General features: G+C 45.7%; 187 protein-coding genes, 2 pseudogenes and 1 riboswitch (2 of these 190 only partly in view). Of the genes and pseudogenes, 107 read left to right on the forward strand and 82 right to left on the reverse strand.

What is annotated here, in order from left to right; all coding sequences use genetic code 11:
* The 8 genes from R7Z49_RS02080 to R7Z49_RS02115 all read left to right on the forward strand — a co-directional run.
* Positions 1 to 352, forward strand: partial view of a DMT family transporter gene (locus R7Z49_RS02080; RefSeq protein ID WP_215810077.1) — the final stretch only. 518 nt of this gene lie to the left of the window's left edge; 352 of the gene's 870 nt are visible here — the last part of the coding sequence; the start codon falls outside the window, past its left edge; its stop codon occupies positions 350 to 352.
* A 388-nt stretch (positions 353 to 740) separates the two neighbouring features.
* The gene (locus R7Z49_RS02085; RefSeq protein ID WP_308387729.1) at positions 741 to 2,915 is read left to right on the forward strand and encodes an FUSC family protein; all 2,175 of its coding nucleotides are present in this window, start codon (positions 741 to 743) and stop codon (positions 2,913 to 2,915) included.
* A 10-nt stretch (positions 2,916 to 2,925) separates the two neighbouring features.
* Positions 2,926 to 4,569: a TolC family protein gene (locus R7Z49_RS02090; RefSeq protein WP_171345526.1), complete on the forward strand. Its 1,644-nt coding sequence runs from the start codon at positions 2,926 to 2,928 to the stop codon at positions 4,567 to 4,569.
* Positions 4,569 to 4,772, forward strand: a complete 204-nt coding sequence (locus tag R7Z49_RS02095; RefSeq protein ID WP_005374946.1) for a DUF1656 domain-containing protein — start codon at positions 4,569 to 4,571, stop codon at positions 4,770 to 4,772. Before R7Z49_RS02090 ends, R7Z49_RS02095 begins: the two co-directional genes overlap by 1 nt.
* Positions 4,773 to 4,784: 12 nt before the next feature.
* Positions 4,785 to 5,675 carry an HlyD family secretion protein gene (locus tag R7Z49_RS02100; protein ID WP_047102391.1) on the forward strand — a complete coding sequence of 297 codons (891 nt, stop codon included), beginning with the start codon at positions 4,785 to 4,787 and terminating at the stop codon, positions 5,673 to 5,675.
* 16 nt (positions 5,676 to 5,691) lie between these two features.
* Positions 5,692 to 6,378 (forward strand): potassium channel family protein, encoded by a 687-nt coding sequence (locus R7Z49_RS02105; RefSeq protein ID WP_017634413.1) that lies wholly within the window; start codon positions 5,692 to 5,694, stop codon positions 6,376 to 6,378.
* The gene (locus R7Z49_RS02110; RefSeq protein WP_017820553.1) at positions 6,371 to 7,519 is read left to right on the forward strand and encodes an AI-2E family transporter; all 1,149 of its coding nucleotides are present in this window, start codon (positions 6,371 to 6,373) and stop codon (positions 7,517 to 7,519) included. Before R7Z49_RS02105 ends, R7Z49_RS02110 begins: the two co-directional genes overlap by 8 nt.
* A 216-nt stretch (positions 7,520 to 7,735) precedes the next feature.
* A complete protein-coding gene (locus R7Z49_RS02115) occupies positions 7,736 to 8,407 on the forward strand; it encodes a DUF2057 domain-containing protein (RefSeq protein WP_017634411.1) in 672 nt (223 codons plus the stop codon).
* 59 nt (positions 8,408 to 8,466) lie between these two features.
* On the opposite strand, the gene R7Z49_RS02120 is transcribed toward R7Z49_RS02115, so the two are convergent.
* Both R7Z49_RS02120 and R7Z49_RS02125 read right to left on the reverse strand, forming a co-directional pair.
* Entirely contained in the window at positions 8,467 to 8,913 is a 447-nt protein-coding gene (locus R7Z49_RS02120; protein ID WP_005374936.1) for an RDD family protein, read from the reverse strand.
* A 180-nt stretch (positions 8,914 to 9,093) separates the two neighbouring features.
* Entirely contained in the window at positions 9,094 to 9,858 is a 765-nt protein-coding gene (locus R7Z49_RS02125) for a ferredoxin--NADP reductase (RefSeq protein ID WP_017820554.1), read from the reverse strand.
* A gap of 210 nt (positions 9,859 to 10,068) precedes the next feature.
* Between R7Z49_RS02125 and R7Z49_RS02130 the strand changes: the two genes are divergently transcribed.
* A complete protein-coding gene (locus R7Z49_RS02130; protein ID WP_005374933.1) occupies positions 10,069 to 10,521 on the forward strand; it encodes an acyl-CoA thioesterase in 453 nt (150 codons plus the stop codon).
* Between the two features lie 1,309 nt (positions 10,522 to 11,830).
* Here R7Z49_RS02130 and R7Z49_RS02135 read toward each other — a convergent pair.
* The gene (locus R7Z49_RS02135) at positions 11,831 to 12,049 is read right to left on the reverse strand and encodes a VF530 family DNA-binding protein (RefSeq protein ID WP_005374929.1); all 219 of its coding nucleotides are present in this window, start codon (positions 12,047 to 12,049) and stop codon (positions 11,831 to 11,833) included.
* A 132-nt stretch (positions 12,050 to 12,181) separates the two neighbouring features.
* Here R7Z49_RS02135 and R7Z49_RS02140 point away from each other — a divergent pair, with 132 nt between their 5' ends.
* Positions 12,182 to 13,105: a LysR family transcriptional regulator gene (locus tag R7Z49_RS02140; protein ID WP_005484216.1), complete on the forward strand. Its 924-nt coding sequence runs from the start codon at positions 12,182 to 12,184 to the stop codon at positions 13,103 to 13,105.
* On the opposite strand, the gene R7Z49_RS02145 is transcribed toward R7Z49_RS02140, so the two are convergent.
* Positions 13,102 to 13,392: a putative quinol monooxygenase gene (locus tag R7Z49_RS02145; RefSeq protein WP_025503322.1), complete on the reverse strand. Its 291-nt coding sequence runs from the start codon at positions 13,390 to 13,392 to the stop codon at positions 13,102 to 13,104. The two genes, R7Z49_RS02140 and R7Z49_RS02145, sit on opposite strands and share 4 nt — an antisense overlap.
* A 69-nt stretch (positions 13,393 to 13,461) precedes the next feature.
* Positions 13,462 to 14,115 carry an oxygen-insensitive NAD(P)H nitroreductase gene (gene nfsB / locus R7Z49_RS02150; RefSeq protein ID WP_203489576.1) on the reverse strand — a complete coding sequence of 218 codons (654 nt, stop codon included), beginning with the start codon at positions 14,113 to 14,115 and terminating at the stop codon, positions 13,462 to 13,464.
* A gap of 167 nt (positions 14,116 to 14,282) precedes the next feature.
* Between nfsB and R7Z49_RS02155 the strand changes: the two genes are divergently transcribed.
* On the forward strand, positions 14,283 to 15,746 hold the full coding sequence (locus R7Z49_RS02155; RefSeq protein WP_180794058.1) for a helix-turn-helix domain-containing protein: 1,464 nt from the start codon (positions 14,283 to 14,285) through the stop codon (positions 15,744 to 15,746).
* Positions 15,747 to 15,875: 129 nt separating this feature from the next.
* The gene (locus tag R7Z49_RS02160; protein ID WP_318111275.1) at positions 15,876 to 18,533 is read left to right on the forward strand and encodes an alpha-amylase family glycosyl hydrolase; all 2,658 of its coding nucleotides are present in this window, start codon (positions 15,876 to 15,878) and stop codon (positions 18,531 to 18,533) included.
* A gap of 84 nt (positions 18,534 to 18,617) precedes the next feature.
* Here the strand turns inward: R7Z49_RS02160 and R7Z49_RS02165 are convergent, their stop codons facing one another.
* Positions 18,618 to 19,775: a D-alanyl-D-alanine carboxypeptidase family protein gene (locus tag R7Z49_RS02165; protein ID WP_005499918.1), complete on the reverse strand. Its 1,158-nt coding sequence runs from the start codon at positions 19,773 to 19,775 to the stop codon at positions 18,618 to 18,620.
* 210 nt (positions 19,776 to 19,985) lie between these two features.
* Between R7Z49_RS02165 and R7Z49_RS02170 the strand changes: the two genes are divergently transcribed.
* Entirely contained in the window at positions 19,986 to 21,281 is a 1,296-nt protein-coding gene (locus tag R7Z49_RS02170; protein WP_318111276.1) for an alpha/beta fold hydrolase, read from the forward strand.
* 455 nt (positions 21,282 to 21,736) lie between these two features.
* The gene (locus R7Z49_RS02175) at positions 21,737 to 22,717 is read left to right on the forward strand and encodes a rhodanese-related sulfurtransferase (RefSeq protein WP_047102398.1); all 981 of its coding nucleotides are present in this window, start codon (positions 21,737 to 21,739) and stop codon (positions 22,715 to 22,717) included.
* A gap of 68 nt (positions 22,718 to 22,785) precedes the next feature.
* Here R7Z49_RS02175 and R7Z49_RS02180 read toward each other — a convergent pair whose 3' ends face one another.
* Positions 22,786 to 23,091: a DUF6482 family protein gene (locus R7Z49_RS02180; RefSeq protein WP_005374898.1), complete on the reverse strand. Its 306-nt coding sequence runs from the start codon at positions 23,089 to 23,091 to the stop codon at positions 22,786 to 22,788.
* A gap of 108 nt (positions 23,092 to 23,199) precedes the next feature.
* On the opposite strand from R7Z49_RS02180, the pseudogene R7Z49_RS02185 reads away from it, so the two are divergent.
* The 3 genes and pseudogenes from R7Z49_RS02185 (at position 23,200) to gbpA (ending at position 27,198) form a co-directional block, all read left to right on the forward strand.
* Positions 23,200 to 24,682 (forward strand): annotated as a pseudogene (locus tag R7Z49_RS02185) (deoxyribodipyrimidine photo-lyase/cryptochrome family protein).
* An 80-nt stretch (positions 24,683 to 24,762) separates the two neighbouring features.
* Positions 24,763 to 25,263: a fasciclin domain-containing protein gene (locus R7Z49_RS02190; protein ID WP_054579379.1), complete on the forward strand. Its 501-nt coding sequence runs from the start codon at positions 24,763 to 24,765 to the stop codon at positions 25,261 to 25,263.
* Positions 25,264 to 25,535: 272 nt separating this feature from the next.
* A riboswitch (cyclic di-GMP riboswitch) is annotated at positions 25,536 to 25,636 on the forward strand.
* Between the two features lie 98 nt (positions 25,637 to 25,734).
* Positions 25,735 to 27,198, forward strand: coding sequence for an N-acetylglucosamine-binding protein GbpA (gene gbpA / locus R7Z49_RS02195; protein ID WP_318111278.1), 1,464 nt, complete (start codon positions 25,735 to 25,737; stop codon positions 27,196 to 27,198).
* 54 nt (positions 27,199 to 27,252) lie between these two features.
* Here gbpA and R7Z49_RS02200 read toward each other — a convergent pair whose 3' ends face one another.
* A complete protein-coding gene (locus R7Z49_RS02200) occupies positions 27,253 to 28,125 on the reverse strand; it encodes a patatin family protein (RefSeq protein ID WP_053303897.1) in 873 nt (290 codons plus the stop codon).
* A 190-nt stretch (positions 28,126 to 28,315) separates the two neighbouring features.
* Positions 28,316 to 28,957: a MarC family protein gene (locus R7Z49_RS02205; RefSeq protein WP_104976408.1), complete on the reverse strand. Its 642-nt coding sequence runs from the start codon at positions 28,955 to 28,957 to the stop codon at positions 28,316 to 28,318.
* Positions 28,958 to 29,152: 195 nt separating this feature from the next.
* Here R7Z49_RS02205 and nfsA point away from each other — a divergent pair, with 195 nt between their 5' ends.
* Entirely contained in the window at positions 29,153 to 29,875 is a 723-nt protein-coding gene (gene nfsA, locus R7Z49_RS02210) for an oxygen-insensitive NADPH nitroreductase (RefSeq protein ID WP_170893944.1), read from the forward strand.
* Between the two features lie 69 nt (positions 29,876 to 29,944).
* Here the strand turns inward: nfsA and R7Z49_RS02215 are convergent, their stop codons facing one another.
* Positions 29,945 to 30,838, reverse strand: a complete 894-nt coding sequence (locus tag R7Z49_RS02215; protein ID WP_047102404.1) for a hypothetical protein — start codon at positions 30,836 to 30,838, stop codon at positions 29,945 to 29,947.
* A gap of 458 nt (positions 30,839 to 31,296) precedes the next feature.
* Here R7Z49_RS02215 and R7Z49_RS02220 point away from each other — a divergent pair, with 458 nt between their 5' ends.
* The 3 genes from R7Z49_RS02220 to R7Z49_RS02230 all read left to right on the forward strand — a co-directional run bounded on the left by R7Z49_RS02220 (position 31,297) and on the right by R7Z49_RS02230 (position 35,205).
* Positions 31,297 to 32,415 carry a polysaccharide export protein gene (locus R7Z49_RS02220; protein WP_017820139.1) on the forward strand — a complete coding sequence of 373 codons (1,119 nt, stop codon included), beginning with the start codon at positions 31,297 to 31,299 and terminating at the stop codon, positions 32,413 to 32,415.
* A 129-nt stretch (positions 32,416 to 32,544) separates the two neighbouring features.
* Positions 32,545 to 32,985: a phosphotyrosine protein phosphatase gene (locus R7Z49_RS02225; RefSeq protein WP_031780905.1), complete on the forward strand. Its 441-nt coding sequence runs from the start codon at positions 32,545 to 32,547 to the stop codon at positions 32,983 to 32,985.
* Positions 32,986 to 33,036: 51 nt separating this feature from the next.
* Positions 33,037 to 35,205 (forward strand): polysaccharide biosynthesis tyrosine autokinase, encoded by a 2,169-nt coding sequence (locus tag R7Z49_RS02230; RefSeq protein WP_170893943.1) that lies wholly within the window; start codon positions 33,037 to 33,039, stop codon positions 35,203 to 35,205.
* A gap of 65 nt (positions 35,206 to 35,270) precedes the next feature.
* Here R7Z49_RS02230 and R7Z49_RS02235 read toward each other — a convergent pair whose 3' ends face one another.
* Positions 35,271 to 35,642: a hypothetical protein gene (locus R7Z49_RS02235; RefSeq protein ID WP_017634450.1), complete on the reverse strand. Its 372-nt coding sequence runs from the start codon at positions 35,640 to 35,642 to the stop codon at positions 35,271 to 35,273.
* A 7-nt stretch (positions 35,643 to 35,649) separates the two neighbouring features.
* Positions 35,650 to 35,958, reverse strand: a complete 309-nt coding sequence (locus R7Z49_RS02240; protein ID WP_186585065.1) for a monooxygenase — start codon at positions 35,956 to 35,958, stop codon at positions 35,650 to 35,652.
* A gap of 109 nt (positions 35,959 to 36,067) precedes the next feature.
* Here R7Z49_RS02240 and R7Z49_RS02245 point away from each other — a divergent pair, with 109 nt between their 5' ends.
* From R7Z49_RS02245 to R7Z49_RS02265, 5 genes are all read left to right on the forward strand, one after another.
* Positions 36,068 to 36,958, forward strand: coding sequence for a LysR family transcriptional regulator (locus R7Z49_RS02245; protein ID WP_033906667.1), 891 nt, complete (start codon positions 36,068 to 36,070; stop codon positions 36,956 to 36,958).
* Positions 36,959 to 37,238: 280 nt separating this feature from the next.
* Positions 37,239 to 38,504 carry a DUF1835 domain-containing protein gene (locus R7Z49_RS02250; RefSeq protein ID WP_318111280.1) on the forward strand — a complete coding sequence of 422 codons (1,266 nt, stop codon included), beginning with the start codon at positions 37,239 to 37,241 and terminating at the stop codon, positions 38,502 to 38,504.
* Between the two features lie 389 nt (positions 38,505 to 38,893).
* On the forward strand, positions 38,894 to 40,198 hold the full coding sequence (locus R7Z49_RS02255; RefSeq protein WP_318111282.1) for a dicarboxylate/amino acid:cation symporter: 1,305 nt from the start codon (positions 38,894 to 38,896) through the stop codon (positions 40,196 to 40,198).
* A gap of 403 nt (positions 40,199 to 40,601) precedes the next feature.
* Positions 40,602 to 41,075 (forward strand): DUF6795 domain-containing protein, encoded by a 474-nt coding sequence (locus R7Z49_RS02260; protein WP_232284613.1) that lies wholly within the window; start codon positions 40,602 to 40,604, stop codon positions 41,073 to 41,075.
* Entirely contained in the window at positions 41,075 to 42,268 is a 1,194-nt protein-coding gene (locus tag R7Z49_RS02265; RefSeq protein ID WP_262651672.1) for a lipase family protein, read from the forward strand. The genes R7Z49_RS02260 and R7Z49_RS02265 overlap by 1 nt, the downstream gene beginning before the upstream one ends.
* A 9-nt stretch (positions 42,269 to 42,277) precedes the next feature.
* Here the strand turns inward: R7Z49_RS02265 and R7Z49_RS02270 are convergent, their stop codons facing one another.
* From R7Z49_RS02270 to R7Z49_RS02285, 4 genes are all read right to left on the reverse strand, one after another.
* Positions 42,278 to 42,652, reverse strand: coding sequence for a YkvA family protein (locus R7Z49_RS02270; RefSeq protein ID WP_262637806.1), 375 nt, complete (start codon positions 42,650 to 42,652; stop codon positions 42,278 to 42,280).
* Between the two features lie 208 nt (positions 42,653 to 42,860).
* On the reverse strand, positions 42,861 to 43,985 hold the full coding sequence (locus tag R7Z49_RS02275; RefSeq protein WP_186585062.1) for a M20 family metallopeptidase: 1,125 nt from the start codon (positions 43,983 to 43,985) through the stop codon (positions 42,861 to 42,863).
* A gap of 9 nt (positions 43,986 to 43,994) precedes the next feature.
* On the reverse strand, positions 43,995 to 44,462 hold the full coding sequence (locus R7Z49_RS02280; RefSeq protein ID WP_005374849.1) for a YjiG family protein: 468 nt from the start codon (positions 44,460 to 44,462) through the stop codon (positions 43,995 to 43,997).
* Positions 44,462 to 45,199, reverse strand: a complete 738-nt coding sequence (locus tag R7Z49_RS02285) for a nucleoside recognition domain-containing protein (protein ID WP_186585603.1) — start codon at positions 45,197 to 45,199, stop codon at positions 44,462 to 44,464. The genes R7Z49_RS02280 and R7Z49_RS02285 overlap by 1 nt, the downstream gene beginning before the upstream one ends.
* A gap of 448 nt (positions 45,200 to 45,647) precedes the next feature.
* On the opposite strand from R7Z49_RS02285, the gene R7Z49_RS02290 reads away from it, so the two are divergent.
* Both R7Z49_RS02290 and R7Z49_RS02295 read left to right on the forward strand, forming a co-directional pair.
* Positions 45,648 to 45,935 carry a hypothetical protein gene (locus R7Z49_RS02290; RefSeq protein ID WP_049872671.1) on the forward strand — a complete coding sequence of 96 codons (288 nt, stop codon included), beginning with the start codon at positions 45,648 to 45,650 and terminating at the stop codon, positions 45,933 to 45,935.
* A gap of 96 nt (positions 45,936 to 46,031) precedes the next feature.
* The gene (locus R7Z49_RS02295) at positions 46,032 to 46,748 is read left to right on the forward strand and encodes a DsbA family protein (RefSeq protein ID WP_005384623.1); all 717 of its coding nucleotides are present in this window, start codon (positions 46,032 to 46,034) and stop codon (positions 46,746 to 46,748) included.
* Positions 46,749 to 46,817: 69 nt separating this feature from the next.
* Here the strand turns inward: R7Z49_RS02295 and R7Z49_RS02300 are convergent, their stop codons facing one another.
* The 5 genes from R7Z49_RS02300 to R7Z49_RS02320 all read right to left on the reverse strand — a co-directional run bounded on the left by R7Z49_RS02300 (position 46,818) and on the right by R7Z49_RS02320 (position 57,098).
* Positions 46,818 to 48,878 carry an alpha-amylase gene (locus R7Z49_RS02300; protein ID WP_213885237.1) on the reverse strand — a complete coding sequence of 687 codons (2,061 nt, stop codon included), beginning with the start codon at positions 48,876 to 48,878 and terminating at the stop codon, positions 46,818 to 46,820.
* Between the two features lie 180 nt (positions 48,879 to 49,058).
* Positions 49,059 to 49,733: a monofunctional biosynthetic peptidoglycan transglycosylase gene (mtgA, locus tag R7Z49_RS02305; RefSeq protein ID WP_186585601.1), complete on the reverse strand. Its 675-nt coding sequence runs from the start codon at positions 49,731 to 49,733 to the stop codon at positions 49,059 to 49,061.
* A gap of 137 nt (positions 49,734 to 49,870) precedes the next feature.
* On the reverse strand, positions 49,871 to 52,063 hold the full coding sequence (gene glgB, locus R7Z49_RS02310; protein ID WP_250156841.1) for a 1,4-alpha-glucan branching protein GlgB: 2,193 nt from the start codon (positions 52,061 to 52,063) through the stop codon (positions 49,871 to 49,873).
* A 283-nt stretch (positions 52,064 to 52,346) separates the two neighbouring features.
* Complete coding sequence (gene malQ, locus R7Z49_RS02315) at positions 52,347 to 54,527, reverse strand: 4-alpha-glucanotransferase (RefSeq protein ID WP_005374838.1); 2,181 nt, start codon at positions 54,525 to 54,527, stop codon at positions 52,347 to 52,349.
* Positions 54,528 to 54,644: 117 nt separating this feature from the next.
* Positions 54,645 to 57,098, reverse strand: coding sequence for a glycogen/starch/alpha-glucan phosphorylase (locus R7Z49_RS02320; RefSeq protein WP_053307964.1), 2,454 nt, complete (start codon positions 57,096 to 57,098; stop codon positions 54,645 to 54,647).
* 734 nt (positions 57,099 to 57,832) lie between these two features.
* Here R7Z49_RS02320 and malT point away from each other — a divergent pair.
* The 7 genes from malT (at position 57,833) to sstT (ending at position 66,545) form a co-directional block, all read left to right on the forward strand.
* Complete coding sequence (gene malT / locus R7Z49_RS02325) at positions 57,833 to 60,541, forward strand: HTH-type transcriptional regulator MalT (protein WP_005374834.1); 2,709 nt, start codon at positions 57,833 to 57,835, stop codon at positions 60,539 to 60,541.
* 579 nt (positions 60,542 to 61,120) lie between these two features.
* On the forward strand, positions 61,121 to 62,038 hold the full coding sequence (locus tag R7Z49_RS02330; RefSeq protein ID WP_017820124.1) for a DUF368 domain-containing protein: 918 nt from the start codon (positions 61,121 to 61,123) through the stop codon (positions 62,036 to 62,038).
* 243 nt (positions 62,039 to 62,281) lie between these two features.
* Positions 62,282 to 62,707 (forward strand): hypothetical protein, encoded by a 426-nt coding sequence (locus tag R7Z49_RS02335; protein WP_031778871.1) that lies wholly within the window; start codon positions 62,282 to 62,284, stop codon positions 62,705 to 62,707.
* A gap of 9 nt (positions 62,708 to 62,716) precedes the next feature.
* On the forward strand, positions 62,717 to 63,331 hold the full coding sequence (locus R7Z49_RS02340) for an SCO family protein (RefSeq protein WP_005374827.1): 615 nt from the start codon (positions 62,717 to 62,719) through the stop codon (positions 63,329 to 63,331).
* The gene (locus R7Z49_RS02345) at positions 63,321 to 63,629 is read left to right on the forward strand and encodes a glucose PTS transporter subunit EIIB (protein ID WP_005374825.1); all 309 of its coding nucleotides are present in this window, start codon (positions 63,321 to 63,323) and stop codon (positions 63,627 to 63,629) included. Before R7Z49_RS02340 ends, R7Z49_RS02345 begins: the two co-directional genes overlap by 11 nt.
* A gap of 280 nt (positions 63,630 to 63,909) precedes the next feature.
* Positions 63,910 to 64,971, forward strand: a complete 1,062-nt coding sequence (rsgA, locus tag R7Z49_RS02350) for a ribosome small subunit-dependent GTPase A (RefSeq protein ID WP_411913019.1) — start codon at positions 63,910 to 63,912, stop codon at positions 64,969 to 64,971.
* 356 nt (positions 64,972 to 65,327) lie between these two features.
* Positions 65,328 to 66,545, forward strand: a complete 1,218-nt coding sequence (sstT, locus tag R7Z49_RS02355) for a serine/threonine transporter SstT (protein WP_005374821.1) — start codon at positions 65,328 to 65,330, stop codon at positions 66,543 to 66,545.
* Between the two features lie 65 nt (positions 66,546 to 66,610).
* On the opposite strand, the gene pdxY is transcribed toward sstT, so the two are convergent.
* From pdxY to R7Z49_RS02385, 6 genes are all read right to left on the reverse strand, one after another.
* Positions 66,611 to 67,480, reverse strand: coding sequence for a pyridoxal kinase PdxY (gene pdxY / locus R7Z49_RS02360; protein ID WP_213916985.1), 870 nt, complete (start codon positions 67,478 to 67,480; stop codon positions 66,611 to 66,613).
* A gap of 101 nt (positions 67,481 to 67,581) precedes the next feature.
* Positions 67,582 to 67,770, reverse strand: coding sequence for an AbrB/MazE/SpoVT family DNA-binding domain-containing protein (locus R7Z49_RS02365; protein ID WP_017634469.1), 189 nt, complete (start codon positions 67,768 to 67,770; stop codon positions 67,582 to 67,584).
* A gap of 147 nt (positions 67,771 to 67,917) precedes the next feature.
* Positions 67,918 to 69,228 carry a putrescine-ornithine antiporter gene (potE, locus tag R7Z49_RS02370; RefSeq protein ID WP_132936246.1) on the reverse strand — a complete coding sequence of 437 codons (1,311 nt, stop codon included), beginning with the start codon at positions 69,226 to 69,228 and terminating at the stop codon, positions 67,918 to 67,920.
* Positions 69,229 to 69,289: 61 nt separating this feature from the next.
* Positions 69,290 to 71,470 carry an ornithine decarboxylase SpeF gene (gene speF, locus R7Z49_RS02375; RefSeq protein ID WP_132936245.1) on the reverse strand — a complete coding sequence of 727 codons (2,181 nt, stop codon included), beginning with the start codon at positions 71,468 to 71,470 and terminating at the stop codon, positions 69,290 to 69,292.
* Positions 71,471 to 71,880: 410 nt separating this feature from the next.
* Positions 71,881 to 72,327, reverse strand: a complete 447-nt coding sequence (locus tag R7Z49_RS02380; RefSeq protein ID WP_318111284.1) for a helix-turn-helix transcriptional regulator — start codon at positions 72,325 to 72,327, stop codon at positions 71,881 to 71,883.
* Positions 72,328 to 72,863: 536 nt separating this feature from the next.
* On the reverse strand, positions 72,864 to 74,060 hold the full coding sequence (locus tag R7Z49_RS02385; RefSeq protein ID WP_132936243.1) for a tetratricopeptide repeat protein: 1,197 nt from the start codon (positions 74,058 to 74,060) through the stop codon (positions 72,864 to 72,866).
* Positions 74,061 to 74,606: 546 nt separating this feature from the next.
* Here R7Z49_RS02385 and pulA point away from each other — a divergent pair.
* Positions 74,607 to 78,596: a pullulanase-type alpha-1,6-glucosidase gene (gene pulA / locus R7Z49_RS02390; RefSeq protein WP_132936242.1), complete on the forward strand. Its 3,990-nt coding sequence runs from the start codon at positions 74,607 to 74,609 to the stop codon at positions 78,594 to 78,596.
* Positions 78,597 to 78,695: 99 nt separating this feature from the next.
* On the opposite strand, the gene R7Z49_RS02395 is transcribed toward pulA, so the two are convergent.
* The 5 genes from R7Z49_RS02395 to R7Z49_RS02415 form a co-directional block, all read right to left on the reverse strand.
* Entirely contained in the window at positions 78,696 to 80,312 is a 1,617-nt protein-coding gene (locus tag R7Z49_RS02395) for an endonuclease (protein ID WP_186585596.1), read from the reverse strand.
* Between the two features lie 331 nt (positions 80,313 to 80,643).
* Entirely contained in the window at positions 80,644 to 82,257 is a 1,614-nt protein-coding gene (locus R7Z49_RS02400) for an alpha-amylase family glycosyl hydrolase (RefSeq protein WP_132936240.1), read from the reverse strand.
* 120 nt (positions 82,258 to 82,377) lie between these two features.
* Entirely contained in the window at positions 82,378 to 82,884 is a 507-nt protein-coding gene (locus tag R7Z49_RS02405) for a hypothetical protein (protein ID WP_005374788.1), read from the reverse strand.
* A gap of 317 nt (positions 82,885 to 83,201) precedes the next feature.
* Positions 83,202 to 84,011: a MalM family protein gene (locus tag R7Z49_RS02410; protein WP_005374786.1), complete on the reverse strand. Its 810-nt coding sequence runs from the start codon at positions 84,009 to 84,011 to the stop codon at positions 83,202 to 83,204.
* A gap of 101 nt (positions 84,012 to 84,112) precedes the next feature.
* Complete coding sequence (locus R7Z49_RS02415) at positions 84,113 to 85,384, reverse strand: maltoporin (protein ID WP_005374784.1); 1,272 nt, start codon at positions 85,382 to 85,384, stop codon at positions 84,113 to 84,115.
* Positions 85,385 to 85,830: 446 nt separating this feature from the next.
* Here R7Z49_RS02415 and glgX point away from each other — a divergent pair, with 446 nt between their 5' ends.
* Entirely contained in the window at positions 85,831 to 87,822 is a 1,992-nt protein-coding gene (gene glgX / locus R7Z49_RS02420) for a glycogen debranching protein GlgX (RefSeq protein ID WP_065275519.1), read from the forward strand.
* A 78-nt stretch (positions 87,823 to 87,900) separates the two neighbouring features.
* Here glgX and R7Z49_RS02425 read toward each other — a convergent pair whose 3' ends face one another.
* Together R7Z49_RS02425 and R7Z49_RS02430 are read right to left on the reverse strand one after the other, a co-directional pair.
* The gene (locus R7Z49_RS02425) at positions 87,901 to 89,271 is read right to left on the reverse strand and encodes an L-serine ammonia-lyase (protein WP_149191703.1); all 1,371 of its coding nucleotides are present in this window, start codon (positions 89,269 to 89,271) and stop codon (positions 87,901 to 87,903) included.
* Between the two features lie 11 nt (positions 89,272 to 89,282).
* Entirely contained in the window at positions 89,283 to 90,824 is a 1,542-nt protein-coding gene (locus tag R7Z49_RS02430) for a sodium:solute symporter (protein WP_149191702.1), read from the reverse strand.
* Between the two features lie 338 nt (positions 90,825 to 91,162).
* Here R7Z49_RS02430 and R7Z49_RS02435 point away from each other — a divergent pair, with 338 nt between their 5' ends.
* The 3 genes from R7Z49_RS02435 (at position 91,163) to R7Z49_RS02445 (ending at position 94,839) form a co-directional block, all read left to right on the forward strand.
* A complete protein-coding gene (locus R7Z49_RS02435) occupies positions 91,163 to 92,458 on the forward strand; it encodes an MFS transporter (protein ID WP_149191701.1) in 1,296 nt (431 codons plus the stop codon).
* Positions 92,459 to 92,559: 101 nt separating this feature from the next.
* Positions 92,560 to 93,576, forward strand: a complete 1,017-nt coding sequence (locus tag R7Z49_RS02440; protein WP_005374772.1) for a nuclear transport factor 2 family protein — start codon at positions 92,560 to 92,562, stop codon at positions 93,574 to 93,576.
* A gap of 177 nt (positions 93,577 to 93,753) precedes the next feature.
* Complete coding sequence (locus R7Z49_RS02445) at positions 93,754 to 94,839, forward strand: porin (RefSeq protein ID WP_017634480.1); 1,086 nt, start codon at positions 93,754 to 93,756, stop codon at positions 94,837 to 94,839.
* Between the two features lie 69 nt (positions 94,840 to 94,908).
* Here R7Z49_RS02445 and R7Z49_RS02450 read toward each other — a convergent pair whose 3' ends face one another.
* From R7Z49_RS02450 to hisD, 4 genes are read right to left on the reverse strand one after another with little or no spacing between them, the layout of a single operon-like run.
* Positions 94,909 to 95,622 (reverse strand): alpha/beta fold hydrolase, encoded by a 714-nt coding sequence (locus R7Z49_RS02450; RefSeq protein ID WP_005383420.1) that lies wholly within the window; start codon positions 95,620 to 95,622, stop codon positions 94,909 to 94,911.
* Between the two features lies 1 nt (position 95,623).
* Positions 95,624 to 96,628 (reverse strand): cupin, encoded by a 1,005-nt coding sequence (locus R7Z49_RS02455; RefSeq protein WP_005374765.1) that lies wholly within the window; start codon positions 96,626 to 96,628, stop codon positions 95,624 to 95,626.
* 47 nt (positions 96,629 to 96,675) lie between these two features.
* A complete protein-coding gene (locus R7Z49_RS02460) occupies positions 96,676 to 97,410 on the reverse strand; it encodes an SDR family NAD(P)-dependent oxidoreductase (protein ID WP_005383422.1) in 735 nt (244 codons plus the stop codon).
* Between the two features lies 1 nt (position 97,411).
* A complete protein-coding gene (gene hisD, locus R7Z49_RS02465; RefSeq protein WP_005374756.1) occupies positions 97,412 to 98,704 on the reverse strand; it encodes a histidinol dehydrogenase in 1,293 nt (430 codons plus the stop codon).
* A 289-nt stretch (positions 98,705 to 98,993) separates the two neighbouring features.
* Here hisD and R7Z49_RS02470 point away from each other — a divergent pair, with 289 nt between their 5' ends.
* From R7Z49_RS02470 to R7Z49_RS02525, 12 genes are all read left to right on the forward strand, one after another.
* A complete protein-coding gene (locus tag R7Z49_RS02470) occupies positions 98,994 to 99,743 on the forward strand; it encodes an HpcH/HpaI aldolase family protein (RefSeq protein WP_005383427.1) in 750 nt (249 codons plus the stop codon).
* Positions 99,744 to 99,893: 150 nt separating this feature from the next.
* Complete coding sequence (locus tag R7Z49_RS02475; RefSeq protein WP_005374746.1) at positions 99,894 to 100,850, forward strand: LacI family DNA-binding transcriptional regulator; 957 nt, start codon at positions 99,894 to 99,896, stop codon at positions 100,848 to 100,850.
* Positions 100,851 to 101,117: 267 nt separating this feature from the next.
* Positions 101,118 to 102,113 carry a TRAP transporter substrate-binding protein gene (locus R7Z49_RS02480; protein WP_005374744.1) on the forward strand — a complete coding sequence of 332 codons (996 nt, stop codon included), beginning with the start codon at positions 101,118 to 101,120 and terminating at the stop codon, positions 102,111 to 102,113.
* Positions 102,114 to 102,171: 58 nt separating this feature from the next.
* Positions 102,172 to 102,735, forward strand: coding sequence for a TRAP transporter small permease (locus tag R7Z49_RS02485; protein ID WP_005374742.1), 564 nt, complete (start codon positions 102,172 to 102,174; stop codon positions 102,733 to 102,735).
* Positions 102,732 to 104,012 (forward strand): TRAP transporter large permease, encoded by a 1,281-nt coding sequence (locus tag R7Z49_RS02490; protein WP_005374740.1) that lies wholly within the window; start codon positions 102,732 to 102,734, stop codon positions 104,010 to 104,012. The genes R7Z49_RS02485 and R7Z49_RS02490 overlap by 4 nt, the downstream gene beginning before the upstream one ends.
* Positions 104,013 to 104,523: 511 nt before the next feature.
* A complete protein-coding gene (locus R7Z49_RS02495; protein WP_005374738.1) occupies positions 104,524 to 105,498 on the forward strand; it encodes an ester cyclase in 975 nt (324 codons plus the stop codon).
* 49 nt (positions 105,499 to 105,547) lie between these two features.
* On the forward strand, positions 105,548 to 106,543 hold the full coding sequence (locus R7Z49_RS02500) for an ester cyclase (protein ID WP_017634491.1): 996 nt from the start codon (positions 105,548 to 105,550) through the stop codon (positions 106,541 to 106,543).
* On the forward strand, positions 106,536 to 108,269 hold the full coding sequence (locus R7Z49_RS02505; protein WP_222716864.1) for a sodium:solute symporter family transporter: 1,734 nt from the start codon (positions 106,536 to 106,538) through the stop codon (positions 108,267 to 108,269). Before R7Z49_RS02500 ends, R7Z49_RS02505 begins: the two co-directional genes overlap by 8 nt.
* Positions 108,270 to 108,486: 217 nt before the next feature.
* The gene (locus R7Z49_RS02510; protein WP_017820101.1) at positions 108,487 to 109,494 is read left to right on the forward strand and encodes a LacI family DNA-binding transcriptional regulator; all 1,008 of its coding nucleotides are present in this window, start codon (positions 108,487 to 108,489) and stop codon (positions 109,492 to 109,494) included.
* 146 nt (positions 109,495 to 109,640) lie between these two features.
* A complete protein-coding gene (locus tag R7Z49_RS02515; protein WP_054576561.1) occupies positions 109,641 to 110,285 on the forward strand; it encodes a recombinase family protein in 645 nt (214 codons plus the stop codon).
* Positions 110,282 to 111,466, forward strand: a complete 1,185-nt coding sequence (locus R7Z49_RS02520) for a multidrug effflux MFS transporter (RefSeq protein WP_054576560.1) — start codon at positions 110,282 to 110,284, stop codon at positions 111,464 to 111,466. Before R7Z49_RS02515 ends, R7Z49_RS02520 begins: the two co-directional genes overlap by 4 nt.
* 77 nt (positions 111,467 to 111,543) lie before the next feature.
* Positions 111,544 to 112,188, forward strand: coding sequence for an START domain-containing protein (locus R7Z49_RS02525; protein ID WP_104976385.1), 645 nt, complete (start codon positions 111,544 to 111,546; stop codon positions 112,186 to 112,188).
* Positions 112,189 to 112,268: 80 nt separating this feature from the next.
* Here R7Z49_RS02525 and R7Z49_RS02530 read toward each other — a convergent pair whose 3' ends face one another.
* Positions 112,269 to 114,023, reverse strand: coding sequence for a hypothetical protein (locus R7Z49_RS02530; protein ID WP_318111289.1), 1,755 nt, complete (start codon positions 114,021 to 114,023; stop codon positions 112,269 to 112,271).
* Between the two features lie 427 nt (positions 114,024 to 114,450).
* Between R7Z49_RS02530 and R7Z49_RS02535 the strand changes: the two genes are divergently transcribed.
* Positions 114,451 to 115,404, forward strand: coding sequence for a M23 family metallopeptidase (locus R7Z49_RS02535; protein ID WP_005374721.1), 954 nt, complete (start codon positions 114,451 to 114,453; stop codon positions 115,402 to 115,404).
* The gene (locus R7Z49_RS02540; protein ID WP_080276973.1) at positions 115,308 to 115,760 is read left to right on the forward strand and encodes a polymer-forming cytoskeletal protein; all 453 of its coding nucleotides are present in this window, start codon (positions 115,308 to 115,310) and stop codon (positions 115,758 to 115,760) included. Before R7Z49_RS02535 ends, R7Z49_RS02540 begins: the two co-directional genes overlap by 97 nt.
* 87 nt (positions 115,761 to 115,847) lie before the next feature.
* On the opposite strand, the gene R7Z49_RS02545 is transcribed toward R7Z49_RS02540, so the two are convergent.
* Complete coding sequence (locus R7Z49_RS02545; RefSeq protein WP_318111291.1) at positions 115,848 to 118,598, reverse strand: M16 family metallopeptidase; 2,751 nt, start codon at positions 118,596 to 118,598, stop codon at positions 115,848 to 115,850.
* Between the two features lie 364 nt (positions 118,599 to 118,962).
* Between R7Z49_RS02545 and R7Z49_RS02550 the strand changes: the two genes are divergently transcribed.
* Positions 118,963 to 120,849, forward strand: coding sequence for a methyl-accepting chemotaxis protein (locus tag R7Z49_RS02550; protein WP_054575394.1), 1,887 nt, complete (start codon positions 118,963 to 118,965; stop codon positions 120,847 to 120,849).
* A 117-nt stretch (positions 120,850 to 120,966) separates the two neighbouring features.
* Here the strand turns inward: R7Z49_RS02550 and fecE are convergent, their stop codons facing one another.
* The 6 genes from fecE to R7Z49_RS02580 all read right to left on the reverse strand — a co-directional run bounded on the left by fecE (position 120,967) and on the right by R7Z49_RS02580 (position 129,056).
* Positions 120,967 to 121,731: a Fe(3+) dicitrate ABC transporter ATP-binding protein FecE gene (gene fecE / locus R7Z49_RS02555; protein WP_054575393.1), complete on the reverse strand. Its 765-nt coding sequence runs from the start codon at positions 121,729 to 121,731 to the stop codon at positions 120,967 to 120,969.
* Between the two features lie 2 nt (positions 121,732 to 121,733).
* Complete coding sequence (locus R7Z49_RS02560; RefSeq protein ID WP_047102431.1) at positions 121,734 to 122,705, reverse strand: FecCD family ABC transporter permease; 972 nt, start codon at positions 122,703 to 122,705, stop codon at positions 121,734 to 121,736.
* Entirely contained in the window at positions 122,702 to 123,661 is a 960-nt protein-coding gene (locus R7Z49_RS02565; RefSeq protein WP_411913020.1) for a FecCD family ABC transporter permease, read from the reverse strand. The genes R7Z49_RS02560 and R7Z49_RS02565 overlap by 4 nt, the downstream gene beginning before the upstream one ends.
* A gap of 74 nt (positions 123,662 to 123,735) precedes the next feature.
* On the reverse strand, positions 123,736 to 124,659 hold the full coding sequence (locus R7Z49_RS02570) for a Fe(3+) dicitrate ABC transporter substrate-binding protein FecB (RefSeq protein ID WP_054578604.1): 924 nt from the start codon (positions 124,657 to 124,659) through the stop codon (positions 123,736 to 123,738).
* Between the two features lie 101 nt (positions 124,660 to 124,760).
* A complete protein-coding gene (gene pvuA / locus R7Z49_RS02575; protein WP_132936228.1) occupies positions 124,761 to 126,899 on the reverse strand; it encodes a TonB-dependent siderophore vibrioferrin receptor PvuA in 2,139 nt (712 codons plus the stop codon).
* 120 nt (positions 126,900 to 127,019) lie between these two features.
* Positions 127,020 to 129,056, reverse strand: coding sequence for a TonB-dependent receptor (locus R7Z49_RS02580; protein WP_132936227.1), 2,037 nt, complete (start codon positions 129,054 to 129,056; stop codon positions 127,020 to 127,022).
* A gap of 250 nt (positions 129,057 to 129,306) precedes the next feature.
* On the opposite strand from R7Z49_RS02580, the gene R7Z49_RS02585 reads away from it, so the two are divergent.
* Genes R7Z49_RS02585 through R7Z49_RS02605 form a run of 5 tightly spaced genes read left to right on the forward strand, consistent with a single transcriptional unit; the run spans position 129,307 to position 136,555 of the window.
* On the forward strand, positions 129,307 to 130,518 hold the full coding sequence (locus R7Z49_RS02585) for an acetyl-CoA carboxylase biotin carboxylase subunit family protein (protein ID WP_005383468.1): 1,212 nt from the start codon (positions 129,307 to 129,309) through the stop codon (positions 130,516 to 130,518).
* Positions 130,515 to 132,347, forward strand: coding sequence for an IucA/IucC family protein (locus R7Z49_RS02590; RefSeq protein ID WP_318111299.1), 1,833 nt, complete (start codon positions 130,515 to 130,517; stop codon positions 132,345 to 132,347). The genes R7Z49_RS02585 and R7Z49_RS02590 overlap by 4 nt, the downstream gene beginning before the upstream one ends.
* A gap of 6 nt (positions 132,348 to 132,353) precedes the next feature.
* Positions 132,354 to 133,559 (forward strand): MFS transporter, encoded by a 1,206-nt coding sequence (locus R7Z49_RS02595; RefSeq protein ID WP_005374702.1) that lies wholly within the window; start codon positions 132,354 to 132,356, stop codon positions 133,557 to 133,559.
* Positions 133,531 to 135,360, forward strand: coding sequence for an IucA/IucC family protein (locus R7Z49_RS02600; RefSeq protein ID WP_054578600.1), 1,830 nt, complete (start codon positions 133,531 to 133,533; stop codon positions 135,358 to 135,360). Before R7Z49_RS02595 ends, R7Z49_RS02600 begins: the two co-directional genes overlap by 29 nt.
* Positions 135,353 to 136,555, forward strand: a complete 1,203-nt coding sequence (locus R7Z49_RS02605; RefSeq protein ID WP_132936226.1) for a type III PLP-dependent enzyme — start codon at positions 135,353 to 135,355, stop codon at positions 136,553 to 136,555. The genes R7Z49_RS02600 and R7Z49_RS02605 overlap by 8 nt, the downstream gene beginning before the upstream one ends.
* Before the next feature lie 73 nt (positions 136,556 to 136,628).
* Here R7Z49_RS02605 and R7Z49_RS02610 read toward each other — a convergent pair.
* The 3 genes and pseudogenes from R7Z49_RS02610 to R7Z49_RS02620 all read right to left on the reverse strand — a co-directional run bounded on the left by R7Z49_RS02610 (position 136,629) and on the right by R7Z49_RS02620 (position 140,003).
* Positions 136,629 to 137,873 (reverse strand): annotated as a pseudogene (locus R7Z49_RS02610) (extracellular solute-binding protein).
* 2 nt (positions 137,874 to 137,875) lie between these two features.
* Positions 137,876 to 139,306: an ATP-binding protein gene (locus tag R7Z49_RS02615; protein WP_023584462.1), complete on the reverse strand. Its 1,431-nt coding sequence runs from the start codon at positions 139,304 to 139,306 to the stop codon at positions 137,876 to 137,878.
* Complete coding sequence (locus R7Z49_RS02620; protein WP_031820810.1) at positions 139,296 to 140,003, reverse strand: response regulator; 708 nt, start codon at positions 140,001 to 140,003, stop codon at positions 139,296 to 139,298. Before R7Z49_RS02620 ends, R7Z49_RS02615 begins: the two co-directional genes overlap by 11 nt.
* Before the next feature lie 265 nt (positions 140,004 to 140,268).
* Between R7Z49_RS02620 and ptsG the strand changes: the two genes are divergently transcribed.
* Positions 140,269 to 141,711 carry a glucose-specific PTS transporter subunit IIBC gene (gene ptsG / locus R7Z49_RS02625; RefSeq protein WP_318111301.1) on the forward strand — a complete coding sequence of 481 codons (1,443 nt, stop codon included), beginning with the start codon at positions 140,269 to 140,271 and terminating at the stop codon, positions 141,709 to 141,711.
* A gap of 95 nt (positions 141,712 to 141,806) precedes the next feature.
* On the opposite strand, the gene R7Z49_RS02630 is transcribed toward ptsG, so the two are convergent.
* Complete coding sequence (locus tag R7Z49_RS02630; RefSeq protein WP_017634511.1) at positions 141,807 to 142,253, reverse strand: DUF302 domain-containing protein; 447 nt, start codon at positions 142,251 to 142,253, stop codon at positions 141,807 to 141,809.
* 227 nt (positions 142,254 to 142,480) lie between these two features.
* Here R7Z49_RS02630 and R7Z49_RS02635 point away from each other — a divergent pair, with 227 nt between their 5' ends.
* The 6 genes from R7Z49_RS02635 (at position 142,481) to R7Z49_RS02660 (ending at position 149,711) form a co-directional block, all read left to right on the forward strand.
* A complete protein-coding gene (locus tag R7Z49_RS02635; RefSeq protein ID WP_054578599.1) occupies positions 142,481 to 144,472 on the forward strand; it encodes a peptidase U32 family protein in 1,992 nt (663 codons plus the stop codon).
* Between the two features lie 105 nt (positions 144,473 to 144,577).
* Positions 144,578 to 144,823: a DUF3297 family protein gene (locus tag R7Z49_RS02640; RefSeq protein ID WP_005374689.1), complete on the forward strand. Its 246-nt coding sequence runs from the start codon at positions 144,578 to 144,580 to the stop codon at positions 144,821 to 144,823.
* Positions 144,824 to 145,048: 225 nt separating this feature from the next.
* Positions 145,049 to 145,759 (forward strand): ABC transporter ATP-binding protein, encoded by a 711-nt coding sequence (locus tag R7Z49_RS02645; RefSeq protein ID WP_017820083.1) that lies wholly within the window; start codon positions 145,049 to 145,051, stop codon positions 145,757 to 145,759.
* Positions 145,746 to 148,256, forward strand: coding sequence for an ABC transporter permease (locus R7Z49_RS02650; RefSeq protein WP_054578598.1), 2,511 nt, complete (start codon positions 145,746 to 145,748; stop codon positions 148,254 to 148,256). Before R7Z49_RS02645 ends, R7Z49_RS02650 begins: the two co-directional genes overlap by 14 nt.
* Positions 148,256 to 149,365: a lipocalin-like domain-containing protein gene (locus R7Z49_RS02655; protein WP_054578597.1), complete on the forward strand. Its 1,110-nt coding sequence runs from the start codon at positions 148,256 to 148,258 to the stop codon at positions 149,363 to 149,365. The genes R7Z49_RS02650 and R7Z49_RS02655 overlap by 1 nt, the downstream gene beginning before the upstream one ends.
* Positions 149,366 to 149,444: 79 nt before the next feature.
* Positions 149,445 to 149,711, forward strand: coding sequence for a DUF2999 family protein (locus R7Z49_RS02660; RefSeq protein ID WP_004746427.1), 267 nt, complete (start codon positions 149,445 to 149,447; stop codon positions 149,709 to 149,711).
* 111 nt (positions 149,712 to 149,822) lie between these two features.
* Here the strand turns inward: R7Z49_RS02660 and R7Z49_RS02665 are convergent, their stop codons facing one another.
* Together R7Z49_RS02665 and R7Z49_RS02670 are read right to left on the reverse strand one after the other, a co-directional pair.
* Positions 149,823 to 150,410 carry a GNAT family N-acetyltransferase gene (locus R7Z49_RS02665; protein ID WP_017820080.1) on the reverse strand — a complete coding sequence of 196 codons (588 nt, stop codon included), beginning with the start codon at positions 150,408 to 150,410 and terminating at the stop codon, positions 149,823 to 149,825.
* 91 nt (positions 150,411 to 150,501) lie between these two features.
* Positions 150,502 to 151,365, reverse strand: a complete 864-nt coding sequence (locus R7Z49_RS02670) for an AraC family transcriptional regulator (RefSeq protein WP_318111303.1) — start codon at positions 151,363 to 151,365, stop codon at positions 150,502 to 150,504.
* A 184-nt stretch (positions 151,366 to 151,549) separates the two neighbouring features.
* Here R7Z49_RS02670 and R7Z49_RS02675 point away from each other — a divergent pair, with 184 nt between their 5' ends.
* The gene (locus tag R7Z49_RS02675; protein ID WP_054578596.1) at positions 151,550 to 152,449 is read left to right on the forward strand and encodes a GyrI-like domain-containing protein; all 900 of its coding nucleotides are present in this window, start codon (positions 151,550 to 151,552) and stop codon (positions 152,447 to 152,449) included.
* Between the two features lie 298 nt (positions 152,450 to 152,747).
* Complete coding sequence (locus R7Z49_RS02680; protein ID WP_054578595.1) at positions 152,748 to 153,845, forward strand: YdcF family protein; 1,098 nt, start codon at positions 152,748 to 152,750, stop codon at positions 153,843 to 153,845.
* 53 nt (positions 153,846 to 153,898) lie between these two features.
* Here the strand turns inward: R7Z49_RS02680 and R7Z49_RS02685 are convergent, their stop codons facing one another.
* The 3 genes from R7Z49_RS02685 to R7Z49_RS02695 form a co-directional block, all read right to left on the reverse strand.
* The gene (locus R7Z49_RS02685) at positions 153,899 to 154,234 is read right to left on the reverse strand and encodes a type II toxin-antitoxin system RelE/ParE family toxin (RefSeq protein WP_020195558.1); all 336 of its coding nucleotides are present in this window, start codon (positions 154,232 to 154,234) and stop codon (positions 153,899 to 153,901) included.
* A 13-nt stretch (positions 154,235 to 154,247) separates the two neighbouring features.
* Positions 154,248 to 154,490: a type II toxin-antitoxin system Phd/YefM family antitoxin gene (locus R7Z49_RS02690; RefSeq protein ID WP_005383516.1), complete on the reverse strand. Its 243-nt coding sequence runs from the start codon at positions 154,488 to 154,490 to the stop codon at positions 154,248 to 154,250.
* A gap of 264 nt (positions 154,491 to 154,754) precedes the next feature.
* The gene (locus R7Z49_RS02695) at positions 154,755 to 155,177 is read right to left on the reverse strand and encodes an organic hydroperoxide resistance protein (RefSeq protein WP_005374640.1); all 423 of its coding nucleotides are present in this window, start codon (positions 155,175 to 155,177) and stop codon (positions 154,755 to 154,757) included.
* A 137-nt stretch (positions 155,178 to 155,314) separates the two neighbouring features.
* On the opposite strand from R7Z49_RS02695, the gene R7Z49_RS02700 reads away from it, so the two are divergent.
* The 4 genes from R7Z49_RS02700 to R7Z49_RS02715 all read left to right on the forward strand — a co-directional run bounded on the left by R7Z49_RS02700 (position 155,315) and on the right by R7Z49_RS02715 (position 160,031).
* Positions 155,315 to 155,773 carry a MarR family winged helix-turn-helix transcriptional regulator gene (locus R7Z49_RS02700; RefSeq protein ID WP_005383518.1) on the forward strand — a complete coding sequence of 153 codons (459 nt, stop codon included), beginning with the start codon at positions 155,315 to 155,317 and terminating at the stop codon, positions 155,771 to 155,773.
* Between the two features lie 305 nt (positions 155,774 to 156,078).
* Positions 156,079 to 156,636, forward strand: coding sequence for an alkyl hydroperoxide reductase subunit C (gene ahpC / locus R7Z49_RS02705; protein ID WP_005374632.1), 558 nt, complete (start codon positions 156,079 to 156,081; stop codon positions 156,634 to 156,636).
* A gap of 171 nt (positions 156,637 to 156,807) precedes the next feature.
* On the forward strand, positions 156,808 to 158,376 hold the full coding sequence (gene ahpF / locus R7Z49_RS02710; protein ID WP_132936217.1) for an alkyl hydroperoxide reductase subunit F: 1,569 nt from the start codon (positions 156,808 to 156,810) through the stop codon (positions 158,374 to 158,376).
* 1,235 nt (positions 158,377 to 159,611) lie between these two features.
* Positions 159,612 to 160,031 (forward strand): VOC family protein, encoded by a 420-nt coding sequence (locus R7Z49_RS02715; RefSeq protein WP_132936215.1) that lies wholly within the window; start codon positions 159,612 to 159,614, stop codon positions 160,029 to 160,031.
* 79 nt (positions 160,032 to 160,110) lie between these two features.
* On the opposite strand, the gene R7Z49_RS02720 is transcribed toward R7Z49_RS02715, so the two are convergent.
* Together R7Z49_RS02720 and R7Z49_RS02725 are read right to left on the reverse strand one after the other, a co-directional pair.
* On the reverse strand, positions 160,111 to 160,650 hold the full coding sequence (locus R7Z49_RS02720) for a CAP domain-containing protein (protein ID WP_005398264.1): 540 nt from the start codon (positions 160,648 to 160,650) through the stop codon (positions 160,111 to 160,113).
* Positions 160,651 to 160,777: 127 nt separating this feature from the next.
* On the reverse strand, positions 160,778 to 161,734 hold the full coding sequence (locus R7Z49_RS02725) for a LysR family transcriptional regulator (protein ID WP_017820076.1): 957 nt from the start codon (positions 161,732 to 161,734) through the stop codon (positions 160,778 to 160,780).
* 126 nt (positions 161,735 to 161,860) lie between these two features.
* Here R7Z49_RS02725 and R7Z49_RS02730 point away from each other — a divergent pair, with 126 nt between their 5' ends.
* The 3 genes from R7Z49_RS02730 (at position 161,861) to R7Z49_RS02740 (ending at position 164,060) form a co-directional block, all read left to right on the forward strand.
* Positions 161,861 to 162,547, forward strand: a complete 687-nt coding sequence (locus R7Z49_RS02730) for a DJ-1/PfpI family protein (RefSeq protein WP_132936213.1) — start codon at positions 161,861 to 161,863, stop codon at positions 162,545 to 162,547.
* A gap of 120 nt (positions 162,548 to 162,667) precedes the next feature.
* Positions 162,668 to 163,198 (forward strand): sigma-70 family RNA polymerase sigma factor, encoded by a 531-nt coding sequence (locus tag R7Z49_RS02735; protein WP_255209459.1) that lies wholly within the window; start codon positions 162,668 to 162,670, stop codon positions 163,196 to 163,198.
* Positions 163,199 to 163,364: 166 nt separating this feature from the next.
* On the forward strand, positions 163,365 to 164,060 hold the full coding sequence (locus tag R7Z49_RS02740; RefSeq protein ID WP_005383527.1) for a VC0807 family protein: 696 nt from the start codon (positions 163,365 to 163,367) through the stop codon (positions 164,058 to 164,060).
* A 73-nt stretch (positions 164,061 to 164,133) separates the two neighbouring features.
* Here R7Z49_RS02740 and R7Z49_RS02745 read toward each other — a convergent pair whose 3' ends face one another.
* Complete coding sequence (locus tag R7Z49_RS02745) at positions 164,134 to 165,126, reverse strand: zinc-dependent alcohol dehydrogenase family protein (protein ID WP_054576540.1); 993 nt, start codon at positions 165,124 to 165,126, stop codon at positions 164,134 to 164,136.
* Positions 165,127 to 165,214: 88 nt separating this feature from the next.
* Positions 165,215 to 166,030 carry an AraC family transcriptional regulator gene (locus R7Z49_RS02750; RefSeq protein ID WP_054575376.1) on the reverse strand — a complete coding sequence of 272 codons (816 nt, stop codon included), beginning with the start codon at positions 166,028 to 166,030 and terminating at the stop codon, positions 165,215 to 165,217.
* A gap of 111 nt (positions 166,031 to 166,141) precedes the next feature.
* Here R7Z49_RS02750 and R7Z49_RS02755 point away from each other — a divergent pair, with 111 nt between their 5' ends.
* Positions 166,142 to 166,846, forward strand: a complete 705-nt coding sequence (locus tag R7Z49_RS02755; RefSeq protein WP_025768698.1) for an MOSC domain-containing protein — start codon at positions 166,142 to 166,144, stop codon at positions 166,844 to 166,846.
* Between the two features lie 55 nt (positions 166,847 to 166,901).
* On the opposite strand, the gene R7Z49_RS02760 is transcribed toward R7Z49_RS02755, so the two are convergent.
* Together R7Z49_RS02760 and R7Z49_RS02765 are read right to left on the reverse strand one after the other, a co-directional pair.
* Entirely contained in the window at positions 166,902 to 168,140 is a 1,239-nt protein-coding gene (locus R7Z49_RS02760; RefSeq protein WP_132936212.1) for a DEAD/DEAH box helicase, read from the reverse strand.
* A 264-nt stretch (positions 168,141 to 168,404) separates the two neighbouring features.
* Complete coding sequence (locus R7Z49_RS02765; RefSeq protein WP_005383547.1) at positions 168,405 to 169,406, reverse strand: arginine deiminase-related protein; 1,002 nt, start codon at positions 169,404 to 169,406, stop codon at positions 168,405 to 168,407.
* Positions 169,407 to 169,810: 404 nt separating this feature from the next.
* Between R7Z49_RS02765 and R7Z49_RS02770 the strand changes: the two genes are divergently transcribed.
* Positions 169,811 to 171,661 (forward strand): ABC transporter ATP-binding protein, encoded by a 1,851-nt coding sequence (locus tag R7Z49_RS02770; RefSeq protein WP_258490019.1) that lies wholly within the window; start codon positions 169,811 to 169,813, stop codon positions 171,659 to 171,661.
* A gap of 591 nt (positions 171,662 to 172,252) precedes the next feature.
* Positions 172,253 to 172,960, forward strand: a complete 708-nt coding sequence (locus R7Z49_RS02775; RefSeq protein WP_005374596.1) for a DUF445 domain-containing protein — start codon at positions 172,253 to 172,255, stop codon at positions 172,958 to 172,960.
* Positions 172,961 to 173,063: 103 nt separating this feature from the next.
* Here the strand turns inward: R7Z49_RS02775 and R7Z49_RS02780 are convergent, their stop codons facing one another.
* Positions 173,064 to 173,540: an Lrp/AsnC family transcriptional regulator gene (locus R7Z49_RS02780; protein WP_005374595.1), complete on the reverse strand. Its 477-nt coding sequence runs from the start codon at positions 173,538 to 173,540 to the stop codon at positions 173,064 to 173,066.
* 292 nt (positions 173,541 to 173,832) lie between these two features.
* Positions 173,833 to 174,081 (reverse strand): hypothetical protein, encoded by a 249-nt coding sequence (locus R7Z49_RS02785; protein WP_005374593.1) that lies wholly within the window; start codon positions 174,079 to 174,081, stop codon positions 173,833 to 173,835.
* Positions 174,082 to 174,439: 358 nt separating this feature from the next.
* On the opposite strand from R7Z49_RS02785, the gene R7Z49_RS02790 reads away from it, so the two are divergent.
* Positions 174,440 to 174,973 (forward strand): GNAT family N-acetyltransferase, encoded by a 534-nt coding sequence (locus R7Z49_RS02790; protein WP_318111307.1) that lies wholly within the window; start codon positions 174,440 to 174,442, stop codon positions 174,971 to 174,973.
* Between the two features lie 18 nt (positions 174,974 to 174,991).
* Positions 174,992 to 175,426 carry a hypothetical protein gene (locus R7Z49_RS02795; RefSeq protein WP_186585570.1) on the forward strand — a complete coding sequence of 145 codons (435 nt, stop codon included), beginning with the start codon at positions 174,992 to 174,994 and terminating at the stop codon, positions 175,424 to 175,426.
* A gap of 91 nt (positions 175,427 to 175,517) precedes the next feature.
* Here R7Z49_RS02795 and R7Z49_RS02800 read toward each other — a convergent pair whose 3' ends face one another.
* Positions 175,518 to 175,757 (reverse strand): RNA recognition motif domain-containing protein, encoded by a 240-nt coding sequence (locus R7Z49_RS02800; RefSeq protein WP_005374587.1) that lies wholly within the window; start codon positions 175,755 to 175,757, stop codon positions 175,518 to 175,520.
* A 148-nt stretch (positions 175,758 to 175,905) separates the two neighbouring features.
* Here R7Z49_RS02800 and R7Z49_RS02805 point away from each other — a divergent pair, with 148 nt between their 5' ends.
* Complete coding sequence (locus R7Z49_RS02805) at positions 175,906 to 176,439, forward strand: GNAT family N-acetyltransferase (protein WP_053350135.1); 534 nt, start codon at positions 175,906 to 175,908, stop codon at positions 176,437 to 176,439.
* A 124-nt stretch (positions 176,440 to 176,563) separates the two neighbouring features.
* On the opposite strand, the gene putP is transcribed toward R7Z49_RS02805, so the two are convergent.
* The 4 genes from putP to R7Z49_RS02825 all read right to left on the reverse strand — a co-directional run bounded on the left by putP (position 176,564) and on the right by R7Z49_RS02825 (position 183,263).
* On the reverse strand, positions 176,564 to 178,057 hold the full coding sequence (putP, locus tag R7Z49_RS02810; RefSeq protein ID WP_005374582.1) for a sodium/proline symporter PutP: 1,494 nt from the start codon (positions 178,055 to 178,057) through the stop codon (positions 176,564 to 176,566).
* A 136-nt stretch (positions 178,058 to 178,193) separates the two neighbouring features.
* On the reverse strand, positions 178,194 to 178,901 hold the full coding sequence (locus R7Z49_RS02815) for a 1-pyrroline-5-carboxylate dehydrogenase (protein WP_186585569.1): 708 nt from the start codon (positions 178,899 to 178,901) through the stop codon (positions 178,194 to 178,196).
* Positions 178,902 to 178,912: 11 nt separating this feature from the next.
* On the reverse strand, positions 178,913 to 182,044 hold the full coding sequence (gene putA / locus R7Z49_RS02820) for a bifunctional proline dehydrogenase/L-glutamate gamma-semialdehyde dehydrogenase PutA (RefSeq protein WP_158173300.1): 3,132 nt from the start codon (positions 182,042 to 182,044) through the stop codon (positions 178,913 to 178,915).
* A gap of 406 nt (positions 182,045 to 182,450) precedes the next feature.
* A complete protein-coding gene (locus tag R7Z49_RS02825; protein ID WP_025768702.1) occupies positions 182,451 to 183,263 on the reverse strand; it encodes an AraC family transcriptional regulator in 813 nt (270 codons plus the stop codon).
* Positions 183,264 to 184,235: 972 nt separating this feature from the next.
* On the opposite strand from R7Z49_RS02825, the gene R7Z49_RS02830 reads away from it, so the two are divergent.
* Complete coding sequence (locus tag R7Z49_RS02830) at positions 184,236 to 184,955, forward strand: PAS domain-containing protein (RefSeq protein ID WP_017820063.1); 720 nt, start codon at positions 184,236 to 184,238, stop codon at positions 184,953 to 184,955.
* Positions 184,956 to 185,028: 73 nt separating this feature from the next.
* Here R7Z49_RS02830 and pdxH read toward each other — a convergent pair whose 3' ends face one another.
* Positions 185,029 to 185,664 (reverse strand): pyridoxamine 5'-phosphate oxidase, encoded by a 636-nt coding sequence (gene pdxH, locus R7Z49_RS02835; protein WP_005374570.1) that lies wholly within the window; start codon positions 185,662 to 185,664, stop codon positions 185,029 to 185,031.
* Positions 185,665 to 185,779: 115 nt separating this feature from the next.
* On the opposite strand from pdxH, the gene R7Z49_RS02840 reads away from it, so the two are divergent.
* The 7 genes from R7Z49_RS02840 to R7Z49_RS02870 all read left to right on the forward strand — a co-directional run bounded on the left by R7Z49_RS02840 (position 185,780) and on the right by R7Z49_RS02870 (position 196,369).
* Positions 185,780 to 187,654 carry an ATP-binding protein gene (locus tag R7Z49_RS02840; protein ID WP_017634535.1) on the forward strand — a complete coding sequence of 625 codons (1,875 nt, stop codon included), beginning with the start codon at positions 185,780 to 185,782 and terminating at the stop codon, positions 187,652 to 187,654.
* Positions 187,647 to 188,870 carry a sigma-54-dependent transcriptional regulator gene (locus R7Z49_RS02845; RefSeq protein WP_005383565.1) on the forward strand — a complete coding sequence of 408 codons (1,224 nt, stop codon included), beginning with the start codon at positions 187,647 to 187,649 and terminating at the stop codon, positions 188,868 to 188,870. Before R7Z49_RS02840 ends, R7Z49_RS02845 begins: the two co-directional genes overlap by 8 nt.
* A gap of 173 nt (positions 188,871 to 189,043) precedes the next feature.
* Positions 189,044 to 190,435: an HlyD family type I secretion periplasmic adaptor subunit gene (locus R7Z49_RS02850; RefSeq protein ID WP_005374562.1), complete on the forward strand. Its 1,392-nt coding sequence runs from the start codon at positions 189,044 to 189,046 to the stop codon at positions 190,433 to 190,435.
* A gap of 114 nt (positions 190,436 to 190,549) precedes the next feature.
* Positions 190,550 to 191,233, forward strand: a complete 684-nt coding sequence (locus tag R7Z49_RS02855; protein ID WP_005374561.1) for a transglutaminase-like cysteine peptidase — start codon at positions 190,550 to 190,552, stop codon at positions 191,231 to 191,233.
* 5 nt (positions 191,234 to 191,238) lie between these two features.
* On the forward strand, positions 191,239 to 193,152 hold the full coding sequence (locus tag R7Z49_RS02860; RefSeq protein ID WP_005374560.1) for an EAL domain-containing protein: 1,914 nt from the start codon (positions 191,239 to 191,241) through the stop codon (positions 193,150 to 193,152).
* A gap of 15 nt (positions 193,153 to 193,167) precedes the next feature.
* A complete protein-coding gene (locus tag R7Z49_RS02865) occupies positions 193,168 to 195,282 on the forward strand; it encodes a type I secretion system permease/ATPase (protein WP_005374556.1) in 2,115 nt (704 codons plus the stop codon).
* A 493-nt stretch (positions 195,283 to 195,775) separates the two neighbouring features.
* The gene (locus R7Z49_RS02870; RefSeq protein ID WP_017820061.1) at positions 195,776 to 196,369 is read left to right on the forward strand and encodes a mechanosensitive ion channel family protein; all 594 of its coding nucleotides are present in this window, start codon (positions 195,776 to 195,778) and stop codon (positions 196,367 to 196,369) included.
* 300 nt (positions 196,370 to 196,669) lie between these two features.
* On the opposite strand, the gene R7Z49_RS02875 is transcribed toward R7Z49_RS02870, so the two are convergent.
* Positions 196,670 to 197,008 carry a hypothetical protein gene (locus tag R7Z49_RS02875; RefSeq protein ID WP_025500824.1) on the reverse strand — a complete coding sequence of 113 codons (339 nt, stop codon included), beginning with the start codon at positions 197,006 to 197,008 and terminating at the stop codon, positions 196,670 to 196,672.
* Positions 197,009 to 197,239: 231 nt separating this feature from the next.
* Here R7Z49_RS02875 and R7Z49_RS02880 point away from each other — a divergent pair, with 231 nt between their 5' ends.
* Positions 197,240 to 197,824 (forward strand): flavodoxin family protein, encoded by a 585-nt coding sequence (locus R7Z49_RS02880; RefSeq protein WP_318111309.1) that lies wholly within the window; start codon positions 197,240 to 197,242, stop codon positions 197,822 to 197,824.
* 63 nt (positions 197,825 to 197,887) lie between these two features.
* Here R7Z49_RS02880 and R7Z49_RS02885 read toward each other — a convergent pair whose 3' ends face one another.
* A complete protein-coding gene (locus R7Z49_RS02885) occupies positions 197,888 to 199,513 on the reverse strand; it encodes an ABC transporter substrate-binding protein (RefSeq protein WP_186585567.1) in 1,626 nt (541 codons plus the stop codon).
* Positions 199,514 to 199,654: 141 nt separating this feature from the next.
* Here R7Z49_RS02885 and mpaA point away from each other — a divergent pair, with 141 nt between their 5' ends.
* Positions 199,655 to 200,365, forward strand: coding sequence for a murein tripeptide amidase MpaA (gene mpaA / locus R7Z49_RS02890; protein ID WP_186585566.1), 711 nt, complete (start codon positions 199,655 to 199,657; stop codon positions 200,363 to 200,365).
* A 19-nt stretch (positions 200,366 to 200,384) separates the two neighbouring features.
* Here the strand turns inward: mpaA and R7Z49_RS02895 are convergent, their stop codons facing one another.
* A complete protein-coding gene (locus R7Z49_RS02895) occupies positions 200,385 to 201,236 on the reverse strand; it encodes a MurR/RpiR family transcriptional regulator (RefSeq protein ID WP_033907250.1) in 852 nt (283 codons plus the stop codon).
* 242 nt (positions 201,237 to 201,478) lie between these two features.
* On the opposite strand from R7Z49_RS02895, the gene murQ reads away from it, so the two are divergent.
* From murQ to R7Z49_RS02910, 3 genes are all read left to right on the forward strand, one after another.
* On the forward strand, positions 201,479 to 202,381 hold the full coding sequence (gene murQ / locus R7Z49_RS02900; RefSeq protein ID WP_186585565.1) for an N-acetylmuramic acid 6-phosphate etherase: 903 nt from the start codon (positions 201,479 to 201,481) through the stop codon (positions 202,379 to 202,381).
* A 28-nt stretch (positions 202,382 to 202,409) separates the two neighbouring features.
* On the forward strand, positions 202,410 to 203,864 hold the full coding sequence (gene murP, locus R7Z49_RS02905; RefSeq protein WP_318111311.1) for a PTS N-acetylmuramic acid transporter subunit IIBC: 1,455 nt from the start codon (positions 202,410 to 202,412) through the stop codon (positions 203,862 to 203,864).
* Between the two features lie 148 nt (positions 203,865 to 204,012).
* Complete coding sequence (locus tag R7Z49_RS02910) at positions 204,013 to 205,068, forward strand: porin (RefSeq protein ID WP_186585564.1); 1,056 nt, start codon at positions 204,013 to 204,015, stop codon at positions 205,066 to 205,068.
* A gap of 208 nt (positions 205,069 to 205,276) precedes the next feature.
* On the opposite strand, the gene R7Z49_RS02915 is transcribed toward R7Z49_RS02910, so the two are convergent.
* A complete protein-coding gene (locus tag R7Z49_RS02915; RefSeq protein WP_054700560.1) occupies positions 205,277 to 206,188 on the reverse strand; it encodes a LysR family transcriptional regulator in 912 nt (303 codons plus the stop codon).
* Between the two features lie 88 nt (positions 206,189 to 206,276).
* On the opposite strand from R7Z49_RS02915, the gene catC reads away from it, so the two are divergent.
* Positions 206,277 to 206,936, forward strand: coding sequence for a type C chloramphenicol O-acetyltransferase (gene catC, locus R7Z49_RS02920; RefSeq protein ID WP_042522290.1), 660 nt, complete (start codon positions 206,277 to 206,279; stop codon positions 206,934 to 206,936).
* Between the two features lie 56 nt (positions 206,937 to 206,992).
* Here the strand turns inward: catC and R7Z49_RS02925 are convergent, their stop codons facing one another.
* The 4 genes from R7Z49_RS02925 to R7Z49_RS02940 form a co-directional block, all read right to left on the reverse strand.
* Positions 206,993 to 208,672 carry a DUF342 domain-containing protein gene (locus R7Z49_RS02925; RefSeq protein ID WP_186585562.1) on the reverse strand — a complete coding sequence of 560 codons (1,680 nt, stop codon included), beginning with the start codon at positions 208,670 to 208,672 and terminating at the stop codon, positions 206,993 to 206,995.
* Between the two features lie 251 nt (positions 208,673 to 208,923).
* Positions 208,924 to 210,951 carry a tRNA(Met) cytidine acetyltransferase TmcA gene (locus tag R7Z49_RS02930; RefSeq protein WP_318111312.1) on the reverse strand — a complete coding sequence of 676 codons (2,028 nt, stop codon included), beginning with the start codon at positions 210,949 to 210,951 and terminating at the stop codon, positions 208,924 to 208,926.
* 105 nt (positions 210,952 to 211,056) lie between these two features.
* The gene (locus tag R7Z49_RS02935; RefSeq protein ID WP_005374504.1) at positions 211,057 to 212,031 is read right to left on the reverse strand and encodes a ParB/RepB/Spo0J family partition protein; all 975 of its coding nucleotides are present in this window, start codon (positions 212,029 to 212,031) and stop codon (positions 211,057 to 211,059) included.
* Between the two features lie 7 nt (positions 212,032 to 212,038).
* Positions 212,039 to 213,256 carry an AAA family ATPase gene (locus R7Z49_RS02940; RefSeq protein WP_005374503.1) on the reverse strand — a complete coding sequence of 406 codons (1,218 nt, stop codon included), beginning with the start codon at positions 213,254 to 213,256 and terminating at the stop codon, positions 212,039 to 212,041.
* Positions 213,257 to 214,493: 1,237 nt separating this feature from the next.
* Between R7Z49_RS02940 and R7Z49_RS02945 the strand changes: the two genes are divergently transcribed.
* Complete coding sequence (locus R7Z49_RS02945) at positions 214,494 to 216,464, forward strand: replication initiator protein RctB domain-containing protein (RefSeq protein ID WP_005374502.1); 1,971 nt, start codon at positions 214,494 to 214,496, stop codon at positions 216,462 to 216,464.
* 289 nt (positions 216,465 to 216,753) lie between these two features.
* On the opposite strand, the gene R7Z49_RS02950 is transcribed toward R7Z49_RS02945, so the two are convergent.
* The 3 genes from R7Z49_RS02950 to R7Z49_RS02960 are packed head-to-tail and all read right to left on the reverse strand — an operon-like array spanning position 216,754 to position 219,004.
* Positions 216,754 to 217,221, reverse strand: coding sequence for a transcriptional regulator (locus R7Z49_RS02950; protein ID WP_186585560.1), 468 nt, complete (start codon positions 217,219 to 217,221; stop codon positions 216,754 to 216,756).
* Complete coding sequence (locus R7Z49_RS02955) at positions 217,221 to 218,153, reverse strand: ATP-binding cassette domain-containing protein (protein ID WP_318111313.1); 933 nt, start codon at positions 218,151 to 218,153, stop codon at positions 217,221 to 217,223. Before R7Z49_RS02955 ends, R7Z49_RS02950 begins: the two co-directional genes overlap by 1 nt.
* A 2-nt stretch (positions 218,154 to 218,155) precedes the next feature.
* A complete protein-coding gene (locus R7Z49_RS02960; RefSeq protein ID WP_186585558.1) occupies positions 218,156 to 219,004 on the reverse strand; it encodes an ABC transporter ATP-binding protein in 849 nt (282 codons plus the stop codon).
* A gap of 361 nt (positions 219,005 to 219,365) precedes the next feature.
* Here R7Z49_RS02960 and R7Z49_RS02965 point away from each other — a divergent pair, with 361 nt between their 5' ends.
* Positions 219,366 to 219,563: a PA3496 family putative envelope integrity protein gene (locus tag R7Z49_RS02965; RefSeq protein ID WP_005374493.1), complete on the forward strand. Its 198-nt coding sequence runs from the start codon at positions 219,366 to 219,368 to the stop codon at positions 219,561 to 219,563.
* A 238-nt stretch (positions 219,564 to 219,801) separates the two neighbouring features.
* On the forward strand, positions 219,802 to 220,863 hold the full coding sequence (ribA, locus tag R7Z49_RS02970; protein ID WP_017635221.1) for a GTP cyclohydrolase II: 1,062 nt from the start codon (positions 219,802 to 219,804) through the stop codon (positions 220,861 to 220,863).
* Positions 220,864 to 220,931: 68 nt separating this feature from the next.
* On the opposite strand, the gene R7Z49_RS02975 is transcribed toward ribA, so the two are convergent.
* On the reverse strand, positions 220,932 to 221,687 hold the full coding sequence (locus R7Z49_RS02975) for a substrate-binding periplasmic protein (RefSeq protein ID WP_005374490.1): 756 nt from the start codon (positions 221,685 to 221,687) through the stop codon (positions 220,932 to 220,934).
* A 68-nt stretch (positions 221,688 to 221,755) separates the two neighbouring features.
* On the opposite strand from R7Z49_RS02975, the gene R7Z49_RS02980 reads away from it, so the two are divergent.
* The 3 genes from R7Z49_RS02980 to R7Z49_RS02990 all read left to right on the forward strand — a co-directional run bounded on the left by R7Z49_RS02980 (position 221,756) and on the right by R7Z49_RS02990 (position 224,816).
* Complete coding sequence (locus R7Z49_RS02980; RefSeq protein ID WP_017633805.1) at positions 221,756 to 223,654, forward strand: ATP-binding protein; 1,899 nt, start codon at positions 221,756 to 221,758, stop codon at positions 223,652 to 223,654.
* 100 nt (positions 223,655 to 223,754) lie between these two features.
* Positions 223,755 to 223,964, forward strand: a complete 210-nt coding sequence (locus R7Z49_RS02985; RefSeq protein ID WP_005374484.1) for a DUF3283 family protein — start codon at positions 223,755 to 223,757, stop codon at positions 223,962 to 223,964.
* Between the two features lie 135 nt (positions 223,965 to 224,099).
* Positions 224,100 to 224,816 (forward strand): YebC/PmpR family DNA-binding transcriptional regulator, encoded by a 717-nt coding sequence (locus R7Z49_RS02990; protein WP_005374482.1) that lies wholly within the window; start codon positions 224,100 to 224,102, stop codon positions 224,814 to 224,816.
* A 73-nt stretch (positions 224,817 to 224,889) separates the two neighbouring features.
* On the opposite strand, the gene rodA is transcribed toward R7Z49_RS02990, so the two are convergent.
* On the reverse strand, positions 224,890 to 225,972 hold the full coding sequence (rodA, locus tag R7Z49_RS02995; protein ID WP_318111314.1) for a rod shape-determining protein RodA: 1,083 nt from the start codon (positions 225,970 to 225,972) through the stop codon (positions 224,890 to 224,892).
* 393 nt (positions 225,973 to 226,365) lie between these two features.
* On the opposite strand from rodA, the gene R7Z49_RS03000 reads away from it, so the two are divergent.
* The 5 genes in view from R7Z49_RS03000 to R7Z49_RS03020 are tightly spaced (at most 45 nt apart) and all read left to right on the forward strand, a layout consistent with a single transcriptional unit that may run on beyond the window.
* On the forward strand, positions 226,366 to 227,034 hold the full coding sequence (locus R7Z49_RS03000; RefSeq protein WP_017189795.1) for a hypothetical protein: 669 nt from the start codon (positions 226,366 to 226,368) through the stop codon (positions 227,032 to 227,034).
* A 9-nt stretch (positions 227,035 to 227,043) separates the two neighbouring features.
* Positions 227,044 to 227,742, forward strand: coding sequence for an ABC transporter ATP-binding protein (locus R7Z49_RS03005; RefSeq protein WP_005383201.1), 699 nt, complete (start codon positions 227,044 to 227,046; stop codon positions 227,740 to 227,742).
* Positions 227,730 to 228,998 carry an ABC transporter permease gene (locus R7Z49_RS03010; protein ID WP_258490011.1) on the forward strand — a complete coding sequence of 423 codons (1,269 nt, stop codon included), beginning with the start codon at positions 227,730 to 227,732 and terminating at the stop codon, positions 228,996 to 228,998. Before R7Z49_RS03005 ends, R7Z49_RS03010 begins: the two co-directional genes overlap by 13 nt.
* Positions 228,991 to 229,776 carry an outer membrane lipoprotein-sorting protein gene (locus tag R7Z49_RS03015; RefSeq protein ID WP_191116174.1) on the forward strand — a complete coding sequence of 262 codons (786 nt, stop codon included), beginning with the start codon at positions 228,991 to 228,993 and terminating at the stop codon, positions 229,774 to 229,776. Before R7Z49_RS03010 ends, R7Z49_RS03015 begins: the two co-directional genes overlap by 8 nt.
* A gap of 45 nt (positions 229,777 to 229,821) precedes the next feature.
* A protein-coding gene (locus tag R7Z49_RS03020; protein WP_318111315.1) for a hypothetical protein crosses the window boundary here: on the forward strand, positions 229,822 to 230,686 show its 5' portion. The gene runs 482 nt beyond the window's last position; the window shows 865 of its 1,347 coding nt (coding positions 1–865); its start codon is at positions 229,822 to 229,824; its stop codon lies off the right edge, out of view.

The following is a 230,686-nucleotide window of genomic DNA, read 5'->3' on the forward strand; positions in this document are numbered from 1 at the left end:
CATCACGTGGGGATTCATCGCTGCATCAATAATTGGCGTGCTCCTTTCGCCATTAATCTTGTCCTCAATCCAACTTTCTTTGAGCGGAATGTTGCTCGCTATCGCATCTGGTGCCATTGCCTCTGGCCTTGGTTATACACTTTGGTACCAAGTCGTGCGTAAGCTCTCTTTACTTCAAGCCGCCGTCAGCCAACTTTCCGTGCCAGCCATTGCTTTGCTACTCGGCAGCATCGTACTCCACGAGCCTCTTTCACTGCATATTCTTTTAACCAGCGGCATCATTCTTGGTGGGATCGCTTTGGTTTTTTTATCTCGATCCAAAAAAACAAACGAACAATCAGCAAGCCGATAAAAAGTAATAACTTTCCCTCTCAAATACCCATTCATCATCTATGCTTTTTAAAGCAGTAAAGCTCATTGCAGATGGTACAAGTGGTCTGCTTTGGTACCAGGCAAAGAATATAAGGTGAGAATTGGCTCACACAATGCAACGATTTTGTTTCAAAAATGAGAATCGTCACAGATCGCGAATTTGCTCGTTTTAGGCGTTTCGCCAATAACGCCAAGGGCTAGCACGAGATCAAGCCAAATACGCACTTTTTGTTTTGACAAAGGGTTTACAAAGCACACTTTTTCACCCGCTATATTCCGCCCCCCGAATTTATTCAGAACAAGATTCTGATTATTCATATAAGAAATTCATCAACTTATAACGATAAGCCTGAGCAAACTTTGACACTATGAACGACAAAATAAAATTCGCTATTAAAGTATCGCTTAGCCTGACTCTGGCTTATCTGATCCCGTTTGCCATGGGTTGGCCGCAAGCATCGACGGCCGCAACCACAGTGATGCTGATTGCATCCACAGGCAGTCGTCGTGAATCACTCGCCAAAGGTACCTTACGCGTGTTTGGTACGTTGGTTGGCGCCGTCGTTGGCTTGTTACTGGTGGGATTGTTTGCTCAAGACCGCTTGTTGTACATGCTGAGCGTGTCGGTTGTGGTCTCATTCATTTTTTACTTCCGTAATGCCTATCAAAAAGATCCAACGCTACTCATGCTGACCGGTGTGATGACGTTGATGATGTCCAATGGCGGTGACGCAGAGGGTGCGTTTCTTTATGGCGTTGACCGCGCCTATATGACGGTGTTTGGGGTGGTGGTTTACACACTCGTGGGGACTTTCTTATTCCCGACCAAAACAGAACAAAACCTAAGGCAGCTCATCGAACAACTCAACCAAGCACAACGCGCGTTGTTCACCGCTATCTTGCAAAATTTCGAGCAAAAATCGGCAGGGCAAATCTCTCCTCAAGAAGGCGGAGAAGAAAATCCAGAAGCTGAAGAGCCACAACCTAGCGTGGACACTCTCATCGAACAGATGTTTGCCGCTCAAAATGCGCTCGAACAGCGCTTTGCTACGGTCAGTGTGGAATGCAGTGACGTATCGGCCTACATGAAAGAGTGGCGCTTGGCGGTTCATTTGAACAAGCAAGTAACGCAACAATTGACCGTCGCGGCGCACAGCCACTTTAGCCACCAGCAAGACCGTGAAAGCATCAGCAACTTTGATCAAGCCGTGGCGGAAATTGACGCGCTATTTGATACCTGCCAACAAGTCTGGGACGAAAAAGAACCCGCTTATCGTGCTCAGGAATTCAAAGTCAAATACAACCAAGCGTTGCTTGAGGACGCAGCTCACCTAGAGAAAGGCTCTGCGCTTACGCTTGGTCACCTATTGGAACTGATGCATCAAAACTTGTCACGTTTAGCTGAGAGCATTAGCTGTATTGACTCTGTGACGAATAATGTCTCCTTTGACGTGCCACTGCCGAAACCGAAAGGCAAGTTTCTATGGTGGGACGCAGAAAACTTTAAAACTGCGGTCAAAACCTTTGTTACCTATTGGGTTGCAGGACTGATTTGGATTTATTTCAATCCACCAGGCGGCTACTCGTTCGTGGTCTTCTCGACCATGTTTATGTCTTTGCTGTCGTTCGTGCCTGTGCACCCAATTTTGTTGCTTGTGCTGTTCACTTTCGGCTTCTTGTTCGCGGTACCTTCTTACGTCTTCATCCTTCCGCAATTGGATCTCGGATTAGAACTTGGCCTGTTTATCTTTATCTACACCTTTATCGGTTTTTATCTGTTTAACGGGCCAGTGACGATTTTCTACATGGTGGGCTTGTTTGTTCTCGGTTTAGATAACAACATGTTCTATCACTTCGGGATCCTCATGACGATCATGCTGTTGTTTTACATGGTGGTGTTCATGATTATTTTCGCGCACTACTTCCCGTTTAGCTCACGACCAGAACACCTCTTTTTGACCATAAAAGAACGCTACTTCCGACATACCCGAGAGCTCTTCACTACCTATCAACAGCAGTCCAGCTCGGTTGTTACGCCGCTCAAACGGGCCTTGCACTTGGTGACGCTCAATGTCTCATCGAAAAAGCTCAAAGTGTGGGGTTCGAAAATCAACCACAAACACTTTGATAAAACCACGCCAGAAGCGATCGGCGCGTTTAGCAAAGCGTGTGATGTACTCAGTAATCACATCAACATCTTAATGGCCGCCGAGAAAAAGTTGATGACCAATCCACTAATTACTCAGCTTCGCCAACAGCACCGCGATTCCATCATTCCTTTGATGGCGGGCGCTTTAGCCAGCCATCAAGCAACACAAGAACTCGACTCCGTATTCGACCAATACAGTCAGGATTACCAAACATTCGAAGATAAACTGGAAGATTTTTTTAGTGAGTTGGATTTATCTGACTACGCTTATTCAGAGATAGCCGGTTTTTATATCTTGCTGAATTTAAAACGGAACGTGTTCGAAGCAATCAAGCATTGCAAGCAAACCTACGAGGATATCGATTGGGTGAACTTACAACAGAAGCGTTTTTAAAGGTGGGGATATGATGCTTCCAAAACTAACCAAACCAAGCCTCGCCATACTTTCTTTGCTCGGACTCAGTGCGTGTACCACGGTAGGACCAGATTATGTTCATCCAAAGCAGGCGCCACTGCCAAGTGACTGGTCGGTGCAAAAAGCAGCCAAAGATACGCAGCAATCAGAGCAACAGCTACAACAATGGTGGCAGCAATTTAATGACTCAACTCTTAATCAGCTGGTTGAGTTGGCGAGCAAACAAAACCTCGATTTAGAAGCCGCAGGGCTACGAATTGTCCAAGCACGTTCATTGCTTGGTATTTCGACTGGCTTGCAATACCCACAAGTTCAAACCGTGTCAGGAAACCTAGCGCGTGCCTACGTAAATGATCAGGGCGTGAATAACGCCACTTTGTCGTTTGATGCTGCTTGGGAAATGGATGTTTGGGGCAAGTATGCTCGCGGTATTGAGTCGGCAGAAGCGGGTTACTACGCATCCATCGCATCGTATCACGACATCATGGTCACTATAACCGCCGAAGTGGCACGCAATTACATCAACTATCGCACATTCCAAGAACGTATTTTGCTGTCTCGCCGCAACATAGAGATTCAAGAGCGTGTCGTACGTATTACTCAGGTGCAGTTCGACTCTGGCAACGTTACAGAATTGGACGTTCAACAAGCTAAAAACCAACTCTACACCACCAAAGCAGCGTTACCGAGCCTCGAAGTGGCAATGAAGCAATCACGTACTGTGTTGGCTTTGCTACTGGGTCTGTTACCAGAAGAAGTAGATCGACTGCTACAGTCGGATGGGATGCACAAGCAAATCGCTGAGTACGAAGCCCAGTTCAAATCGACGGGCAGAAAATCGGCGCTATCGGGCACCGACGAGCGTTCCATTGTGCCACGTCCACCGCTTTTGGATACGCAAGTGGATGCTAACTTAGTGATGCGACGTCCGGATTTGCAAGTCTCTGAGATGCAAGCTCGCGCGCAAAGTGCGCAGATTGGCGTGGCAGAAACCGCTCTGTACCCAAGCTTTTCGTTGTTCGGTTCCATCGGTATCGACAGTACGGTTCCCGATGGCAGCAGTTTCAGTTTTAGCGATTCGCTCACCATGGTGGTTGGCCCAACGTTCAGTTGGAACATTTTCCAATACGGACGCGTGAAAAATAACATTCGTTTCGAAGATGCTCGCTTCCAAGAAACGCTGACGAACTACAACAAAAAGGTACTGCAAGCCGTTAATGAAGTCACCAATGCAATCGAAGCGTACGACCTGTATTTGCAACAAAAAGATTTACGCTTGCAATCGGTCAACTCTTCCATTCGTGCGTTCAACATATCCATGACACAGTACGAAAACGGACAAATTTCATTCGAACGTCTGCTTAACTCGGTTGAAAAAATGACCCGTGCGGAAGACAGCTACGCAACGATCAAAGGGAACGTGGCGAACCAAGTTGTCGCACTCTATAAAGCCCTCGGTGGAGGCTGGCAAACCCAAACAGGCAAACCCTTCCTCAGTGAATCTATTGCCAAGCAAATGACAGAACGAACTGACTGGGATGGTTATTTAAATGAAGAAAACCGCGTATTGCCGCCTTTGCGCCTCGAAACTCCGGCTGAGACCAGTGATGAAAACAAAACGGAGGATCTCTAATGCCTCATGAACTTTCTTGGGGAGACGTTTACTTTTCTCCCACGTTACTGGTGCTCTTTCTCGCCGTCACGGCCACGTGGATAACAGTGATGATATTGAACAAGACACGTTTGTCTCGCTTCATCGCTTTTCCGTCTCTGACGTTTATTGCCATCATGGTCGGTTATGTGGTGGCCATCGACAGCTTTTATATTCAATTTTAGGTGCCAAACAAGATGAAAAAACTATTCGTAATCGCACTCAATCTTGTCATTCTTGGTGGCGCAGCTTGGCTCGGCTATCAAAAGTTTGAGGAATACTTTAATAACCCATGGACACGAGATGGGCAAGTGCGTGCTAACGTCATCAAAGTGGCTCCTCGCGTATCAGGCCCAATTGTAAATGTCGCGGTGCAAGACAACCAAGAAGTAAAAACGGGGGATTTACTGTTTGAAATCGACCCTGCGACTTACCAGGTTGCGTTATCTCAAGCCGAAGTAGCACTGGAGCGCTCCATTGTTAGCTCTCGCGGTAAAAAAATCGAATATGACCGCTTAAAAGACATTCGTGCCAAAGACCGTGGCGCAGTTTCTCATAAGGATCTGATTCGTCGTGAAATCGCTTACGAAGAGTCGCTACTGCAAATCAAATCTGCAGAAGAGCAACTAAAATCAGCACGCCTTAATCTCAGCTTTACCAAAGTTTATGCGACCGTCGATGGTTTTGTATCTAACCTCGATATTAGAAACGGTACGCAAGCGGTCGCAAACCAACCACTGCTCGCACTGATCGACAAAAACAGCTTTTGGGTATTTGGTTTCTTCCGTGAAAACCAACTTGCGCAAATCGAACCTGGCAGCCAAGCGCGTGTCACTTTGATGTCTCACCCAGACACGCCAATTGACGCGACGGTTGACTCGATTGGTTGGGGTATTGCGCCCAAAGACGGCACGGTCGGCTACAACCTTCTGCCAAACGTAAACCCTGTTTTTCAGTGGATTCGCTTAGCACAACGTATTCCGGTGCGAATCTCCCTACAAGAACTTCCTGAAGATGTTGATCTTCGATTCGGGCTTTCTGCGTCCATCATGGTGATGAAAGAGTCATCCGCAGACAGTGAACAATAACTAAGTGAGAAGAGCCATGGTCATTGGTAAAAACCTCAAAAACATTAATGAAGAAAACAACTTCTTCTATCTAACCTTAGCGCTAGTGATTTTGTTGCTAGGGAGTGCGATGGCACAAGTAGTAGGTGAAGGGACGATTGAACACATACTTCAGGCTTTCACGGTTCTGACGTTTATCGTCTGTTTTGCGAGCCTTCGCTTTGACAAAACCTGGTCTCGTTTCCTCTACAGCCTGTTTGGTGTTTGGGTTCTTGTGATTGTGATCAAGACCGTTTTCGACATCAGAGAGATGAATGTGGTGATGCTTGCCCTCACCTTTGCGTTCTTTTTCGGCACTTTTAAATCCATCGCAAGACAGATTCTTTTCACCGGCCATGTCAACAGCAACAAAGTCATTGGCTCGGTAGCGCTTTTCTTGCTGCTTGGTCTGATGTGGGCGATTGCCTACCTCATTCTGCTTGAGTTTTCGCCTGAAGCCTTTACCGGTATGGAAGCGATTTCTTGGGGGCAGAACTTCTCCAATGCAGCGTATTTCAGTTTCGTTACCTTAACCACGCTCGGTTATGGCGACATTAGTCCTCTAACACCACTGGCTCAAGTCGTGGTGTATTTAGAGGCCATCACAGGTGTTTTTTATATGGCGATTGTTGTTTCAAGTCTCGTCAGTTCTAACATTGATCATCAGGTAAACAAAAATGGATAAACAATCGGTAAAAATCGACAGTAAGCTTTTCATCAGTAATATGGTGGAATCAGCAATACGCATTGGCTTGATCTTTGTCTTGCTGATGTTTACGTACGACATCATCAAACCCTTCATACTTCCGGTTATTTGGGGCGCTATTATAGCCGTCGCTTTAATGCCGCTTACCCAAAAATTGCAGCGTGTATATGGTGGTCGCAGAGGCCTGGCAGCCACAACCATTGCTTTACTTGGTATTGCCCTCCTTGTCACGCCACTTGTTATGGTATCAGGCTCCATTGTGGATGGTGCAACGCACGCGCTTGAAGTACTACAAAATGGACAAGTGAAAATACCAGGGCCAAAAGCTTCCGTAGCGGATTGGCCTATCGTGGGTGATAAGCTCTACGAAGTGTGGACCCTATTCGCTACTAATCTTGAACAAGCTATTCAAACCTTTATGCCACAAATAAAGGCAGGGCTCACATCTTTACTGGGTACACTTGGGGGCGTATTGGGAAGTTTACTGCTTTCAATCTTGTCACTTGCGATTGCAGCAGGTTTCATGACGTACTCTGAATCTGCGGCATCAGGCCTAAGAACCATCGCGATTCGAACCGCAGGTGAAAACGCAAAAAGCTGGACCACGCTTATCGCAGCGACAATTAAAAGCGTACTGCTTGGCGTAGTCGGTGTAGCGGCGATTCAAGCACTGTTGATCGGTGCTGGTTTCTTCGTATTTGGCGTTCCGGCAGCAGGTTTACTCACACTGCTTCTAATGATTTTATGTATCGCTCAGCTCCCGGCGTTGCTCGCTGTGCTACCTGTGATTGGCTTCATGTACATGACCCAAGACACCTCAACAGCAACCATGTTTACTGTTTGGGTCGTAGTTGCGGCTCTTTCTGAAAACCTGTTCAAACCAATGTTAATGGGACGTGGCGTCGACGTGCCAATGCCTGTGATTCTGCTCGGTGCCATCGGTGGTATGCTTTTCTACGGCATCGTTGGTCTGTTCTTAGGTGCCGTTATCCTAGCAATTTGGTATGAGTTATTTGTTTGGTGGTTAAGCATTGAGAAAGCACAACAGCAAGAAGAAATGGCAGAACAACAAGACGCTTCTAATGACCAATCAGAACCTGGACACGGTGCAGGCATATAATAAATCAATAAGTTAGAAATAAATTTAATCTATAACTTATGATATCAAACCGCTGCATTTCAGCGGTTTGATTCTATTTGGATCACAGTTTCGTCGTAATAAATGCGATAAAAATGACGTTCTTGTTAAATTTTCATACTTATTACACTTGGGAGTTGCAATCGGGCAATGAACGATGCACTCTCGATGACCACTAATTTGCTTAGGATAAAAACAATGAAATTGATCAAGCCTTTAACTTGTGCGCTTGCTCTCGCAATGAGTGGCATGGCATTCGCAGATGTAACCGTGAGTGTTCCTGACAACGTTTCAGTATTAGCGGCTAACGGTGAAAAAGCAGATCTTTCGGGTGGTTTTTTCGCCTCTGAAAGAACACTGACGTTACCTGATGGCCTTAACCAAGTCGTATTTCGTTTCGCCCCTTACTTCAACCAAGGTAATGACCGTTTAAGTGTTGAAAGCGATGTTATCGTTACACGATTTGACGCGACCAATGCCGAACTCACTCTACAAATGCCAGAATACCGCAACCTACGTGATGCGGAAGAGAAGATCAAAGACTTAGATTGGAAACTGGTTGATGATTCTGGCAACGCAATCGCGGTTGACCAGGACAAGTTGCTCAAACCGGGTATGCAAATCGGTCGTGATTACGTGCGTGAAATCGAAGATTATAACCAAGCTGGCGGTGCAGCAGCCGTGGCTTTTGCTGGCGCAGCAACCATGCAGCCAGTCACGCTTCCTGCAAAGGTTCCTGCGGATATGAAGCAAGTGAGAGCAACTGCGGTTAAAGCGGATTCGACAGCTGAAGAGATGCTGCACTTCTGGTACCAAAAAGCAGACGCAGAAACCAAAGCTCGCTTTAAGAAATATGTTAATCAACAGTAAATCTGGTTAACTTTATCGATATTAAAAAAGCCACTTCACGTGGCTTTTTTGATCAAAAATTAGGAAGCTTGGACAACTTTAGTATTGGCGATCAAGTCATGCAACAATCGTCGCTCCGGATGAAAGAACAACAATGCCAAATTTACCAACGGGATCCCCGGAATGAGCATCTCCAGCAAGTAGCTAATAACAAGCCTTAACCCTGCTGTAACTTTCGTTGCCTTACTATCATTTTTCATTACAACTTTAATACCAATCATGCGCATACCAATGGTTTGCCCATGACTCAATGCATTCCAGTTGATCATTAAAACCGTTGGTAAAGAAAGCAAGTAAAACGCCTGAGTTTCACGAACAAGCGTGAGGTTATCTGCTAAAGAGAGCTGAAAGTCGTTAAGAAAAGAGTTAATACTCAATGCGATGATTAACACGACCACCATCGCAAAGAGCAGGTCGATAAAACCAGCAATGATTCTCTGTTGCTTGCTCGCGATAAAAGCATACATGGACTTCAGTCACCTCAATGTAATTGGTTAAGCGAGAATGACTGAGTGTACAGACGCGCAATGGTGAGCGCAGTTTAGGTATTGCCAACATAATATTCAACTAAGAACATACTAAATCGCGGTCGTATCTCAAAAGTAATCATTACATCTTGAGCATAACCGTATCAATTTAACAAAACGCTACCAGTAACGTTCGTAAATGATATTTCCCCCAGTTTGATGGCGATACTTTTCCAAGCCTAGCTCTTGTAAAACGGGCACGGTATCTTTGATCATTTGTGGATTCCCACACATCATGACAAAGCTACGCTGAGCTGAGAATGGCGCATCAGCGGCGTTGGACAGTAAACCCGATTCGATGAGTTCAGGAATTCGGCCTTGTAATTTACCATCAACCACTTCCCTGCTGACTATCGGTATATACTTTAATCTGCCTTCATATCGTTGCTGAAGCTGTTCAATTAGGTATTTATAAACCAGATCTTTTTCGAAACGAACGGCATGAACCAGCACAATGCGCTCATTGTGAGGCGGTAAGTTTATATCATCCAGCAGCGACAAAAACGGTCCAATCCCCGTACCTGTAGATAGCAGCCACAGGTCATGAGCCTGTTTAGGAATAGAATCATGGATTAAATCGCCATGTGCGGTGGTACCGACATAAATGCTATCACCAGATTTAAGCTTTTGGAGCCGTGGAGAAAGTTGTCCTTGAGGGTCGGCTACTATTAGAAACTCCAACCAATCGAATTGCTCGCTTGGCGCATTAACCACAGAGTAAGCGCGGCTGATCGGCTTACCTTCATCATCAAGCAAAGCAAGCTTGGTGAATTGGCCAGCTTTAAAGGAAAGAGGCGCGCCAGATATTCTCAAACTGAACAGCTCACCTGTCCAATCGATGCGTTTCTCAACTCTTGCGAGGTTGAAACCTTTGAGTTCAATCATGAGACACCTCCTATCTGGTTACTCTTAGTTAAACTTACGCCTTCAACTCGATTATGTAAAGTTTCTGGTTTACATAATCAAACCACTATTTCATTTCACATTTTAAAAACAATTTTATTACATATTAAATGATTACATCTAGAATAAATGCTCAAAGTGATAAGTCGCGTCGCAATTTGTGGCAAAGCAGATGAAAAAGGAGCAATAGAAATGGACACACTGTTAAAGGACTTTCCCGTTATCACAGAGATAAAAGTCGCATGGGGTGAAATGGATGCTCTGCAACACGTTAATAACGTGGTCTATTTTCGCTACTTCGAGACCGCACGTTTAGATTACTTCAACAAAATTAACCTGCTGGTCGACCTGCAGACCTCGCAAATTGGGCCAGTACTGAGCGAGACTCAATGCCGCTACAAATTGCCTGTTACTTACCCAGACACGCTATTAGTCGGTTCTCGCGTAATCGACATGCAAGAAGATCGCATCACGATGGAGTACCAAGTGCTGAGTAAGAAGTGGGGTAAAATTGCGACCATCGCGACCGCCACTGGTGTGATGTTTGATTTTAAGAACAACGTTAAAGCTGCGATTCCAGATCACGTTCGCCAGTCGATTTTAGACTTGGAAGGAACCGTGGGTAGTACGCATCATTTGGAGTAGCAATAAACGAGAGATTAAAGGCGAGGTTCCCGACAGCGCTTCTTCATCGCTATCGGGAATGATGCTGAGGTACCATTCCAACTTACGCAATAAGAAAACTCGCGTCATTCTAATGAGCCTAAAGTGAATCATTCGAAACCTCGCTAAACGTAACAGTAGAGCGACTCTTTCAGCCTACGCGATAAGAAAGGCTACGTCATTCTAGCGAGCCATAGCGAGACTAAGAATCTACTTACCGCTTGCAGCAGACCATAAAGCCATGAATAAACTCAATACAATCTGAGAGTAGATTCTTAATCACGCTCGTTCCTCGCTGTTCAGAATGACGGTTCGAGATTGGCTCTGACCCCTACAAAACCATCTAAAAAAGCGATTCCAGATTAACCTATGTGACCATCCGGAATCTCGCTTTAGACGCATCAGCAGAGCGACTCTTCCAGCCTACGCGATAAGAAAAGCTGCGTCATTCTAGCGAGACTAAGAATCTACTTGCCGCTTGCTGCAGACCATAGAACCATGAATAAACTCAATACAATCTGAGGGTAGATTCTGAATCACGCTCGTTCCTCGCTGTTCAGAATGACGGTTCGAGTTTGGCTCTGACCTCTACAAAACCATCTAAAAAAGCGATTCCAGAAGAACCTAAGTGAGTCACTCGGAATCTCGCTTTAGACGTATCAGCAGAGCGACTCTTCCAGCCTACGCGATAAGAAAAGCTGCGTCATTCTAGCGAGACTAAGAATCTACTTGCCGCTTGCTGCAGACCATAGAACCATGAATAAACTCAATACAATCTGAGGGTAAATTCTGAATCACGCTCGTTCCTCTCGGTTCAGAATAACAGTTCGAGTTTGGCTCTGAGCTCTACAAAACCATCTAAAAAAACGATTCCAGACAAACCTAAGTAACCATCCGGAATCTCGCTTTAGACGCATCAGCAGCGCGACTCTTCCAGCCTACGCGATAAGAAAAGCTACGTCATTCTAGCGAGCCAAAGCGAGACTAAGAATCTACTTACCGCTTGCAGCAGACCATAAAGCCATGAATAAACTCAATACAATCTGAGAGTAGATTCTGAATCACGCTCGTTCCTCGCTGTTCAGAATAACAGTTCGAGTTTGGCTCTGAGTTCTACAAAACCATCTAAAAAAGCGATTCCAGACAAGCCTAAGTGACCATCCGGAATCTCGCTTGAGACGCATCAGTAGAGCGACTCTTCCAGCCTACGCGATAAGAAAAGCTACGTCATTCTAGCGAGCCATAGCGAGACTAAGAATCTGCTTGCCGCTTGCTGCAGACCATAGAGCGGTTAGCAGAATGTCTCGATGTACAGCGCTTCCACCTTATCTCTGGCCCATTGCGTTTTACGCAGGAACTTCAGCGACGATTTGATTGAAGGATCTTTCTTGAAACAGTTCACACGAACGCGCTCATACATGCCATTCCAACCAAAGTGTTCAACTAGTCGGGTGACGATTTTCTCTAAACTCAACCCGTGAAGTGGGTTATTCGGCTGCTGTTGGCTCATGCTATTGATCCGGTAAAGTGAAGTTGCGCGCTAATCTAACTCAAACTCGCCGTGCAACCTAATGTTTTAACCTTGAATTGGCCTACGACTCTCCCCTATAGTAGCCCGAACTTCTTAAAAGCCCTTTTCACAATGAAAGCCCTCAACGACCTCAATATTTTTGTCGAAACAGCGCGCCAAGGCAGCTTTTCAAAAGCCGCTAACAGCATGGACATGACACCTGCCGCCATTAGCGCATCGATTAAGCGTCTTGAAGGGCAAATCGGTTTCCCGCTGTTTGTGCGTTCTACCCGAAGCCTGCGTTTAACCTCAGAGGGCGAACTGTTTTTAGACAAAACCACGCAAGCGTTGGCAACATTGCAAGAGGGGTTGGATCAGATCTCAAGTGCGCGTGGCGAGTTATCTGGTCAACTGCACATTACTGCGCCCTCCGATTTTGGTCGCAATATGTTGCTCGATTGGGTGGATGAGTTCATCGATCTCTACCCAAATGTTTCCATAAAACTAGAGCTGTCCGATAGCTTGACGGATATGTACACCAAGCCTGTCGATATTGCGATTCGCTACGGCGAGCCGGCCGACTCCAATCTGGTCGTGTTGGCTTTGTGTGGGTCAAACGAACGGATCTTATGTGCATCGCCAGAGTACGTAGCCACACATCCAGAACTCACCTCTCCTGCCGATTTAACGCAACACAACTGTTTGTGCTATATGGTCGCGGATTCGGTCTACAACAAATGGACGCTCACGCGTGACGGCGAGAAAGAACAAGTCGTGGTCAGCGGTAACTTGATGAGCAACGATAGTGACTTGCCACATCGGTTAGCGATCAAAGGCAAAGGCATTGCGAATAAATCGTTGATGGACATCAGCCGAGACTTAATCGAGGGAAGATTGGTGCGAGTGTTACCAGAGTGGGATTGCGGCCCAGTGCCACTCTACATGGTGTGTGCCGATCGTCGCTTACTAACGCCAACGATTCGGACTTTCCGCGACTTTATCCAACAAAAATGCTGCCAACAACGCGCCAACGTGCTGGCAACCTTCTGTCATTAGGCGATAAATCGAAGAGGACGAATCTGGGTATATTCAACCCAATCGTTCTCTTCCAATGTTTCAAGAAACGTCGCCATGTGCGGGCTTTGCAAATGCTTATCCAAGGCCTCTTGCGATGCCCAAATTTCTTGGAATATAAATAGGCCTTCAACTTTTTCGTCGAGATACAACTCGTATTGGCAACAGCCTTCTTCTTTGCGAGTTGGCTCTAGTAAACCAGCAAGCAAATTCACTACCTGATCCTTACTGTCTGGATAGGCTTTCACTTCTGCAACTAAGTGGATCATCGTTTTATCACTCTTTTGCGATTTATATATTGATTACAGGGTTCTACGTAACCTGCAAGTAAGCTCGAATTAGATCTCGGTGAATACGGTTTCTGCGTCCCAGCGAGACTTTGGCGTTTTCGCGTTGAAGTCATCTTCCGCGTGGTAGCCCAGCGGCACGATCACAACGCTGGTGTAACCTTTTTCACGCAAGCCAAATTCTTCATCCAGCACTTTGGGATCAAACCCTTCAATTGGCACTGCATCGATTTCTAGCGTCGAAGCACCCAGCAGCAACGTACCCACGTTGAGGTAAACTTGTTTCTCCATCCAATGGTTCGCATCTTTCAGATCAAAACGGTGCATGTTCACAAAGTAGCTACGACCACTGCGCACAGCCGCTTTCGCTTCTTCAGTTGGGAATCGACCATCTTTTTCTTCTTGCACCATTAGCGCTTCAATGTAGTCGTTATCAATGCCTGTTTTTGCACAAAACACCAATACGTGAGAAGCGTTGAGAATCTTCGCCGCGTTAAACGCGTAATTCTCTTGCGCCGCTTTAGCGATGCGCTGTTTGCCTTCTTCTGTGCTTGCCAGAATGAAATGCCAAGGTTGAGAATTCACACTCGATGGACTAAAACGAATCAGCTCTTTAACTGCGTCGATTTTTTCTTGAGGTAGCTTGCGCGTTGGGTCAAACACTTTCGTTGAGTAACGAGATTTTGCAGCTTGTACGATATCCATGAGGCTCTCCAATTAATGAGTTTAAGCTGTGTAACAGCATAACCTCATGAGATAAAGGGAAAAACCGATTTCGATTAAAAACATTTTCAAAATAAATTTGAAAATAAAACGATAAGAAAGGCTTTGAGCGTTCTCACTGAACTTCTTCATCTTTTCAGCAATAATGCATGTTTGCTCGCAACCAAACTCAACTCATGCTGCCTCAAGATAACGCTATTACATCCTTTCTGTGCAAAAAGCTCGGTCACAATCACCTTCGAATTGCCGGCGAATATTGGCACATTGAGAAGTTGGTGGCCTTGCAATGCATGATGTTGAAAGAAGCGCCTAACCTCCAAGAAGGGCTGCTTTGGTGGAGTAAAAGTGTCTCATTATTCGACCGCCGCTTGTACGTCACATTGCAACATGATGATGCCCAAATCCATCTGCAAGTCGAATGTAGAACGGCCGATATGCCAAATTGGGCGGAGTCGGTGTTTGGCTTGCTCAAAATGCAGTTGGAAATGCTTGAGCTAAGCGAATCAATACAGGTACAAGTTCACGCCAACAATCCACTCGCGGCCGATATTTTTCTAGAGGAAACGCGAGATTCTAAAACGAGTTCAAGCGTGTTTGAACTGGTGAAACATGTTTATTTGCTGCTTTCTCACCAACCCATTGAGCAACCCGAATTGCTGAGTGTTTTGAACGCCTTGTTCATCAAAAACAGTAATTACGCGCTCAAATTAGAGCAAGCGGCAAGGCAACTGGGCGTCTCCAAACGCACCTTGCAACGTCGACTGCAAGAGAAGCAAATGAGCTACTCTCAATGCGTTGATTTCGCTAAAAGAAAGCAAGCACTCACTTTGCTTGCCGACACCCAACTCACAACGCAGCAAATCGCCTATCAACTTGGTTACGAAGAACCATCGAACTTTCACCGCACTTTTCGTCGTTGGTATCCGTTTTCCCCCATGCAGTATCGCCAACAATGTTTGGATAACCGAACTCAACTAAATCAACAACCGATCCGCTTGTACTACGCCAAAGCCAATACCTTCGACGATAACCACATCGACCAACCTGTCGGCAAAATCTGGATGGAAGTGGACAATATTGCGTTTGAGAAAGTGGTCTCGGTAGAATGCCGTGACCGTGATGGCGCATGGCGGCGCTACCCCGCCTTCTTCGAGCGTTTTTTAAGTCATGGCACCGAACTCTGGGCAACGACCGAACTTCCGGTGGCGCATCCCCTTACCTTTCGCCTGTGTTATGAAGTCGATGGGGAACGTTACATTGAGAATAACCACCAGCGTGATTATGTCGTCTCTCAAGGGCTTTTGATTGGTTCAACAGAGTACATTGTCCCGACTCGGCAGCTTATTAACATTGGGGCGCAATACACGCTCTTTGTCGAACTGGCATGCCGACTTGAAAACGTTGCGAGGATTGACTGTTACGTCGATGATGCCCCCACACCTCACGCAATGCGCTTAACCCAACACTCGCCACATTATGCTTGTTGGGTGCTGAAATTATCGCTCACTCAAACTGTAAAGCAGTGCCGTTTCCGCCTTTATGATGAATCCGGCAACGAGCTCGCGAAAGAGCATTACCCGATACAATATCCTATTGTGCAACCGCTCAATTAAAACTGTCGGTCAGATCAAAATCCTCTCTTCGTGACATCATTTCACGTCTTTTTTGGCGTGAAATGACACTCTCAACTTCAAACCTTTGCTTTATCGTTTCTGCATTGCTGCATAACGGAGGCAAAAACTGTGTTTGAAACTCTACCTAACCCAATGAATAAAATAAAAATACTTCCTTTAGCGATCGCTCTTGCTCTTTCTGGCTGTGGAAGCGACGAAACCACACCAATCGATACAGGCAGCCACGTGGCATCTCCTGATTGGCAAGATCAAATCATTTACTTCCTGATGATCGACCGTTTTAACGACGGCGACAGCGCTCTTAATGATCAAGGGCAAAACGAATTCGATCCGACTTCGGATAAAAAATTTAGCGGCGGCGACCTCGTTGGTGTGAGTGATAAGTTAAGCTACATCGAAGATCTCGGTGCCACATCGATCTGGATTACTCCGCCAGTGGCAAACCAATGGTGGGATGCAGAACAAAACTACGGCGGCTACCACGGGTACTGGGCGCGCGATTTCCAAAAAGTGGATGAGCACTTTGGTGACATGGAAAGCTACCAAGCGTTAGCACGCGAAGTGCATGCGCGTAACATGTTCTTAATTCAGGACATCGTGACCAACCATGTAGGCAACTTCTTCACCTACGATGATCCTTACAGTTATGATCCAAGCCTACCTTGCCAAGGCTTCCGTTTGATTGAAAATGCGCTGCCCGCCGGGCAAGAACTGCCATACCCGCTCAACATGAACGAGTGTAAAACAGACGGCACAGGCAGCTACCACTGGACGCCAACCATCACCGACCACAACGATCTGGTACAAGAAAAAACCTGGCAACTCTCTGATTTGGATGACCTTAATACGTCCGATCCTGAAGTACGCGCTTATCTAAAAGAGAGCTACCGAAAATGGATTCGCGAAGTCGGCGTCGACGGATTCCGTATCGATACAGTGAAGTTTGTTGAACACGATTTCTGGAACGACTTCCTACACGCCGACGATGGTGTGATGACGCAAGCGGTTGATACCGGTCGTGACAACTTCCTCACTTTTGGTGAAGTATTCGAAACATCTACGCCTTACCACACCGAAGGCGAAGAGAAGATGCTGACTTACATCGGTGAAAGTGGCTCGCCGAAACAGCTAACCTCGGTACTGAACTTCCCATTGCAAGCGACCATGACGCGCGTATTTGCATCAGGGCAACCGACCGACTATTTACGTTTCCGTCTTGAGAAAATGATGGAGATGTTCCCAAATCCATACATCATGCCGAACTTCATTGATAATCACGACATGCCGCGTTTTCTGTCGCAAGGTAGCGTGAATGACATGAAACAAGCACTGATCACCATGATGAGCGTACCGGGTATTCCTGTGATTTACCAAGGTACAGAGCAAGCGATGTCAGCGGCGCGTGATGCGATGTTCGCCGGAGGGTATCGTGAAGATGGCAACTACGTAGACTCATTCGACCAAAACAGTGAGATGTACTTGTTTATTCAAGAACTTGCCAAGCTACGCACTGAAAACAAAGTCATGACACGCGGCGAAATGAAAGTGATTGGCAGCGATAAAGCGGGCGCGGGCGTGTTCGCCTTTACTCGAACGTTGGATAACGACGAAGTCTTGGTTGTGATGAATACATCCAACTCGCCGATGTTGATGAACCAACTCGATGTAGAACAAGTTGGCGGCACCGTCTTCCAACAACAAATCATGTCGAACTGGGCAGAAGCTCCAGAGCAGTTAGTCGCAGATGAAAATGGTCACGTAACCCTTGAGTTGCCAGCCAAGTCAGCAGTGATTTACTCAAAAACAAGCAGCAATCAATCTGTAGATACCCCAGACCTCGATATCCGACTAGCTCAAGATTGGGAAGGACAAACCATCACTGGTGATATTGTTATCGCGGGTAGTGCGAACGCCAACGAGAAGTTGAACCTTGTCGTCGATGGTAACTTGGAAACAGCGCAAGCCATTACTGTAGGTGCTGATGGTCAGTTTAGCGTCACGCTGTCGACTCGTCACTTTGCTATTGGCGAACAACAGCACCGCTTCGCGATTTATTCCACCGAGAAAAAAGCAGGCATCGAGGACGTGAATTTTGTCTCGAACCTAAGCTGGTCAAGCTCGCCGGATGACACCATTTATGATGCGGGCGATGCACAAGACGGCATGGGCGGCCCAAACGGCAACTACTCGCTACCAACCGATCCAACATTCGACAAAGACAGCAGCCAACTCGCAATCAACAAAGCAGAAGTGTTTACCGTTGGCAGTAACGTACGTTTGACCTTCACTATGGACAAAATCACCGACACTTGGTTGCCACCAAACGGCTTCGACCACGTGGGTTTCACCATCTTTATTGATTTACCGGAAGAAGCCGCAACCAACTTGTCTGAGCTACCGAAGATCAACGCTTCTATGCCAAGCGGAACCTGGAGTCGCAATGCGGTTGTTTTTGGCTGGCAAAGCTCGATTTACAACACCAAAGGAGCAAATGCGACGACATGGGGAGAAGCCGTAACGCCAGCACCAACAGTGACAGTAGACAAAGCCAACAACACCATTTCAATGGACTTTGCTAGCGATGCACTAGGCCGCCCAGATTCGCTCGATGGAATCCGATTCTATGTCACGACTTGGGACTTAGACGGCCTTTCGGCAACTTACCGTCCGCTAGAGCAAGACAAAGGCCCTTGGAACTTCTCCGGTGGCGCATCGGATGAAAGTAAGATTTGGGACGATTTACCAATCATCACCTTGTCGGAATAAACCGTTAAATAAAACACCGCCCAACGTTTAGCTGGGCGGCCATCAACAAAAGAATGTAGAAAGACACTTCTGCTCGTTTTTATTCTAGTTAAAGAACGATTTCACCCACAGCACCAGACTGTCCCAAAGCTGACCGAACCACGAGCCCTCTTCTACCACTTGGCTGCTGACCAAGGGATAACTCGCCACGGTACTGTCATCGCTTTTCCAAACGACCTTACCAATCTCATCCCCTTGCGCGATCGGCGCAATCAACGGTTCATTTAACACCACACTCTTATCAAGCCCAGCCGTCATTGAACGAGGCAGAGTGAGATAGGCATCTTTAGCAAAGATCGCCTCAACTTGATTGGTATTTCCCTTCCAAACGCGAACTTTAGACTCAACTTGGCCCTGCTTAGCAACTTGCTTGGTGTCATAAAAACGAAAACCATAGCTGAGTAGATTCTTCGATTGGCTGATCCGAGCCTGTTTACTTGGCGTGCCCATCACCACCGAAATAAGGCGCATTCTTCCTTCTTTGGCCGAGCTCACCAAGCTGTATCCGGCATTGCTGGTGTAGCCGGTTTTGCCCCCGTCGACATCAATGGAATTGTCCCACAGCAATTTATTGCGGTTGTACTGTGTAATGTCGTTCCACTTGAAGACTTTCTCACTGTATAGCGCATACACATCAGGAACATCGCTGATGATCGACTGCATGAGTTTTGCCATATCGGTTGGTGAGGTTTGGATGCCATCACTATCAAGACCATGGGAGTTCACAAAATAGGTGTCTTGCAGTCCTAATTTCTCCGCCCAACCATTCATCAAGGCGACAAAGCCGCGTTCACTGCCTGCAACATGCTCAGCCAGTGCAACACACGCATCATTTCCTGATTGGATGATCACGCCGCGCATTAAGTTCGCAACACTAATTTCATCTTTCGGTTTGATGAACATTTTAGAAGAACCGGGAAACTTGGCCGACCACGCGTTTTCGCTCACGGTGACAACATCATCCCATTTCAAACGCCCCGCTTTGATTTCTTGTCCAACTACATAAGCGGTCATCAACTTGGTTAAACTCGCCGGAGCAAGGCCTGCTCGCCCGTTATGCTCGGCAATAATGGCACCGGATTGAAAGTCCATTAATACGTAACCTTTTGCCTGTAACTGAGGTGGGTTGGGCGTAACAACGGCAAAAGTAGGTACGCTTATTAAACAAGTCACAATTGTCCATCGAGCCAGTGACACTTTCATCCGACTTCCTCCATGCTCTTACTTTGTCGCAACTCTATTGAGCATAGCTCACTCAACCAGTTGCACCAGTCGCTAATCGTTTCATTTTCTTGAACTTACATTGATTTGACCAAGGTATAGAACTGAAGAGGCGATTGGGAAATAGCATTGGTTCTTCATGCCATTCGCAGTAAAGTAGCGCTACCCCTCAATAAGGAAATAAAGATAACAATGAACGCTCAATCATTTATCGACGCAGGATTGCATTACACTCCCCACAGCTTTACCGCTCCTCTGGATTACCAAGACGCGAGTAAAGGCACCATTGAAGTCTTCGCCCGTGCGGTTTGCCTAGTCGGCGATGAAGAATCGACCAAACCTTGGTTGGTTTACTTTCAGGGCGGGCCGGGCTTTCCCTCTCCGCGTCAAAACGGCAATAGCGGCTGGGTAAAGCGCGCGCTGCAAGAGTACCGAGTTTTGCTTCTCGACCAGCGCGGTACGGGCAACAGCAGCGTAATTAATCATCAGACGCTTGCTCACCTCACGCCAGAGCAACAAGCAGACTACTTGAGCCACTTCCGAGCGGATAACATCGTGCGCGACGCGGAATACATTCGTGAGCAATTTGGCGTCGAAAAATGGGCGATCTTAGGTCAAAGCTTTGGTGGTTTTTGTTCCCTCACCTATTTGTCTTTGTTCCCAGACAGCTTGCTGCAAAGCTACATCACGGGTGGCGTGCCATCAGTCTCGCGTCATGCCGACGATGTGTATGAAGCCACCTTCAAACGCACCATGGAGAAAAACCAAGCATTCTTCCAACAATTTCCCAATGCACAGCAACTTTGCCAAAACATTGCGAATCACTTGCTAGAAAATGAAGAGTACCTACCAAATGGTCAACGCTTCACGGTGGAACAATTTCAACAAATCGGCATCAACTTTGGTGTGAGTGATACTTTCTTACCAACTTACTATTGGCTAGAAAGCGCGTTGATTGAAGTGAACGGCAAACCACAACTTCGTTATGAGTTCTTAAACGATATGTTGGCGCAGCAAAACTTCCAAACCAACCCGATCTACGCCATTTTGCATGAATCGATTTACTGTCAAAGCTTCGCGTCGAATTGGAGTGCGCACCGCGTTCGCCAAACCCGATCAGAGTTTAATTATGAATCTGGCAAGCCATTTTACTTTACGGGGGAAATGGTCTTCCCATGGATGTTCGACCAATACGTTAACCTCAAGCCACTAAAAGACACCGCAGAAATATTGGCAGCGAAAGAAGATTGGGCTGCGCTGTACGATCAAACACAATTGGCTCAAAACAAAGTGCCTGTCAGTTGCGCCGTTTACGCCGATGATATGTTTGTTGAAATGGATATCAGTCGAGAGACGCTCGCGTTAATACCAAATTCAAAAGCGTGGATCACCAATGAGTACGAGCACAACGGTTTACGTGCCGACGGTGAACGCATTCTCGACAGGCTCATTGCCATGGGTAAACAGACCGCAGCTACGTTGAAATAAGCAGGACAGACGTTAGAAATACGCCTTTTTAGTATTTGATGAAAAGGCGTTTATAGCGGTTTATGAACAATGGCGATCAGTCATTCACTCTTTGTCCCTAAACCTTTATCCCTCACCACCTCATGTATAAAACTGCGACATGTCCTTTCCTTGTCAATTACTCCGGTGATTACTTGGTGCTTCTTGCGCCTAACTTTTTTGAAGGGCCCAAAACAGCATAAATTTAAACCAAAAGTATCGGCTCCAACCTACCTAACCCACTATAATTAATGCTTATAATTTGAACACATAGCGGCTTCACCTGCGGACATGCTCCCCCTATCAAAGACCGCCAGGCCCCGCCTACTCATAATATCCGTATAATTTGTCCGTATTTCCGACTGGTTTAGTCAGGTATACTTCGTGCCGCTAAAATTTTAAGGTCGTTGACCACCTGTATTTTTAAAGGAAACCTCATGAGTCAGTATGTAGTTTGTGCGCTGTACAAGTTTGTTGAGCTGAATAACTATCAAGAGCTACGCGAGCCATTATTTGCGTTGATGGAAAAACACCATATTCGCGGAACATTACTACTGGCAAGTGAAGGTATCAACGGTACTGTTGCATCTGATCGTGCAGGTATTGATACGCTACTGGAGTGGCTAAACAACGAACCTCGTTTGACTGGCACCGTATACAAAGAGTCGTATTCTGAGACCCAGCCATTCAATCGCACCAAAGTGAAACTGAAAAAAGAGATCGTAACATTAGGTGTTGAAGGTATAGACCCTCGCCACGTAGTGGGTACTTACGTGAAACCTCAAGAGTGGAACGATCTTATTGCTGATCCTGAAGTGTTTGTTGTCGATACACGTAATGATTACGAAATCGAGATCGGGACATTCAAAGGCGCTGTAAACCCAAATACTGAAACCTTTCGTGAATTCCCAGACTATGTAAAAGAAAACATGGACCCGGCAAAACACAAGAAAGTTGCGATGTTCTGTACCGGTGGTATCCGCTGCGAAAAATCAACGGCTTACATGAAAGAACAGGGCTTTGATGAGGTCTACCACCTAGAAGGCGGCATTCTTAAATATCTTGAAGAAGTTCCTCAAGAAGAGAGCATGTGGGAAGGCGATTGTTACGTATTTGACGGTCGTGTTGCAGTGAACCACCAGCTAGAAAAAGCAGATTACGATTTATGTAACGCTTGTCGTCTACCGATCACTGAAGAAGACAAACAGTCAGAATTGTTCGAGCAAGGCGTGAGCTGTCCAAAATGTCACGGCACACACTCAGAAGAACAAATTGCTCGATTCCGCGAGCGTGAAAAACAAGTTGTTCTTGCAGAGCAGCGAGGCGAGCAGCATGTTGGTGGTGAAAGTGCCAAGCAAAGAGAAGCCCGACGTGCCGCTAAGTACGCGCAAAAAGAAGCGCAGCGTAAACAAGACTAAGCCCAACTCTCCTTATATTTAGCGAGCTGCCGTAAGGTGGCTCGCTTTTACTACGCACCAATACTCTTTCAATACAATTTTGTATCCCTCACCAATACCTCTAGTTGATTGTCTCTTTTGCCTTCGGGTAGCCCCACCATTTCATCATAAGCACTTTGATGCACTAGAACCTGCTTATTTGCTTTGATATTCCTGCACTTCTTTTGCATCTCGATCAGGGAATGAGCCCTCAAAAAGATACCGTTGTCATCAGTGATAAATTGCGCTTCTCCATCAATCACGACAGATGCCTGGTACAATGCGAGATCAAGCGAATGAATGACCAATTTGTCTACATAGAAGTATTTTTGTAACTTACTCAATGGTATTGCCATGTGTCACCTCCCTGAAAGTTACCTCTACGTTTTGTAGAATAAAACCGATCATTGGATGAGATTTCTTCGGTTTACTTGCGTACAACATCGGAAACAAAGAGGATTCCGATGCAAACAATCAATGTCGTGTGGTTAAAGCGAGATTTAAGGCTGACTGACCATCAACCACTAACTCAAGCATTATCAACAAAGCACCCAACTGTGCTTTTGTATATTGTTGAACCATTGCTATTGAACAACCCACACTATTCTGAGCGCCACTGGCGATTTGTTTGGCAATCACTGCAAGACATGGATGAAACGCTCAAAGCGTATGGACATCGAATCACGGTGCTGTTTGACGATGCCTTAGCATGTTTCCAATCAATTCAAGCGCAATATCAAATCAACGCTGTTTTTTCTCACCAAGAAATAGGACTCAACTGCACCTTTGAACGAGACCGACAAGTTGCCGCTTGGCTGTATGAGCAGAACATCGACTGGTTTGAATTCGAACACGGTGCTGTAATCAGAGGTGCAATAAACCGGCAAGGTTGGGACAAACATTGGGACTCTGTCATGAGAGCCTCAATAAGCCCTATTGAGCTCCAAACCGACTTATTGCATTCATTGGATGCAGAAGCTCTCGGCTGTTCGTTTTCGCCACCATCATCCTGGCTATCAAAATGCAAAGGAATGCAAACGGGAGGAAGCCGGCTCGCTTGGAAAACACTAGAGGACTTTTTCCATCGTCGAGGTCGTGATTACTATCGAAGTATTTCTAGTCCCACAGCCTCACGCACAGCCTGTACTCGACTTTCTCCATACCTCGCTTGGGGTAACATATCCTTGCGTGAAGTTTATCAATACCTTTTGAAACACTGGCAAGTCGCTGGATTTCGTCGCAGCTTAATTGCATTGTCTTCACGGCTTCATTGGCACTGTCACTTCATCCAAAAATTCGAATCGGAATACGACATGGAGTTTTACTGCGTTAATCGGGCTTACGAACCATTGATTAGACAAAGTAGTACTTTCGATGAAGAAAAGTTAGCAGCATGGAAATCCGGGCATACTGGCGTACCTTTGATTGATGCCTGCATGCGCTGTTTGCACCACACTGGTTACATTAACTTTCGCATGCGTGCCATGCTGGTTAGCTTTCTTACTCACCACATGAACATGGATTGGCGAGTAGGTGTAACGCATTTAGCGCAACTGTTTCTCGACTTTGAGCCTGGAATTCATTACCCACAATTCCAAATGCAAGCAGGAGTAACCGGGACTAACACAATCCGTATTTATAATCCGATCAAGCAAGCCCAAGAACATGATCCTAACGGTACGTTCATCTACAAGTGGGTACCTGAGTTACAAATGGTTCCTCCCCCCTCTTTTATTCGAGCCCTGGACAATGACCCAGATGGAAGCTGTCATGTATCAATTGCAGCCAGATAGCCGTTACCTTGCACCTTTTATCGCACCAGACAAAGCAGCTAAGGCAGCAAGAGAGCGCTTATGGACGTGGCGGAAACGAGCTGATGTGAAACAAGAAGGCAGACGAATTCTTGCGCGACATGTTAGACCCTCAAAAGAAAGTAGGACGCGATGATCATCTTTCAATCACGATGCGTACAAATGCAAACACACTCCAGGGAACCCGTTGTACCCTCAACTAGTAAGGAACACATTATGTTCAAACGTATCTTAGTTATCGCGGCGACACTGATGGCGACATTATCTTTTATGCTTCCCGTCAAGGCTCATGAGCATGGCATGATGAAAGCCGATATTGTCGACGTTGCCGCTGAAAATGGCTCTTTCAATACGCTTGTTGCTGCGGTGAAAGCAGCGGGCCTGGTTGACACTCTCAAAGGGGAAGGCCCATTTACTGTTTTTGCACCAACGGATGACGCTTTTGCAAAACTGCCAGACGGCACAGTCGACATGCTCTTAATGCCGGAAAACAAAGACAAGTTAGTATCTGTTTTGACTTATCACGTCGTCCCAGGGAAAGTGATGGCTGCCGATTTTGTTAAGCTAGACAAAGCGACTACGGTTCAGGGGCAAGATGTGATGATTAAAACCATGGGCGATAAAGTCATGGTTAACGATGCAAATGTCATCGCAACCGATGTGAAAGCTAAAAACGGTGTCATTCACGTGATTGATACTGTCATTATGCCGAAATAACACCATCCAGAGGGCGGTACACTCCGCCCTTTAGACAGAACTTCTTCCACCATTAGCACGATTCCTCTCCATTTATCCCCAACAAACCTCCATTCATTCTCCATGATTATTAATAAGATAAAAACAAAATTAAAATCAATATCTTGCAATACGATACTGCATAATATTGACGAGGTTAAGATATCGTTATCTTTCAATTTGAGAACAGGATTCCATGTCAGTGACGTTTACTTTTCCACATGTAAATTCTTAAGCTAAATTTTGGCTGCTCAATCACATTTCGGCAAACCATTCGAAAGGGTGGGACGCAAAGCTTCCGGTCTGTCAGCATTTAAAAATCTAAAAGAATGCTCATGATAGCGGGGTTACCATGACTCAGTGTTACAGAAGTCCAATTTCTGTAGCGTTGCTTTATGCTCAGCATGCGCCGGGGTGTGACATTAGTTTGTCAGCCATAACAGAGGACATGTGATGAAATCATTTCCAACCAAATCCGTACTCGCGTTAGCACTTGCAAGCATTAGCTCAGGTGCTGCGGCTCACGGTTATGTATCAGAAACCAATGGTGGTGTCGCTGCAAGTCGCTCGGCACTATGTAAGTATCCATCGCCAGATACTAACGAAAAAAATAATAACTGCGGTGCGATTCAATATGAACCGCAAAGCGTTGAAGGCCCTGATGGCTTTCCCGAAACAGGGCCTCGCGATGGTAAAATAGCGAGTGCCGAAACCGCTTTAGCAGCTGCCCTTGATGAGCAAACTGCCGACCGTTGGGTAAAACGCCCTATTCAAGCAGGTACACAAACTTTTGAATGGACATTTACCGCTAACCACGTGACGCGCGACTGGAAATATTACATCACCAAGCCTGATTGGAACCCAAACGCTTCACTATCACGAGACTCTTTTGATCTAACTCCTTTCTGTGTCGTCGACGGCAATATGGTTCAACCCCCGAAACAGGTAAGCCATCAATGTAATGTGCCTACTCGCGAGGGATACCATGTCATCCTGGCAGTATGGGATGTTGGCGACACTGCAGCCTCATTTTATAACGTGATCGATGTGAAATTTGATGGTGGCAGTCCCGTTATTCCAGATTGGAAGCAAGGCGGTCAAATTATTCCTACAATGGATTTAAATATTGGGGATTCGGTTTATACACGCGTATTTGATCAAGCAGGTGAAAACGTGGCGTATAGAACTGAACTAGAAATTACCGATGCAGCAATGGGCCAAGCGAAAAACTGGTCTTACGCACTCGCGACTAAGCTAAACCAAGAACAAGCAAAACTGCAAGCCGGGCAGTATGCAGAGGATAAATTCACTCCTGTTTATGGTACTAATCCGGTGTATCTGCAAGCAAATAGCGGCCTTGAGCGAGTAGAGCTCGGCTATAACATTGAAACTCCTGTTCCAGAATGCTCACTCACAGTAGATGGCTTAGCAGACGAGTATATCATTGAGTCAACACCGACAACGTTGGATCTGACACTAACTTCTGAAGGCGATTTAAATGCAGAACTCACCGTTTACAATCACCATCGCGAACCACTTGCAAGTTGGGCAAACGAAATGAAAGACGGCTCGGTAGAGGCGATATCGCTCGCTTTAAGTAAATCGGAGCCGGGTCACCATATGCTCGTGACACGTATTAAGGATAAAGATGGCAACTTGGTGGATCAGCAAACACTCGACTTTCACTTAAAAGAAGAGTCAGTTACTCCGCCACCATCTGGTGAGTACGATTTTGTCTTCCCTGAAGGACTATCTAGCTACACGGCGGGCACAAAAGTGCTTGCCAGCGACGGGGGCATTTATCAATGTAAACCTTTCCCATACTCTGGTTACTGTATGCAGTGGAAAGAAAGCGCAAACCATTACGAGCCTGGAATAGGTTCACACTGGCAGATGGCTTGGGATAAAGTCAACTAAATCACCCTTTTGAACGTTAAGTAAAAAGAGCCTCACTATGAGGCTCTTTTATAATCAAACGCAAAAATGACAATTTTCCCGGTCTAAACCATAAACACCAGATAAACTAGTGAGATGCGCTCGCCCCTCAATCAGCCCCATTTCATACCCTTCTAGTAAAACGGATTGTCGCATTGATAAGCGCTGAACATGAAAATTATCTGGTGGGGCAATTACCCTAACATGTGTTCCTGGTGGAGGGTTACGAATAAACTCCAATGATTGATTATAGTTATCTGCACGTCTTAACATCGCATCCGCCATTTTGGGGTGCTCCGCAAAAAGTTTCTTCATCAGCCATGTGGTCTTAACTGGCTTTTTGGCATAATTCAGTGGGTGAGAGAGTACTACGGTTATGTCGCGAGCCCCTCGACGATAAGCCTCACGCACTGGGATAGAATCAGCGACCCCACCATCGGTATAACAACCGCCAGAAAAACAAGGGGTATGCTTGTAGGCAATCGGTAATGCTGTTGTCGCTTCAATCGCATGGTGAAAATTATCACGTGTCACGCGGTAATAATCTGCCTGCCCTGTATCTACATTTGTTGTCGCTGCGAGAAAAGGAACGCCATTAAACAGTTTATTTTCATCGACGGGATACAAGCGATTAGATTCTTCAAACAGCCACTTCACATCGATGAGGTCCCCACCTTTAACGAAGCGAGTCGGGTCAAAAAAGCGTTTGCTTGTGGCCAGCTTAGTAATGACGTTAATACTGCGATGCGGGTAGTCGGTCAAATACCCAATCAAATTTGATGCACCAGCAGATACACCGATTGCAAAATCAAACGGTTTATAACTCTGCTCTAAAAACGCATCTAACACTCCGCTTGCGAAGACGCCTCGCATCGCGCCACCTTCTACTACAATTGCTTTTGTTGCCATATTTCCCCCATTCTCCTTGCCAAAAGAGTAATGAAATTCGTGCAATCACAACAATTGAATATTCTTATTATTGAAATAGGTGAAGTCTATTTATTTCTCTCTTAGAAAATGAAAACTAAAGTTCAAAAAATCCGTACCCGTTAGAAATGTAATTGCGGGTTGAACCAAGGTGGCAATGCCTAAGAGAAATCTAGGAGAAAATCGTTTTATAGGCTTCGCCCGCGCCATCAATGAACATTTGAGTACCAATAACCGCTAGAATTAAGCCCATCATTTTCGTCACAACATTTAGAGCACTTGGCCCAACCGCTTTGACCAATTTGTCTCCAAATAAAAACAGTACATAGGTGATCACACACAGGACAGCGAAAGAAACGATAGTAATAATGGTTTGATCGAAACCACCCGCTGTCGCAAAGTTCATCGCGGTAGCAATCGTTCCAGGCCCAGCTAATATTGGCATCGCCAGTGGAGACACTGCAATACTCAATGCCGCCCGTTGCTGAGCTGGTGAATACGCCTTCTCTTTGGTTTTCTGATGCGTCGAATCACCTTGAAGCATGTTAAAACCTATCAAAAACACCAAAATGCCGCCTGTTATTCGCAATGCATAAAGCGTGATACCAAACAAATCAAAAATTAACTTACCGGCAATAGAAAATATCGCGATGATAATAAATGCAATAAAAACCGAGCGGAGCGCAATAGAACGGATGGTTTCTTTATCTTCATCAGCAGTTAAACTCAAAAAGATGGGAATATTGGCGATAGGGTTCATGATGGCAAAGAAGCCCATAAACACCGTAACTGTATGAACAATGAGTTCTTTCATATTTTCCACTGCATTTAAATTATTGATTCTAAAAACAGTATATACGCTCTCAAACAGAACGAGTGGTGTATTCTCGATTCGTCTTCACACTTATGCGCCAAGCATTGTTTTTCTTTTGAGATAGTTTACCGACTCATCAAATGTCGCTAAGGTGAGTCTTCAGCCTTTACACGTAACAGGGGATGTTAAGTCACCATGAACAGCACGATTCAAACAATTCTCAATCACCGCTCAATTCGAAAATTCACCTCACAACCGATTGAGAGCGAACAATTAGATGCCATTCTTCAAGCCGGCCTTGCGGCGTCCTCATCAAGCATGTTGCAAGTCGTTTCAATTATCCGCGTGACCGACAAAGAAAAACGTACGCTATTAGCTCAATATGCCGGAAATCAAGGGTACGTTGAAAGCGCGGCTGAGTTTTTGGTGTTTTGTATTGATTACCAGCGCCACGCCAGTATCAACCCAGATGTTCAAGCTGATTTTACCGAGTTAACGCTAATAGGCGCTGTAGACTCGGGCATCATGGCACAAAATTGCTTGCTTGCGGCGGAGTCGATGGGACTAGGAGGTGTGTATATTGGTGGTTTACGAAACAATGCCCAAAAAGTAGACGAATTATTAGGTTTACCTAAAAATACCGCCATTTTATTTGGTATGTGTCTTGGTCATCCAGATCAAGCCCCTGAAGTAAAACCTCGCCTACCTAAGCATGTCGTGGTGCATGAAAATCAGTATCAAGACCTAAGCTTGGATGATATTCAGACGTATGACCAAACTATGCAAAACTACTATGCAAACCGTTCGAGCAATCAAAAACAGAGTACTTGGTCACAAGAAGTCACCAGTAAACTGGCTGGCGAATCACGTCCGCACATCCTGCCTTACTTAAACAGAAAAGGGCTCACTAAAAGGTGATGACTACAGTACGATAGGATCAAAAAAGGCCTCTGAAGAGGCCTTTAGAATTTATCAGCAAAAACTTGCTTAGTTACCGCCTGAACCGCCTGATGGTGGAGCAACCGGATCAACTGGCTTACCAGGCTTCGCATCTGGAACTGGTGGAACGGTAGGTTTGATTTGGTCTACAGGCTTACCTGCAGCAATGTCTTTTTCAACCTGCTCAACAACGTTCTTCGTATCTTCTTCAGAGATTTCTACGTAAATCACTTCTTCAGAATCCGCGCCTGCTTTAGGGTAATGCGGGTATTTCGCAATCACTTCTTCTGCCATTGATTTTGCAGCTACAGCCACGGCTTCAGGTGCAGCTGTTGGGTTCGCTTTAATGATATCAGACACGATATTTGCCGTAGCAACTAGCTTCGTAGCAAGTTCACTATTGCCGCCTTCACTTTGAAGGTTAGCAACTACAGACTCTGTATCACGAAGGATTTCGTCAACTGTTTTACCACTTGCATTGATATCGATACCTAAATTGGCAAATACTTTTTCAGCAGTATCTGATGAGTATACCTCTCCGTCATCTAGAGAGTTAGCTACCAACGTTGTAAATGGAGAACCTGTAACTAAAGAGTCAGCTTGGGCAAGACCTTTAGGAATCTTGTAATCAGACGTAATAGGTTTTCCGTTAGATGCATCTACACTCTTATCAGTATGCTTCAATGTGAAAGTACATTCACCTGGTGCACTCACTACGTCGATATGGCTAATGCGAGCTTTACCAACCATGCCTTCATAGTTTGTTGTTAGCTCATCAGCCTGACCTTTTAAGTCTCCACCACAGTCATAAGATACTTCCATGCCGATAACAGCTGGGTCATAAGCCTGTACTGAGTATGTTTTTACCTCAGGATCGCTGTCACTACCACAACCTGCTAGTAGAACAGCAGCCACACTTGCCGTTAAAAGTTTGATTTTCAAAATTAGCTCCAATATTTGTTGTTATATCCGACCGCAACACGAAGCATAACGGCAGTTGCATATAGTGTAAATAGGATGCATACAACTTTGGCATGAGTTTTTTCACATTACTGCCTGTTTGCTTGTGCAAAATCATGCATTCATCTCAATAACGCTAAATAGACACAATTTTGTCATGTATTCGTCAGTATTTTTTCGAGTAACTTGTTGCCTTTATTGCAACCAGATGGATAATAGTTGACTATTTTTTGTGGGTCGGATTTTCACACCTTCATTAATAAAACTAAGAGCTCTAAGTCGCTAGCAGCCATTTGGAGTGTTTATTACACAAATAATTCTGAATGGACTCGCTTTCTAAAGGCTTAAAACTGCAGTAAATCGTCAATATTGATGAAACTCAGTTCAATTAGAATGAATCAATTTCAGTCGGCAAACTTTCTTTCGGTAGTTATAAACCAATGAACACATTTAATAAATTTTTGGGGATATCAGTACTTCCTATCCTTCTTACAGGGTGTACTTTGCCTGGTAGCCACCTTTCGGTCAGTGACAAAACAGTCATGAGCACTGAATCGAGTGATATAGAGTCTCAGGTTACCGTTTATCCCTTAACTTTGGAGCGCGTAACGTCTTTAAATTCAGTGGACCCTTTTTCAAAACCAAACCCAGAGTTAGATATTGAAATCGCAAAATATGAATACGAAGTAGGACCTGGCGATATCCTAAATATCACTATTTGGGATCACCCAGAGCTAACGATCCCAGCGGGCTCATACCGAAGCTCAGCCGAAGCGGGTAACTGGGTGCATTCGGATGGCACGATCTTCTACCCTTACATAGGTGTCGTACATGTTGAAGGCAAAAACGTACGTCAGATTCGTGCAGACATTGCAAGCCGCCTTGCAAAATACATTGAGAGCCCACAGGTCGATGTAAGCGTTGCGGCATTTCGCTCTAAAAAGACTTATGTAACTGGCGAAGTTAACAAGCCAGGACAACAACCAATTACAAACATCCCCCTTACACTTCTAGATGCTGTGAATAGAGCTGGCGGACTGGCTGCCGAGGCTGATTGGCGTAATGCGACACTGACACGCAATGGCGTTGTTGAAAACGTCTCTTTGTATGCTCTGATGCAACAAGGCGATTTAACTCAAAACCGCCTTCTAAAGCCTGGTGATATTGTTCATATTCCTCGAAACGATGCGCAAAAAGTATTTGTTATGGGCGAGGTTAACGATCCGAAATTACTCAAAATTGATCGTAGCGGCATGAGCCTTACTGAGGCTCTTAGCAGCGTTGGTGGTATCAGTGAAATCTCCGCAGATGCTACCGGTGTGTTTGTCATCAGACGTTCAAAAGAAGAAGCTAAAATGGCGGACATTTATCAGCTAGATGTTTCTGACGCTTCTGCTTTGGTGATTGGTACTGAGTTTGATCTCAACCCTTACGACATAGTCTATGTGACGGCTGCACCTGTTAGTCGTTGGAATCGTGTGATTGCTCAGCTCGTTCCAACCATTTCCGGCTTTAATGAACTAACTGAAGGTGTACTACGAGTACGCACTTGGCCGTAAAACAACGTGCCGCAAGAAACTTATCTCTTGCGGCACGTAATCGATAGCTACTCAGCTCAATTGCGCAATATAAAGAAGCCAGCAATTCAGTTGAGATCATAAGCATACAATTTAAAGTAGGGTAAGCATTTGTTTTCTAATATTCTTGTCGTCTGTGTCGGTAATATTTGCCGCTCTCCAACAGGAGAGCGGCTTTTGCAGTCTTTACTACCAAACAAACATGTCGCATCAGCAGGAATCGCAGTAGATAAGAGCCATCTAACGGGAAAAGCTGCTGACGAGATGGCAACCACTATCGCGAACGAACATAGCGTAAGCTTAGATGGACACGAAGCACGACAATTAACACCTGAGCTTTGCGCTCAATACGATCTGATATTGGTTATGGAAAAAGGTCATTTAGAAGCCTTAACCAAAATCGCTCCTGAGGCACGAGGTAAAACGATGCTGTTTGGACAGTGGATAAATGAACAAAACATCCCTGATCCATACAGACAAAGTAGAGAAGCTTTCGAACATGCATATACGCTTATAGAAAAAGCAGCAAAAGCGTGGTCTCAAAAACTATAAGCCGCAAGGCTAAATAAACGCCAATGGCAAGGTATTTAAGAAGTTAAAGTAATGACAACACAAACTATTAAGCAATCACGTCAAGCCGACGATGAGATCGATTTGGGAAAGTTATTTGGGATCATTCTCGATGCCAAATGGCTCATTCTATGTACCGTAGTCCTATTTTCGATTATAGGCGTCGGCGTTGCCATTCTATCAACACCTATCTATAAAGCTGACGCTCTTATCCAAATCGAAAGTAAGAGTTCAGGTGGTATTTCAGCGATGGTTGGTGATATGGGAGAGCTGTTTTCAGCAGAATCATCAGCGACAACAGAAATAGAGATCATCAAATCTCGTATGATCTTGGGCGGTACTGTTGATAAGTTCAACTTAACGACTGTCGTTTCTCCAAACTACATGCCAATTATTGGTAAAGGCCTAGCTCGACTACAAGGTGAGCAAATCAGTCTGAGCGTTTCACGATTTAATGCTCCTTCTTACGCAGTTGGCGTTCCTTTAACTCTTGAAGTTATTGATTCTGAAAAACAGACGTTCAGGCTCTTAGAAGATAACAATAACGTCATTCTAGAAGGTAAAGTTGGTGAACTGCTTGAGAAGAATGGATACCAGTTTTTGGCGACTGAACTTGTGGCTCAAACTGGTGACTCATTCACGGTCAGCAAAATCAGTAAATTAGATGCAATTAATAAACTTCAAGAAAACTTATCGATTAGCGAACGTGGTAAGCAAACCGGGATTATATCTTTAAGCTTCTCTGGTGAAGACCGCGCTAAGATTCAAGATATCTTGAACGACATTAGCCAAAACTACTTCTTACAAAACGTTCAAAGAAATTCTGCAGAGGCAGAGCAAAGCCTCGAGTTCTTGAAAGGTCACCTCCCAGACATCAAAACAAAACTGACCGCTTCTGAAGACGTTTTAAATCGGTTCCGTCAAGAAAATGAATCTATCGATTTAGGCCTTGAAGCTCAGTCAACGCTGAAAGTAATGGTTGAGTTAGAAGCACAGCTAAATGAGCTTACATTCAAAGAAAGTGAGATCAGCCAACGCTTCACACAGGATCACCCAGCTTATAAGTCGCTACTTGATAAACGTGAAACACTACTAAAAGAGAAAGAACGTCTTAATAAACAAGTTCAAAAGTTACCGAAAACACAGCGTGAAGTTCTACGTATGACACGCGATGTAGAAGTAAACCAACAAATCTACATCCAACTATTGAACAAGGTTCAAGAGCTCAACATTATTAAAGCCGGAACAGTTGGCAACGTTCGAATCTTAGATAACGCTCAATCTTTCTCTAAGCCAATCAAGCCGAAAAAAGCGCTTATCGTTGTGCTAGCAACACTGCTTGGCGGTATGGCAGGCGTGGCTTTCGTATTAATTCGTGCAGCATTCCACCGTGGTGTGGAAACACCAGATCAAATTGAACAGATTGGCATGCCAGTTTACGCAAGCGTTCCAAAATCTATTCAACAACTGGAATTTGCAAACAAGCTTAAGCGCAACAAAGGCAGCAACAATGAGCTAGTCCTTCTAGCGGAAGCTAACCCAGCCGATCTTTCCATTGAGGCTCTACGTAGTCTTCGCACTAGCTTGCACTTTGCAATGATGGAAGCGAAGAATAACGTTCTTATGATTTCAGGTCCTGCACCATCTATCGGCAAAACATTTGTATCGACCAACTTTGCGGCCGTCGCTGCGAAAACCGGTCAGAAAGTGCTGCTTATTGATGCGGATATGCGTAAAGGTTATTTGCAGCAATGCTTCGGTCTACGCTGGGACAACGGTCTTTCTGATTACTTGAGCGGTAAGACATCCCTTAGCAACATCATTAAATCTACATCCATTGATAATTTAGATGTTGTGACTCGCGGCCAAGTACCACCAAATCCGTCAGAACTTCTTATGCACCCTCGCTTCAAGAGCTTTGTTGACGAGATGTCTGCACAATACGATCTAGTCATCATCGATACGCCGCCTGTACTCGCAGTTACCGACCCAAGCATTGTTGGCGCGCTTGCAGGAACAACTCTGATGGTCGCTCGTTTTGATCAAACGACTTTGAAGGAGATTGAAGTCGCGCAAGGTCGCTTCGAGCAATCAGGCGTTGAAGTTAAAGGTGTGATTCTCAATGCAGTTGAGAAAAAAGCATCTAACTCATACGGCTATGGATACGGCTACTATAACTACGCGTACAAAAGCGAATCATAACTTGAATTTAGATCGCTAATTAAACCAAATATGACAAAGCCCTGCTAGAAACAGCAGGGCTTTTTCTATTGCACTCTTAATTGCTTGTACGTAATCAAACTAAGCAAGACAAAGAATATTGGGTCACTCCAACCAAAACCGACAAATACTCCGATAATGCCGGCATAGGTAGTAATCACTGCCCCTAAGCCATTAGTAATCAATAATGCTTTAAACAGCTGTTTCGCAGTATGCCCTGATTCCACATTACGTAACATCAAACTCACCGCTGCGATTCCACCTAAAAAGATCGAAGTATGCTGCGATAAAAACAGCGCGTACTGGTCGTTAATTTGTACTCCATACATCGGCCACATTATGGTTGGTACAAAAAACAACGCAAAAGCGAATACAGTATATACGACACCATGAACGGTTAGAAAAGTGCGGTTGGTCATCATCTCCTTATCCTCTAATAGGCCCTTGATTGAGCGTCGTTAACGGCACATTGATATCGAAAATTTGACCTCGTACTTCGACTACGCCCATTTTTCGTAAGCGTGCGGCATGCGTTTCGAGATAAGCTTGCGCCGTGGCTTCATCTTCAAAAAGATAGATACCACCACCGAGTTTGTCTTTTTCGCTTTCCGTCCAGATTTTCCAAATCATGCCCGGCTCTTGGTTAATCGACTTAGCTAAGTCGACCAGAGCATTCGACATCTCGTCACCAAACGGACCATGAAATTCAAAATCAACTTGCAATAATTTCGCCATCTTGAGTCTCCTCTTCTTATTGACTCGTTTTCGATGACAAGATTATTACCTTTATAAAACTGACAGAAAAGTTCATAATTTCGCCATTAACTGTCTAAAAAATTGACTCATGAGACTAAAAACGACCTTAGAACAATGGCAAACGCTACAAGCGATTAATCAAGAAGGCAGCATTCAATCCGCAGCTTTACTGCTCAACAAGAGCCATACCACATTGATCTACTCGGTGAGGAAGTTAGAAGACCAACTTGGTATTCAACTTATCGAAGTACGAGGGCGCAAAGCGGGTTTGACAGAGCACGGCAAAACCATACTGCGTCGTGCACAATCCATGCTTGAACAAGCGCGGGAACTAGAAGTCATCAGCGAGCAGTTAAAAAGTGGTGTGGAATCTCAAATCACGGTCGCAGTAGATCATCTTTGTGACCCTTGTTGGCTTTATGCACCACTCAGTCAATTTTTGGAGGACAACAACACGACCTCCGTTCAAGTGGTTGAAACGTCACTGAGCAAAACAACCGAAATGGTCGTAAATGAGCTCGCTGACATCGCAATCATCAACTTACCGATAACCAACTACCCTGCCGAAGCATTTGGCGTAACAACCATGCTGCCTGTAATCGCAGCACACCATCCACTCGCTAAAAAGCCGCATGTTTCCATCGACGATTTTGCAACCACCAGCCAAATTGTCATCCGTGACTTAGGTGATTCAGACAAAACGAAAAGAGATGTGGGTTGGTTACGCGCACGTCAGCGTATTACCGTCGATAACTTCGACCACGCTTTTCACGCCGTAGAGCAAGGCGTTGGGTTTTGTCGGCTACCAGCGCACTTAGTCTCAGCCCGAAAGAGCGATAAAATTAAAGTATTGGAGCTCGAACACTCCCATCAATATCAAGTTGCGCTGCACCTCACTTTGCCCAAAGGAGCCAAAAGTGGTCCTGCGACTCAAGCGCTTTATCGTATTTTACTCAAAAGTGTAGAAACTCGAGTCTAGCAACAGTGGTATTGAGTTGAATCGCTAGTGTTATCGCCTATTGATTCTCCCTAAACATAGAGAAACGGCCATTTTGTGACGCTACACTCTCACAAAAGGTTGCACGAAGGATAGCGACCACCTACTATCACTCTGCTCATGCCTAAAGCACCCAACACTCGCGGAAAGAACTCGGTTCACGGCAATATCCTCACCTGCTTGGTTTAGCAGGCACAATCTGTTTTTACCTTCTTTTTAGCTTCTATTTAGGCGAGTGTGGAAGAAATAAGAAAGGTGAAATATGAACTCTACAAATAGCTTCTCGATCAATATCAATCAGCAAAAATCCATTGCTAAAAAAAGGCTCAAAGCTATCCGCCTATACGATGACGCCACGTTGGAGTTAGTTAAGCGATTTCACTCCAAACCAGAATCTTTGGCTCCCAATACAATTCAATTGGCTGACGTTCAACATGCACTCGCAAGAGAACTGGGCTTATCCAGTTGGAGTAAACTAAAAGCTCATGTCGAAGAGCTAGAAGCGCACAAACTAGCCATCAAAGAACAAAAACCGCCCCTAGATGCAAAAGTAAAAACGCTACACGTTCGTTGTGGCCACGACATTCAACAACAACTTAAAGCCAGCGGATTTGAAGGGACATTTTTAGCCCTGATCGATCCGCTTTGTATTGGCCCCATACCAGCAACACCGCAGAACTTCCTTGCCATTCGTGCCCAATATGTCGTAGAGACTCTGCTGCCCGTGATGAAGCGTGAAGACTCGGTTCAAGATATAGTCACATTGGAACAATCAAACCTCGATCTGTTGCAAAGTGATGTATTTGAACGAATCGTCTTTTGGGTCGAACATGACAGTTATGATCAATTGATGCTAATTCGTGCTCTAACACAGTTAGAGAATGTAGAGAATAAAGTGATAGAGATCATTGAGTTGAACCAGTTCCCGGGCACTGAACGATTCATCGGCTTTGGGCAGTTGCCTGAAGAAGCTATTCGTTCTTGTTGGCGATACCGTAAACCTGTGACAGCAAAATTATTCAGTCAGGCTAAACGGTGTTGGCACGCTATTACATCACCGACACCTATTTCCATAGTTAATTTGATTCAGCAGCATAACCTGGATTGCTTGCCCAATATATTCAACGTGCTTAAACGCCATTTGCAAGAGTTACCTAATTCACAAACTGGATTGAGCTTGACACAACACCTCGCACTAAAGGTCTTGAGCTCGCAAAATCGTTCAATTCCCATCAAAGATTGGTTTGAGCAATATCAACAACTAGAACCTCTTCCTTACCTAGGAGGCGTGATGTTTTACGCGTTACTCCTCCCTCTAGCACAGTGTCAAACACCTTTGATCACGATTGAGCCACGTGAAAGGCACTGGTGGGAACAAAGCGTCCGTATCACTGAGGCTGGCAAGCAGTGTTTGGAAGGCTTAATACGAGCGAAACAATGCTATTGGATTGGAGGGATTAAAAATACCAGTCAAAGTTATTGGAGCTGGGATCACCTCCAACTAACTACACTTGCCAACCATCATTGAGTTGACAAATATGAAAGCATAAAGGGTTCGTTGGCTCTGATGAACACTCAATACTAAATTATCCCTAAAGAAGCGACCGCTAGCCTGAATATAACTTAAATAGTTATGCAGAAATGCATCCACTCCAAGAGAGTATGCACTCTATCTCTTATTAAAATTTATTGTAAATCCTCTTTGTTATCGGTTGTATATTCGATAAAAGTGTTAAAATACAAACTTTTCATCCGGCCAATTCGTTAATATTTGGTTAAAATCCCATTTTTATTAGTGATAAAGTTCACATCTATTAACCATTTAGAGGATTATTCTTTCGTATTTTCTCACTCCGCTGCTAATCTGCTCGCCGCTTTGAAGTGAACTCAAGGTGCATAACTATAAGGAGTGTTCTCATGAATACCAAGAAACCGATGTCGCTTACCAGCCGCGTAATTTTAGGTATGGTTGCGGGTATCTTGACAGGATTTGCAATTCGCACACTTTTTGCCGACAACGGATTTGTCGACGCATACATTGTTAATGGATTATTCGAAGTTGGTGGACAGATCTTCGTTGCCAGCTTAAAAATGCTTGTTGTACCGCTAGTATTTGTTTCGTTAGTTTGTGGTACTAGCTCTCTCAAAGACCTCTCTACACTGGGTCGCATGGGCGGTAAAACCCTCGCTTTCTACGTTACGACAACGGCTATCGCGATTACGCTTGCTCTAACTATGGGTACTCTATTTCAGCCAGGGGCAGGGGCAGATCTAACGGCAGCAAGTTCATTCAAATCAGCCGAAGCGCCATCTTTAGGTCAGGTGATCATCGATATGTTCCCGACCAACCCAATCAGCGCAATGGCAGAAGGTAAAACTCTGCAAGTTATCGTGTTCGCCGTGCTATTCGGTATCGCGATCAGTGCAGCGGGTAAACCAGGCGAACGCATCGCAGCATTCTTCTCTGATCTGAATGAAGTGATCATGAAACTGGTCGCGATTTTGATGAACTTGGCGCCTTATGGGGTGTTCTTCTTAATGGCGAAGCTATTTACTGGTCTTGGTCTGGGCGCGATCGTCAATCTGGCAGAGTACTTCTTAGTACTGGCTAGTACGCTTGTCCTACACGGTCTAGTTACTTACAGCTTAATGTTAAAAGGTTTCACAGGTCTAAACCCAATTACGTTCCTACGTAAGATGGAAGACGCGATCATGTTTGCTTTTTCTACAGCTTCATCGAACGCGACCATTCCAGTGACAATGGAAACAGCAAAACACCGCATGGGCGTAGATAACCGTATCTCATCATTCACTGTTCCTCTAGGTGCAACTGTGAATATGGACGGCACAGCCATCATGCAAGGTGTCGCAACCGCATTTATTGCTCAAGCATTCAATATTGATTTGAGCATGGGCGATTACATGATGGTTATCATGACCGCAACACTTGCATCTATCGGTACTGCGGGTGTCCCTGGTGTTGGCCTAGTAATGCTTGCTATGGTATTGAACCAAGTTGGTCTGCCACTTGAAGGTATCGCGCTCATCATGGGTGTTGACCGTCTTCTTGATATGATTCGTACCGCGGTAAACATCACTGGTGACAGTGCAGTAACCGTCATCGTTGCGAAATCAGAAGGTGCATTGGATGAAGCTCGCTTCAACGACCCAATGGCAGGCGTAGCCGAAGAAGAAGTGCATCTGAAGCGCGCGGAAGCTTAAATACTTCCAAGTTAAATTATCCTGTCTAAGCAAAAACCACCTTACTCTAAGGTGGTTTTTTATTTCCAATTAACCCGAAATCAAAAAGGTTTAGATAAAATTCTCGTCCCCCGAGGTTGTTTCAATTACTAATAGGTCAGTAGTTAGATTCTATATTAGTTCATCTAGAGGGTTAAGATAACTCGCCTATGTTTATCACTTTGAAAATGATATAAGGGACATTTTCATCATATAGAGATACAAATTCCATTATCAAATTAAAGTTCAAAACCAAATCGCGATAGATAGTAGTCTGATAATTAAGTTGGTACTAAGATACATACATCATAATTTCATGTTTAAAAATAGTCTTTTTTTATTCATATTCTCATTTCCAATACTTGCATTAGGTTTCAACGAAAGTATGTTCGATTTTTTTAAGAAATTTAAATATACATTAAGCCCAGAGATAAAAGGTACTTTAGTTCTTGATCAAAGACCTCTAAAAAATTTAACCGTTTACTTAGAAGCTAATTTTTTAAAGAATGCTTACAAAAGGAGTTCAATTACTAATGAGTTAGGTGAATTTCACTTTAAGCCAGTCATACATTCTCAAAGGTTTAAAGAATCAGCTTTGAATCAAACATATTCATATATCGGAATATATACCTATATAAATGAAGAAAAGAAGTACATTTGGGAGTCTCAGTTAAGCTACGTTTCACCGCCTATATTTATAAAAGATAACTTAAATAACCTTTACTGTGAGCTTAAAAATAAAGAATTCCGATATTTTTTCAAAAATATCAATCTAGAAAGTGCTCGAGATCTAATGGTTATTAGCAACTGCAATTTAAATGGATTTTTATATAAAACAGAGTTTACGGAGGATACATAATGCCGTCTTTAACACCAAAACTTGCATCAGAGATCGCGAACATACCGTATGGAGTATACCAGGGACAAGGGAGACTAGCGTTTAGGGGAGAAGGAGGTTTTGAAAAACACTTTGCATTTTCGCAGCAAGATGTTTTTAGTGGCCGAACTGGAGGCATCACAGGATTAGATCGTATACCATTGTTTAGAAAAGTGGTACCTGGTGTAATGAGAACATCTGAAGCATTTGCGGTAATTGGTATTGGGAAAGGAAAATATAAGGGAGATTTAGTAATTTCCATTAGAGGGACGCAAAACGCCAATGATTGGGTAACCAACCTAAATGTCGGCCTTAAAGGCTCTCCAAATGGCTCTATCGCTCATGCTGGATTTATTAATTCATTTTCAAGTATCAAACCAAGCATAAAACAATATTTACAGCAATGCCAAAATTTACCTAACCGTATTCATTGTGTTGGGCATAGCTTAGGAGGAGCTCTGGCTTCATTATGTTCTGATTGGCTGAGAGAAGAATATTCATTAAGAGTGAATTTATATACTTTTGGCGCACCTAGAGTTGGTTTAGAACAATATTCCCGTAAATCTAGTAAAAGCAACGACAAAGTATACCGCTGTACTCACGGCGCAGATCCTGTGCCTAAAGTACCTGTCTGGCCATTTATTCATGCTCCACATAATGGCGATGAGTACCGCTTAGACGCTAGTACTGGCTTTAATTTAAATGCTCATAGTATGTCTAGCGAAACAAGCTTAGGGTATTTAGATAATGCTAACTCCGAAACGTGGGGAGCAATAAAAGTCAGATCTAACAAGTACTTGTATACACCTACTAGATTTAAGTTTGAGCACAGAAACCAAGCATCATTTACAGAATATTGGTCAGAAAGAATTCAAGCAGCATTAATAACCTTATTAAAAGATACTGGCTTGTTTGCAGCAATAGCAGCCCAAGCCACAGTATCTACTGGAATGACATTTTATGATATACTCGCCAGAAATATAGAAAAAGTAGCTAAAGCTTCTAAAGTAAGAGAATCACAAGTCAAAGGGCTGTTAGGCCATATGCTGGTGTTTATTGGAAAACCAGTAAGAGCAATTGAAGATATGTCTGCAAAGTTTATTAGAAACGTTTTTCTTATGGTATTTGGAAAACTTTATCGAGCAGCACAAATGGCTATTAGTGCTGTAAAATAAACTTTCAACTTAATCAGACATCGAATTCAGTTTTTCTCTGGCTTGTGCTTCGTGTTCTTTAGTGATGGCATTACCGACTGAGTTCGCGGCTAAGGTAAGTGCTGCCATGTCATCGGTAAAACCGACGCCAGCGAGTACGTCTGGCACCATATCTGTTGGTAGGACAAAGTATGCCAGCGCACCACCTAAAATCGCCTTATGGCGAACAGAGGTGTTAGAATCTGTCATCGCGAGCCATGATTTAATGCCCATTACGGCAATTTCTTCACCCGCTTTCTTAACCGACCCTTTCATTTTTCGCCAGAATGTTTTCTCATCTGGCGCTTGCATCGTTTGATCTTTGGCGTCTTTCGGCGCCGATTTTACAGACATTGTTGTGGTCATCGTTGCCTCCGAAATTTATGACTATGTCCAACATATTAATTAATCGAACCTGAACGCAAGATTAATAACAAGAAATGATAGTAAAGTGAAACACAGATAGAAAAATCCCCAAACCGAAGTCCGGGGATTATTGCATTGGAAAAAAGTCTTGCAAACCAAAAGGTTGAAGCCAAAAACTTTGGGAACCAAGCTTTAAAAGCAGAATGCCCTATTGAGCAATCTTCTCCAATACACGCATCAGCATTTTGATTCGCGGTTCGATAGACTCAAGCAACAAGTACTCTTGATCGCTGTGGAAGCCCGCACCGATAGGTCCTAGACCATCCAAAGTTGGAACGCCAAGAATCGCCGTATTGTTTGCATCAGAGCCGCCACCGACTTCTTTCCAGTTGATGTCGATCGCCAGTTCACTTGCCGCTTCTTCAACTAATGTCATTAAGCTTTCTGTTTGTGGGCTTGGCACCATAGAAGGCTTATACGCTTCACTAACCAACTCAATGCTCACGCCATCAACGAATGGTGTTTCCAGCATGCCGTTTAGCTTGCTATCGACATCATCGTATTCTTCGTTGCTCCAGAAACGCACATCCACGATCGCTTCAGCGTGCTCAGGGACGATGTTCGCTCCGTTGCCACCAGAAACAATACCGACATTCAGTGTGGTACCAGATTCAAAGTTGGTCATTGCATTGACTGCTAGAATCCAATTCGCCATCTCAGTGATTGCGCTGCGGCCATTTTCTGGCTCGTTCCCTGCGTGAGCAGCAACGCCATTAAAGGTCATTTTGTAGCGAGCCATGCCTTTACGCGCTTTCACTAAACCACCGTCTGCACGTGCCGCTTCTGCAACCAGTACATTCTTAGCGTTTTTCGCTACTGATTGAATCCAATCCACAGAGTTCAGAGAGCCCGTCTCTTCATCTGGGTTCATGCAGATAGCGATAGACAGCTTATCCAACACCGCTTGGTCTAGATTACGCATCGCGTACACGATGTTCAGCAAACCAGATTTCATGTCAGACACACCTGGACCGTACGCTTTCTCTGCATCTTGAAACATTGGACGAAGCTCAGCGGTACCCACAGGGAACACCGTATCCATGTGACCAATTAGCATCACATCGATTTGCTCAGCTTCCGGCTTGTTTCGAACTTCAAGACCAACACCCGCTCTGCCACAGTCGATGCGTTTTACGCTCCAACCTGACATCGCTTGGTACTTATCTTCAAATTGAGAAGCGATGAACTCGATGCCATCAGTCGTGTAAGTGCCACAATCCACATTGATTAGCGGACGTAGCTCTTCTAGATATTCATTTAGAGAGAATTGCATGACTCACTCCTAGACAAACAGATTCATCACCAGCATTGCGCCAAACGCGTTCAATACTGAGATTGCAATCATAACTGGGATGTAACGACCTTCAGTACCGATTGGGCCCATGATACGACCCATGTACTGAACTTGAGAGCCCATAAGGTAGATGGCAGGCGCTAGAATCGCAATGTGCGTGCCGTTAAGGATACCTTGGTCAAACAGCGTGATAACCACCCCCACTGCGCCACCCATCGACATCCAAGCACCGATCAATACCGCTGCAGCTTCACCCGGAAGACCAAACACCGCCATGATTGGAGAAAACACAGTGCCCATCAGATCCAGCGCACCAGTGATTTGCAGCGCTTTGATGATAACGAACGCCATTAATACGTTAGGAACCGTAGAGGTAGTCGCAATCACCCAACCTTTCTTAGCACCTTCGACGAAGATATCCGTCACCATTGGTTTTTTCGCTTTAACGTCACCCATTATGCCGTCTCCTCTTTTAGGTTCTCTGATTTGTTTTGGTCTTGCTTGTCTTCGTTACCTTCCGTCATGTTTAGGTAGATACGGAACAGGTTCGCACCAATGATCTTAAACGCGAACATCACCACAACCGCCAAACCAATAGAAGAAGTTACTGCTAGAGAGCCGTCAGCCATCGTCAGTGTGAACAGCACAGCACCCGATGAGAAGAAGTTCACGATGGTTGCACCTGCAGTGAACTGGAACATGGTAAATACGTCCGTTTCACGCTTAGTTAGGTGACCTTCATCTTTTAGCTGACGCGTCATTGCCGCACCTGCATCGGTACTTTGTAGAGAAGCAATTAAAGCCAGACCAGAGTTACCAGGGATGCCCATTAGAGGACGTAGAAGAGGAGTAAGAAGCTTACGAGCTGCTTCAAGTGCACCGTAGTGCTCAAGTACGTTGATCATACCTAAGGCGAACATAACAGTTGGAATCAAAGTAAGTGCGAAAATGAAACCGTCGCGAGCACCGCTACCACCAGTACCGCGAAGCGACGTTGTTGCAACTTGCACACCGTCAGCCGTTTCAGTGACACCATACGCCACCTTGCCGAAAGAGCCATTGAGCGTTGTAAAATCGAATACACCGTACCATTCGCTAGATTGCATCAGGCCAGAAAAGAACACAACCGCAAACGCCAGAGCAACGTAGCACCCCAGTGTAACTTTACGCTCAGTTTGAACAGGAATTTTCATAACATTACCTACACATGTGGAACTTAACACATATGTTCACCTGAATAATGTGCTAGAGAGATGATCAAAATCAATCCGCCTGCCGAACATTATCGCGACTCAGTTATGAAGTTTTGTTTTATGATTCCAATCACAATTGAAAGATAATAAAAATTTGTGCCAACAATTAGGTATTTTAATCTATATCGATAGCTCACGACTTCTTCATCAACTCAACAAATGATTCTGACGAATATTGCTTTCTACAACATTCATGACGTACTTCATACTTTGGCATTGAGGCAATATCGATTAACTCGAAAGTAACATTCAGCCACGAAATTTAGGTTAGGATGGCCCGGTCATATGTAAACGGCATAAACCAGAATTAACAGGACTATACGACCCATTGTTACGCTCACAATATAAAATAGCCAAATGGACACTCGCCCTCGTGCTTTGGGTGGTGATGATATGCTTAAGCCAAAATTCTGGTTTCTCGAAAAGCTGCCCGAAGGCTCACCAAATACAGAGTCAGCAAGATGAGAGTGTGAATTTATCACCATCTTGCGACCTTTCAGAAAAGCTGGTTCAAGCGTACCAACATCAGTTTGATCATATTCTTATTCCATTTTTTCTGTTTGCTTTGATTGTGGCGCTGCCGATGACAACCACAGCAATTCGTTATCTGGAATACACAGAACCGATACCGGAAAAGTATCGGGTTCACCTAAAACTTTGCGTGTTTAGAGAATAAAGCCAGCAAGGCGAGAGACCTTTCTGCCTGACTTTTGTACATATTTTATTCACTTCACATAACAAACAACGAAATTTAAAAGTTTTAGGAAATATTATGACATTCACTCGTACACTTTTGGCGTTAACGATGGCTATCGTATCTGCCGTATCTTTCGCATCAGAAAAGACCGCAGAACAAAAGCTAGAGGAAGTTAATCAGATACTAAAAGATAACCCTCAAATTCTTGATTCATTGCACCAAAACCTTCAAGAGTACATTGCGTATCAACAGTCATTTGGCGACACCTTGAAGGAGGTTCGTCAATATCTAAGTGATGGCAAACATTCCTCTTTTGGTGCTGAAAACCCTGAGTTAACCATTATTAACGTAACAGACTACAGCTGCCCTTTTTGTAAACGTTTAGAAGGAGAGCTGGTCAAAGTTGGTAAGGAATATCCGCAGGTAAAAGTGCTTAACCTCAATGTCTCTTTTAAAGAACAATACGAGAAGAACGGTTACAACTCGGCAAGTTACGCATTAAATGTTTGGCAAAACCAGCGAGATAAGTACGAACAAGTGCATGAGTTATTGGTGAAAAAACCGGGCGCACATGACGCACGTTCCTTAAATCAAATCGCGAAAAAAACGGGGACAGAAGCACAGCTTGTCGACGACAAAGAGACCAAGGCGTTACTTGATAAAAACTATCAGTATTTCACGCAACTTGGTTTACGCGGCACGCCCGCGTTGATCATTAATGATCAAGTCATTCCTGGCTATGTGCCGTTTGACGAGCTAGAAAAAGTCATCGACCAAGAACTGGCGAACTAATACAACAAAGCCCTTCCCTGATAACTCAAGGAAGGGCTTTTTCTATCTAGGCTTAAAACGAAGTTCTAACTACTTGTCGCGACCCACAAACGCCACAACGACTTTGTCATTGCCAAGCGAGCGAGAGAACACGTACGCGCCTTCTTGTTCAATTACTTGATGCTGACCCGCACCAATCGCTGGGTGCGCTTTACGGAACTGACCAAGAGTTTGCCAGTGTTTGAGCAGCGCTTGCTTCTCATCAGATAGCTTCCATACCATGTCAGAACGAGTGCCTTGGTGGAAATCGTCCGCGTAAGGACCAATGTTACGACCAACTTCATCACCATAATAAACCTGAACAGCACCAGGACTCAGAAGCAGTGCATTCGCGGCGTTACGCTGCATACCGTAATCTTTGAAGCGAGAGAAGAACAGCTCGGTATCGTGAGAAGACATGTAGCTCACAGGGTTAAAGTCTTTCTCATTGGCGATAGTGTCCGCATAGCTTTGGTAAGTGTCTGCCATTTGGCTGAAACACGCCGCGCCTTTGTCTAACTTCTTCTGCATGTCGAAGTTAATCAACGCATCAAAGCCATCGTCAAAGTAAGGGCTGCGATAAGCGGTATGTCCCCATACTTCACCCATCATCCAGAATGGCTGACCTGACTTACCGTTCTCTTTACGCCACTGCTCAAGGCTGCTTGATGCCTCTTCTTTCAAGCGTTTCCACACATGGCCTTCAACGTGCTTCACCGTGTCGACACGGTAACCATCAATACCAAAGCGTTTCACCCAATCAGTTTGCCACTCAATTAGGTAGTCCGAGACAGTGTAATTATCACGCGCCTCAACGCGAGTGCCAGGGTTATCCAATAGCCATTGAGCTGGCTTCACGGCTTTGTCTGATTCAGTGATAAAGTCAGGCAAACCCGCCAATGACATGGTGATATCACTGCTGCCCGGAGCTGGGTATCCCGGTAGACCTGTTCTTACCCAGTCACCGCCCCACCATTTCGCCCAGTTTGGACTCTGGTAATCAATCTTCTGGTGGTAGCTATGCCAGTTTTCACCCGCTTTTGGTTGCCAATCCCCCCACTTCTTAGGTAGTTCAGCGTTTGGTTTTAACACCTCAATACCATCAAATTGCAAATCGGCTAACGTCGAGTAACCGGTGTGGTTGATTACTGCGTCCATCAATACTTTAAGGCCACGTTTGTGTGCCTCTTCCACCAACTTTTTCAGATCATCTTCGTTACCGAAGTTCTCATCAATCTTGGTGAAATCGCGCGTCCAGTAACCGTGGTAAGCGTAAAATGGGAATGAGCCACTATCGCCGCCGCCCACAAAACCATGCACTTGCTCAACGATTGGCGACAACCAAATTGCATCTGTACCTAGGCTCTTGATGTAATCTAGCTTTTCGATCACGCCTTTTAGGTCACCGCCGTGGAAGGTGCCGATCTCTTCTTTGCTGTCTTTCTTACGCCCATAGCTGTTGTCATTGCTGGTATCGGCGTTGTTGAAACGGTCAACCATCACGAAGTAAATGTTGGCATTGCGGTAATCAAACGGCACTGCTTCTTTGGTTTTCTTCACTGGCTCTAGTAGCACCAACCCGCCTGAATCTTTGCTTGGCGTCAGCGATACTTGCTGATCTTTTACTTCGACCATCTGCCCAGAGTAAGCATCACGCAACTTGGTGCCATCGGGGAAACTGTCACCCAGCGCAATGGTGACTTCGCCGCCTTGATAAACCTCACATTGCACTTGTGGGATTGGGCGTTTGAATTCTGTCTTCGCGGCTTTCTTAGGTTCACGCTTGAAGCGCAATGTTTTCGCTTCCGCATCAAAAGCAAAAGAGTAATCGCCAGTAAAGCGGATTTTTAATGGCAGTTCTGTTGGCTTTCCACAGTTCAGCGCGATAGGTTTGTTGAATTTGACCTTCTGGCTATCAGGCGCGAAACAGTCGCCCTCAACGCCCGTGATTTTGAGCGTGTATCCGTCTTTGGTTAAGGGCACAACCAAAGGCTGTTCTGCACTTAAGGGAAAGTCACGGCTGTTAGTCGTGGTAGAGATGGTGATGTTTGGCTCGGCGATGGCACTTGCCGATGCAAGCAATAAGGTAGTCGTAATCAGATTCAGTTTCATCGTTCAGTCCATTGGTTGCGCATAGGCGCAGTATTCGTGTTGTAGTTTTATTCACACTAATAGTAAATGGATGAAAAACTGAGCACATCATTCTGAAAAGCTACGCCCTAAAGCTTGTGACGCTTCACATTTTGCTTTTATGGGGGCGTAGTTCTACTTATGAGCAGGGTAAAAAGGAGTTTAAAGCAGAACGCTACCAAGGTTACGCATTTGTCTCATCGCCCAATTGACGCGGCTGATGGTGTAAGAAGTCTGAGGGTAAACTTTGATGCGATACGGATTTGGCAGCACCACCGCAAGCCTTGCTGCTTGGCGTGTTGAAAGTTGTTTAGCAGGAATACCAAAGTAGTTTTGCGCAGCGGCTTCCGCGCCATAAATACCTGGACCAAACTCCACCACATTCAAATACACTTCAAGAATGCGTTTTTTACTCCACATTGCTTCCATCAGCAGAGCAAAATAAAGCTCATACGCTTTGCGCACATAAGAGTGTGAAGGAAACAGAAACACGTTCTTTGCAGTTTGCTGAGTAATCGTGCTCGCACCGCGCGAGGGACCGTTCTCGCCAGACTCTGAGATCACTTTAAACAAGGAATCAAAATCCACTCCGTAATGGGTCGGGAACTTTTGATCTTCTGTCGCAATCACGGCCAGTTGAATGTGTTTAGAAATATCACTCAAAGGCACCCATTCATTTTGACTCTCTTCAGGAAATCCTTCAGGAGGAGAAATTATGCGGCTGATCTTCCATCCCCAAATTGGTGGATCGATGTATTTCACTATGCCAACGAGCATCACAGGTAAAAGCAAAAGCACCAATAAGATATTGAACAGAAGGGATTTAATCTTTCTCAAAGTCCGACCTAGCCTGATTTCATAAAACAATATGATGCAAGTATAGAGTATGCAGTCTGTTTATCGTTAGTGAAAACTTGGTTAAAAAAAAGCCCGATTTACAATGTAAAACGGGCTTAGAATTTGATTAGACTAAATTATTTGTGCAGCTTGTAGAACACGGTTGAAAGTGGAGGCAAACGAAGCTCAAGTGATTGAGGCAGTGATTCACTTTCGACTTGTTCCGTTTTCACACTGGTCAGCACTTTAAAATCGCTTCCGCCGTATTTGCTGTCGTCCGTGTTCAGCAGCAGTTCGTATTGACCTGCATTTGGAACACCTAAACGGAAACGCTCGTGTGGTACGGGCGTAAAGTTGGTGATGATGAGAATACGCTCACCCCCTTTACTGATACGCTCGTGCGCTAGGATGCTTGCATCTGCCTCGTCTTGTAGACGCCACTCAAAACCAGCAGGAACACAATCTTGATCGTGCATCGCCGCTTCATTTCGGTACAAGTGGTTCAAATCGCGCATCAGCTTTTGAACGCCTTGATGACGTTCGTATTCCAGCAAGAACCATTGCAACTGATCATCGTGGTTCCACTCCGCCGTTTGGCCGATTTCCGCGCCCATGAAGTTCAGCTTTTTGCCCGGTTGACCATACATATAACCGTAGTATGCACGTAGGTTTGCGGTTTGCTGCCATTCATCGCCCGGCATCTTGTTATGGATAGAGCCTTTTCCGTACACCACCTCGTCGTGAGAGAGAGACAAGACGTAGTTTTCGCTGTGCGCATAAACCAGCGGGAATGTGATGGTATTGTGGTGGTATTTGCGGTGAACAGGATCTTCTTTGATGTATGAAAGACTGTCGTGCATCCACCCCATATTCCACTTGAAGCCAAAGCCTAAACCACCCATAAAGGTTGGCGCAGACACACCCGGAAACGCCGTTGACTCTTCCGCAATCGTCATCGCATTCGGGAAGTGCTTGTACACTTCTTCGTTCATCCATTTTAAGGTTGCGATTGCGTCGTAGTTTTCGTTGCCACCATCAACGTTCGGGACCCACTGATCGTGGCTACGTGAATAATCGAGATAGAGCATCGACGCGACGGCGTCCACGCGAATACCATCAATATGGAATTGTTCAAACCAGTACAGCGCATTCGACACAAGGAAGCGACGCACATGTTCACGGCCTAAATCGTAAATGTAGGAGTTCCAGTCTTGGTGCCAACCGCGACGCGGATCTGGATCATGGAACAGAGGCGTACCATCAAAGTTCGCTAAACCATGATCATCCGATGGGAAGTGCGCCGGTACCCAATCCAGCACAACACCGATACCTGCTTGGTGACACGCATCCACGAAGAATTTGAAATCATCAGGGGAGCCAAAGCGGCTAGTTGGTGCAAACAAGCCAACGGGTTGATAGCCCCATGAACCATAGAATGGATGCTCAGACACAGGCATCAGCTCAACGTGGGTGTAGCCCATATCCACAAGGTATGGCACCAACTGCTCTGCGAGTTCTCGGTAGTTGAGGAAATCACCTTTCTCGTCGCGCTTCCATGATCCAGCATGTAGCTCGTAAAACGATAACGCTTCATCACGCTTTTGCGTCACTGCACGGTTTTGCCATTTCGCATCTTGCCATTGGTAACGCTTGTGATCGTAAGTAATGGACGCGAACGATGGGTATTGCTCAGAGTAGAAACCCCAAGGGTCTTGTTTATGAGGAAGCCCTTCCCCATTTGGCCCTTTGAGCTCAAATTTGTATTGTACCCCCTCTTCCAGACCAGGAATGAATAGGCCCCAGATACCGTAGTCTAGGCGTTGCATTGGATGACGACGGCCATCCCATTGGTTGAAGCAACCCACAAGGCTAACAGCCGATGCATGTGGTGCATAAACAAGGAAACGCACACCAGAGATGTTTTCACCGCCACGTTCTAGCGTGACAAAGTGTGCGCCCATGTAGTGATACATGTCTTTTGGCGTATGCAGATGCTCGTACTCTTGGTAGATATTGTGATACTGGTACGGGTCATCAATAATTTGTTCAACACCATTCCAATCGACCGCTAAACGGTAGTGGGTCAGGTGTAAATCGCGTTGCTCTTTTAAGATGAAACCGCTGTCGCCATCACGCTCAAGCGCCACGCGAGGTTCACCATTAACAAGTAGTTCAACCTTGTTTGCGCCCGGCATCCAAACTCTCAGCGAAGCTTCGTCGTCAATGAATGGACCCAGCGCAGCAAATGGATCTGAGTAAGCCGCCTCAGCAAGCAGTTCGTATGCGCGTTCGTGTTGTTTCTTTATTTTCTTGGTTTTGGTGGTTTTCAAATCTTTCTCCCTAGAGCCAATATCCTTTTCAAGACCAGAGATCTGAATCAAACATCGGTTTCTCCACAGCCAACGTTGTGAACTCACAAAAAGACTCCGCTTCTCACGTTCGTTGCGTAAACGGCGTCAAAATACAAAAATGCCCGCTATTGTCGCGGGCATAATAACGGTACTTCATCCTAACGGATTGTGTTTTAGGAATGAGTGACCTAGACGGAACTTTCGTACCTCTGAGCTAACAAAATTGGTAATCAGCTCGTCCATCTACGCCACTCTAGGCATTTTACTTACTCGCCTGTGCACGAACTTCAGTAAGGCGTTTAGAAATACGATTCACATCTTCACGGCTGAAGATTTCATCTAGGTTCATCGACAATTTACGACGCCAGTTTGGATACTCATCCACCGTACCAGGAATATTGACCGGTTGATCCATTTCTAGCCAGTCTTCAAGCTGCACACTAAGCAGTGCAGAGTCACCTGCGGCTACGTGCAGTTGCAGCGCTTCGCTTAGGTATGAATCCATTGGCACGTACTGAGCATCATGACCAATGCCTTCTGGCAAATAGCCATGCCAGCGAACACTGTCTAGAATGCCTTGTTTGCACTTCAAGCGATCAGCGAATAGGCCTTCCAACTGCTGCTCATCAGGGTACAGACCAATCTCACGCCCCATCTTCAAGTCATCACAGTGCCAGAAACCGCGTAGTGTTGGCATATCGTGCGTACACAGCGCAGCCATAGACTGCTCAGCGTAGTGCTTCGGAGAAATAAAGCCACCGTCGTCTTTTGATGTTTCGAAGAAGAAGACTTTGTACGAATGCACACCCGCATCACGAAGGATATCAACGATTTCATCAGGTACAGTACCCAAGTCTTCACCGATTACAGAACACTGATGACGGTGAGATTCCAACGCTAGGATTGCTAGCATGTCTTCCACTGGGTAGTACAAGTATGCGCCTTCTGTCGCTTTCTCGCCTTTTGGAATCCACCAAAGGCGAAGCAGGCCAAGTACGTGGTCGATACGCAATGCACCACAATGCTTCATGTTAGCACGTAGCAATTTGATGTAAGCGTCGTAGCCAGTCGCTTCTAAAACCTGGGGGTTAAGCGGAGGCAGACCCCAGTTTTGGCCTAGTGGACCAAGTACATCTGGTGGTGCACCGATGCTTGCATCCAATACTAGCGCGCCTTCATCAGCCCATGTTTCACTACCAGAATCAGCAACACCAACCGCAAGGTCACGGTACAAACCCACAGCCATGCCTTTTTCTTCGGCTAGCGCTTGCGCTTCTTTGATTTGATCGTCTGCGATCCATTGCAGGTACATGTACAAGTGAACACGATCTTGGTTATCCTTGATGTACTTCTGAGTACCAGCTGCGTCGAATGTGCGGTATTTCTCAGGGAATACAGGCCAACCCCACATGTTTGCATCTTCTGCATGTAAATCAGCATGAAGTGCATCGAATGCAGCTTGATGTAGCAAGCTGTCGCCGCCTTTTTCAACAAAGTCCAAGAAGGCACGAGCGCGATCGGTGTTTTTGTCTAAATGGCGAGCTTTAAACTCACTGAATAGTAGCGGAAGAACGCTCATTTTTAGTTGCGAAACTTCGGTGTAATTCACCCAATGAGAGTCTCGCGCTTTTTGTAAACGTTGTTGGAACTCTGCGCTACCAACACGCTGTTGTGCTTCTGCACTTAGCGCGAATTCAGGTACAGAGCTTACGTCGATGTACATGATGTTCAGCCAGCGACGAGAAGACGGGCTGTATGGGCTTGCCCCTTCTGGATTCGCAGGGAACAGCGAGTGAATCGGGTTCAAGCCAATGAAGTCACCGCCACGAGAGGCAATATCACTCACCAGTTGTTTTAGGTCACCAAAATCACCGATGCCCCAGTTATGCTGAGTACGCAGTGTGTAAAGCTGGATACTAGGACCCCATAGCTTTTTGTGTTGGTTTAGATCGTCTTGTTTGAAACACGCTTTCGGCGTAATGATCAATGACATCTCGTAAGGTGTTTTACGACGCTTACGACTGATGATCAGTTTGTGATAACCCCAAGCCAAGTTCTTTGGCAATGCAAACACTAGAGGGCCACCCTCAGCACGCTCATCACGAACAATTTGGGACTGAAGATAGCCTTCAAGTACCTCTCCTTGTTCTGTTTCTAAACGCCAGCTGAATTCACTCTCACGAGCACTCGTACCTAGGTTTAGTTCCACTTCGACTGGTTCGCCGTCGCGTAAAACAAGAACAGGGGCTAGTACGTCTTTTTTATGTTTCTTTTCAGCAGAAGCCAGTAGTTTTTCATCACTGCTAGTATCGTAGCCAAGCGAAGCGAGCAAGCGGCGTAGCGTCTCCTCAGACACTTTAGCCTCATCTCCCCAAGCACTGACATAGCTATCAGCCAATCTCGCCATTTCCGCGACTTTCTTTAATGCTGTTTGTTCTTTCATCGCTTTCTCCGAAGGTAATACCAACACCTTCCATGTAGGGTTTTATTGTTATCAATAACTTCTTTTGGAAAATGACCAAAGGTAGCGCTTGGCTACCTTGGTCTTAACTAGGTTCTATTAGCGTTTCACCGCTTCAAGTTTCCAGATATTGTTCACGTAGTCGCGGATTGAGCGGTCTGACGTGAACTTGCCAACAAGGGCGGTATTAAGAATGGCCTTCTTCGCCCAGCCAGCTTGATCTTTATATTGTTCGCTCATGTCTTCGTGTGCTTTCACATAAGAGGCGAAATCCGCGAGACATAAGTATGGGTCACCACCGTCTAGCAGGCTGTCGTATGTGGCACGCAGTAAGCCTGGTTGGCCTGGTGTGAACTCTTCACCCAATAGCAAGTCCATTGACGCTTTGAGTAAGTGATCCGCATTGTAGTAATCAAATGGGTTGTAACCTTGAGCTTTCAGCGCTTTCACACCTTCAACATCTAGACCGAAGATGTAGATGTTCTCATCGCCTACTTCCTCACGAATCTCAACATTTGCACCATCCATTGTACCGATAGTTAGCGCACCGTTTAGCGCCATCTTCATGTTACCTGTACCTGATGCTTCTTTACCCGCTAGCGAGATTTGTTGAGAAACGTCAGCCGCAGGGATAATGATTTCAGCCATGCTCACGCGGTAGTCAGGGATGAATACCACTTTCAGCTTGTTACCGATGCGAGGATCGTTGTTCACCTTGTCTGCAATCTTATTGATTGCGAAGATGATTTCTTTCGCTAGGTGGTAACCCGGTGCTGCTTTTGCTGCGAAGAACACAACGCGTGGCGTACACTCAAAACCTGGTTCATTAAGAATACGGTGGTACAGAGACAGTACGTGTAGCAAGTCTAGATGCTGACGTTTGTACTCGTGCAGACGCTTGATTTGAACATCGAAGATTGCATTAGTATCGAGCTCGATACCCATGTTCTCTTTCACCCAAGTTGCTAGGCGTTCTTTGTTCTCTTTCTTCACTGCCATGAATTCTTTTTGGAATGTCGCGTCAGTAGCGTACTTCGCAATACCTTCAAGTTGCTCTAGTTTCGCTGGCCATTCTGGGCCGACTTTCTCAGTGATAAGCTGAGACAGACCTGGGTTACAGAACTTCAACCAGCGACGTGGCGTAATACCGTTCGTTACGTTGTGTAGACGTGTCGGGTACATTTCGTGGAACTCTGGGAATAGGTCTTTCTTAACCAATTCAGAGTGAAGTGCTGCTACACCGTTTACTGCGTAAGAGCCGATTACACATAGGTTTGCCATGCGAACCATGCGGTGGAAACCTTCTTCGATGATAGAAAGCTTCTGTTGTTTCGCGACATCACCCGGCCACATTGCACGTACGTCTTGTAGGAAGCGGTGGTTGATCTCGTAAATGATCTCCATGTGACGTGGTAGCAGGTGCTGGATTAGCGACTCTGGCCATGTCTCTAGTGCTTCTGGAAGTAGCGTGTGGTTGGTGTACGCAAATGTCTTAGAGCTGATTTCCCAAGCCGCTTCCCAAGTTAAACCTTTTTCATCCATCAGGATGCGCATTAGTTCAGGAATCGCAATCGTTGGGTGTGTATCGTTAAGCTGGATAGTCTCTTGCTTAGGTAGATCCGCTAGCGAGTAGCCCGCAGCTTCGTGGCGACGTAGGATGTCACGTACAGACGCTGCTGAGTGGAAGTACTGCTGCATTAGACGCAGTGTTTTACCTTTCTCGTGGTTGTCGTTCGGGTAAAGCACTTTAGTGATGTTACCTGCGTCGATCAGTGCGTGCTGAGCTTCGAAGTAATCACCATTGTTAAAGCTTGCTAGTGAGAATGGTGCAATCGCCTGACATTCCCAAAGACGTAGCGGGTAAACCGTGTCTGATTCGTAACCCACAATTGGAAGATCCCAAGGCATTGCTCTTACTGTCATGCCTGGTACCCATTTGCGAACTTCTTTACCGTTCTCGTTAATCACTTCAACGTGACCGTAGAAACCGATCTCTTGCGCAAGTTCTGGACGCGCAATTTCCCAAGGGTAGCCTTCTACACCGCGCCAAGCGTCAGGTGCTTCTTGCTGGCGACCATCTTTGAATGACTGTTTAAATAGACCGTATTCGTAATGTAAACCATAGCCGACAGTTGGGAATTCTTGTGCCGCACATGAATCCATGAAACACGCAGCCAGACGACCAAGGCCACCGTTACCCAATGATGGGTCGCGCTCTTCTTCTAGCAGATCAGTTAGGTTGTAACCCAGTTCAGCCATTGCTTCTGTTACTTGTTCATACAGACCCATGCTGATTAGGTTGTTACCCGTCAAACGACCGATAAGGAATTCTAGCGAAAGGTAGTTAACGCTCTTCGCACTTTTAATGCGTGGATCTTCTTCTGTCGCAAGCAAATCTAGAGTAGTAAATTCAGCCAGAGCATGCCCCATTGCTAGGTACCATGCGCGGCTGTCTGCGTTTTCAATCGTATGAGCGTAAGTTACAGATAAGTGTTTCTTTACGCTTTCTTGGAACGACTTCTTGTCAAATTGTTTTTGTTGAGTAGGTTTCATTACGAAATTCTCACGTCTTTTGGTAATTCATCTGCCATACATCGTGCATTTACCTCTGTGAATAAACATCCTCCTAATTCTCATCCTTTGAAGGAGGAGGGCTGAGGGCGTAGAGGGGGTACCATTGCTAGGTTAGTGATCCAAATCTCAACAAAGTGAACTTTGCACCAGTTCTTAGTGATTTTGATCACAATGGAATGTGAGAAAGGTTAAAACCCGTTCATGACGCTTTTTATAGTCCACTCATCTGATGATGTGAAAATTGTAATATCGGTCACATTAACTCGGTCAGCGTAGAAGAACTTTTCGTAATCTATGTGCAACGCGATCTTAACGCTAACGAAACAAACGACATTTAAGTGACGACAATCACAAATAAAGGGCGTAGTTGATGGTAAATCCATCAACCCTTGAGAATTAGGAAGTGGATCAAAGTAACGAACATTTCTGATGTCGTAACATCCCTCTCAGCTCACAGGATTGTACGCTTTTTATACAAGCTAGAATTAGGCGATGTGAGTTATTTCTAGTTTTCGCTAGCTTTTATATCTAAGTGACCGTATGGAATGGTTTTTCAGACGGACGCAAGCCCCAATAGTAGCGACATTATCCGGTATTCAAACAGTGTTTTTGATGCTGATGACATCATTCAGTAAGACGGCTTTCAAGGGGGCTTTACTAGAATGATCACGTTGCTGTCATTTGGGTATACATAAATAAGGACATAACTACTAATGTGGATTCCATCTAAGCTTACTCGACCAGGACGCCTGCACAATGCCATCGTGCGCCCACGAGTGTTGGACTTACTACAGCAAGCGCCTTACTACAAATTGGTTTTATTCCGATCCCCAGCAGGTTACGGAAAAACAACAATGGCAGCGCAGTGGCTATCCGATAAGCCAAACGTCGGTTGGTACAGCATTGATGACAGCGATAACGACGGCTTTCGCTTTGTAAACTATCTGCTTCAAGCATTAAACAAAGCCACCAACTTCAGTTGCGCTAACGCACAAAAACTGGCGGAAAAACGTCAGATCTCGTCTTTACGCTCCCTATTTAGCGAAGTATTCGCTGAAATGGCTGACTTTCATCAAGAATGCTACGTGGTGCTTGATGACTACCATTTAATCACGAATGATGAAATCCATGAATCAATGCGTTTCTTCTTAAAGCACATGCCAGACAACCTCACCGTTGTGGTAACCAGTCGTGCAGCGCCGCCTCTGGGCACTGCAAACTTACGTGTTCGTGATTTAATGATCGAAATCGGCAACGAGATGTTGGCGTTTGATACCGAAGAAACCACTCGCTTCTTTAACCAGCGTATCGCCGATGGTATTGATGAAGACATGGCGAACAGCCTAAGAACCTATGTTGAAGGTTGGCCATCGGCGATGCAGTTGATCGCATTACAAGCCCAACATCAAAACCGCACATTGGCACAAACTGTAGAGTCGGTATCGCAGTTCAATCACGCGCACTTGTGGGATTACTTGGTCGAAGAAGTGTTTGACCTACTCGATCACGAAACTCGTCACTTTTTAATGCAAGTATCCGTGCTTGACCACTTCAATGATGAGCTAGTGTTTGCCCTTACCCAACGCGAAGATGCACTGGGAATGATTGAATCGCTTAACCGTTACGGCTTATTCATTTACCCACTCGAAGGGGAACAGAACTGGTTCCGATTCCATAACTTATTTGGCGAGTTTTTGTCTCATGAGCGCCAAGCTCGTATTCCTCAGCAAGAAAAAGATCTCCACCGCAATGCTGCTATCGCTTGGTTACAACAAAAAGCACCACACCAAGCGATTCATCATGCACAAAAATCGAATGATAAGGACTTAGTGGTAGAGATCCTAAACGAATTCGGCTGGAAGATGTTTAACCAAGGCGAACTCAGCACACTGGAAAGCTCAATTAACAAGTTGGACGATGATCTGTTGTTCAGCCACCCAAAACTTACGATGCTCCGAGCATGGTTGGCTCAAAGTCAGCATCGTTATAACCAAGTGGGCCACCTGCTTGAAGAAGCGGAAGAGGAACACAAAAAGCGTAACATTGCGTTAGATATTCATTATCAAGGTCAAGCAAACGCGTTGCTTGCTCAAGTGGCTATCAACAGTAACCAACCAGAAAAAGCTCTCGAATTAGCGGAGTTAGCGCTTAGCCAACTTGATAACACAATTTACCGTAGCCGAATTGTGGCGACTTCGGTTGTTGGTGAAGTTAACCACGTGCTAGGTAAACTAGACCGTGCTTTGCCGATGATGCAACAAACTGAAAAGCTAGCTCGTCAGTATCAGGTATATCACCAAGCGTTATGGGCAATATTGCAGCAAAGCGAGATTTTAATTGCACAAGGTTACGTGCAAGCTGCCTTTGAACTACAAGATTCCGCATTCCGTCTGATTGAAGATCAGCAGCTTCAGCATGTTCCTCTTCATGAATTTTTGCTGCGTATTCGCGCGCAAGTACTTTGGTGCTGGAACCGACTTGATGAAGCGGAAGAATGCGCGTACAAAGGTCTGCAAATTCTCGAAAACCATTCACCAAGCAAGCACTTACATAGCTATTCGATGTTGGCGCGTATTGCGATTGGACGCGGTGAATTAGACAAAGCCGGTAAATTCATTGAGCACATCCAACACTTGATGAAACAGTCGACTTACCATGTAGATTGGACTGCAAACGCTTCACTATCGTTGATTCTATTTTGGCAAGCGCGCGGGAATACCGATGCAATGCAAGAATGGCTCAACACTGCGGTTCGTCCTGAATCGGCATGCAACCACTTTTCTCAATTGCAATGGCGTAACATTGCCCGCGCCCACATTAACTTAGGCCAATATACCGACGCTCGTGCTGCGTTAGATTTCCTCCAAGGTGAAGCTCGTCGCACTAACCTAATCACAGATACTAATCGCAACTTAGTGGTTGAAGCGGTCCTTTCTGCTCGCCAAAAAGATGAGGAGCAAGCCAAGGCTTTGTTAAAAGAAGCATTAGTAATGACGAACCAAACTGGCATGGTCGGAAACTTCCTGATTGATGGTGCAACCATTGGCGGTCTGCTGGAGAAGTTGAGCCTCCGCCATGAACTGGGCGATCTTGAGCGTCACCGTGCTCAACAGTTAATGAAGGACATTTCATCGAATCAACGTAGCCGGTCGATTCACTTTGATGAAGACTTTATTGAAAAGTTGGTGAATCACCCTAATGTGCCAGAGCTAGTACGTACCAGCCCATTAACACAACGCGAATGGCAGGTTCTGGGGCTGATTTATTCAGGCTTTAGTAACGAGCAAATCGCACAAGAGCTGGATGTGGCAGGTACGACAATTAAAACCCACATTCGCAACCTGTACCAAAAGCTTAATATTGCTAATCGTAAAGAAGCCATTGTGACAGCTGAAAATTTGCTGCAGTTGATGGGATACTGAACTGCTCGATAAACGGGTTAAAACGTAAAGTAAAACATAAGGGTTGGCGTAACACGTCAGCCCTTTTTTATGACTGACAGTAAGAGAAGTGCAATTTGCAAAGCACGTAAGTAACGTTGTTCATATAAAAAAATAGCCAACCGCAATAATCGCGATTGGCTTATATTTAGTGTGAACAAATTGTATTCACTAACAACGTCAGTTGGCTAGGTGACCCTCGGCTTAAGAAGGGTCGAGCAGTATTATGCATTAATCATGCCAAAAATGCAAAGACTTATTTTTGGGCACAAGATCTCATATAAGCTGGATTTATTCACGCGCAAATTATCAAAATGCAATTTTATAATGCAAATTGCAATTGCATAATGCAACCAAGATTGATAATTGATAGTAGAGTTAATCATCTCAAAAATGTAAACCAAGCATTAAAAGCTCGTTACGGCGGCATTGTCTCTTGGCGGGTAATAAAGATAGGCAATAGATTGGATATAAAACCAAGTAGTTACAGCACTATTTCATACTTTTTTCATCGCAATGTTTGTATACTCTCTGCCATCGAAACGACTTAGCATTAGAGCAATGAACTACTTAATTACTTTCTTCAAGGGAATCGCCATGGGTGCAGCAGATGTTGTACCTGGTGTATCTGGCGGCACCATCGCGTTTATCACTGGTATTTACGATACGCTGCTTGAAAGCATTCGACGCATTAACCCCTCACTTTTCTCTATCTGGCGAAAAGAAGGGTTTAAAGCCGCGTTTAATCACATCAACGGATTCTTCCTAATCGCTCTGTTTGCCGGCATTTTCACCAGTATTGCAACGCTAGCAAAGTTGATTACTTGGCTTCTTGACACACACCCGATCCCACTTTGGTCATTTTTCTTTGGTCTAATTTTGGTCTCTGTGTATCACATTATTCGTCAGGTTGAGCAACGCGATCTTGTCCGCTTTGTCATTCTGCTCGTTGGTGTCGGGTTTGCTTATAGTATTACTGTGCTCAAACCTTTACACATGGAACCAACGGCCATTAACACCTTATTCGCTGGAGCTATCGCGATTTGTGCGATGATCTTGCCGGGTATCTCTGGCAGTTTTATTTTGCTGCTGATTGGCATGTATGCTCCTGTATTAGCCGCAGTGAAAGGTTTTCAAGTCGATACATTAGCGCTATTTTTGTCTGGCTGCGTGATCGGTTTACTGTCCTTCTCTCACTTATTGTCGTGGTTACTACGCAAGTTCCGTGATTTCACCCTGATGTTTTTGACTGGATTAATGATTGGTACGTTGCCAAAGATTTGGCCATGGAAAGAAACCATCACTTGGCGCACCAATTCGAAGGGCGAACAAGTGCCATTGCTACAGCACAACCTATCACCATTTGAATTTGAACACGTGACATCACAACCTTCTCAGTTAGTACTTGCTGTCGTAATGATGCTTGCAGCCATTGCTCTGGTTTTGGGTCTAGAGAAATTCGCAGATTCAGATAAATAACTTTGGTATCAAACACATACTGAACCAAATAAAAACGGAGCCAATTGGCTCCGTTTTTATCTATTGGCTGAGGGCAAAACATCTCAATTGAAAACTCTGCTGTATTTGATGCAATAAAGTCCGTCGCGTTACTAAGAAGCTGGTCACCGAGGTATAACGCACAATTTACCGAGGTCACGAGTTGGCGAGCGGCGCATCTGTGCTACGATGCTCGTAATGTTAAGTGATAAATGCTGAACCTTAATGAAACTGTTACAAATCGCCGCTGTTTCAGCCGCATTAGTTGCGGGATTTTATGCCCCGACTCTAATAAAAAGCTTTTCTTCTTCCACTCAAAGCAAGTCAATAGATGAATACTGCTTTCTCTCTACAACCTCTTGCGTCCAAGAAAATGTTACGATGACGCTAAACTCAGAAACTGCTCAACCCTTGGTTCCTACCACTCTAAATGTTGAGTGGCATACAAGCGATGCTAAGCAACTCATCCTAAGTCTTTCAGGAAGAGAAATGGAGATGGGTGAGCCTAAGTTTTTGCTGAAGCAAATCGCTCCTGGCCAATATCAAGGTGACATCATTCTCCCGGTTTGCACGGAGGATGCAATGACTTGGGTTGGTGAACTCAGTGATGGAGAGAGTACCGTTTACCCTGCTATAAAAATGCAAAGATAAGGAATCGTTATGAGCCGCAATTGGTCCCTATTTCTCGTAGCTGCTTTCGCACTCGGGTTTGGCGTAAAGAGCTATTTAGATAATCAAAAAACGAAGCCAGAGCAAGTGGACAGTTCCACCTCTCAACAAACGGTATTGTTTGGGGAAAATAACCAAGCCGTCAATATCTTCGATGTGAATGACCCTCGCATCCGAGTCGTCTATTTTGGCTTTACTCGCTGCCCAGACGTTTGCCCAACTTCTCTTGCAATGCTGGCAGGAGCACTGAATCAAATTGACGACGCGCAAAAAGCGCAACTACGCCCGATGTTCATTTCTTTAGACCCAGAGCGTGATGAGGCCGATGCATCAGCAAAATATGCCCATTACTTCCATCCAATGATTGAAGGCCTATCGGCACCACTTGATGTAACGACACCTTTGGCACACAACTATGGTGTCATTTTCCGCAAGACAGAATTGGAAGGCTCGGAACTAAAATACACGCTGGATCATAGCTCTTACTTTTACTTCTTGAAGCCGGATGGCACGTTAATCACTAAAGTACCACATACGCTCTCACCGGCACCGATTGTTGAAGCCATTTCAAAACTAACGACCGAAGACTCTTCAAATGACGGTTAAGTCAGTGCTGAAGCAATTTTTCAATTTCCTAACTCATACCAACCCCAATGTCGAACAAGACGTCGACACGATCATTGACGCCATTGGGGGCATAGAGAACCTGCTAGAAACTGGTGCATGTGCGACTCGGCTGCGTCTTACCCTCAGAGAGACGTCCGTCATCGATAAGAACGCACTCAAAAATCATGGCGCGCATGGCGTCGTGATATTGGATGATCGTCATGTCCAAATCATATACGGCTTAAAAGCCAACACGTATTCGCAAATTGTGGAAGAGCGCATCACAAAACAAAGTTAATATTTTTGCAGTATAGCTACCCTCTTTAAAAAACGGCGGCTATACTCTTTTGGCTTAATTAACTCACTTATTTATTAACCAACGAAGAGGACACAAGATGATTGTATTGAATAACACTAACTGGGCATCGCAAGGGTAACCCTAACAGCACCAACTCTGTGGCATAACCACAACTTCCCCTTCTCTGCCCGGTCTTCACCGGGGTCAACTCTATCCGAATTAGACCCTAATGCGATTTGTATTAAGGCGCTTTGTTGCGTCTGGGATAATTCAATAATGAATCAAACACATCACATTAGTTTCAACTTCAAACCCTCTAAAACAATTGGGTTGGAAACCATTTTTTCAGCAACAACTGACATTAGACGATTACGACAACACTATCTTTGCTCGTGTAATTGCGCATCACCGAAGTGGTTATTTATTGGCAACAGAAACTGGGCAAGTTCATCTTAATGCCCACCATTCTTTACCCAATATGACCGTCGGAGACTGGGTAATCTTAAATGAAGATCAGCAATTTGTTCGCTTACTGGATCGCTTGAGCCTCTTTAGCCGCAAAGCCGCTGGCAGCAAAGTGGCAGAGCAACTCATCGCAGCCAATGTGGATACAGTGTTTATCGTCTGTTCCCTTAACGACGACTTCAATTTAAGTCGTATTGAACGTTATCTTTCCTTGGCTCATGAAGCCGAAGTCGAACCCGTCATCGTGCTTTCCAAAGCCGATTTGTGTGACAATACTGATGAACTAAAAAGCCAAGTACAGAAGCTCGACCCTCTATTAGCTATAGAGACAGTCAACGGCTTAGAAATAGAGAGTGCTTCTAAACTCATGACCTGGTGCAAAGAAGGACAAACCCTCGCTTTTATCGGTTCTTCAGGCGTTGGCAAATCAACTCTTGTTAATGCATTACTCGGGCAACAAGAACAGGCAACTGGGCATATTCGTGAAGACGATAGCAAAGGGCGACATACAACTACATCGCGCTCTATCCATCTATTACCTGATGGCGGCATCTTGATTGATACTCCGGGAATGCGCGAGCTTCAACTAGCAGATTGTGAATCGGGGGTCAGTGAGGCATTTTCTGACATTGAGGCGCTCGCTCAGCGTTGTCGCTTTGGCAATTGTAAGCACCAAACTGAGCCAGGCTGCGCAGTTCAAACTGCGATTGCAAATGGCACACTTGAGGTTCGTCGTTTCAATAACTATCAAAAACTAACGCGAGAACAAGCCTTTAACGGCGCGACTTTGGCAGAGCAACGAGCACAAAGTCGACAATTCGGTAAACTTGCTCGCAATGCCATGAATGATAAGCGCAGGCGCCAACAAAGTTATTAATTTGTTGCGTTTGAGTTGTCAATAAAATCAAAGGAGACGAAAGTCTCCTTTTTAACAACTTTATTAAAAACCATTACTCATAACTAATGATAATTTTCAACATAAAAATCTTATTTAAATAACATTGAGCAAACATTTAATCCAAAAACAAACTAAAACTAGACACAAAATATTACCAAGCTAAGATATGTGATATTCAGCAAGAAAATGGCTGAATTTATAAAAACAGGATAATTGATAATCATGTGTCTTAGTGACCAGAAGCAATGCTCACCCCTTGCAATATAAGGGCATTATCGCCGTGTAATGATGGACTATTGCCCTGCCACTCTGGCATAAAATTGCAGGAATGATGTATGCAACACAACAGCCTCGTTGCCCGATATGCTCGTGGTAACCTCGTCGTCCAGATCCTTGTCGGTATCGTCTTTGGTATTTTGCTCGCGACAATTTCTCCAAGCCATGCCGAAAGCGCGGGATTAATTGGTAGCCTTTTTGTCGGTGCGCTTAAAGCGATCGCGCCAATTCTTGTGTTTATTTTGGTTGCCGCTTCAATTGCAAACCAAAAGAAAAACCAACACACTTACATGCGCCCAATCGTTGTACTGTACCTGATGGGTACATTCTTCGCGGCGCTATCAGCAGTGGTTCTAAGCTTCCTTTTCCCGACCAATTTAACGCTTGTCACCGGCGCTGAAGGTGCAACGCCTCCTCAAGGTATTGCTGAAATTCTACGCACATTGTTGTTTAAACTGGTCGACAACCCAGTAAATGCACTAGTAGAAGCAAACTACATCGGCATTCTTGCTTGGGGTGTGGGTCTGGGTCTTGCACTACACCACGCATCGGCAACAACGAAGGCCGTATTTGAAGATCTAAGCCACAGCGTGTCTCACATTGTGCGCTTTATCATTCGTCTTGCACCATTTGGTATCTTTGGCTTGGTTGCTTCAACGTTTGCGACAACGGGCTTTAGCGCACTAGCAAGCTACGCACACCTTCTGGCGGTTCTTCTTGGCGCAATGATGATCATCGCACTCGTTGTAAACCCAGCGATCGTGTTCGTTAAAACCAAACAAAACCCTTACCCACTTGTATTCCGTTGTCTACGTGAAAGTGGTGTAACTGCGTTCTTCACTCGTTCAAGTGCGGCGAATATTCCAGTAAACATGGCACTATGTGAGAAGCTAAAACTGGACGAGGATACATACTCAGTATCTATCCCTCTAGGTGCGACCATCAACATGGCTGGTGCTGCAATCACTATCACAACACTAACGCTTGCAGCTGTGCACACTATGGGTATCGAAGTTGATCTACTGACTGCGCTACTTCTAAGTATTGTAGCTGCGGTTTCTGCATGCGGCGCATCAGGTGTTGCAGGTGGCTCTCTACTACTTATCCCACTTGCGTGTGGCCTGTTTGGTATCTCAAACGACGTAGCAATGCAGGTTGTAGCGGTTGGCTTCATTATCGGTGTGATTCAAGACTCTGCAGAAACTGCGCTAAACAGCTCAACAGACGTTGTCTTTACGGCAGCAGTTTGTAAATCAGAGCAGCAAAAAGCTCAGTAAGACTGACAGAACAAAGAGAAAGGGGAGCCGATGATGGCTCCCCTTTTTTGTTTAATTGCGCTCAATTACGCGGTGACCAAAGCCACCTCTTCAATTGAGAAATGCTTACTTGGCTCAACAAACTCTTGCTGCGCCGCGATAGTTTGCAGCTCCCATTCGCCTGCATGGTACGTTGCACTTAACACCCCGTAGCATGCGTCATGGCAATGTTGGAAAGCTTGCTTGGGAGACCAGCCTTTTAAGAGTCCCGCGGTAAAGATAGCTGAAATAAGATCGCCCACGCCAACAGGTTGTTTAGCAAACTCAAATTGAGGACGCTTCGCAAGGTAAATACCTTCTTGCGTAGCCAATAGCATGTTAAAGCTGCCATTTTCTAGGCAGTAAAGGTGCTTAACTAGCACCACTTTTGGACCTTTCTCTAGCGCACGTTGGCATGCGGTGATCGCATCGTCTAGTGAGTGGATTTCCATCTCAGCAAATTGACTTAGCTCGAATTGGTTCGGAACGATCACGTCCGCCATTGGCATCAAACGCGTTAGAAGATTTTCAGCAATGCCCGGAGCCACAATGCAGCCTTTGTCTGGCGCGCCCATCACAGGGTCGCAAACATAAAGTGCGTTCGGGTTCACTTGCTTCACTTTCGTCACGGTATCTTCAACAGCAAGGCACTGCTCTGCGCTACCTTGGTAGCCCGTCAATACCGCTTGGCACTTTTCCAGCGCGCCGATGTTACCAAGTCCACGAACTAACTCGCTGATGTCTTCAGCCGCAAACGCTCGCCCAGTCCAGCCTTCTTGATACTGCGTGTGGTTAGAAAATTGAACGGTATGAATCGGCCATACTTCGAAACCCATGCGTTGCATTGGGAAAACGGCACTGCTGTTACCAGCATGACCAAAAGAAACATGAGATTGTATAGAGAGGATACCTTGCATAGTACCTTACCTCTTATTGTAGTTATCGATAGTTCAAAGACAGCGGCAAGCGCCAGTTTTGCGAAACCAGTAGTGTATCCGACAAACCAAGATTCTCTAACTCAATTCTCCTCAATATCTTCAGAGTAAGTTGGCGCGCTGGTTTTCAACACCATCTTCTTAATTTCCATTTTGTCTTTATTCAGTGCGATTTCTAGGGTATCTCCTTCCCTTATCCCGAGCTGAGCCAGGATTACGCTTGGAATGACTACGGCGGTGTCGTCACCGATTTTAACAGGTTGACTTATCATCTTTCGTCCTCCAAATGTCGAAAATGAGTTTTCACGTCATTGGATGTCTAGCCTCAAATACATTAAGCTGACTTGGATTTGGCGTAAATGCCTAAAAGCAAAGAGCCTTCCACACCGCGTTTGGGAAGGCTCTTTCAGTATTATTTTTTAATTTGCTAAAGGCTCATGCTTCGCAGCAATCAGACCGTAAGCACTCCAGCCTAGGAAGGTTACGATAGAGCCCCACATCATCGCTTCGTAGCCGGAGCCGTAAAGCGCATAGAAGCTGTACAGAGAGCCAATCAGAGCGATAACGTTGGTGGTTTTCATCTCACGCTCTGGCACGTGCGCCACTTGCTGCATAATAAAGATTGCGCCCATACATAAGATGTAAGGAATAACGTTTGTTACTACCGCTAGGTTAACCAGTGCTTCGAACTGCTCGTTCAGCGTTGGAGAAATCGTCATTAGAGACAATACTGATTGGATGATAGTAATCGCGATCATACCTTTGATCGGTGTGCCGCGTTTGTCCACTTGAGAGAACAATTTAGGGAAGAAGCCCGCGTCAGAAGACGATTTGAACACTGACGCGATAGTGAATTGCCAACCCAATAGAGAGCCCGCACAAGCCAATACCGCCATACCCGCAACCACTTTACCAGCAGCAGAACCTAGCATCACTGTCCATACGGTTGAGAATGGCGCTGTAGATGCAGCAAGATCAGAGTTTGCAACGATACCAGAACAGATGTTTGTCGATACAATGTAAACCACAGCCGCAATTAGCGTACCGCCTAGCACTGCGATTGGTACGTTCTTCTCTGGATTTTCTACTGCTTCAGAGTTCGCACAAGCTGATTCAAGACCAAGGAATGCCCATAGAGTCATCGCAATAGAAGCACTCACCGCTTCACCAAATGGCAAGCTGTGTGGGTTCCAAGCTTCAATGTACATGGTTGGGTTAAACCAGAACCAACCAACAATACCCAATGAACACACTGGTAGGATTACGCCCCACACGGTGAATGTACCAATTTGACCTGTGATTTTCGCACCACCGAAGTTAGCGAAAGTACAAATCCAAAGAATGGCGATGGTGTACAAACAGGTTTCGACCGGAGATAGGGTCACTTCAAAGAATGCGGAGCCGTAACCCACACAGGTAATCGCGATCGCAATATTCGCAATAAGGAGCGACAAACCGTAAGTCCAGCCCGCCATAAACGCACCCGATTTACCGAATGCGTAAGACGCGTAACCGTTCATACCGCCGTCTCGTTTACTAAAGCGACCACATTTTGCAAACACATAAGCCAACGCCAAAGAGCCCGCCGCCGTGATCAGCCAAGACAACACTGAAATGGTACCCACTTGCGCCAGTTTACTTGGCAGCATGATAATACCGGAGCCAGCCATATTGATGAACGTCAGAATGGTTAACTGCACCACCGACATTTTTTTAGTTTCAGTACTCATAAATTATTCTCCACGAATAAGCGGTTCGCACCGACGCCGGAGCGTGGTGCGAACGGGTAGATTAATCTTTTAGGACATAACAATGTGCGGTAGTGCGACCGTTAATATCTTCAAGGTACACACCTTGAATTTCTGGCGCGAAGCCTGGGAAGCGGTTAATGCCTTCTTCTAGAGATAGGAAGTAATCCACCACCTGTTGAGTCCAGACTTCACCAGTGATCACACAGATAATGCCTGGAGGGTAAGGAAGTGCACCTTCAGCGGCTACGCGGCCCACGGCCTCTTTAAGTGGTAGGTAATTGCATTCACCACGGAAGTATTTGCGTGTTGCTACGTCAGGTTTGTGAACCATTTGTGGGAAGTACTCGCTGCGGAACATCGCTTTTTGTAACTGTTTCACGTTCAGCTCTTTGTACATGTCATGCATTTCCTGACATAGCTGACGGATGGTGTAGCCACGGTAGCGTTCTTTATTCGCTTCGTAGACGCTTGGAAGTACGATACTTAAAGGGGCATCATCACGGATGAATTTTTCGAATCGGTTAATTTGAGCCACAAGGTGACGGATCTTACCCATATCTTCCGCAGGAGTGAGTAGGAACAAGATAGAGTTCAAGTCGCACTTTTCAGGGATGATGCCATTTTCACGAAGGAAGTTCGCTAAAAGCGTTGCAGGAATACCGAAATCTGCGTAGCTGCCATCTTCTGCAATACCTGCTGTGGTTAGTAGCAATTTACATGGGTCAACGAAGTATTGACCTTCACCGTACCCCTCGAATTTGTGCCAGCTTGCGTTTGGCTCAAACATGAAGAATTTCTTGTTCGTTGCTATCACGTCAGTGTCGTAGCTGCCCCAAGGTTGACCTTCGACTTCATCTGGAATGAACGGACGAATCAATTCACAACTCTTAAGGATTTCTTTACGCGCTTCGATACCTGTCTTAACCGCATCGCGCCATAAACGCAGACCTGCTTCGCCGTCGTGGATCTTCGCGTTCACATCAAGCGCAGAGAACAGTGCGTAGAATGGTGAAGTCGATGCATGCATCATAAACGCGTTGTTAAAACGTTTGTGGTTACAGTAACGAGATTGACCTTTGATATGGCGGTCTTTCTTGTGGATTTGCGATGTTTGAGAGAAGCCAGCTTGTTGTTTGTGAACAGACTGAGTCACGATCACACCTGCGTCTTCTGGTTTCAAATCCAGCAGCAGTGGTGAACAGTCTTTCATCATAGGGATGAACTGCTCGTAACCAACCCACGCAGAGTCAAACAGGATGTAGTCACAAAGATGACCGATCTTATCCATCACGTAACGAGCGTTGTAGATAGTACCGTCGTAAGTACCAAGCTGGATAATAGCAAGACGGAAAGGACGTTCATCGCGTGCACGTTCTGGGTCCACTTTCGCGATTTGAGCACGAATGTATTCTTCATCGAAACAGTGTTCATCCATACCACCGATAAAGCCCCAAGGGTTACGCGCCGTTTCTAAGTAAACTGGCATACCACCCGCTTGGATTAACGCACCGTGGTGGTTCGATTTGTGGTTGTTACGGTCGAACAGTACCAAATCACCTTCAGTTACCAGCGCGTTACACACTACTTTGTTTGAAGCAGAAGTGCCGTTAAGTACGAAGTAAGTTTTGTCCGCGTTAAATACTTTTGCAGCGTGCGCTTGCGCTTGGTGTGCAGAACCTTCGTGGATCAGCAAGTCACCTAAATCCACGTCCGCGTTACACAAGTCACTACGGAACAGGTTTTCGCCAAAGAAATCGTAGAACTGTTTACCAGCTGGGTGTTTTTTGAAGAACTGACCACCTTGGTGTCCCGGACAGTCAAACGCTGAGTTACCCATCTCAACATAGTGCGTTAATTGCTTGAAGAAAGGAGGAAGAAGACGACATTCGTACTTGGTTACTGCCTCATTGATTTGACGACAGTAGTACTCAATAGATTGTCTTTCTAAATCGATAACGCCAGTTAGCCAAACGTAATCTTCTGCCGAAACTGGGTTTTCATCCGTTACTAAGAAAACTGGAATACCGTAACCCGTTTCAGAAATCATTTTATGCAGACCTGCTTTAATGTCTGCTGAAGTAATAATAGCCGCACCAACGTCGGTTAATTCAACTTGCTCTAAAGGTTGTAAATGACGATTAAATTGTTCATCTAAAGATTCAGCTAATAAACTGAAGTCTTCTGGCATGTAATTACTAACACCTATAATTAAACGTTTCATTTGGAATATCTCTTTTTTGTTCTTTAAAATTGACAGGTACAGATATTACAAACGAAAACGATATTTAAAATTCAAAAAACAAATTTCGTGATTAAATTTTCATATTTAAAAGTCTTATTTTCTCGAATTAAAATTTCGCGATCTTCATCACTTTCCAATTGATAGCCCAATGATATTGAAACCAGGCTTAAAAGGAAAAATAATTAAAAATTGTGTGACCACAGCCATTGTTGTTAGAAATAAAATGTCAAGAAAATAATTTTTTGAGATTTCCATCACTATATAATTATTAGGACTATATTATTAGGAATGATAAATATTTTAATTTTAACTAAATTTAAACACATAATAAAAAAGCCATCAACACATGTATTGATGGCTTTTTACTTTAGGTGCAAAGGAAACACAATTCAATTAAATAAATGACTATCTAGTTTGACTCCATCATTCGACCATTGCTGATAACGTTTTACAGACATGCCTGACGAGTACATAGTGTGTTTACAATCCATGCACTCGACAAAATACAAGCCACTCATGCCAGCCATAACGTGCAGTCTACGGCTATCGCAACGCTTACAGGACAAGCGTTTTACTTTGGTATTGACGTCAATACGACGAGCAAAGTTTAACGTTTCATGAGAACATAAAGCCTCAACAGCACTATCTTTAAATGGATGTTCACTCAACAAGTAATTAATGGCGTAATCATACACCGGGGTGATTGAAGATTTTCCACTTTCAATATTACTTATTTTAGCGACGGAAACACCTAATAAAGAAGCGAACTCAGCCTTACTGTACTCTAAGATAAACCTTGAAGAGATAAATTTATCTGCACTAATGATTCTCAACATACACAAATCTCTAATATAAATAAAAACAGAGATAAAAATTATCTCTATTTATTATGAAACATGTAATGAAAAAGTTACTTCCTAGTGTAATTCTGCATATTAACTATGCTATTTTATTTTTACGTTATCTTGCGCCTAATTAATCATAAAATCAATAATCGACACCTAAATATAAAAGAACAATTTAAGATTTATAATACATTTTTTAATTTACATTATTAGATAAAGTAATGAGTGCTATTCACCTATAAATCGGGGCATCAAGTATTGCTCTTCAATCATTATTACTACCAATTGAAAAGGCTTGATCTAAGCCCAATAGCGGAAGTAAATAAAGAGGGAAAAACCTCTTTTTTAAGGTAAACAGATCCCATCTTAGTTAAGTACTAAAAATATGTTGAAAAATCGCATAAATAGTATGCACATCAGTAAAATGACTGCTTAAGTAAGTTTACATTCTGTTGTCGTGACTGATAGAGATACTGGCAAAAGAGCAAAAGAAAAGCCTCACTCTTGAGGCTTCTGGATAAGATAGGTTATGGTTGAAGGAAGTTTTGAGTGAAATCGAGCGCCTCTTTAGAAAGTTTTTTTTCGTTGGGCGATGTGCTTGCCTGGTCTTCTGCTGTTACCGTTGTCATGTTAGGCTGAAAATCTAGTGTTGATGCCTCCTCCCAAGCTTCGGAGGCGTCTTTATTCTCATCATTCAACACCGCATTGAGCTCCTCTTCCGCAGGAAAATACGCTTCGCGTTTGTACACTTTGTTAAGGGCTCGAATAATAGAGTGCTTTCTCACCATTCCTGAGGCCAGCTTTCTTTGCAACGGCTTCGCTATGGACTGCAATCCAACGACAACATCAACACCAATATTGGTTGCCACTTCATCACGTAACGTACGCGCAGGTTGGTAGCCCATATTGGCAGCAAGAAACAGCCAAACGTAAGCAATTGCATTACCCGTTTTACCTTTATCCTTCCACGCTTCGCCAGCATGATACATCGCTTTAGCACTGCCACCTTCCGCGGCCCGTTCCAGCCAGTAGCAACCTTTAACCATGCTTTTTTCTGTACCAATGCCATTTAGGTAACATAAGCCGACTTGGATCTTGCCATCTGCACTGTCTTTTTCCGCCGCTTTCATAAACCAGTAAAGCGCATCTGCACTGCGTCCTGCACTATTGTCTGGTGAAAGCTGCCATTCCCCCATATAAATCATGGCATCAATGCAGCCTTCTTCGGCGGCAGTTTCAATCAGTTGGTTACCTTTTGGGATATTTTTTTCAGTTCCTCGACCAAAGACCAAGGCCTTGCCCGTCGAAAATTTCGCTTCGGTATCCCCTTCCATTCCCGCAATTGCGGTACGCCAGAAGTTTGCCTGCTCTTTTAAAATCACATCTTCGCGCATGCGTTCACTTAAGCGAACAATGCCGTACATCCCCGTCACATTGTCCAGTTTAGCGGCTTTATCATACCAATACAGCGCTTGACGAATGTTGTCCTTTTCGGCTTCTTTCGCTAGAAATAAAATGGTGGGAATATGCCCGGTTTCTGCTTTGAACTCTCGCTCTTTACGCTCTTGCTCTCGCGCTTTATGCATCGCCTTTCGATAAGCGGCTTCGCGAGCTTTCCTCTCTGCCTCTAGTCTCTGTTTCCGCATCGACAACGAGATCATCCACACAAATATCAGGACGAGTGAAAGGCCAGTTGCCGCAATGGCAATGCCCATACTACTCATAAATAGCCTCTTTTGGTTTCAGGGCCCAATTTAACTCCCTTTCAGGGAAATCTTATGATTACGCGCCGACATAACGCCGACTACCTTCATTATATAACGACCACTTAGCGAAAATCTGAAGCTTGCGAAGACTTAATGGCGGTATTTTATTCAACATCACTGCAACTTATTTTTAAAAGAAAAATATAGCCCTCATTTTTATAGAACTTAATCACGGTTTTGGGGCTGAGACATTCTCATCCCCTATCATCCCCCCTTACTCATCCCATAAAAATTTACATTTTAATGATGTGCAGAATCTCTCACTATGCGCCTGTTTTATTATTTAATTTGTGAACAAAATCGACTGTGACAGAAAATTTGCACCTGTAAAAAACTTAACAGCCTGCTCTCACATTTTGCTGATGATTCAGTGTATTAGCATCTAATTGAACATTTCCTTTTTTGGCATCTGCCTTTCTAGCGTGTGCAAAACCTTCTTGATGATTGAGTCAGCGAAGGCAGCGCGCAGCTCAATATCAATTCAATAACAATGGATTTGTAAACGTGGACAATAAGACATTTAAATTATCAACAATTGCCAAAACCGTACTGCCTTTGATTTCCGTCGCGGTAATCAGCGGTTGTGGTAGTGATAGCACGAACGAAGATACGACGAACCCTGGCTCAGGCTTGTACCCTGCGGGAGAGAACGAAGTCGTCATTTATTACAAACGTGATGTAGCATCAGCTTCAACAGCAAGCGACTACGAAGGTTGGGGCTTGCACCTATGGAACGGTGAGGGCTGTACCAGCACAGATTTAGACGCAATGGGCATTCCGGGAACAGGAACGGATTGGTCTGCGCCACACCCATTCGATGGCATCAACGACACCTACGGTGCTTACTACGTACTGAAAATAAACCCAGATGCCTCTGACCCACACGAATGCATGAACTTCATTCTGCACAAGGGTGATGAGAAAGCGTTCGGCAGCGCAAACTCAAAAGTAGAGTTGACGAAAATCGGCGAATCGAAAGGTTTGTTTGGCTTCCACGGCAGCAGTGAACTTTACTACGAGCCAATAGAAGAGCGCCCTGTTGATATTGATGGTCAAAAAGCCCATTGGTTAGACGCCAACACCATTGCATGGGAAGCGGCGACCAGTGCGGATTCCATGAAGCTGTTCTACAGCCTTAGCAATGACATCAAAATGGATGAAGATAAGCAAATCTCTGGCGGTACAGCGGTTGAGCTGACAAAAGCTGGTGAGTTGTCTGATGGTCTGAAATCACGCTTCCGTCACCTTGCTAGCCTTCAAGCTGCGGGTATCGATGTCGATGACGCGACCTTGCGTACGATCCTGAAGTCACAAATCGTTATGGTGGCTTACAACGCAAATGGTGACGTCATTTCTGCAACTGAAGTGCAAAAACCGGGCGTTTTGGATGCGGTGTTTGCCGATTCCAAGGCAGGTAACGCGATCGGTCAAGAACTCGGTGCGATTGTGGAAGGCGGTGCCGCAACCTTCAAACTATGGGCACCAACTGCCCAAGATGTTGATCTGATAATCTACGATGAAAACTTAGCAGAAGAAGCGACCGTTGCCATGACGGAAGACCCAGCAACAGGTATCTGGGTTTCTGAGGCACAAAGCAACGTTGTCAACAAATATTATCGCTACCAAGTTAAGGTATACCACCCAACAACTGGCGTCGTTGAAACGCGTTTGGTAACAGACCCATATTCAATGAGCTTGTCTAAGAACTCACGATACTCGCAAGTGGTTGATTTAGATGATCCAAGCTTAATGCCTCAAGATTGGAAAAACTACGCACGCCCAACGGTTAAAAAAGACGAAGACCACGTCCTTTACGAGTCACACATTCGTGATTTCAGCTTTAACGACAGCAAAGGCACACCAAGTCTTGATGGCAAATATCTGGCGCTTACAGAACCTGAGCGTGAGTCTGTATCTCACTTACAAGCTTTAAAAGATGCTGGCCTAACAACGCTACATATCCTGCCTGCGTTTGATATTGCAACCGTGGATGAAGACGCTGACAAGCGAGTCGATATCACCGACACCGTGGGTAAACTTTGTGGCATCAAGCCAGAAGCCTCCATTTGTGAGACCGAAGATGACGGCAAAGTAATTGAAGAGGTATTAAATAGCTACGACCCAACAACGGGCAAAGCACAAGCGTTGATGAACGATCTTCGCATGCTAGACAGCTTCAACTGGGGTTATGACCCTTACCACTACACCGTGCCAGAAGGCAGTTATGCGACCGTTCCTAACGGGTCTAAGCGTATTCTTGAGTTCCGCGAAATGGTTCAAGCGACGCATAAAATGGATCTGAAACTGGTCATGGACGTCGTGTACAACCACACAAATGCATCTGGTGTGAACGAAAAATCAGTACTGGATAAGATTGTCCCTGGGTACTACCACCGCCTAAACGTCAACACTGGCGGCGTCGAAAACTCAACCTGTTGTGATAACACCGCAACCGAGAACTTGATGATGGGTAAACTAATGGTTGACTCATTGATGGTATGGGCGGATGACTATAAAGTCGATGGTTTCCGTTTTGACCTTATGGGCCACCAGCCGAAAGATGTGATGGTTTACGCACTTGAAAAAGTCCGTGAAATTGACCCGAATACCTTGTTCTACGGCGAAGGTTGGGACTTTGGTGAAGTCGCGCAAAACGCTCGCTTCGATCAGGCGACACAAGTCAACATGGCGGGGACAGAAATCGGTACTTTCTCTGATCGTCTGCGTGACGCAGTTCGTGGCGGAAGCCCGTTTGATGGCGGTGTAGATTCTGAAGGTAAGCACCCACTTCGCTTTAACCAAGGCTTTGGTAACGCCGCTTATCCTAACGAAGAAACCAAAACTGACGCAGAGTCGGTGAATGGTCGTTTACACAACCAAGATCTGGTTCGTCTAGGTATGGCTGGTAACTTGGCTGATTACATCCTTCTTGATTACAAAGGCGAAACCAAACTGGGTAAGAACGTTGATTACAATGGTGCGCCTGCAGGCTACACAAAAGTGCCATCAGAGAACATCTCTTACGTGTCTAAGCACGACAACCAAACATTGTGGGATAACAACGCCTACAAGATTGCGACAGGCACTTCATCTGCCGAGCGTGCACGTATGCAGTCTGTGTCCCTATCAACGGTGATGCTTGGTCAAGGCATTCCATTTATCCACATGGGTTCTGAGCTATTGCGCTCTAAATCTATGCAGCGCGACTCGTACGATTCTGGTGACTGGTTCAACCGTGTATTCTTCGACGGAAGCGACAATAACTGGAACGTTGGTCTACCACGTGAAGACAAAGACGGTGCAAACTGGGAGCTGATCAAAACCATCGTTGGTGACAGCACGGCGAAACCAGATTCAACCGACATCGAGCTGACTAAGCAACAATTCCTAGAGCTACTAAAAATCCGTAGCACAAGCGAACTGTTCCGCCTAGATACCGCGCAAGAAGTGATGAACCGTGTGGACTTCCGCAACGTAGGGAAAGACCAAGTGGAAGGCTTGATTGTGATGTCTATCGACGATGGTACATCAGCGGGTGCCGATTTAGATTCGAACTACGATGCTGTCGTGGCCGTTGTGAACTCAACATCAACTGAGAAATCTTTCAAAGTTGCTGGCGCAACTGGTTTCGAACTGCATGAAGTTCAACAAAACTCTGCGGATGACATCGTCAAAGGTGCAAGCTTCACCAATGAAACGTTCACAGTACCAGCACTGACAACAGCGGTATTCGTGCAGCCACAAAACGGCGCACAAGGTGCTGGCCTACCAGTAAACACGGATAACAAAGACGTATCGAGCATTCCTCCTTACGGCGAAACCGTTGTTTACGTGAAAGGCACGATGAACGAGTGGTCTGATAGCAGTGATTGGGCGATGACCTTTATTGGCAACGGTATGTACTCTGTAACTGGCGTTCTTGAAGCTGGTGAACACGAGTTCAAATTCGCGGACTCTGGTTGGGCAAATCCAAACATCGGTTGTGATGCTGCGAATATAGCTTCTGGTTCACTAGACTTAGGTTCAGAAGGTAACTGTAAGCTGTCTGTTGCTGAAACAGGTAAGTACAACTTCACTCTGAACGCGCTGCATGTTCAAGATGAAAGCGTAGAAAAACCGGTCGTGTCAGTGACCAAATCAGCAGATGCACCAACATTCGGTGAAACAGCACTTTACTTACGTGGCACTATCACTACATGGGATGCTCCAGCACAAGACTCAACAGCGAAGTTCAGCTATGTTGCAAATGACGTTTATTCGCTAGACATTGACCTAGCGGCGGGCAACTACGAAATGAAAGTTGCGAGCGCAGACTGGGCAGCAGACACCAACTTCGGTGGCGAAGGCAGTGTTGAGCTTGGTAAAGCGCTAACGATGGAAGTCGGTGGCGGTAGTGCAAACCTGAAAATTGCGATTGCAGAAGCAGGAAATTACAACTTCCACTTCAACGCGGCTGACAAGTCGGCGCCAATCGTGACGGTAACGAAAAACTAATTTCATTTAAAAACATCCGTAATGAAAAAGGGGAAGCATCACGCTTCCCCTTTGTTTTGTTGGCGTCACTAAATGGTGGATACCAAAATCAAAAAGGTGTTAGTTTCCCCAAATCTGTTCAACAAACTCAGGATGATCAATGAATGGATTACGATTGCCCTGAAAATCAAACACTTGTTGATTCCGATTTCGTTCTTTTTCACTAACGGGATCATTTTTGTGCCAACGTTTCAGCATGTTTAACATCCAAGGTTCAAAAACCGTTGAACTTGAACCATCAAGGACAGCATCCGCATTGCTTGAATTGCCTTCCCAGTTACCTACAACATTTTCATAGCGGGTTGCCATGTAGAAATAAGCACGGGCGAAGTCGCCCTTAAACTCATCAATCGGCTCAAACACCGTACCGGAGTAGCCCAGATTAGTGCTTGCTTGGCCAAGTTTAGAGCCATTACTAGACACGTAGGTCGCGGTGCCCACTTCACCAAATGGCCAATTACTGCGCTTCGCGTTTACATAACCATCAGTTGCAAACAAGTGATGACCGTCTGAGTTCATCGGCTCAACCTTACCGCCAAACCAGCTTTTCGGAAAAGAGTGCTCACGGTTGTAGCAATCCCCTTCCGTTTTGTATTGGCCACATTGGTCTGTGACTTTGGTAAAGCTTACTGTATCGCTAGCAGATGGCTTTTCAGAGTACATATCGAGAATAGAGCCATCATTTTCATAATAACGATCAATATCGGCATCTTTTACCAAGGTCCACACCGCAGAATAACCTCGGCTAGAGTGATTATTGATAATGTTAAACAACGCTGTTTTTAGAGCGTATCCCGTCTTACCAGATGCCGCTTGATAGTAACCATCAACCACTGGTGGGGTCGTCGTTGTGTCACCTAAGTTAAAATCGGTGGTTTCACTTTTCGAGAATTCAGCGCCAGAAGCAAGAGTCTTATCTCCCACCTTCAACGCGTAAGACCCCGAACCATTGCCACAGCAAATGCCGTCGCCATAGCTGTCTTGAATCGTAAATTGGTAGTTACCATCGGCCAAACACATGGTCTTATCTACAGAGGTTGACGACTCATACCCCTGACCAGAGAAAAGCACTTGCGCTTGGCTATTTTTCAACTCCCAGCTAGTTTCTGAGCCATAGTTGTCCGTCGTGAGTGTAAGAACCACCTCATGATCACTACAATTTTCTACAGGAGGTTGTGTACTTGTCTCGGTCGGTTGAAAATTATCGACGTAGACAGCTTCTGAGCCATCAAAACTGGCTTCATCGTAAAAACGCAAACCGACGTTGATGGTCTTGTTCGAGCTCGCTGTGTAGTTGTGCGCGAGCTCTTGCCACTGGTTTATCTGTTGTGGGTTCGAGTAATTGTGATAACCATCAACCACCAGACGTGCTTTTACATTTCCTTCGGTATGATAAACCGAGACAGAAAACGGATAGGTTTTCCCTTGCTCCACATTAATGGTTTGCAAAAAGTCGGTGTTGCTTTGGGTACCTGTATTCACGACGACCTGGGCAGCCAGACCACCCGATTTGATTTGCTCGCTGCTTGGCGACACTGTAATGCCCGCGTCAATCTCTGACCACTGCGTAGGTACATTGCCATTCCACTGCTCAAAGTCACCGTTGATAATTTGGCTATATGCAAACGGAGAGCTAACAGCAGCAAGGAGACAGAGGGAGTTTGTTATGGATTTCATTATACTTTTCCATTAGTTATATAAATCCCAAACACGATAAACATATTAGTGGGGCATAAGTAATCCTTCAATCACATTTTTACGTTGCACAAGTGTTAATTTACTTTTTAATGTGCAGCTTATCTCACAAATATCCATCTGCTGAAAACAAATGCCAATACAAAAAGCGAAGCAACTTGTTGGCTACATCGTCGTAAAACCATTAAGGGAAAAGTAAAACAGACAGAAAAAAGCCAAGTGTGCGCCTATGGGGGTCAGCAACAACACTTGGCTTGTTTATAAGAAAACTTGTAGTCAGCTCAACTGGTGAGCATCAATTCTGGATAATTCCTTAAGGTTTTACCGCAAAGAATCTTCCTTGTAGTGGCGACATCAGAATCTGATATTGACCATTACTCGGAGTAATTTTTTCATTCGTGAGCAAATCCACCAACTCACCAGTACCAACACTCTCCTGAGTAAGAGTGACGCTTCTAGCGCTCTCTAAGGTATTTAGCGCAAACAAGACTTTGTCCGAACCAGATTGTTTCAAGTCCACATAACTGCCGTTACTCGCAACTAAATTCGTGCGTGACCCTTGATAAAGTGCAGGATGCGCATCGCGCATTGTCATCAGCGATGTCACATAAGATTTGAGATCGGCTTGGTTTGCATCAAGCGTCGCCGTCACGCCTTCAATTTTCGCACTACTGCGCGCAACGTGATCATCGCACAAACCTTGAATGGCGCAGGTGCTGTTGTCTTCTTTTGCGGCAAAACCATCCACTTGATCCCCGATTTCATCACCGTAGTACAACGTGATTGGCCCGGTGTACGCCGCTTGGAAAGCAAACGCGGCTTTATGGCGTAACCAATATTCTGCATCATTCACATCCGCCAAGTTTCCGCGCTGTAACAAGTCACCAAAGCGCACTAAATCATGGTTGCCGATCATCAAATTCGGCTGCGCATGTGTTGGATATTGGTTGTGTGTGCTGTAGCCGTTGTCTAACCAATCCGCACCGCGACCACCCACGCCGCTCTCATTCACGGCCAAAGTTTCAACGATGCGATATCGCATAGGGAAGTCAAACGCAGAGCACAATGCTGGATCGCTGTTCGATCCATACGCCTCATTCGCGATCTCAGACTCCCCTTTCCAAATCTCTGCCACCATATAGCCCAACGGATTCACTTGTTCGCCTTTGCTATTGGTGTACGTCACACTTTGTGAGGCTTCATCGACGGCTTTACGAAGTTGTGTCCAAGCGTCTGTCGGAACTTGATAGGCTTGATCTAAACGCCAGCCGTCAATCTTGAGTTCTTTGATCCAATACGTCGCCACCTCTTTGTAGAAATCGAGACTGGCTGGGTAATCCACGGGATTGCTTGAGCCTGAAGGCAACAAGCCGGAAGGCGAGGGTTTGATCAAACCATTCTTATGGTGGCCAAATACGCCATCAAAAAATACGTACAGACCGCGTTTGTGTGCTTCTTCGACTAAAGTTTTCGCGGTCGCTAAGTCACCAAATTTGGGGTCGATTTTAAAGTAATCTGTCGCAAAATAGCCGGTGGCGTCCAAACGATCCGCCCAATGATCTTGTCCTGCTATCGCTTCCGATTCAAAAACTGGCGTCAACCAAATCGCGTTCATCCCTAAATCTTGGATGTAATCGAGTGAATCAATCACTCCTTGCAAATCGCCGTTATGATGGCTGGTGCCATAACCTGTACCGTGACCAATGCTCGCATCACCATCCACAAAACTCTCTACCATGATTTGATAAGTACGAAGTTGGTTACTTTGCGCCATGACATTGGCTTGGCAAGCATAACTGGTATCCGGTAGCGGAGTGCTGCTATTAGTGTCGCCACCACCAGAAGAATTACACGCAGATAAAGCACCAATCACACTTAACGCAAGCAACGATCGAGACAGGCGATGGTTACGTAGGATATTACGCATTTTATTCTCCCTAACTTACTCAAATAAACTACGGAAATTTGAGTAATAAAATTAACCCCGACATGTGTTTCATGCAGGGATTAATAAATAAAAATAGATTTTAAATAATTGAATTGAATATTATTGGCACTTATTTACCATGACATGAACAGGTTTGCCTTTTCCTTCAAACTGAAGACTCCATACATATTTACCATCTTCTTTAATATCAACCGAAGTATCCGTACCGTAACCACCAAATGTTAATGGTGTTAATTCACCAACGTTCATTCTATTACCTTTTGCGGTAAATTGTGGGAACCACAACTCGGTCGCATACTGCATTTTGTAGGAGCCTACTTTTTCTTGAACCACGGCTTGGTAGAAATTATTCCCTTTGTAGGTGTATTGACGCTGAGGCACGTGTTTCCAATCGGAATCCGCAAAAGTACCCACCACAAATAGTGGTTTAGAAATAGGTCCTTTCGCTGTACTATCTGGGTTGTCACACGCTTTCATGAAAGCAACCACTTCGTCTTGAGACATATTAACAACAGGCTCTGCGGCCGCTTCTGGTTCTGCCGTCGATTGACAACCTACTAAGGCAACAAGTAGGGCAGCAGCAAGAGAGGTCTTCATCATGTTCATTTCACGTAATTCCTTTTTAGTATATCCAAAGCAAAATAAACTCAACGGTTAAAAGAAATATTAATCGTTATTAAAATGGAAATATCAAACGCCAAATAAATATCGTCAGATTGCGAATTTAAATCACTTCGAGAAGTTTGTTTATTTCCTAAGTACAAAAAATAAATTAGGAACTGCCATTAATTATTGATCCAACCTATATAAAAAACAAAGTAATAAAAATAATTATGTGAATAAGGTAACTCTATGTAGGGGTATTTTTATTAGTTTATTTTCTATGAAAAAGGTCAGCATTTCGCTGACCTTTTTTTATCTGATTATTTTCTATTTACGGCTTTCACAAACACTTGTTGCGCACCTTCGATACCCAGTTCTTTTGCTTCATCAAGCAAAGTGAGCGCTTTCGGAATATCATTCGCTGCGACTGCCGCTTCAATTGAGCTGTAGTAGTAGCTAGTAAGGTCCGTACCTTGGGGAATGTTATCGTTTTTCGCAACAATCTTAGTATTCACAATATCATTCGCGGATACCGAAAAGCGGAACTGACCGAGTGGGCTATGTTTCGCTAGAGGGTCTGCAATATCTGGCGGCTGAGTGTGACGCGCCATGGCGAAGGCTTTTGCAGGGTGTAAAACTTGTGTACTTCCTTTTAGATCGGCGGAAGTCGTGTAAACCAACACATGCAGATCGTTACCTGTCATGTCTGGAATCACATTGAGATCAAGTACGAATTTATCGTTGTCCAACAGTTTTGCTGGTTCATACTTAAACTTTGAAAAATCTGCTTGGTAAATGGTTTCTCCTGCCGAGTTCATCACTGCGACATTAGGAGCATAAAATTGAAGTTCTTTACTTACGAATGTCTCTAATTTGATATCGAGACTGCCACGGTTACCTGGAAGAGCAAACGCTGCAATAGCGCCAGCACTGTTACCATCCAACAACATTTGGCTTTTATCAGTCAAAGCGAATTCAGTAACCACAGGCACGTTAAGCGGTACCCATTGAATATCACCCGATTGCGTGATCACTTGTTGCTGACCTTTTGGACTCATCTCTACTTGTTCTACAGACGCACAACCAGTAGCCAACATGCCCAGCAGTACGGGAGCAAGCCATTTTTTCATTACTGTCTACCTCGACTCTTTATTGTTTTTTTAAATAAATACAGCCAGATAAGTTCTGGCTGTATCATTCTAGGACAATTTAGGACTTAGTGGTTAGATGATTACCACCAAGCTTCAGCTTGTACACCGAATTGGAACGTATCGTCTGAACGACCGTTGTCAAATGTGTTTGAGTTGTCTTCTTTGTCAGCCGTTAGGTAAGAAGCGTAAACACGGATTTCAGGACGAGCCCAGAAGCTAGAGCCAGCAGACCATGCTTGAGCAACAGTTAGCTTACCGTATTTGTTTTCTTCGCCGTCGTTATCGTCGATAGCGTAACCAGCTTCGAAGATAGTTTTGTGGTTGTCATCCCATTTGTACATTGGACGAACAACAACAGACATTGTTTCCCACTTGTCTTGGCCAGCCCACATGTCTTCACCAACACCGTACACTAACTGGTGACCCATTTCCCAGCTGTCGCCCATGCCGATTACACCCCAGTTGATTAGGCGGTAACCAGATGCACCGTTGTCAGCTTCTGCGCCGTACCAGCTACCGTCGCCGTAGAATGCCATTGTTTTTGAGTAACCTTCAGTACCGTACTGAAGCACTGTTTTGTTGAAACCAGCGTCTAGACCTTGAGTCAATTCTGCTGTGAACATTACGCCGTTTTTCGCATCTTTAGTGCCGTTTGGCGCAGCGTCAGTTTCGTTAAGAATTGCGTAGTTCAAGCCCATTTCTAGAGAGCCGTTGTCCCATAGAGGAAGACCTGCGTAACGTACGTCTAGAGTGTTTACGTTTGTTGCGCCACCATCGTTGCCTGGGTCTGCGATATCGCCACGGTCATTACGAACCCAAGCGAAAGAAACTTTACCTGGACCAGCTTCGATACCTTCAACACCAGCGCCCGCGCCAGAGATATTCCAGTAGTAGAAGTCAGAGATATGAATGTCGTGACGTTGGTAGTAGCGCTTACCAGCCCAAAGTGTTGCTTCTGGAGCAAAGTTTAGTAGGCCTTTAGCTTGAACGTTGAATTGACGTAGTGCGAATTGTGCATCGTCAACACATTTCACTTCGCCGTTATCCAAACCACAGTTAGCAGAAGTGCTTTCCCAGTCGTTTGAACCATTAGAAGTCATTGCAACCATAGAGTCTACGTAGAACGTTTTGCCGTTGTTGTTGTAAACTTCTTTACCTAGTTGAATCTCGCCGTAGATATCGCTTTCATTACCTAGACGACCGATCTTGTTCTTTTCGAATGTTAATTGTTGACCACCGTCAGCGTTCACGCCAACGCCAGCACGCATGTAACCGTGGAAATCCACTGCGAATGCAGAACCAGCAGCTAAAGTTGCAGCTACAGCAGCAGCAATTGCACTTACTTTTTTCATTCTTAACTCCATTAAGGGTATTTATAATTCTGTCTTCCCTGCTCACTCTTTTAGGTGAATATAGGCAGTAAAAACACACCTAAAGAAAGAGAGGTAAGATGGGAACGAATCCCCGTTTGTTTCAACAGTTGTGAGATTACCCGAGGCGTACAAGGATGACTTCCTCCGCCCTAAACTAATTTAAGGGGGATGAGAAGGGAGTAGAAAATTTACCGAATGGTGTTTTTTCGAGTCAGATCACCAATCTAGGGAGGAATTAGTAAGTTTGTTCGGTTTTGAGCCGCTACAAAGTGATAGCCATTTCATATTTTTGACTCTAAGCCGTCACATAAAGTAATTAAATTACACGAATATTTTTATATTTAGGGTGGTTGACCTTAGTAAGACAAAGTTTTTAACTTATAGTTTCCTAAAGGTAGCAATAAATATTAAATAAAGTATCTCCGATGACACGACTTCTCTCTCGCCCCTACCCCCTGGGCGCAACATTGAATAAAGAAGGCTGTAACTTCTCTATTCATGCTCCGGGCGTAAAAGACATTCAACTGGCATTGTTTGCAGACGATGGCAGCTACGAGCTTCGCGGTTTACCGAATGAATACGCTGGCATACGTCATACTTTTATTCCAGATATTAAGCCGGGGCAAAAATACGGTTATCTTGTCTCCCACAAGGACGAGCCACTGTTAATTTCTGATCCGTACGCAAAATCAATAGATAAAGCCCTCCACTATCATCCTCCCTACTCTCCAGCCAAAAGTTTCGATATGCCGAAGTGCGTCGTTATCGAAGATGATTTTGACTGGCAAAACACGGATCACCCGCGTATACCCAGAGAAGAGATGGTGTTGTTTGAGACGCACGTCAAAGGGATTACCCAACGCCACCCAGAGGTTGAGGACAAGCTGAGGGGGCGCTATTTAGGTCTTGCATCACCTGAAATGCTGGCCTTTTACAAACAGCAAAACATCAACACGCTGCAATTGCTACCTGTCGCAGCATGCATGCATGAGCCTCACCTACTAGAGATGGAAAAGGTCAATTATTGGGGATACAACCCTTATCTCTTTATGGTGCCCGATCCGCGCTACGCAGAACAAGACGCCGTTACGGAATTAAAAACAACAATTCGCGAATTGCATAAAAACGGCATTGAGGTGATTCTCGACGTGGTTTACAACCACACTGCTGAAGGTGGTGAAGGGCCTACAATCTTCAACCTGAAGGCCCTCGATTCCTGTTTTTACATCAAACATGGCAACCACTTCGCCAATTACACTGGCTGCGGAAATACAGTGGATCTCACCTACCAACCAGCCTTAAACCTTGTGATGGATACATTGCGCTACTGGGTTAGCGAATTTAAAGTCGATGGCTTCCGTTTTGACTTGGCTGCAACGTTAGGTCGACAGGGCGATGATTACAACCCAGAAGCAGCTTTCTTTAAAGCCGTTGCGCAAGACCCAATTTTGCGTGAAACCAAATTGATTGCCGAACCTTGGGATATTGGTCCAAATGGCTACCAAGTGGGTAACTTTCCATTTGGTTGGAACGAATGTAATGACAAACTGCGTGATATTTCCCGCAGTTTTTGGCGCGGTGATCAAGGCTATTTAAAAGAGTTTGCCACTCGATTAATGGGCTCTCGTGACATTTACAGTGCAGCGAACTGGCCATACAAACTCACCGTAAATTACATCACGTATCACGATGGCTTCACACTGCAAGATTTAGTGTCTTACAAGCACAAACATAACGAAGCCAATGGCGAAGAAAATCGCGACGGTCACGGTGACAATCGTTCAGAAAACTACGGTGTTGAAGGCGAGACAGAAAATCTGATGATCATCGCCACGCGTGAGAAGCAAAAACGCAACCTTATTGCTAGCTTGCTGTTTGCCTTCGGTATCCCACACATTCTCACTGCTGATGTTCTGTCTCACACCCAAGGCGGTAACAATAATGCCTATTGCCAAGACAACGAAACCAGTTGGCTGAACTGGGAAGAGACAGAACGTAAGCAACATTTCAAAGCATGGATGTCACAAATGGTCGCCAACCGAAATCAATACATGGTGCCATTTATCCGAGCTTTCAGTGGCGAAAACCGCAATAACAACCGCATTTTCTGGCGCCGAACAGACGGTCGCTTAATGGAGCACGATGATTGGAACCGTTTAAGCTCTGTCGCACTTCACCTTGGTATCGGTAAAGAAGGACAAGAGTTGGTCTACCTCATCAACCAAACTAACGCCACAGCGCGCTTTAAGCTCCCCAATGAGCGAAAGCAAGAATGGGTGACGATCTGTGATACAAACGTACGTAACCTCAACCCAGGACATGCTGAAGGCGAAGTCTTGCTGTCACCCACCTCGATGGTGATTTTGCACTATCAACCAAACCAAAGCACACCAAAAGGTGAGCAAACGCATAGCTAAATTATAAACGTTCCAAAAAAGGAAAGCCGATGCATCTCAGTGCTTCGGCTTTTTTGTTGGTTAGATGTGCCTAACTCATTATTCGCAAGGCGGCGCTAGGTGAATCAAAGCTAACCCACCCTGTGACGTCTCGCGGTATTTCTTGTTCATGTCCTTGCCCGTTTGGTACATGGTTTCAATCACCTTATCCAACGAGATCAAACATTTACTATTACGCTTTAGTGCCATGCGAGATGCATTGATCGCTTTCATTGCACCCATTGCATTACGCTCAATACACGGTACTTGCACTAAGCCACCAATTGGGTCACAAGTCATGCCTAGTGAGTGCTCCATGGCGATCTCGGCCGCAATACAAATTTGCTCATTACTACCACCACGCAGCGCGGTCAAGCCAGCTGCCGCCATAGAAGAAGAAACACCGACTTCGCCCTGACAACCTACTTCGGCACCCGAAATAGACGCATTAGTTTTGTACAAAATGCCAATCGCACCGGACACAGCAAGGAAGTCTTTAAGCTGTTTAGTATCAAGCTCTTTGATGAAGCGATGGTAGTACATCAATACCGCCGGAATCACACCCGCCGCACCATTAGTTGGCGACGTTACGACTTGTCCACCAGCCGCGTTTTCTTCACTCACAGCAAAAGCAAACAGGTTAATCCAATCCATGATTTCCATTGGATCGTTTTCGATTGCTGCATTTGCTTCAAGCTTTTTCAGCAAGTTTGGCGCACGGCGGGTCACGTTCAAGCCGCCATCCAAGATGCCCTCTGTTTCGAAACCACGCTCCATGCAACGCGTCATCACACGCCAGATCTGTTCTGCGCGTTGATTGATGGCTTCCATTTCCTGAAACGCTTGTTCGTTTTTCAGAATCATGCCGCCGAGGCTCATGCCGTTCTTCTCAGCCTGTGCCAACATTTCGTCCGCGCTGGAGAATGGGAACTCAACGTCTACGGGTGAAGTCGCACTGCCATTTTGCAGTTCATCCGCCGTTGCGATGAAACCACCACCGATAGAGTAGTAAGTTTCAAACCCAACCTGATTGCCATGCGCATCTAACGCAGTAATCGTCATGCCATTTTCATGCAGAGGAAGATTCTCTTCATGGAACAACATGTCCGTTTTGTAGTTGAATTCGATTTCATGACGGCCATCGACAGACATCATGCCCTCTTCAATCGCCTTGCGCATCGCTTTGTTTGCAGAAGCGATTTTGATGGTATCTGGTTTGTTACCCAACAGACCCAAAATCGTTGCACGGTCTGTATGGTGACCAATCCCTGTTAACGAAAGTGAACCGTATAAATCGACTTGAATACGAACCACTTTTGCCAAGTTCGATTCAATCAAACGAGTGAAGTGGTAACCCGCGATCATTGGACCATTGGTGTGAGAGCTAGAAGGGCCCACACCAATCTTGTAAATATCAAAGATGGACAGCATAAACTTACCTATTACGACAATGCAGCATAAAGCCAATCAGGGAGAACCATACAAGCAGCGATGGTCGCCACAGCGAACACCAACAGCCCGTAATGGCTTGCGGTTGGCTTTGCAAAAAGATGTTTTTGATTATTGATAAAGATTTGTTGCTCGGCAGTCACAGCGCCCCAACGACGACTCACTAACACACCAAACAAAAGGAAGACAAACGTACCAATTGGCGCGAACCACGGCCAAGCCACGTCGAGATACATTGCAGTAAACACCGCAATCACACTCATGATACTGCCAACGATCACGCCTTTTTCGTTGGCTTTCGACCAGAATAAACCAAGCACGAATGACCCCAAGCGGATACCAACGAAGATAGAAGTCAGACTAGCGATGGTTTTGAGTACCGATTCATTCGATACCGCGAGAAGAGCTGGCACTACCACCATGGCCGCAGCAAGCAAACTCATCTTTCTTGCGACTTTTTCGTAGTGCTCATCATCGGCATTTTTGCGAACGAAACGCTTGTAGATATCGAACGTCGCGACGGTCGCCATCGAGTTGTAGGTCGAGTCCAGCGTCGACATTGCGGCCGCCGCCAACGCGGAAATGATCAAACCAACGACGATTGGGTTAGTGTGGTTGAAGACGAAATCCAAAATCACTTCATTGCTGTTTTCAAACGATTGATCTTGATAGAAAACACTCAAAAGAACACCGAGTACCGCGAAGAACAAGTACACGAAAAACGCACCGTAACCACACAACAGCATCGACTTCTGCGCCGTCTTTTCACATCTCGTCGCTAACGTGCGTTGGATGATCAATTGGTTGGTGCCGTACACACTCAAATGCAAAAAGCTCACGGCAACCACGCCAGCCCAGAGTGTGGTATCTACGCCCAAATCAAAGTCTAAGTTGATGATATTCAGGTGATCACGAGAAAGGTAATCTGCCGCATTAATCTCTGTCATTAGAATGGCAAAGATGGCGATGCTGCCCGCTACCAATACTGCAGATTGCAACATATCGGTCCAGATAACCGTGGAAATCCCGCCCGCATAGGTATAGCAAGCGGTGAAAATACTGATGTAGATAATGGCTTCAGAAATACTGATAGGCAGAACTTGCACTAAGATCAGCGCCACGGCATACAAAATCACACCCGCAGAGATACATTGAACCACAATGAACACAATCGAGTTGATGGTTCTTGCATACACCCCAAAGCGGTGCTCAAGGTATTCATAAATCGAAGTCAAGCCCAGCTTATAGAAGACAGGCACAAAGAAAATGACAGTGAAAAAGATAACGATGGGATAGTTAAGGTGAATACTCATCGCTTCCATGCCAGAGCTATAAACCCAACCAGGCATCCCTACAAACGTCATCGCACTAATGTAAGTCGCAAGTATCGAAACACCCGCCGTAAACCAGCCAAATTGCTTTCCACCCGTGGAAAAGTCGCCACCATTGCTGTAGCGCTTATTCACTAAATAGCTGATTAGTATGGTAATTGCTACATATAACGCAATCACCACAAAACTTGAGTACGTAACCATTTTAAGGTTTTCCTAATTCTGGGTAGCTAATTATTATGCCCAGATATTACTGTAAAAAGGCATTTTTGAACGACAATCCCACTGTAAGTGTGATTATTATCACCAATATAGGCGAAAATGTATTCAAAATCGCCAAAAACGCCGATTAGTGAGATCCTTGTCACTAAAACCCACAAAATGGGTACGCATTCATTTTAAAATTGATTTTGATCACGGATCTAATAACCTTAAAAAAACTATGATTCACCCCGACACGAAATCGAAGATGATCCAAATAAGATCGTGTTCATTAAGTTTGAATAGCAACAAATCCTAAGTGAAATAGAGGTTTATCGGTCATGAATGCCAAAAGACACATGAGCGAAGTTCCTATGATTCAAAGGGTAGCAGCCTATCTAGCGATACTGGTTGGTTACTTTTTCTATTGTTATAACTTTGTAATTATTGACTACGTACGCCCATACATCGTTGAAGCGTATGATGGTATTAGCCTGTCAGACACTGCCCAGTTCTATACATGGCAGTCGGTTGGTGCACTTATCGGTGCATTGAGCTGTGCTTGGTTCGCAACAAAATTTGGTAAGAAATCCACTCTTATTACCATCACAGCCCTAAACGGTGGCGCAACGATCATCAATATGATGTTCACCGACTACACAACGTGGGCAGCAATGCGTTTCATCATTGGTTTGTCACTGGGTGGTTACTTCACCGTGGCAGTAAGCCTAATGATCGGCCTATTTACGCCAACGGTACGTGGTAAGTTGACGGCATTCGCGTCTTCTATGTTCTCTGTAGCACTGATGGTAATGGGTGCGTATGCAGCATTTATTGCAAGCATTGATGCTCCATGGGAAAGCCTAATGCTTGTAGGTGGTATCCCACCATTGGCAGCCGCTGTGGTCATGATCTTTGTACTACCTAGCGACAGCAAAGTGATCGCTTACGGTGAAGAAGAGCAAGCAAAAGTAGAAGAATCAAATGCACCAGCGAAAAGAGGCTCTTGGGGCGAAATGCTAAGTAAGCCTTACCGTAAGATCACATTAACGTGTCTATTACTGGCTGGCCTTAACTTCTACGGTTTCCAATTCTTTGGTGGCTTCGTAACCACTTACCTACGTGATGTACGTATGTTCGACGGTGCAACCATCGGTCTCATCTTCTCTATCTCAGCATTTGGTTCACTGTTTGGTGCGTGGTTCTGGGGTTGGGTAGCTGACAAATTCGGTCGTAAGGTGAACGCGTTTGGCTTCATCCTAGCGGGCATCATGGTTTCAATCTTCTTTGTTGCACCTGGCGACATGGTGATTGGCGGCCTAAACATGCTGGCTCTACTTGGTCTGATTTACAACTTCGGTCTGTCTTCTTCTGCGGTATGGGGTGGTTACTTCTCAGAACTGTTCCCAGCACACCTACGTAGCTACGGCGCGGCGCTATTCCACGGCGGTCGTATCCTCGGTATGTGGGCACCAATGGTACTTATCTTCATCCAAGAGCGTACCGACCTACAAACCGCAATGTGGGGTTCACCAATCGTATGGATCCTTGCTGGTCTTCTATGGCTATCACTGCCAGAGACACTAAAAGGCGGCGTGTTCGATAAGAGCAAAAAAGCCGAAGCAGCAAAAGCGTAACTGAATTTCAAAAACTCCGGCTGGCTCCCCGGCCGGATGAAAAAACTTAATTTCGAGTCCTGTTCCCAAAGCCGACTCGACAGCAAATAAGAGAGTTTATTATGTCTAAATATCAAGAAGCGAAACGCGTTGTACGTGAATACTTCAGCGCAATGGAAAACGCAACTCACGAGAACGTGGCAGAAGTACTAAAAGCACACACTTCAGAAGATTACCTATGGCGTGGTGTTTACCCATTCCGTGAGCAACAAGGCGCTCAAGCAGCGGCTGACGTTTTCTGGGCTCCTTTGATGAAATCAATGACTCGCATGCAGCGTCGTCAAGACATCTTCATCGGTGGTGAGAACGAAGTAACATCAGGTGAAATCTGGGTAATGAGCATGGGTCACTTCATGGGTCTATTCGACGCTGAATACCTAGGCATGCGCCCAACTGGCAAAATCATGAACATCCGTTACGCAGAATTTAACTGTGTTGAAAACGGCAAGATCACTAAGACTGGCCTATTCCTAGACCTTCTAGGCGCAATGGACCAAGCGGGTTGTTACCCACTACCACCATCAACAGGTAAGCACTTCGTATACCCTGGTCCTCGTAACCACGACGGTCTACTGTTCGAAGACGCAGCACCAGAAGAAGGCGTAGCAACACTAGCACTAGTGAACAAGATGGTTGATGACCTATCTGCACTGAACGACAGCGGCGCTATGGGTTGCCCACCAGAAGTTCTTGAGAAGAGCTGGTCTAAAGACATGATCTGGTACGGTCCATGTGGTATCGGTGCGTCTTACACAATTCCTCGTTACCAACAGCAGCACCAATTGCCGTTCCGTAACAACCTGAAAGACAAGAAGTTTAACGGCCACGTATGTCGTTTCGCAGAAGGTAACTTCTCTTGTTTCTTCGGCTGGCCAAACCTATCTAACACGCCAATCGGTGGTTTCCTAGGTATGACAGGTGGTGAAGTACGTGCAGACATGCAAGTGGTTGACGTTTACTACCGTGACGGCGACAAGCTATCTGAGAACTGGGTACTGATCGACCTTCCTTACTGGCTAAAACAGCAAGGTCTAGACGTGTTCGAGCGTACTCAACAGATCCTAAACCCTTCTCTATAAGAAGTCCTAGGGGCGGATTGTCAACACGCCTTTATGTTGCCTGAATCCCCTCTCGGTTCAGGTGACATGCTCCCAACTCGTGCCTCAAGGATGGGGCACAACCTCAAGATAGAACCCTTATTCAAAACGGGCATGAACGCACGGTGGCTTTCTGCGCCCTGAATAATGAGATTGATGATGAAAAAGTCGACCCTTTCTGCAGTGATTTTAGCAGCGCTTACTTCTAGCTCAGCCTTTGCTGCACACACTTTTGTTAATGACGCTGGCGACAGCCTAACCATCGATGGCCGTTTCGATCTTCGCTACCAAGACCGTGGCGGTGATGACAACGGCGAATGGAACAGCGGCAGCTCACGTTTCGGTTTGAAAGGCCAAATGGGTCTGGATAACGGCTGGACTGGTTTCGGTCACGCGGAATGGGGCTACAACTCTGGCGCGAACGGCGACAACATTTACGACCGCTTGCTATACGCAGGTGTTGATCACGAAAAATACGGCAAGATTGCTGCGGGTACTAAGCAGTGGTCTACCTTCTACGACGTAGCATGGTACACCGATTTAGGTCGTGTATTCGGTACTCGTGGCTCAGGTGTTTACAATCTAGCTGACTGGGGTATCGCATCCGGTGCTGGTCGTGCAGAAAACTCAATCACGTACCGTAATTCAATCAATGAAAAAGTGAGCTACGGCTTTACTTACCAAACCACGCGTGAAGATGTTGCTCTAGCAAGCAATGCGACAGCCTCATTGAAAAACGGCATGGGTGCGTCGATCACTTACAAACCGGTTGATGGCGTAACACTGGGTGCGGCTTACCATCAAAATGAAGTTGCGGATCTAGACGCAAGCGTGGTTGGCGTAGAAAACGGCGACAACATGCGCATCATGCTATTGGGCGCGAACTACAGCAACGGTGGCTTCTACGCGGGTGCGACTTTCCACGTTGGCGAAAACTGGGAAGCAGTGAGTCAAGGCGGTACGGACGTGATGTTCGATACCCTAGGTGGCGAAATCTACACTTACTACCACTTCGACAACGGCCTACGCCCAACGTTGAACTACAACTACATGGAAGATCGCGGTGACGAGACACAAGGTTATGAGCGTAACTTGCTGATTCCTGGTCTTGAATACCACTTCCAGAAGAACAAATTCCTAGTTTGGACTGAATACCAGTTCGACCTAGGTAAAGATCAGTACGATGGCAGCAAATTCGAAAACCGTGATGATCAATTCGCGGCAGGTATTCGCTACTACTTCTGATAATACTCATCGCTCACCACCTATACCCAAGTAACCTTAAGGTGGTGAGTGATGAAGTTCTTATCAACACTAAGCAAAGTTATCTTGAAGCCAAGTAGTCATCACTTCACTAATAATTAAAGGCTGCTCAAGCGTAGATAGATGCCCACACTCAGGGATAACATGAAGCGTGACGTTTGGGATGCATCTCTCCATGAGCAGATGATTGTCTAGCGGACAAAGCTTATCTTCTTTACCTGTTATCACCAACGTAGGAGCTTGAATGTCCGCCAATAAAGGTCGAGCATCCGGGCGAGTTGCTAACGCTTTAGCATGTGCTTCAAATGCCTCCAAACCTACATTGACCGCCATGCCTTCTATACGCTCAGTTAACGCTTTGTCTTGCAAACGGCTTGGATGAATCAGCACAGGCATCAGAGTGTCAGGCGTAATGCGTTCAAACTCACCACTTAACGCACGGCTAACCAGTGCATCACGCTTTTGTGTCACCTCTGGCTTTTCATCTGCTGCATTGGTATCCATGAGGATCAAGCCTTTGACTCTGTTTGGCGCTTGACGGTACACCTCAAAGGCAAGAATCCCACCCATTGATAAGCCACCCAAGACAAACTCCTGCGGTGCGTCTTGCAACACTTTCTGCGCCAGCTGTTCCATTGACGGCAATGAGGCCAGCGTCGGGCATGAAGGCTCAACCCAACTTGGCAACGCTCGGTTGACTTCCTCAAACAATGTGCCATCACAAAGTAGTCCGGGTAGCCAAACTAACAAGGTGGGTTGCGTCATTTTATTCTCCTGCCAGCGGCTTTGGTTGATCAGACCCAAGAATGCAATACGTCAAACTATTACCACGCAAGTTCGTCAGTGAATAAGACGCACCTTCTGGAACATTCAGCACATCACCGCGCGTTAAAACAACACTCGCTTGTTCGCCTTGATGCGTGAGGACCACTTCAGTATCGCCATCAAAGTTGATAAGCACTTGTTTTTCTTCTCGGCAGTGTTGAGGAATCGAGCCACCTTCAGAAAGCTCATAAGCCATGATGCTCACTTCATCTTCACTCTTTACTTGGAAGTCATAACTCGCCAAAGGATGACCCGTTAAGGCGTATTGTTTCACGTTGCTTCCGCCGAAATCGCCTTTGATTTCACGATAATCTTTTTGCAGAGCGACAAATGGCATCATCTCTTCTGCGGTGTAGGTATCGAAGGTCGCGAGCTCTTCTTCGGTAAGCAGCGGCATCAATTCTGATTCTTGTGGCACCGGGTCGCCATTAATGGTGTCCACGAGTGTGCCATCGGCTTTGAGGTATAAACCATAACCTTGACTGTCTTTAATAACGTTTGGATGCCAAATAACGCCGCCACCTGAATCGTCGCCGCCAAGTACCGAGAACATAAAGCCGTAATCGCGGCCAACCACTTCAAATCCACGGAAGAGATTGGTTGGAATCGAGATGACGTCACCGTGAGACAACACCGCCTCATGCTCTCCATCGTTCCCCCAATAAAAACGGAACTGACCTTTGAACACCAAGAAAAGCTCGGCGGTACGATGAGAGTGCAACGAATTTTTGATGCCCGGCGGTTGGCCTGCGGCACCAATGTTAAAGCCCGCCGTATCGCGAATATGAACATGCTGACGACTGCTCTCTGCCACCCCAGCACCGATAATGCAAAAGTTATCTTTGAGATCACTGCCTGGCGTGCGCGCATCAATAAACGCACTCGTACCCGGAATCAGTTCCATGTAGCGGACCAGGTTATTATTCATTTTAGATTGTAGAGTCATTGTAAATCCTTGTTGTCCTTGTTTGGACCTAGCCTTTGAATTGTTAGTTACAGACCTAAAGGTCGCCCACCATCAACCGCGATGGTATTGCCTGTCGAGAAGGTCAAAACGTCTGCTGCGGCGTACACGGCTTGAGCGACTTCTTCATCATTGGCTAAACGCTTAAGCGGTGTGGATTGTTCTTGTTGATTACGCCATGCGTCATCCAAGCCTTTGACAAACTCAGTGTCGACAAGCCCTGGAGCAACAGCCAAAACGCGAACCTCGGGAGACAGAGCGCGAGCTAAAGAACGGGTCATGTTCTCCGCGGCAGATTTACTTGCACAGTAAGCAATGTTGCTCCCCATCGCAGTCTGTGCCGCGATAGAAGTAATGTTCACCACACAACCATTGGCTTGCTTAAGCCAAGGCTCAAACGCTCGAACCATGGCAAAAGGCGCACGGACGTTCACTTGGAAAATTTGGTCAAACAGCTGGTCATCTAAACTTTGCAAATCAGAGTGCGCGACGAATTTCGTCATCCCCGCACAGTTGACCAACAGATCCAGCTTGTCGCTTATTTCACTGACTTGATGTTTAAGCTGTTCAATCGCACTAGAATCTGCCACGTTCAATTTGAATGCTAGATGCTCGTTACGTGGCAGCGAGGAAAGCACATCCTCGGCCGCTTTCTGATTACTGTTGTAAGTCAGAATTACGCGATATCCCGACTCAGCTAGCTTGCGACAAATGGCGGCACCCAGTCCGCCACTGCCGCCTGTGACTAAGGCAAGTTTCGACATATTACGCCTCTTCCACTTTGCCTTTGTAACGGCGCACACGAATATCCGCTTGCTCTTTGTGGCCAGCAAAACCTTCGAGTGCACACAAGCGAGAGCAGTACTCACCAACTTTGAGCGACGCAGCTTCCGTTACACGCTGGTAAGTACAGGTCTTGATAAATTTACCTACCCAAAGACCACCGGTGTATCGCGCCGCTTTCTTCGTTGGCAGTGTATGGTTGGTACCAATACATTTATCGCCGTAAGAAACGTTGGTTTCACGACCTAGGAACAAGGCACCGTAGTTGGTCATGTTATCTAGGAAGTATTTAGGATCTTCCGTCATCACTTGAACGTGCTCAGAAGCGATATCGTCTGCCACTTCCACCATTTCTTCGTAGCTATCACACACAATCACTTGTCCGTAATCTGCCCACGCTTTACCCGCGACTTCAGCCGTTGGAAGAATGGTTAACTGACGTTCAATTTCTTTGATGGTTTCTTGCGCAAATGTTTCGCTATTGGTCAACAATACAGCGGGAGAGTTGTAACCATGCTCAGCCTGACCAAGCAAATCTGCCGCTGCTAATTCTGGGTCACAACCTTTCTCATCGGCAATGACTAGGGTTTCCGTTGGGCCTGCAAACAAATCGATACCAACGCGACCAAACAACTGACGTTTTGCCTCTGCTACAAATGCGTTACCCGGCCCTACAATCATATCGACTGGCGCAATAGTCTCCGTGCCCAATGCCATAGCTCCTACCGCTTGAACACCACCGAAGCAGTAGATTTCATCCGCACCCGCCATTGCCATCGCAGCGACAATCGCCACATTCGGTTGGCCATTAAACGGAGGTGCACAAGCAATAACACGTTTTACGCCCGCGACTTTCGCCGTCAGTACACTCATGTGAGCGGATGCAACCAATGGGTATTTTCCACCAGGGATGTAACAACCCACGCTGTTTACTGGAATATTTTTATGCCCCAGTACCACACCAGGCATGGTTTCTACTTCGACGTCTTTCATTGAGTCACGTTGAATTTGAGCAAAGTTTCGAACTTGTTGCTGAGCGAACTCGATATCATGACGAGTCGATTCATCAAGCGCATCCACACAGGCTTGGATTTGCTCTTCTGACAGGCGGAATTGCTCCGGCGACCAGTTATCAAACTTTTCAGACAACTCACGTACAGCGCTATCACCTTTCGATTCAATATCAGCAAGAATGTTTTCAACAATCTGACGCACTTTTGCGTCGTTTGATGCTGATGCTTCTTCAGTGATTCCGTTTTTTAAAATGCGTGCCATTGGGTTTCTCCTTGAACATTGAGGCTGACGAACGGTTACTTTTATACTTTTGGATACGAATGCAAAATCAGATTAAACACTTAATTAACATTTGACAAGTTAAGTCAACAAAACACAAAAACTATCTTTAAGCCTTTGTATTAATTAATTAAAATAAATAAAAGAAAGTAATAAGGACCTTGATTGAGTTTAATTTTCAATCAAAAATGAGTTTTAGATCACATCATTTTTACTCATCATTTACATTTCTCCGTGTTAGTTTTTGCATACCTTTGCAAAGGAGATAATCATGAGCAATTTTAAGCAACGTCTGACTAAAGAAACGCTATTAGGTACATTTGTTAAAACCCCTCATCCTCACATTATCGAGGTATTGGCACTGGCAGAGTTGCCTTTTGTGGTACTGGATGCAGAGCACGCACCTTTCGATCGTTCCTCGCTTGATCTGTGCATCATGGCGGCCAGAGCGAATGACCTCGCGTGCGTGGTACGAGTACAAGACAGCGCCCCTTCAACCATTTTGAACGCGCTTGACTGTGGCGCGGCGGGTGTACAAATTCCCCATGTTTGTACTGCTGAGCAAGCGACGCAACTGGCGAAAATCTGCCATTACGGCGAAGGTGGCCGAGGGTATGCTGGTTCCAGTCGAACAGCGCAATACGCCACTAAACCCATGGTTGAACACTTAAAAGACAGCCGTGCGAATACGATTGTCATTGCACAAATTGAAGACCCTCAAGGGGTCGAAAATGTTGAAGCGATTGCCAATGTTGAAGGTATTGATGCGCTCTTCATTGGCCAAGTTGATCTCACTGTCGCTTATGGTGCTGATAGCGTTCATGATGAGAAAGTCGCACAAGCAAGTATGCGAGTAATCGAAGCGGCCAGAGCCGCCAATAAACCTGTTGGCATGTTTGTCGCGACGGCTCAACAAGCTCGGGAATGGCGTGAACTCGGCGTTAGCTTCTTTTGTGTTGGGTCTGAACACAAAATGATCATTGATGGCTTCAAACAAGAGAGAAATGTGATGAATTCTTGAGTTTTCTCTGATATTTACGCCTTATCAATGTAATGCTCTAGACACAGAAATCCCCTAGCCCATACACTCAGCACGTATGAGCAGGTTCAATGGCCTTAAATAAGGAGTATCACCATTAAAGCGAAAGTAACTTCGATCGACGTCGCGAAGATGCTCGGCGTCTCTCAATCGACGGTATCTAGAGCATTCAGCCCGACTGCGAGTATTAGCGAGAAGAAACGCAAAATGGTGATGGATGCCGCAGCTAAGCTCGGATACACACCGAATGCCATCGCCCGAGGTCTGATTTCGAATCGTTCAGGCTTAGTGGCGATTGCGTTAGATAGCGAATCAAACCCAATGTACGACATGCAATCTCGTGCTTTGGCTGTCGAAATTCAAAAGCGAGGCGGACAAGTTGTGCTTTGCCCTATCGACAAGGACGACCTCGATCTCGCCATTTCACGCGCCATTGAATACCAAGTGGACGGACTCGTTATCGCAACCAGCCGTTTAACCTCACGCGCGTTTGCCCAATGCGAAAAGTTTGGCGTTCACTTAAGCTTGATCAACCGCTACGCCGAAGGCATTAATGCCAACAGCTCTGGTATTGATAACCGCTTGGCGGGCCAACAAGCTGCGGAGTATTTAACGCAGAAAGGCGCAAAACAGTGTGCTTATATCAGTGGCGATGCTGGCTCCATGACCAGTGAAGAGCGTTGGCTGGGTTTCTCTTCAAAGTTGCAAGAACTCGGCGCTCCATCACCAACGTTTATCCAAGCCAAGTACAGCTTTGAAGCAGGCTTAGAAGCAGCGAAAGCGATCTTGTCGCACACTAGCAAACCCGATGCAATTTTTTGTGCAAACGACATCCTCGCCATGGGTGTGATGGATGGCTTGCGACAAGCCGGAGCAAAGATCCCCCAAGACTTCTCTGTGATGGGTGTAGATAACATTCCGATGTCTGCATGGCCGAGCTATGATTTGACCACCATTGCTCAACCAGTCGACAAAATTGTTAAACGAGCGGTTGAAGATTTGATGAATCGAATCAACGGCAACCTGGATGCAACTGGCGAATACCTTTTCGAGCAAGGCACCTTGATCGAACGTAGTAGCACCATTTAATAAATCCATTTTTATTCATTCTTCATAAACAAAATGCCTTGCTTTCGAGTAAGGCATTTTCTGTGATCACGATTAAATTTTCACCAATCGTTATTTAATTCCTCATCAATTCATCAATCTTGTTATTGACTTGTTACTTTAATGTTTTATTTTGGATTCGTATGCAAAATGGATATGAATTGCTCAACTAATTTATAAAAACATAAAAAGTTGTGTGACTTGCCGACGAATGCCAATGGCAGGTCATACCAGAAACAAGGAAGAACGATGAAGAAAGTAATCCTTACTTCACTTACCGCACTGGGGCTTGCATTTAGCAGTATGAATACGTTTGCAACCAGTGTTATTCGTCTTGCTCATGACAGTCAAGAAACCTCTCCCGTACACAAAGCAATGCTCTATTTCGAACAAGAAGTGGAAGCTCGCTCAAACGGTGAGATAGAAGTTGAAATCTATCCGGCAAGACAACTAGGCGATGTGCGTGAGACGACTGAACTCGTACAGCAAGGCAACTTACAAATGACGTTTGGTGCGTCAGTTTTACTCTCTCCCTACGTCCCAGAGTTTAACGTGCTCGACGTGTTCTACCTTTTTGATAGCGAAGAGCAAGCACACAAAGCGCTCGACAGTGAGAAGATCGGACAACCATTGTTGAATGCTATGGAATCAAAAGGCTTTCATGGACTTGGCTTTATGGAGGTCGGCTTTCGTAGCGTGACCAACAACAAACAGCCAATTGATAGTATTGAGGACCTGAAAGGGCTAAAGATTCGCTCGGCATCTAACCCCACTCAAATAAGCGCGTGGAAATCTATTGGTACTGCGCCAACACCTCTGTCTTGGGGAGAAATTTTCACCTCGTTACAACAAGGCCTGATTAACGCTCAAGAAAGTGCTATCTACTCTATTTATGCCGAACGTTTTTACGAGGCACAAAAGTACCTCTCTTTAACTAACCATATATACACCAACTACGTGTTGTTCATGAACAAATCGTTTTGGGATTCACTGCCGGCCGCACAACAAGCGCTGATCAGTGAAGTAAGCAAAGAAACCATCGCAAAACAGCGTGAGCTCGCCGCGCAGCAAAACCAAGAAGTAATCAAAGAGCTCGAAGCAAAAGGCATGACGGTTAACATCGTCCCAGACGAGGTACGCAGCATCATGAAAGAGAAAATGAATGCGGCCGTGTACCAGGACTTGCGCAGTAAAACGGGTAAAGACTTGTTTGACAACGTGATGGCCGAGATAGAACGCCTATAACTCCCACTCTTTTGCACGATCTGGCAACAGGTCGTGCTTTCTCGTTTTGGAGGTGAACATGAAGTGGTTTCGCTTACTAGACAAATACCTAGAACCTACCCTTATCGTTATCGCGATCTCGACGATGACAACTTTACTGTGCTTGCAAATCGCACTACGCCTATTTGACGCAACGATCGCGTGGGCTGAAGAGCTGGCACGTTATTTATTCGTATGGGCGATGTACCTGAGCATCAGCTATTGTATCCGAGATGATCGACACATCCGCATTCGTGTGTTCATAGATAAACTTCCGGGCAATTGGACGCAATTCAGTTTGATTGTCTCTGATCTTATCTACCTTGCCTTTAGTGCCACTGTCGCCTGGTTTGGATTTAAGGTTATAAACCGCAGCCTGCAACTCGGTCAGATTGCACCCGCAATGGAAATTCCTATTGCGTGTTTGTATACCTCTGTTTTAGTTTGCGCACTATTAAGCTGCGCGCGCCTAGTGACAAGCATTTATCAACGTGTGAACGCGTGCTCCACCAGCAATGAACGAGTTCGCTTTTCTCGCCAACGCTATCGCCATATCAAAGCAAAGTATCGTACTTCTAACCGACTATTGGAGTTTAACGCATGACGTCTGCACTTTTGTTTGGCAGCTTTGGTCTGCTTCTGCTCATTGGCGTTCCGGTCGGTATTGCTCTGGCGGCAGCCAGTATGGTCGCGATACTCAGTCTGCCATTTCTTAACATCGAGTTTTTAGTCCAAGGGATGGTAACAGGGCTCGACTCTTTCCCTCTCCTCGCCGTCGTTCTTTTTACCTTGGCAGGTAACCTTATGAGCCAAGGAGGGATCTCAAAACGATTATTGCATGTGGCGGAGGTCTTCTTTGGCCACTTTACTGGCGGGCTTGGCATCGTGGCCATTGTGGCGTGTATGTTCTTCGCTTCCATCTCTGGTACAGGGTCTGCCACTGTTGCCGCTATCGGCCTGACGATGATTCCCTCGATGGTGAAGAAAGGCTACGACCGCAGCTTTGCAGGTGCCTTGATAGCCTCTTCCGGCGGGATTGGTGTCATTATTCCGCCTTCTGTGGTGATGATCGTCTACGCGATCACTGCTGAGGTCTCGGTCACCAAGATGTTCATGGCGGGCATCATTCCTGGCTTGGTCGTTGGTATGGTATTGATCGGCTACTGTCTGATTGTCTCCAAAATGCGGGGCTACACAGGTAACGAGCACAAAGCGACTTGGGCAGAGCGTCTTGATGCGCTAAAAGAAGCCAGTTGGGCAATGCTACTACCCGTTATCATTCTCGGTGGCATCTATTCCGGCATTTTCACGCCTACCGAATCAGCCGCCATCGGAGTTCTCTATGGCTTATTCTTTGGCATGTTTGTTTATAAAGAACTCAAACCAACGCAAGTGGTGAAAATCATTCTAGAGTCGTCACTGTTAGTTGGCGCTGTGCTCGTCATTGTGGGTGCGTCCGTGACGTTTGGCCGCATATTGACCCTAGAACGTCTACCGACCGAGATTGCTCAGTTCATTCTATCGATTACTGAAAACAAACTTCTGATACTGCTTTGCATCAATGTCCTGTTGTTGCTTGTCGGTACCTTTATGGAAACGCTGGCAGCCATTGTTATTCTCACGCCAATTCTGTTACCCATTACGTCAGCACTCGGCATGGACCCCGTTCATTTTGGGATCGTGATGATCGTGAACTTGGCCATTGGCTTTGTTACGCCTCCTCTGGGTGCCAACCTGTTTATGGCAAGTCAGGTAGGCAAAGTACCGATAGAGTCGCTCTCTAAAGCCATCATGGGCTGGATTGGTGCAATGATAGTGGCCTTGATGTTGATTACCTTCATCCCTGCCATCTCGCTATCATTACCTGCGCTTTTATCCTGATCGTTGCACTCATAGAGCGCTTATGACTGTTATAGCCACTAGATAAACACCTTTCTAGTGGCTTATTCGTTATTTACTTCCGATTTAATAAAAAGCCTTTAAGCATTCGTATGCAAAAGGAAAATTTGAAAGATATAAGGATAATTGACACCAAAATAGCTGAATGTTAGCGATAAAGTCTATTTGGGTGCCTTGATCTGCATGATTATCAGTTTTGGCTTAATCATTTGTTTCCATTCAAACAGATAAAAATAAATTAAGCGATTAAAAACAATAAGATATTAGGAAATTCATACAAAAAACTTTGACTTCCTTTCTTATTAACACGTCTAGATAAGAGATAGCTTCCATCTCTCCTGTACTTTTTTAGTTTATTTTCCGCTCAATTGTTAAAAATCTGATCATCAGCACGCTATTTAAACAATTGAAAAACAATCCGTTGACAAAATGGCAACATGATATATTTTGAATACGTAATCAAAACATAATTATTCAATTACGGAGGTGATTTATGGCCATGGTTGGCTTCGATGAAAAGTGGCGTGATTTTCCCGACTACATTCTTGGTATCACAAAAGAGATTTGGGAAGACCGAGGTTTAAACACCTTAGAACACTACTACTCTCCCGACATTGTTGTGCGTACTCCACTCTCTATCGTTCAAGGAAACGAAGGGGTGATCAGTGCAACAATGGCGACACTGGCCGAGTTTCCCGATCGCACGCTATATGGCGAAGACGTCATTTGGTCAGGCACCCCGGAACAAGGCATGCTTTCTTCTCATCGAATCATCTCTACTGCAACACACAGTGGCAACGGCTTCTACGGGCAAGCCTCGAACCGCAAACTTCGTTTCCGTATTATCGCAGATTGCCACGCTATCAATAACCAAATCAATGACGAATGGTTGGTTCGCGATCAAGCCGATATCGCGAAACAACTGGGTATGACGTCAGAAGAGTTTGCACGCCAACAAATCGAATTTGAAGGTGGCGTGGAATCAAGCCCATTTCCGTTCACACCTGAAGTCGACATTCCTGGACCTTATTTGGGCGTAGGCAACGACAACGAATATGGTCAGCGCTATGAAGCAATTCTCAGAAGCCTTATGAATGCCGAGTTCTCTATAGTACCGAAAGAGTACGACCGCGCTTGCATCGGCGAATACACTGGCGGTCAAAATGCCCTATCATACTCGGAAGTCGATCATTTTTGGATGGCACTTCGTGCGTCTTTCCCAAATGCTCAATTTACCGTTCACCATCGTATTGGCCGGGATGACGACATGATGTCACCACGCGCTGCAATTCGATGGTCTTTGCACGGTAAGCATGAGGGATACGGGATGTTTGGTAAGCCTTCAGGAAAAGAGGTTTACATCATGGGGATCAGCCACGCTGAGTTTGGCCCTTGGGGTCTTCGTCGCGAATTCACTTTGTTTGACGAGACCGCAATCTGGAAGCAAATCCTGCTACAACAAGGCTAACGGCTGACTAAACACTATTTATTAAAATCACAGACAGTAAGGAAGCAACATGTCACTCAACATCATCGAACAGTTCTACCAGAACTACTTCAAAGCCGCAGACATCGAGCAAAAACAGGCCGCTCTGCAAACTTTGAACCCTGACGTAAAATGGTGCGTGGCGCACCCTGTGAACGATCTTAATGGCCCAGATGCAACCCACGAATCTTTCCTCTCACCACTTGTTAATGCTTTGCCTGACGCCGAGCGCCGACCAATAATTGTTATGCACGGCGAATACGAAGGCCGCACTTGGTACAACTCTACCGGCTACTTTATCGGTACATTTGAACAACCACTGTTTGGCATCCCAGCAACAGGGAAAACACTCTACTTGCGTTACACCGAAATGGTGTGTGTGGAGAACGACCAAATCACCGAATCTTACATGATCCCAGACTTCATCGACGCGATGAATCAAGCAGGCTGCAACCCTCTTCGTAAAAGCTTAGGTCACGATGGCTTGGTTCCTTCTCCTGCAACTTCTAACGGTATTCAACAATCTGTTGTGTCTTTGGAAGAAAGTGAAAAGAGCGCCCAGCTGGTTGAAGATATGCTGTCTTGCTTGGGTCGTTTTGATGGCAAAGATCTTTTCTCGATGGATTTAGAAAACTACTGGCACAATGACTTCATGTGGTACGGCCCTGCTGGTATTGGTACTACGCGCGGTATCAAAGGTTTCCGTAACCACCATCAAGCGCCATTTGTGTTTGCGTTCCCAGATCGAAGTGTCGATATTGAGGTCAATTTTTTGGCCAAAAATGACTACGTATCCACAGGTGGTTGGCCACATATGCATGGTACTCACACTGGTCACAGTGGCTGGCTCGGTCTTGCCCCAACCGGAAAACACATCGAACTTCGCGTTATGGACATTTGGCGACGCGAAGGCGATTTACTGAAGGAAAACTGGGTGGCGATCGACATCGTTCATATCCTGCTGCAACTTGGCTATGACGTGTTTGCACAAATGAAAGAACAGTTAGAAGGACCTAATTATGCATGAGTTTGGCGCACTTAACTGGAGCATCCTTGGGGGATACATCGCCCTAACGCTAGTACTGGGTGCGGTGATTGGTAAGCGAGTCACTTCAGCTAGCCAATTCGCTTTGGGTGATAAGAGCATCCCTTGGTGGGCGATCGGTATTTCTGTCGTTTGTACTTACGTGAGTGCCATGTCTTTCCTTGGCGGGCCAGCTTGGTCTTACAAAGAAGGCCTGTCGGTTATCGCGATTCACCTCAATTATCCGCTGGTGATCTTCTTCATCGTGGCTGTGTTTATGCCGTTTTTCTACAACAACGGTTTAACCTCCATCTACGAGTATCAAGAACGACGCTTCGGTAAGGCTTCACGACTGACTTTGTCGTTTATCTTCCTTATCAAACAAGCATTGAGCTCGGCAGCCGTACTCTACGCGACAGCAATGATTTTAGAGTTCATTACTGGTATCGACGTGATGTACTGCATCATGATCGTCACTGCAATTGCCCTTATCTACACCGTAATGGGCGGTATCGCGGCTGTCATTTGGACCGATGTGATTCAAGCAGTAATCTTATTTATTGGCGCATTCATCATCATTGAAGCCGTTTGGAATGGCATGCCTGCTCCAATGACGGAGGTCATGGCAGAACTCAAAGCGAAAGGAATGACCGATGCCCTACAAACAAGTTTTGACCTAAGCCAAGTAACGACTGTATGGGCCGGCGTTATCGCAATGACGATGTTCCACACCACCGTGTATGGCGGTAACCAGATGATGGTACAACGTTGTATGGCCGCGAAAAACATGGGCGATGCGAAAAAGGCAATGTTGATGATGGGCTACGTGGCCTTCTTTATTTACTTTGTCTTTATCTTGCTTGGCGTCCTGTTCAACGCTTATTACGACGGTAAAGAGTTTGAAAACGGCAACACCATCATTCTTCATTATGCGAGTGAATATGGAATGCCAGGCTTGATGGGCATCATTGCCGCTGCGATTCTGGCGGCAAGTATGTCGAGTCTCGATTCCGCATTTAACTCAATGGCGACCGTTTCTGTGGCTGACTTTTACAAACGCTTCTACAAGCAAAACGAGTCGGAAGAGCATTACTTAAAGGTATCGCGTTTATTCACGGTGGCGTGGGCGATTTTGGTCATCATTCCAGCGATCATGTTTGCCACCAGCACAGGCTCGGTACTGGAAGTGCTGAGTAAGGCAGGCTCTTACTTTGTCGGTGCGAGCTTCTGTATGTTCGTCCTTGGTTTCTACTCAAAACACATTACGGAAAAAGGCTTGTTAATTGGCGTTGCTGCTAGCTTCTTGGTGATCTGGTATGTAGCCGTTGCGACCGATATTGCGTGGCCTTGGTATTGCGTGATTGGCGTCCTTGTGAATGCCGTTGTCGCTTACATTGCTAGCCTTCTCCTGACGGGTAAACAAGATGAAATGCATCTTTACACAGTGAAAGGCCAGCAAGCGGAATATGCTCGTCTAAATAAACCAATCAAGGAAGATGGTTGGTATGTCGTTCCCGGCAAAATCGATGCTCCATGTTATGGCTTACTAGTGATGTTTGTATTCTCGATCGTGATGCTTTGGGGGATCAACGCGTTTACCGACAACGCTCCTATGCTGATTAACTTTATGCGTGGCTGCTCTATTCTTGTCGCTACCGCTTGCATCGGATACATGGGGTATTCACTCCTCTCCCCGAAACGTAAAGTTGCAGTCAAACAAGCAAATTAATGTTCTTTACGTAGATACTGTACGTCCAACAAACGGACAGTATCTACGCTCTAGATCTAGTGCTAGCTCAAAGCAAATCGAATGGGTTAACCCACATTTTGCTTTTTAACACTCCAAAGCCATTATTCTACTTAGGATACCCCGTCAGAACATTTATGAATACGTACCTATTTATGCTAGTCTTATGACCTCAATTACTGGCAACTAAGTTTTATTCATGAAATCAATTAAACACGTAGTCACATCAAAAGATGTGGCAAAGATGGCAGGCGTCTCTCAATCTACTGTATCGCGCGTGTTTGTTCCGGGTAGCTCAGTATCCGAAAAGACCAAGCAAAAAGTCTTTGAAGCGGCTAAAGCCCTTAACTACCGCCCTAACGCCTTTGCACGTAGCCTGACCACAAACGAATCGAAATTGATAGGTTTGGTGTTTCCTGATGCGGATTACCCTATCCATATGAAAACACTGCAGTTAATTTCCAGTGAGTTACAGAAAAAAGGTTATTCTGCCGTATTGATTCCATGGCAAGTGGATGAAGAAGAGGGCCACTCAATCCCAAATATCTTCCAGTATCGCGTCGATGGTGTCATTGCTGCTTCCGCAACCTTCAATAAGTCCCTTTATGAAGAATGTGAAGAGTTTAATATCCCAATTGTTCAATACGCACGAGTTGTTGAAGGTACTAGGAGTAGCTACGTTATCAGTGACAACTACGAAGCAGGCCAACAAGCCGCGCAACTTCTGCACAAAAGTGGCGTGAAGAACGCGGTTTATTTGACGGGAGAAGTGCCAACCTTTACGAATGACGAACGCCAAAGCGGCTTCTGCTCTGAATTTGAAGACCTAACCGGCAAGACGCCACGCATCATTGAAGCCAGCTATGACTACGCGAGCTCACTTGATAAAGTCCGTGCCATACTGGCAGACAAAAATCGGCCTGAAGCAGTGTTCTGTGCAACCGATAACCTTGCGATGGCGGTCATGGATATCGCCCGTATAGAATGCGGGTTGAGGATTCCTCAGGACTTACAAGTCATTGGTTTTGATAATATTCCTCAGACAGAATGGTTAAGCTATCAATTAACCACGTTCCGCCAGGATTTCCGTCGCCTCGCTCGCGAGTGCGTGAAGATCATTGTTGATCAAATTAATACGAAAAACGGCAGCCTAGTAAAAATGATGGTGCCAGTGAAGTTAATCGAGCGCCAGACAACAAAAGCTTAAATAGCTATAGCCAGCCATTCGGTTGGCTTTTTTATTTGCCTCTGACTCCCAAATGGCTCATTTAGTGTTGTAAGCATTAATGAACCCATGTATATTTATGAGCTATTACACTATATGAACCAAACAAAAAAAGGCTCATAATCCTTATGACCACGTATCTTTACACTCGTTATTCGCCAAAAAATCGAGCTTACCAAGAGCACCTTAATACTCTAAAAGCTTTTGCTCCCGAAGCTCAGCATTTTGAGGATAAGGTTCGTGGTTGCATGCCTCCAACCGAGAGAGAGGCATTCTTACAACTGCTCGATTCCGTCAGAACTGGGGATACGATTGTGCTCTGGTGGCTGACCGCATTTGGTCGCGACTTTAGTCAAGCATTGAACACAATAAAAATGCTACTCGATAAAGGGGTAACATTGAAAACCGTATGTGAATCACTAACTTTTGAGCCAGGTTCTGTTCAAACTCAAACACTACTCACAGTGTTATCTGGATATGGGAAAGTGCAGACTGAACATCGCCTGTTTGCCGCAGAGCAAGGGCGACAGGCCATTAAAGAGCAGCCAGAATTATGGAAACAGAAGTTTCGCGGCCGCCCCGCAAACAAAACCAAACACCAACAGATCGCAACGTTGCTGCTAGAAGGCTACACATTGCAAAACGTAGCAGAGCAATGCGAAGTCAGTCTATCGACTGTGAAGCGGGTCAAAGCAAAGCTAAATGAAGTGGATGACGAAGGCGGCTTAAGATCACGACGCCAAAAAGGTTGTTTGAATGGAGACCAGTCATGAGTCGCCCAATCAACTCTCATACTATACTACTCGCCTGTCTTATTATTAGCGTTGGCCAGTTGAGCATGGGGCTAGTCATGCCCTCTTTGCCATGGATAGCAAAAGACTTTTCCATCTCCCTCGACCAAGCTCAACTACTTGTGAGTATTTATTTGCTCGGCTTTGGCCCCTCTCAATTTATCTACGGGCCAGTGTCAGATGCTTTAGGACGAAAAAGAGTATTACTTACCGGTTTACTCATCGCGATGTCTGGTCTGCTGATGATTATTTTCTTCAGTGACACATTTACAGGGATGGTGATGGGGCGCTTTTTACAAGGGTTAGGTACAGGATGCTGCGCGGTACTCGCGAGGGCGTCGACTCGAGATAGATTTAGCGGGGATGAACTCCCAGTGGCAATGTCTTACATCGCCATGGCGGCTTCAATCACGCCACTTATTGCACCTGTGATTGGCGGCTTTATCAACTTCCACTTCGGTTGGAGTATGGTGTTTATTTCTCTATTGGGCTATGTCTCGCTGGCCTGGGTAATCATCGCCTTTAAGTTCACAGAAACCATCACAAAACGTTCTGTCATTCCGTCACCCCGAAAAATGTTACTCCAATACAAGAGCTTACTTACGTCTCGTTACTTTATGAGTTTCGCCAGTATCAGTTGGTTAAACTTCAGCTTAATGATTACGACAGTCTCTGTGATGCCATTTATCATGCAAGATCAAATTGGCATGACCTCCGCTCAATACGCGATATGGGCGCTCATTCCCGCTTTGGGTATGTTATGTGGTACCACGATTTGTAACCGAGTAAGGCCAATTATTGGCAATAAAAAAATGCTGCTTTGCACCCCATTTCTTCACCTCGCTGCCGCAATATGGTTATTTTTCTGCCCTGTTGAGCCTCTATTTCTGATGCTAGGACAGCTATTAATGATCTTGGGTAATGGTATTGCCCTACCTTGTGCACAAGCGATGGTAATGCAACCTTATAAAAAGCAAGCAGGTGCCGCAGCGGCAATGTCTGGTGGTGGACAAATGGTCGTCTCCTCATTGGTCAGCTTAACTCTGGTGCAGCTTGGATTGAGTCAAGCATGGCATCTAGCGATCGTTATCGTAATATTTGCATCGCTTACCTTCACCAACATTCAACGTGGCTTTAGTGCAGAGCAACCTTCAGAACAATAACAACAAACATACTATTGTCCTTATAGCTACAACAAATCGTATAAATTTAAATTTAGGAAAAGTTGGCGGATACTAACATGATGTTGCATTTAAGAATGGGCGCCGTAACACTCGCCACATTGATATCCGCTGGTACTGATGCGAGCGCCAACGAGAACTGGCAGTTCGAGAGTGACAAGAATGGAATCACAATTTACTCCCGAGAACATAGTGACGGTTTAGTTGAGATCCGTGCCCGGATGTTCACACCCACCAGCTATGGTGCATTTTTAACGCTACTGGAAGACAGTGACAACATCCCGAACTGGATTGACAATGCCAGTCATAGCCGGGTTTTAAATCAGATATCGGCCACCGAGAACATCGTTTACACCCAGTTTAAAGCACCATGGCCTGCCAAAAATCGGGATATGGTCACCTACTCAAAGTACTGGGTCGATGAGCTGGGATTCACCGTAGAAATCAAAAGCGCACCTGACTCATATCTTGCTGAACAAAATGGTTATGTTCGAATTCGCTCGGTTGATGCGACTTGGGAGTTACAAAAACTCACAAACGATACAACACTCGTGGAATACAAGGCGTTTGCTGATCCCGGAGGTCTATTGCCAAACTGGCTGATCAACAAACTTTCAAAAGAAAGTGCATGGGCGACATTTGGTAACTTAAGAAAAGAGTTACCTGAATATCAGCAATACTCTCATCCTCAAATAGATGAGTAAGCGTCGCTCTTCCCACTCGCTTTTTAATGCGGTACATAATAACAAAAGGCGGCATATGCCGCCTTTTTCTACTCAATGTGTTACTGTTGTGCAACCGTTACAGGTTTAGTTGCACCACGGTAATCAAACTCAAAACCAATACCTTGGTCTGTCACGTCCATCGTCATACCACCAACAAGCTCGCCTTGTAAGCTTTTGACAACATCATCCGGAACCGGCTCCCCAGTGATTGACGACGCACTCTCTAACACTTCCAAAATACGCTCTGAATCAAAACCAAAGCTGAACAAGCCATTTGGAGAAAGTGATTGCGCCATCACTTCTTTGCTTGCTTCCGCAGCACTATCACCACTGTAAAGGGTGAAATGGTTTTCGTTTAGACGAGCAAACACGTCCACCTTCATGCCAGTATGCATTTCTAATAGGTCACTGACATTAACAGGTTGGTTATCCGGTTGAATTTGCAATTGAGCAAGTTCAGGAACGAACATTTGCGCAGTTTGAATAAGCATCATTGGATCATTGGCAGAAAGAGACAACATACCATCTAGCTGGCTAAATACTTCACCATGCTGAGCATTAGTATCTACTTTGATATCAAACATTTGCAGGCTTAAGCCTTTGAGGCCGTTAACCATGCCTGACCCCATGCTTACAGCGGCTGCTGGATTCTGGCCGCCCATCTCTTGCTGCATTTGTGTCAATAAAGAGCATTGATATTGAGGCTGGGTCAAGTCAGCCCAAATCTGACCAATCGATGGCGCTAGCGTATTAATGTCTAAACCAAGCGCCATACTAAAGAAACTCTTATCACTTTTAGACTCTGCCAATACACCACGAATCGACTTGAGCGCATCTAGAATCACTTTATTGTTGGACTCAACAACAAAAGAACCTTTAATGAACGCCTGATCGCCTTTCATCTTGTATTCTGCAAACGCGACGGACTGAGGCCAGTTTTCTGCAACTTGAGTAAGCTCAGTATGGCAGGCTGGTGAACGCATTTCCTCAATAGTTGGTTCAGGATCTATTGCATCCAACGTGCTGATTTGACGAGCAAACATATTGCCATCTTTCGTCGTCAAACCTTTAATCACTTCGCGATGATCAAAGTAACCAAAAGAGTTGTTGTTTTCACCGTATTTGGCTTGCAACGCCTCAAGGCGTCCACTGTCAGCAATATTTTGACTTGGTGCTTCAAGCCCTAATGCCATTTTAATCGGGTTTTGAACGCCCAGTTGCGGAACATCAACCGTTAACGTAAGCACGTTATCAACCACGGCTACAACCAAGCCAATACCGTCCTGCGGGTCAATTGAATCAGTCATCTCGTAACGACGATACTCGACTTCACCAAGCTTAACCAACTCATGCTTAGCGCCGCTCATCTGCTCTTCATGATCCAGTGTTTTCCATAACGCGGCAGGGTCTTCAATATCCACTTTGTACACCGGTACCATACCAATTGTGTACAACACAGGATTAATGTTTTCCCCGGTGCCCAAATAAGCTTTTAATGTTTCTGGCGACGCAGCACTCTCTAGGTATCCATCGAATAAGTTAACTGCAAACTGCTGTTGTGGAGACAGTGGTTCATCGGCAAAAAGTTCTGCAATCGAGCCTTGATTCGCCGTACCGAATGCGTTCATGTATTTATAATGGTTAAAAGGTTCAGTCTGATACGTCACCATAAGTGAATCTGCAGGAACTTGCGTTAACAGTGAGCCTGCATCACTCGCGGTAGTATTGTTTTGGTACAGGTAGCCAGCGCCCCCTGCTGCTGCGACCACTGCTGTAGCCAATAGTAGTTTTTTCACGACCAACTCCGTTGTCATAGTTATGTGTTCCTAAACGAAATGTAACGCTTAGGTTTAAAGCCAATGAATAGTGCTTTATATCAACCGCTATCATAAACAAGTTATCGATGTAATGAATGTCGGTTTGATAAATTATCCAACATTTATAAGGCAAACCGTGAAGTAAGTTGAATTGCGTGCGGATGCTATTGGCAATATTCACAATCCAATTTCTCGGATAACCGCCTTAAAAATCATAATATTCAGTTAAATGAAGCGATTTGGAGTAATTACGACCAAAATCAGCAGAATATTAAATCTTTATTGAGTCTTTTATCTAATATCTGAAAACGCCTCACGACCTGACACTTCTTTCCAATTTGCCTCTGGCAGTCCCTACTCGTTTTCCTTACATTCCTACTAACTCAGTGACGAGACGTATACCAAATACGAGCAATAGAAGACGATGAAAGACCAGTTGACGATCTCTATATCAACTATCAATGGCTCAAGACATTGGTACTTCAGTAAAAGGATGCAACGCAACATAAAAACGTTTTTCGTTTTTTTTGTTGTTGCTCTGGCCGCGACCGTAATCTTAATTCATCACTTGTACACTCGCGTTGATAATGCAGCGTTAAAACAAGCTGAATTGACAGAGCATTCACGCACCATGGGTGAAGAGCTCAGCACACTGAAAACACTTAAATCAGAGCTAGAAAATGACCTTTCAGAACGGGAAGAACGGGTACAACTTGTTTCGGAACGTTTGGGTGAATTAGAGAAAGTGCTTGGGGTTGGAGAACATACCTCGACAAATAACTTGGATGCTAGGCTCGATGCAGCGGCGATAACCTCAAACGTTCGCATGGTGTTATTAAACCAAATACCAAGTGGCTCTCCAGTCGGCAACGTACGGCTATCTTCCGGATTCGGTAAGCGTATCCATCCGGTGACAAAAGTTGCCAAAATGCATCGTGGGCTCGATTTTGCCGTAAATATCGGTACCAAAATTTATGCCCCTGCCGATGGGGTAGTGGAAGTTACCCGCCGCAGTAATAAAGGCTCTGGTAACTTCCTCAGGCTACAACATTCTTTCGGTTTTTCGAGTTCTTATTCGCACTTGAAAGCGTTCAAAGTAAAAAGTGGTCAGTTCGTCAAAAAAGGGCAGCTGATTGCAATTTCCGGCAACAGTGGGCTCTCTTCTGGCCCTCACCTGCATTACGAGGTGCGATTTGTTGGGCGAGCACTGAATCCGAAACCATTTGTCGATTGGAGCCTTAATGATTTCGAAGACATTTTTACTAAGGAGCGAAGAATACGATGGGAATCTTTAATCAAAACAGTGGAACAACGAGTAGCTCAGCAGCTTCAACTCTCATCGCCAAAGGCTGTTCTCTTAGCGGAGAACTCAAAGTAGAAAACGATGTCCAGATTGATGGCATCGTCGATGGTCAAATTAACGTGGAAGGCACTCTCGTTGTCGCAGAAAGCGGGCGAGTAAACGGTGAAATCTACGCTAAACAGCTGATCATTAATGGCATGATGGACGGAAACTGTCACGCAGAACACATTCAAGTGCTTGCCAAGGGACGCGTAAGCGGTAGGATCTGGAGCAATAACCTCAGCATTGAACCTGGTGGCAAATTCTTTGGTGAAGCAGCCGAATTACCTGAAAAGGAAGTGGTAACGTTAAAGGGTAAGGCTCAAGACAGTGCGATCACAAAAGAAAATAACACCAACAATGAAAAGCGACTTTCGCGTAAATCAGCATAAAAGCTTTGATTAAAGTGCTTAAAAAAGACGGCTTTCACGCCGTCTTTTTTATTACTATTGCCACGATTTTCGTCAGAAACTACGTGATTATTCGGCCGGATTTAAAACCATTACCGAGCGTTTTGCTTGTGGACCAAAAGCTGATTTTGCATGCGCTTTCACTTCATCTAACGTCACACTCTTAGCCACTTTCTCAACGTCAAGCAACACATCGACGCCGTAATCATGCACCAAATAACGAGTATATGCCCATGATCTCTGTGCTGGGTTGTCATCCAATCCTTGCATCGCGACTGCCAGTTGTTTCGCGGCCGTATCCACTTCTTTTTGGGTAATATTTGACGCTAAACCATCAAACACTTTGCCCAGTTTACTCTCTAAAAGTGCCACGTCTTCGGGCTCAACTTGAGACTCCAAGAGCCAATCAGAGATGGGTTCGCGATCTTGTGTCATGGTGTAAATGCTCGGGCTGTAATCAAGGCTAGACTCTTCTCGCACAATATCCAAAACACGTGCATTACTAATACGTTGCAAAATATCTTCGATAACCGTGTCTCTTGCCGTACGTTGGTAATCGCTCGTATTAGTCAAACGCATTACATACAACGATGAAGGTTCATGCCCATCCGCAATCACAGTTCGCTCCGGCACTTCCGGGTTAAACGCAACGTGATAATCAATCGAACGACTCGGTTTCATTTCGATAGAGGCCACATACTTACGCAAAAGTGGTGTAATTTCTTCCGGCTCTACGTTTGCAACAATAACCATCTTAAAACCATCATTGGTTTTGAAAAGTTGCTCATGCACCGCTAGTATCTGCTCGGAAGTCACTTGTTCAACATCATCACTGGACACTATACGATGACGACTACCCGGCAAATAAGAATTGCCGTTTGCTTTTTGAATCAGTTTTCCCATCGGTGATTCAAAAAAAGCGCCGCTCTGCTGTTTAAACTCTTGCTTCGCTGCTTCCATCTGGCGCTCGTCGACTTTAATCTCCGTCGCTAGGTTGTATAGTCCATTCAAAGCATCAGTTAGGTGCGTATTTGGCGCCGTAATTTGAGCTCCGTGACTGGTCGCATCAAGCATCGCGCCAAGCGCAATGTTGTTTTTGCGTAAGTAGCTATCTAGCTCTGAACCAGAAAATGTCCCTAACCCACTGCGTATTGCCGTTGTTGCTGCGATTTCATAAGCGGCATACAACGTCGGATCAACAGCGGCTTTACCACCTTGGCTCGCATAGTAAATATACGCTCGACCACCCGCTTTAGTATCTTTTTGGAACCACACTTCGATACCGTTTGATAGCGTATAGACTTGAAAACCACCCGCTTCCTGACGCATGCTCGTGATGCTGCCTTCCTGGGTAGGCTTTAAGAATCCATCCACTTTGTCATACATCTCTAACGGTTTTTCGCCAGTTTGAAGATAGGCACTGTTTAGAGCGGCAAATACACCATTGAACTGTTCTGACGTTTCGCTTTTCCCCAAACCAATAAAAAAGCTTGGCTGCTGAGATAACAAAGCCGTCAATTGTGTGTTAATGCTCTCTAAATTCTCGTTGTTGATGAATTCTGCCAAACTCTGGGCATAATTCTCTTTTGATTGGCTGACACTGTCTTGTCCAATTTGAAAAACACGTGCTTCTGCGTAACTGTTTGGCTTACGCTGACTCCAATCTGAATCAATATTTGCAAGTTCACCTTGCCAATTTGACATAACGCTATCTAACTCGGATTGAGTCGCACCATAATCTCTTAACGACGCCAAGGTACGAATGAAAGTCTGGTGCATTTGTTCGCGGCGATCTGGTGCAAACGAAATCCCTGCCGACATCATACGCTGATAGTTAGAGTAATAGGGCTCTGCATAAGCGTATTGAAAAGGTTCAGCGGCATCACTGAGTACACGGATCAAACGCTGTTGAATGAGTTGTGTTGCGACTTCATCACGCCACACTTCATGTTGTTGCTCAATCGTCGCGCTGCCACTTAGACCACGCTCAATCACTAAATGAAGACTTGGTGATTCCATCGTGTTACTTGGCAAGATTCTGTTTTCGTTGTTCACTCGAATATCACGGCGCTTCTCTATTACCGTATCCGAGGTACTTTCCCAGTTCGAGAACTTGCTTTTGATAATCTTGGACAGTGAATCTACGTCGATATTACCAGTCACAATCAACTCGGCATTTTGTGGCTGGTACCACTTGTCGTAAAACGCCTTTAACTTACTTGAGGAAGCATTTTGAATCGCTTCGCGAGTACCAATTGGGTCATGCTCACCATACATAGTGCCTTCAATCGAGGCTTGGTAAGCATGCATAGAAAAGGACTTATCATCTGGATTAGCACGTCGCCATTCCCCGAGAATCACCCCTTTTTCTTTCTCTACTTGCTCAGGAGCAAACTCAAGTCCGTTACCGATATCTCTCATCCACTTCAGGGCATCTTCTAGCTTCGTATTATTCGCAAGGTCAAGTTGGTAAGACGTTTGCTGATAACTGGTAAAAGCGTTGATATCAGCGCCAAAGCTACCACCAGATTGCTCAAAAAGTTTGACAACGTCGTTACCGGTAAAATGCTCACTACCATTAAACGCCATATGCTCAACAAAGTGAGCGTAACCCTTTTGAGAAGATGTTTCTTGGAATGAGCCGATATTCATCACCAAACGGACCGAGACTTCTTGGTCTTCTGTTGGATAGAGATGGTATTTCATACCGTTCGATAACTGGTCCACGTGCCAGTTGGCGTCAGGTTGAATCGGCGTCGACTGTTGTATCAGAGCACACCCTGACACTAATAACGCGGGGACTAACAATATACTGCGCATAACGATTGCCCATAACAATGATTAAGCTAATCAATATATATCCGGTGCTATAACCTTCACATTTTTAATGGATTATCAGACACGCAAATGTGATAAAGATCACCATTTATTGAAATCAATTCTCATTTACAAAAATCGACAAATCCTTACTTTACAAATACATAAATAATATCGTTCCAAATCCTTTTGCTTATTTGGTGTAAAACTCAAATTCGCGACATGGAGTCAGTATTTATTTTGAGCAATAAAATATAATTATTGAACAGATTCGAATCTGACTTTCTGCTGCATATTCAACAGCGCAGAGAGCACTGATGAGAATAAAAACACAACAACTATTATTCAAAGATCTATTATTCGCTTTATGTTCAAAAATCTATCATTAAAAAACAAACTGGCAATCTCTGCCAGTGCCGCCATCATTCTAGGGGGAGTGCTGGTAGAGGGGCTGTCTTTTCGAGATTCATTAAATAGGCTCGATGTCGAAGTCGCACAGCGACTAGAAAGCACTAGCGCATCTTACAATCAATACGTAAAGGACTGGCTACTCTCTAAAGAGCGCGCACTGACTTCACTCTCTTCTGATTCAGAGAAACGTTCTCTGGTTACGCATTTGAAACAAGTCCGAGACTCTGGCGCGTTCGATAACGTTTTCCTCGCTTACCCGGACGGGTCACAAGACAACGCTAATGGGGTGGTTTTGCCACCAGGTAATAACGATCCTCGTAAGTGGGGCTGGTACACCAATGCAATCGCCAACCCATCGAAAGTCTTTATGGATAACCCGACCGTCGCAGCTGCCACGGGGGCTAACGTCGTGTCGCTCGGTAAAGCCCTGCAATTGCATGGTCAAACCGTCGTTCTGGGTGCTGACGTAGAGATCGGTGATATCCTGAACAGTCTCAACCAAGTGATCCTACCGGGTGAAGGTTATATGTTTATTGCCAATGAACAGGGCAATATTTTCACTCATAACAACGGTAAACTGCTGAATCAACCGGTTAGCAAGCTGGGCCTCAACAACAACGACATTACGTCTGCCGCACGTTCAGGTACAGAGCGTCGCGTCTCTATTAACGGCACCGAATATGTGATTTACGCGCGCCACATAGAGGGTACCAAACTCACAACGGTCACAGTGTTAGATCAAAACTCGTTGGTTGCCCCACTTTACGATGCAGTTTGGGATCAAATCATCGCAACCACTATCGTCGTCGTTATCTGTGTGGCTTTGTTTAACCTGCTATGTAACATCTTGTTCCGTCCGCTCTACAATGTTTCGAATGCGCTTGCGCAAATCGCCAACGGTAGCGGCGATCTGACTCAACGCATCAAAGTAGAAAACCGTGACGAAGTTGGTGAGCTGGCTGAAAACTTCAACCAGTTCGTTGAAAGTTTGCAGCAACTTATTGGTCACATTCGTCACCAAGCGGAAGAACTGAGCCAACAATCGGAGCTGAGCACGACTCGCGCGAATCAATCGGTTTCCGATCTGAACCATCAGCAACAAGAAATCACTATGGTGGCGACCGCTGTGACTGAAATGGCATCAGCAACGCAAGAGATTGCAGCACATGCAGAGCAGACGGCTAAAGCCGCTCAAGACTCTTCAGCAAGCACACAAAACGGTCATGAGTTGGTGATCAATTCCAAATCGTCCATCAATAATTTGTCTTCTGAAGTCAACCAAGCGAGCGTTGTCATCGGTGAGCTCAACCAGCACGCGCAAGACATCTCAACCGTGCTATCAACGATTCGAGACATCGCAGAGCAAACCAACTTACTGGCTCTGAATGCGGCGATTGAAGCGGCGCGTGCAGGTGAACAAGGTCGCGGTTTTGCCGTTGTTGCAGACGAGGTTCGCGTGCTATCACAACGCACACACACCTCAACCGAAGAGATTCGCTCGACGATCGAGACCTTGCAGCAAACCACACAACGCGCAGTGGCCATCATGGATACAAGCTCTCAGCTCGCGCAAGGTTCGGTGGAAGATGCTGATCGCGCAGCACTGGCTCTGGATGAAATCAACGCGGCCGTTGCGCTGATCAGCGATATGGCAACGCAAATCGCGACCGCCGCCGAAGAGCAAACGCACGTAACCAATGAAATCACGCAAAACGTCACGTCCATTAAAGATGTGACCGATCACTTGGTAGTTGGTGCCGAAGAATCGATGAATCAATCTGCTGAGCTGAAATCGCAAGCTGAGGATCTCAACTCGAAAGTAGCAACATTTAAACTGGCTTAAACGCCACATTAAGGACGCTCTTAAAAACAACAAACCCCGCTAGCGACTTTGTTACTAGCGGGGTTTGTTTTTATGGATCGACGTTTTTATTGCAGATAGCTTTCGAAAGACGTAAACCTACACGGCCACACACATCGGCGTGCCTGAGATTGGGTCGTTAAATACTCTCGCTTGTAAATCAAACACCGATGCCAACATACCTTCTGTCAGTACCTCTTGCGGTGTTCCCTGCGTGACTAACTGACCTTTTTCCAACACCACCAAATGATCGCAGTAACGGCACGCTTGGTTTAGATCGTGCAGCACTACGACCACTGTTTTGCCTTTGTCGTTCATCTGCCTCATGAGTTTCATCAGCTCAACTTGGTGAGAGAGATCCAAGTAAGTGGTTGGCTCATCAAGCATCACTACGTCGGTATCTTGCGCCATTACCATCGCAATCCACGCCCTTTGCCTTTGACCGCCAGACAGCGATTCAACTGGCTTGTCAGCAAACTCAATCACGCCAGTATCTTGCATTGCTTGCTCGACTAAGGTCTTGTCTTGTTGACTTAACCGGCCCCAATGAGAGAGATAAGGCGAGCGGCCATATTCGACCAGTTTTCTGACGGTAATACCTTCAGGACTGACAAGAATCTGCGGCAGCAAAGACAACGAACGCGCCAAGCGTTTATCACCGTAGCTGCTTAGTGGTTTGTCGTCATACAACACTTGGCCAGAAGCGGGTTTATTGATGCGTACCAAGGTTTTTAATAGTGTCGATTTACCGCAACCATTTGGACCAACTAGTGCGGTAATTTTACCTTGAGGAATCGACAAAGAGAGATCTGGAATGATGGTCTGTTTGCCGTACGCGACGGATAAGTTCTGCGTTCGTAACATGCTTACCAACCTCTATAACGATACAAAAGAAAAATGAAATATGGTGCGCCAATAACAGATGTCAGCACTCCCGCTGGTAGCTCAATTGGTGGCTGTAAGCCTCTCGCTAAACCATCGGCGCAAATCACCAACAAAGCGCCAAGGGTTGCAGCGGCTGGAATCAACAACTTGTGGTTGTGGCCAAACAGCAAACGCGCAAGATGCGGCGCAAGCAGGCCAACAAAGCTGATCGTGCCTGCCACAGACACACTGATACTCGCCAATAGCACGGCAGCAATCAACGCAATAATTTGGATCTGTCTTGGTTTCGTGCCAAGTGTAGTGGCGCTTTCTTCTCCCAGTCCCATAACATCTAGCCGCCAAGCCAGCCAAAACGCCAATGGTAGTAGCAGCAATAAAGCACTCCAAATAAACGGCACTTGTTGCCAGTTTCGTCCCCACAAACTGCCGGTTAGCCATACCATCGCCGTGTTGATTTCAATAGGGTGCACAATCAGAAGAAAATCGATACCGCTAGCTAAAAATGCGCTGACAGCAACACCAATCAGCGCCAAACGTGCTGGTGTTGGTTTCGACCAGTAAGCCAGCACAGCAATAAAGCCAGCAGCAAGCAAGCCTCCCGCCATGGCGACCATCGGCAACATTGCCACTGGCGCATTCGGATACAGCACCAAACAAGCGGTAGCCGCCAGTCCTGCTCCGGCGCTTATCCCCATTAAATCTGGTGAGGCAAGTGGATTACGGATGACACCTTGAACTAAAACGCCTGACAGCCCCAACCCAGCGCCCACGCCAATGGCGAGCAACATTCTCGGTAATCGATATTGGTGAATCACAAAGTCCGAGTCAGAGAAAGAAAACAGTAATGCAAAAACCTGTTGAGCCGACATGTTCGCCGCACCAACAAACAGCGTGAGAGAAGACGCAATCAGCAACAATCCAACTAATGCAAACAGTTTGGTTTGATTCATCATGATGATTTCCTCATTGCAATCGCGATAAAGCAAGGTGTGCCCAACAGCGCGGTAATCACGCCCACTGGCGTTTCAGCCGGAAAAGCAATCGCTCGTGATAAAGCATCTGACCACGTCACCAATGCCGCGCCACACAAGGCGGAAACCGGAATGAGAATGTGATAGTTGTGACCAACAATCGGGCGTACCAAGTGCGGCACTAACAACCCGACAAAGCCAATTGGCCCTGCAATAGCTACGCTAGTACCTGCCAACAGCACAACCGCTAAACCACTGATTAATCGCGTAAGACGAATGTTACCACCTAGCCCAACAGCGACTTCGTCCCCCAACGCGAGTAAATTTAAGTTTCGCGCTAAGCCCATGGCGAGCACCAAACCTAAAGTCGCAAAAGGCCACAGTTGCTGCCACTGCTCAGAATCTACCGCAGAGAGTGAACCCGTTAACCAATGCAACACGCTGTAAGCCATGTCATCCGCCAAAATTACCGACGCACGAGTTAACCCTATCAGCAGTGCACTGATGGCAATGCCCGCTAGCACTAAACGCAATGGGTGAGAACGCGCGGAGAAAAAACCGCCCAACAACATGACCGCACCACCACTTAGTAGCGCGCCGAGTACTGCGTTGATGATTGGGTTCAATTGACTAAAGAATGGTACGCCGATGGACGCCAAGGCCATAAAACACGCCGCACCGGCATTAATGCCGAGAATGGATGGCGACGCCAAAGGGTTACGAGTTAATCCTTGCATCAGCACTCCGGATACCGCAAGCGAAGCGCCAATTAATAACCCAGCATAGGCACGAGGCGCACGCAACGTCGCGAGGATTTGATGCAGCATATTGCCCTCATCAAACGCAAACCAATAGCTTGTCAGGTCATTAACGCTCAAAGAAAAGTTAGACCAGCCAATCATTGAGGCGGTATAGCCTGACAGCGTACACAACGCCATAGCACAGACAAACAAGCTCGCTTTCCAATGCGGTTTTCTAACCGAAGTCGGGCTTTCTGAGATTATCGACGCACTCATGAGCGCTCCAATAACGCTTCAAGATTACGGGCAATTTCTTCCGCAGCCAACATGCCGCGATTTAACGACCACAGCTCAGGAGAGACCTCAACAAGTTGCTGTTTTTTCGCAGCGGTTAGCAGCTTAAATAATGGGGTTTTGCGCCACTCATCCACAATATTTGGTTGAGAGTAAAGTCCAACTAACAACCAATCAGGGTTGGTTTTTAGTAAAAGTTCGAAACTGGTTGGGATATACGCTTTTTGCTCAGATGGAGCCAGCGGGCTTTGGATGCCCAGCGTACTCAAAACGCCCCCAGCGTAAGAAACCGGGCTATGCAGCCACATCCCTTTGTCAGAAACCACACCAAACTGAATGGTTTCTTGTGTCGCAAAATGCTGTTTGAACTCCGCCATTGTCTGTTTGTGCTGCTCAATTCGTTGTGTCATTTTCGCTTGTTTGCCAATTGCCACGCCGATTTTGTGTGCGGATTCGAGATTTTCTTGATATGTCTCACCACGGCTTTTTAGCAGCAAGGTTGGCGCAATTCGCTGCAAATCTTGATAAATCGCACGATGACGTTCTGCATCAGCAATGATCAAATCCGGCTTGAGCACCGCAATCGCCTCTAAACTCGGTTGTGAGCGCATGCCGACCGATTGCCAAGGTTCAATCTTGGCTCGAACAGCAGGGATAACTCGTGTGGCATCGTTGTCATCGGCAACGCCTACCGGTGAGACATCGACTGCCGCTAATGCATCGACAAACGAAAATTCTAAAACCACAATACGTTGAGGTATCGCTTCTAGCTCAAAAGTGCCTTGCTCATCTTGCACGCTACGCACCTGAGCACTTGCGGAAAATGACATAAAAACTGAGCTCAACAGCATCAGCAAAACGGTTGAAAAGTGTTTGATCGTAAATTGTTTTTTATTTTTCATCTTGCTTTTTTCCAGTGCTAAGTGTTTTCCAGTACCTAAGATCGGCAAAGTCGCCAAGGTAAATTGGCGACTTTTCTTTTCAAACTCGGTGAACGAAACGCTTAAAACTGATAGTTCAGATCCAGTGTGTAAGAGCGTCCCGGAGCTGGGTACCGACCAACTGGGCTTGTATCAATCCCGCGGAAGTAATACTCCTCGTCAAACAAGTTGTTCACCGCAACATTCATGCGTAACTTGCCTTTGTCGTCTTTGTATAAATCCGTCCCCAAATTGAAATTCCACACCATGTAAGATGGTACTTTACCCGTTGCGCCTGTTGCATCTTCGGCACTGGTGTTGGCGTTATCGGTATACGAGTCACTGAAGTAGAAGCCCGATAGCGTGGTGTCCATGCCGTAAAATGCGTAGGTTGCATCCCAACCAAGCTGATGCTTAGAGGTGTAAGGCAGTTGATTACCTTTATTCGCGCCTTCTTCTTCAAGCGTAGCGTCTAGATAGTTGTAGCTTGCGCCTAAACTCAGTGCAGGTAGTGCTTCAGGCACGTAACGAGCAGAAAGCTCTATGCCTTGGTGAAGTGTTTTTCCGATGTTATCGAAGGTCTGCGTTGAACTTTGCCATTGCAATTGATCCTCAAAGTCGATGCGATAAAGTGCAGCGTTAAAGCTGGTCGCATCTTGGGTGTAACGCGCGCCGACTTCGTAGTTCCAAGCCAGTTCGCTACCTTCTTCACCCAAACCTCGGATGTAGGCAATTTGTGGCGCACGAAGTGATTTTTGCGCGTTCGCATACGTCACCCACTGGTCAGTTAAGTTGTATGCCACCGTCAAACCTGGCAACCATTCCGTCACGGTGTTGTCTGCCGTTTGTTTTTTACCACGATCGGTAAACGTCATTCGAACCGACTCAACACGCAACCCAGGCGTTACCTTCAATGTATCATTGAACAAACCAATTTCGTTGCTAACGTATCCAGCAAACGCGTCCGTATCTAAATGCCAATCACGCGGAACGCTGGTTGCACCACCGGCGATTGGAGTCTGAGTGAGTTTGTAGTCGATGTCTTCGTTAACATAACGGGTACCCACGATCCAGTTTTGAGTAACGGATTTACCTTCGCCAAAGTACATCGCCATTTTTGGCTCTATACCATACACGGTAAATTCACGTGGTGAGGTACGAACGTCCGTCGCTGGCAGAGCCGGATCCGCCCAATGGCCACCCGCGCTGTTAAAGCCCCACTTGAAAAGACGCTCTGACTTATGGCCAAACGTTAGCACTTCTAGCTCGGCACTGTCGGCAAATGGCAAATCGTGGATGTACTTAACACTCCAGCGCGTCGACTTACCTTCATAATCATCGTAAGGACGTTTCGATTGGTGACGATCTTGTTCGTAGTCTTGTGGCGAAAGTGCGCCCGGCATTTGCGTTTCAGCATCGTAACGTTGCAGGAATGCTTGAATCTCTTGAGTGTCACTCAATAGCCACTGTGCTTTAGCTTGAAAGTTCTTCACGTCCGTATCGGAATGTTCACGGAAGCTTTCACCTTTTAGGAAGTTACCTTCCAACTGCAGTGCAAACGTGTCGCTTAACCAGCCGCCCGTGCGCAGGTAAAAATCATTCAGCGGCGCATCACCGCCATCAAACACGGTAAGGCGGTTACTGATTTCAGTTTGCCACGTGTGTGGAATCGGTTTGGTCACTAAGTTGATCACACCACCGACGTTGTTTGGGCCGTACTGTACTGCGGCACCACCGCGTACAATGTCAATACGATCAAGCATCGACAGTGTTGCTGGGAAGATAGACTGACCAGTGTGACCATATGGCGCAAGTGTTAGCGGTACACCATCCATCAAAAACTGAGCATGACCACTACGGCTTGCTTTCAAACCACGTACGGAAATGTTAGGCAATACGCCCGTTCCGCTTTCATCCTGAACTTTAATACCCGGCACGCGCTGTAGCGCGTTATCAATCGAGCCTGCGGCGGTTTTCTCGATTTGATCGCGGGTAATGACGGTACGAGCACCTGGGTACTCTTTGACGTCTTCAATTTCAGAGTTACCAATCACACTACCAGTGACAACGACAGTTTCCATCGCGGTAGTTTGTCCTTTTTTAGCAGGAGCGGCAACCGCGCTCATGGATGTGGCAGAAGCGATTGCAATCGCAAGCACACTGTAAGTGGTAGACAAACCAGCACGTACACGCACTTTACCATCCAAATTCTGGTAAGACATTAAGATCTCCTTTGCGAGAAATTGAGCCTCGGGCAGAATACATCCCGTAGGCTCTCGGGGCTAAACATCCTCAATATGAGGAAAAAATCGGCTAACAGGCGCTAACTACGCACAAAAAGCCTAGAACTGATATCCGTAGCTGAGCATGAACTCGGCTGGTGCGCCGTAGCCAATCTGGTTTAAGCCAGACGTGCCGTTTGTTGCGCCAAGAATGTATTTCTCATCCAAAATGTTGTAAGCGTTCGCTTGGATTTTGTGACGACCAGTGGTGTACGCCGCCATCAAATCCACCGTTGTGTAATCGCCAAGTGCGACGGCTTCGTCGTTACCTGCGTAACGGTCGCCCACGTACTTCACACCACCGCCTAAACGCCAGTTGTCATCCAATTGGTAAGTGCTCCAAAGAGAGAACAAGTGGTCTGATACATCGTTAGGCTTTTTGCCTGTGGCTTTGTCTTCCGCATCTAAGTAGCTGTAACCAACAGAGATGTCCCACTGTTTGGTGATTTGACCGCGAGCCTCTAATTCAATACCTTGGTGACGCACTTCAATTTTATCGATCACATCGCCGTCCACGTTAGTTTGTGGTTGCTCTTGATCAATCTGGAACAGTGCCGCATTCAACATTAATGCGTTATCCAGCAGGTACGCTTTCGCACCCACCTCTTTTAAGTCGGTGTGGAAGAATTCCGCCAATTTTGGATTGATGTAGATACCAGCGTACGGTAACTGCCAAGAGCGCGCTAAACTGGCGTATACGGATGTGTCGGAATTGATGCGGTATACCAAACCAGCACGGTAGCTGACTTTGTCATCATCCAATTTTTCCTTATCTGAGCCCGCTTTTTGTTGTTCGAGTTCCATCGAGTCGTAACGCACGTTACCGATCAAAGAAAGGTCACCCCACGTATAGACGTCTTGCACATACAAACCTGTCGTGGTGGTGGTATTGTCACGAAATGGCTTAAAGCCCGGATCAGGCGTTGGACCAACGACTGGGTCGTAGATATTTTGCGGAGGAAGCGTTTTGTCACTTGCCAACGTTAGGTCGATATCGATCTGGTTGAAATCTGCACCCACCATCAATTGATTGTCCCTGGTTTCCCAAACCAACTCAGATTGTAAAGTGGTCGTAGTACGTGGATCGTAACCAAAGTTGTTGACGGTTTGAGACACTTCATTACCCGCCACTTTGCCCTGACGCGTGCCTTTTTGCTCAAGTTCGATATGGTTGAACGCCGCTCGGTTGTTCCATACCCATTGATCATTCAGACGCCATTCGTAATCCACCGCAATACGGAGACTGTCTGACTCCTGATAGTCGTTTGTGCCGCCAAAGTAAGTGCTTACTGGCAAATCAACTGGCTTGCCATTTTTTGATGGCACACCACGATATGGCACTAATTCTTGATGGGCGTATTCCACGTCAACATCAATGGTGTGACCATCCGCTGGTAACACACGAATGGTCGGTGCAATGAAGAAATCGTTTGAATCAACATGATCAACGTACGAGTCGGCTTGACGGTATTCCAAGTTAATACGCCCGTTGACCTTATCTGTAAACGCCATTGAGCTGTCGACCTGACCAACATATTGGTTGTTGCTGCCTACACTACCGTTTACGTGAGTAAAATTCTCACCGTTAGCGCGTTTCGTCACCAAGTTGATGATGCCCCCAGCCGAACCACGGCCATACAAAGCACCCGCAGGGCCTTTCACAATTTCAACGCGTTCAACGTTCGCTAAGCTGCGGTAAGACTGCAACGTACCGTCATCTCGCAAGCCATCACGGTACATATCGTTGAGTGAATCAAAACCACGGATCATGAACTGATCGCGGCTGCCTTCACCCAAGGTGTTATTGACCCCGGCTACCCCATCTAGCGCATCCACTAAACGCACCGCGCCTCGGTCTTGCATTTCTGTTTTCGTTACTACGGATACCGCTTGTGGCACATCAAGCCATTCCACATCGGTTTTGGTGCCTGATTGAGGCATGTGTTCAGCATAACCTTCGTACTGATGACCGAAGACTTGAATCGTTTCAGTTGCTGATGGGGTTGAGTTCGTCTCTTCTGAAGCCACTGCGCTTGGTGCTACTAATGAAGAACCAATCGCGACCGCCAAGGGGGTCAGGGTCAATAATTTATTCATTCCATAATTCCGTTTAGTTGTTATAAAGCCAACGGATGGAAATAAGAACAAATATTATTTCTATTTGCAATATTAATTTTATGCTCTATATTTATTTACCCTAAAAACACAACTAACAACAAAAAAAACCAAATATCATAACAATAAATACTAAAACTTCTGCCCTCCGTCTCGAGAGAGGCACATTGGAAGACGACCGTGAGCGACTTTATCAACGTTAGAAGAAAATGTTAGAAAATTAGGAAAGCTCATGAAATCTACGATGATTATCGTAAGTCATGTCGTTAACGATGCAGTCACTCACGGCTTTGTGCCTGCAGCTAAAGCGATGGACCTTCACGTCGTTCTTATCACCGACCATAAGCTCAGCCATTTAGAGTTGGCGAGTCATGATAGTCACTTTAATCCGGATACCATTCTAGAATGTGATGTCTTCAACCCATTAGAACTCATCGAAACCATCACGGAGCATGAATTAAAGCCAGACGCTATTTTCAGCAATAGTGATCACTTACAAACTTCCACCGCCATCTGCGCGCAATTTTTTGGCCTCCCATCCAAAGATTGGTCTGTCACGTTAAAGGCCAAAAACAAACACTTAACTCGACAAGTGTTAAATGAAAAATCCTTACCCAACACACAAAGCTGTTTGCTGCATCGCCATTCGAATGTGGCATTAGGCATGGCCTTCCCTGTCGTAGCAAAACCCAAAGAAGGCGTGGCAAGTTTAGATGTACAGCGCTGTGACTCCCAAAGCGAGCTCGATGCTTACTGCGAGGCGTTTTGGCAAAAGCACCCAAACGCCGCCATTCTGGTGGAGCAGTTTCTTCAAGGACCGTTGGTTACGCTCGAAACTTTAGGAGACGGTAACCAACTTATCGCCGTGGGCGGTTTTGATGTGTCGCTCTCTGAGCCGCCTTACTTTATCGAAACCGCCGCAGACTGGAACGGACCAAACGGCATTGCTCACCGAGAAGCTTGCTTGGCTCAACTGAAAGCGTTCGGCGTTGGTTTTGGAGTTTGCCACAGCGAATTTATTATTACGGAAAATGGCCCGGTTCTGGTGGAAATTAACTACCGCAGTATTGGAGATGGCCGCGAATTCTTGCTCAACAATCTCGCTCCCTTCGGTTGGTTTAGCACGATTTTGGGTCTGCATCTGGGTCGAAGATTGGACGGCGATTACCAAATTCATGGGTCAGCGCACGTGCACTACGTAGTTGCGGAACACAGTGGTGTGATTGACGGAGGTTCGACGTCGTTCATCCAACACGATGACGATATCATCACCCAGCAACAGGTACTAAAAACCGCTGGAGAACACTTCCAACAGAGTTATTCCAATAAGGATTATCTCGCCCGAATTTCGATTGTCTCACCATCAGGGCGAAACCTCGACCAAGCGCTGCAGAACGCGCTTAGCAATTTCGATCTAGCTCCGACTCGTGAGGTGGCAGCATGAATGACAACGCTTTGTATCTAACGCAACGATTGATCGACACTTGCTTGCGCGAAGACATGTTTGGCATTTTGTCGAAGGCCAAGTTCAGTAGAGACGCGCCAAAAGGGGTAATTGTTCCTCAAGACGAGCAAGTCTGGCTGATATTTGCCAACTCTGATTTCACGTTGTATTTACCTGTTGCGCCAACGTATTACATGCAGCACTGGCGCTACGGTCACGCCAATGACGAAACACCACCAGGTTGGTGGGTGGAGAAAAATGGCCAAGTCGAGCATCAACAGCATTACAAAGAGTGGATTGCGCTACTAACGACACTGGCGCACGAGAGCTCTCACGAGTTGCTGGCGGGATACCTTCAAGAACTGGAATGTGCAGAGAAACACAAAGCGCTGTGTGACCAAGCGTTTCATCATCATGCAGACCACATTTCTCAACCAATATCCGAGCTTGGTTCTTGGCATCAAAAACTGCTGCTAGCCGACCAGATCGCTTCTTACCTTGACCATCCGTACTATCCAACTGCGCGGGCGAAGTTTGGCCTGAGCGATGAAGACCTTGCTAAGTACGCGCCCGAGTTCGCACAAAGCTTTGCTCTGCATTGGATTGCGATTGAAAAATCACTGGTAACATTAACCAGCGGACAACCTGATTGCTGGCCAACCATGGAGCAAGTGGGGCTTCCTGCTGATTTTGCACTGAGCCACGTTCTGTTCCCTGCACATCCGCTCACCCTGCGATCTTTAGAAGCCTTACCCGAAGGTGTGATAGAAGCGCCTTTAACGTATCTAGACGTGACGCCGACGCTTTCCGTTCGTACTGTGGTCGTCAACGAGGCACCGCACATTCACATCAAGGTTCCGCTGATCATGCGATCGCTAGGCACGAAAAATATTCGCTTAATCAAGCCTTCAACACTGTATGACGGCCACTGGTTTGAACGCCTACTCAGCCACCTTGAACAAACGGACGCCGATTTAAACAGTCGCTTGTTCCATTGCAACGAAAAACACGGTGGACACATCGGCGAGGATAAAACCTTCGCGTACATCGTACGTGAGTACCCACTTACTCATTGCGAAGACAAAGCGTTAGTTCCGGTTGCAGCACTAGCAAGCCCAATGCCTGACGACCGCTTGTTCTTAGAACATTTGGCAGAACATTACTATCAACAAGATACGCTGGCGTGGTTCCAAGATTACGTCGATCTATTATTCCAAGTGCACCTCACCTTGTGGCTTCGTTATGGCATCGCATTGGAGTCCAACCAGCAAAACGCCATCATTGCATTTGATCAACAGGGCAAAATGACGCTCGCGATGAAAGACAACGACGCGGCGCGAATTTGGCCAGAGCGCTTCCACTTTGCAACAGAGCATGCAGCCCAAAAACACGGCGCAAAACTACTTCCAGTGGATTGCGATGAACTGCTCGACCAACGCATCAAAGTCGACAATGAATTGGCGCTCGGTCAGATGTTTACCACCATCACACTGCAACTGGATATCGCAGTGATTGTAGAATCTATGGCAGCGAAGGGCATTGCCTCTTCAGCATCGCTTTACGCCATCGTGGCCAAAAGCATTGCAGAGCAACTCAACCGATTGGAAGGCGAAGGGTTAGAGACAAAACTGGCACGCGAGTTACTGCAAGAGGCGCCTGATTTGTACGCCAAGTACTTGTTGAGCTCTGGCAGTTTGCTCTCGAAAGAAGCCTCCGGCGCGAGTGACATCAATAAGTTCTATGGTTTGTCGGCTCCGAACTTCTTGCTGCTTTCTAACGAAGAAGCGCAACGCGCCTACTTAGAAGCCATCAAAAAAAGCGTACGTTAAACGATTATGACCAAACTCATCTACAGTGTGTTGTTGTGCCACTTTATCGCTGCGTTTGCCGCGTTAGGTATGCCGCTATTTCTACCCGTCGTGTTGCCAACGTTAGGCGCAAGCATTGATGCGGACTGGGCAGGGGTATTGTTTATCCTACCTACGTTTTGTACTGCGTTGGCGGCGCGATTTTGGGGCAACTTTGCCGATCGCTACGGTCGCCGCCTCTCACTCTTGCGTGCGCAACTTGGCCTTGCAGCAGGGTTTGCGCTGTGCGGCTTGGCAGACAACCTCGCCATGTTTGTGTTTGGTCTTATTGTTCAAGGAACCTTTGGCGGCACCATGGCCGCCTCGAACAGCTACTTATCTAGTCAAATTAAAGAAGCCAAAACACTCGGCAAGTCACTCAATAAAACCCAACTATCTGCTCGCTTGGCGCTGATCGTTGCGCCCATTGGGCTCGGCTGGAGCTTGTCAGAGACCAACCCGCTCAACGCGTACCTGTGGTTATGCGTTTTGCCTTTAATTGCTATGGGCATCACGCTAACACTGCCAGCGGATAAACCCGCCGACCAAAACCTCGAAAAGCCAAACTCAGAACCTCAGCAAGAAAAACCGGTTGCACAGAAAAACGCAATGCATGCCATTCGTTGGATCTTCTTTGCTCAATTCGGGTTTGCGTTTTCTATGGTGGTGACCTTTCCTTACTTCTCGCCGTTTGTGCAGCAATATGGCATCACTAACCACGCATGGATCGGTTTTTTGTACGCACTGCCGCATGGCGTCTATCTGTTGCTGGCAGGAAAAATTCACGTGTTGTCAGATGGGTTGAATCGCCATCAACCGCTGCGCACGTTGTGGCTTGGGTTTGCATTGCTTGCCGTGAGCTCTGCCTTGCATTTGATTGCGTCCGAAACCGCACTCATTGCTGCGAGAATTATCTTCGGCATCGCGATGGTGTGTTGTTATCACGGATTGCATCAGCATCTTGCGAGCAATCTGGATCGCAAACTCAGTGGCAAAGTATTTTCTCGCTTTGATGCCATGTCCAAATGGGGTGGCGTGGCAGCGGGATTTTGCGCTTCTTTCATTTCTAGCTTGGGGCTACTTGAGGTTCCTTTCCTACTTTCTGCGATAGTCAGCGTAATCACCTTGATCGCGCTGGTTCTCCACTCAAAATTTGGAAATCAACATGTTACAAACTCAATCCTCTCAGACTAGCGAGTTGCGCGCACATGAGGTGCAGCTCAACCGTGAGAAAGCCCAACTCAACACGATAATGGGTGTTCTTAATTGTTACTTACGTGAATTTGCGCTACCGAATCAACAAGTGGAATGGCACTACCAATCGACATCGCTACCCCAAACGTTAAAACGCAACTATCCCGCTAAACAGCGGATAGCCGTTCATCTTTCTCAACAAAATGGCGTGCTGGTTTTGCCGATTCACTACGCGAGCAAACTGGGCAAAATCAAATTGGCAGAACTGCCTTGGGCGAAAATGCCGGGATCTGGTTGGGCGAAATTGGATGCCACGCAAACTCTTACGCTTTTGCTTAACTATCTCAAGCAGGTATTGGCGATCCCGTTTAACCATGAGCTGATCGAACAACTAGAAAATAGCGTGCTGGTTACCGAGCAGTTTCTCAACGTCGCGCCCAAATCGCATCACAACGAATTTATCGCTTCGGAACAATCTCTGATTTGGGGGCATACTTTCCATCCGACCCCGAAAAGTCGTTCGGGCGTCACCATGGATGATCTCTTGGCGTTTTCTCCAGAAGTCGGCGCGCAAGTCCCGTTGTACTGGTTTGAAGTGGATACGTCCTTACTTGATGTGCTGAGTTCCGACGGAGAAGCTAACCCTGCGCAGCGCATGCTACAACGGCTCGCGCCACAACACGCCACCAGCAATGGGAAGACCCTCTACCCTTGTCATCCTTGGGAAAGCTACACCATTTTGAGTAACCCAAGCGTGAAGCGCGCCATTGAACAAGGCAAGATCACGCCACTGGGTTTAGGTGGTGAAAAGATGCAGCCGACCTCTTCAGTTCGTACCCTCTACCACCCTGACATGGACTGGTTTGCGAAATTCTCCATCAACGTACGATTAACCAATTGCGTGCGCAAAAACGCGTGGTACGAACTCGACAGCGCCGTGCAACTCACGTCGATTCTCAAACCAATTAGAGAAAACGAACAGCTGCACAACCCCGTATTTAAAGTGATGACAGAGCCTTACGCCACCACGTTGAATCTAGAAAGTGTCGCTGAGCACAACTGGGACGACAACACCAAAGCACGCGAATCGTTTGGGATTTTGTATCGCGAAAATTTCTCGCTGAGCGAAGTCGACATCTTGAAACCAACCCTCGCTGGCGCTCTGTTTGCTTACGATAATAACGGCAACAGTCGCATTGCTCAACGCCTTAAAAACAAAGCGCGTACTACGCAAAATCGCTATTCCGACATCGCGACACTTTGGTTTGAACGCTATTTGCATTGCCTGATCCCGGGCGTATTTAATTACTACTTCAAACACGGGGTGGCGTTTGAGCCGCATTTGCAAAACACCCTGATTGGCTTTGAGCAAGAGATGCCGTGTTGTGTTTGGATTCGTGATTTGGAAGGCACTAAATTACTGCCGGAGTTCTGGCCAGCAGAAACATTAACTGACTTGTCTGAACGCGCACGACAATCGGTTTACTACAGTCGCGAACAAGGCTGGAATCGCATCGGATACTGCACCTTTATCAACAACATCAGCGAAGCGATTTTCTTCATCGCAGAAGGTGATGAGCCACTAGAGCAAACGCTGTGGAATGCGGTGCAAAGTGCCATTGTGCATTGGCAATCAGTGAATGGAAAACAACCGGAACTAGAAACGTTGCTAAATGGCGGTCACTTCCCAAGCAAAAATAATTTCACCACGCGTTTGATGCAAAAAGCCGATAAGGAGTCGGGCTATACCCAAGTCGCCGCGCCTTGGCAGCAACACGAAAAAGGATCGCAACATGTCTAATTCACTCTCTCTACCGACACACGTTTGCCAACAAGTTCACACGCTCGCACGGCAGCAAAGTCAACCCTTGTGCGCGTACGTGTATGACCTAAGCGCCTTAGAAGAACACATCAAACAAATGCGCCACGTTTTGCCGAAAAATGTCGAGCTATTTTACGCAGCCAAAGCCAATCCATCAGGCCCGATTCTTAAAACGCTCGCACCGTATGTCGATGGTTTTGAAGCGGCATCTGGTGGGGAGTTGGCACACCTCCACCAGCAACAACTCGATAAGCCGTTGATCTTCGGTGGCCCAGGAAAAATGCCAAGTGAATTGCAACAAGCGATTGAACTTGATGTCGATGCGATTCACGTCGAAAGCCTCACTGAGCTGCAACGCATTGGTGCGCTAACCGAGCGCCTCAACCGCCCTGCTTCGATCTTTTTGCGTATGAACATCGATATTGGCGACATCACGCTCAGCAAGTTGGCAATGGGCGGCAAGCCGACTCCGTTTGGCTTGGACGAGTCCGAACTGAGCAATGCTTTGATGTTGCTGCGCGATTTCCCGCAAGTGTCACTCAAAGGCTTCCATTTTCACTTGATGTCGCATCAGCTCGATGTTGAACGTCACTTAGCGTTAATGCAGCGCTATTTCCAAGTCGTGAAAGCGTGGCAACAAGAGTTTGAACTCGGTGAGCTGATGATCAACTTGGGCGGCGGCATGGGGATTAACTACCAAAACCCTGAGCAACACTTTCCGTGGATGGAGTTTTGCGACAAGTTGGAATTCCTCATCGCCAAAGAGCAAGTGCAAGACTGGACACTGCGTTTTGAATGCGGACGTTTCATCACGGCGGCATGCGGTTATTACGTGATGGAAGTACTGGATATTAAGCAAAATCTTGGCGAAAACTTTGTCATCGCACGCGGGGGAACTCACCACTTCCGCACGCCAGCGGCACAGAGCCATGATCATCCATTCGTCATCCTGAAAAGCGAGCAACACCATGAGGTTTCTCATCCAATTCAGCATGCACAAGCGACCTTTGTCGGCCAACTTTGTACGCCCAAAGATGTGCTGGCACGCAATCAACACGTCGCCCACGTCGATATTGGTGATTATGTTGTGTTTACCTTAGCGGGCGCCTATGCGTGGAACATCTCCCATCAAAATTTCTTGATGCATGAACCGCCGATCTTCTACTATTTTTAAACGGCATACTTCGCTTCATTCAAGCCCCAATCATTGGGGCTTTTTTATTCCACTCGGCACAAATTAATTGCCATTAACCGCTTTGCGAAATAGCAATAACGCGTTTAATCAGCTCGTCGGGTTCCATCTTGGGATTGCGGTAAAAACGGAAGATTTCCGAGTTTATCGCTTACTGAGCAACCGGATTGACCGCCATCGAATCAATCATACTCGGCACAGCGAGGTTGTGTTTAACGCCGTAGTGAAAGTCTTGATATGACTGGACCTGACACGGATTAAAATCGCTGATGTCGATATCGGTGCGTACCGGAATCGAGCCTTTTACCTTATTGAACTTAGCTTGAAACTCGACATCTGCCAGCGCGCTTGCGGTTTGCTGAGCAGCCTCGGCAGAAAACGACTTGCTCGACATAAACACCAAGCTGTCCATGTTGTAGAGGAATACACCATCGCTGTCCGGCGTTGGGTAACAGCCGACCTCTTGCGGAACCGAGACTTGATTGGCGAGCAGCTCACCTAAAATCCAATCTCCACCGATTTGAAACAGCGCTTGACCGTCGGCTAGCGCTTGGGTTGCCGTATCCCATTTACTGTCGGGTAATTGGTTGTCGATCAACAAACTTAGGCGACGAAATTGCGTCAGCGCTTGGCGCAGGGTATCGCTGTCGATGCTGTCTCGCTCTAGTTTAACCATTGCATTGGTGTAGAACTCAACGCCGCCAGTGGAGATCACTAAGTTCTCGAAAAGTTGGGCGACTTGCCACGGCTGCTCACCGACCGCGATCGGCACGATGCCATTTTGCTTAGCAAGCTCCATGGCGGCGAACATCTCTTGCCAGTTTTTCGGCGCGGACAGATTCAGTTGTTTAAGCAGCTTGTGGTTGACCCATAGCCAGTTTAAGCGGTGCAGCGTGAGTGGCAGGGCGATGTAGCCGTTTTGTGTTTTGTTGATTTCGATAGACAGTGGGTAGAGCACCTCGTCCCAGCGCTGCTCATCGGCAACCGCGTTGACGTTGTGCAAAATACCGATGGCATCCCACGCCTTAATACTTGGCCCTTCGATTTGCGCGAAGCTCGGTGGATTGCCCGCCAGCGCGCGAGCTTGCAGTACCGTCATCGCGCTGTCACCACCACCGCCTAACACCGGGCTTTGCAGCAGCTCAATATCGTGCCGTTTTAGCTGAGCTTTAAGTGTTTGCAGCGCTTGCTGCTCGCCGTCAGAAGTCCACCAATGTAAAAACTCTACCCCTTGTGGCGACTCAGCGTGAGCGACGCAAGGGGCGAGCAACAGTGGGAACAAGAATGCCAGTTTGTTCATAGTCAGTCTCTCGGGAAAGTCAGTGTGGCGCAGAGGCCGCCAAACTGAGAATGGCTCAGCAACAAGTTGCCGCCATGAGCCTTTGCAATACTCTGTGAAATGGTTAACCCCAGCCCACTGCCTTCTTTATCGTTGCTAGCGCGGAAGTATGGCTGGCAGAGCTTTTCAAGTAATAAATCGTCAACGCCGCCACCGTGATCTTCAATTTCAATCTGGATCGACTCTGGGCTTTCACTCAGCGTAATGTCCGCTTGATGGCCGTATTTGAGCGCGTTATCGACCAGATTCTGAATGCAGCGCTTAATCGCTAACGGTTTACCAGCAAAGTGGGTGCGGATTTCACCGTGGATGCGAATTGTGTCCGGCGCATCGGCGATATTGGAGGAAATGTGCTGAATCAGTTGGGTGAAATTGATCGGCTCGATTTCCTCGTGGATATCGGTCTCTTTAATGCATTGCAATGCGCCTTTGACCATCAAATCTAGGTCGTTACTCAGGCGGATAAAGCGTTCTCGGTCGGCGTCGTCATCCAGCATTTCCGCTCGCAGTTTTAGGCAGGCAATCGGCGTTTTCAGATCGTGGGAGATGGCGCTGAACAACATTTCACGGTCTTTAATATGGCTGTCGATGCGTCGATTCATCTTGTTAAACGCACGTACCGCCGCTTTCAGTTCGTTACTGCCTCGCTCAGAGACTTCGGGCACGTCTAGTCGGCTCGACATCAGGGTTGCGGCTTTTGCCAGCTCTCGAATTGGTTGAATTTCTTTGCGAACGATAAACCAGGTACACAGCAACAGCATTAGCGCGGACACCAATAGCGTCAGCCATTGGCGCAGCTCAAAATAGTTAGTCTCTAGGTTGATGTAAGGCGCAGGCAGGACCGCCGCGAGATAAAACCATTCGTTCTGCGCGACTTCGACCTGCATCACCAGAATCGGTGGATTGAGGTCACCAAACGAAAGCGAATAATGCGCCCACAATAGCGGCAGTTCATCGATAGGTAGCTCGTTGTTGAATACTTTGAGTTTGTCGCGCTGGGTGAACTCCACCTCGATATTAGGAATGCCGCTCAGCTCGCTTTCTAATACTTCACGAACTTGGTTGATGACCAACGTTTTGCGCTCGCTCTCTGGCAGCGGGTCGACGTCAATCTGGTGATTGTTGAGTGAGACGAAAAAGCGCGTACCACCCATGTTGCGTAGTTGATTGAGCACCAAGTGGCGATATTCCGAAGGGAGGGTTTGAAAGAAGGCGATGGTAGAAGAAGCACTCAGTGCTAAGCTTTTAACTGTGGTGGTCAGGCCTTCTTTATCGCGTTCGCTGGCGTGTTGATACCAGATAATCCCGGATAATACTTGCGCTAGAATGATCACCAGCAACAAGAACACACTGGTGCGAACAACCAGTGACCCCGTCCAGCGTTTAATTCTCATAGTGCACGTCCGTGGTCAGCATGTAGCCTTTATTACGCACCGTTAAGATCAGAGAGCGGTCTTTATCTTCAAGGTGATGACGCAAGCGGCTGATCTGCACGTCAATGCCGCGTTCAAACGGGTCGGCATCGCGTCCCCAGATCTCGCGCGCAATATCATCGCGCGACAATATTGATTGCGCGTGGTTGACGAACAAACCGAGCAGCGACAAATCCGCGCCACTCAGTTGCTTGACCTCGCGGCTAGCAACGTGGGTCAGTTGCCGGGTTACGGTATCTAATAACCAATCGTCAAAACGCACTTTACGCGTCAGTTTGCTATTGGCGGTCGATTGGCTGCGTCTCAGAATCGTTTTGATGCGCGCGAGCAGTTCTCGAGGACTGAATGACTTGGTGATGTAGTCATCAGCGCCCATTTCTAGCCCTGCGACTCGGTCGGCTTCTTCGGTGACGGCGGTCAGCATGATGATCGGAACATCGGAGTTTTTGCGCAGTTTCTGACACAGGGTAAAGCCGTCTTCACCGGGCATCATAATATCGAGGATGATTAAATCAGGATGGTGATCGTTAAGCAGTTGCCACATCACGTCGCCATTTTCTGCGCAAAGCACCTCAAATCCAGCTCGACCAAGGTAATCCGACAACGCTTCGCGAAGGTCGAGGTTGTCATCGACGACCAGTATCTGCTTGTTTTCCATCCTACTTTCCCTGTGTCCGTCCCTGTGCCTGCCCCTGAGTTTGGCGCTGGTCAATATGATGCATTCTTAAACGCTCATGCACAATCGAGCCGATTACAATTTTCACTTCTCGGTGTAAGAGATTTGTAAGCGGCCACTTACAAACTGATTGCCTTTTGTAACCTTAGGCGCCGCCTTGCTCGCTATGATCATCCTGACCTTACGTGAAACAGCATGACCTGAAGGAATCAGGTCCTACAACACTGACATTCGTCAGGAGGAAACCATGTTTGCAAGTATATTTGGACAACTACAAAAAATAGGGCGGTCGTTGATGCTGCCTGTGGCGGTGTTACCGGTGGCTGGCTTGATGCTGGGTATTGGTAACGCGGGGTTTGCGTTTATTCCAGACGCGGTCAACAAAGTGATGCTCGCCGCCGGTGAGGGCGTGTTCGGCAACATGCAGTTGATGTTTGCGGTCGGTGTAGCGCTCGGGTTATCAAAAGGCAATGACGGTGCCGCTGCGCTCGCAGGCTTAGTTGGCCTAATTATTATGAACGCATCGCTCGGTATCGTGACTGGCCTACGCGGCCTAGAAACTGACGCCACCATCATGGGCGTTGAGACGCTGCAAACTGGGGTGTTTGGCGGCATCTTTATTGGTGCGGTCGCGGCAATCATGTACAACCGCTTCTACAACATCAAACTGCCAGAGTACTTGGGCTTTTTCGCGGGTAAGCGATTTGTGCCCATTGTCACCGGTTTATCGGCGATCGTCGTTGGTGCGATTCTCGCGTTTGCATGGCCACCTGTCGGACAACTTCTTGATGCATTCTCTCATTGGGCAGCGTACCAAAACCCTGTACTCGCGTGGGCGGTTTACGGCGCGGGCGAACGTTCTTTACTCCCGGTTGGTTTGCACCACATCTGGAATGCGCCGTTCTTCTTTGAAGTCGGCAGCTATGTAGACCCAGAAACCGGCAAAGAGTTTACTGGTGAGCTCACTCGCTTCTTCGCGGGCGATAAAACCGCAGGTTATCTGTCTGGTGGCTTTATGTACTCCATGTGGGCGCTACCAGCAGCGGCACTGGCGATTTACCACTGCGCGTCTCCTGAGCGTAAGAAAATCGTCGGCGGTTTGATGATGTTTGCGGCGTTGACCTCTTGGTTAACTGGTATCACAGAGCCAATCGAATTTACCTTCCTATTCGTCGCGCCAGTGCTGTACGTAATCCATATTTTCCTAACTGGTATTGCGTTTGCGATCACCGCATTTTTGGAAATCAAACACAGTACTGACTTTGCGCACGGCGCGATCCAGTTCTTCCTTTACTACCCAATGTCGAGCAACGCGTGGATGTTCATCATCATCGGTCCAATCTGGGCGACGCTGTACTACGGCTTGTTCCGCTTCCTAATTGTGAAGTTGGATCTGAAAACGCCGGGCCGTGAAACCGACATTGCAGAAGTGAAGATTGCCGGACAACCTGATGAAATTGCGGTGGATGTAGTCGCTGCATTGGGCGGCAAAGCCAATATCAAGTCAGTCGATGCGTGTATCACCCGTCTGCGTGTCTCGGTGAAAGACATTGCCAACGTTGATGTTGCTAAGCTAAAAGCACTCGGCGCGCGAGATGTTTTAGTGATTGGCGACAGTTTACAAGCGATTTTTGGTACGCAGTCTGACTCAATTAAGTCAGAAGTGCACAGCGTACTCGCCACCTCCTGATCTTACCTCCCCCAATCTAGGTAAGATTTGCCAACCTCCTTGTGAGGTTGGCTTTTTCGTTTTCGGAGTAAAAAAAGCGAAGCCAATAACCAGCCCTACTTCGCCGCCGCGTGGGTTAAATTGCCCAGCACGCCGCTGATTTTGTTCAATACCTCGTCACAGCCTTCAATATGATGGCGCTGCTTTAAATACATCGGATCGTTGTAAGCTAACCACGTTTTGCCTTCAGCATCTTCATACACCAACACTTTTTGGGGTAAATCGAGCGCCACCTCCTGCGCACAGATCATCAGTGGTGTGCCCACTTTAGGGTTTCCAAACACGATAACTTCAGTTGGTCGCAACGTCATATCGACTTTCGTGGCATTCTCTTGATGGTTAATGCGCGCAAAGACGTTCAACCCTTTTTCTTGCGCGATAGCGACAAATTTATCCGCCGTATCTTTTGCTGAATGTGTGCTCGCAACGGTTACCACGCCCTCACCAGCCAACGCACTCAATGACGTCAACGCCACGACCAACCCGATGATTACTTTTTTCATTTGTCGTCCCTTCCTCTCTCTGAGTCGAAAACTAGATATAGAAAAACCAAGTGTAGGAAAACTATAGAAGTCAGATTCCGCTATCGCGAATTGCACTCTACCCACTCAAGAGTCGACCGTGTAACACGGATAAATTGATTCAGATTAATAAAGCATTAACTAGCCGAGCATCAAAAGCGTGAAATACGTAACATTTGCAGCCTATTTTAGTAAGAAAGAGAAAAGTAGTGACACGCGATCAATTTGAGTTATTAGCACCCGGTGGTGATTTAGATTCCATCAAAGCCGCCATTGCCGCTGGCGCCGATGCAATTTACTGTGGGCTCGACCGCTTCAATGCTCGTAACCGAGCGACCAACCTCACCTTAGATAACTTAAATGGCGTGTTAACGTTAGCCCATCAGCACAGCTGTAAGATTTTCCTAACGTTGAATGTGCTGATTTTAGAAAGTGAAATTCCAGCGATTGTTCGCTTGCTCAGCCAACTGAACACCACCAAAATCGATGGCGTGATCGTACAAGATCTCGGTCTGGCCTACATTCTCAAACATCACTTTCCCGATTTGGATGTGCACGCTTCAACGCAACTGAACACGCATAACGAAGGCCAAATCCTCTTTCTCAACCAGCTCACCGCAAGCCGAGTAAACTTATCTCGCGAACTTAACATCAGTGAGATAAAACATCTGGCGCAATTTGGTCGCGAGCACAACGTAATGATGGAAGTGTTTGTCCACGGCTCATACTGCATCGGATTCTCCGGAATTTGCTACATCAGTTCCGCTCGCAATGGCGCATCAGGTAACCGTGGACGCTGTAGCCAACCTTGTCGCGAACAGTACGAAACGACCAAAACAGGCAACAACTACCCACTCAATATGAAAGACAACTCCGCCTTTGGTGACTTGGAAGCGCTTGCCGATGCTGGCGTGTATTCATTAAAAGTGGAAGGGCGAATCAAGAAATCGCACTACGTCTATACCGTGGTCGACAATTGGCGCCAGCAAATCGATCGCTTGTGCGAGGGTTTGGAACTCTCTGAAGACACCACAGAGTTATACACGGTGTTCAACCGTGATTTCTCCAACGCATTTTTGCAAGGTGATTTCGGCAAGGCGATGTACATCGACAACCCGCGCGACCATGCTGTAAAGCATTTTTCGAAGGTTTACCAATGCCAGTCTGCTGATGATGTACAAGCGGTGAAAAAGAAACTCTACGATGACAAAACCGCGATCATTGAGAAAGTGGCAGAGCAAACTAAGTCGTTCGATGTCACTTCAACACAAGTATCCGGCAGCAGCTTGAAAGGGTCGATTGATGTGCCAACTCTGCCAACGTTACCTCAACCAGAACCTCGCCAAGGTGCGCCAAAATTATCGGTTCTGATCTCGTCAGCACAAGAAGCCATGCTGTGCGAATACCACGACGTTGATGTTTACTATCAATTGCCAATGGGATTGTCTGGTGAACTGAGCGCGATGATTGAATTGTTCCAAGCCAACCCAATGCTCAAACCTTGGTTCCCAGCCATTTTGATTGGCGAAGACTACCACGCCGCGCGCGTATTTTTGGAAACCATCCAACCTGAGTTGTTGATCACCAACCACTCAGGTGTCGGCATGATCGCAAAAGAGCTCGGCTTAGGCTGGGTGGCAGGCCCACAACTGAACACGGTGAACTCATACGCGTTTAAATGCCTTCAAGACGAGTTCGCGGCAAGTGGCGCGTTTGTTTCTAACGAGCTGAATATGAAGCAGGTGCGTCACATAAAGCGTCCGAAAAACATGCGCAGCTTCTACAGCATTTATCACCCGAACACTCTACTCACGAGCCGCCAATGTTTGTTTCAACAAACCGAAGGATGCCGTAAGGTGAAGGTCAACAAAAGTTGTTTGAAACGCTGTGACAAACGCACGTCTATCATCAACTTAAAAGACAATCCTTACTTGGTGCAAAAACAAAAAGGCAGCCACAATTCAATCTACAGCGAGCACAACATCTTAAACCTGCAAGTGCTGCACGATCTGCCGCAATTGTTTACCGATGTGTTGATCGATCTGCGTGATATCCAGACCGAAACGAAAGTCTCAGCAAGCAAACCTGAGTTGATTGACGCGTTCTTAGCTCTACTTGAAGAACACAGCGAACAAACCGTCCAAACGCTGAATGCCATGATTCAACCAACAGCCAACGCGCAGTATTTAAAGGGGTTGTAGGAGTTACTTGAAAGTTAAACAACGCATCGACTCTCAACATATCTTGAACACACACAGTGCACTGACTACAATAGCGCACTTTTTACGGAATTTAGGTCACACAAAATGACAGACACAGCTAAACCAGCTCTACCAGATCGCCTAGCGGGTAACCCACGTAGCCCATTCTTCATCAAAGAATGCTTCGAGCACCAAATCGGTATTCGTATCAACGGCCAAGAGCGTACTGACGTAGAAGAATACTGCATCAGCGAAGGTTGGGTAAAAATTGCTTCTCCTAAAGCAAAAGACCGTTTCGGTAACCCAATGCTAATCAAACTTAAAGGCGAAGTTGAAGCGTACTACGTGTAAGCTGACCACGCTGAATGTATTTGAAAGCTCGAGTTTGACTCGGGCTTTTTTAATGCCTGTCATATCCCTCCTCATTTAATCTCTTCCCTCTTCTTTTCAGTACAAGTTATTAAGAAATCGATGTAAATCGCTGTTTTTATCTGATTGTTGTCTAAAGTTTCTAAAGAACGAACAGCAATAAGCATTGCCAAAAGAAACGACACCTTTTGAATACAGGGAGAGGAAATGGAAAGCCCACTTGTCACACTCAAACACGCCAGCAAAAGCTTTGTCGATGGCAAAGAGACACATCGCGTGTTGGAAGGCGTCGACTTCACGTTGAACACAGGAGCGAGTGTTGCGCTGACGGGCGCAAGTGGCAGCGGCAAAAGTACTTTGCTCAATGTCATCGCTGGCTTTGAGCCGCTTTCCGATGGTGAGTTGTGGTTAGATGGCGATAACACGGCGGCTTGGAAAGACCCACAATGGAGCCGATTTCGACATCAAAAACTCGGTGTTATCTTCCAGCAATTCAATCTATTAACGCCGCTCAACGTGCAGCAAAACATCGCCTTCCCTCTGCATTTGAATCAACAGAAATGGAACGACTGGTGCGATTATTTGGTCGAGACTCTAGGTATCAGCCAACTTCTCGACAGGCATGTTTCTGCCCTTTCCGGAGGTCAACAACAACGAGTCGCGATTGCGCGCGCATTGGCACACAAACCTAAGCTTCTACTCGCCGATGAACCCACAGGTAACCTCGACCAAAAAGCAGGCTTGGAAGTGATGAAACTACTCAGTGAAATCACCACCCAAGGCAATACCGCCGTGCTCTTGGTGACCCACAGCCATGAATGCGCTGAATTTATGAAAGCACGGCTGCGATTGGATAACAGTCAGCTACAGAACAGCCATCAAGTAAACAAACATGAGCTTCACCATGAAGCAAACTAAGCCATCAAACAACAGATTCACTCATACTCGACTCGCCCTGAATCTGTTTGCAGCGCACTATCGGCAGGCGCCACTGCAAGCCGCCGCGATTCTGATCGGTATCGTGTTGGCTGTGACCTTATTCGTTGCGGTGCAAGCCATCAACCTCAATGCCAAACGAAGTTATGCGGAATCTACCGAGCAGCTTAGCGCACAAGCTCAGAACTTAATTATTCCACCAGCAGGGCAAAACTATCTGCCCGAGTCTCTTTATTTCACCCTTAGACAAAACGGGCTCAGTGCAGCACTACCTGTAATCGAAGGGCGAGTGAGAGACGAACAAGGGCGTCGCTGGTCAGTGCAAGGTAGTGAGTTGATTGCCGCAATTTCCTCACGTTCGCGCTATTCGTCAGAAAACCAACAAAACGTGTCTTTGTTCGACAGTGCTTTACCTTTACCTGAGCTTTTGGCCGGTAAGCCGATCGTGATGATGAGCCAATCTCAACATCAAAACTTAGGGGAAGTAGAAACCCTAACTCTGGATGACATTCCAACCCAAGTGGTGGTGCTACCAGACGAATGGCAGTTAGGTAGCCGAATGTTGATGGACATTGGCTTTGCCCAGCAACTGCTCAATAAACAAGGGCAGCTCAGTTACATTGCAGTTTTCCATTCGGGTGATAAAGGGGATAAAGACACGCAGGCAAATTGGCAGAAGCTGATTAGCGATCAAGGGCAATGGATTTCCAATAACCAAAGTACAGACCTTGGTTCGCTGACCGACAGCTTTCACCTCAACCTCACCGCAATGAGCTTACTCGCGTTTTTAGTCGGGCTGTTCATCGCTTACAACGGCGTAAAGTACAGCTTGCTGAAACGCAATCGGCTGTTAGTGCAAATTCAACAAGCGGGTGTTGCGCCGAGCATTGTGTTCTCTGCGCTGTTAGTTGAGCTCACTCTTCTCGTTACCATCGGCGCTTCCCTCGGTTTTGTATTGGGCATGCAGCTTAGCCACTGGTTACATCCGACCGTGGCACTGACTCTAAAGCAACTTTATGGCGCGACACTGCTGCCCGGAACTTGGCAGTGGCAATGGTGGGCACAAGCATTGCTACTCACGTTAGTCGCCACCCTGTTGGCATGTTGGCAGCACTTTAAACAGCGAGTGCGCCAGCCGCTTTCCTCTCATGGCGGATTTTATCAAGCGCCGGAAGCCTCTAACGAAAACCAATTGTTCGTGATAGGTGCTTCGTTGACGGCTCTCGCACTCGCAGGGTTATGGTTGAGTGAGCATCACCGCTTCACCATGGCGTGGCTCGGCGTGCTTGTGGTGTCGATTCCTTTATATCTACCCAAAACACTCAGCGTCTTAGCCAATTGGTGTGAAAAACGCACCAATTCCGGTTTGATGCAGTATCTTTTTGCTGAGTTGCGCGAGCTGATTTCTCCGCTTTCTCTCGCCATGATGGCACTGCTACTCGCCGTTACAGCCAATATGGGGATGAATACGTTAGTGGGCAGTTTTGAATCCACCTTAAAACAGTGGTTAGAACAAAGGCTACACGCCGATATTTACGTCAGCCCTGCCCAAGGAGAAATCGCTGATGTAGAGCGCGCGTTAGGGCAGTTCAATAATGTTGAGACCGTCTACAAGCAATACTACGTCGACGATAACCTGCAAGGCTTACCGATTTTGCTTGGTACCAAAGACAAAGACACCTTAGAACAAACCATGGTGTTCAAATCGCATTTGGAGAACTTCTGGTCACGCTTTTACCAAGGTGAGTTGGTCGCTATCAGTGAACCAACCGCGGTCAAACTGGGTTTATCACTGGGTAGCGCGCTCACGCTTGATGCCGTTCCAAATAAGAACCTGCTTGTGGGTGCGGTATTCCACGATTACGGCTCACCCAACGGTGAAGTGTTATTGGCACCCAAATTATGGCAAGAGAGTGGCTTTACCGACCTGCCAACAAGCCTTGGCATTAAAGTATCAGGAGACCCACAAATCGTATACGAGCAACTGCGCGAGCAATTGAATCTGCATCCAAGTCAGCTCTACGATCAGGCGCAAATCAAATCCATCGCGTTGGATATTTTCTCGCAGACCTTCGCCATTACACGCGCACTCAACGGCGTGACGTTGATGGTCGCGGTGATTGGTTTGTTCAGTGCTTGTTTTATGTTGCTCGACGCGCGCAAAGCCGCCATTGCAAGGCTGTATGCACTTGGCGTCAGCCGTCGTAAATTAATGACCATGGTGGTCGGGCAGATCGTCGCTTTGGTCAGTTTTACGCTGGTCATTGCCCTGCCCCTCGGTGCGATGGTGGGTTATGTACTGACAGACATCGTCACCTTACGAGCTTTTGGTTGGAGCTTAAATTATCTGTGGAATTGGAGTGATGCGCTGAGCATTGCGGCAATCACCATCTTGGTGGCAGTGATCGCAACCTTGATTCCGCTGTGGCGATTGGTCAGTAAGCCTGTCGTCTCCAGTTTGCAAAGCGAGGTCTTGTGATGGTTCGATTGGCAAGCAAGCTTACTCTACTCATAAGCAGCTTATTCCTATTCGGTTGTGAAGATGCGCAGCAACAAAATATGGGAACTTTTCTGGGCAGTGGAGATATGCAAAGCGAAAGCAACCTATTCACACCCGTAGAAAAAGGGGTTGAACTCACCTTTCCTACCGTTCATCAAGCGCACCCAAACTTTCGTCATGAATGGTGGTACTTAACCGCTAACTTAATTGATGAAGAAGGCAACCCACTTGGCGTTCAATGGACACAATTTCGCTTTGCTGCTGCGCCGCCAACGGGCGAAGATGACGTGAAGAAAACCGAGTGGCAAACTCAGCAAATCTACATGGCGCACAGCGCAGTCACGACAACCGACAAACACTATGCAGATGAAAAATGGTCACGCGCTCAAGCGTCCTTAGCCGGCGTCGATAGCTCTCCATTTCGTGTTTACCTCGATGATTGGCAGTGGACCTCTTCAACCAACGACCTCTTCCCTGCCACGCTAAATGCCAATTCAGAGCAGTTTGGCTACTCACTAAAACTGACCAGCAGCGCACCTTATCAAAAGCAAGGCGAGCAAGGTTACAGCACCAAAAGTGCCGATGGTCAGGTGGCTTCGTATTACTACAGCCAACCGTTTATTGATGTCTCCGGTGAAGTCACCATCGACGGCGAAACTCATCAAGTGTCGGGTGAAGGCTGGATAGATCGAGAGTGGAGCTCGCAATTCTTACTCGACTCACAACAAGGCTGGGACTGGTTTGCTCTGAGGTTGAGTGACAAAACCAGCTTGGTGGTGTTCCAGTTGCGGGATTCCAAAACCGGACAAGCTAGTTACGCCAGCGCAAAGCTGATGCAGCAAGATGGCTCTGGCATCGCCATTTCTCAAAAAGACATTCGCTTAATAGCAACCAAGCAAACAGAAATCCAAGGGCGAAAGTATCCAACCCAGTGGCAAGTGTCGATTCCAAATCAGCAAATTGAGCTTACCGTTTCTGCTCTCAACCCGAACGCGAAAATGCCGCTTTCGGTACCTTATTGGGAAGGCCCAGTACGTATTGAGGGCTCTCATTCTGGGACTGGTTACATGGAGCTAACGGGGTATTGAAATGTTGAGCGGGAGCCCCAATTATTCTACTAGAACAAATACTGGCAACCAAGTCATACACTGATTGAAAGGAAATATGATGAACCCAATTATCGCCTTGCTGAAAGAGAACAACATCAGCGATGAGCAAATCAACGAGATTTTTCAGACTCTGACGCAAAACCCTCTAGCGGCAATGGCAACAATCAGCCAACTAGGTTTGCCACAAGACAAGCTACAAATGCTGATGGCGCAAGTGATGCAAAACCCTGCGCTAATCAAAGAAGCCGTAGACGAGTTGGGATTGGATTTCTCAAAGGTTGAAGAAGCAAAAGAGAAGCTTCAAAGCCAAAACCAAGGCAACTAAGTCTTAGCCATTTAGCGCTGAATATAGAAAAGGCCGTTAACCCGAGCATGTGGGTTAACGGCCTTTTTTGTTCGCTACGTTGTTGTTAGCTACTTTTTTGTCGGCTAATTATTAGCGATTTAAAGACGCGAATTGCTCTGCGGTCATACCGTAGTAGAGCTTGTCGTCAAAGCCTTGCTCTAGTTTATAGTAGTCTTTCTGACGGCCTTCTTGAGTAAAACCATTTTTCTCTAACGTCTTGTAAGAACCAGCATTAGAAGCGTAGCAATCGGCACTGACTTTATGGGCGTTTAACTCAGTAAATCCAATCTCGGTCATCATTTGGCAAGCGCGAGTCGCGACGCCTTTGCCCCATGCGCAAGTAGGTAACTGATAACCCACTTCGTAGTTGCCAGTTAAGAACATCACTGCGGTCACCGCACACATTCCCATGTACTGACCTTGCTGGTCACGAATCACGAACGTTGGGCTATCTGACCAAACACCGTCTTTAATCGCTTGTGCCGTATTTTCAATAATAGGGCCAAAGAAGCCTTCATACAGGTTGTTATCAGCAGGTGCGAAGAACAGATACTGATTGACCTTATCGTCGTTCAGCATCTCGATAATATCTTGTAGATCAGAGCCTTGAATCAGTTGGATAGTCAACGATTCATTAAATGGAATGGCTTCGCCTTGTTTTAGTTTTTGATATGACATGTGTTACCTCGTTATCTGCTGAAAATAGTAGCCCAGCGGATAAGAGAAAAATTGGATTTTTGCGACAACTTTCGGGCTGATTAGCAATGTATTACGACTCAAAATCGCCATAGATATCGATGGTTAAGTCACGTTTTTTCAGGTATTTGCTCGGCGTTTTTCTTAGCTGATGTTTGAGGGTACGAATCAAATGCGATTGGTCACTGAAACCAAATTGTTGTGAGAAACTCGCCCAATCAATCGCTTCTTGTTGCTTGTAGAGAGTCAAAATCATCTGCTCCAGACGCGCCATTTGTTGATACTGCTTAACGCTCAACCCCACCACTTGTTTGAAACTGCGCTCAAGCGTTCTGCGAGAACAGGCGCACTGTTTGGCTATCTCATCAATATCCATCGCTAACTCAGGTGAACGTAGCGCTTGAGCGTCCATCACGGATACCGCTTTTTGTGACGCCAAAAACGGTTTGGTACGGCAAGGTTCGATATCTAACGCATCTAAATGTTGTTTGATGTAGTTCAGCAAACATTGCGATGAACCTTGCAACTCTAACTGCCATAAGCCTTGTTGAAAGCGCTCATCAAACGCCGCGTTAAGCCAATCAAACCATTCGCATTGGTTAATTGCACTAACTTGGGATGCATCACTAAACCGTGATTCAATGGCATAAAAACCCTCTGGGCGAAAGGTGATACCAATACGCTTGATGGGAGCCGTATCTTCCAACAACAGTAAATGTTCGTTAGCCATTAACAAGTGGCAGCCTTTGCCAGCAAGCTTTGTGTGTCCCGTGTCGTAGCTGTAGCCTTGCTCTGGTGGCGTAAAGAGTAAATGAGCACGCGGGTTTGGGATAAGGTGCGGCTTGGGGTCAATGACTTCACCCTCTGGCACTTCCAAGTACCAAACTTGATGAATGAGCCATTCGTACTCTGGCGGAGACTGTTTCCAAGCTATCATGATTGTCCTAGCGGTTAGTAAAGATAATGGGCGCAACGTTTTTGCTTAAACATCTGCTCGTTGAGTGTGACTGATTGACGCTCATCTCGCCACGCATTTCTCACGCTGCTCCCTTGCAAGCTTGTTGGATTGCGGTAGGCTTTGAGCAGAGAAAACAAGCTGAACAGAACAAGGAAATCCCCCGATGCGCGTCGACTACCACAAACGACTGGTTCCTGTGATTCGTTATTTAGAACAACACTTTAATGAACCACTCAATCTGCCAGAAGTGGCCGCGCTGGCGAACCTTTCTCCTTATCACTTTCATCGCACCTTCAAAGCCGTGCAAGGCGAGACATTAGCTGATTTCATTCGACGTTTGCGTCTAGAAGCCGCCGCCGATGACTTATTCAAATCCAAGCAACCGGTATTAAACATTGCCCTAGAGTACGGATTTTCTAGCTCACAGAGCTTAGCCAAAGCCTTCAAACAACATTATGGCGTTACACCTACGGCCTTTCGCGACTGCGAAAACTACCAGCAGTTTTCTGAATTAGCACGAAACAGCAAGATTGGACACACGTTGCGCAAGAATGGAAACGAAGTAACACCAAGCGATTCATATACTGGCTCTGAACTCACCAAATGGAGCATGACAATGGAAACGCAAAACTTTGAAAAAGCAAAACTGGCTTACATTCGCGTAAACGGCCCTTACGGCCAAGGCTATGAGGAGCCATCAGGTCGCTTGTATCAATGGGCAGGAATGAAAGGTTTGGCAGACAATACCTGCATCTTCATCTACCATGACAATCCAGAAATCACGCCAGACGAGAAGTGTCGCACTGATATCTGCTTGATGGTGCCAGAAGATACGGAAGTTCCAAAAGGCATTGAGCTGCAAGACTTCCCCGGTGGTCAATATGCGGTGATGCGCCAGCACATTACTGACCCGAGCCAATACTCAAAAGCATGGGATGATGTCATGAGCAAGGTAATTGAATCCGGTATTGAGAACGACGACCGTCCTTGCTTTGAGCTTTACCACAGCTTTGACCCACAAACGCACCATGCAGACGTTAGCTTCTGCACTGCCATCAAATAAACCAAAAGCCTGCATCGTTGCAGGCTTTTTCATTTCTTACTCTGGTTGCTTAAATTCGTTCTTCCAAACGCTGTTTATCTTTTAATCCAATTACTTAGAACACGAACGAATACCTCAATATTTTCGTGATCCTACTTCGCGTTTTGACCACGCGCGTTCATTCGCTCGGCTGAGTTGGGATTCATTTCACAGATTATTCATGAAGCGAACCTAGACTGAAAAAATTCTATCGACCCCGTTCGACCTACAACGCTAGGCACAATAAAAACTAGGTACTACAGCACCTCTAGGACATTCCATGAAGAAGAACTTACTTGCCATTGCTCTTGGTAGCGTGATTGCGCTGACTGCTGCCCCATACTCTATCGCGGCTAACGATGCTGCCGTCCAATCTTCCGCCGATTACTCACAGATCGTCACCAAACGTCAGGTTGTCGACCAACTTCTCAACGACGCGGTACAGGCATTCAAATCCCCTGCGCGTATCTCGCATGCGGGTTTTACCGCCAAAATGCCGAGCAACATGGAGATTGTTACCGACCGCTTACTAGAGGCCTACAAACTTGAGCCGTACCGCACTGACCTGCTGATTTCTGCGGCAAATGCGCAGATCTACAACAAGAATGCAGACCGCGCGATTGAACTGTTCGAACAAGCCCTTTCGGTCGCACCAGACGATGTGGATTTGCACGCTTACTTAGCGGTATGGCAACGCTTTGAGGGCAACCAAGCGGAATCAGCGAAACACATGGCGACGCTCACGAAGCTCAATGCAGGTAAAGCGGCAGACATCCAACGCATCTTCGACACCGTAGACCGCGTACTTGCAACGCCACTAAAAGAGAAAGCCGACAAAGGCAAACTGGATGACAAAGGCGCAATCGTCACGTTGGGATACGCGCTAAACCCAGATGGTTCGATGCATCAAATCTTGGTTGAGCGTTTGGAAACCACGCTAGCCATGGCGAAAGCAAACCCTGACGCGTTGATCGTATTGACGGGTGGCGTACCGAAGAACCACAAAACGGAAGGCAAGTTAATGGCAGATTGGCTGATTGAAAAAGGCATCAGCAAAGATCGCATCATTGAAGAAAACTACGCCACCAGCACGGTAGGTAACGCCCTATTCAGCAGCTACGCATTGGCGCGTCATAACATCAAACACGCGACCATCATAAGCTCAGCGAGCCACGTGCGCCGTGGTCAAACATTGTTTAAAATCGCAAGCTGGCAAACTGGCCCGCAAGGCATCACTTTCGACACCGTAAGCTACCCAGACAAGCCACTGAAAGACTTAGCCAAAGCCAGCGATGGCGAATTGCTTGGTATCTACCGCGATGCACTGCGTACTTACGGCATGTGGAGCTACCGCTCTTACCCGCTCGAGTCGCGTTAATACACCAGAGCCAGAAAGCAAAAGAGACCGCGTTAATGCGGTCTCTCATAGAATCATTTGAACATGATGCAGTGGTCAATCAATGCGTTTTGTAGGTTTTGTTTGTCGCTCAGAATCACTAGAGCATAGATAGTATTTTTGTCACCAATTCGGTAAAGCAGCTTGAATCCATCAAAGCTGAATTGCCGGATGTCGTAAACACCGATGGTTGTCAGTTCATAACAAGGCGGATAGATAGACGGGTTATTCAAAACGTTGTGTTCAAACCTCTGCTGAACCGCAATTAATCTATCAATCACATCGTTGCGAGCGCTCCAGTTCGATAAATAGTTAATACTCTGAATAGCCGTATTTTCAAAGGTTTGTGTATAGAGAACTTTTGCTTCCATGCTCGTATCAAACTCAATCTTTGAGTGCTGCTAACGTGCTCTTCATATCTTCTGATGACTTTACACGTTCATTCGCAACATCATTTTGAGCAAAGCTAACAAACTTCATTAAAGCAATGGCTTCATCACGCTTCTGACGTTCTTCATAAGACTCAACGACATAAATAGGCTTACCATTTTGCGTAATCGTCATTGGCTCATCCAGTTCAAGCTTCGCAGCATTCTTTTTTAGATAACTTACCGTTTCAGTGCTCATCACATGACTCCTATCGGCAACCCCGCTGGTGTAACAACAAGCGAAACCAGCCGAGCTATACTGCAGGTTTGACCGAAATATTTGAATCAATAGAAAGTGCTAATCACATTCTATTTTTCGTTTAGATTTTGACCTAATCTTGCCAACTATACCTGTGCATTTCGAACAAACCAAATTAAGTTTAAATTTAGACTCCTACTTCAAATATAGAAAAAGCCTGCGTACTTGCAGGCTTTCTTGTCTTTGTGCAGTGATAAGAACCGCTTAAATTGCTTCGCCGTTTACCGTTACTGCCACATCAATGTTGCCACGAACTGCGTTTGAGTATGGGCAAACTTGGTGTGCAATGCGCGTTAGCTCTAGCGCTTGTTCTTGTGGCATGTCTAGCTCTACCGCTAGGCTCACTGTTAGTGCAAAGCCACCGTTATCGTTCGGACCAATGCCTACTTCCGCTGTTACGGGTGCACTTTTCAGGTTTACTTTACCTTCACGTGCTACGTGCAAAATCGCGTTAGAAAAACACGCTGAATAACCCGCAGCAAAAAGCTGTTCTGGGTTAGTTGCTGCGCCTGTGCCGCCCATTTCCTTCGGGTATGACAGCTCTAGATCGAGAAGACCGTCATCAGTTTTTACTTGACCATTACGACCAGCCAAAGCGGTAGCTTGAGTTTTGTATAGAGTAGTCATGCGAGTGTCCTTCTTCATTTAAGTTGTGCGCAATTTAATTGCTTGCAATCTTATATCGAAGTAAAGATGGTTTGCAACTATATTGTGCACAATTTATTTTATAACTCTCTTTCTCTGTAAGCAGGTAGGCAACGCCAATGAGCCAGTGTTACACCGACAACACCATGACCGACGACGATAAACTCTTACTCGAAAACCAAGTTTGCTTCCCGCTCTACAGCGCAGCAAATGCGGTGATCCGAGCTTACCGCCCGTTGCTGGACGAGCTTGATCTGACTTATTCGCAGTACTTAGTGATGATGGTGCTGTGGGAAAAAGACGGTGCCAGCGTAAAAGAATTGGGGTCTCAACTGCATTTGGACTCAGGCACACTCACGCCACTACTTAAACGCTTAGAAGCAAAAGGCTATGTAGAGCGTGGGCGCAGTGAAACCGATGAACGCGTTCGCGTACTCAACCTAACAGAACAAGGTCGTGACCTTAAAGAACAAGCTAAGTCTGTGCCAAACGCCATGATGTGCAAAATCACCTTAGAGCTGGATGAAATGATCATGCTGAAGAAGCTATGTGGCAAAGTGCTCGACAATCTGAGCTAACAAAATAGAAGCATTCGCTTCCCCACTTCCTATTAGAAAGAGCCTGCCGAGATGCAGGCTCTTTCGATCTTATTCAGATCATCCACTTAAGGTCCTCATCAGTATTCTCTATTGTTACTCTGCCTTCATCTTCAATAAAACCTATCAATGCAAACCCACTTACATCGGATTTCCCTATCAAGTGAAATAGGAAATGGCTATCAATAGGATAGTTACAAGCGATTTTCCTTAAACACACTCCGATGAGAATATACTTTCCGAAAGCAACAACAGCTCAGCTTAAAACATTCAAAGGAAAGTAAATTATGATTAATACTCAAATCAAACCATTTGCAGCTACAGCGTACAAAAACGGTGAATTCGTTGAAGTAACAGAACAAGACGTTCTAGGTAAATGGGCAGTATTCTTCTTCTACCCAGCAGACTTTACGTTTGTATGTCCAACAGAACTGGGCGACCTAGCAGACCACTACGAAGAGCTACAAAAACGTGGCGTAGAAGTTTACTCAGTATCAACTGACACACACTTCACTCACAAAGCATGGCACGACAGCTCAGACACAATCGGTAAGATTCAGTACTACATGCTTGGCGACCAAACAGGCAACATCACAAACAACTTCGGTGTGATGCGTGAAGGTCAAGGTCTTGCAGACCGTGCAACGTTCCTAATCGACCCAGAAGGTACTATCCAAGCAATGGAAATCACTGCTGAAGGTATCGGTCGTGACGCAGAAGACCTACTACGCAAAGTGAAAGCAGCTCAATACGTAGCAGCGCACCCAGGCGAAGTTTGCCCAGCTAAATGGAAAGAAGGTGAAGAGACACTAGCTCCATCACTAGACCTAGTTGGCAAAATCTAAGCCACTGAAATTTAAGTTCTAATCAGTTCCGATTTCCTTTTTCTGATTAGAACTGAATTAGAGAGCACTTCAGGTTAGATACCTTGACGACCTTCTGCCTGATTTGCTCTCTCCCCTTCAGGTTTTATCTACAGTAACCACTTTTTAGTTTTAATTAAGGTAGTAACAACTATGTTAGACCAAGCGATCCAACAACAACTCAAACAATATCTGGCTAATGTAAAAGAAGAAGTTCGTTTAGTGGTTAGTCTAGATGAAAGCAAAGCATCGAATGACATTTTGTCTCTAGCGAACCAAATCGCAGAGATGAGCGACCTAATCACCGTTGAACGTGACGACAACGCAAGCGCACGTAAACCAGTGATGGCGGTAACTAACCCAGCAAAAGGCACAGCACTACGCTTTGCAGGCTTGCCAATGGGTCACGAATTTACCTCTCTAGTATTGGCACTGCTTCACTCTGGCGGTCACCCAATCAAACTAGAACCGGAAGTGATTGAGCAAATCGCAGCACTAGACAAAGATCTAGACGTAGAAATCTTCATTTCACTGTCGTGTCAAAACTGTCCGGACGTGGTTCAAGCGTTCAACATGATGGCGGCGATCAACTCGAAAGTAAAAGCAACCATGATCGACGGTGGCTTGTTCCAAGATGAAGTGAAACAACGCGACATCATGGCCGTACCAAGTGTATTCGTGAACGGTGAGCTATTCGGTCAAGGTCGTATGTCTCTGACTGAAATCCTAAACAAAGTGGATGACGGCGCGAGCGAGAAAGCGGCGAAAGCACTAAGCGAAAAAGATCCATACGACGTACTTGTTGTCGGCGGTGGTCCTGGTGGTAGCGCAGCTGCTCTATACGCCGCTCGTAAAGGTATTCGTACTGGTGTTGTTGCTAAGCGTTTTGGTGGTCAAGTTATGGACACCATGGCAATCGAGAACTTCATTTCGGTAAAACGCACTGAAGGTCCAAAACTGGCAACTGACCTAGCAGAACACCTAAAAGAATACGATGTAGACGTCGTGACTGAGCAACAAGCTGAGAAGCTAATGGGCGCAGCACACACAGAAGATGGTTTGATTCACATCCAGCTTGAAAGTGGCGCAACGCTGAAAAGTAAGAGTGTCATCCTAAGCCCTGGTGCTCGCTGGCGTGAAATGAACGTTCCGGGTGAGCAAGAGTACCGCAACAAAGGGGTCGCGTACTGCCCACACTGTGACGGTCCACTGTTCAAAGGCAAGAAAACTGCGGTTATCGGTGGTGGTAACTCAGGCATCGAAGCAGCTATCGACCTTGCTGGTATCGTAGAACACGTAACGGTTCTTGAATTCGCAGACGTACTTCGCGCAGACCAAGTACTTATCGACAAAGCGAACTCACTACCAAACGTAGACATCATCACGATGGCGCAAACAACAGAAGTAGTGGGCGACGGTACTCGCGTAACAAGCTTGAAGTACAAAGACCGCAACACAGATGAAATCAAAGAGATTGAACTGTCAGGTATCTTTGTTCAAATCGGCCTAGTACCAAACACAGAGTGGCTAAAAGATTCAGAAGTAGCCCTATCTGAGCGCGGTGAGATTGAAGTCGGTAGCCGTGGCGATACTAGCCTAGAAGGTGTCTTCGCAGCTGGTGACGCAACAACCGTTCCTTACAAACAGATCATCATTGCGATGGGTGAAGGTGCAAAAGCAAGCTTAGGTGCATTTGACTACCTAATCCGTAAGCAAGGTTAATCTCCAATTTCTTGAGCACAAAGCGCACGGTGCTGTGTTTTCTTCCCCGGAAAACCAATCGGGGCACCCTGACAGCGATGAGTAACAAGAAATAAAATCAAAAAACCTAGAAGCCCAAAGACTTTGCCAGCAGGTATTAACTGCTGGCTTTTTTGGTTTTTGGGGAGAGGTGTAAGCAAATCTCTCAGCGCTCCGAGTTCAAACTGGAGGGAATGGCTCTACAATCACGGATAATTCAGTTCACTCCACCAGCATCACAACGCGCTGCGAATAGATTCTGAATACTCGCTTAGGCTCCTTCAGAATGACGCTGTTCGTTTAGCTTTCTCTTCCCGTCATTCCCGCGAACCTAGGTGAGACTGGGAATCTACTCACCGTAAACTCGATCGAAAATGAGTAGCACGAACAAACAAAAGGTGAAACAAGGTTGCAAGCACCTTACCCAACATTCAACCAGCAACCCCACCTAACCTCCCCTTGTATCAAACTCCGAAGCTCTCAACACGCAGAGCTCAAAAGGGAGGAACTGGTTCTGTGCTCGCGGATAATTCAATTCACAACGCAACATAACAACACACTGAAAGTAGATTCTGAATACTCGCATAGGCTCCTTCAGAATGACGCTGTCCGTTTAGCGTTCTCTTCCCGTCATTCCCGCGAACCTAGGTGAGACTCGGAATCTACTCACCGTAAACTCGATCGAAAATGAGTAGCACGAACAAACAAAAGTTGAAACAAGGTTGCAAGCACCTTACCCAACATTCAACCAGCAACCCCACCTAACCTCCCCTTGTATCAAACTCCGAAGCTCTCAACACACAGAGCTCAAAAGGGAGGAACTGGTTCTGTGCTCGCGGATAGTTCAATTCACAACGCAACATAACAACACACTGAAAGTAGATTCTGAATACTCGCTTAGGCTCTTTCAGAATGACGCTCTTCGTTTAGCACTCTCTTTCCGTCATTCCCGCGAACCTAGGTGAGACTGGGAATCTACTCACCACAAACTCGATCGAAAATGCTTAGCAAGAACACGAACAAACAAAAGGTGAAACAAGGTTGCAAGCCCCTAACCCAGCTCTCAGATTCAAAGCACCAAACCCACCGAATCTCTCAATGTATCCAGATCCAAAGATATCAACCCTAAAAAATTTTAAAAAAGCCCTTTACCTCAACTTAACTTGAGGTATTAGCATATTCATCGTTGGCTAGAAAATGACAAAAAGGAGCACATCATGATCCAACTAGAACATATTAACTTAGTCGTGAAAGATATCCCTGAAATGCTGAAGTTTTACCAAACTGCATTTCCACATTGGTACGTGCGTGATGAAGGTAAAGGCGAATGGAGTGGCAAACCAAGAAACTGGCTACATTTTGGCGACGAGTATCAATACATAGCCATGAGTGACCATGGCGAAGAAGAAAACCGCGAGTTGAGCGGGCACCAAGTTGGGCTAGCGCATTTTGCTTATGTGACCAACAACGTCGATGCAATCATCAAAAGACTAACCGATGCAGGTTATCCGATTGCCCAACCTGGTGCTGATGAACCATATCGCAAAAATGTGTATTTTGTTGACCCTGCAGGTTTTGAGATTGAATTTGTTGAATACCTGGCGGATGACCCAAAACTTCGTAACCTGACAAGCTAAAAGAGATGTAAATAATAAAACGCCAGCAGATAGTGACTGCTGGCGTTTTATTTTTTATCTATCGGGCTTCTTTATCGCATTAGCGCTGTTTGGCAAAAACCTGAGTCCAGTAATACCCGTAACGTGCAGAGTGATTTTCGACAAGCGACGCGCCCATCTGATCAAAATCCGCACTCATGATATTAAGGCAGTGACCTTCACTCGATAACCAAGCATTCACGACGGCGTTAATGGTGCTTTGCCCTACGGCGACATTCTCACCAATGGCGCTCCAAGCATAACCCGTTGCGTTAACTCGATCTGACATTTTGCTGCCATCAGAGCCTGTGTGGCTCATGAAATCGCTGTTCGCCATATCGCTTGAATGTCGATAAGCGGCGCTTTCCAAATCGTAGCTCCAAGTCAGGGCCCCAACAGGTGGCATGGTGGTTGCGCCACACTGTTGTGTAGTAGAGCGAGCGCTGTTGACCGCTGCAAGCATCTGCTCGGCAAATGTGCCTTGTGACGATGTGGAACCTGTGTTTTGTGAGCCGCTTTCTGCTGGGGCTGACGACTCCCCATCGCCACCACATGCGCTGAGAAGTAGGGCCAAAGCAGGCACTAAGATCTTAGTTGGCATTGTCTTTCCTTTATGAGTGACGAAGAGCAAACTGCGCTTTTCGATAATAACGCCCAATAAACTAACAAAAACCAATAAAAGCGCCATATAGCTTAGGGGGTTTTAACCAAAGACTCACATGAAGTTTTCAATCGCCTTGGTTCGGTCGATAAATCGGCAACGTTTCAGCCCAAGTATGGAATGGCGTTTCATCCATATCCTGTATTGCTTGAGTGATAAAATCGATGAACACCCTAACTCGTGCAGGCACATATTCCCGGTTGGCATAGAGAAGATACACGCCATTTCCTGCTTGGCGCATGCTCGGAAATATCGGCACTAAACGCCCCGCTTTAAGCCAGTCTCTCGCGATAAAATGAGGGATCTGAGTTAATCCTAAGCCTTCTGCGCAAAGCTCTGCCATGGATTCACCGTCATTTACAATGTAGTTTCTTTCGGGGTCATATTCACTCGCACCGTCTGGTTCTGGCATCCGAATCGGCAACAGTTTCCCCGTTTGTTTAAAACGAAAACGAACCCAAGAATGGTCATTGAATACATCCGGGCCACTCGGAACACCATGGCGCGCTAAGTAATCCTGACTGGCACAAATGATAAAATCGATAGGGCTGAGCTGACGCACAATCAATTGACTATCGTGAACGACACCAGAGCGAATCGACACATCAATACCTTGCTCAATAATATCAACGTAGGCATCATCGTAATGAATATCGATAGTGATGTTAGGGTAGCGGCGACAAAACTCTTTTAATAAAGGACGAATATAGAGGCGACCGTACGAGACTGGCACATTAATCTTAAGCTGCCCTGAAAGCGCATCATTGTGACTTTTTAATGAATCCTCACATGCCGCCAGCTCCTCCAGTACAAACCTAGCAGTATTTGCGTACCTACGACCAGCTTCTGTCAGGCGGCTCTGTCGCGTAGAACGTTGAAAAAGCTGTATACCCAAATCGCTTTCAAGACGATGTATGGCTTTACTCACGGTCGAAGGGTCAGTGCCATACACTTTGGCAGCCGCAGCAAAACTACCGCCATCTAAAGTGGCAATAAAAAATCGTAGGGACCGTATCTTATCCATATAACCAATGAACTCTATTCATGAATTTTATTCACTTTAGTAAAGACAAAGTGGCTCTTCAATCACTAATTAGCCTAAATATAATGAACCTCAATAACTTGATGCTCTGTTAACGAGGAAAAAACCATGGGTAAAAACGGATTGAAGAATGCACTACAACTATTGATAGCGACACTAGTCCTATTCTTTGGGATGCTTCAAACAGCACATGCCGCAGATAAACGAATTGGTATTCTGGTTTACGATGGCGTACTGACCTCTGATGTTACTGCTCCTTTAGAGGTTTTTGGCGTCGCAAGTCGTCTCACTTGGTTTAGTGATTATGACGTGCTCACCATTTCCGTCTCAGATCAGAAAACCATCACCACTGAAGAAGGATTAAAAATTGGTGTGGATGCTTGGATTGGTGATCTGCCGGAACTCGACGTATTGGTTTTAACATCCAGCTATGACATGGATGCACTAATCGAAAATAAAGATCTCATTCACTTTGTTAAAACTACCTCAAAGGCGGCAGATTGGATGGCAAGTAATTGCTCTGGCGCGTATTTGTTAGCCGAAGCTGGCCTTTTAAACGGCAAAAAAGCAACAACTTGGGCCGGAGGTGAAAACGGCTTTCAAAGAGATTACCCAGCAGTCAAAGTACAAGTCGACCAGAATTTTGTCATTGATGATGGCGTTATCACTTCGAACGGTAGCCTAGTTAGCTATCAAGCTGCTCTTAAGCTACTTCACCTTATGACTTCAGAGTCTAAAGCTCAGGAAGTCGCAGATGCCATCCAGTACTCACGCTTTTCCAACCAACCATTTTAAGCGTGTAAGAAAGAAATCAGAGTCACCCTTCGATATTTGGAAGGTTAACTCTTCGAATTTGTCTTCCTAATCGAACAACCCTTTTTATCACTGTAAAAGCGATAAAAAGGGTTGTCGTTCATCTGGCAGACACAACGTGCTCTCCAAACTTTTTATCTTAATGCTATGGAAAAACATAAACGTTACGAAGCACTGACGAAAGATCGATACCAAGAGATTTACCGTCTCGCGTATTGGTTATGCAAAGATCACCACCTTGCTCAAGATTTAGCGCAAGAAACCTTTCTGAAAGCGTGGCGATTCTTTGATAAATTAAATGACCCCAACGCCGCGAAGTCTTGGCTCATTACTATTTTGCGTCGTGAGAATGCTCGGCGCTTTGATAGAAAACAGTACGATTTTGTCGACATTGATGAGTGTGCAATACAGACAAAAACCTACCCTGGCAGTGACTACGACATGGCCCAAGATTGGCTTCAAAAACAAATGATGATTCTCGAACCCAAATACCGAGAGCCGTTGCTCTTGAGCTTAGTGGCTGGGTTGAATCATGATGAAATTGCCCAAGCCTTGAGGCTCAACCACAACACAGTGGCGACTCGATTATTCAGAGCGCGTAATCAGATCATCGCACAGAAGGAGAGTCATTAAGACACAAAAAGTAGTCAATCATGTAAACTAACTGGCTATGCTCCGGTCTATTTCATAAGTCGTTACACAACTCGACGCTTTAACGCTTTACATCAAGCGCGACTAGATGAACACTTCTTGTCAAAGTACAATAACAGCCGACATAGAGTAGAGTCAGTAAAACATTATGAGTAACACGACGGCGAAAAAGCCGAATCCCTTATTTGAAATCCTTTTCAACGTATTTATCCCTTCCTTCATTTTGATGAAGTTTAGTGGCGATGAGCATCTAGGGACAGCAATGGCGCTGGTTGTCGCTTTGCTATTTCCTATCATTTATGGCGGTATGGACCTTGTCCGTAACAAGAAATTTAACTTTATTTCTGCTCTGGGCTTTATCAGTGTTCTACTAACTGGTGGCATCGGCTTGTTAGAGCTTGATACACGCTGGTTAGCACTAAAAGAAGCCCTGATTCCTGGCCTGATCGGTTTAGCGGTTTTGGGTTCAACGTTTACCCGCTACCCGCTGATGCAGAAGTTAGTACTGAATGACACTGTGTTGAACCTCGCGTTGATTAACCAACGTTTAAAAGAAAATGGTAAAACCGATGCGTTCGAACGTTGCCTTATGTCTTCTAACTACCTGTTTGCAAGTACTTTTGCGTTCTCATCTGCAATGAACTACTTCCTTGCGACTTGGATTGTGACTAGCCCTTCTGGTACTGCTGCCTTTAACGAAGAGTTAGGAAAAATGACGCTGTACAGTTACCCAATGATTGCCATCCCAAGTATGTTGATGATGTTCGGTATTTTTTATTACATTTGGCGTCAAGTACGTGCGATGACATCGCTCGAAACAGAGCAAATCTTCCATCTAAAATAGCCCAATCATTACAAGTAAACCCATAAAAAAGGGAGGATTTTATCCTCCCTTTTCTCAACAGGCTCACTGTAATTCACAGCGTCAAAATGATTTTTCCTGACACTGCTGACGAGCGTCGCTCAACCATTTCAATCGCTGTTTGAAAGTCCTCTAACGGCAGATCATATGCAACGTTTAACTTTATGTCGCTGCTAATAAAGTGTTCTAACATTTCAGCAAACACCGTCTTTCTCCCGCCTTTACCTACCGATTCTTCCCAATACCGCAAAAAGAATGTACTAAAGTCGATGTTGTTGGCCTTCATCGATTCAAAAAACTCAGGCGTATAAGGCGTTAACGACAATGTTCCGTAGTTGATGTATTGGCCGTTTTCTTTCAAGGTACGAATGAGATCCGTGCCAGCCTCACCACCTATCGCGTCCAGAGCGACCGTTGGTTGTGGCAGTTGGCGCGTTTGCAGCTGCGCTTGTAGTTCTTTCTTCGCGTCCAACACTGGAATCGTATCGTACGGATACTCGTCTCGCTTTGAGGTCACAGCAATCAGTGCAAAACCCAGTGAATGGGCGAGCTGGGCAAATATCTTACCGATCGCTGACCCAGCTGCATTGATGATCACCACATCGTCTTTGTTCAACTTAGCTACTTTAGTGGTGATCACCCACGCGGTTAACGCGTTGATGTACAACTGACAGGCATAGCCGTTCTCCAAACTCTCAGGTAGTGGAAAAAGATTCTCAGGCGAGGCATCTATATAGTATTGCCAAGTACCACTCATCGCCACCAACACCTTTTGCCCAACTTGAAGGTCAGTTTGACCAACTGCACTGACTTCCACCACACGCCCAACCGCTTCAAATCCCGGCACGCGAGGTGGTACGTGAACGCGGCGGTATTGCCCAACACCATGAATGGAAAGCAAGTCACTTGGGTTAATATTGGTGGCTTCCAGTCGCACCCGAACCTTGCCCTGAGCAAGCGGTTTGAGGGGCTCTTTTTCCAACGACAGCGACGTTTTGGGTTGACCAAAACAGAATTGATTCACTCGAGTATTTATCGTTGGTGCCATTGCTATTCATACCATGTAATTGAAATTCAAGAAGGAAGTTTCGTAACTTCTACTCAAAAGCATTAAGTGAAGTCGAAACTCTGTACTTCTACCTGCGCGATGCGCCGTTCACTCTAAACTGTTGTGGCGTCATATCAAAATAGGCTTTAAATGCTTTGATGTAGGATGAGTCGTTTTGATAACCCACTAGGTCTGCAATGGCTTGGATTGACAACGATTCATCTAACAAAGAAAGCGAGTAAATTAGCCGAATTTGTTGCCGCCAAAGTAGAAATGAAGTGTTGAATTCCTTGGCGAACAGCCGTGATAAAGTACGCTCAGACGCCCCAATTTTCTCCCCCCACTCTTTTAGCGAACAGCTCAACGCTGGCTCGTCAGTCAGTCGCTCGAAAATCAGTTTTAGTCGTCTGTCTTGTGGCAGCAATAACTGAAATGTCTGCACGTTGCGTTTCAAAATTTGATCATGCAGCACCGCCAGCAAATGCAGCACTTCTTCGTGGCTTGTCTCACCTTCACACTGTCTGCGGATCTCTTGTAAAAGCTCATTTAAAAACGACGTTAAAGCAATGGTTCTCACTTGTGGCTCGTACGTTGCGCCAAACTCAGGGTTGAGGTAAATACCAACAAATATCGTGTTGCTTAGAGCAATCGACTCGTGTTGAACACCCGCAGGAACAAATAACGCAGAGGTGTGCGGAACCAAATGCTGATAATGCTCCGTTTGTGTTTGCAATAACCCTTTGATAGGAAAGATGATTTGATGCCAAGTGTGTTGATGCAGCGCATCAATGTAACCTTTTGGCATGTCGATGGTTTTCACCAAAACAGGAGAATGGGGATTCGCGTCCATCATCTTATTGGAGGTGACGACGCCTGACTTCGAATCAATTTGGCGAGTTAGCATTGTTAGTTGTCTTTTCATCCCTACACCGACACAAGTTTACTAGGCTATCATGCTCCGCATCGCGAATGAAGGTAAACACTTTATCTCTCATTCAAATAATAAGGAGGTTACATGAAGAAAATCGGCGTCGTAAAAGCAGTGCTAGCAGGGAAAACCGTCCCTTATGCTCATGGTGCGCAAAGCGCAATCAACAAACAAGTGCTGCCTGAGCGCCAGCATGCAACAGAGCTCGGTTTTATCAGTGATGAGCAAGGTGATCCGCGCTTTCATGGTGGCATTCAAAAAGCGCTTCATATTTACCCAAGCGAACACTACCCAATCTGGCAACAAGAATTAGGCGAAAGACCAATTTTCCAATCCGCCGGCGGCTTTGGCGAAAACATCAGCTCCGAAAGCGTCACCGAATCCACGATTTGCTTGAAAGATAAAATTCGCATCGGCTCAACACTACTGGAAGTGTCGCAAGGTCGCATGCCTTGTTGGAAACTTAACGTACGCTTTGACCAACACGACATGGCGAGAAGACTGCAAGATACGCTTCGAACAGGCTGGTATTTCCGAGTGCTGGAAGAAGGCGATATCGGTGCAGGTGACGAGATTATTCTGTGCGAAAGACCTTATCCAGAATGGCCATTGGCTCGTATCATGGGTGCGGTTTTCACTGGCTGTTTAGATAGAAAAGAACTCACTAAGCTGTCTGAGCTGCCGTTAGTCGAGTCTTGGGGCAAGCTGGTCGAGCGCCGTCTAGAAACTGGTGAAGTCGAAGATTGGGAAATGCGCTTGATTGTCCCAACTGCCGTTAATACTCAAAAGTAAAATTTGTAAGCCATGCTCTGAACCGACTATGCCGTCAAGAGCGTGTTTTTTTGGTTTACTTCGCACTCGGGGCTGGGCGTTTCGACTTACCTTGGAACTGCTTAATGCTCTTCTTAGCATGAGTTCGGCGGTTGGCTTTTTTATCGCGTGGCGCGCGTTTGCTCTCGCCAGTTGATGGCTTATCCGTTACTGGAAAACCAACCAGATCTTGCACTAGCAATGCACGTTGAGTCAGGTGACGAATCGCGTTTAGTGCGTCCATTTCACCATGACAAACCAATGACACCGCCACACCTTGTTGGCCTGCGCGAGCGGTACGTCCTACTCGGTGAACGTAAGTTTCTGCATGCATTGGCAGTTCAAAGTTGATCACTACAGGTAATTGCTCAATGTGAATGCCACGCGCTAGTAGTTCGGTGGCAATCAACACCTGAATTTGCCCAGATTTAAACTGCGCCAGTGCTTCTTCTCGCTCATCTTGACTCTTATTGCCATGCAGCGCATTGGTTGAGATGCCCGCTTTATTCAGCTTCTTCGCTAAGCCATCGGCGTTCTCTTTCGCACCAATAAAGACTAATGCCTGAGCCCACGCGTTTTTTTGAATCAGTTCAATCAATGCCTTGGTTTTACTGCCTTTGTTGACGAGGTACAGCGTTTCAGCAATATCTTGGTTGGTGCTGTTTTCTTGATGCGCTGCAACTTGCTTTGGTGCCTGCATAAGCAGCTTCGCTTTACCCTTCAACTCATCTGAAAACGTTGCCGAGAACATCGCGGTTTGACGCTGATTGAAGGTTTGCATCGAAATCTTTTGTACGTCAGGCCAAAAGCCCATATCCAACAAACGATCCGCTTCATCCAATACTAGATAATGAACATTGCTCAAATCCAGGCCATTGTTTGCTAGGTCAACCAAACGACCTGTCGTCGCGACAAGGATATGAGGATTTGTCGCTAGCGCCTGCTGTTGTTGCTCTTTATCAACGCCGCCACACAAGCACACTGTTTTAATGCCAATAACTTGACCAACTTGGTTAACTGCTTCACTCACTTGCATTGCCAGCTCACGCGTTGGCACAAGAATCAGCGCCTTTTGCTCTGGATTGACACCCAGCTTTTCCAACAAAGGCAAACCATAAGCAAGGGTTTTGCCGCTGCCTGTATTTGCCAAAGCCAATAGATCTTGACCAGCCAACAGCTCAGGAATGGCCAACGCTTGAATATCGGTCGGTTTCTTGAAGTCTTTTGGCAGTGCGTGAATCAGCTCAGAACTCAATGAGAGAGTAGAAAATGGCATTAGCGAAACCTTGTACTTTTGGTTGAAGAAGCAATAAAAACAATGAAGATGCGGTAAAACGCAGGCGCGGACTTTATCACAATCTGCTAGGTGAACCATCCTATTTTAGGCGCTTAAACCAAGCGTCGCCTACGCAAATCGTCAGAAAACTAAAAAGCGCAAAAAAGCCGTTAGTCTGTACTGCCACAGAGCTAACGGCTAAAAACCCTTGAAGAGAACGCTTCATCAGCCTTTCACTGCGGCTGAAAAGAAATGTGCAGTTTATTAAAGCACAGCTTTACGATTCGGTAAGAACACTTCACCCAACATGCAACGAACCGAACCACCACCAATAGATTCTATGGTAGAAACGTCGAATGGCAGCAATTTACCGTGCGTTGCCAATTGGTTTCTTTGTGCTGGTGAAAATGCATCGTACGCCGATTGCGACATCGCAATCACCTTATCGCCGTTGATCGTTTCCAGTTGCAGAATGTTACCGCAGAACTGGTTCATCTGCTCAAGCGAAATTGAGATGACTTGCTTGTCTTTGGCGAGTGACTTCATTACAAAACGACGCTCAAATTCTGGGATCACTTCGTCACAAATCACGCAAAACTGTTCGCCAACCGCCATCATCACATTGGTGTGATAAATCGGCGCACCAGACGGCAAACGAGTTTGGAAAGAAATCACTCGTTCATAGCCAATACGATCGGCGTAATCTTCTAAAACCAGACGATCACAACGTTGTGAGAGTGCGGCGTAGACCGTTTTATTTAGGTGGTCAAACACCATCACACCCGTGCTTTCTAAATACGCTTGCTCATCAAGATATTCAGTTAGACTGCTGCGTCGATGAACTTCTCGCCCAGCTTGCGCTAGTGCTGCCACAAGCGCATCGGGACGTACTTCTTTTTGACGGTTTTCACAGGCCATTGGAAAGGTGTACAACGTGCCATCTGGCGTAGTGCTAAACCAATTGTTTGGAAATACCGCGTCTGGCGTCGCAACATCTGAAGTTGGATAATCAAACTCAACAACTTGAACGCCCTCTTGACGCAGCGTTGCAACCATACTCGCGAACTCGGCCATTACTCGACGTGAGACTTCTTCTTGGCTGAGTGACACTTTATGTTGGAACTCATTATCTTGTGCGGTTTCTTCATTAAAACGAAACTCTTTCGGTGGCACCATCACTACGCAGTTTGCGGTTTGGCGCTGAGCACTTTGCGTGCTTTCTTCTTTCCCATTAGCAAATTGGGTCACTGATTCGTGTAATAGCATCCAATACATTCCTTATCACTAGAATGAGGAGATTGTAAATTTATTGTTAACTTCAGTTTTGCTGTTTTGACAATTAATTTAATTGCACAAAAGTAATTTTTGCTGCATTAAGTTCATTTTTCCTTAAATTTTATTGTCACTTTGCAGGTTTAAGCTTTTATGGCACCACGATGAACATGATAAGAATTCATCATAAGAATCAGAACCATAGACAATCACACTCATAACCAACTAGTTACATTTAAGACACAATCGGTTAGACTATTTTTTCGCCCCTCTCGTCAATCGGTCTGCTTTATCGAGGAGCAGGCAAAAAACTCTCATACACGCGGTTTCGTCCAAAGCAGCGTGAATCGATGGATTTAGCCACCCCAAATGGCACTGTTTTAACTTTAGGATGAGTTATGTTTAAACGATTTGAAGGCTTTACAGAGCCGTTCCCCAAATCTACACCGGATCAGCCTCCTTCAGGGATGTTCGCTTTTCTGCGTTATTACACTCGTGGTTATGAAAAGCCTTTGGTCATCATGTCTTTGATGGCCACAATTGTGGCTGTTGTTGAGGTAATGTTGTTTGGCGCGATGGGACAATTGGTTGATTGGTTGTCTACCAGCAATCCAGAAACGTTCTTACAAGACAACAAATCGGATTTGATTTTCTACGGAGCCTTATTGCTGGTTGTCATGCCTATATTGGTGATCTTGTACTCGTTGCTCGTTCATCAAACGTTATTGGGCAACTACCCAATGTCTATCCGCTGGCTTGCACACCGGTATTTGCTCAATCAAAGCTTGAACTTCTATCAAGATGATTTTGCAGGTCGAGTCGCAACGAAAGTCATGCAAACCTCATTAGCTGTGCGCGAAACCGTAATGAAAGCTATGGATGTATTTGTTTACGTTACGGTTTACTTCACCAGCATGATCATTATGTTAGCGACGGCAGACTGGCGTTTGATGATCCCAATGATCGTCTGGTTACTCGCTTACATCGCTATCCAAATCTATTTTGTCCCTAAGCTCAAAGACGTCGCTTCAGCGCAGGCCGATGCACGTTCGACAATGACAGGGCGCATCGTCGACAGTTATACCAATATTCAAACCGTCAAACTGTTTTCTCATAGCCAGCGCGAAACCCAATATGCCGAGCAAGGCATGAAAGGATTTTTGAATACGGTCTATCGTCAAATGCGCCTAGTGACCGGCTTCGACGTCGCTGTAGAGATCTCAAACTATATTTTGGTGTTTTCCGTTGCTGCTTTATCGATTTACCTGTGGTTGGATAGTGCCATTAGCGTTGGCGCGATTGCGATTGCTGTTAGTCTTGCATTGCGCGTAAACGGTATGTCGATGTGGATAATGTGGGAAGTTGGCGCCCTCTTTGAAAACATGGGAACCGTTGTCGATGGAATGAAAACGCTCTCTAAGCCTATTGATATTAAAGATAAACCAGGTGCAAAAGACTTAGTAGTCACTGAAGGTGGCATTCACTTTGATAACGTCAGCTTCCATTACGGTGAGAACAAAGGCGTAATTAGCCATCTCGATCTCAACATCAAACCAGGAGAGAAAGTAGGCTTGGTTGGGCGCTCCGGCGCCGGAAAATCGACTTTGGTGAACTTGTTACTTCGTTTCCACGATGTCGAAGACGGCAGCATTAAGATCGATGGACAGAACATCTCAGAAGTCACACAAGACTCTTTGCGTTCAAAGATCGGTATGGTGACCCAAGATACTTCTCTGCTACACCGTTCAATTCGAGACAATATTTTGTATGGCAATCCAGATGCGACAGAAGAAGATTTGCTGAAAGCCACTAAGCAAGCGCATGCCCATGAGTTTATCGAAACTCTGACCGACCCATTTGGTAATGCCGGATACGATGCGCAAGTTGGTGAACGTGGTGTAAAACTGTCTGGCGGCCAACGTCAGCGTATCGCAATATCTCGTGTGCTACTCAAAGACGCACCATTGCTGGTACTGGATGAAGCCACATCGGCTCTGGATTCAGAAGTCGAAGCAGCGATTCAGGAAAGCTTGAATGAATTAATGCAAGGGAAAACGGTTATTGCTATCGCTCACCGATTATCGACCATCGCACAAATGGATCGCCTCATCGTGCTAGATAAAGGCAGCATCGTTGAACAAGGTTCTCATCAAGAACTCATTGCGAATAACGGCATTTACGCCCAGCTTTGGGCGCATCAAACTGGCGGATTTATCGCTGAAGAACTAGACAATCAACACGCTTCTTAACGAGTGATAAGCTCAATAAAAACGGCGCTTTAAGCGCCGTTTTTTATTTAAATCCATGGCTAGATGCTCATATAGCCATTGTGGTTTCTCATATATGAAACACTCTCCATGATAAAGCTCACACTTTTTCTGCTAATATACCGCCTCGTTGCGTATCCATTGCAATGAACACAATACAGAGTATTGAGCCGTCTTCATTTGTCATTTCACTTTTTGAGAAACAGCTATACTCAATAGATGGCTTAGTTATTATATTAACAATAAGGTAATTAGCTTATGTGTAAATGTGGTTCAATGCAGATCGTACAACTCAAACCAAGTTGGGCTGACAAGCTATTTGGCTACTCAGAAAGATGGAAATGCCAACTTTGTTGTAAGATCTACCGCATCTAAAATTAAAAATAGAATCTTAGTTTTTCTAAGAAAAAGCAGTGGCCCGACAATGATTGTCGGGTTTTGTTTTTCCGAGCATTCATTTTTTTCCCTTCGCTACAAGACTACTCATCACGGCAAAACCTAGCATCTTAATGTGACTTAGGTATAGAATCAGGCCCACTTATTCTTTCCGATATTCATATATAACTGGTCACTATGAACAAAAGTTTGCTAACGAATGTCCTCGCTATCGCTTTGATGGCTGGAGGTCATCAATTACAAAACGACTATCTTTGGTATGCAGGGCTGTTTGCGTTCTCAGGCGCCATCACCAACTGGCTTGCCATCCATATGCTGTTTGAGAAAGTGCCTGGATTATACGGTTCTGGCGTGATCCCCGCGCGATTTGAAGAGTTTAAACTGGCTATCAAAAACCTGATGATGGAACAGTTTTTTACTGAAGCGAACATTGACCGATTCTTGAATAAAGAAATGGCGGGCGGTGTGAACATCGATCTTCAACCAGTAATTGAGAAAGTAGATTTAAATCCAGCATTTGATTCCCTAGTGGAAGTAATTGAAGGCTCTCAGTTTGGTGGCATGCTAGCGATGTTTGGCGGCTCGGAAGCGCTACAACCCATGCGCCAACCTTTCGTCGAAAAGATGCAAGAATCCATCATTGAGTTGAGCAAGAGCGATAACATCAAAGAAGCACTGAAAGAGCAATTCGAATCTCCTGCAATGATGGATGAGATAAAGCAGAACATTGAAGGTATCATCGATCAACGTTTAAGCGAATTAACACCGGCATTAGTTAAAGAAATGGTGCAAAAGATGATCAAAGAACACCTTGGCTGGCTAGTCGTTTGGGGCGGTGTTTTTGGTGGTTTAATTGGCGTTATCAGTACCTTTATCGGGGCATAATCGCTCACCGATTTATTAAAAAAGGAGCTTCGGCTCCTTTTTTAATCGAGAAAAAGTAATATACCAAGCCACGCTAAATAAGGAGGCTCAACACATGCCTCGCCTAACCAAGGAGCTCGGGATTAACACCAAATCCCGTTTTATGTTCTTCTATGACCACTTCACTACGAGTTTGAATCACGCCCGGAAGCGTGCCTAACTTACTCGACATAAACTCCTGATACGCTTTCATGCTCTTAACACGAACTTTTATCATGGTATCGAAATCTCCAGAGAGCGAGTAGCACTCTTCAATTTCAGGCATCAATTCCACCGCTTTCGCAAACTTTTCAAAAATAGAAAAACTGGTTTGGTCTAAACGAATATGGATGAATACTTGCACATCCAGCCCCAACTTTTCCGCATTCAACTCTGCATGGTAACCATTGATATACCCTTCTTTTTCTAGCCGCTTTACACGGTCAGAACATGGAGAAGTCGTTAAGTTAATCAGCTTTGCTAGTTCTACAACCGGAATTCTGCCTCTCGAATGAAGCACTCTCAAAATATGTAAATCAATCCGGTCCAATTGATAACTCATTAACCCGCTTCCTTGTAACCACTTAGAAAGCATCACATTAATCGTTGCTCAAACAATTGCAAACCATCAAATGCACAGCATGTGAAATTCAGCAGAGAATAACCAGAAAACAACGAAGGAGGGAAAGAGCTATGATTATTGCCGCTCACTTAGTAACCGTGATATGAAGAGAAAAAGCAACCTAGCGGCTCCCGCGGAGTCGCAAATTTGAAAGCGCATGACACGCCTGTATAGATATGTCGTTCGGGCAACACTGCCCTATTTAGCCATTAATCATGGCTATCACTCAGAATTAGAGTGCGGCCGATGTATGCCGTGTAGGATGTGGAACAACCTCTCCAATTGCACGATGATTACAACAACGGCAGTAGTATTGAGGCTCCATCTCGTAATAATGTTCACCTGATACAAATTTCGCCATCAGCTGTGTAAAACTCACCATTTTGCCTGTTAACGAGTCAACAGACTGAGGCTCGCAACGCTTCATAATCACTTTATGTTGCGTTGATTTTCTACAAGCTGCGCAATATATATCCGGCATTTCTCTTCTCCCTACTTTTTCGTCCTACTGACAATTGACATATTTTGTTCAAAATAATTCCACAATTAAAAAGCTCCTTTAATTTTTTGTGCCCTATCTTCAAAAAATTGAACGAAAGTATCAAAAAACTGAGACATTGGTCAGACCTCAACTTTTGTACCATCAATATGAGCAAACGTGCTTATGTGTGTAATAATACGACACATTACACATAAGCAATTGTTCGGGCTTATTATTTAGTAAGGCGCATGACAACTACACGCCTGGCTAGATCGAGCTTTCGAGACGCCTTGTTATCTCGATTTACCCCGCAAACCAGTTGCTAGCAGCTATAGCCGTCTCATCAAGGAAGAAATGCATGACGATACAACCGATTCTCACTACCGAAAGACTCGTCCTCCGGCCATTCAATATCGATGACTGCCAACAAGTGGCTTTACTCGCTGGAGATAAGCGAATTGCCGACATGACAGCAAACATCCCTCATCCTTATGAGCGACCGATGGCGCAAGCATGGATAGATAGGCACGATCCGATGTATCAGCAGCATCAAGGCGTGGCGTACGCTATTACCTTGCGAAACACTGGGGAGTTACTTGGTGCAGTGAGTTTACCGCGTATCGAAGAGGGCTACGGTACATTAGGCTACTGGGTTGGCGTGCCACATTGGGGGAAAGGCTATGCATTCGAGGCCTCCAAAGCCTTACTCGAATTTGCTCGAATGCACTTTGAGTTAAACGGAATAACCGTGATGCATTTGGTGGACAATCAGCGTTCTAAATCGGAGATCCAAAAACTAAATATCCCTTACATCGGTGACAAAACATTGCGCATGCAAGGCAAAGAACGAAAGGTTTGTGTCTACCAACTCACGTTCGTCGCTTCTGAATAAAGTCGAGGAATATGTCGGATGATCATCCATGAAACTTCACAAAATCTGTCCAAGAACAACCCTTTCTTGCTAGGAACTGTATTGTTGTCGCTGTTCTATTTTTCCTACCTAGCAGACAAGATCGTCGAGTTTGGACTCGTAGCACTCACAATAATAGGATTGAAACTGCTCTCAACGTACTTCACGCGCCGCGCGTTCAATCCTAAAACGCTAGATATCGATGCAAGCACCAACACCTTGAAGTACCGCCAGGGCTCAACGGTTTACTTCCGTCTACCTCTTGATGACATTGTCAAAGTCCAAATACAGAAAGAGCTCCTCTCTAGCAAAAGTTTGATGCTCTACACAGTCAACGACGCTTACCAAGTGCCGAATTCAGACAATTTCGATTCTCTACAGTTAAAGGATTTAATGAAACAACTTGAAGAGAGAATTGATGATCAATCTCGCTAAAACGAAAAGAGAAGACATTCTAGAATGTTGCCAATTTGGTCTCTAAATAGAAAGACAAAAAAGCCAGCAATAACGCTGGCTTTTCTCTGTATTAGTCTTGTGCGACTTTCACGCGAATTTTGCTTTTTTCTACGTTCGTCAAATTCAGTGCTTCAAGAGCAGAAATGGCTTCTGCTTCGTCCGGCATGATGACAAAACCGAAGCCTTTCGACAAACCCGTGTCTTGATCAAGCACTAGCGAACACAGTTCTACTTTGCCGTACGCTGAGAATAATTTGCGGATATCTTGCTCGGTCATGTGACGAGCCAAGTTTCTTACTAAAAGTTTCATAATGAACCTAGTTGGTTTGATAACGGTTCGATTCTCTCAGTTTCTCTCTGGCAAACCAAGTGAATAATATGACGGCGTTGACTAGATCATTCTAAGTACATCTGTTTAAATGATTTTCCGTTCATTTTTCACCCATAGGAGAGTCGGCATGGAAACGAAACGTCTCAAACTCATCCCTGCTTGTTTAGAACGAGCCGAAGAGGCGCATCAAGCTGTCGTTCGCAGCCAAAAGACTCTCGAAGTCTATCTGCCGTGGGTGCCTCATGTGCTGACATTAGAAGCGATGATAGAAGGGACAGAGAAAGCCATCGCAAACTTTGAAAACTTCGAAGAAGAGCTGCGTTACTACATCATTGAAAAGGAAAGCGATCGCTTACTGGGTGCGGTCGGCTTGATGATTCGAGATCCCGACGTACCATCCTTTGAGATAGGTTATTGGTTAGATGATGCTGCCGTTGGCAATGGTTATGTTGCCGAGGCTGTGCTCGAAGTTGAGCGCTATGCGTTTGATGACTTGGGTGCCAAGAGAATCGCAATTCATGCTGATAGCACCAACCAAAAGAGCCGGGCTGTAGCCGAGCGCTGTGGTTATGAGTTCGAAGGAGAGCTCAGAAACGAACGTCTTACCACATCGGGAGAGCTGAGTAACACCGTTATTTACGCCAAAATTCGTCGCGACTAACACTCCAATCTAACCGAGCAATGCTAAGCTTTGATCTCAAGCTACCACCATTAACGTTAATTAAGTTTCAGATAAAACAAAGCCCGCTAAAATAGCGGGCTTTGTGTTCATATACGGGAAGTTACTAGTCTAGTTCAACCAGTTTTTTCTCGAACGACTGGTGTTGGTCTAACACGTCTTGCGCAGCACCACCCGTTGCTTTACTTACCACAATGATGGCAAGCGTAGAGAAGATGATGCCCGGTACGATTTCGTACACATCAAACCAACCGCCAGTTAGCTGCTTCCAAACTACGATAGTGATACCACCAACAAGAATACCTGCTAACGCGCCGTTACGGTTCATACCGCTCCAGTAAAGGCTAAGTACAACCGCAGGACCAAATGCCGCACCAAAACCAGCCCAAGCGTAAGATACAAGACCAAGTACTGAGCTATCAGGCGTCATCGCTAGGAATAGCGCAACAAGCGAAATAACGATAACACCGATACGACCAATCATTACGATTTCTTCAGAAGACGCTTCTGGCTTGAATACTTGCTTGTAGAAATCTTCTGCAAGCGCTGAAGATGAAACAAGGAGCTGTGAGTCAGCGGTACTCATTACCGCCGCTAGGATTGCTGCTAACAACATACCCGCAACGACAGGGTGGAATACTGCGTTAACCAATAGCATGAAGATCTTCTCGCCGTCTTCTAGTTGAGTACCCGGATGACCCGTAACCCAAACCAGACCAACAAGACCAACAAGCATTGCACCAACCATAGATAGTGCCGTCCAAATCACTGCGATACGACGTGCAGTCGTTAGATCTTTGTTTGAACGAGACGCTTTAAAACGCGCTAGGATGTGTGGCTGACCAAAGTAACCAAGGCCCCACGCCGCTAGAGAGATAATGGCAATCGCAGACAATGGTTCGCCTTTCGCGTCATTCCATAGCGTTGCAAGTTCTGGGTTGATGTCATGTAGATCAGAACTTAGCTGACCTAAACCACCGTCCATTACCGCTATAGGAACAATCATTAGCGCAGCCGCCATTAGAAGACCTTGCACTAAGTCAGTCCAAGATACCGCTAGGAAACCACCGAATAGTGTGTAAGAAACGACACACACCGTGCCGATGATAACAGCGTAGGTATAATCTAGACCGAATACCGTCTCAAACAGTTTGCCCCCTGCGACCAAACCTGAGCTGGTGTAGAAAAGGAAAAATAGAAGAATGAAAAACGCAGAGATTGTCTGAATCAGTTTCGACTTATCGTTGAAGCGACGTGACAGGAACTCTGGCAACGTTAGCGCGTCAGTTTGGATACTGTAGGTACGAAGGCGTTTTGCACTGATGAGCCAGTTTGCCCATGTACCAAGAAGTAGACCGCCGGCTAACCAGAAGGCCTCGATACCCGCAGCGTACGCATAGCCAGGCAAGCCTAGCAGCAGCCAACCACTCATGTCTGAAGCACCTGCAGATAATGCAGCAGGCCACGGACCTAGGCTACGGCCACCTAGGAAGTAGTCAGATGAATTGGAAGTCCTCTTATACGCGTAAACGCCAATAGCAACCATAATCAGTAAATACGCCACAAAAGTGGACGTGATAGCAAAGCTATTTTCTATCATTAGATAGTCCTCGTTATAATTATTTCCTTCCTTGCCTGCCCTGATATTTTACCGTCTCAGCAATACATCAGAGTATAAAAAACCAATCTGGACCGGCTCTCAGTCCAGTTACTCCAGATTGGCATTACAAGTCAGGTTAGTGAGTTTCGTTCCCCAACTCGAGTAGAGTTGCGTTACCACCCACCGCGGTAATATTTATCGTTCGAGTGCGCTCAGTAATGAAGCGCAACGAGAGATGAGGATCATGAGCCAATTTCGGTGACTCTAAATCCGTTTCAGAAACTAAGCCGACGATTGCACCGTCACGCTTAGCTAGTTGAAGATTGAGCGCATGCTCAATCTGTGAACGCCCAACATAACCCACACTACGTACATCGCTCTCAAGCAACGGGGCAGACGCATCGTACGCAACAACCTGGACTAAGTTAGATGGGAAGTTTGCCAACGCTACAGCTTGCTTAACCAATTGGTTTAGCTCTGCATTGTCACTGCAAACGACCACACTGTTGCCTGCAATTAAGGCACAGGTGATCATCGCAAAAGCACTGTATAACGCATTATCAGCAGGCTCGATGTTGTTTTCACAAATCACCAAAGCCACACCGCGTCCTGCGGCATACAGTTCGTTAGTTTCCCCTGTAGGGCCAACTAACTGGTGAGTTTTTGCAAGAAGAGCTGATGCTTGTTGCAAGTGGTAAGAAACCACCTTGGCAACGGTAGACTGCTGCCCTTCTAGTGCAGATTTAAATGCCAGAACATGCTCGCATTTGTAATCAAAATCAGTCAGATTCCACTGCTCCCACGCAGAGAATGCATCTTTAAAATAGGTGATCTGATGAACCATAATGCGACTCCTTATGCGTTTTCTGCTTGAGCAAGAAGATGTTGAGTAAAGCGGAATAGGTAGTGTGGACCACCAGCTTTCGGGCCAGTACCCGACAAGCCTTGACCACCAAACGGCTGTACACCAACCACAGCGCCAACTTGGTCTCGGTTGATGTAGCAGTTACCTACTCGAGCATGTTTCTCAATCCAACGGTACGTGGTTTCGTTACGGCTATGGATACCCATCGTCAATCCAAAACCCGTTTTGTTGATCTGCGCAACCACGTTCGGTAATTCAGACGCTTTAAAGCGAACAATGTGCAAGATTGGACCAAATTGTTCTTCTTTCAGCACATCGATGCCCGAGATTTCAAACGCACTTGGTGAGACAAAGTCACCATGCTGGCACGATTCATCCAGCTGTAGCTGAGCGACTTTAGTCTGTGTTTTGCTCATTTGCTCAAGGTGAGCGAGGAGTTTTTGTTTTGCATTGCTGTCGATAACCGGACCAACATCTGTTTTGTGTAGGTAAGGTAAACCAACATGCAGTTCATTCATCGCACCCTGAATCAGGTTGATCATACGGTCTGCTACATCTTCTTGTACAAATAGAACACGAAGGGCAGAACAACGCTGACCAGCAGATGCAAACGCCGAACGAATCACATCACGCACCACTTGCTCTGGCAATGCAGTACTGTCCACAATCATTGCGTTTTGGCCACCTGTTTCCGCAATAAACGGAACTGGTTTCGCGCTGCGCTCCGCGAGCGTAACGTTAATGCGTTGCGCCGTTGCCGTTGAGCCAGTGAATGCCACACCAGCAATAGCATCATGAGAAGTCAGTGCATGACCGATCTCAGCGCCGCGACCAGTAAGTAACTGAATCACACCTGCAGGGAAGCCAGCATCAAGCATTAGTTCAATAGCGCGAGCGGCAATTAAGCTTGTTTGCTCAGCAGGTTTTGCAACCACTGTGTTACCCGCAATCAGTGCTGCCGTCACCTGACCAAGGAAGATAGCCAACGGGAAGTTCCAAGGGCTAATACACACAAACACACCAAGACCTTCACGGCTAGAAATGCGTTTCACACCATCAAAGCCTTCTAGCTCAAATGGCTGTAGGTTTTGCGCTTGTTTCGCGTAATAACGACAGAAATCCACCGCTTCACGAACTTCATCAATGCTATCGTGAATCGTTTTACCCGCTTCTTTGTGACAAATCGCCACCAGCTCAGCCAGGTTTTCTTCCATTAAGTCAGCAAGCTTTTCTAAACAAGCCGCTTTTTGCTCAACAGGAACGGTTTTCCAATCAGAGAAAGCAGTTTGCGCCGCATCAATTGCAGCGGAAACGTGATCAAGAGTTGCAAATGCCACTTTGCCGACTTCAATTCGGCGATCGTATGGTGCGGTGATGATCTCAGCCGCATTTTCCTTGATCATGCTTTCGGCAAAGCGTTCACCATTGATCATCGGGCCTGCAACCCACTGGTTGTCCATGAAGCTTTCGACCTGAGCTTCAAATGGCTTCGCTTCACTGTCGATGTCGATGTTGACGCCATATGAGTTCTTACGCTCAGGGAAAATGTCGGCAGGTAATGGGATCTTGTCGTTGTGTAGCGTGTCAAAACCCGTCAACACATCCACAGGGTGATGGGTCAACTCGTAAATTGGACAACGCGCATCAACTAGACGGTGTACAAACGAGCTGTTCGCACCATTTTCAAGCAGACGACGAACCAAGTACGGAAGAAGATCAGCATGACTACCGACAGGTGCATAAATACGTACTGGCTGACCGTACATTTTCATAACATGGTTATACAGTGAATCACCCATACCATGCAGGCGCTGGAACTCGTATTCTTTGTGCTCCGCCATGACAGCAATTGCCGTCACCGTGTGAGCATTGTGGCTTGCAAATTGTGGGTAGATATTACCGCGAACACCTTCGCTAAGTAGGAAACGAGCACAAGCTAGGTATGCAACGTCCGTCGCTTCTTTGCGAGTGTATACTGGGTAATTTGCATAACCCGCTTGTTGAGACCACTTGATTTCGCTGTCCCAGTACGCGCCTTTAACCAAACGCAGAGGAATAACGTCACCTTGTTCTTTTGCGAGTGCATTTAGCCACACCAAGACTGGTAGCGCACGTTTTGAGTAGGCTTGAATAACCAAACCAAACTTGCCCCAACCCTTCACAAGATCGCTACGGTATACTTTCTCAAATAGCTTCAGGGAAAGCTCAAGGCGATCCGCTTCTTCTGCATCGATTGTGATTGCAACGTCGACTTCAATAGCACGTTTTAGTAGTTGCATTAGTGAGTCATACAACTCTGTCATTACACGTTCTTCATTTGCGACTTCGTAGCGCGGGTGTAATGCAGAAAGCTTGATGGAAATCGAAGGCGCAGGGCTGGTGTCGTTACCGTAAGTCTCGCGACCCACCGCTTCGATCGCCATTAGGTAATCTTTGAAGTACTTGTTCGCGTCCGCTGTCGTTAACGCCGCCTCACCCAACATATCAAACGAGTAGGTGAAACCTTTGTCGCGCATTGGGCGACCGTTCTTCTGCGCTTCTTCTATCGTACGACCACGAACAAACTGGTGACCCATGATCTTCATTGCCTGATACATGGCTTTACGAATCACAGGCTCAGAGAATTTATTTACCAGACGGTTTACAGCCTGACCTGGGCTCTGGGTGCCTTGCTCACCAAGACCAACCACTTTACCTGTTAGCATGAGGCCCCATGTTGATGCGTTAACAAACACAGAGTCAGAGTTCTTCAGGTGAGATTTCCAGTCTGCGACACTCAACTTATCTTTAATCAAAGAATCTGCTGTCGCGGCATCTGGGATGCGCATTAATGCTTCTGCAAGACACATCAGCAAGATACCTTCTTGAGTATCTAAGCTGTATTCCAGCAATAAAGCATCAATCATCTGGATTGACTTCTTATCGGCACGAATGGCTTCGATAAGGTGGGTCGTTTGGGTAGTGATCGCCGATTTTTCATCCTCTGTCGGCGTCGCTAGTGGCAATAGTTGCTCTAGCCATTGAGACTCGTCCACCATATATAATGGCGAGATCAGTGACCACAACTTATCAAGCGGCTGCCCGATAAATTCCGGTGTCAACACGTTCGTAGCTGTAAACATGTGTGTTCCTCAATCTCACTCCTCGAAAACCGCTTCGAGGATTATCAATGGCTGGCAGTGTATTTTGAGGCCGATAAGAATACTTGTCAAAAACTACGACATTTTTGCCAAAAACTCGCTTTTATAACAAAACATCCACATAGTCACATTCAAATAGGTAATATTTTGTGTTGTAAATTTTAATTTTTTCATTGCATTCACAACAAAATATCAAGAATATCAATAAGATTTTTGTGAAGAGCTCGTTCTAAGAGAAAATGTAGGATCAAGTGGCATATCAACCACTGCAAAGAACAGAGAATTTAAAAAAACGAGAGATAGGTCACGTGAATAAAACATAAAAAAACCATGCATAGTGCATGGCTTCATTCTGATTGATGATTATTTGACCTAAAAAAACGCGTTGTTATCCAACTTGTTTTTTATAACGGGAAGGTGATATTCCCTGTAAGCGAGTAAAAGTATGAGTAAAAGTACTCTGGCTTGAGAAGCCAGTAAACTCGGCAATTTGCCCTAAAGAAAGGTGCCCTTGCTCGATTAATTCACGAGCCATGTCGATTCGCTTTCCGAGAACATATTGATGAGGTGTAATCCCCATCTGCTCTTTAAACAAGCAATGGAACTGACTTTCCCCAAGAAACACTCGCCCGGCCAATTGAGCCACACTAATCTTATGACTCAGGTGCTGCTCAATGTAACGATCAATCGCCTCCAAATCAAAGCGCGACTCTTTTCGACTGGTCTCAAATGCCGAGATATGGCGCTGCATTAACGCAATCACAGTGTCGTTACACGCACGACTTAACAGCAGGTCATCCGGATGGTTTCGCATTTCCTGAACCAACATCTGTATCAGCTTCTGAATTTGACTATCTAACTGGAAGTAGACATGGTCTCTCTCCAGGTTATTGATTTTTTGAAGCATTTCGGGATCATCATTTGTCGGTTTGGGCATATTCAGCACCAAAATATCCGATTGATTGATGACGCCACCGAAAGCATGATCAGAGCATGCGGTAACCACACAACCTTGACCAGGGCCGACAAGATTACCTCGCCCGCGCACTTCAAATTCGGCTTGCCCTTTTAAACCAATCACGATCTGCGTATAAGAATGATCGTGGCAATCCATATAAGACGGAAGTGTGATCAGCTCCGCCGGCTTTGGCAGCATAATCTCTTGATATGAAAGGATTTTTTGGTTATCTGAATCACTCATTTTAAACAGTCGTCTTTACACGGTCAGCTTACGTCTTCGCATCATATACCTTCTTTGTTGGGTTGCAACTTTTACCCAACTCAATCGACAAGATCAAATCAGCATGATCAATTTCATTTACATGATCATAGTTCCGGAACGATGATCATGCGAGGTTAATTTACGGTCAGTGAGCAACCAATTTTATTAACAAAAACGGATAGATAGGCAACACCTTACGTATACATAATCAATCAATGTAAAGATCCTTATTACCGAACAATCTGTTATTTTGTAAAACACCGTGCTCCATATTAGATAACTCGTCCCTGAAACGGATCGAAACCCACTCTTAAACTCAACATAGAGGGATTTCCCCCCTTACTAATATGCTTCTGATTCAATACATTAGTTATCGAGCTTTAAGATGCATACGATCTAAAGCTCTCGGTATCTCATTGATACCTCTAACTTACTTAGCAGACCCTCGCTAGGTAATTTAGAACCTCTTCTACACGTCGACAAGATTATATCTTGTGTTGCCAGCCCGTCTTCAGGCTGGCTTTTTTTTTCGCTTCTCAACAATGAAAACAATGGCATAAGCTGATATCATAGCGTTTGTCTCACTGTCCCTCTCATATGCTTAGGTGCTGCTCTTTCGCTCACAAGTGATATGAACGTCAACCACATTACAACTGAGTTGTAGGAAGCATGATCAAGGACGATACGAGTTGTAAGCCGAACATTGGCGGACATCCGTGAGCGCACATATCTGTAATGAAACAGACCATTTTCCCAATTAAACTCTTCGTTCCATTTCGTCGTTGTCTATGACTACCTGACGAAAACATCGAACACCACGAATTTAATTGGATTGAGCGCCAATCAACGAACGTGTTCTAGCAACGTAACTGCCTACTTGGCAACATCAATACGAGCCATGTAACACGGACGTCTCTGTATTGGTAAAAGCAGTATGTAGTGAGTCCTTTTGTGAATATTTCAGTCGATACCATAGAACAATCCCTCCTTAAACAGCTACCAGGTTGTTGGGGATGCAAAGATAAAGATTCGGTATTCCTATACGTAAACCAGGAATACGCAGAACTGTTAGGGCACACGTCGCCCGAGGAGTGCTTGGGTAAAACTGATTTTGATATGGCCAGCCCAACCACTGAATGCGCGCAAGAATTTCAACGCCAAGATAAACACGTTCTCGAAACTGGCGAGTCACTAAAAATTCTGGATATCCACCCTTATCCAGATGGCCGCTGGCGAGCACATATATTTACTAAAACACCGTGGCGAGATGACAAAGGCGACATCGTAGGCACCATTTTCTACGGAAGGGAACTCACCGACACCGCCGTGATTGAAGTCGGGTATTGGGTTTGTCGTGCAATCAGTACCAACCCAAATCAACAATCCATCTTTCGTTTTTCTGACTTACAACCAAAACCAGAGAAGCTCACATGCCGCGAGCAAGAAACGCTTTTCCTCTTGCTCTATGGCAAAAAGCCTCAATTTATCTCTCAGGTCATGGGCATATCAACAAAAACCGTTGAAGGTCACGTCGCACGCTTACGTAATAAGTTTGCAGCGAACAGCAAGAACGAACTAATAGATAAAGCAATGGAAGCAGGCTACGGCTCTGTTGTACCCAAAACGCTGCTTAAGCATCAATTATCGGTTGTGTTGAATGGAGAGCGATAATTCGCATCGCTTCTACCTACAAAAACACCGCCCCAATTCGGCGGTGTTTGTTTATTCATGAGGGACCATAAGCCTATGGCGCTAAACGATCAATGTCCCAACTTCCATCATGCTGGGAGAAAAGAAAACGATCGTGAAGGCGATGTTCGCCACCTTGCCAAAATTCGATGCTCTTTGGTTTTACGCGAAAGCCACCCCAAAAGGTTGGTACTGGTATTTCACCCTTAGCAAACTTTTGTTTTAGCTCTAAAAACTTACCTTCCAACACACCTCTGGCAGAAATACGGCTACTTTGTTTGCTCGCGATTGCGGCCAACTGGCTCTCTTTAGGACGAGAAGTAAAGTATTTCATATTCTCTACGGCGGTAAGCTTTTCAGCCACACCAGTAATATGAACTTGGCGCTCTAACGGATGCCAAGGGAAGTGCAAACTAATATTGCTGTTATGCTCTAGCTGCTGGGCCTTGCGACTGCCTAGGTTGGTGTAAAACACAAAACCATCTTTGTCGACGTTTTTCAATAGAACAATGCGTTGAAACGGCATGCCATTTTCATCAACCGTTGCAACTGTCATCGCAGTCGGGTCCGTTAAACCCGCTTCAACTGCTTGCTCTAGCCACAGATTAAATTGATCAATAGGATCAGCTTTCAAATCTTTACGACGCAGCCCACCTTTGGTGTACTCACGACGAATATCAGCAAGTTCCATCTTTACTCCTTCACTCGTTTTTGTCGATTGTGCTCCCGATACTGAGGAAATACAAGGACATCATTGTGCTTGTTATCGTTGCCGCTCACAGCATCACAGTGCGTCATTTGATACCATGACACAAAAAACCAGTGAGCCGATCGTGAACTTACTCAACCCCAAAGCCCTACGTCATTTTTTACTGCTACTGTGTGCCGTTGGCATTTCAGGGCTTGCGCTTACTCATCATTACGCAACTCAATACCAACATGATCAATGGCAACAAAAGCTAGAGAGACAAGCCGCGCAAGTATCACAAGAAGTGGACTACGAACTGGCAAAGTTTGAACAGATACCAAACCTATTAAGTCACGACCCAAGACTACTCAAAGCAGTCGAGCGCGGAACGCCCTCTCAAGAGCTCAACCTACTGTTATCAGATTGGTTGAAGCAAAGTTTGGCCGATACGATTTACGTTCATGACCGTACCGGGTTAGTCATAGCCTCAAGTAACTTTCAGCAAGAAGATACGTTTGTTGGCTCTAGCTTTAGCTATCGCCCCTATTTTAAAAATGCGCGACGCGGTGAGCCCGCTCAATACGTTGGATTAGGCGTACGCTCGAATAAACGTGGGTACTTCTTCTCATCTCCGCTGTGGGTAAATGAGGAAGTCGTTGGCGTGATCACAGTAAAAGTGAATTTGGAGCAATTAGAACAGCGCCTTTCGCAAACCACGACTGACGTACTCATTACAGATAAACACAATGTCGTGTTTATGAGCAATTTACCAGACTGGCGCTATCGTGCACTTTTCCCACTGTCATCGAGTGCAATAAATGAACTTACCGAAACGCGTCAATATGGCGATACCTTACCCGAATATTTTGGTGAGTTAACGGCACACAGTGGTGTCACAGAGTTTGATGACAATCAATTGCTTCTATCACCGAATTACCTCGCATACGCAACACACTTATTGGATAAAGGGTTTCGCGTCGTTGCCTTAATTAACCACAACAGCGTTCTTGCCGCCGTTTTACAGGCCGATATCGTCTTCCTGATCTTATATGCGCTCATTGCTCTAATTGCGTTAGCGTGGTTCCAAACCCTAGTTAACAAAGCACGCCTTGCCCATCTCAATGTGAGCCTAGAAGAAAAAGTAGTGCAACGGACACTAGTTCTGAGTGAAGCCAACCAAAAACTACAACAGACCATCCGCCAATATGAGCAAAGCCAACAAGAGCTTAAACAAACACAACAAGAACTGACACAAGCCGCGAAATTGGCACTGTTGGGCGAGCTATCAGCCAGTATTAACCATGAGATAAATCAGCCACTTTCCGCACTAAGAACCTATACCGAAAACTCGCAGCGTTTGTTGGCAATGGAAAAATACCCAATGGTCGCCGACAATTTGGGCAAAATGCTGACACTCAATGACACCATTTCGGAAGTCATTGCCCGCTTAAAAGTCTTTACTCGGAAAGCCACGCACGATTCACACAATGAAATCTCAGTACTGCACGACGCGGTACATACTGCCACCAGCATTTTGAGCAACAAGCTTATTAAGCAAGGAGTAACACTAAAAGTTCCGGCCATCGACTATGATGTGAAGCTGGCCATTCACAGCGTTGAATTAGAACAAGTGCTGATAAACCTCTTCCACAACGCCGCACAAGCGATGGAAAACCACTGTATCGATCCGCAAATATCCATTGCTGTTCAGTGTCATGATGACAGTTGCGACATTCTTGTTTCCGATAACGGACCAGGGATGTCAGACGAAGCCCTAGCAAAAGTGTTCGACCCATTTTTTACGACTAAGCCGGAGGGTCTTGGATTAGGTTTGACCATCTCCAAGCGGATTATAGAGAGCTATCACGGCTCCCTCTGTGCCTATAAACATCAGAACACAGAACAACAAGCAGGAGGGATGACCTTTATCGTGACGCTACCAATAGTCAATCAGAATAAACGTACCCCAGAAGTGGAAAACGACCATGAATAACCCAGTTTTCTTTGTTGATGACGAACCACACATTCGTGATGCCGTGTCTCAAGCCCTGCTGATTGAAGGGATAGACGTCACCTGCTTACCAAACGCAGTAGAAGCCTTACGCGTAATCGACTCAAATACGCCTGCGATTATCATTACCGATATCCATATGCCCGTGATGGATGGCTTGGAGTTTATGCGAACTTTGCGAAGCAAAAACGATCACTTTCAATTCATCGTACTTACTGGACATGGAGATGTGAAAACCGCGGTAGATGCGATGAAAAGCGGCGCGTACGACTTTCTAGAAAAACCGTTTTCAACGGAACAGCTCATGAAATCGCTCAACAATGCCAGCGATAAACTGAACTTGTTGCAAGAAAACATCTGGCTTAAGAAAGAGCTCGACATGCAAACTCATGTTGGTCCGAAAATGATTGGTCACAGTAAGGCCATGGTGAGCATTCGTCGCGCCTTGATCAGTGCGCCTACAAGCCAGCCGCTCATTTTTGTAGGTCAAGATGGTACAGGTCGCCGTCTCGCCGCACAATTTGCCCACGACATACATGCAACACCGGATAGTGAGCTAATCGCCGCTTCTGGTGAAGACCTCTATGAGCTTTCATTAGAAGCGCTCGACAAAGCCATACACCGCTTAAGTGAAGGAAAACGCCACTGCAGTTTGTACTTACATAGCGCAGAGCATGTATCATTTGAGCAATGGGAATACTTGTTCAAGCACCCAAAACTTGAACGTGTTTTTGGCGCGACCACCCAAGCCGAGCCGCCTCTAAAATCCCTGGCGACTCTAATTCACTTACCAACGCTCGATGAAAGAAAGGAAGATATAGGGCCTTTATACAAGCACTTTGTGCGCCACACCGCGAGCCGATATCAGTTACAGCCACCACATATCAGCCTAGAAGAAGTCAAACACCTCACCAGTCTCGAATGGCCAGAAAACGTTAAGCAGCTACGCCAATTTGCTGAACTTCGTGCCCTCAAGCCAGATACTTTTAGAATGGAAGATTGGAATAGTGAGAAAAGTCTTGAAATTCAGAGTATGACTCAGCGCACAGAATACTTTGAATATTGCTTGTTATTCGATGCATTGCAAAGACATCGCGGCAGACTCAAAGAGGTTCAACTAGAATTACAGGTATCACGCAAAACCTTGTACGACAAACTAAAAAAACATCAGTTGGATAAAGCCAAGTTCAAGGCGTAATAGCTATACTCCGGCGCTAATTATGCTTTTGTTTGATTTAGAAAGTGTAAGAAAGCTCATTTGAAGAGAGAATAACCCTCTTCTCATATTTTATTAGCCGAGCATGCTGACATGATCGGTTAATAATAATAAGATCAAAAAGATAATCCGTAATTATATAAGCAGGGACTGTGATGAGCCGAGATAACTACAACAAACTCAACGATGAAGAGTTGGATTTTGTTGATGACAAAACTGCAGCATTGCTCCTCAATACCCCCAACAGCGCGCGTTTTATGCTCTGGGTTATGGTGCTATTTTTCATTGCAGCAATAGGTTGGGCATCTTGGGCTGAAATCGACAAAGTCACGGTTGGTCAAGGCAAAGTGATTCCCTCCTCACAGATACAAGTAGTCCAAAACTTAGAAGGTGGCTTAGTCAAAGAAATCTTAGTCAAAGAAGGTCAGTTGGTTGAAAAAGGCCAACAGTTACTGCTTATCGATGACACCCGCTTTCGCTCAGATTTTCGTGAACGTGAGCAACAAGTTGCCAACCTTACCGCATCTGTGCTGCAACTATCCGCTTCTATTAACAGTGTTGCCGTTAATCGTGATTTTGAAACGGAAAACTGGCGTCAAAGTGTACTACTTGATTACGGTAAACTGACCTTCCCACCAACCTTGGAAGAGACTCGACCTCAACTCACACAGCGTCAAAAAGCAGAATATCGCGAAGATCTAGATAATTTACGCAACCAACTTTCTGTTATTGACCAACAAGTGCAGCAAAAGCAGCAGGACTTGGTAGAGATCCAAGCACGAGTAAGGAACTTGCGTCAAAGCTACCAATACGCGAAAAAAGAACTCGATATCACCAAACCTTTGGCAGACGAGGGCGTTGTTCCTCGTATTGAACTGCTCAAATTACAGCGCCAAGTCAACGATACCCGTCGTGAAATGACGTCCAGTGAGCTCAAAATTCCCGTATTGCAATCAGCGATTCGAGAATCCATGCTCAACCGTATTGATGTTGCACTCAAATTCCGCTCTGAACAGCAAGAGAAACTCAACAGCGCCCAAGACCAGTTATCTGCTTTGGTTGAATCAGCGGTGGGCTTGGAAGATAGAGTAAACCGAACGGTTGTGAATTCGCCAGTAACAGGCAAAATCAAAACACTGAACATCAATACTGTCGGTGGTGTTATCCAACCTGGTATGGATATCGTCGAGATCGTACCAACAGAAGACACACTATTGGTAGAGGCGAAAATTGCGCCAAAAGACATCGCATTTTTACGCCCAGATCTTCATGCTATCGTGAAGTTTACAGCTTACGACTTCACAAAGTACGGCGGTTTAGAGGGAGAGTTGGAACATATCAGCGCGGATACCACTCAAGATGAAGAAGGCAACAGCTTCTACATTGTTCGTGTACGCACCGAAAAAACAAACTTTGGTCAAGATGCAGATTTACCAATCATTCCAGGAATGACAGCATCGGTCGATATCATCACAGGGAAGCGAACCGTTTTGGAATATCTACTTAAACCGATTTTAAGTGCCAAAACGAACGCCTTGAAGGAGTAAACCACATTAAGATACTCGCGATAGGGAGTATTGAGCGATAAGCGATTAAATAAAAAGCACTTATTTCTCACTGACGAACTCTCTAGAAGAGTATACTTGTGATACGAGTCGAATATGCGATCCAATTTGCAGCGTAAAGTTACATTATTAATCAGCTTAAGTTGTTTGTCGTTCCAACTTGGTGCGCTGAACAGTAAAGAACAACGATGGGTCAATACGGTCACAGCGGTGTACGGCGAACGTGCGGGATTGCGCGTAAATACATGGCGAAAGAACCTCGACTTATTTAAACAATTAGAGACTCATGAACAGCTCGCTGGCGTTAACGACTTTTTTAATCAGCTGTATTTCGTTGACGACATAAAACTGTGGGGAAAGACAGATTATTGGGCTACGCCACTCGAATTTTTAGGGAGTAACGCAGGAGACTGTGAAGATTTCACTATTGCTAAGTACTTCTCTTTACTCGAGCTAGGAATACCAGATTCAAAGATGCGGTTAATATACGTAAAAGCCATCGAACTGAATCAGTTTCACATGGTATTAGCTTACTACCCTACCCCAAGTTCTGAGCCGCTCATTCTCGATAATATCAATCCTGACATTGTCCGAGCCTCTAAGCGTAGCGACTTGCTACCGATATACAGTTTTAATGGTACAAACCTGTGGTTGATGAAGTCATCTGCTAGCACTGGAGAGCTGGCAGGGAAAGCATCACGGTTGAGCCTTTGGAATGACTTACGCTCGCGCGAACGTAAGTTGCAGTTAAATAAACCTAAAATTAACTATGACGAGTGAGAAACATGACCCTATATAAGAAGCTTGTGGTGGGGATGGTTACGGTCTTTATACTCTTGTTGGCATCAGTATTCGTAATCCAATTCAACACGACTCGAGACAGCTTGGAGCAACAGCAACGTTCAGAGGTCAACAACACTATTAACACCGTAGGTTTGGCATTGGCTCCTTACCTAAAGGACAAAGATAAAGTCGCGGTTGAGTCCGTGATTAATGCTCTGTTTGACGGCAGCACCTACTCCGTTGTTCGTCTTACAGCATTAGATTCTGACTACCAGATCGTGCGTACTTACCCAGTTAAACCAAGTACGGTGCCACAATGGTTTATCGACATGAATCTATTTAAAGCGATTCACGATAAGCGTGTTGTGACCAGTGGTTGGATGCAGCTCGCCGAAGTAGAAATCATTAGCCACCCAGGCGCAGCTTACGAGCAGCTCTGGCAAGGTTTTATTGGCTTGCTGTCTGTATTCAGTGTCATTTTTCTAGCTGGTTTAGTGGCAATTTCATACATCCTACGTCGCTCGCTAAAACCATTAACGGCCATCGTGAATAAAATGCATGAAATCGCGAATAACCAATTTGGTGAACCGCTTGCTCGTCCAAGAACCAAGGATCTTATCGCGGTGGTAGATGGCATTAACATGATGTCTGCTCAAATCGAGCTATCATTCAAAGAGCAAGCCAAAGAGGCGCAACGTCTGCGTGCTCAAGCTTACCTCGATCCTATATCTAAATTGGGTAACCGCTCATTCTACATCAACCAAATTGACCAATGGCTTGCAGAGCAAACGCAAGGGGGTATCGCGCTACTCCATGCTGAATACATTGGGGACATTTACGAGACCAAAGATTACCAACGCGCAGATGCCCACGTTAAAGAACTGTCTCAACGTTTGAAAAACACCATTGATGTACCGGGTGCCACTATTGCTCGCTTGTCTAGTGATGAGTTCGGCTTGCTTTTCCCTCATATGGATGAGAGCGAGTTACGCATTTTATCGGACAGCATCGTCAATTGTGTGAACGGCCTAAATACTGACCCAACAGGCTTAGCAAAACCTAAAGCGTCACTAGGGGTTGCACACAGCAAAGATCAGAAAACGCGCTCTGAAATCCTCTCGATGGTGGACAACGCACTATCGAAAGCCAAAGCGCAACCAGACAAGCCATACGGCTTCATTGGCAGTGATACACCTTCTAGTTTGATGGGTAAACAGCAATGGAAAGCGTTGGTTGAAGAAGCCATTCATAGTGATTGGGTTAAATTCCGTTTCCAAGCTGCGAAAAACACATGGGGTAAAGTATTCCACAACGAAGTATTTTCAAGCATCGAAAAAGATGGTGAAACGTATCGTGCGAATCAATACCTATTCGCACTAGAACAGTTAGACGCCACCAACATCTTTGACCAGTATGTCATTGAATCAATGATTAAGATGCTAGAAAATGGTGAACTTAATGACCCAGTCGCGATTAACATCGCGCAAAGCAGCTTGTCTCAACCATCGTTTATTCGCTGGACAACGAGCATGCTAGAGAAACACGCCAAAGTGGCCTCTAAGCTACATTTTGAAATTCCAGAGGAATGCTTTATCGATCAGCCTCACCACACAGCACTGTTATGTAATGCCATTCGCCAATCAGGTGCTGAGTTCGGCGTAGATAACTACGGACGTAACTTCCAATCTTTGGAATACATCCAAGAGTTCCGCCCGAACTATGTGAAGCTCGATTACCTATTCACACACAACTTGCACGACGAAAAACAGAAATTCACGCTAACGTCGATCTCTCGTACTGCCCACAACCTTGGTATTACGACTATCGCATCGCGTATCGAAACTCAAATCCAGTTGGATTTCCTCACTGAACATTTTGTTGAGGTATTCCAAGGATTCATCGTCGACAAGGAATAAAAAGGTTTATCAACGATGAAAGACCCTTTACTGAATTCGCTCATCTACGTTAGCCGTTACTATGGGTTAGCTAACTCGCCAGAAGCGCTAGTCAACGGACTACCGCTATCTGACGGTAAACTGACCCCATTTTTGCTACCAAGAGCAGCGGAAAGGGCCGGATTGGTTGCCAAGGAAAACCGCGCAGAGCTGGAGAGCATCTCCAGCCTAATTCTGCCGGCAATCTTAGTTCTTAAAGGCGGTGACTCTTGCGTTCTCAACAGCATCAATATGGAGAAACGCGAGGCCGAAGTCACCACCCTAGAAAGTGGAATGGTGCCGATCTCTATTCCATTAGAAGACCTACTTGAGCAATACACTGGTCGGTACTTTTTAGTTAAAAAGCAATTCCGTTTCGATGAGCGCTCTCCCGAAGTGCTCAAAACCAACGAAGGCCACTGGTTCTGGTCCACCTTGTGGCAGTCAAAACGCATCTACCGTGATGTTTTAATCGCATCACTTCTCATCAACCTCTTTGCGGTTGCCGCTCCGCTATTCACTCGCTTGGTGTACGACAAAGTGGTTCCGAATCTTGCGTTTGAAACCCTATGGGTACTAGCAAGCGGCATCTTTGTCGTGTTCCTGTTCGACTTCATTCTCAAGTCGCTGAGAAATTACTTCATTGATGTGGCGGGCAAGAAGTCTGACATTCTGATTTCATCCAAACTGTTCAGCAAAGTGATGGGGATTAGAATGGAATCAAAGCCGCCTTCGGTCGGTGCCTTCGCTCGCCATTTACAAGAATTCGAATCTATTCGAGAGTTTTTTACTTCAGCGACCGTCAGTGCTCTCATTGATTTGCCTTTTGCCATTTTGTTCTTAGTGATTATATGGCTAATGGCTGGCGATCTTGTGTATGTACCGATGGTGGGCGTGGTCATTTTGATTATTCACTCGCTACTGATACAAGGGCCGCTGCGCCGCTCCATTGAGGAGGGTTCACGCCTAGCATCGCAAAAATATGCCAATTTGATAGAGAGCTTGGCTGGGTTAGAAACCGTAAAAATGCTCAGTGCGCAAAGCCAATTCCAATACCGCTGGGAAGAGGCAGTTGCGCACATGGCGAACTGGAATATAAAAAGCCGCCGAATTACGGATAGCATTCAAAACGCGGCAGGTTTTGTCCAGCAAAGTAGTAACGTAGGGATGATCATCCTAGGCGTTTACTTAATTGCAGAAGGCGACTTAACCATGGGTGGTTTGATTGCCGCAACCATGCTTAGCGGCCGCGCGATTGGTCCTTTGGTTCAGTTATCCTTACTCTCTACGCGCTACAACCAAGCGAAGTCTTCTATGACAATTATCAATCAAGTCATGGAAATGCCGGATGAACAAGAAGAAGGTAAACGTTACATTCACCGCCCAATAGTACAAGGCAAAATTGAACTTGAACGCGTGACCTTCCACTACCCAGATTCACCGGTGGCGTCGATTCGAGATTTGAGCTTGACCATTAACCCAGGCGAAAAAGTAGCGATCATAGGCCGTATCGGTTCGGGTAAAACCACGTTAGAACGTCTCATCATGGGCTTGTATCAGCCGACGGAAGGTCATGTTCGCATTGATGATACCGACATCGCACAGCTGCATCATGTCGACATTCGCCGTAATATTGGTTGTGTGCCGCAAGATTCGAATCTGTTCTTTGGTTCTATCCGCGACAACATTACGCTAGGTCGCCCATTAACCGATGACCGTGACGTACTAGACGCAGCGAATCGTGCCGGTGTTACTGCGTTTACGCAATCTGACCCTGCGGGCTTAGAACGCCAAGTTGGTGAAGGTGGTGCAATGCTTTCGGGTGGTCAACGTCAAGCAGTCACGATCGCTCGTGCATTTTTGGGTCGTCCTCCTGTTCTACTCATGGATGAACCAACCAGTGCAATGGATAACCGCTCAGAGATGCACATTAAGCATCAATTAGCACAGTTGAAACCTAGTGAAACGCTGATTCTGATTACGCATAAAACGTCTATGCTCGACATCGTTGATCGCGTAATTGTGATGGAGAAAGGCAGCATCATCGCAGATGGCCCTAAAGCGCAAGTGCTGAACGATTTGAAACAAGGCAAAGTGCGTGCGGTTAGCTAGCCTGAATTCACATTGATAAAAGACAAAGGCCCCGTTTAACTTGTGTTTAACGGGGCTTATTTTATTGGGAGTCCGAGATAATTAAGTTCTTCAAGCGCGACCCAAACGAGTACAAGGCCAACAATCACGAATAAAATCATAATCGCCTTTTCATCTTCTTCCATTTTTCAACGCCCTAAAAGCTATTTCAATTAATACATCTTAGGTTATCAGGACAAAAGTCATATTCAGCTCGTTTATACGGAACTAGCGTCATAGAATGTCGGATATGGGATACAGCTCAAAGATTGCTCTCTTCAAAATCACGTCAGCTTTGATTGAATATAAGTAATGAAGCCAAAGAGTTCGTAATACTCACTAAGTCTTTGATTAACTTATATAGTACTCTGTGGAACCTCAACACAGAGACAAATGGTGTAAAGAAAAATTGTGATTACTTACAGCAAAAAATCAGCTATAAAAGCCGCTTTCTAGATATCGTCGAGATGAAGAAATGAATGATTGGATCCAATTAGAGCAAGTGAGCCAGTATTTCACTACGGGCTCCCTCGGTTACAAACTATTGATGGGCATTTTTGTCCTGATCGCGTATCGCATCCTGAAGAGGATTGTAAATAGAGCCATCCTAAATTTGGCAACAACGAAAGGTGTAAAAAAGGCTCGTTTGAGTTTTATTCAGCGCTGTTTCAATGTCGCGCTGCTATTTTTGACCGCCTCTATTTTTGCCATTATCACAGGTATTGGCTATGGCGATGTGTCTTTGTTCCTATCGTCCATTTTTGCCGTATTAGGTGTGGCGTTTATTGCGCAGTGGTCAATTCTGAGCAACATCACTGCCAGCTTTTTGATCTTTTTTGTCTTCCCGTACCGAGTGGGTGACCGAATTAAAGTCGTAGACAAAGATGAAGACATCTGCGGTGAGATTCAAGAAATCAGCATGTTTCACGTGTTAATTAAGCACGACAACGGTAACTTAATCACTTACCCAAACAACCAGATTTTGCAAAAAGCAGTGCTAAAGCTGGCAAAAAACAAGCCAGAGCCAAGTAAAGCCAAATCTCGGATTTATACTCGCAGAAAGAAATAACCCACTAAAAAGCCGATGTATCTACATCGGCTTTTTAGTATCACTTGGTGGTCACAAATAACCCAAAGTTAATGGCGAAAAACAGTGAAGAGACAAAACGTATAAGCTGAAGGTCACCACTGTATTCTTTCATGATAAAAGCATGACACATCGCCGAAACCAAAAGCGCCACTTCAACCAAAGGAAGCTTCTTATTTACGAACCTTAAATAAATACAAAAAATAGAGATGGTGCAAGCAAAGAAAAAATCGTCACTAGTTCCATCTTCCTTAAAATACAAGGACATGGTTTTAGTTAAGCTTATATTTTTAGCTTCATTATGAGCCACCCACTAATATTTAGCGAGATAAGGGCATAAAAGAGGTAAAAAACAAGACTGACCGAAACAAAAAGTAGTGCATGCACTTTTTCTTCTAAGCTCTCTGGATGAACATTCATATCCACATCAAACACACCCGCTATAAAGTGTGCAAATACCGTGGAAGAGGCTGTAGAAAGGCCTCCTACCATAATGATAATAATCCCTCGCCTTAAGAAACGATGAAATGTACTTTTCCCGCCTTGGATCAGGTCTGAGTTTACATATTTTAATCTATTTTTCCGCCTATTACTCATCACTAGTATCGGTACCTTTATCATTGTTTCCAAGAGAGTTTTCTACATCTTTAAGATCTTCCTTTAACGCTTTTATACACGATATTCATCGTCGTTGCATTCACTGTAGTTATGCCGTCGACTTACCCTATAAGAAAGCTCTTTAGATACCAATTCGTACTTTATCTATCTCAAATCTCTTCTTGACCTCAACTTAGCTTGAGGTTTTAGCCTTAGTCGCACGATTAAAAATCAACAATGAAAAAAGGAACCATTGTGTCCAAAATTGCGATTATTTATTTCTCTAAAACCGACGTTACTGGTCAGCTTGCTCGCGCGATTGCCGCAGGCCTTGAACAACAAGGCATTAAGCAGCAAGATGAATGTGAAATCCTCTCTCACCGAATTGAAGGCAGTGAGATTATTGAGGGACGTTTTGTGAACTCTAAACTAATGGATGAACTTGCTGAGTGTGATGCGATTATCTTTGGCTCACCGACCTATATGGGCGGTGTAGCAGCGCAGTTTAAAGCATTTGCAGATGCAAGCAGTGAATCTTGGTATTACCAAAAATGGGCGAGCAAAATCGCGGCTGGCTTTACCAGTGGTGGGGCAATGAATGGCGACCAATCTTGCTCACTGCAATACCTTCAAACCTTCGCTTACCAGCACGGTATGATGTGGGTCGGATTGGATAAGATCAGCAATTCTGGGGAGCAAAACCTGAATCGTTATGGTGTACAAGGTGGTATTGTTGCACAAGGTGGTGAAGATGGTCAGTTGCATGCTTCTGATGTTGCAACAGCAGAGTATCTTGGCAAACGAGTCGCTATGCTCGTGAACAAGCTCTCCACTCGCTAACAATAAAAAGAAGCCCCGTAAGATACATCTTCGGGGCTTCATATTTATCGCTTGTTTTGAGCGCTACTTCTTGATGTAGAGGTCTTTCGAGTAGATACGACCTTCTACGTTGCTCTTGGCAAAACCGCCAACCGTAGGACGAACCAAACGCGCTTGCATGTAGTAGTAAATCGGTGCGATTGGCATATCCGCCGCCAACAATTGCTCGGCTTGCTCATAGAAACCTTGGCGCGCTTTCTCATCGGTTGCGGCCAATGCACTGTTCATCGCGTTGTCGTACGCTTCATTGCTGTAACGTGCAAAGTTACCCGAAGAACCTGAGCGAAGTAAGCTCAGGAAAGTAGACGCTTCATTGTAATCACCACACCAGGAAGCGCGCATCACATCGAAATTGCCTTGTTTACGCGCCACTAAGTACGACTTCCACTCTTGGTTTTCTAACTCCACGTTTGCACCGAGATTTTTTTGTAGCATCGACGCTATCGCAACCGCGATCGATTTGTTTGCCTCACTGGTGTTGTACAACAATTTAAAATCGAGCGGCTTGTCTTGGCTGTAACCCGCTTCTTTTAACAACTGACGCGCTTTCTCGTCACGTTGTTGCTGACTCCACTTACTGTATTCAGGCGGCGTCGCATCAAACCCTGCGGTGTACTGATGCGCAAAAGTATAAGCAGGAAGGTTGCCCACTTGCGTGACACCATTCGTAATCACATCGCGCATGATGGAGTACGACACCGCTTGACGCACTCGCACATCATCAAATGGCGGACGAGTGGTATTGAACGCGTAGTAATACGTGCACAATAATGGCACCACCGTGTAAGCCTGCTTGTAATCTTGTTTAAGTTTCTGCGCCATATGAGTCGGCACATCTGACGTGATATCCAGCTCTCCTGCCGCATAACGATTGATCGACGCGTTTTGGTTTTCAAACGGAATGTAAGTCACTCTGTTTAGATGCGTATCTGCGCTGTCCCAGTAACTTGGACTCTTAACCAGTTCAATGCGCTCATTCACGGCCCACTTATCCAATGTGAATGCACCGTTACTAACAAATTGGTCTGGTTCGCTCCACGGCTTGTCGCGGTTTTCCACTGTCGCTTGATGCACTGGCATCATGGACGTGTGCCCAGTCATAGCAACAAAGTACGGCACTTGACTGTCCAACTCAAAACGTAGGGTGTATTTATCCACTGCCTTGATACCGAGATCGTCCAAAGGCTTTTTGCCCTCTGCTACATCGGTGATGTTTTTGATCTTGGTGAGTTTGAGATACCAAACATTTGGAGAAGCGGTTTTCGGATCTACCGCTCGGCGCAGTGAATAGACAAAATCATCCGCTGTCACAGGCTCGCCATTCGACCATTTCGCGTCTTTGCGCAAGTGAAAAGTAAAGGTTTGGTTGTCGTTGGTTTCCCATGATTCTGCCACACCGGGAATAATGTTTCCGTCACGATCTTGAATCACAAGCCCTTCAAATAAGTCACGAATCACATGCATTTCTGGCAGACCTTCGGCTTTCGCTGGGTCAAGCGTCGCCGCCTCTGCGTCATTCGCACGTACTACATGCTGTTCTGCGGCAAGTTGAATGCCTTTAGGTAAGGTCTCCGCAGCAACTGATGTAGCAAGAAAAGGGGTGAATAAAGAGGAAATCAGCAACGCCGTTGAATGTTTTTTAAAATCCATATCGTTTTTCGTTCTCCTAACGCGTCTTGTGAAGCAAGTGCCACAATTAACATTTCAACCGTTGACGAGTTTAAACGGTTCAGTTTAGCTAGGTGTAATTAGCTTAGATATTGATACTACTTCATCAATCAGGAGATTACGGTGAGTCTAATTCCAAGAACGGAAAGAGCGGCATTTTTAATTCGGCCAACATCATACGGTCAATCCGTGCTTGGTGCGCCATTACTGTATTTTCCGGCTCAAGTCGAAAGTGCTTCGCGAGGTTTGATTTTGGCAGGCACTCACGGGGACGAGACGGCCTCGATTGCAGGTTTGTCCTGCGCGCTAAGAAGCTTGCCTGCTGAAAACTTACGACATGATGTGATTCTGTCAATGAATCCTGACGGCAACCAACTAGGCACACGCGCAAATGCAAACCAAGTGGATCTCAATCGCGCGTTTCCAACCCAAAATTGGACTGAGCATGGCACAGTGTATCGATGGAGCTCTCACACACCCGTTCGAGACGTACAGGTGAAAACTGGCACTAAAAACCAACTAGAGCCTGAAGTTAGCGCATTAATTAACTTGATTGAACTGCGCAAGCCAAAGTTTGTGGTGTCGTTTCATGAACCGCTTGCGTTTGTGGATGATCCCAAACATTCCAACCTCGCCAAATGGCTCGGCGAGCAGTTTCAACTGCCAATCGTTGACGATGTCGACTACGAAACACCCGGCTCATTCGGCACTTGGTGTAGTGAACGTGATTTACCTTGCATCACGTTGGAATTACCCGCGATTTCTGCCGATCTCACCATTGAAAAACATCTCTCTGATTTTATTGCTTTGCTGAGGCACGATCCGGATCTCTAGTCCGCTGTTAAACAAGCGATCATGTGAGGATCTGTTTGATGTCGGTACTAATATCGCTGATCAACTGACGGGCACTGTCGTCTCTTTGCTGAACCAAGATGATAAACAGCAAATCGGTGATCACGTTTTGCGCGGTACGCGAAGCAATGGATGAGCTGCGATGTTCCGTTTCATTGGCAATCGTATCAAACGTAATATCGGCAATACCGCGCAAGCGACTTCTTCCAGGCGCAGATAACGCAATCACCTTCGCGCCCTGCTCTTTTGCCGCTTCTGCCGCGACGAGAATTTCTTTGCGCTCACCCGAAAACGAGATTGCGATCTGAACATCTTCTGGAGAGAGCGTGCGGGCAACAGCAATCTGCACGTGGCTGTCTTGTTCAGAAAGCGCCGTAATACCAAGTTTAAGCAGTTTAAAGCTTAAATCCTTCGCGGTCAGTGCAGAGCCCCCAATCCCGACCACTTGCACTCGACGCGCTTCACTCAACCATTTCACCGCTTGGTGACACGCTTCGTAAGACAGCGTATTGGTGGTTTGAAACATAGCGTCGGTTTTCGCTTTCACCAGTTTCTGTGAAATAACCGCAATGGGGTCGTCAGCCAAAATATCACTGTGCAGCGGTGTCGACTGCATCGCATGCTTACGGCCAATCTCTTCATTCAGAGCTAACTTAAACTCGCTGTAACCTTTAAAGCCGATACGCTGAGTAAATTTCACAATGCTCGATTGACTCACTTTTACTTGCGCCGCAAGTTCTTGGCTGGTGAGCAGCGCCGCCTTTTCTGCGTTTTCAACAATCCAATCGCCAACCAAACGACCACTTTGCGAAAGCTGAGTACGCCTCGCGACTATCTTATTGATAACTGACACAACAAAAACCTCAAAAATTTTAAATAAATTATTCCAAATCAGAAATAATAGGCGTTTGATTTAACCCCCTGATTATTCTAACCAAGACAGTTAATCCCGGACGTAATAGACGTATATTTTCTCTCATTATTCCAAATTTCTCCTGCATAAAGAATAACCTCAAGTGTGATTTTTATCACCAAACCTGAATATTTTATTCCATAAAATCGCCCTCAGATTGAACATTACGAAGAGTGCAAAACATGAAAATTGATTTAAGCAGATTGGTGACAGAAAGCCGTAACCCAGCCAGTGCCGAGATCGATACGCTTTCGACTATCGAGATGCTGCAAGTCATTAATGAAGAGGATCAAAAAGTCCCGCTCGCGGTAAAAGCGGTGCTACCACAAATTGCAGAGACAGTTGACGCAATTACCCAAGCTTTTGCAAATGGTGGCCGTTTAATTTACATGGGAGCTGGTACGTCAGGTCGCTTAGGCATTCTTGATGCAAGCGAGTGTCCTCCTACCTACGGCACGCATCCAGATATGGTGATTGGCTTAATTGCTGGTGGACATCAAGCAATTTTAAAAGCGGTAGAAAACGCAGAAGACAACGCGAAAATGGGTCAAGACGACTTAAAAGCACTTCACCTCACCAAGCATGACGTGGTTGTAGGCATTGCAGCGAGTGGCCGTACACCTTATGTACTAGGTGGTTTGGACTACGCTAAATCCATCGGAGCCACGACCGCATCTATCGCCTGTAATCCAGAATGTGCCATGGCAGAAGCGGCCGACATCGCGATTCTGCCGATAGTTGGCGCAGAGGTTGTCACTGGATCTTCTCGCATGAAAGCCGGCACCGCACAAAAACTGGTGCTAAACATGCTCACGACAGGCGCAATGATTCGTAGTGGTAAGGTATTTGGCAACTTAATGGTGGATGTAGAAGCCACTAACGCCAAGCTCATACAACGCCAAACCAACATTGTTGTGGAAGCAACCGACGCATCAAAAGAAGAAGCAGAGCGAGCATTAAATGCCTGCGGTCGCCACTGCAAAACCGCCATCTTAATGATTTTGGCCGAATTGGATGCCGAACAAGCCAAATCACGCCTCGCCGCGCACAACGGCTTTATTCGCGCAGCACTAAATAATAACTAAATAATCCGAGTTCTGAAGGATAGACCCTATGGCAAAAATAACTTCAAACACAGTATCGCAGTTGCTGTCCGCAGTGGGTGGCAGTAGCAACGTAAGCAAATGTGGTAACTGTATGACGCGTTTGCGTTTATCGCTCGCCAACAATGGCTTGGCTGATCAATCAGTTATCAAGCAAATTCCCGGCGTAATGGGTGTGGTGGAAAGCGATGAGCAGTTTCAGATCATTCTCGGTCCCGGAAAAGCTCAACAAGCGGCTGAGATGATGAATCAACTGATCGACAGCTTAACCTCTGGTGACAGTGAAGAAGCAGATATGCCGCAAAAAGATCTTTCTGCCGTCGCAGCCGAGCAGAAAAAGCAGATGAAGAGCAAACAAACCAGTGCAGTTCAGCGTTTTTTAAGCAAGTTTGCCACTATCTTTACGCCGTTGATCCCTGGTTTTATTGCCGCTGGTTTGTTGCTAGGTTTTGCGACGTTATTGGAACAAATGTTTGTTCTCGACCAGACACCAAGCCAGTTTATGTTGGATTTGATCGCCTACATGAAAGTCTTTGGTAAGGGTCTGTTTGCTTTCCTAAGTATTCTGATTGGTTACAACGCGCAGCAAGCGTTTGGCGGCTCTGGTGTTAATGGTGCCATTCTCGCCTCTTTGTTTGTGCTGGGTTACAACCCAGAGGCGACATCCGGCATTTACTCTGGCATGAACGAGTTTTTCGGCTTTGCGATTGATCCGCGCGGCAACATTATCGGCGTACTTTTGGCAGCGATCATCGGTGCACAAGTCGAGCGTAAGGTTCGTCAATACATGCCTGATGATCTGGACATGATCTTAACGTCCGTTATCACTCTATTGATCATGGGTGCGGTAACCTTCTTGCTCATCATGCCGATCGGCGGCGAGTTATTTAAAGGGATGTCTTGGTTGTTCCTCAACTTAAACGATAACCCATTAGGCGCTGCAATCTTGGCAGGTTTGTTCTTAATTTCGGTGGTATTTGGCATCCACCAGGGTTTTGTTCCAGTGTACTTCGCATTGATGGAAGCACAGGGCTTTAACTCGCTATTCCCTATCCTGGCAATGGCTGGTGGCGGTCAGGTTGGCGCGTCAATGGCGCTGTATTTCAAAGCCAAAAAAGACGCTCTACTGCGCACTCAAGTTAAAGGCGCTATTATTCCGGGTCTTCTAGGCATTGGCGAACCATTGATTTACGGCGTGACATTACCACGCGTAAAACCATTCGTTACCGCTTGTATTGGTGGTGCTGCGGGCGGCTTCTTTATCGGTTTAGTTTCTTACCTTGGCTTACCAGTTGGTCTTAATACGGTGTTTGGCCCGTCCGGCATCGTGGCGATTCCTCTCATGACATCTGAAAATGGCATCTTCCCGGGCATGATGGTGTTTGTTGCCGGCCTGCTTATCTCTTACATCGTCGGCTTCCTCGCGACTTACTTCTTTGGCTGCAAAGACGTCGATTTAAGCTAAATCATTCTTCCCCTATAGGAATGGACTAGCTCGCGCCCTTGGCAAACAAGGGCGCACCCTCTCTCTACTTCACGACAATTTTTCTTATTCCGTTACTCGGAAGGGGCTTTGTCGTACCTAAAACAATAGAAATGAAAGGTCGTTAATCATGAAAAAGCACATTTTGGCTCTACTTCTCCCAACATTGATGGTATCAAACGCAATGGCAGCGCAGCTGTATCAAGCGGAAGATGGGTCAGTTTTAAATATTTACTCTCGTCTTGGTTTCAATGTCACCAGTAAAAATGATGAGCACGGCGATGCAAATGGCGAGTTTGATGGCCGTATTGGTTTAAACGGTTCACAAACCATCAACGAGTACGCGTCGATCATCGGCCAAGCGCAATACCAAGTGGGTGCCGCTGAATACGCAAACCAAGTAAACGACAAACCGTCTCTGACCGCACGTTATGTATGGGCGGGTATTGATGCGAAAGATTATGGTCGCATTACTGGTGGTCGCGTGGCATCTGGGTTGATTATGTTTACCGACATTGGTGATGTGTTCGCCTCTTCCGATGTTTCTATGGCGCGCCAAGCGAATAAAGTCGACAAAACCGCGACGCAAGTTTTCCGTCAAGATGGCACGCTGCAATACCAAAACAACCTAGGTAATTTCGATTTTTCTGTCGCGTACATTTTAGGAAACAACACTTCTGAGCTCGACTACGGTTACAACACTGCACTGCGTTATACGCTAGACATGGGAAATTTGGGTACCTTGGCACCAGTGGTGGCGATGCAGAAGAATAAAGGTGATGCACGTGAAAGCAACGACACCGATTACACATTCTGGGGCGCAGGTACGCGTTACTACCTAGGTGATTTGATGTTGGGTGCGTTGTACTCGGAAGATGAACTAGAGGGCTATTACTCACAAACCAGTACCGACAAAGTGATGGAATTAACGGCGGTTTACAGTGTAAATGACAAATGGGTACTGCGTGCTGGTTATCGTTCTTTAGAAAACAGTGATGGTGACGAGCTAGAGCTGAAAGATACAACGCTAGAAGTGCAATACAAACTGACGCCTCGTTCTTCTATCTACACAAACTACGTTGATCGTAACGGCTCGCGTGGCTACAGCAATGGACAAGAAGTCTCGTTTGGCGGTGCGCACGCAGACGAAAGCTACTACCACTTAGGTCTACGTTACGAGCTGTAAGCACGATACTTAATGTAAGTTAGCTGAATCCATGAGCTTCTTCTGTGTCCGATCAGTAGTTATTGCCTTTAATGCTGATTTGAAGAAGCTCACCCTCGCCATATGTTTTCTTCGTTACCTGTTTTAACAAACACGCCTGCATCAGGGAAGCTGGTGACAGTGTTTTCGCATTCCTTTGCTTCCACAATTGTTGCTGAGTTTGTTGTCGCTATTCGCCGACAGAATATATGTTCCTAAAGTGATCAATGAACGCTCGCGTTCTTCTTGGTAAGTGCTCACGTTTTGGGTAAAGCAGATAAAGCGGCAAAATCGCATCCGTTTGCCATTCTGGAAGCAAACTCACGAGTTGTTCTTTTTGTGCAGGTTCGAGTTTAGCCAATGCAAATTCATCTAACATGGCTACACCACAGCCAGCCAAAGTAGCATCCAACATGGACTGGACAAGATTAAAACTCAGCGTACTTTCTAACTCAATGCTGCACTGCTGTTGAGTTTGCTTATGCGTAAACGTCCACTTGTCTAACACCAAGTCACGACTTTTATAAAGGATGTGCTCTAAGTCACCAAGCTCCTCTGGCGTACTTACATTTGGTTTATCAGCTAAATACGAGCGATGAGCGATCGGTTTACAGTGTAAAGTGCGTAGCTGATGGCCGACGTATCCCTCTGGGGGAGTATCGGTAAAGTAGAATGCGATATCAAACCCAGCCTCAATCAAGTCGAGAGGTGTCTCTGTGAAGATCACTTCAACACTCACTTGTGGATGTTGCAATCGAAACTCGATCAATGTTTGGCTGAGTAACGCAGCTCCGAAAGAAGCGGACGCCGCTATTCTCAATTTTCCCGATACGATCTCGTTTGCCATGACTTGCTCATTGATCTGCTCAGCGCCTTCGAGCAGTTGCTTTACCTGCTGATAAAACCGCAAACCATCGTAGGTCAAATTAAACTGGCGCGTAGTTCGCTGAATAAGCTGCACCGACAATATGTCTTCAAGCTGTTTAAGTTGCCGACTTACATGCGCATTCGAACAATTCAGTCGCTTTGCTGCACCAGCAATACTTCGTTCCTCACACAAAGCGACGTAAAGTGGTACGTAGCTGAGCCATTTTATTTCCATACAGTAATTCTGAATCTCTAAAATCAAACTACTGGAAATAATAGAAAGCCTCTAAACTCTGTACAACCTAAATTTGAAAGGATGAGTTATGAGTGTTTTCGACACGTGGTTAAAAGGTCAAGTCATTAAAGATCACATCACTAATCCCAATATCATCGTTGGCGATTACAGCTATTACTCGGGCTTCTATCATCAAAAAAGCTTCGAAGAGCAAGCGGTACGCTACTTGTTGGGTGACCCCGTCACACTTCAAGAATGGCAAAGTAGAGAACCCGATAGCATCGACAAATTAATCATTGGCAAGTTTTGTTCCATCGCTTCTGGAGCCACCTTCATGATGGCAGGAAACCAAGGTCATCGCATTGACTGGATTTCGACCTTCCCCTTCTCTCCTGAAGACTTTGGAGAAGGCGTACAAGACGGTTTCGAGCGTGCCGGAGATACAGTGGTGGGGAATGATGTTTGGATTGGCAGCGAGGCGATGATCATGCCCGGAGTAAACATCGGCGATGGAGCCGTCATCGGAGCACGCGCAGTAGTGACGAGAGACGTCCAACCTTATTCGGTGGTGGTTGGAAACAACCAAGTCGTACGTCAACGATTCAGCGATAAAGAGATTGAAACTCTACTCAATATCCAATGGTGGAACTGGCCAATAGAACACATTAAACAAGCAATGAAAGTAATGTGTAGCAGCCAAGTCGGTGCGCTTGCGGACTACTATCAAGAGCACATTGTCGATTTGTAGATAAACAAAAGCCCACACATCTTGTTGCGACGTGTGGGCTCAGTGAGTAAGAAAGCTTAAACCGCAGCGACGTCCTCTTCTTCCAAGTTCGCCGAGACTTTAATTTCGTATTGATTGAAACGGAACGAACAACCGCCATGAGTGCGCTTTGTCGTTACCTGCTCGTCGCCAAACTGCACCGTCACGCGTGTGAAGACACGCTCTTTGGCTTCGACAATATTTTCTTCTAACGCGACTTCAAAGTCGTGTTCCGTTTGTTCTAGCTTTTGCTTTATCGCTTCAAGCTGCTCGTTGTTTTGTGTTTTCATCACGTCAATCTGAGCTTGTTCTTCGTCGGTACGTTCGGCTTTAGGACGTTTCTTAAATTCGAGCTCTTTACGAATCACATCCATCGTGCCTTCTTGAGCGCGTTTGTATTGTTCTTTAAGCTCTGCTAATCGTTCCTTAAATGCAGAATAGCGTGCGAACGCTTCTACCTTAGTGGCGGTGTCGCCTTCTACGCCCAATTGTAAGCACACCACTTTGCCACCGACTTTTGCATCTCCGCCGCTGAGCGTGCCGTTCCTACCGTTCGCGTCTAGCACCGTCAGATTGCGCCCACAAACAATATCGTTATTCATGCTGTGCACCGCCAACTCAATATCTTCGCCGGCTTGCAAATCACAATATTGGGCGTAGCTGGCACGAATCGAACCTTTGGCTTTGACGTGACAACTCTTTGGCTGGCCATCACTCACGGTATGGCCAATGATCCCTTTACCAACTTGGATGTCGTCTTGCGCTTGTACGTCAGCCGATTCAATGAAGCCGCCTACAGTAATAGAACCCGTCGCTTTAACAATCATGCCAGATTCAATGTTGCCACCGATAATCACATTCCCTTTGAATTTCACGTGGCCTGTATTCACGCCAACGCTATTGAGGCAGAGTGCGTTATCAACTTCGATGGTTTTGTCTTTAATCAGAGGCGTACCGGATACCGATGCAATCAATAGGTTTGGGTCTTGCTTGCTTATCTCGGTGCCCTTGCCTGGCTTCATTGGGCTGTCTTTTCCGGCTTGTGGAGGAATCACTCGCCCTTGAACAGTAAAACCAGGCGTACCTTTGGTCGCAGGCGTGCGGCGCATCACCTCATCGCCTACGTCAACCGCGATAGTTTCACCGAGGTTACGTAAATCAATTTTGTCGCTAGCAGATTGGCCGTCTTTGGGTTTGAGGATGCGTTTGGTGATGTCTTTAACGAGAGGAGTAAAAAGAGCGTCTTTGCCTTTGATAGGTTGCTTACCAACCGCTACAGGTTGAGAAAAAGTTTCGCCGGGTTTGAGCTGAGTGCTGACAACCAACACTTTCTTCAAAGCCAGTTTGTTGATGCCTTTCGAAACTCGCGCTTGAGCAAGGGCTTGAACAATCTCGGGGCCACGTAAACCTCGGCCTCCGTACGCACCGACAACGTTCATACTGGCGAGCATGTCATTATTCGATAATTCGACCTCAACTTGCGCGTTGCGTTTTTCCGCAATGACGATGCCTTCGTAAGCTTCGTCTTTACGTTCTTTGGCGCAGTTAATGAATCTCACGACTTCCCCCTCAACAACAAACATCCTTTCAGCGTTCATTGCGACGAGCAGCTCGTTTAATTCATTTTGATTTAGCTCACCACCGAGGTCCACTTCTCCCGGAAGACGGGCTATCACCTTGGTCTTATCTTCAGATAACTCAAGACACAGCTTCCACATACCCTTACCACTTTGCTTCCCATCAACACTTTCAGTCTAACCAAATCCGTTTTCTGAACAAACCTCGCATTTCTTATTATAGGGCTCACGTCACTAAAGAAAGTAATCCATCAATAACGGTTAAACAGCATATTAAGAGAAAACTCGATTTAACCTAAAGCTCAATCAAGATACACGCTGAAACAAAAAGGAGCTGGATTTACAGTGTAAAATCAGCTCCCAATAATTTCATTTACAGTGTAAATTTCCCTTTATTGTTTACAGTGTAAATCGCTCCAAATGTGTCTTACTTCGTCCCTTAACTGCTGCTCAACTTGCCTTCTTCCAGGTAAACCAAATTGCTGAGCACATTCAGTCCAACTACGGTTAAGAAAAAGCTTACTAATCATCAAGTCGGAAGCAGAGTTCAAACCTAAATTAAGTAACCACTGTTGAAGCCACACAGACACAGACTCATAACTGTTACCACCATCAGCATAACATTCAATTAGTAATAACTTAGCGGGATGAAGTGGACTCATTCCCAAAGGTTGCGACAATAGAGCTCGAAAAATAGGGGCTTCTAATTTTGGATAGACGTCAGCCACATTGTTAGACAACATTTCTTCAAATAGCGCCTGAGATTGGTCGACCCAAGCCGTCTGTTGGGAATCACAAGGTTTGACCATCAAGACTGAATAACAACCGCTAGCAGCATCGCGCATTGACCCTAAGCGAATTGTACGGAAGTTCGATTGTCGCCAGAAATAGAGCAACTCTTCCGTCGCACCAAAACTCGTGGATAAGTAGGCAATGTGTTTAGCAGCCATTTGCTCAAGTTGCTGCAGAATTTTTTGACCAATGCCTTTGCCTTGCAATGCTGGATGAACCGCAATTCTCATGACTCGCAGCGTCGATAGATTCGCGACATTCGGGAATCCTAGGTGGTTTGCAATCGTAATTGGGGCTAAGTGTCCTTTAGGACGACGCTTACCAAGCTGGATTTCTTCAATCAATTCATCGTCAAGGCCCCCCTCTTCGACCGCTAATATCACCCCCACAACCGCATTATCTTGCTTAGCAAAATAGAGCTGACTGTTGTCGTCTTGCAAAAGGTGAATCAAATCATTCGGCGAGGTCTGATAATGAGCATTCACCAAAAGAGCGAAGCACTCACGCAGCAAACTAGGCTGCGATATCAAATGGTTCTTATCGGCTTTAGAAAGGGAAATTGAGTCGACCTGTTTAAGTTGATGGTGCGTTAACTCCGCATCCAACAAAAACGCGTCATAGAGCCATGATTCAAGCGCATCATTCATGCTCCAGCGGATGGGCTGTGTCATGTGCCATGTTTTCATTCCCGAACGCTGTTTCTGAAGCCAATCAACAAATTTAATCGTAAAGCCCCGGCCACAACCTTCATAACCATGAACAGTCGTAGAAAAAACGAGTCGATGATAATGTTCGGTAATGCTTTTGAGCATAGGAACTGGAATTGCAGCCGCTTCATCGACAAGTAACAAATCACATTCAGGTCTGCTCGATAGAAGTTCGTCAGGAGCAATGAATTGAATGGCTCCCAGCCCTGATTCTAATCTGTCCTTCCTAATACGCTGCGCATTTGGAAGTAGCCGCAAAGCATGTTGGTAAACAGGCTCAACGGCTTTTATAGATGGTGCGGTAATTAAGATTCTAAGTGGCTTCTGCTGTAATAAGCTCGCACACGCAATGCCGAGGGCACTTGTTTTTCCACGTCCACGATCAGCGGTCAAAATTAATGGTCGCTTTCGATGTCCTGTCACCACCTTTTCAATTAGAGAAATGGCATGTTCTTGTTCCGTGTAGTGGCTTTCTTTTTCTGCTTGCTTGATGTCTGGAGCCGTTGGCAATGGTTTGTCTTGCTCAATAACAACGAGCTTCTCCCATTGTTTGTGCATCCATTGCTGAGCAAAATTCGCATTTTGTCGCAGCTCAGTAATGACAATAAGAAAACCGCCGCCAACCAATGAGCCAAGCGCGGCGGTAAAACTATTGGCGTCAAAGCCATTTCGAGCATCAAACAATAGAACGTCACACTCTCTGCCTAGCAACATGTGCCCTTGTTTAGACGAAACACTGGATACGTTTTTCAAACCAAAATCACCAACAGAAAACCAACGTTGATGGCGCTGCGTTTTATGGAACTCTGACATCAACGCATTTTGCCAAGAAGCCTCGCCTTGAATGACAATACCAATCCTTTGGAAAGATTGGTGAGCTTGATGTTGAAGTGATGAAAGGAAATCAGATTGTGTCTGCATTTTGTCTATCCAACGTTGAACTGACGCAATGGTATCACATCTTTAATTTGACGCTTCTCAGATATAAAAAAACCGCCCGGAGGCGGTTGATTCAATCATCATTTGTTATTGCAGTTTGGTTTGTACAAACGCAAGAATCTCTTCCATTAAGCTGTCGTCAACTTTCTTCAAGTTCAACGCCAGGCTGCTACCTTTTCGGCTATAGCTTGCTCGACCTTTAACTAAGTCGACTTTTTCCGTCTTCTTACCAGGTTTTGCTGGTGCAAGTTCAGTAATCCAATTTTCGATGCTTTCCGTGACTTCTTTTGTCAGACGAGCAACGCCTTGAGCTGTGCTTCGCTGCCATAAAAACCCTTCGCTAGAGCGACATTTATCTAACAGCTCTTGCTGCTGCTCTGGCGTCAGCGTTGAAAACTGTTTGTGCAGTTTCACGATAGTTGGACGACCGAGATCGCCAACATTCGGATACGCTTGAAGCAGTTCTAACGGTAATGCTGCGGCTTTTAAAGCGCCACTTACCAACGCTTCACTGCACTGGAACATTTTTGCCAATGCTTTCTGATCTTCAGCTTCACCACTATCAAGCTTAGCCTGCATCTCTTTCCCTTTTTCATATAAAGAGAGCGGCTTGTGAGCATTTGCCACATCAGACAAAAACTTAGCATGGTCAGTATTAATGTTGTCAGCAACATAAACCAAAAAGTCTTGTTCAGCGAGGATACAAGACATGCGACGACGGCTACCATCTAAAACTTCGATCTTGCCATCTTCAGTTCTACGACCCACAGCTGGATATTGTTGGCCACGCTCTTTGAGTGTGACTAAAACATCAGATAAAGCATGTTCGTTTAAGAACGATTGCTCACGAGCGTTATCAACAAATACTGTTGTTTCTGTCGCAACTTTATTTGCAGGAATACGCACAAGTTCAAACTGAACAATATTTTCACCTGCAACTGCTAGTTCAATCGTTTGAGCTTTCTCTTTTGCCGCAGTTTGCGCCTCTTGCGGAGTCACAACACGACGCTTATTCGTTTTGCCAAATAATTTCGCGTTTAATTCAGACGTTTTCAAAGCCATTTACTTATTACCCCTGATTCAATGACGGCCAATTAGAGTGCAGCACACGCTCTAATTCCAGTGCGCTTTTATGAACAGCGTCTTGCGCGGTAGCTAGTGTCTTCTTACCGCCTTCAAAATCGCTTACTGTCAGATCAAATACTGTGCTGTAGGTATCGGCACAGGTTTCAAACGCACGGCTACGAGGAATAGTAGCCATCATAACTTGGTCACCTAGAAGATAGTTCATTTCAGTTAAAACAGAAACTTGCTTCTTATTGTCGTCCTCAAACATGGTTGGCATCAAGCGAACAAACTCAAGACCATTCCAGTCCTCCGGGAACATTTCATATACCGTAGGCAAATGCTGGAAGAAGTTTACTGTTGAAGCCCAATCCAGACGCTTAGCCGCACAAGGAATTAGCAAGGCATTTGATGCATACATAGCATTCCATACTAATGGGTCAACGTGTGGACCGGTATCAATCATAATGATATCGAAGTCATCAGCAATTTTATCAATCAGTTGCTCTTTCAGCAGACGGACGATATCGAGTGATGGGTCTTCAGATAGCGTTTGCCATGCTTCCGCATTAAACATCGCGTCTTCTGGAAACGCTGAAATCGACTTTAAGTTCGGATATTGCGTTGGCAGCAATACGTTTTTACGTAAAAATTCACTGTCAATTTCCACACCATCAGGCACGTTACCCAACATAATGTCTACCGCAGAATAGATATTATCATGCTCTGCCATGCTGATTTGCGGGTTGAGGAATAAACGTAGCGAGCCTTGTGGGTCTAAGTCGATTAAACAAATACGGTATCGTTTATCCAAATTTAGCGCTAAACATGCCGCTAAATGAACCGCGGTCATTGATTTACCTGTACCGCCCTTTTGGTTCTGCACATTAATAATCCAAGGTTTGTTACCTGAATTCTTTTTACGCTCATGAAATTTAGGCACTTCAGCCGCATCCATGAGCATGTGTGCTTCTTCTAACGTAATTGAATAATGATTCGCGTTGTTTTTAGTAAATTGATGCCCAGCGGCTTCCATTTTACCAATCGCGTCGTCGAGCTTACGGCGAGTTAGACCAGAACGGGTTTCCATCATCGCTTTCGACATTGGTGGGAAGTAGTTATCGCTTCGCTCTTCTAAAACAATTTCAATACGGTCAGCTTGAACCTGCTGAGTCAGCTCCGCTAACTCAAGAAGGTTTTCAATCGTTTTTTCTCTTTTCATGCCAAATTCCGTTGGAAGGATTTATAATTGCAATTGTACAGCAGTAAAGACCAAAAACAACAAAAAGGTGCACGAACATTTTGAATTACCATCACATAAAAAAACACCCAAATCGACGCTTTTATGATTTATGGTCAAAAAGATAACTATTTTTAATCAAATAATCTTCTCATAAGTGGACACCTAAACTTAAAAATAAAAAGTGTTACAGCGTCACTCATTTACAATGTAAATCAATTTTCTACCGGAACGATTATAATCTTAAGCTAAATTACGGGTTATGTTAGACCAACCTAATTTAAACGATAAATAGTAAGTAATATCGGAACAATAAAGACCTGAACACCTTGATCATGTCTCCGAGCAAAATAGGGCAGTTCCAGCGAAACATCTATGGAAGTATGATCAAGGCATGCTTATGATCATGCTTCCGTGTTAATAAGCAAATCCGAAAGCATGATCATGGAAAAATAGAGCAGAGTACGGTGTAAACACGCAAATAAAATAAGATCCATTAATCGGAAATATGATCAAGCCTTAGAATCTCTCGGAAGCATGAGTTTTCTTCTCTGATTTACGGTTGAGTGCAGACAGAACGGGGGATTGAGCAGAAATTGACGTTATAGAAGCCGGAACAATGAAATTGCTCAAGTTGCTATGATAAATCACGCTCTCATGATCATGCTTCCTGTAAATAAGCAGAGACTAGGATTTACTTCTAAATATGAGCGACTTGAATGTATTTTAATCAGATGAGTGATATCTCATCAATATGGGCGCCAGAACGATAGATATATTGGCTCTTGATCATCGATCCGAGTATAAATAACATCACCAATGCACAATATAATCATCGTGAAGATCATTATTAAATACTGCATCTGTGGATAACCTGTAAAAACATCATGATCATCGTTTCAAGACTCTTTTGATCATCTTTTCATAACCTTAATGATCATGCTTACGAATAAATATGATCATGCTTTCAGGTTATTGTTGATCATACTTTCAGACTTCTTATGATCATAGTTCCGAAACACATGGAAATAATAGTCTTATAGAACAAAAGCTTAGCGAGAAATTTCAAGCCAGATCATTAGATCATATAATCAATTAAGATCAGATTAATCAAAAAGATCAGTTATTTAAAAACAATCTTTTTTCTTTATTTATGATCTGTTTTTCTTTATTCTTCGGAACCATAGCACAACTACGGCTAGTGTGATCTGGATCTAAAATGACGGCTGATGAAAAAATTCTGATTAAAGCACCGAGAAGCCACAAAGATGGCCATCTTTTTGAGGTACATGAATCCTCTGCGGATTGGGTAGAGCAGTACCAACATTTCAAAGGGGTGACCAAAAGCATCTTAGAGTTGCTTAATCTGATCTCATTACGAGGCTTCAGCAGCAAGGATGGTTTGGTTTCAACCACAGAGATTGTGGAAGCAACAGATGGGCAACTCACACGTGCAGCCCTGCAACAACGTTTGCGCGCGGCAGTAAATATTGGTTTATTTACTCAAACTCCAGTGCGTTTTGAAGAGGGACTTGCTGGTAAAACGATGCTACATAAATTTGTGAATCCCAATCAGCTTATATCTGTGTTGGGAGCAACAAGTCTCGTTACCGACAAAGTTCGTCAGAACGAAAAACAAAAACGTTCGAAAGCATTGGCTCAGACTCAAGTAAACAAACGTTTGTTGAATGAGCACGGGTTAAACACACCTCCCACGATGAAAGATGAAGCCGATCAATTTGTTGTATCTCCAACAAATTGGGCTGGGATCATTGACCAAGCACTTGCGCCACCAAGAACTCGAAAAAGTTATCAGAAATCCATGGTGTCGATCTCTGGCACTAAAGCCGTTATTGAGACGCGATCATCCAAAAATATCATGACTGTGGATGATCTCATGACCCTGTTCGCTCTCTTCACGTTAACGGTTCAGTATCATGATCATCACAAAGATCAGTATCAGCTTGATGCTGCTCACGTACCAAACAAAACGCCGCTATACATCACTGATATTTTGTCGCTCAGAGGCAAAAAAGACAGTGGCCCAGCTCGTGATTCCATTCGCGATAGCATTGATCGCATTGAATTCACTGATTTTCAGCTCCATGAACTTACGGGACGTTGGCTAAGTGAAAACATGCCAGAGGGCTTCAAAAGTGATCGTTTTCGTTTTCTTGCTCGAACCATCACGGCCTCTGAAGAGGCACCTGTGGAGGGAAGCGATGGTGAAATTCGTATCAAGCCAAACTTATATATTTTAGTTTGGGAACCTTCGTTTTATGAAGAGCTGTTAACGCGCGATTATTTCTTCTTGTTTCCGCCAGAGATCTTGAAACAACATACTTTGGTGTTTCAACTGTACTCTTTCTTCCGTAGTCGCATGGTTCGTCGTCACACGGATTGCATGCTACTGAGTGAGTTAAATCAGAAGCTTGCACGTAACATTGAATGGCGTCGGTTCTCCATGGATCTGATCCGTGAGCTGAAACGCTTGTCAGACGGCAAAGGGACAGACGATCTTTTTGTGGTGAACTTATGGGGCTATCACTTAACGATCGAAACTATGATCGAGAATGATAAAGTGATGGATTACCAGATCGACATCAAATGTGACGTCGAAGAGGTGTTGCGTTACTCACGTGCTCGTACAACCAACGCAGGAAAGCGTAACATGGCGCCTACGCTGCCAAACCCACTTCGTAATGAGATGGTAACCCGACAACAGCTTGAGGAGCTCTCAGGCATCATAGACGGCGAATTTGAGCCCATTCAACGCAAAGCACCGTCTCCAAGAGGAAATTTAGGGCGACGCGTGAAGCAAAGAAAACATTTGGTAGAGATCAATGCTGATGAGATCACCATTACTCTATCTAAATATACCTCACCAGAGGCTCTAGAACGCAGTATAACGGCTTTGTCTGCGATGACAGGGCACTCGTATGCCTCAATCAAAGAAGAGTGCTCAGATTACATAGAGAAGCTCGATTGGCTAAGGGTAGGGGATGAGCCGATTCCTTATGAGACATTAAGTAAAACCGTCGAGCTGTTTAACACCCAGAACGATGTTAAGCATCTTACCATCGAGCGCTTGATTGCGGGGTTAGCGGTGCGTCGGAAAGTTTGTCGTCAAATCTTCGATGGTCACATGGATGAAATGGTATTTCGTGCCTTGGATGAAATGGCGATTTAAAAGTGTCGCTTGATGTGTATCAAGCTATAGGTGTGATGTATCGGTTTGAAATGTAACAATGTCTTTCGATGATAAAAAACAGACTTAACTCTTACAAACCACTGACATTAGAAGCCAAGCCTAATACTACTATTTATCCCGAATAGACAACCTTTTGTCCTTTCTGATGATTAATAGATTGGCTCATATTGTTACATTCATTCTGAATAGACTTCGCGAGTTTCTCCTCAGGAAACTCGCTTTTTTTTGCCTAAAATTCCGCTAATTAAGCCTTGATCATTTTTCCGGACTAATGAGGTAAACCTTGATCATGCTTCTTGGATTCATTCCAGTGTAATGAACGCATCAACGCAACATGTGATTCGATTAAGCTATGGGCTTGTTCCTGCCACTTGTTTTGATCACACTGCCGATTACAAAACTCTAACGCCACAACGGTGAGATGCTGAAGTCGTCTCAAACACCAATCTTTGATCAGAATATCAGTCGAGACTTGGCATGCTGCTTGTTCAAGCTTTGCACTCGTATAAAGCAAGGTTTGATATGCTTTCTGAGGGTCTTGGTAGCTTGCATGTTGAAACACGCGTAAACATCCATCCAACCAGCAAGCAATCGCTTTACTTTGAAGATCACTCAATTCGGGTCCAAACACGTCATCAGGCACCTGATATAAGATCGTTTCTAATTTTTCTACTTGATCATGTTTCCGCTGTTCGTACCACATGGCGATTTGATCTTGCCAAGTACTCAAATCCATTACGCTGCCTCAGTCCATTGTTTTACATAGTGATTTGGCCCTATTTGATCAAATTCGTCGACAATTATGCTGCTACGTTGACGAATTTCATCGGCATCTATCGAATAGTTTGGCTCATTTTTCACTAAGTTACCAAAAGGTAAGTCAGGATCAGGAACAGCAGAAATCAACAGCTTAGTATAAGGATGCTGCGGATTCTTAAGTATTGAATGAGTGTCGCCCCATTCAACGATTTGCCCTTTGTACATTACTGCGGTTTCTTCCGCTATGTAGTGCGCAGTCGCCAGATCATGAGTGATGTATAAAAAACCAATTCCCAGTTCTTGCTTCATTCGTTGCATTAAATTCAACACTCCCAAGCGAATAGAAACATCCAGCATAGACGTAGGCTCATCCGCAAGAATGATTTGCGAACCTACCGCTAGAGCCCTTGCTAAGTTTACTCGCTGACGTTGCCCACCACTGAGTTCGTGAGGGAACTTACTCAATGTCTCTTCAGGTAGTTCCACCAGCTTTAGAAGCTCTTCCAAGCGGGCTGGGATGTCGCGCTCGTTTTTGACTTGTTTATGAATTTTTAAAGGACGTGTTAGGTGATGGCGAATGGTATGAGTTGGATTGAGAGAGCCAAACGGATCTTGAAACACCATTTGTACTTTACTGCGATATTCTTGTAGAGCCGATCGTGACGTGATCTCATTTATGTCAGTGCCATTGAAAAGGATCTCGCCTTGCGTTGCTGGATAGACTTTGGTTATTAAACGAGCGCAAGTACTCTTACCGCAGCCTGACTCTCCAACCAAAGCCAAGGTTTTTCCTGCGTACAGATCAAAAGTCACTCCTTGAAGCGCACGAAAGGTTTCCTCTGTCGCTAAACCACCGCCCACTTTGAATTCTTTAATCACATTTTTCATTTGGATGATAGGCTGGCTCATGGTTACGCTCCTTGTAACTCTGGTTGTTTTTGGACGTCATGGATGTTTGGGAAAGAAGCCCATAGCTTTTGCGTGTAGGGGTGTTGAGGCTGATTGCGTATATCGTATGCTCGATTGACTTCGACGATTTCTCCGTGACGCATGATTGCAATTCGATCACATAGTTGGCTCATGAGTGCCAGGTCATGAGTGATAAAGAGGACTGAAAAACCGAACTCATCTCTAAGCTGATAAATTTGCTGTAAAATTTCTCTCTGTACCACTACATCTAATGCTGTTGTGGGTTCATCCATAATGATCAGTTTTGGATTTAGAGACAAAGCAATGGCTATCACCAACCGCTGACGCATTCCTCCTGAAAATTGATGAGGATATTCTGCTAAGCGTTCTCGAGGAATATTGACCAAGTCCAACAACTTTTCTGCTCTATCTTTTGCTTGAGCGTTAGTGAGGCCTTGATGGTGTCGTAACACATCTGCAAATTGCTCTTGTATCGTTAAGACAGGGTTGAGTGAGTTCATCGCGCTCTGGAACACCATGGCGATTTCACTCCACCTTAGAGCGGTCAGTTCAGAGTCTGAGATACTAAGGATATCTTTGCCATCAAACCATATTTTACCGCCAGAAATGAACGCTGGCGGCTTATGAAGACGATTTATTGAGAATGCGATTGTGCTTTTACCACATCCAGATTCACCGGCAAGACCAAATACTTCGCCTTTGCCGATATCAAAGCTGACGGACTTTACCGCATTAAAATCACCATTATCAGTGATGTAATCGACGCACAAATCTCGGATCTGGATGACCGGGTCATTGTGGTATGCATGACTTAAGTTAATACCATCCATATAAACACCTTACCAATCTAAAAGATAATTATTATCATTATCAGGTGTGGCGGTTTTTAGAAAGTATCAAACTATGAATCAGTGAAGTGACTCGAAAGTTAGGTGAAACAGGAAGTGGTGTAATGCGTCGTTGATAAAACTAAAGAAGAGCAGAATTGAGAGCTAGATCAGCACACTTTTCGTAGGGGGAATTACTCAAATTTAATCGTAAATTTGTCCCTTGGCAAAACTTAAATGATGAATCTATTAAGGAGTTAACGAAAGGGCGGGAGGGGTCACATTTCCCTACAGTTTTTCTTACCACCTTGTTCCGGTTTTGCTATAGATTACGCATCGAAAACATGGTGTGTTCGGAGGAAATATGTCCATTAATTCTATCGACCATGACGAGATGACCAACATCGCTCACAAATGGGAATTACCTGATGAGGAAACCGTTGTGAAGCCAGAGAAAACAGTGAAATCAGCAGAAGCCAGAAGACGCATTGAAGCGTTACGTGAGATCCGTGAAAGTGGGTTGACCATTGAAGAAGCAAGGGAGCTTGGCTTGATACACTGATCGCCTCAGGTTGGTTTAGCAACCCATAGGGTAGTCGACGGACTGCCCTTTTTATTTTTTCACTCTATTACTCTCTTATTCAAACCCTCCATTTATCTGTCTTGCGCCTCAAAAGCACGAGTTTCACACTCACGTCCCGTCCCGAAGAAGTTTGACAATCTGACCTTGTGTTACTAGATATATCAGTAGCGATATGCTTTTTGTTGATTATCGCAACCACAAAGCAAGGAGCGCAAGTATGGTTGATCAAATCCTTTTTTATGAGCCCGATGAACCCCACGGTTTTCTCTCAAATTTTTGCCATGCCCCAGTCAATATCTCCTCCCAAACTTGGCCCACCAGCGAACATTATTACCAAGCCCAAAAGTTTCTCGATGCTCAGTTGCAAAGTAAAATTCAGCACGCAAGCACCCCTGATGAAGCGTTTGCTTTAAGCCGTAAATACGAACACTTTGTCAGAAGCGATTGGGACGATATAAAGTTGGCTGTTATGGCTTTCATCGTTAGGGAAAAGTTTCTACAAAATCCACCATTAGCGCAGCAATTAATGAGAACGGGTAATGCTTGCCTAACAGAGCATTCTCATAAAGATGCCTTTTGGGGAGACGGGGGAGATGGTAAAGGAGAAAATCATCTAGGAGAGATTCTGATGAATGTTCGAGCAGAGCTGAGACATGTTGAGCCTTACAATCTCGTGAAGTTTATCGATAAAGCCAAATTGCCCACCCAGTGGGGCACATTTATGATGTACGGCTTTATTGAAGCCGCGACAAATAAAGAGCATCTTGCTCTGGTCTATGGCGAGCCAACAAAAAGTGCAGCACCACTTATTCGGTTGCATTCGGAGTGTCTTACCGGAGATGCTCTATTTAGCACGCGTTGTGACTGTGGTTTTCAGCTTAATAGAGCGCTACAAAACATCGTCAAAGAGGGATGTGGCGTGCTGCTTTATTTACGTCAAGAAGGGCGTGGAATCGGCTTGATTAATAAAATTCGTGCCTATCACCTACAAGATGATGGCGCAGATACCGTGGAAGCAAATGAGCGTTTAGGTTTTGCCGCTGATATGCGTGATTACGCGTTCTGTAAAGGAATGCTAGAGCATTTGGGGATTGACGCTGTGCGTCTAATGACGAATAACCCACGCAAGCTCGCCGCCTTAAAAGCGGTTGATATTAACGTCATTGAACGAGTGCCATTACAAGAAGGGAATAACCCAAGTAATCAACATTACCTGCAAACCAAGGCGAGTAAATTGGGGCACATGTTTGATCCTAAGTTTGTTAACCACACTAAGTAAGTGCTACAGATTTCCCAGAAACAAAAACGCCAACGTATCATCGTTGGCGTTTTTGTTAATGAGTTGATTCATTGATACTTTTGAATGATTTCATCAATTTCCCCTGAGGCTTTTAATTCAACGAGTCGTGTATTGATGTAATTTTGAGTTTCTGGTTGCATTTGAGGTGAAAAAGCCAGGTAGATTGAGTAGTCAGGAATAACCGAGCTGAAAGGCTGTATCTGAAAATTCTCTAACGGCAAATTGAGTCGCTTTAAGTTGTAAAGGACTCGGGATTCCATCTCGACAAAAGCTGTATCTCCAGGGGTTCGGCTTATCACTCGGTATGCGGCGTTGTAGTCTTTCACACGCATTTCATTGACACTGCCATTTTCAAAGAACGGTGTTAAATTTGGATAATCAAACCCCAGCAGTAATACAATAGAACGACCATGCATCGTATCCATATTTTTGAATTCTAAAGGCTTCTCGCTACTCGACACCAGTACATGTTTTACAGTGTAAATGGGCTCCTCAGATAAATTTTCCGATTGCACCTTGCCCCAGTTCGGGCTGCCATAAGTTAACCAGTTTGGCTCAGCGCCTTCTTCCAATATGGAAATCATGCGCTTAAATGGATAAGTGTGATAATTCACTTGGTAATCCGACTCCGCGAAGATAGCGCTGACGATATCGGTCACAATTCCGGAGTGCATTTGTCCCTGTTGTTCAATTTGAAATGGTCGAGCTTGTTCAGCAATGACGTAATAGTTCACTTGATTTGCGGTCACATGAGAACTTACAACAATTAAGCTAAAAGCCAATCTAAGTAGAAGTCTTTTCATCGTATCCTCGATTATTATTTGTGCGTAGCTATATTTAGAGTAGCGCAAGTTTATCGGAGCGGTTTCATATGGATGAAAAAGAGCGATCTCAACGTCGTTTTAGTATCGGCAACCAACTTATGTTGGCGGTATTAACGTTGAGTTTAATCTTTACGGTCATCATTTCTACAGTGAGCTTATATCGAGTTTTTCACGAAGATTTAGCCCATTTAGATGTTGAATTAAAGCAGGTTGAGTCTAGCTATTTATCGAGCTTTTCTGCGAGTTTGTGGGTAGAGGATAGGGAGCTGTTGCTGACACAAGCTCAAGGTGCAATGCGTATGCCCTCGGTGGACTACTTACGTATTGCTAGTGAAGACGAAGTTATCATTGAATTAGGTTCGGCGCTTTCTGAGGATGTTGTCGAGAGAAGCTGGCCGATGCAGTATCGGGTCGGCGATAAAACGTATGATCTCGCGATATTAACGGTTCAATCGGATCTTAGCGCGATATATGAAGATCTTTGGCAGCAGTTCTTTTTTCTACTTACGACAGAAGCGATCAAAATTCTTGTTCTCATCATTGGTGTTCTTTGGGTGGCGTTTCGCTTGTTGGTCAATCCGTTACAATTGCTGTCTGGTGCGGTGAGCGATTTTCGTGGCGGTACAGTGCCGAGTAAAGTGACTCTCCCTAAACGATGGTGCTTTGATGAAGTGAGTGTTTTGGCAGAGAAATACAACCGAAGTGTTGAGAAAGTGAAAGAGCACCAGACTGAGTTAGAGGCTGAACGCGATAGGGCAGAAGTCGCTAATCGTAAGAAAAGTGAGTTTCTTGCCACTATGAGTCATGAGATCCGCACACCGATGAATGGCATTATTGGTGTGTCGTCGTTGCTCAATGACACCGACCTCGATCCCCAGCAAAAAGAGTTTGTAGAGATCATTGACAGTTCTTCTCACTCACTAATGACGATCATCGACGACATTTTGGACTTCTCTAAAGTTGAAGCTGGCAAAGTAGAGCTGGAATACACGAGCTATGATCTTCGCGAGCTACTTGACGATGTCATCAGTTTACATAGTGTCAAAGCCAAGCAGAAAAACTTACAGCTGCTCAGCGATATTGATCCTCACTTGCCAATGGAAGTGCAAGGTGATGCCACACGATTGAAACAAGTTCTGAACAATTTGTTGAGCAACGCGATTAAATTTACCGAGCGCGGCCATGTGAAGCTTCTTGTAGCGTTATCTCGACTTGATGGAGAGACCGCTCATATCCGGTTTCGGGTTGTGGATTCTGGTATTGGTATTGCGAAAGAGCACCAACAAGCAATCTTCGAACGCTTCCAACAAGCTGATGGTAGTACCACCAGAAAGTATGGTGGGACAGGGCTTGGTTTGGCGATAGCTGCACAGTTGGTTAACTTGATGGGAGGGGAAATACAACTAACAAGTGAGCTTGGGCTGGGAAGCTGTTTTGAATTTTCGATTCCTGTTGCTGTAATAAATGCGCAATCGACCTATACCGACCAACTTAATGTATTAGATTTCCCGAAAGCGGAAGACAACGAAATCAGCCCTCAAGATAATGATAAACCTTGGGTATTGGTTGTTGAAGATACCATCGTCAATCAGAAGGTAGTTCGCATCATGTTAGAAAAACTGGGTGTGCGAGTGAGTGTTGCCAACCATGGCGAAGAAGCATTGCAGCTGTGTGATCAGCAGCCTTTCGATTTGATTTTTATGGACTGCCAAATGCCTGTGATGGATGGGTTTATTGCTACGGAGCGAATTCGAAAAATGGGAGAGTGGGGGAAACACGTTCCAATTATTGCGCTAAGTGCCAATGTCATTAAAGAGGATCAGCAACATTGCTTCGATGTTGGGATGAACGAGTTCGTGGCTAAACCCGTTACCAAGACTCGATTACAACAAATATTCGAACAGCATTTGCCAAAAGCACTGAAAATCAGCGCTGTGCCTAAATAGTTAACTTGAAATCGATCAAGTTAAGTGCGTTTCTATTCTGTAATTGTAACTCTGTGTGATATAGTGCCCGGCTAGTATTTAAAGTACCTTGAGGCTGTGAATGTCGTTTAATCTATCCCTATTGCCGCCTGACGAAAAAAACAAAATCGAACTGGATAAGCAGGCGTCGTTTTTGGTTTGGAAGCTCAGAGAGGCCAAATCTGGTCCTGAAGCAATAGAAGAACAGTTGTCCAAGATTAACGATGCTGATGAAAAGGCGTTTTTTCAGCAATCGGTCGAAAAGTACAAACGAGTAATGGGTGTCGCTTAACGCGAACCGTGGCAATGGTTCAATCCAATGTGACGAATGAGGTAACCTCCCTATTCCTTTGCTAAGCGAAATTGAAAAGGTTTCGCTTTTTGCTAAAATCCTTCGCATTAAATTTGAATTTAGAGAGACATCCCGATGGGAAGAAGTTTTGAAGTGCGCAAAGCCTCTATGGCGAAAACTGCAGGCGCGAAAATTAAAGTTTATTCCAAATACGGTAAAGAAATTTACATGTGCGCGAAAAACGGTGGTGGTGATCCAGACATGAACTTGTCTTTGAAACACCTGATCGCAAAAGCGAAAAAAGACCAAGTTCCTGCGCACGTTATCGATAAAGCGATCGACAAAGCGAACGGTGGCGGTGGTGAAGACTACACTCCTGCACGTTACGAAGGCTTCGGCCCTGGCGGTACTAGCGTTATCGTTGACTGTCTAACAGACAACGGCAACCGTACTTTCCAAGATGTACGCCAATGCTTTGTGAAAGTCGGTGCGAAAATTGGTGTTGAGGGCTCGGTTTCTCACATGTTCGACCACCAAGCGGTATTCCAGTTCAAAGGCGACGATGATGAAATCATCCTAGAAACGCTAATGATGGAAGACGTAGACGTTACTGACGTTGAGCTAGAAGACGGTGTTATCACTGTATTCGCACCTCACACTGAATTCTTCAAAACAAAAACTGCGCTTAACGGTGCATTCCCAGATCTAACGATCGATGTTGAAGAAATCACATTCGTTCCGCAAACTCATACGCCTGTATCGGGTGAAGATGCTGAGAAGTTCCAGAAATTCCTAGATCTTCTAGATGACTGTGATGATGTTCAGCAGGTTTACCACAACGCAGAGCTGTAATTAATTCGCTTATATCGTTGTAAAAAGGCTTCCTCAGGGAAGCCTTTTTTTGATCGCTTTTTCTCAAGCAGAGCTATGCGTTACGATATTTGGAATAACACAGCGACATGATTACACCAAAACAGATACCTTGAGTTAGCATCGCCGTGCCGCCATAGCTAAAGAAGGGAAGTGGGCTACCCATTACTGGCAACAAGCCACTCACCATGCCCGTATTGATAAAAGTATACAGAAAAAAGCTCATCGCTAATGCGCCACTTACCAGCCGACTAAAAAAGTGGTCAGACTGACATGCAAGCAACATAACGCGTGCAGTAATAAACAAGTACAATGCGAGTAAGACTAAACTGCCAACAAAGCCCCATTCTTCCGCATAGGTCGAAAAAATAAAGTCCGTATGACTTTCTGGAATAAAGCCAAGTGTTCCCTGCGTTGCATTCATCCAACCTTTGCCTTTCATACCGCCTGAGCCAATCGCAATCAAAGATTGGATGATTTGGTAGCCCGAACCCAGTGGATCGGACTCAGGGTGCAAGAACTGTGTTACACGGCTCTTTTGATAGGTTTCCATAACGAAGAACCATAAAATAGGTGTTAACGTTAAAATGCTCGCAATAAACCCGCAGATTATTTTCCAGCTCATGCCAGCCAAAAACAAAACGAACAATGCATAAATGATGGTAAAAACTGCACCGTCTAAGTCCGGTTGTAGCGCGATTAACCCAGCAGGAATCATTGTAATAAGTAAGCAAAACGCAATTTTCCGACTGTCTGGTCGACCTCCTTCAATATGCAGCATCCAGGCGATCATGATTGGAATGGAAAGTTTGATTAGCTCAGACGGTTGAAAGCGGAAGAAGCCGATATCGAGCCAACGTTGAGAGCCATTGGTGCTATCACCAAATAAAGCGACAGCAAGTAGCAGAGCAACCGCAATAATGTAGAGATATGGAGCTGAGCGCTGATAGCTGGACGCTGGAATCGAGGACATGACCAAGATACAAACTAATGTCAGTCCGCAGCGCGCCAAATGTTTGAAGAGCATCGCCTCATTAAAGCTACTGGCACTCCAGAGAGTGAGCGAACTTAACAGCATGATCGGAATGATCGCCATTAGCAGTGGCAAATCAACTCTTGGGAAATAACGCTTATTCATTTTCAACGACCTAATAACGCACCTATTTTGAGTGCGAAAACAACTAAAACTCGAAGAGTTCAAACTATTCCGATGCTAAGAATCTCGATTCGGAAACAACAGACACCATGCAAAGGTGTGTAAGAAAGGAGAGTGCGACACTGTCTGTTATGGGTAGTTGTGAGATGGATAAATACACTAGCCTCAGATTTTAAGCTAGTGTTTTTATTGTGACTGCCGTAAAAATGTAGCGTTACGAATGAGCGGAATTGTATTTTCTGTTTAAGTGAATGTCATTCATCCTCTCTCAATACCATTCACTCTGCATAACTGCCATTGGTCGCATGCAAAAGCAGCGTGCGACCTTCTCCCTTAATCTGAAACCATCAAATCACGTTCAACTAAGGACAGTACATGATGGTTTCTCAATCTCGCTCAATCAAAGCTCTTAAACTGGCAAGTACGTTTATCGCCGCATTTGCACTTAGCAGCAATCTGGCTCTGGCTAATCCAAGTGAGCGCACACTCAGTCAATTCAACCAAGCAGCGCAAGGTGACTCTGGCTTAGTTGATACCGTTTACGGCGAATTATCCAAACAACTCGAAGAGCAAGGCGCAACGCCGGTGACCTTGGTTTACTTGGGCAGTGCGGAGACGTTGCAAGGTCGTGAGGCGTTTATGCCTTGGAACAAGATGAAGTTCACCGAGCGCGGTCTTGCCACTATCCAAAAAGGTTTGGATTTAATGGCGAATCAGCCAGTTCCACTGCAAGAGCAACAGCGCTTACAAGGCTTGCCGGAATACCAATTAGCCACCGCCATGGCAGCTACTACGTTTACCTCTCTGCCAGACATGTTCAATCACTTTGAGCGTGGCTACGAGCTGTACCTTTCTCTGCTCGATGAACCGAGTTTTAGTCAGCAACCTTTCGCCGCAACGTCTTGGATTTATCGCTACGCCATTGAAGCAGCACTAAGAGCTGAAGATGTTCAACAAGCCAAAACATGGTTGGCGCAAATGGAGCAGTTAGGTGATAGCAATCTAGAAACGCAAACCGCAAAAGCGTTGTTAGCGAAATATTAGGGAGGCGCCATGATCGTATTTAATCAACTTAGCCGTGATTACGCCCTTGGTAGCCAAACGGTACGTGCATTGCGAGACGTGTCTGGTGAAGTGTTTTCCGGCGAAATGGTGGCATTATGCGGACCGTCTGGCTCAGGCAAAAGCACCTTACTTAACGTGCTTGGCATGCTGGATACTCAATACCAAGGTCAGGTGACATTTGCAGGCAGCCCATACCCAACCGGACAAATGCAAGCGGCGAAAATGCGCCGCGAAAAGCTTGGCTTTGTGTTCCAAAAATTCAATCTTGTGCCCGTGATGACGGCGCTAGAGAACGTGGCGTATCCGCTGCATCTCAACGGCTTTTCAAAAGCAGAACAAACCGAGCTCGCCACACAAATGCTAGAACACGTTGGCTTGGGCGAGTTTATTCATCACATGCCCGATAACTTGTCGGGAGGTCAGCAGCAGCGTGTGGCAATTGCTCGTGCGTTAGTACACAAACCGGCGTTGGTGATTGCCGATGAACCCACTGCAAGCCTTGATAGCCAAACTGCCAATAAGGTCATCGATATCATGAAAGGGCTCGGACACGAGCTTGGCACCACTTTTATCGTCGCCACACACGACCCTCGTATGGCATCTCGCTGCGATCGAACCATTGAGTTGGTGGATGGCAAAATCACCCAAACGCACGCAAGTGTGGAGGAGGTTTCATGGGCAAGCTAATTCCCGTTTCGGTTCGCCTTGCTTGGTTGAACCTGCAACGCAATCGCCGTCGCAGTTTGTTGTCGATGTTGATCATTGCCATTGCCGTGTTTGCGTTAACCAGTGCGGGCGGTTTTGGTCTGTACACCTACGACAGTTTGAAAGAGTCGACAGCGCGTGACACGGGGCATCTGACGTTAACCACACCGGGTTACTTCGCCAAAGAAGAAGAGATGCCACTGAGTAACGGTTTAACTCATGCAGACGACATTACCAAGCAATTGATTGGGTTGAATGAAGTGCGAGGTGTGCAACCACGAGTTGAGTTCAGTGGTTTGATTTCCAACGGTAACAAATCATCTATCTTTATTGGCATTGGCGTGAACGAACGTGAATTCGATATGAAAGGACCGTTTTTGGATGTGCGCGAAGGGCAGACGCTGTCCAACATTCATGCATCGCGTTATGACCCAGCGGAGCCAGAAGTGATGCTCGGTGTTGATTTGGCGAACAACCTAAGCGTGCACGTTGGCGACTGGATTACCTTGCTGGCGACCACTACCGACGGCGCATTGAACGCGTATGACTTCAAAGTTCGTGGCATCTATTCAACAGGCGTGCCTGAGCTTGATAAACGCCAGCTTTACGTGCACATCAACAGCGCACAATCGTTGTTGGGCTCAGACAAAGTCAGCGCGTTATCGGTCTTCCTGTTCGACACCAGTTTAACGAGCCAAGTCGAGCAACAAGTGGCTTCGGTTCTGAGTAAGCAAAAGCAGAACTTTGGCGAGCAAGATATTGAGATCACGCCTTGGCAAGAACGTGCGTTCTTCTATCTCAAAGTGAAAGATTTGTACGACCGTATCTTCGGCATCATGGGCGCAGTAATGGCACTGGTGGTATTTGTCGCGCTGTTTAACACCATGACCATGTCGGTCACGGAACGCACCCGTGAAATCGGCACCTTGTCAGCACTTGGTAGCTACCCTCGCGAAATCATTGCTGGGTTCTTGCGCGAAGCAGGGTTGCTTGCGGTTATTGGCAGCTTAATTGGCGCTTTGTTTACTGGGTTAGTTACCGTCTTACTGATGGTCGTGGATGTGCAAATGCCGCCACCGCCAGGACGCACAGAAGGTTACCCATTAACGATTTACTTCTCTTGGGAGCTGGTGGCTGTCGCAGGATTCGCAGTATTGATGATTTGTTTGGTTGCGGCGTTTTTCTCGGCGCGCAAAGGGGTGAACAAGCCAATTACGGAGGCACTGATTTATGTTTAATTTCAAATCACTATTACCAATTGCATTGCTGACGGCAAGCGGCGTTGTAAGCATGAATGCCAGTGCGAATGAAACAGCGTTAGATGCACAGCAAGTCGCGCAATTGATTGAAAAAGCCGACAGCTACCGCTTGCAAGATGATTCCTCCAAAGTGGTGTCACTGGTGCGCTTATATCAAGACCAAGAATTAGATAAAACTCGCCTTTACCACGTGTACACGCGTCCAAATCGTGAATCGCTGGTGGTATTCAAATCGGCGGTTGAAGCAGGGCAAAAGATGTTGATGATGGGCGACAACTATTGGCTACAAATGCCGAAGAGCCGCCGTCCGATTCGCATTACGCCAATGCAAAAGCTGCTTGGTGAAGCGTCTATCGGCGACATCTCAACGCTGACGTGGAGCCAAGATTATCAAGGTGAATGGAAAGCGACAGAAACCGTTTCGGTAAACGGGGAAAGTGTCGCGGCTTATCACCTTGCTTTAACCGCGAAAACCAAAGGGGCGAGCTATCAGAAGATCGACTTGTGGTTGTCTGAGCAAGATGCGTTTCCAATTAAAGCTGATCTTTACTTGCGCTCTGGCAAACTCGCCAAGCAAGCGCAATACGGACGTGCAACTGACAACGGTGAAGACTACGTCAGTGAGATGACCTTGCTCGATAGCATTCAGCCGAGCAAAAAGACCGTTATCGAGTATCAAGAAATCGTGCCTTGGCAACTGGATAACAAGTTCTACAACCCAAGCTATCTGCCTAAAGCCAATACGACTCAGCTTTAGCCTGAACTCCGTAAATAGAACCATGAAAACGAGCAAGGAAGTTACATGAAATCGCACCAGCCTAACCTTAACAAAAGCACCAGTTTGTTGATTGCTGCCTCATTGTGTGTGGGCGCGTCAGCCCCTGCTTTTGCCAATGATGAACTGAGTTTTGAGTGGGATTGGGCTGTCAGTTACGAAACGGTCAAGCAGCGTGATAGCGCATTTATGCAGGCGCAGAGCAGTTCTCGTGATTCACTTAATGCACTGTTGGATGTGCAGGTGAATTATCAGAACTTCAGTGGTTTGTTCGCTCTGTATAGCCAAGGTTTGTACCTCAATCAACAAGGTGAGAGTGACTGGTGGAGTGAAGCTGATAACCAGTTGCTGATTAGAGAGCTGGCTTGGCTAGGGGAATGGCAAGTCGGTGATACCACTCTGGATGTGAGTTTAGGTAAGTTGCGTGTGGATTGGGGCGTCGGTTATGGCTACCGACATTTGGATCTGTTTAAGCCTTATCGACAAAACCCTGTTGGCTTAGTCGCAGAAGAGGGGGCGGGTGTGTTTTCACTTTCACACTATGATATGGCCGGCGAGTGGACCGTCATTGCGACCGATTCAAGCTGGGGGCAACAAAACCAAAGTGCACTTGATCAAGCCGCAGAGCAACAAGGTATTGGTATTCGTCGTTATGCGCTGGTGGGTGACACAGAATATCAGCTGATTGGTTATTACGATGATGTGCGCCGAGGTTTGCTTGGCGCCAGTGCCATTGCGGTGTGGGATGAATCCATCGCCATGCACGGAGCAATGCTGTGGCAAAAGCAAAGTGTCGGCTATCAGTTTCAGCAGGATGATCTCTACCAACCTGTTTCGGTTGAGGAGCAGGGCTGCGCATTCCAAGCCTTAGTTGGGGTGAACTGGGCAAACC

This window comes from Vibrio sp. 1562 (assembly GCF_033340155.1).
GTDB classification, from domain to species: domain Bacteria; phylum Pseudomonadota; class Gammaproteobacteria; order Enterobacterales; family Vibrionaceae; genus Vibrio; species Vibrio alginolyticus.

Coding starts and splice junctions, on each gene's coding strand:
- R7Z49_RS02405 (WP_005374788.1), bottom strand. CDS start 82,884: ATGAACATGATGAAGACCTCTCTTGCTGCTGCCCTACTTGTTGCCTTA.
- R7Z49_RS02750 (WP_054575376.1), bottom strand. CDS start 166,030: ATGCTAACTCGCCAAATTGATTCGAAGTCAGGCGTCGTCACCTCCAAT.
- glgX (WP_065275519.1), top strand. CDS start 85,831: ATGACACGACTTCTCTCTCGCCCCTACCCCCTGGGCGCAACATTGAAT.
- pdxH (WP_005374570.1), bottom strand. CDS start 185,664: ATGGAACTTGCTGATATTCGTCGTGAGTACACCAAAGGTGGGCTGCGT.
- R7Z49_RS02600 (WP_054578600.1), top strand. CDS start 133,531: ATGTTACAAACTCAATCCTCTCAGACTAGCGAGTTGCGCGCACATGAG.
- R7Z49_RS02300 (WP_213885237.1), bottom strand. CDS start 48,878: ATGAAACTGAATCTGATTACGACTACCTTATTGCTTGCATCGGCAAGT.
- R7Z49_RS02480 (WP_005374744.1), top strand. CDS start 101,118: ATGAAGAAAGTAATCCTTACTTCACTTACCGCACTGGGGCTTGCATTT.
- murP (WP_318111311.1), top strand. CDS start 202,410: ATGGCAAAAATAACTTCAAACACAGTATCGCAGTTGCTGTCCGCAGTG.
- R7Z49_RS03015 (WP_191116174.1), top strand. CDS start 228,991: ATGTTTAATTTCAAATCACTATTACCAATTGCATTGCTGACGGCAAGC.
- R7Z49_RS02580 (WP_132936227.1), bottom strand. CDS start 129,056: ATGAATAAATTATTGACCCTGACCCCCTTGGCGGTCGCGATTGGTTCT.
- R7Z49_RS02605 (WP_132936226.1), top strand. CDS start 135,353: ATGTCTAATTCACTCTCTCTACCGACACACGTTTGCCAACAAGTTCAC.
- R7Z49_RS02090 (WP_171345526.1), top strand. CDS start 2,926: ATGATGCTTCCAAAACTAACCAAACCAAGCCTCGCCATACTTTCTTTG.
- R7Z49_RS02800 (WP_005374587.1), bottom strand. CDS start 175,757: ATGAAACTTTTAGTAAGAAACTTGGCTCGTCACATGACCGAGCAAGAT.
- R7Z49_RS02400 (WP_132936240.1), bottom strand. CDS start 82,257: ATGCGTAATATCCTACGTAACCATCGCCTGTCTCGATCGTTGCTTGCG.
- R7Z49_RS02645 (WP_017820083.1), top strand. CDS start 145,049: ATGGAAAGCCCACTTGTCACACTCAAACACGCCAGCAAAAGCTTTGTC.
- R7Z49_RS02415 (WP_005374784.1), bottom strand. CDS start 85,384: ATGAAAAAAGTAAGTGCAATTGCTGCTGCTGTAGCTGCAACTTTAGCT.
- gbpA (WP_318111278.1), top strand. CDS start 25,735: ATGAAATCATTTCCAACCAAATCCGTACTCGCGTTAGCACTTGCAAGC.
- malT (WP_005374834.1), top strand. CDS start 57,833: ATGTGGATTCCATCTAAGCTTACTCGACCAGGACGCCTGCACAATGCC.
- putA (WP_158173300.1), bottom strand. CDS start 182,044: ATGTTTACAGCTACGAACGTGTTGACACCGGAATTTATCGGGCAGCCG.
- R7Z49_RS02720 (WP_005398264.1), bottom strand. CDS start 160,650: ATGCCAACTAAGATCTTAGTGCCTGCTTTGGCCCTACTTCTCAGCGCA.
- R7Z49_RS02960 (WP_186585558.1), bottom strand. CDS start 219,004: ATGGATGGTATTAACTTAAGTCATGCATACCACAATGACCCGGTCATC.
- ribA (WP_017635221.1), top strand. CDS start 219,802: ATGGTTGATCAAATCCTTTTTTATGAGCCCGATGAACCCCACGGTTTT.
- R7Z49_RS02340 (WP_005374827.1), top strand. CDS start 62,717: ATGAGCCGCAATTGGTCCCTATTTCTCGTAGCTGCTTTCGCACTCGGG.
- R7Z49_RS02755 (WP_025768698.1), top strand. CDS start 166,142: ATGAAGAAAATCGGCGTCGTAAAAGCAGTGCTAGCAGGGAAAACCGTC.
- R7Z49_RS02990 (WP_005374482.1), top strand. CDS start 224,100: ATGGGAAGAAGTTTTGAAGTGCGCAAAGCCTCTATGGCGAAAACTGCA.
- R7Z49_RS02560 (WP_047102431.1), bottom strand. CDS start 122,705: ATGATGAATCAAACCAAACTGTTTGCATTAGTTGGATTGTTGCTGATT.
- R7Z49_RS02965 (WP_005374493.1), top strand. CDS start 219,366: ATGTCCATTAATTCTATCGACCATGACGAGATGACCAACATCGCTCAC.
- R7Z49_RS02135 (WP_005374929.1), bottom strand. CDS start 12,049: ATGAGCCAACAGCAGCCGAATAACCCACTTCACGGGTTGAGTTTAGAG.
- R7Z49_RS02120 (WP_005374936.1), bottom strand. CDS start 8,913: ATGTATGCTTTTATCGCGAGCAAGCAACAGAGAATCATTGCTGGTTTT.
- malQ (WP_005374838.1), bottom strand. CDS start 54,527: ATGAAAGAACAAACAGCATTAAAGAAAGTCGCGGAAATGGCGAGATTG.
- R7Z49_RS03010 (WP_258490011.1), top strand. CDS start 227,730: ATGGGCAAGCTAATTCCCGTTTCGGTTCGCCTTGCTTGGTTGAACCTG.
- R7Z49_RS02190 (WP_054579379.1), top strand. CDS start 24,763: ATGTTCAAACGTATCTTAGTTATCGCGGCGACACTGATGGCGACATTA.
- R7Z49_RS02700 (WP_005383518.1), top strand. CDS start 155,315: ATGAGCCAGTGTTACACCGACAACACCATGACCGACGACGATAAACTC.
- R7Z49_RS02550 (WP_054575394.1), top strand. CDS start 118,963: ATGTTCAAAAATCTATCATTAAAAAACAAACTGGCAATCTCTGCCAGT.
- R7Z49_RS02280 (WP_005374849.1), bottom strand. CDS start 44,462: ATGGGTGACGTTAAAGCGAAAAAACCAATGGTGACGGATATCTTCGTC.
- R7Z49_RS02385 (WP_132936243.1), bottom strand. CDS start 74,060: ATGAGTAGTATGGGCATTGCCATTGCGGCAACTGGCCTTTCACTCGTC.
- R7Z49_RS02660 (WP_004746427.1), top strand. CDS start 149,445: ATGAACCCAATTATCGCCTTGCTGAAAGAGAACAACATCAGCGATGAG.
- R7Z49_RS02155 (WP_180794058.1), top strand. CDS start 14,283: ATGTTTGCTCGCAACCAAACTCAACTCATGCTGCCTCAAGATAACGCT.
- R7Z49_RS02110 (WP_017820553.1), top strand. CDS start 6,371: ATGGATAAACAATCGGTAAAAATCGACAGTAAGCTTTTCATCAGTAAT.
- R7Z49_RS02365 (WP_017634469.1), bottom strand. CDS start 67,770: ATGATAAGTCAACCTGTTAAAATCGGTGACGACACCGCCGTAGTCATT.
- R7Z49_RS02940 (WP_005374503.1), bottom strand. CDS start 213,256: ATGAAAAGAGAAAAAACGATTGAAAACCTTCTTGAGTTAGCGGAGCTG.
- R7Z49_RS02850 (WP_005374562.1), top strand. CDS start 189,044: ATGAGCCGAGATAACTACAACAAACTCAACGATGAAGAGTTGGATTTT.
- R7Z49_RS02505 (WP_222716864.1), top strand. CDS start 106,536: ATGCATGAGTTTGGCGCACTTAACTGGAGCATCCTTGGGGGATACATC.
- R7Z49_RS02975 (WP_005374490.1), bottom strand. CDS start 221,687: ATGAAAAGACTTCTACTTAGATTGGCTTTTAGCTTAATTGTTGTAAGT.
- R7Z49_RS02925 (WP_186585562.1), bottom strand. CDS start 208,672: ATGTGGAAGCTGTGTCTTGAGTTATCTGAAGATAAGACCAAGGTGATA.
- R7Z49_RS02740 (WP_005383527.1), top strand. CDS start 163,365: ATGAGTAACACGACGGCGAAAAAGCCGAATCCCTTATTTGAAATCCTT.
- R7Z49_RS02785 (WP_005374593.1), bottom strand. CDS start 174,081: ATGCCGGATATATATTGCGCAGCTTGTAGAAAATCAACGCAACATAAA.
- R7Z49_RS02620 (WP_031820810.1), bottom strand. CDS start 140,003: ATGGAAAACAAGCAGATACTGGTCGTCGATGACAACCTCGACCTTCGC.
- R7Z49_RS02950 (WP_186585560.1), bottom strand. CDS start 217,221: ATGGATTTGAGTACTTGGCAAGATCAAATCGCCATGTGGTACGAACAG.
- R7Z49_RS02265 (WP_262651672.1), top strand. CDS start 41,075: ATGCCGTCTTTAACACCAAAACTTGCATCAGAGATCGCGAACATACCG.
- R7Z49_RS02435 (WP_149191701.1), top strand. CDS start 91,163: ATGAATGCCAAAAGACACATGAGCGAAGTTCCTATGATTCAAAGGGTA.
- R7Z49_RS02295 (WP_005384623.1), top strand. CDS start 46,032: ATGACATTCACTCGTACACTTTTGGCGTTAACGATGGCTATCGTATCT.
- R7Z49_RS02725 (WP_017820076.1), bottom strand. CDS start 161,734: ATGGATAAGATACGGTCCCTACGATTTTTTATTGCCACTTTAGATGGC.
- R7Z49_RS02535 (WP_005374721.1), top strand. CDS start 114,451: ATGAAAGACCAGTTGACGATCTCTATATCAACTATCAATGGCTCAAGA.
- R7Z49_RS02140 (WP_005484216.1), top strand. CDS start 12,182: ATGAAAGCCCTCAACGACCTCAATATTTTTGTCGAAACAGCGCGCCAA.
- R7Z49_RS02410 (WP_005374786.1), bottom strand. CDS start 84,011: ATGAAAAAATGGCTTGCTCCCGTACTGCTGGGCATGTTGGCTACTGGT.
- R7Z49_RS02145 (WP_025503322.1), bottom strand. CDS start 13,392: ATGATCCACTTAGTTGCAGAAGTGAAAGCCTATCCAGACAGTAAGGAT.
- R7Z49_RS02260 (WP_232284613.1), top strand. CDS start 40,602: ATGTTCGATTTTTTTAAGAAATTTAAATATACATTAAGCCCAGAGATA.
- R7Z49_RS02235 (WP_017634450.1), bottom strand. CDS start 35,642: ATGACCAACCGCACTTTTCTAACCGTTCATGGTGTCGTATATACTGTA.
- R7Z49_RS02730 (WP_132936213.1), top strand. CDS start 161,861: ATGGGTAAAAACGGATTGAAGAATGCACTACAACTATTGATAGCGACA.
- R7Z49_RS02935 (WP_005374504.1), bottom strand. CDS start 212,031: ATGGCTTTGAAAACGTCTGAATTAAACGCGAAATTATTTGGCAAAACG.
- R7Z49_RS02095 (WP_005374946.1), top strand. CDS start 4,569: ATGCCTCATGAACTTTCTTGGGGAGACGTTTACTTTTCTCCCACGTTA.
- fecE (WP_054575393.1), bottom strand. CDS start 121,731: ATGTTACGAACGCAGAACTTATCCGTCGCGTACGGCAAACAGACCATC.
- R7Z49_RS02330 (WP_017820124.1), top strand. CDS start 61,121: ATGAACTACTTAATTACTTTCTTCAAGGGAATCGCCATGGGTGCAGCA.
- R7Z49_RS02525 (WP_104976385.1), top strand. CDS start 111,544: ATGATGTTGCATTTAAGAATGGGCGCCGTAACACTCGCCACATTGATA.
- R7Z49_RS02425 (WP_149191703.1), bottom strand. CDS start 89,271: ATGCTGTCCATCTTTGATATTTACAAGATTGGTGTGGGCCCTTCTAGC.
- R7Z49_RS02885 (WP_186585567.1), bottom strand. CDS start 199,513: ATGGATTTTAAAAAACATTCAACGGCGTTGCTGATTTCCTCTTTATTC.
- R7Z49_RS02855 (WP_005374561.1), top strand. CDS start 190,550: ATGCGATCCAATTTGCAGCGTAAAGTTACATTATTAATCAGCTTAAGT.
- R7Z49_RS02230 (WP_170893943.1), top strand. CDS start 33,037: ATGACAACACAAACTATTAAGCAATCACGTCAAGCCGACGATGAGATC.
- R7Z49_RS02595 (WP_005374702.1), top strand. CDS start 132,354: ATGACCAAACTCATCTACAGTGTGTTGTTGTGCCACTTTATCGCTGCG.
- R7Z49_RS02240 (WP_186585065.1), bottom strand. CDS start 35,958: ATGGCGAAATTATTGCAAGTTGATTTTGAATTTCATGGTCCGTTTGGT.
- nfsA (WP_170893944.1), top strand. CDS start 29,153: ATGAACAGCACGATTCAAACAATTCTCAATCACCGCTCAATTCGAAAA.
- R7Z49_RS03005 (WP_005383201.1), top strand. CDS start 227,044: ATGATCGTATTTAATCAACTTAGCCGTGATTACGCCCTTGGTAGCCAA.
- R7Z49_RS02760 (WP_132936212.1), bottom strand. CDS start 168,140: ATGCCATTTTCTACTCTCTCATTGAGTTCTGAGCTGATTCACGCACTG.
- nfsB (WP_203489576.1), bottom strand. CDS start 14,115: ATGGATATCGTACAAGCTGCAAAATCTCGTTACTCAACGAAAGTGTTT.
- R7Z49_RS02695 (WP_005374640.1), bottom strand. CDS start 155,177: ATGACTACTCTATACAAAACTCAAGCTACCGCTTTGGCTGGTCGTAAT.
- R7Z49_RS02565 (WP_411913020.1), bottom strand. CDS start 123,661: ATGGCGTTGTGTACGCTGTCAGGCTATACCGCCTCAATGATTGGCTGG.
- R7Z49_RS02790 (WP_318111307.1), top strand. CDS start 174,440: ATGACGATACAACCGATTCTCACTACCGAAAGACTCGTCCTCCGGCCA.
- R7Z49_RS02455 (WP_005374765.1), bottom strand. CDS start 96,628: ATGACTCTACAATCTAAAATGAATAATAACCTGGTCCGCTACATGGAA.
- R7Z49_RS02335 (WP_031778871.1), top strand. CDS start 62,282: ATGAAACTGTTACAAATCGCCGCTGTTTCAGCCGCATTAGTTGCGGGA.
- R7Z49_RS02985 (WP_005374484.1), top strand. CDS start 223,755: ATGTCGTTTAATCTATCCCTATTGCCGCCTGACGAAAAAAACAAAATC.
- murQ (WP_186585565.1), top strand. CDS start 201,479: ATGAAAATTGATTTAAGCAGATTGGTGACAGAAAGCCGTAACCCAGCC.
- R7Z49_RS02770 (WP_258490019.1), top strand. CDS start 169,811: ATGTTTAAACGATTTGAAGGCTTTACAGAGCCGTTCCCCAAATCTACA.
- R7Z49_RS02245 (WP_033906667.1), top strand. CDS start 36,068: ATGAGACTAAAAACGACCTTAGAACAATGGCAAACGCTACAAGCGATT.
- R7Z49_RS02665 (WP_017820080.1), bottom strand. CDS start 150,410: ATGTCATATCAAAAACTAAAACAAGGCGAAGCCATTCCATTTAATGAA.
- R7Z49_RS02275 (WP_186585062.1), bottom strand. CDS start 43,985: ATGCAATTCTCTCTAAATGAATATCTAGAAGAGCTACGTCCGCTAATC.
- R7Z49_RS02490 (WP_005374740.1), top strand. CDS start 102,732: ATGACGTCTGCACTTTTGTTTGGCAGCTTTGGTCTGCTTCTGCTCATT.
- R7Z49_RS02795 (WP_186585570.1), top strand. CDS start 174,992: ATGATCATCCATGAAACTTCACAAAATCTGTCCAAGAACAACCCTTTC.
- ahpF (WP_132936217.1), top strand. CDS start 156,808: ATGTTAGACCAAGCGATCCAACAACAACTCAAACAATATCTGGCTAAT.
- R7Z49_RS02105 (WP_017634413.1), top strand. CDS start 5,692: ATGGTCATTGGTAAAAACCTCAAAAACATTAATGAAGAAAACAACTTC.
- R7Z49_RS02690 (WP_005383516.1), bottom strand. CDS start 154,490: ATGAGCACTGAAACGGTAAGTTATCTAAAAAAGAATGCTGCGAAGCTT.
- R7Z49_RS02125 (WP_017820554.1), bottom strand. CDS start 9,858: ATGATTGAACTCAAAGGTTTCAACCTCGCAAGAGTTGAGAAACGCATC.
- R7Z49_RS02825 (WP_025768702.1), bottom strand. CDS start 183,263: ATGAGTGATTCAGATAACCAAAAAATCCTTTCATATCAAGAGATTATG.
- speF (WP_132936245.1), bottom strand. CDS start 71,470: ATGAAACGTTTAATTATAGGTGTTAGTAATTACATGCCAGAAGACTTC.
- R7Z49_RS02590 (WP_318111299.1), top strand. CDS start 130,515: ATGAATGACAACGCTTTGTATCTAACGCAACGATTGATCGACACTTGC.
- R7Z49_RS02865 (WP_005374556.1), top strand. CDS start 193,168: ATGAAAGACCCTTTACTGAATTCGCTCATCTACGTTAGCCGTTACTAT.
- R7Z49_RS02450 (WP_005383420.1), bottom strand. CDS start 95,622: ATGACGCAACCCACCTTGTTAGTTTGGCTACCCGGACTACTTTGTGAT.
- R7Z49_RS02175 (WP_047102398.1), top strand. CDS start 21,737: ATGAGTCAGTATGTAGTTTGTGCGCTGTACAAGTTTGTTGAGCTGAAT.
- R7Z49_RS02670 (WP_318111303.1), bottom strand. CDS start 151,365: ATGATAGCTTGGAAACAGTCTCCGCCAGAGTACGAATGGCTCATTCAT.
- R7Z49_RS02510 (WP_017820101.1), top strand. CDS start 108,487: ATGAAATCAATTAAACACGTAGTCACATCAAAAGATGTGGCAAAGATG.
- R7Z49_RS02915 (WP_054700560.1), bottom strand. CDS start 206,188: ATGGAAATAAAATGGCTCAGCTACGTACCACTTTACGTCGCTTTGTGT.
- R7Z49_RS02650 (WP_054578598.1), top strand. CDS start 145,746: ATGAAGCAAACTAAGCCATCAAACAACAGATTCACTCATACTCGACTC.
- R7Z49_RS02840 (WP_017634535.1), top strand. CDS start 185,780: ATGACACAAAAAACCAGTGAGCCGATCGTGAACTTACTCAACCCCAAA.
- R7Z49_RS02500 (WP_017634491.1), top strand. CDS start 105,548: ATGTCACTCAACATCATCGAACAGTTCTACCAGAACTACTTCAAAGCC.
- R7Z49_RS02630 (WP_017634511.1), bottom strand. CDS start 142,253: ATGAAAAAAGTAATCATCGGGTTGGTCGTGGCGTTGACGTCATTGAGT.
- R7Z49_RS02520 (WP_054576560.1), top strand. CDS start 110,282: ATGAGTCGCCCAATCAACTCTCATACTATACTACTCGCCTGTCTTATT.
- R7Z49_RS02380 (WP_318111284.1), bottom strand. CDS start 72,327: ATGTTGAGAATCATTAGTGCAGATAAATTTATCTCTTCAAGGTTTATC.
- hisD (WP_005374756.1), bottom strand. CDS start 98,704: ATGGCACGCATTTTAAAAAACGGAATCACTGAAGAAGCATCAGCATCA.
- R7Z49_RS02430 (WP_149191702.1), bottom strand. CDS start 90,824: ATGGTTACGTACTCAAGTTTTGTGGTGATTGCGTTATATGTAGCAATT.
- R7Z49_RS02780 (WP_005374595.1), bottom strand. CDS start 173,540: ATGAGTTATCAATTGGACCGGATTGATTTACATATTTTGAGAGTGCTT.
- R7Z49_RS02515 (WP_054576561.1), top strand. CDS start 109,641: ATGACCACGTATCTTTACACTCGTTATTCGCCAAAAAATCGAGCTTAC.
- R7Z49_RS02765 (WP_005383547.1), bottom strand. CDS start 169,406: ATGCTATTACACGAATCAGTGACCCAATTTGCTAATGGGAAAGAAGAA.
- R7Z49_RS02290 (WP_049872671.1), top strand. CDS start 45,648: ATGATATGCTTAAGCCAAAATTCTGGTTTCTCGAAAAGCTGCCCGAAG.
- R7Z49_RS02980 (WP_017633805.1), top strand. CDS start 221,756: ATGGATGAAAAAGAGCGATCTCAACGTCGTTTTAGTATCGGCAACCAA.
- R7Z49_RS02255 (WP_318111282.1), top strand. CDS start 38,894: ATGAATACCAAGAAACCGATGTCGCTTACCAGCCGCGTAATTTTAGGT.
- R7Z49_RS02570 (WP_054578604.1), bottom strand. CDS start 124,659: ATGAAAAATAAAAAACAATTTACGATCAAACACTTTTCAACCGTTTTG.
- R7Z49_RS02470 (WP_005383427.1), top strand. CDS start 98,994: ATGAGCAATTTTAAGCAACGTCTGACTAAAGAAACGCTATTAGGTACA.
- R7Z49_RS02930 (WP_318111312.1), bottom strand. CDS start 210,951: ATGCAGACACAATCTGATTTCCTTTCATCACTTCAACATCAAGCTCAC.
- R7Z49_RS02875 (WP_025500824.1), bottom strand. CDS start 197,008: ATGATAAAGGTACCGATACTAGTGATGAGTAATAGGCGGAAAAATAGA.
- R7Z49_RS02540 (WP_080276973.1), top strand. CDS start 115,308: ATGGGAATCTTTAATCAAAACAGTGGAACAACGAGTAGCTCAGCAGCT.
- R7Z49_RS02685 (WP_020195558.1), bottom strand. CDS start 154,234: ATGGAAGCAAAAGTTCTCTATACACAAACCTTTGAAAATACGGCTATT.
- R7Z49_RS02655 (WP_054578597.1), top strand. CDS start 148,256: ATGGTTCGATTGGCAAGCAAGCTTACTCTACTCATAAGCAGCTTATTC.
- R7Z49_RS02910 (WP_186585564.1), top strand. CDS start 204,013: ATGAAAAAGCACATTTTGGCTCTACTTCTCCCAACATTGATGGTATCA.
- R7Z49_RS02460 (WP_005383422.1), bottom strand. CDS start 97,410: ATGTCGAAACTTGCCTTAGTCACAGGCGGCAGTGGCGGACTGGGTGCC.
- catC (WP_042522290.1), top strand. CDS start 206,277: ATGAGTGTTTTCGACACGTGGTTAAAAGGTCAAGTCATTAAAGATCAC.
- R7Z49_RS02345 (WP_005374825.1), top strand. CDS start 63,321: ATGACGGTTAAGTCAGTGCTGAAGCAATTTTTCAATTTCCTAACTCAT.
- R7Z49_RS02220 (WP_017820139.1), top strand. CDS start 31,297: ATGAACACATTTAATAAATTTTTGGGGATATCAGTACTTCCTATCCTT.
- ptsG (WP_318111301.1), top strand. CDS start 140,269: ATGTTTGCAAGTATATTTGGACAACTACAAAAAATAGGGCGGTCGTTG.
- R7Z49_RS02715 (WP_132936215.1), top strand. CDS start 159,612: ATGATCCAACTAGAACATATTAACTTAGTCGTGAAAGATATCCCTGAA.
- R7Z49_RS02945 (WP_005374502.1), top strand. CDS start 214,494: ATGACGGCTGATGAAAAAATTCTGATTAAAGCACCGAGAAGCCACAAA.
- R7Z49_RS02805 (WP_053350135.1), top strand. CDS start 175,906: ATGGAAACGAAACGTCTCAAACTCATCCCTGCTTGTTTAGAACGAGCC.
- R7Z49_RS02440 (WP_005374772.1), top strand. CDS start 92,560: ATGTCTAAATATCAAGAAGCGAAACGCGTTGTACGTGAATACTTCAGC.
- potE (WP_132936246.1), bottom strand. CDS start 69,228: ATGAGTACTGAAACTAAAAAAATGTCGGTGGTGCAGTTAACCATTCTG.
- R7Z49_RS02320 (WP_053307964.1), bottom strand. CDS start 57,098: ATGAAACCTACTCAACAAAAACAATTTGACAAGAAGTCGTTCCAAGAA.
- R7Z49_RS02115 (WP_017634411.1), top strand. CDS start 7,736: ATGAAATTGATCAAGCCTTTAACTTGTGCGCTTGCTCTCGCAATGAGT.
- sstT (WP_005374821.1), top strand. CDS start 65,328: ATGCAACACAACAGCCTCGTTGCCCGATATGCTCGTGGTAACCTCGTC.
- R7Z49_RS02165 (WP_005499918.1), bottom strand. CDS start 19,775: ATGAAAGTGTCACTGGCTCGATGGACAATTGTGACTTGTTTAATAAGC.
- R7Z49_RS02955 (WP_318111313.1), bottom strand. CDS start 218,153: ATGAGCCAGCCTATCATCCAAATGAAAAATGTGATTAAAGAATTCAAA.
- R7Z49_RS02495 (WP_005374738.1), top strand. CDS start 104,524: ATGGCCATGGTTGGCTTCGATGAAAAGTGGCGTGATTTTCCCGACTAC.
- ahpC (WP_005374632.1), top strand. CDS start 156,079: ATGATTAATACTCAAATCAAACCATTTGCAGCTACAGCGTACAAAAAC.
- R7Z49_RS02085 (WP_308387729.1), top strand. CDS start 741: ATGAACGACAAAATAAAATTCGCTATTAAAGTATCGCTTAGCCTGACT.
- R7Z49_RS02585 (WP_005383468.1), top strand. CDS start 129,307: ATGAAATCTACGATGATTATCGTAAGTCATGTCGTTAACGATGCAGTC.
- R7Z49_RS02270 (WP_262637806.1), bottom strand. CDS start 42,652: ATGACCACAACAATGTCTGTAAAATCGGCGCCGAAAGACGCCAAAGAT.
- pvuA (WP_132936228.1), bottom strand. CDS start 126,899: ATGTCTTACCAGAATTTGGATGGTAAAGTGCGTGTACGTGCTGGTTTG.
- R7Z49_RS02870 (WP_017820061.1), top strand. CDS start 195,776: ATGAATGATTGGATCCAATTAGAGCAAGTGAGCCAGTATTTCACTACG.
- R7Z49_RS02250 (WP_318111280.1), top strand. CDS start 37,239: ATGAACTCTACAAATAGCTTCTCGATCAATATCAATCAGCAAAAATCC.
- R7Z49_RS02285 (WP_186585603.1), bottom strand. CDS start 45,199: ATGAAAATTCCTGTTCAAACTGAGCGTAAAGTTACACTGGGGTGCTAC.
- R7Z49_RS02775 (WP_005374596.1), top strand. CDS start 172,253: ATGAACAAAAGTTTGCTAACGAATGTCCTCGCTATCGCTTTGATGGCT.
- R7Z49_RS02200 (WP_053303897.1), bottom strand. CDS start 28,125: ATGGCAACAAAAGCAATTGTAGTAGAAGGTGGCGCGATGCGAGGCGTC.
- R7Z49_RS02615 (WP_023584462.1), bottom strand. CDS start 139,306: ATGAGAATTAAACGCTGGACGGGGTCACTGGTTGTTCGCACCAGTGTG.
- rodA (WP_318111314.1), bottom strand. CDS start 225,972: ATGAATAAGCGTTATTTCCCAAGAGTTGATTTGCCACTGCTAATGGCG.
- R7Z49_RS02130 (WP_005374933.1), top strand. CDS start 10,069: ATGGACACACTGTTAAAGGACTTTCCCGTTATCACAGAGATAAAAGTC.
- R7Z49_RS02445 (WP_017634480.1), top strand. CDS start 93,754: ATGAAAAAGTCGACCCTTTCTGCAGTGATTTTAGCAGCGCTTACTTCT.
- R7Z49_RS02205 (WP_104976408.1), bottom strand. CDS start 28,957: ATGAAAGAACTCATTGTTCATACAGTTACGGTGTTTATGGGCTTCTTT.
- pdxY (WP_213916985.1), bottom strand. CDS start 67,480: ATGCAAGGTATCCTCTCTATACAATCTCATGTTTCTTTTGGTCATGCT.
- R7Z49_RS03000 (WP_017189795.1), top strand. CDS start 226,366: ATGATGGTTTCTCAATCTCGCTCAATCAAAGCTCTTAAACTGGCAAGT.
- R7Z49_RS02395 (WP_186585596.1), bottom strand. CDS start 80,312: ATGAAATCCATAACAAACTCCCTCTGTCTCCTTGCTGCTGTTAGCTCT.
- R7Z49_RS02530 (WP_318111289.1), bottom strand. CDS start 114,023: ATGACAACGGAGTTGGTCGTGAAAAAACTACTATTGGCTACAGCAGTG.
- R7Z49_RS02845 (WP_005383565.1), top strand. CDS start 187,647: ATGAATAACCCAGTTTTCTTTGTTGATGACGAACCACACATTCGTGAT.
- R7Z49_RS02680 (WP_054578595.1), top strand. CDS start 152,748: ATGAAGAAGAACTTACTTGCCATTGCTCTTGGTAGCGTGATTGCGCTG.
- R7Z49_RS02860 (WP_005374560.1), top strand. CDS start 191,239: ATGACCCTATATAAGAAGCTTGTGGTGGGGATGGTTACGGTCTTTATA.
- R7Z49_RS02675 (WP_054578596.1), top strand. CDS start 151,550: ATGCGCGTCGACTACCACAAACGACTGGTTCCTGTGATTCGTTATTTA.
- R7Z49_RS02485 (WP_005374742.1), top strand. CDS start 102,172: ATGAAGTGGTTTCGCTTACTAGACAAATACCTAGAACCTACCCTTATC.
- R7Z49_RS02745 (WP_054576540.1), bottom strand. CDS start 165,126: ATGGCACCAACGATAAATACTCGAGTGAATCAATTCTGTTTTGGTCAA.
- R7Z49_RS02100 (WP_047102391.1), top strand. CDS start 4,785: ATGAAAAAACTATTCGTAATCGCACTCAATCTTGTCATTCTTGGTGGC.
- R7Z49_RS02815 (WP_186585569.1), bottom strand. CDS start 178,901: ATGGTTCATCAGATCACCTATTTTAAAGATGCATTCTCTGCGTGGGAG.
- R7Z49_RS02170 (WP_318111276.1), top strand. CDS start 19,986: ATGAACGCTCAATCATTTATCGACGCAGGATTGCATTACACTCCCCAC.
- R7Z49_RS02475 (WP_005374746.1), top strand. CDS start 99,894: ATGCTCGGCGTCTCTCAATCGACGGTATCTAGAGCATTCAGCCCGACT.
- R7Z49_RS02545 (WP_318111291.1), bottom strand. CDS start 118,598: ATGCGCAGTATATTGTTAGTCCCCGCGTTATTAGTGTCAGGGTGTGCT.
- R7Z49_RS02640 (WP_005374689.1), top strand. CDS start 144,578: ATGACAGACACAGCTAAACCAGCTCTACCAGATCGCCTAGCGGGTAAC.
- putP (WP_005374582.1), bottom strand. CDS start 178,057: ATGATAGAAAATAGCTTTGCTATCACGTCCACTTTTGTGGCGTATTTA.
- R7Z49_RS02180 (WP_005374898.1), bottom strand. CDS start 23,091: ATGGCAATACCATTGAGTAAGTTACAAAAATACTTCTATGTAGACAAA.